Below are 204,792 nucleotides of genomic sequence, written 5' to 3'. Positions count from 1 at the left end.
CCAATCCTAAAGCAGGCCCTTATCGACCACCGCCAAAAGGACCAGCTTGACCAGATCAAGGACGCCGCATAACCTCGCATCAAGCTGCGCCACTCAGGCAAGTTTCAACATCAAGCGGGACATTCCCCCGGATGCGTGACGAGGCCGGTTGATCCACAAGACGGGACGCTCACTGCGCCAGCCATGCAGAAAACGCATGGCGGCTTTGTTACTGCGTCGCAGCATTTAGTCTTGCGCGAGTCAGATGCGCCTCCTAACTGCGCTCTTGAAGCCGATGATGCTTAAACGCTCATCAACTTCATACCTCCCTGTTGGACTTCGCCGGGCCTTTGTGCCCGGCTTTTTTCTTTTCAGGCCGCGAAAAGCCGCCCCGGTCCCGTCGTCCGCGCTCCGGCCAGTTGGAACATATGCCAGCCCAGGACGAGGTTCGAGCTGAGCACCGGCAGGCCGGTCTCGGCCTCGATCTGGTCGATGATGCCGAAACTGCGCAGGTTGGTGCAGGACAAGAAGACCGCATCGACACCGCCTGCCCCGGCCAGGTGTTTTGCCGCGGCGATCACCGAGGGGCCGTCGATCCGGGCAACCCGGGTTTCCTCGGCCTCGTCGAAACTGCCGAAGACCGGGCTGTCGACGCCGCGCGCGGCCAAGGCGCCGCGCAGGGTGCTCGACACGTCTTCGACGTAAGGCGACAGGAAGGCCAGCTTTGACACGCCCAGATGTTCGCAGGCCGCCACCAGTCCCGATAGCGGCTCGGTGACATGGCGGGTATGGCAGCCCTGGTTGACCAGCTCGGCGATCCGTTCCGGCCCGATGACCGAGGTGCCCGAGGTGCAGCCATAGCCGACCACGTCGAAATGGATCGGGCGCGGCAGCCGCCCGGCGGCGGCGGGCAGGTCATGGGCCATCTGCCCGAGCGTTTCAGTCGTGACCTCTGGCGCGCTTTCCACCCTGCTGTGATAGAGGGCGACGCCGGTGTCGGGGATCAGGCGGCGCATCTCATCTTCGATGGTTTCGTCCGATTGCAGCAGCACCAGCCCCAGCGCCGCGTCATAGCCAAGCGGACCGGTCACGGAAAAGGGAAAGGGATGGCGCATGCGTCAAATCCTCTGCAAGGGGCCAGTGGCGCGGGGCGACAGGACCTCGGCCCCATCTTGGCGCAGAACGATGTTTTCCTCATGGACCAAGATGCCACCGCCGGGCACGGCGATGCCCGGCTCCAGTGTCAGGACCATGCCCGTGGAGAGTTCGGTTCGATCCCCGGAGACAAGCGAGGGCCACTCCGTCAACTGCATGCCCAGCCCATGGCCAAGCCGTCCGGCCTCGCCGCCACCCACGATCCGATCCATGGCGGCAAAGACATCGCAGGCCCGCGCGCCGGGCCTCGCGGCCTTCAGGCCGGCCTCGGTCGCCTGCAACAGCGTTTCCCAGGCGGCCTCGACCTGCGGAGCGGGCGCGCCCACCGCGAAATTGCGGTCGAAGTCACAGAAATAGCCATCCACGACCAGCCCTGTATCCAGCATGAGCACATCGCCATGCTCCAGCGGCGCATCCGTGGCGGGAGAGATCACATCATCATAGCCCAGCGGCCCGGCCCCGCCGGCCAAGTAGGGCACCCAGTCGGCCCCTTCTTCGAGGCACAGGCGCTGGAAATCACGGAACACGCGCGACAACGGCACCCCGACCCCGGCAATCTCGCCCACCCGGGCAAAGGCGCGCCCGGCCACATCGCAGGCGGTGCGAATGGCGGCGATTTCGGCCTCGGATTTGACCATGCGCAGGCGGCGCATGATCCCGGCATCCTCGGCCATGCGTTCCACCCCGACCATGGCACAAAGCCGCCCGAAATCCGCAAGCGGCATCCGCAGGTGGGTTTCATGACCCGAAGGCGCACCGATCAGCCCCTCGGGCGCCACGTCCTCGAGGGTCTCGGCCAGAAGACTGACGCCGTCATCCTCAAGATCAGGGGACGACCAGCAACGGATATCCTGCACCCAGGTCTTTTCCATCAAGGCACGGCCGATCGAGGGGATCACCGCAACCGGATGGCCGGTGACCGGCACGACCAGGAACCAGGGCCGCGACGGGCTTTCCCAGAAGCGCGTCAGGAACCCCGTGAAATAGCGGATCTCGGGTTCCGTGGTCAGCAACAGCGCACCCAGCCCCGCCTTGCCCATCATGTCTTGCGCCCGGTCCAGCCGGGCCTGGTATTCGGCGGCGGCAAAGCCGCTCATGCAGGGGCCTCGCTGAGGATACACAGGATACGCGCGTCCTCTGGCGGCGCGGCCAGCACGGCGGCCACCCCGGCCCCGCCGGAGCTGGATGTATCCAGCCCCTCCCTGGCCAAGAGCGGCAGGACCGCCTCACCCTCGGCCTCGGATATCGTGACAAACTGGTCGGCATCCCGCGACAGGCCACGCAGCGCGATGGCCGAGGGCGTCTTGCAATCCAGACGCCCCATATGGCTGTCCGCGCCGGCCGTATCGACGACCCGGCCCACCTGAATGCTTTCGATCAGCGCGGGGGCATTTTCCGGCTCGACCACGATGATCTGCGGCGCATCCCCCCAGGCTTCCCGGAAGAAAGCTGCGGCCGCCCCGGCCAACCCGCCGACCCCGGCCTGCAAGTAAATATGGGTGGGCGGCTCGGGCATCTGGCGCACGGTTTCGGCGGCCATGGCCAGGTAGCCCTCCATCAACCGCCAGGGCAGGTCCATGTAGCCGTGCCACGAACTGTCCGAGAGCAGTGTGAAACCCTCGTCCCGCGCGGCGCGCTCCGCCCCGTCCATGCTGGTGGCGTAATCGCTGCCTTCCCGGCGCACCTCGGCGCCCTTGTCACGCAACCTCTGGGCAAAGCTTTCCGGGACGGTATCAGCAAGATAGACGACGGCATCCGCGCCGAAGACCCGCGCGCCAGCAGCCACCGACATACCGTGATTGCCGGCGCTGGCGGTAACATAGGTGCGGCCCGAAAGCGCGGTGCTCATGTCGCTGGCCGCAGTTGCCGCGGCCTGATGAGCGATCACGTAAGCGGCGCCAAGGGCCTTGAAACTGCCAAGGCCCATGCGGGCGCGCTCGTCCTTGATATAGGCCTTGGCGACCCCCAATGCCTGCGCCAGCCCCCCGGCATCGATCAGCGGCGTCGGCGCGGCGACCGGACAGCGCTGCAAAAGAGCCTCGACCGCATCGGCGGCTATACTGGGTGCGGGGGCATCAAAAACTGCATCTCCGTGCAGGCCGGATCCCCGATGGGGATTGATCACGCTTTTCATGGAGAACATCCCAATCGCAGCCGGTCAGCCCGGTCAAGCGCAACTTTCGTGATCCGCCACGCATTGCTCCTGTCTGCCCCATGTCGTAAAGCACCGCGCAACGGAGACCTGACGGGGACGAAAGCGCATCATGCAAGAGCCGGCCATCACGCCCGACCTGATCGAGGCCCACGGCCTCAAGCCCGACGAATACGACCGCATCCTGGAAATCATCGGGCGCGAACCGACATTCACCGAGCTGGGCATCTTCTCGGCCATGTGGAACGAACATTGTTCCTACAAGTCGTCCAAGAAATGGCTGCGCACACTGCCAACGGACGGCCCGCAGGTGATCTGCGGCCCCGGCGAGAACGCGGGCATCGTCGATATCGGCGACGGGCAGGCCGTGGTCTTCAAGATGGAAAGCCACAACCACCCCAGCTACATCGAACCCTACCAGGGCGCGGCAACGGGCGTGGGCGGCATCCTGCGTGACGTGTTCACCATGGGAGCGCGACCCATCGCGGCCATGAACTCCCTGTCCTTCGGCGAACCGGATCATCCCAAGACGCGGCAGCTTGTGCATGGCGTGGTCGAAGGCGTGGGCGGCTACGGCAACTGTTTCGGCGTGCCCACCGTGGGCGGCGAGGTGCGCTTTCACGCGGCCTATAATGGCAACTGCCTGGTGAACGCTTTCGCCGCCGGGTTGGTGGACGCGGACAAGATCTATTATTCCGAAGCCTCGGGCATCGGTATGCCGGTGGTCTATCTGGGTGCCAAGACCGGCCGGGACGGCGTCGGCGGCGCCACCATGGCGAGCGCCGAATTCGACGACACGATCGAGGAAAAGCGCCCCACCGTTCAGGTCGGCGACCCCTTCACCGAAAAGCGCCTGATGGAAGCGACGCTGGAACTGATGGAGACCGGCGCGGTGATCTCGATCCAGGACATGGGCGCCGCGGGCCTGACCTGCTCGGCGGTGGAAATGGGCGACAAGGGCGGCTTGGGCGTCAAGCTGCAACTCGACGACGTGCCCCAGCGCGAAGAGGCCATGACCGCCTACGAGATGATGCTGTCCGAGAGCCAGGAACGCATGCTCATGGTGCTGCGCCCGGAAAAAGAGGCCGAGGCGCGCGCCGTCTTCGAAAAATGGGACCTCGATTTCGCCATCGTCGGCGAAACCATTGCCGAGGACCGGTTCCTCATCCTGCATGGCAACACCGTCAAGGCTGACCTGCCGCTCGCCACCCTGTCCGGTTCCGCCCCCGAATATGACCGGCCCTGGGTCGAGCCAGCCCCCGCGCCCGAGCTGGGTGACGTCGTGGGTGTCGATCCGATCGACGGGCTGCGCGCACTGATCGGATCGCCAAATTACTGTTCGCGCCAATGGGTTTATGAACAATACGACACGCAAGTGATGGCCGACAGCGTGCGCACGCCGGGGCTGGGCGCGGGCGTGATCCGCGTGCATGGCACCGACAAGTTGCTGGCCTTCACCAGCGACGTCACACCGCGTTACGTCAAGGCCAACCCGTTCGAAGGTGGCAAACAGGCCGTGGCCGAGGCCTATCGCAACCTGACAGCCGTGGGTGCCAAGCCCCTCGCCAGCACCGACAACCTGAACTTCGGCAACCCCGAAAAGCCCGAGATCATGGGCCAGTTCGTCTTTGCCATCAAAGGCATCGGTGAGGCGGTGGCGGCGCTGGACATGCCCATCGTGTCGGGCAACGTGTCGCTTTACAATGAAACCGATGGTCAGGGCATCCTGCCCACCCCGACGATCGGGGCCGTGGGCCTGATCGACCATGCGGACCACCTGATCGCCGGCACCGTGCGCGAGGGCCACGTGGCGCTTGTCCTGGGCGAGACCAAGGGGCACCTGGGCCAATCGGCCCTTCTGGCCGAAGTATTCGGACGCGAAGAGGGCGACGCCCCGGCCGTGGACCTTGAGGCCGAAAAGCGCCACGGCGATTTCATTCGGGACAACCGCGACTGGATCGACGTCTGCACGGATCTCTCCGATGGCGGGTTGGCGCTGGCGGCGTTCGAGCTGGCCGAGGCCGCTGGCGTGGGCGTTCAGCTGGACAGCGGCGACACCGCCCAGCTCTTCGGAGAGGACCAGGCGCGCTATCTGGTGGCCTGCAGCTTTGACAAGGCCGAGGCACTGATGGCCGCGGCCGGACGGGCGGGTGTGCCCATCGCGTTCGTCGGCAAGTTCACCGGCGATACCGTGCGCATGGGCGGCAGCGAGGCCCCGCTGGAAGAGCTGTCGGCACTCTATCGCGGCGCTTTCGCGGACCGGTTGGGCTAGGCTTGGCGTCCGCTGACGCACGATCTGCGCCCGACACGGCAGCGGACGGCGACCCCTCCGATCTGCCGGAGCTTGCCGCGGATTGCGCGGCCTGTGCGGCGCTTTGCTGCGTTGGGCTGGCTTTCGACAAGGGCGCGGAATTCGCCATAGACAAGCCGGCGGGCAAGCCCTGCCCCAACCTCTCGGGCCATGCCTGCACCATCCATGCCGACCTGGCCGCGCGCGGCTTTCCCGGCTGCGCCCGTTTCGATTGCGAGGGGGCGGGCCAGCGCAGCGTCGCCCTGCATGGCGGTGCCAGCTGGCGCGACGACCCCGATGTCCTGTCGCCCATGCTCGATACCTTCCGCCACCTGCGCCGCATCCACGAGCTGCTCAACCTGCTTGTGGTCGCGGGCCGTTTGCCGCTTGGCCCTGACCACGAACGCGAGCGCCGCTCGCTTGTCGCCGCACTCTGCCCGCAAGACATGACCCCCGGTTTGGCCGCCACCCTCGCCACCGGGCCGATCCCCGGCCGCGCCCGCGCTTTTTTCCGCGATCTGCGCCGCGAGATGCAGCCCTTGCGGGCCGCCACCGACCAGCCTACATCTTCGGAAAGACCAACACGCAGGAGAGCCCCATGCCCATCACCGCAGGCGAGATCGAGGACCTGATCCGCGAAGCCTTCCCCGACGCGCAGATCACCGTCGAGGGCGATGACGGGGCCCATTTCGCCGCGCAGGTCATCGACCCCAGCTTTGCCGGGATGAACCGGGTCCAGCAGCAGCGCGCCGTCTATGCCGCGCTCAAGGGCAAGATGGACGGCTCTAACGGCGACCTGCACGCGCTGGCGCTGACCACCCGCGCCCCCGACTAGCCCAAGGAGAGGTCGCCCAGCATGGAAGCCCGTCTGATCGCCGCCCTTGTCCTGTCGCCCTTCGTGGTGGCCTTTCTTTACGCAGGTATCCACGAATACCTGCGGTACAAGTCCGAGGGGAGTGCCGATTACGGGCTGGTCTATGACGAGGAAACCGGAACCACCCATGTGACCGCAATCCCTGAGGACGAGGACGCCTTCGACCCCGAGGACTTCGATCCAAACGAATATAACGACCCCGAAACAGACAAGACGACTTAGCAAGCGTGAAACCGCTGCCGCCGCCAAGAAAGGGAACAAAGATGACAGACGCCAAGACCCAGATCGACGAAACCGTGAAAGCCAACGATGTGGTGCTTTACATGAAGGGCACCAAGTCCATGCCGCAATGCGGGTTTTCTCAGCGCGTGGCCGGGGTTCTGAATTTCATGGGCGTGGAGTTCACCGATGTGAACGTGCTGGCCGACGAGGAAATCCGCCAAGGCATCAAGGATTATTCCGACTGGCCGACCATTCCGCAGCTTTACGTGAAGGGCGAATTCGTGGGCGGCTGCGATATCATCACCGAGATGACGCTCTCGGGCGAGCTGGATCAGCTTTTCGACCAGAACGGCGTGACCTATGACAAGGACGCCGCCGACAAGATCCGCGACGCCAACGCTTGATCCGCGTGCGGCGGGGCGCAGGCCGCTTCCCGCTTCTACGAACAAGTCCGGCTCCGGTGAAACGGGGCTGGACTTTTCCCCCGACCGGCCTTTTTCTTTCAGGCAGTCCAAACAGGGGGATACCAGATGAAACTCTCGACATTTCTGACCAGTGCTGCGGCACTGGCGCTCGGCACCACCGCCGCCCTTGCCCAAAACGACTGCGCGGCGGGCAGCACGATCGAGGATGGTGTGCTGACAATCGCCACCGGCAACCCGGCCTATTACCCGTGGGTGATGAACGACGACCCCGCCAGCAAGGAGGGCTTCGAGGCCGCCGTCGCCCATGCCGTGGCGAACGCCATGGGTTTTGACGACGATCAGGTCGTATGGACCCGGTCGTCCTTTGACCAGGCCATCCAGCCCGGCGCCAAGAACTACGATTTCAACCTCCAGCAATTCTCGATCACAGAGGCGCGCGACGAGGTGATCGACTTCTCGCTGCCCTACTATTCCGCCGCAGCGGCCGTGCTGAGCCGCCAGCCCACCGCCGATGCCGGCGCAACCAACACGGTTGACAGCCTCAAGGGCCTGAAATGGGGTGCGGCGGCCAGCACCACGGCACCGGCGATGATCGAAAACCTGATCGGGCCGGAAGATTCCCTGCTGCTCTACGATGACAGCGCCGACGTGGTCGAGGCGATGAAGGCGAACCAGATCGACGCCAGCCTCTTCGACCTGCCAACCGCGCTCTACCTGTCCGCTGTGACGTTGGATGACGGCGTTCTGATCGGCCAGTTCCCGCCCGAAATGAGCGAGAACCCCGACCAGTTCGGCCTCGTCATGGAAGAAGGCAGCGCGCTTAAGGCATGTGTCGATGCGGCCATCACCACCCTGACCGACGATGGCACGCTTGCCGCGCTGGAGGCCGAATGGCTGGCCGAGGCAACCGGCGTGCCGGTCATCGAATAAGACCTTGACCCTGCAAGAAAAAACCAACGGGGCGGCACCCTCCGCCGCCCCGCCCCGCGCGGCGCGCCGACAGGCCTACGAGGCCCGCGTGCGGCGGCGCTCGAACATCATCGCGGGGGTCAGCACGACGTTGGTCGTGTTGGCCATCGTCACGCTTGTTCCCCTCGCCCCCGGCTGGGCGGCGGTCAAGAAAAGCTTTTTCAACGCCGAGGTCTTCGCCCAGACGTTCCCGCGGCTCGTGCAGGCCTTCCTTTGGGACATCGCCATTTTCCTGTGGTCTGTGCCCCTGATCACGGTCATCGCGCTGGCCATCGCGCTGGCGCGCGACACCAAGAACCCGGCGCTCTTTCCGCTGAAACTCTTCGGTATCCTCTACACGGATATCTTTCGCGGCATCCCGGTGATCCTTGTGGTCTACCTGATCGGCTTCGGCATTCCCGGCCTCGGCCTGCCCCGGCCCTGGAATTCACCCTATATCTGGGGCACCGTGGCGCTCGTCCTCACCTACTCGGCCTATGTGGCCGAGATCTTTCGCTCGGGCATCGAATCCATCCATGACAGCCAGCGAGCCGCCGCGGCCTCTCTGGGCCTCAGCCAGTCGGACACGATGCGCTTCGTGGTGCTGCCACAGGCGATCCGCCGGGTGGTGCCGGCCAACATGAACATGCTGATCGCGCTGCAGAAGGATGTGGCGCTGCTGTCCTTCATCGGCCCGGTCGAGGTGCTGCGACAGGCCGGTGTCTTCAAGTCCTTGCTGGCCAATTTCACACCCTATGTAGGGGCGGCATTGATTTTCCTGTCGGTGACGATCCCCGCGACGCGATATGCCGATTACCTGATCGCCCGCCAGCGGCGCGAGAGGTCCTGATGCTGGAATTGCGTGACGTTGCCAAATCCTTCGGGGGAAACCGCGTGCTGAACGGCATTTCCCTGACCGTCGAGCGCGGCGAGATGGTCTGCCTGATCGGCGCCTCGGGGTCGGGAAAATCCACCCTGCTGCGCTGCATCAACCTGCTGGAACCCATTGATGACGGGGCGGTTTTCCTCGACGGGCAGGATATTTCCGAACCCGGCCTGAACCCCGATCCGGTGCGCCGCCGTATCGGCATGGTGTTCCAGTCCTACAACCTGTTCCCACACATGACCGCCGAGGAAAACGTGATGCTTGCCCCGCGCCGGGTGCATGGCAAGACCCGCGAGGCCCTGCGGCCGCAGGTGACAGAGCTGTTCACCCGGTTCGGGCTGGCCGACCGGATGCAGCACTATCCCGACCAGCTTTCGGGCGGCCAGCAGCAGCGCGTGGCCATCGTGCGGGCCTTGGCCATGCGCCCGGAGATCATGCTGTTCGACGAGATCACCAGCGCTCTGGACCCGGAACTGGTGGGCGAGGTGCTGGACGTGCTGCGCCAGTTGCGCAGCGAGGGGATGACCATGGTTCTGGCGACGCACGAGATGAAATTCGCCGCCGAACTGGCCGACAAGATCTGTTTCCTGGATGCCGGCCGGATCGCGGAACAGGGCCCGCCGTCGCAGATCTTCGAAGCCCCCCAAAAGGCACGCACCCGCGCCTTTCTGTCCCGCGTGCTCTAGGCCTTCGCCCGGGGCTTGTGTCAGGCCCGGTCGCGCTCTTCCAGTTCCTCGGCCAGCGCCTCGGCCCGCGCCGCCAGCTCGGCCAGCGTATCGGTGACCTCGGCCGGAACCACGGGCACCTCGACGCGCTGCGCCTCGGGCGGATTGGATTCCAGCGCCTCGAGACGTGCGCGCGCCTCCGCGGTCTCGGTTTCGGCCGCGCGAACCTTGTCTTCGAGCGCCGCCGTCCGGTCGGCCAGCATCAGCCCGGCCATCAGCAACATGCGGCTTTCGGGCATCCGCCCGATCTGCGACGACAGAGCCGTGGCCTCGGTGTCCAGCATGGCGGCCGCCGCATGCAGAAAATGCTCTTCGCCCTCCTGGCAGGCCACTTCGAAACTGCGGCCCCCGATGGTGATCTCAACCTGCGGCATCGTCTGCCTCCTGTTCGATGATGGGGCGCAATTCGCCAATGATCGCATCCATCTCGGCGGCGTCGGCCGCGCGGGTGGCGCGCAGCGCGTCCAGTTCCGCCATCATGGCCTTGTTGACCAGATGCGGTTCGCTCACGCCCGCCTCGACCGCGCGGCGGAGCTGGTCGTTGATGTCGCGCAGTTCGGCATTGACCTGACGCAGGCGCTGCAATTCGCGGTCCATCCCGGCGGTTCGCTTGCGGTTCGCCTCGACTGCGCTTTCCAGCTCGCTCAGCTTGCCGTCCTGGCGCTGCTTGAGCAGCTTTACCCGCTCTTCCAACTGGGCGTTCGCCGTGCGCTCCTCGTCGAGCTGGGTGCGCATCGCCTCCAGTTCGGCGGTGTCCGGCGCGCTGTCGGGCGCGGGTTTCGCCCCGCTCGCCGACACGTTTTCGGACGCCTTGCGTATACGATCCAGCGCCGCTGAAATCCGCGTCTCGAAATCCGAGATGTCACTCATCTGCCCGTCCTTTCCTTGGGCCTGCCCCGCGCCGGCGGGGCTGCCTAACAGCGCCACGATCCGGCCAAATCGCGGGGCATCCGGGCCCGTCCGACCCGACCGGGCCTGTGCCGTGGCCGTGCCCCGTTGCCGAATCGCGGGTCTGTGGAAAAAGACTATGCCATTGCCGAGGGGTCGGCAAACCCCGATAGGCCCGCCTTTTCAGTCCGTTATACCGCACCCTTGATGCGTATCGCAGCCTTGCCTTGATCTTGGGGGGCGCCCTGCTATGACCGCTGCAGCCAGTTGTGACACCAAAAGGACGAAACCTCCGTGGATATCCAAGCCCTTCGCAGCGCCAATCCCGATCACTGGGCCCGCGCCGCCGCCATCCGCACCCTGACCCTCGATGCCGTGGCCGCGGCCAATTCCGGCCATTCCGGCATGCCAATGGGCATGGCCGATGTGGCGACCGTTCTTTTCGGCAACCACCTTCGGTTCGATCCCAAGGCCCCGCATTGGCCCGACCGCGACCGTTTCATCCTGTCGGCCGGGCATGGCTCCATGCTGATCTACTCACTGCTCTACCTGACCGGCTACGAGCAGGCCACGCTGCAGCAGCTCAAGGATTTCCGCCAATGGGGCAGCCGCACTGCCGGGCACCCCGAATATGGCCATCTTGAAGGAGTCGAGACCACGACCGGTCCGCTCGGCCAGGGCATCGCCAACTCGGTCGGCTTCGCCATCGCCGAGGAGGCGCTGCGGGCGCGATGGGGTAAGAAGATCATCAATCACCACACCTATGTCATGGCCGGCGACGGCTGCCTGATGGAAGGCGTCAGCCAGGAAGCGATCGGCCTGGCCGGCATGCAGCAGCTGGGGCACCTGATCGTCTTCTTCGACAACAACAACATCACGATCGACGGCACCGTCGACATGGCCGATGCCACCGACCAGTCGGCGCGTTTTGCCGCCTCGGGCTGGCATGTGCAGGAAATCGACGGTCATGACCCGGCCGCCATCGATGCGGCCATTGTCGCCGCCAAGGCCGATCCGCGCCCTTCGATGATCTCGTGCAAGACCCATATCGCCCTTGGCCATGCCGCGCAGGACACATCCAAGGGGCACGGTGCCCTGACCGATGCCGACCAGCTGCGCGCCACGAAAGAGGCTTACGGCGCCCCCATGGGCGATTTCGAGGTCGACCCCGCCGTCAAGGCCTGGTGGGAAGGCTTGGGCCAGCGCGGGGCCGCAGCCCGCAACGAATGGGACGCTGCCTTTGCCAAGCTCTCGAAAGCGAAGCAGGACGAGTTCACCCGAAGCTTCGCCCTTGAGGCCCCCAAGAAACTGGCGGCCACGATCAAGGCCCTGAAGAAGCAATTCGCGGAAGAGGCGCCGAAACTGGCCACCCGCGCCTCCAGCCAGAAGGTGCTGGAGGTGATCAACCCGCTTATGAGCGAAACCCTGGGCGGATCGGCCGACCTGACCGGGTCCAACAACACCAAGACCGGCGATCTGGGCGTGTTCACCCCCGAGGACCGCGAAGGCCGCTACATCCATTACGGCATCCGTGAACACGGCATGGCCGCGATGATGAACGGCATGGCCCTGCATGGCGGCATCCGCCCCTATGGCGGCACCTTCATGTGTTTCGTCGACTACATGCGGGGTGCCATGCGGCTCAGCTCGCTGATGGGCGTGCCCGTGGTCTACGTGGTCAGCCACGATTCCATCGGGCTGGGCGAAGACGGCCCAACGCACCAGCCGGTCGAACACCTTGCCCTGATGCGCGCCACGCCGAACCTCAACGTGATCCGCCCCGCCGACACGATCGAGGTGGCCGAAGCCTGGGAAATCGCCCTGACCGAGAAGGCCACACCAAGCGCGCTGGCCCTGTCGCGGCAGGGGCTGCCCACTGTCCGGACCGAGCACAAGACCAAGAACCTCACGGCCCAGGGCGCCTATGTCCTGAAGGACGCCGAGGCCGCCAAGCGGCAGGCGATCCTGATGGCCTCCGGCTCTGAAGTCTCGGTCGCCCTGGCCGCGCGGGAGATGCTCGAGGCCGAGGGGATCGGCACCCGCGTGGTGTCGATGCCGTCGATGGAACTGTTCGCCGCACAGGACGAGAAATATCGCAAGCGCGTCCTGCCCGGCGGGCCTGTGCGCGTGGCCGTCGAGGCCGGCGTGCGCCAGGGCTGGGACCAGTGGCTGCTGGGCGAACGTGGCCGCGAACAGAAGGCCGGTTTCGTCGGCATGGACAGCTTCGGGGCCTCCGCCCCGGCGAAAACCCTGTTCGAAGAGTTCGGCATCACCGCCGAGGCCGTGGCGCAGAAGGTCCGCGACCTGCTGGCGTGATCGTGGCAACGGGGGGCGGCGGCGCGTCGCCGCCCCCTGACAGCGGCTCTGGCCAGCACCACTGATGGCTTGCTATGATCGGATGTCTCCTAGGCTGGATCGTCTCATGCGCCGCCCCATTGCCTTTCTGGCTCTCCTTGTCCTGACCGCCTGCGCCATGCCGGCGCAGCGCCCGGCCTCTTATGGCACCAGCCCGGCAGTCCCGCTCGCCGCCTCGGAAATACCGCAGGACGCGCAGGCCGCCGCCTTCGCACGGGCGTTTCTCGATGCGATCCAGCCGCGCTCCATCGCGTTGCGTCGGGAATTGTGCGGCTTCTTCTATGTCGATCCGGACGGGGACCTCGCGGCCACGACACCGCGGGTCGGTTCATTTTCCGGCTGCGACATGGAGGTGCCCGAGCCGGGCAGCGGCGTTTTCGCATCCTACCACACCCACAGCGCATTCGCGGCCGGCTATGACAACGAGGTGCCGTCGGCGCAGGATCTGGCCAGTGATTTCCAACTTGGCCTTGACGGCTATGTCAGCACACCGGGCGGGCGGCTGTGGCACGTGGATTACGGAACGCGCCGCGTGCGGCAGGTCTGCGGGCTTGGCTGCGTCTTCATGGACCCGGGGTTCCGGCCCGTGGACGAGGCCGGGATCCGTACCAGCTATTCGATAGAGGATCTGACCCGTCGCATGGCGGCCTATTGACCCGCTAGTGGGCGGCGGACTTGCCCATCAGCGGGGCAATGACCCGCGTCACCACCGGGATCAGCGACAGCCCCGCGATCAGGCCGACGATGCCATCCAGCCCCGCCGTCACGGCCCAGTTGCCGAAACCGCCATCAGCCACGGCGGCGGCCGCGTCATGGATCAGGTCGTAGGGCATGTGCCAGCCCAGATCATGGGTTCCGTGGACCAGGATCGACCCACCGACCCAAAGCATCGCCACCGTTCCCACGAAGGACAGAACCTTCATCACGTGGGGCATGCCCTTGACCAGCCCTCGGCCCAGGCCCCGGCCCAGACCCGTGCGTCCCCTGGCCGCCAGTGCCAGGCCGATATCGTCCATCTTCACGATCAGCGCCACGGTGCCATAGACGGCGGCAGTGATGACAATGGCCACGACGGCCAGGGTCGCGGCCTCCAGCCAGAACCCGCCTTCGGGGATGGCGGCGAGGGTGATGGTCATGATCTCGGCCGAGAGGATGAAATCTGTCTTGATGGCACCGCGCACGCGGGTTTCCTCCAGATGGACAGGGTCGCCGACGTCCATGTCCTCTTCCACCTTCGCGTCGCCATGGGGGAAGAGCCAGTGGAATACCTTTTCGGCCCCTTCGAAACACAGGTAGAACCCACCCAGCATCAGAAGCGGCGTGATCAGCCACGGCGCGAAGGCATTGAGCGCCAGTGCCACCGGCAGCAGGATCACCAGCTTGTTGAAGAAACTGGCGCGAGCGATCTTCCAGATGATCGGCAATTCGCGCTTGGGGTCCAGCCCATGAACGTATTTCGGCGTCACCGCCGCGTCGTCGATCACCACGCCGGCGGCCTTGGACCCCGCCTTGGCGGCCATGCCGGCCACGTCATCGACGCTAGAGGCCGCCAGTTTCGCAATCGCCGCGACATCGTCAAGAAGTGCCAGAAGCCCACTCATACTCGTCTCCAGATTCGTTTGGGACAGCTTAGCGGCCCAAGCCGTGGGAACAATGGGGAGATGTTGGCGCAAACGGTTAGCGCAAACCGTGGCAACCCTGCCTCCGTTACCGCTAAACTGTTGGCAAAGCGTCGTATTTGGACTTGGTATACAATGGCACACCGCGTAGAAGAGCCCTACCACGCCCCTACAGGAGCCCCCCATGACCGTCACTATCGGCATCAACGGATTCGGTCGCATCGGCCGCTGCACCCTCGCCCATATCGCCGAGGCCGCTCGCAACGACGTTCAGGTCGTCAAGATCAACGCCACCGGCCCGGTCGAGACCAATGCGCACCTGCTGCGTTATGACAGCGTGCATGGCCGCTTCGCCGGCCAGGTCGATGTGGTCGACGGCAAGCTGGATCTGGGCCGCGGCCCGATCGACATGATGTCGACCTATGACCCGCAAGAGCTGGACTGGGATGGCGTCGACGTGGTGCTGGAATGCACCGGCCAGTTCAATGACGGCGTCAAATCCGCCGTTCACCTGGAACGGGGCGCGGGCAAGGTTCTGATCTCGGCGCCGGCAACCAATGTCGACAAGACCATCGTCTACGGCGTCAATCACCGCAGCCTGGACGCCGAGGACCGGATGGTGTCCAACGGGTCCTGCACCACCAATTGCCTGGCGCCGCTGGTCAAGGTGCTCAACGACGGGATCGGTATCGAACGCGGCATCATGACCACGATCCATTCTTATACCGGCGACCAGCCGACGCTGGACCGTCGCCACAAGGATCTCTACCGCGCCCGCGCCGCCGCCATGGCGATGATCCCGACCTCGACCGGGGCCGCCAAGGCGCTCAAGGAAGTGCTGCCCGAGATGGAAGGCAAGCTGGACGGCACCGCCATGCGCGTGCCCACGCCCAATGTCTCCTGCGTCGACCTGACCTTCGAAGCCGCGCGCGACGTCACCGCCGAGAACGTCAACGAGATCGTCGCCGAGGCCTGCGCCGGCCATATGGGCATGGTCATGGCCTATGACCCGGAGCCGAAAGTGTCCGTCGATTTCAATCACACGCCGCAAAGCTCGATCTTCGCCCCCGACCAGACCAAGGTCATTGGCGCACGCACCGTGCGCGTGCTGGCCTGGTACGACAACGAATGGGGCTTCTCGGTGCGCATGGCCGATGTTGCCGGACATATGGGTCGTCTGCACTGACACTACATAGCAGACAACGACAAGGGGCCTTTCGGGGCCCCTTTTTCATGGGCGGATCGCCGCTCTGCAACTGCGGTTGCAGGCCCGTAAACCGCTGGCAGAAACGCCGCGGATACAACTTCGGACCGATTCCGCTGCGCCCCTGCCCGCCCCAATCTTGTCCCCGGACGGCGCGCCATCCCGGCCCGCCGCGAACCCGAAAGGACAGGACCCATGAAAGCTCTTCTTCTCGCCACCGCCCTTGCCACCGCCGCCTCCGGCGCTTTCGCCGCCAGCCGCGCCGACCTGACCGACGCCCGTAAGGCCGAGATCACCGAGATGCTGACCGCCCAGGGCTACGAGGTGCGCCAGATCCAGATCGAGGACGGCATGTACGAGGTCTACGCCGTCAAGGACGGTGGCCGCTACGAGGTCTACCTCGCCGATGACCTGACCGTGCTGCGCACCAAGATGGACGACTGAGCCCGGCGCGCGGGCCGTGCTGCGGCCCGCCCCCACCAACAAAGGGAGCCCCCCATGACCAAACATCGCATCTGGGACCCGCTGGTCCGCCTGTTTCACTGGACGCTGGTCGCGGCCTTCGTCGCCAACGCGTTCCTCACCGAGGATGAAAGCAAGCTGCACGAAGCCGTGGGCTATGTCGTGGTGGGCCTTGTCGCCTTCCGGTTGGTCTGGGGTCTGATCGGCCCGCGCCACGCCCGCTTCGCCAGCCTCTTCCCAACGCCCAAGGCCGTCTTCGAACAGGTTTCGGACATCGCCACGGGACGCCGCGCCGTACATCTGGGCCACACGCCGCTGGGCGCGCTGATGATCTTCAACCTGCTGGCCACCCTCGCCGGGATCGGCGCGACCGGCTACATGATGACGACCAATGCCTATTGGGGCACGGAATGGGTCGAAGAGATGCACGAAGCCCTTGTCGTCTGGGCCGAGATATCGATCATCGCCCATGTCGCCGCCGTGATCTGGGAAAGCCGCCGCACGGGCGTGAATTTGCCGCAGGCGATGGTGACAGGTGTCAAGACCGTGCCGGAAGGTGCTAGGATCGTCGAGTGATGCAAGGCACATCGAAAAAGCCCGCCGCGCTGATGGCGCTGATTGCCGCCCAGGTTCTGTGTGCGGGCTTTTTCCTCTGGGATGTGGGGGCCGACGGGGTCGCCCTGGGCCTGACGGCCCTGTCCGACTGGCATTTCGCGATCGAACTGGTGGCCGCGCTGGCGCTGATCTCGGCGGTGGTGATCGAAACCCGCTACCTGCTGACGCTTCTGCGCCGCTCGGCGCACTTGGAGCACCAGGTCTCGATCGCCGCATCGGCCTTCCACGACGTGATCGAGGAGCACTTCCAGGGCTGGGGCCTGACGCCTGCGGAACGCGACATCGCGCATTTCATGGTCAAGGGCTTCTCGATCTCGGAAATCGCCGAGCTGCGCGGCTCGGCCGAGGGCACCGTCAAGTCCCACCTCAACGCGATCTACCGCAAGGCCGAGGTCACGAACCGGGGCGAGTTGCTGAGCCTGCTGATCGAAGACCTGATGGCCATGCCCGTCGCAACCGAGACAGGGGCGGACAACCCGCCCGCCCCCGCGTCGCGGCCCGGGGTCAGCCCCGTTTCTTGATCCCCAACAGGTATTCGTTTGAATAATCCACCTTCAGTTCGATCCAGATCGGCAGGTGATCGGACATCTCATGGGTGCGCCAACTGGAATACTCCCCCTCCCAGTCGGAATAGGCCTCGCCCACGTCCTCGCCCGCCGCCAGCGCGCGCTGGATGGACGTATGGAAATCCCAGAACCCCTCGCCCGATTTCCGGCGCCGCCGGATCGCCTTTGCGATATCCCGATAGGCCTCCATTTCGGCATCGGTGAACACGGCCTCTTGCCAGTGTATCGCGCCTCGGTTCAGCATCTCCGTCTTGTCCTGCAACCCGCTGAAGGCGATCTGGTCGTAATGCTTGGTGCCGGTCAGAGAGGTGGGGCCGAGGTCGGGCACCTCGAAGCCATTTGAGGTCAAGGCCCGGTGCCCCGGGTCGCCGGGCTCTTCGATATTCATGTCGCCGATGAAGACATGCACCTCGTCCGTGTCCTTGGCCCGGTCCTTCAGGATCTCCGCGATCACGCGAATCTCGTCCTCGCGCAGGGGGCGGCCCTCGGTTTCCTCGAACACGATATGCGCCGAACACAGGACGAACCGGAACCACCCGGCCTGGAACGACGCGAAGAACGGCGTGCGCCCGATCTGCTCATCCCCCGGCAGCGCGCCCTTCTCGATCACCAGCTCACCGATCAGGTTGCGAAAGAACACCCGGTTCCGGTTATAGACGAAGGCCATCCGTTCATGGTTCCCGCGCCCGGCCCCGGAACTGTCATTGATGAAATAATCCCAGTTCGGGCCCAGAAGCCCCATCAACTGCTCCATCGACTCGACCGACTTGACCTCCTGCAACGCGCAGATGTCGAAATGGTCGATGATCTCGGCAATGTAGTGAAAGCTCTCGGGCAGGCGCGGCCGCCCGCCATCGAAATGCCGGATGTTCCACGACCCGATGATCAGCGAATTGGGCGCGCGGCGCGACACGATCTCGGCATTGAGCAAGGCGCGCAGGCGCAACAACCTGTCCGCGATCCAGCCCGACTGGCCCGGTTGCGCATCTCCGCGCGGGTAGCGGTACGAATTCTTGATGGATTGATAAAATGCCATGATACCCTCATGAATGGCCTGCAATACAACCATAGGGTAGCACGGACCCGGCCTTCCCGCTTTACCTTTTCACCCGCCCGCGCCTAGATGGGCGCATGACCAACAGGCTCGCGATATGGCTGGTGCTTCTGATTGCGGCGTTCTTCGCCCTTGATCACTTCGTGCTGAACTGGGACGCGCCGCTATACTTGGGCCGCAAGTTCATGGAGCTGATCCAGTATATCGCCTTCTGGCGCTGATGGTGCGGGCCCGGCGCAATGCCGGGTTGACCTTTTGGCAAAAAAGCGGATGTTAGCGCCAACAGCGGGCCGATCCGCGGGCCGCCACATGCCAATCCATACGGAGGGCCAGCCAATGCCAGTCAAAGTCGCCATCAACGGGTTCGGTCGCATCGGCCGCAACGTCCTGCGGGCCATCATCGAATCCGGCCGCACCGATATCGAGGTCGTGGCCATCAACGATCTCGGCCCGGTCGAGACCAATGCCCACCTGCTGCAGTTCGACAGTGTCCACGGCCGCTTCCCGGTCGAGGTGAAGACCACCGAGGACAGCATCGACGTGGGCCGCGGCCCGATCAGGGTGACGGCGATCCGCAATCCCGCCGACCTGCCCTGGTCGGACGTCGACGTTGTCATGGAGTGCACCGGCATCTTCCGCAGCAAGGACGACTGCCAGGCACATCTGGACAACGGATCGTCGCGGGTGCTGATCTCGGCCCCCGGCAAGGATGCGGACAAGACCATCGTCTACGGCGTCAACCACGATCAGCTGTCGGGCTCCGATGTGGTGGTCTCCAACGCGTCCTGCACCACCAATTGTCTGGCCCCGGTGGCCAAGGTGCTCGATGACGAGATCGGCATCGTCAAGGGCTTCATGACGACGATCCACTCCTATACCGGCGACCAGCCGACGCTGGACACGATGCATTCGGATCTCTACCGCGCCCGCGCCGCCGCCCTCTCGATGATCCCGACCTCCACTGGCGCGGCCAAGGCCGTGGGGCTGGTGCTGCCGGAACTCAACGGCAAGCTCGACGGCGTGGCGATCCGCGTGCCGACCCCGAATGTATCGGTCGTGGACCTGACCTTCGAGGCCGCCCGCGAAACCACCGCCGAGGAGGTCAATGCCGCGATCCGCAAGGCCGCCGATGGCCCGCTCAAGGGGATCCTCGGCTATACCGACAAGCCGCTGGTCAGCTCCGATTTCAACCATGATCCGCATTCCAGCGTCTTCCACACGGATCAGACCAAGGTGATGGAGGGCACGATGGTGCGTATCCTGACCTGGTATGACAACGAATGGGGCTTCTCCAACCGGATGTCGGACACCGCGGTCGAGATGGGCAAATACCTCTGATTCAGGGGGGAACGCCGCGCCGAAAACGTCAAAACCGCCCCTAGGGGCGGTTTTTTCCATACATGTCAAAGCCTTGCCGCCATGCAGCCAATGCAAAGCCGTTAGCGCAAACTGTCAGTGGTGCCGCAGCGCAGCATCCCTATATGTCAGTTCAAGACAACGGAACGGCCACACAAAAGGAGATTGACATGTCCGCTTTCGCAACCCTCCGCACGGCCCTGAAAAAGCGTGCCGCCTATGCCCGCACCAAGCGTGAACTGCAGAACCTGCCGCGCGAAATCGCATTGGAAGATCTGGGCTTCTACACCGGCGATGCCAGCAAGATCGCTCACAAGGCCGTCTACGGCTAACGCGCCTTCATCTTGGCAGATAAACTCATTTGGCCCCGGCGGTATCCCCCATCCGCCGGGGTTTTGTATTGCGCCCCAGATTTTTCCGACAAACCTGCGCGGCGCAGCCGCCCCGCCGGATCAGCCCGGTTCAGCCAAGGCGATCCTTCAAGGCCTGCTCCACCGCGGGTGTGACGAATTTCGAGACATCGCCACCCAGACGCGCGATTTCCTTGACCAGTTTCGACGCGATGGCCTGATGCTGGGCATCGGCCATCAGGAAAACGGTTTCGATCCGGTCATCCAGCGCCCGGTTCATGCCAACCATCTGGTATTCATATTCGAAATCCGCCACCGCGCGCAGGCCGCGCAGGATGATCTGCGCGCCCACGTCATTGGCACAGTCGATCAGCAGGTTTTCGAAGGGATGGGCGATGATCTCGACCCCGGTTTCCGCCGACAGGGCCGCGCATTCCGCCTCGATCATCGCGACACGCTCTTCCAGCGTGAAAAGGGGCCCCTTGTCGCGATTGATGGCCACGCCGATGACCAACCGGTCCACCAGGGTGCAGGCACGGCGGATGATATCCACATGACCCAGCGTGACCGGGTCGAACGTGCCGGGATAAAGGCCTGTGCGCATGGCGGATCCTCTCGGACAATCGGTTTTGCCGCGCACGCAACATTATTGCACCGGGGAATGCAAGCGGCTTTGCAGGCGCGGGGCTAGTGCCCCATGATCATGCCTTCCAGCGCGTCCTTTTCCATCGACAGTTCGGCCAGCCGCGCCTTGACGACATCACCGATGGAGATCAGCCCGATCATGCGCCCCTCTTCCAGGACCGGCAGGTGGCGGAACCGCCCCTCCGTCATCCGCGACAGCACCGCGTCAGAGCTGTCGGCGGGCGTGCAGGTCACCGGATCGCGGGTCATCAGGTCGGCCACGGTCTTCCCGAGGCATTCGGGGCCCTGACGCCCGATCTCGCGCACGATATCGCGCTCGGACAGGATTCCCGTTGGCGTCGCCCCGTCATCGTCACTGATCACGATCGTCCCGATCCGGCGGTCGGACATGATCGCGGCCGCATCCTTGACCTGGGCATCGCTTTGCAGTGTCAGAACCCCGTCCACCGCCTTGGAAGAGAGAATTTGCTTCACGAGCATGATCTGTCCTTTCGTCTTTTCCTCAGCGTTCCCCGCCAGAGCCGGTCTGTCAAGCAACCATCGCTTCCAGACGCGTCACCTCGGCTCGGATGCCCGCGGCCAGGGCCTCGGCAAGACGGTTGAGCCGGTCCGACCGGCGATCCGATCCGTGCCGGACAAGGTAGAAGCTGCGCGTGAGGCCGATCCGCTCGGTCAGCACCCGGCGCAGTTCGGGCAGAAAGGGCATCGCAAAGTCATGCACGATGCCGATGCCGCCCCCGGCGCGCAGCAATTGCGCCTGCACCGCGACCGAGTTCGAGGCCAGCTGAACCCCGTCGCGTGCCAGATCGCCCAGGTAGTCCAGTTCCTTGTCGAAGATCATGTCGGGGATATAGCCCACCACGGCCCGCCCCTTCAGATCGTCGGGATGCCGGATCGCCCCGGCTGTCTCGGCATGGGTCGCAAGGTGCAGACGATAATCGGTGATCCGTTGCACCGTCAGCCGCCCGGCCATGGGCGGTGAAACGGTGATCGCCATGTCCGCCTCGCGCCGCGACAGGTTCACCACCCGCGGCAGGGCAAGGATCTGCACTTCCAGATCCGGGTTGTCGGCTTGGAGCTTGGCGCAGACCTGCGGCAGCACGTAGTTCGCGCAGCCATCGGGCGCACCGATCCGCACCTGCCCGGTCAGACCGCCACCTGCACCCTGCCCTTCATCGGCGGCCAGCGCCAGCGCCGCTTCGGCCTCGACGGCGCGGTCGCGCATCCGCGCGCCCAGGTCCGTCAGTGCGTAGCCCTGCGGTGACTTCACGAACAAAGCCGCGCCCAGGCCCGCTTCCAGCCGTGCGATGCGGCGGCTGACCGTGGCCGGGTCCATCTTGAGAAGGGGCGCGGCCGCCGACAAGCTCTGAGCCCGCGCGACCGCGAGGAAAACCCGCATGTCGTCCCAGTTTCGCATCCCGCCCTCATTTTGCAAAATTACAAGATCGTTTTGATGGATTGTCTCTTTGTCCGGCAAAATTGCAAGGGTAGAGTGAACCGGAACAAATCGCAGGAGGACCAAATGGAAGAGATCGGTCACTATATCGACGGCACGCGCGTGGCGGGAACGTCAGGGCGGTTCGCGGATGTCCTGAACCCCGCGACCGGCGAGGTGCAGGCCAAGGTGGCGCTGGCCACGACCGACGAGGTGAATGATGCCGTCGCCCGTGCCGAAACCGCACAGCGGGAATGGGCCAAGGTCAACCCGCAGCGCCGCGCCCGGGTGATCATGAAGCTGGGCCAGCTCATCAACGACAACATGGACAAACTGGCCGAGGCGGTCAGCCGCGAACATGGCAAGACCCTTCCGGATGCCCGTGGCGACGTGCAGCGCGGCCTGGAGGTGGTCGAGTTCTGCATGGGCGCGCCGCACATGCTCAAGGGCGAGTTCACCGACAGCGGCGGGCCGGGTATCGACCTTTATTCCATGCGCCAGCCACTCGGCGTCGTGGCGGGCATCACCCCCTTCAACTTCCCGGCGATGATTCCCTTGTGGAAACTGGCCGGCGCCATCGTCTGCGGCAACGCGATGATCCTGAAACCCTCCGAGCGGGTGCCCACCACCGCGCTGATGCTGGCCGAGCTGTGCAGCGAGGCGGGGGTGCCCGCGGGCATCCTGCAGGTCGTCAACGGCGACAAGGAAGCGGTCGATGCCCTGCTGGACAACGAAACCATTCAGGCCGTGGCCTTCGTCGGCTCGACCCCGATCGCGCATTACATCTATTCGCGTGCCACCGCGAACGGCAAACGCGCCCAGTGTTTCGGCGGCGCCAAGAATCACCTTGTGATCATGCCCGATGCGGATCTGGACAAGGCCGCCGACGCCCTCGTGGGTGCGGGCTACGGCGCCGCGGGTGAACGCTGCATGGCGATCTCGGTCGCCGTGCCGGTGGGAGAGGAAACCGCCGACCGTCTGGTGGAAAAGCTGGTGCCGCGCATCGAGAAGCTGAAAGTCGGGCCCTACACGGCCGGCGAGGACGTGGATTACGGGCCGGTCATCACCGGCCAGGCGCGGGACCGGATCCTTGGCCTGATCGACTCCGGCGTGGAACAAGGCGCCGACCTGCTCATCGACGGGCGCGACTTCTCGCTCCAGGGCTATGAGGACGGCTATTTCATCGGCCCCTCGTTCTTCGACCGGGTGACGCCCGAAATGGACATCTACAAGGAAGAGGTCTTCGGCCCCGTTCTCAGCCAGGTGCGCGCGGGCAGCTATGAAGAGGCCTTGAACCTCGTGATGGACAATCCCTATGGCAACGGAACGGCGATCTTCACCGCCGATGGCGACACGGCGCGGGATTACGCCCACCGCGTCAATGTCGGCATGGTCGGTGTCAATTTCCCGATCCCGGTGCCGCTGTCCTATCACACCTTCGGCGGCTGGAAGAAATCGGGCTTCGGCGATCTCAACCAGTATGGCCCCGACGCCTTCCGCTTCTATACGAAGACCAAGACCGTGACGGCACGCTGGTTCTCGGGGATCAAGGACGGCGGCGAATTCAACTTCAAGGCCATGGACTGACCCGAAGTCAGATAGAGCAACGACGCGGCCGGACCTTCCGGCCGCGTTTTGTTTTCCGGCCGGCCATATATCGCGCTGTCACGGGACAAGGACCCGGTTCGCCAAACGCAAACCGAATCTTGCCGTTTGCGCCCATGCGCCGCAAACTGGATGCAACGGCAGCGGGAGGGCGCATATGGACGAACCCGAGTTTTCGATCGGCATCGAAGAGGAATACCTGCTGGTCGACAAGGAGACCCTGGCCCTGGCCGTCGTTCCCGAAGGCCTTATGGCGGATTGCGAGGCCGCGCTTGGCGGCCAGGTCGCCCCCGAATACCTGCAATGCCAGATCGAGATCGGCACCAAGGTCTGCGCCACTGTGGCCGAGGCGCGCGAGGACCTGGCCCACCTGCGCCGGACCATCCGCGATTGCGCCGACAACTACGGCCTGACCCCAATCGCCGCCTCGTGCCACCCGCTTGCCGATTGGAAAGACCAGCACCACACTCACAAGCAACGCTATGACCAGCTCCGCGAGGATCTGGGCGGCGTGGTCCGGCGCATGCTGATCTGCGGCATGCATGTGCATGTGGGGCTGAATGACGACGCGCTGCGGGCCGATCTTCTGAGCCAGCTCGGCTATTTCCTGCCGCATCTGCTGGCCATGTCCACCTCGTCCCCCTTCTGGCAGGGCGAGGATACCGGCCTGGCCTCCTACCGTCTTTCGGTTTTCGACAACCTGCCGCGCACGGGCCTGCCACCGCAGATGGACAGCTGGGACGAATACCAGCGCTCGGTTCAGGCATTGGTGGACCTGGGCGTGATCGAGGACGCGACCAAGATCTGGTGGGACCTGCGCCCCTCGGCGCATTATCCCACGCTGGAGGCCCGGATATGCGATGTCTCGCCCCGCATGAACCATGCGCTGGGACTCGCCGCACTGATTCAGGCCCTGACCCGGCTTCTGTGGCGCTTGCGCGTGCGCAACCAGCGTTGGCGGCGCTACGACAATTTCCTGGTCCAGGAAAACCGCTGGCGGGCACAACGCTATGGAACGAGCGATGGGCTGATCGATTTCGGCCGTGGCGAGATCGTGCCCTTCGCGGAACTCTTCGAAGAACTGTTGGAACTGGTCGAGGAAGACGCGGGCGTCCTGCAATGCGCCCAGGAGATCGAGGCGCTGCGCGAGATCATGGAAACCGGCACCAGCGCCGAACGTCAACGCGCGGCGGCACAGGGCGCCAAAGCGGCCGGCGCCGATACCGAGGAGCAGATGCGGGCGGTCGTGCGGCACCTGATCGAGGAATTCTCGACCGACCTTTAGGAACTTTTCGGAAGATCAGGATCGTGTGCCAACGCCCTGATATTCCGGCGATATTTGGACCGTCAAAGACGCCGCTAGGCTAGAGAGGTTGGGGCGTCAGCCTGGAGGAACCCTTGCGATCCCCCCTTGCAATCCGCGTCACGGCACGAAAGAATTAAACATACGTTCAATTCATGGATTGGGAGGAAGCCATGGAGTTCGCCCTGACGGAAGAGCAAGACGCCATTTTCGACATGGCTCGCGCCTTCGGCGAAGCCGAGATCGCCCCACATGCCCGCGATTGGGAGGCAGAGGGCACGATCCCCCGCGACCTCTGGCCAAAACTGGCGGAACTGGGCTTCGGCGGTCTCTATGTCAGCGAGGAGTCCGGCGGCTCCGGTCTCAGCCGCCTCGATGCGACGCTCGTTTTCGAGGCGCTTTCGATGTCCTGCGCCTCGGTCGCGGCCTTCCTGTCCATCCACAACATGTGCGCCCGCATGATAGACCAGTTCGGCAGTGCCGATCTCAAGGCCCGCTACCTGCCGCGCGCCCTGACGATGGAAACCGTCTTCTCCTACTGCCTGACCGAACCGGGCAGCGGCTCGGACGCCGCCGCGCTCAAGACCCGCGCGGTCCGCACCGATGAGGGCTACGGCCTCACCGGCACCAAGGCTTTCATCTCGGGCGGGGGCTATTCGGATGCCTATATCGTCATGGCCCGCACCGGTGAGGACGGCCCTAAGGGCATTTCGGCCCTGGTTCTGGAAGACGGCACGCCCGGCCTGTCATTCGGCGGGCTGGAGGACAAGATGGGCTGGAAAAGCCAGCCCACCCGGCAAGTCCAGATGGATGCCTGCCCGGTCCCCGAAAACAACCTGCTGGGGGACGAGGGTCAAGGGTTCAAATATGCCATGGCCGGTCTCGATGGCGGGCGGCTCAACATCGCGGCCTGTTCACTGGGCGCGGCCCAGGCGGCCCTGAACGCCACGCTGGATTACATGGGCGAGCGCCGCGCTTTCGGCCAAACCATCGACCAGTTTCAGGGCCTGCAATTCCGGCTGGCCGACATGGAAATCGAGATGCAGGCGGCGCGCACCTTCCTGCGCCAGGCGGCCTGGAAGCTCGACACCAAGGCGCCCGACGCGACCGCCTGCTGCGCCATGGCCAAGAAATTCGTCACCGAAACCGGATCAAAGGTCGCCGATCAATGCCTGCAACTGCATGGCGGATATGGGTATCTTGCCGATTACGGGATCGAGAAGATCGTCCGCGACCTGCGCGTGCACCAGATCCTCGAAGGCACGAACGAGATCATGCGCCTGATCGTAGCCCGGGGCATGATCGGGCAACGCTAGTCCGCCGGGGGTGGTCGCGAGGAAGAAGGCAGACGCGATGAGCGATATTCACATTCGTCAGGACGGCCGCGCCGGCAGGATCACCCTGAGCCGTCCCAAGGCATTGAACGCACTGACCTATGACATGGTGCTCCAGATCGAGGCGGCGCTGGACCAATGGCGGACCGATCCAACCATTGACCTGTTGGTGATCGATGCCGAGGGCGACAAGGCGTTCTGCGCAGGCGGCGACATCCAGGAGATGTACGAGACCGGCACGGCTGGAAATTACGACTACGGCCGCAAATTCTGGCGCGATGAATATCGCATGAACGCCAAGATGGCCGAGTTTCCCAAACCGGTCGTGACCTTTCTGCAAGGATTTACCATGGGTGGCGGTGTCGGCGTGGGCTGCCACGGCGCGCACCGTATCGTCTGCGCGGACAGCCGCATCGCCATGCCCGAGGTCGGGATCGGGCTGATCCCGGATGTGGGCGGCTCGCTGTTGCTGGCGCGGGCACCGGGACGGCTGGGCGAATACCTTGGCCTGACCGCCGACCGGATGGATGCCGGCGACGCGATCCATGCCGGGTTTGCCGATCACTTCGTCCCGCGCGAGACCTGGCCGGCGCTGATCGCCGCCCTGTGCGACACAGGCGATCCGGGCGCAGTGGGCCGCGCCGCAAGCCCAGCCCCCCGATCGCGTCTGGCTGACTGGCAGCCGCAGCTCGACGCCTGTTTCGGCGGCGACACCCTGGCCGACATCCATCACGCCATGCCCGACCCTGCACCCGAGCCCATCACCCATGCGCAAAAGCTGATGGCCCGCAATTCGCCGCTGGCCATGGCCTGCGCGCTTCGGATCATCCGCACCGTGCGCGGTGCGGACGACATCCGGACAGCGCTGGAACACGAATACCGCTACACGGCACGGTCCATGGAACGGGGCGATTTCCTGGAAGGGATCCGCGCAGCGATCATCGACAAGGACCGCAGCCCGAAATGGTGCCACGCAAGCTGGCGCGCCGTCCCCGAGGCCGATATCGTCGCCATGGAGGGGCCGGTGACCGATGCACCGCTGCAATTCTGACCGCGAAGGGAGACAGGCCATGAAGATCGGATTTATCGGGCTGGGCAACATGGGCGCCCCCATGGCGCACAACCTCATCAAGGCGGGCCATGACGTGACCGGATTCGACACCGCCGCCACGCCCGAAGGCATCACGATGGCCGCGTCCGCCGCCGAGGCCGCCATGGGCGCTGACGTCGTGATCCTGATGTTGCCGAACGGCGAGATCGTCCAGAAGGTGGCCGATGCGATCATAGACGGCATGCTCAAGGGTTCCGTGTTGCTGGATTGCTCGACCATCGACGTGGCAAGCGCCCGCGCGGTGGCCGCGCTGGCCCGGTCCCACGGGCTGGGCGCGGTCGATGCGCCGGTTTCCGGCGGGATCGGAGGGGCCCAGGCCGGCACGCTGACCTTCATGGCCGGCGGCGCCACGGATGACTTCGCCCGGGTCAAGCCGCTTTTCGACGTGATGGGAGCCCGTGCGGTGCATTGCGGGCCCTCGGGCAACGGCCAGGCCGCCAAGATCTGCAACAACATGATCCTGGGTGCCACGATGATCGCAACCTGCGAATCCATCGCCCTGGCCGACAAGCTGGGGCTCGGCCGGCAGGAGATGTTCGACGTGGTCAGCACGTCGTCGGGCCAAAGCTGGTCGATGAACACCTATTGCCCCGCCCCCGGCATCGGGCCGACCTCACCCGCCGACAACGATTACCGGCCCGGCTTTGCCGCCGAGCTGATGCTCAAGGACCTGCGTCTGGCCATGGAGGCCGCAGAACAGGTCGATGCGGACACGCCCATGGGCGCCCGCGCCGCCGAGCTTTATGCGCAATTCGTCGAGAACGAGGACGGCGCGGGGCTGGATTTCAGCGCCATGCTGCCGCGGTTCGAGACCCGCCGCCGCGGATGACCTGGCTGGATCGCACCGAGCTGGCCCATCTGCCCGACAGCGCCCGGGCCGACTTGGGCCACCTGTCGCCGGTGACCCTGCCCAAGGGCCGCAGCCTGTTTCACCCCGGCGACGGGGCCGAGGGCTTTCCGCTCGTCCTGTCGGGCCGGGTCGAGGTCTTTCTGGTCGGCCCGTCGGGTCGCGAAATCCTGCTCTACGCCGTCGAACCGGGCCAGACCTGTGTGCAAACGACGCTTGGTCTGATGGGCGGCGAGCCTTATACGGGCGAGGCCCTGACCGCACGCGACACCGAATTGGTGTTGATCCCCAAGGGCCTGTTCCTGTCGCTGATGGACGGGTCCGCCGCATTTCGCGAATTCGTCTTCCGCGCCTTCGCGAATCGCATGAAAAGCACCGTCCATGTCCTTGAAAAGGTGGCATTCCACAAGATCGAGTCCCGTCTGGCCGAGGCCCTTCTCGACCTTGTCGAGGACGGCACAGTCACCGCGACCCAGGCCGAGCTCGCCAGCCGCATCGGATCCGCCCGCGAGGTGATCTCGCGTCGCCTGGACAGTTTTGCACGCCGTGGCTGGGTGCGGCGCGACCGCGGCCATGTCACCATCCTGGACCGTGATGCGCTGGCTTACCTTGCCCGCAGCGAGGGCGCGTGACCAAGTCACAGACCGGGCACTTGGCTTGCGCTAGTATGAGCTCATCAGCCCGACTCATCCGGGCGCAAAGCGAAAGGCAATGACAATGACCAAGAATATCGGCGGCACCGAACGCATCATACGCGCCGTGGTTGGCGCGGCGCTTATTCTGGCCTTCTTCCTCAACATGGATGGGCAGTATAGCTGGCTCTACCTGCTGGGGATCATCCCGCTGGCCACGGCGGCGATCGGCTGGTGCCCACCCTATGCGATCCTCGGGATCAATACCTGCAAGACCAAGAACTGACGCCCCGGGCGCGGCCCCGGTCGCGCCCTAACTACCCCAGATGATCCGCACGTAATCGCGGGTTTCCCGATAGGGCGGCACGCCGCCATGGCGGCGCACGGCCTCGGGGCCGGCATTGTAGGCGGCCAACGCGAGCCGCCAGGACCCGAAACTTTCGTACTGTTCCCGCAGGTAGCGCGCGCCCCCGTCCAGGTTCTGATACGGATCCCAGACATCCCGCACGCCCAGGTAGCGCGCCGTGGCCGGCATCAGCTGGGCCAGCCCCATGGCCCCGGCATGAGACTTGGCGCGCTGGTTCCAGCCGGATTCCTGCTGGACCAGCCGCAGGAAAAGGTCTTCCGGAATGGCATGTCGCCGGGCGGCACTGCGCGCCAGATCGAGGAACGGGCCGCGATAATCCCCGCGATAGGCTGGGCCGTTGCCGGGCTGCCCCGGCACCACGACCTTGGGCGGTTGGAGACGCACGGAATTGGCATATTGCGACGCCGCGCGGCCATCGAGCACGTCGAGCTGCGAGCTGAACAGCGCCGACCGGTTCCGCGTCGATAGACCGTCGGCCATGGCGGCCCCGGCCAGGGCGGTCACAACGGCCGCGCCGATCCACGTTCTTGCCCGGATCATCGTCACTCTCCCCAAACCAAACTCCCAAACCGCACGCGGTGTAGATTAGGTCCAAAGCATGTGGAATTCCAGTTTCTCGCTCTGGCCATTCCCCGCAGCGGCGATATTGTGCTTTCATTAACCAAACTGGGGTGGTGTAACAGCCACTCACCACGTCAGGGATTCGAGAAAGAGGAGGTCGCCATGGCCGGATCAGTCAACAAGGTCATCCTGATCGGAAATCTGGGGCGCGACCCCGAGGTGCGCACCTTCCAGAACGGGGGCAAGGTCTGCAACCTGCGCATCGCCACCTCGGAAACCTGGAAAGACCGCAATACCGGCGAGCGCCGCGAACGGACCGAATGGCATTCGGTCGCGATCTTTTCCGAGCCGCTGGCCAACGTGGCCGAGCGCTACCTGAAGAAAGGCTCAAAGGTGTATATCGAGGGCCAGCTGGAAACCCGCAAATGGCAGGACCAGTCGGGGCAGGACCGCTACACGACCGAGGTCGTCCTGCGCCCCTATCGCAGCGAGCTGACCATGCTGGATGGCCGTGGCGAAGGCGGCGGCGGGGGCGGCGGCTACATGTCCGACCAGTCCGGCGGCGGCTATGGCGGCGGCGGGGGCGGTTATGACGGCGGCCCCTCCGGCCCGGCGGGCGGCGGTGACATGGATGACGAAATCCCGTTCTGAGGCTAGCCGATGGGCACCCTGCCCCCGGAACTCAAGATCCTGATCCTGAACGCGGCGGCGCTGGCTGTCGCCTATCTGGGTATCTATCCGAGCATGCCGCGCATCACGCTGCCGCGCCTGTTGCGCCAGGACCTGGCGCTGTCGGTGTTGCTGCTGGTGGTCGCGGGGCTGTTGTTCGCGGGCAGCGGCACGCGGTTCTCGTTGTTGCTGTTCGAAACGAACTGGTGGGTCTTCACCCTGTTGACCGCCGGTCTCATGGAATGGCCGCTCTTCATGCGGTTCTGCAAGCGCCACGGCATCGACCCGTTCAGCGATGATGCTTGGCGCGACGGCGACTAGGCCGCGTCTTCCAGCACCTTCAGCACCACCTCGCGCGGCACCTCGGACGTGACGAAGGCCTGCCCTATGCCGCGCGCCATGATAAAGCGCAGCTGGCCATCGACCACCTTCTTGTCCTGCCCCATCAGGTCGACCAGCGCCGCCGCACCGGGCAGATCACCCGGAATGTCGGCAAGGTCTTTCTTCATACCCATCGCCGCCAGGTGTTCACGCACGCGGCTCGGGTCCTCCTGGCTGCACAGGCCCAGCCGGGCCGAGGTCTCGAAGGCCAGCGCACAGCCGATGGCCACGCCCTCGCCATGCAGCAGCCGGTCGGAATAGCCCGTCGAGGCCTCAAGCGCGTGACAGAAGGTATGCCCGAGGTTCAGAAGCGCCCGGTCACCCTGTTCGGTCTCGTCGCGCATCACGATCTCGGCTTTCATCTCAACCGATCGCTTGACCGCATGGATCAGCGCCGCCGGATCATCGCGCAGGTTTGGGCCGTTCTCTTCCAGCCAGCCAAAGAAGTCCGCATCCCCCAGCAGGCCATATTTCACGACTTCGCCATAGCCGGACAGGAAATCACGCTCGGGCATGGTGGCCAGCACGCCGGTATCGGCCAGCACAAGCGATGGCTGGTGAAACGCCCCGATCAAGTTCTTGCCCTGCGGGGCGTTGATCCCGGTCTTGCCGCCCACGGAACTGTCGACCTGAGCCAGAAGCGACGTCGGCACCTGGACGAAACGCACCCCGCGCCGGACAACGGCGGCGGCGAAGCCCACTAGGTCGCCGATCACGCCGCCCCCAAGGGCCACGACGATGTCGCCACGCTCGACCTTCTGCTCGAGCAGCCATTCGACGGTGCGGGTGAACTGCGGCCATCCCTTGGTACCTTCGCCCGGCGGCAGCGACAACGCGACGCTTTCGATGCCTTCCGCTTGCAACCCATCCTGCAAGGCGCCCAAGTGCAGCCCTGACACGGTGTCCTCGGTCACGATGGCAACGCGGGGCCGGCGCAGCAGCGGCGCGATCTGCGACCCGGCATTGGCGACCAGCCCCGGCCCGATGCGCACGTCATAGGCCCGGCCGGGCAGGTCAACGCGGACGGTTTCAATCGTCATCGGCAAGCTCCAGTATCCGGGGGTCGGCAGCCAGTGTCTCGATCACCCGGTCCGTCATGTCATCAATGGAATATTCCGGTTCGGCCTTGGTTCGCAGACCCGCCTTGGCATAGATGGGCGCGCGGTCCTCGAAAATCCGCGCCAAGGTCCCACGCGGGTCCGGCGTGCGCAGCAGGGGTCGCGTATCCTTGTGGCGCACCCGGTCCCAAAGAAGGTCCAGATCGGCATCCAGCCACAACGCCACGCCATGCTGCGCAATGGCGCGCCGGTTGCGTTCCGCCAGGAACGCGCCGCCGCCGGTAGACAGGATGCAGGGTTCGGATTTCAGCAACCGGGCGATCACCTCCGCCTCGCGGTCGCGAAAGAAGGCTTCGCCGTCGCGGGCGAAAATCTCGGCGATGCTGGCATTGGCCGCGGCCTCGATCTCGGCATCCGAATCCAGGAACGCCACGCCCAGCCGCGCCGCAAGGTTGCGCCCGATGGCCGACTTGCCCGACCCCATCATGCCGACGAGCACGACCGTGCGATGCAGCACCGCCCCGGTCTTTTCCCGCCTGTCCTGCGCCTTGCCTGTCACCACCGAACCCGCTTTCCCCGATCGGCACCGCTTTGCCGGTGCTGGAAATTTCCCCATTCAATGACGTGAAATTACCCGAAACACCATATATAAAGCCAGCCAAGGACCAGCGAAACCGGTCCGTTCCGGGGCAGGACAGAAAAGATGGGGCAAAGACATGATGTGGCGGCTGATCAAGGCAGTGCTGGTATTGGTGGTTCTGGCGGCACTGGCATTGGTGGCCTATGCCTATGTCGGGCCGATCTTTTTCGCAGAAGATTTCGCGCCCCCGGTGGAGGAGGTCACGAAACCCGTGACGCTTGAGGTGGAGTAACGGTGAAAACCCTCGCAAAATGGGCGGCTCTGGCCTGCATGGCAGCCTCGGCCGCCACCGCGCAGCAAGACGGGGCCGAGGACATGCGGCCTCTGTCTGCGATCGACTGGCTGTCGGAAAGCGTGCGCGAGCCAGCCCCGGCGGCCCTTGCGCCCCTGCCCGGGTCCCGCAGCACCCGCGTGCCGCCGCCCGACGAGGACCCCGTCACCGACAGCGCCACGATTCCCGATGTCAGCGTCCGGCCACTGGATGCGCCATCGGCGGACCGGGTCGGGCTGATGTCAGCGGCCACGACCGGCCTGCCGGCGACGCTCTGGGCTGGCAGCGAGACGGGAACCTTGGTCGACCTTCTGCTGGCCGAACGGGTGGAGACCCTGGCGCCCCTGCGCGAACTGCTCATGCGCCTGATCCTGACAGAGGCCGACCCACCCGCCGATGCCGGCCCCGAGGGCCGTCTTTTCCTGGCCCGGATCGACACGCTTCTCGATATCGGGGCGCTCGACCCGGCGCTCGCGATGCTGGAGGCCGCCGATCCGGACAGTCCTGCCCTGTTCCGGCGCTGGTTCGACGTGGCGCTTCTGACCGGAACCGAGCGGCGCGCGTGTCAGGTCATGCAGGCCAAGCCCGGCATTGCCCCCACCCCTGCCGCCCGGGTCTTCTGCCTTGCACGGGCGGGCGATTGGTCGGCAGCGGCGCTGACCTTGAACACCGCCGAGGCCTTGGGCGATATCGACGCCGAAACCGCCGATCTGCTGGCCTGGTTCCTCGATCCGGAGCTTTTCGAGGGGGCCGCCCCGCCGCGCCCCGAAAGGATCACGCCGCTGGTCTTCCGGATGCGTGAAGCGGTGGGCGAGGCGATGGGAACAGCCGCCCTGCCCCGCGCCTTTGCCCATTCCGATCTGCGCGATACCGTTGGCTGGAAATCCCAGATCGAGGCGGCCGAACGACTGTTGCGCACAGGGGCAATCCCGGAAACGGTGCTTTTGCGCCTCTATACCCAACGCGTCCCGTCCGCCTCGGGCGGGGTCTGGGAACGGGCCCGCGCGGTGCAACGGCTGGAAAGCGCCCTGACCACGGGGGATGCGGCGGCAACCTCCGAGGCCCTGATCGCCGCCTGGGAACAGTTGCGCGATGTCGGAACACAGGCCGTTCTGGTGGATGGGTTCGCGGACCGGCTGGCCACGGCCGAGCTGACACCACGCGGCGCCGACCTGCGCTACCGGTTGCTCATGCTGACACCCGCCTACGAAGCGCACGCGCTGGACCTTGACCTGCCGCCCGATCAGGCGCTGCTGGCTGCGCTGGCGCGAGGGCAGGTCGGCGCTGATATCCCGGTGCCCCGCACCGCGCGGCCCGTCGCCGCCGCCTTCCGCGATCCGCAGCCCGACGCCACGCTTGTCGCCATGGCCCAGGATGACCGCCTGGGCGAAGCCATCCTGCGCACCATCGCCACCGTGCAACAGGGGCTGGACGGCGATCCGGTCGCCATGACCGAAGGATTGTCGACCCTACGCGCCCTCGGCCTTGAGGACACCGCCCGTCGCACTGCCCTCTACCAGCTGATCCTGTCGGCCCCATGACCCCCGCCGACCAACCTCAGAGCCATTGGCTGCAGGCCTTTCTGGAGGCCCACGCCGCAGAGCTGGACGCCGCCGACAACACGCTTGCCGCATATGGCCGAGACCTGGTCGATTTTTCCGACTGGCTCGCCGCCCGCGACCGACACCTTGCCACGGCCCAACGCGCGGACGTGGAGGATTACCTCATCGCCTGCGAGGCCGGCGGGCTGGCCCCGGCCACCCGCGCGCGCCGCCTCTCGGCGATCAAGCAGCTTTACCGTTTCGCCTTTGACGAAGGCTGGCGCGACGACAACCCGGCCATCCGGATCGCTGGACCGGGCCGAGGCAAACGGCTGCCGAAGACGCTGAGCATCGAGGAGGTGGACGCGCTGCTTGACGCCGCCCGAACCAACGCCAAGGACCGCACGCGCAATACCTGCCTGATGGAGTTGCTCTACGCCACGGGCATGCGTGTGTCGGAACTTGTCGCCCTGCCGGTTTCCGCAGCGCGGGGTGATCCCCGGATGCTGCTGGTGCGCGGCAAGGGCGACAAGGAACGCATGGTGCCCCTGTCGCCGCCGGCCCGCGCCGCACTGGCCGAGTGGCTGGCCGAACGGGACGCCGCCGAAGACAAGGCCTCGGCGCAGCGCAAACCGCGCTCGCCGTTCCTGTTTCCATCACGGGGCAAATCCGGCCACCTGACCCGGCAGAGCTTTCACGGACTGATCAAGACCTGGGCGGCGCAGGCCGGTATTCCCCCTGAAAAGGTCAGCCCGCACACCCTGCGCCATGCCTTTGCCACGCATCTTCTGGCCGGTGGCGCCGACCTCAGGGCAATCCAGACGCTTCTGGGCCATGCGGATGTGGGAACGACAGAAATCTATACCCATGTGCTGGAGGACCGGCTGCGCGACCTGGTGCTGGAGCATCACCCCCTGTCGCAGGAGACTGCCAAGGACGCTTGAAGCCGCGCCCCCGCGGCCCCATAACGGGTGAATGCAACAGGAATACCTTTCATGATCGACGCCGCTTTCTGGACCACCGCGGGCGCCATCGCCGTTCTGCTGGTGCTTTCGGGTTTCTTTTCAGGTTCCGAAACCGCGCTGACCGCCGCCTCGCGCGGGAAATTGCGCTCGAATGCCGACAAGGGCGACAAGGGGGCGGCCCGCGCCCTGACGATCACCGAGGATAGCGAACGACTGATCGGCTCGGTTCTGCTGGGCAACAACCTCGTCAACATCCTCGCCACCTCGCTGGCCACGGCCCTGTTCACCCGTGCCTTCGGCGAAAGCGGCGTGGCCATGGCAACCCTCGTGATGACCTTGCTGGTCCTGATCTTTGCCGAGGTGCTGCCCAAGACCTATGCCATCACCAATGCCGAGAAGGCCGCCGGTATCGCCTCGGCGCCGATCTCGGTGATCGTCACCCTGTTTGCCCCGATCGTCGGTGCGGTGCGGCTTCTGGTGCGGGGGGTGCTGCGGATCTTCGGCGTCAAGGCCGACCCCGACAGCAACATCCTTGCCGTGCGCGACGAGATCGCCGGCGCGATCCAGCTGGGCCATTCCGAGGGCGTGGTCGAGAAGGAAGACCGTGACCGGATCCTTGGCGCGCTGGACCTCGGCGACCGCGCGGTCGAGGAAATCATGCTCCACCGCTCCGAGATCGAGATGATCGACGCCAGCCTGCCGGTCATGGATATCCTGTCCCATGTGCTGGACAGCAAGCACACCCGCCTGCCCCTCTTCCGGGACGAGCCCGAGAACATTGTTGGCGTCTTGCACGCCAAGGACCTGCTGCGCGCCATGCACCGGATGCTGGGCGACGGGCGCATCGACCCGGAAGAATTGCAGGCCTTCGACATCATGACCGTGGCGATGGAACCCTATTTCATCCCCGAAACCACCTCGCTTGACGACCAGATGCGCAAATTCCTGGCCCGGCACACCCATTTCGCGCTGGTGGTGGATGAATACGGCTCGCTTCAGGGCCTGATCACGCTGGAGGATATCCTCGAAGAGATCGTCGGCGAGATTACCGACGAGTTCGACACCGATGACGAGGATGACTTCGTCGCCGACGAGGATGGCAGCGTGACCGTCGATGGCGGGATGACCATCCGCGACCTCAACCGCGCGATGGATTGGTCGCTGCCCGATGACGAGGCCAACACCATCGCCGGGCTGGTCATCCACGAGGCGCAGATGATCCCGGCCGCCGGCCAGGTCTTTTCCTTCCACGGCTTCCGCTTCGAAGTCACGGCCCGCGAGGAAAACCGCGTCAGCGAGCTGCGGATCAGCCGCCTCTAGCGCCCCTTGAACAACCCGCCGAGGATGCCGCGCACGATGCGGCGGCCCGTGGTGCCCTTGAGTTCCTTGACCACCACCTTGGCGATGCTTTCGCCGATCCCGTCATCATGGCGGTGGCGGGTTGACCAAGGCCGCGACGCCCCGCCGGTGCGGCTGCCACCGTCATAGCGGCGGGCATTGCGGAACTCGCGCTCTTCGGTCTCTTGCTTGGCCGCTTGCGCCTCGGCCTCTTCCGCCGCTTTTGCCGCGGCCTCGGCCCGCGCGGCGAGCATCTCGGACGCGCTTTCCCGGTCAAGCGGCGTGTCGTATTTCGCACCGATGGCAGAGGCGGCCATGATCGCCGCACGTTCCTCGGCGGTGATCGGCCCCAATTGCGACGAGGGCGGACGGATCAGGGTGCGCTCGACGATCCCCGGCACACCCTTCTCCTGCAACATCGAGGTCACCGCCTCGCCGGTGCCGACCTGAGTGATCGCCTCGGCGGTGTCGAAATCGGGGTTGGGCCGATAGGTCTCGGCCGCCTGTTTCAGCGCCCGTTGGTCCTTCGCCGTAAAGGCGCGCAAGGCATGCTGAAACCGGTTGCCCAACTGGCCCAAAACGTCCTCGGGCACATCCGCCGGGTTCTGCGTGACGAAATAGACGCCGACGCCCTTGGACCGGATCAACCGCGCCACCTGTTCGACCTTGTCCACCAGCGCCTTGGGTGCGTCGTCGAACAGCAGATGCGCCTCGTCGAAGAAGAAGACCAGCTTCGGCTTGTCCGGGTTGCCCACCTCGGGCAGTTCCTCGAACAGCTCGGACAGCAGCCACAGCAAGAAGGTCGCGTAAAGCGACGGGTTCGCCATAAGTGTATCGGCAGCCAGCACGTTGACCCGGCCCCGCCCATCGGGTGCCGTGGCCATCATGTCGGACAGCTCAAGCGCCGGTTCCCCGAACAACCTGTCGCCCCCCTGGTTTTCCAGCACCAGCAATTCTCGCTGGATCGCGCCCACCGACGAGGTGGCGACATTGCCATAGCGCAGCGACAGGGCCTTGGCGTTCTGGCCGACCCAGACCAGCAGGGATTGCAGGTCTTCCAGATCCAGAAGCGGCAGTCCCTCTTCATCGGCCACGCGGAAGGCGACGTTCAGCACACCCTCCTGCGCCTCCGACAGGCCCATCAGGCGCGACAGCAAGAGCGGCCCCATCTCGGCCACGGTGGTCCGGATCGGATGGCCCTGTTCGCCGAAAAGATCCCAGAAGGTGACGGGCGTGTCGGAATATGTCAGGTCCAGCCCGATCGTGTTCGCGCGCTTGGCAAAGGCGTCATGCAGCTTGAAATCAGCCGAGCCGGACTTGGCGAGACCAGACAGGTCCCCCTTGACGTCCGACAAGAAGACCGGAACCCCGGCCGCCGAAAAGCCCTCGGCCAGAATCTGCAGGGTGACGGTCTTGCCGGTCCCGGTGGCCCCGGCGATCAGGCCATGCCGGTTTGCATATTTCAAAAGCAGCTGTTGCGGCGTGGCATAACCCGCGCCGCCGCCCCCGATGAAAACCCCTTCGCCCATACCCTGTCCTTTCGCGATCACGCCCGGTTGCCCCGGTCAAGATACATTCTTAACCCTTCTGTGCCAGTCTCTAATCGTCCCGCCGCATCGGTCCTCCCGTGGCGTGGGCATTCCTCCCTGTCAGACTTGCCGCGCCCCCGGGCGCGGCTTTTTTCTGCATCCCATCACGGGACGGAATGGGGCCCATGACGGATTGTCGCATTTGCCTGTTGACGGAGGCCTTGGCTTTTCGTAGCGTCCCCCACGATAAGTCGGCCAAGTCCGACAGGGAGAAATGGAGAAGGGTCCGAAAGGGCCCTTTTTCATTTTTGAAAACAGGGCCATAGTGTGTGCGCGCACCGACTGGGCAAGGCCTTGCCGAGGTGCTTTCGGGCGCAAATTGGGTCTGACAGTCGGGTCGATCCGTGCTAGGCGGTGGTCGACCACAATGAAATGGACGCAAACATGACCTTTCAGAAACTCCTTCCGCTTGCCGCCGTGTTGGCCATGCTCGGTCTGCCCGCGACGGCGCAGGACAACACCGCCACCGAAGAGGCACAGGATCCCGCCGCCGAACTCGACATGGGCACCCCGGTCGATGAAGACGGCAACCCCGTCGCCGGCGAGCCACAGGTCGGCCAGCAATATGTCCGCGAGGAACATGGCGACTGGGTCGTGCGCTGCCTGCGCACGGAAGAGGGTGACGACCCCTGCCAGATCTACCAGTTGCTTTCCGATGACGAAGGCAATGACGTGGCCGAGATCTCCATGGTCAGCCTTCCCGAGGGGCAGGCTGCCGCGGGGGCCACGATCGTCGCCCCCCTTGGCACGCTGCTGACCGAACAACTGACCCTGCGGGTCGATGGCGGCACCGCCCGGCGCTTCCAGTTCTCGACCTGCAACCAGGGCGGTTGCATCGCACGGGTCGGTTTCACCGCCGAGGACGTCGGGCTGTTCAAGGCCGGCGCCGCCGCGACCTTGCGCCTAGTGCCCTTCGCGGCCCCCGACCAGGAGGTCATCCTGACGATTTCCCTGTCCGGCTTCACCGCGGCCTTCGACGCGCTCTGATCCGTAAAACGGGTATCATCAATGGCGCCGCCCCACACCGGGGCGGCGTTTCGCGTTTCAGGGGGCCTTTTTCAGGGCCAGCACGGCATTGAGCCCACCGAAGGCGAATGCGTTGGACAAGGCCACCTCGACGCGGGCCTCACGGGCCTCGTTCGGGACGACATCGAGGGCGCATTCGGGATCGAATTCCTCGTAGCCGATGGTTGGCGCGATCACACCGTCGCGCAGCGCCATGATGCAGGCCAGCAATTCCACCGCGCCAGTGCCGCCGATCAGGTGGCCGTGCATGGACTTGGTCGAAGAGAGCATCAGCTTGTCCGCCTGCGCCCCGAACACATCCGCCACAGCGGCGCACTCCGTCTTGTCATTGGCCGCCGTGCCCGTTCCGTGGGCATTGATGTAGCCCACCTGCCCCCGGTCGATCCCGCCATCGCGCAGTGCACCGGCAATCGCCCGCGCCGCACCCTGTTTCGAGGGCATGACGATATCCGAGGCGTCCGAGGACATGGCGAACCCCGCCACTTCGGCCAGGATTTCGGCGCCGCGCTTTTTCGCGTGATCCAGCCGTTCGAAGACGAAAATGCCCGCCCCCTCGCCCTGAACCATGCCATTGCGGGTCGCGCTGAAGGGGCGGCAGGCATCCTTGGACATGACCCGCAGCCCTTCCCAGGCCTTGACGCCCCCGAAGCACAGCATGGATTCCGACCCGCCGGTGATCATCACGTCGGCCATGCCCGAGCGGATCATCTGATAGGCTTGCCCCATAGCGTGATTGGACGACGCACAGGCCGTGGCCACGGTAAAGGACGGCCCGCGCAGGTTCCATTCCATGCTGACATGGGATGCGGCGGCGTTGTTCATCAGCTTGGGCACGATGAAGGGATGCACCCGGTTCTTGCCTTCTTCGTAGACCGCCCGGTAGTTTTCATCCTGCGTGTTCAGCCCGCCGCCCGACGTGCCCAGCACCACGCCGGACCGGTCGGCCATATCCCCCGAGAAGGACAGCCCCGCCTGGCCAAGCGCCTCACGGGCGGCCAGCAGGGTGAATTGCGTGAACCGATCATAAAGCGAGATTTGCTGGCGGTTGAAATGGGCATGTTCGTCATACCCCGTGACCTGCCCGCCAATTTTCACGGCCAGCCGGTCCACGTCGCGGATGTCCAGCGGGCCAATGCCGCATCTCCCCTCACGCATGGCCTCCAGCGTGGCGGGCACATCGTGGCCCAGGGCGTTGATCGTGCCGGCCCCGGTGATGACGACCCGGTGGCTCACGATTGATCCTTCACCAGCTTCGCAACCGCGTCGATGATGGACCGGACCGACGAGATGTCGAAATCGCTCGCGGACGGATCATTGGCATTGAAAGGCACCGAGATATCGAAGGCCTCTTCGATGGCGAAGATGCTTTCGACAAGGCCAAGACTGTCGATACCGAGGTCTTCGAGCGTGTGCTCGGATTTCACGTCCGAGGGCTCCAGCATGGCCTGCTCGGCAATGATGGCGATGACCTTGTCGGCGATTGCGTCGCTCATGATGTCCTCTTGGCGGTTCCCTGCGGTGGATTTAGTGCCTAGCAGGGCCGATTGGAACCGTTATTCACGCTCCGGCCCGCGGACGAGGCGCCGCAGGGCTTTCTGTTCGGCGCGATGCGCTTGGGTGGGCTTGGCCGGGTGGCCGCTGACGAACAGACCGTCAGCAATGTTGGACAGGATCACCGCGCCGCCCCCCGCAACCACGTCGCGTCCGATTGTCAGGTTGTCGGCCACCCCGGACTTGCCGCCCAGGATCACCCGTGGTCCCAGAACGCTTGACCCGGCAATTGCGGCATGGGCACAGATCAGGCAGTCGGGCCCCAGCACCACGTTGTGTCCGATCTGAACGAGGTTGTCGATCTTGACGCCGTCGCCGATGCGCGTGGCACGAATCGTGCCCGCATCCACGGTGCTGTTCGCGCCGATCTCGACATCATTGCCGATTTCGACCCCGCCCAGAGAATGTATGCGGTGCCACCGGCCGTCCTCCGGCGGGTCCAGCGGCGCATCGCCGCGCTGGCGCATCGCGCGTTCCACGTTGGACGGACCGGCATTGGTGAAGGAAAAGCCGTCGCCACCGACCACCACGCCGGGCTGGGCGATGAAGCAGTCACCGATCCGCACCCGCGCGCCGATCCGCACGCCGGCATGCAGTGTCGCCCCTGCGCCGATCCTGGTTTCAGCGCCGATGCTGACATGCGCCCCGATCCGCGTGCCGGGTCCGATCACCACGCCCGGACCGACGACCACGAATGGCCCGATCACCACGTCTTCCGCGATCTTGGCGCTGGCATCGATCACCGCACTGGCATGTTGCCCCGTCAGGCCCCGAAACGCCGAATCATCGTCCAGCAGCGCTGTCAGCCCGGCCATGGCAAACCGTCCGCGTGGCGCTACGATGGCCCCGTCCAGCCCCAGCGCGGCCAGATCCGCACCGGGCCAGACCACGGCGGCCCGCGCCCGGCTGGCGGTCAGCTCGTCCGCGAATTTCGGCGTCACCGCAAGGGCCAGGTCGGCTGGCCCCGCCTCGCCCGGTTCGGCGAGCCGGTCCACCACAAGCGACGCGTCGCCAAGGGTCTCTGCCCCCAGCGACGCGGCAATCTCTTTCAGGCTGTGGCGCATGACGACCCCCCTTCGCTCGGGGTCAGGATTAGCCGCCGATGGCCCGAACCGCCACCCCTTCATTGGCCAGCGCCCGCCAGATCCGGGCATCGCGCCCATAGACATCCTCGCGGAAATTCAATTGGCCCGTCGTATGGGTAAAGGCGGTCCGGTAAACGATATGCACCGGCACAGGATCTTCCAGGTCCACGCGGGTCTCGCGGCCCGTGTCCAGGCGGCTGTGGAAGAAGCCCTGCGGATCGCTGGTCTGGCGCGACAGCAGCTCGTAGGCGAATTCGAACGGATCGTTCAGGCGGATGCACCCATGGCTGAAGGTGCGGGTCTGGCGGCTGAACAGGTTCTTGGCCGGCGTGTCGTGCAGGTAGATGTTGTACTGGTTCGGAAACATGAATTTCACCAGCCCCAGCGCATTGCCCCGACTGGGCGGTTGGCGCATGGAGTAGGGGAAGTTGCTGCGGTTATACTGGCTGAAATCGACCGCGCCCCGGTTGATGCGCCGGCCACGGCTATCGGTGATCTCGATATGGCTGACCGCGTTGGGATTGCGCTGGAGCATCGGCAGGTATTCCTTGGTGATGATCGAGCGCGGCACATACCAGCTGGGATTGATCACCATGAATTCCATGACATCCGAGAACTCGGGACTCTGGCGGTCGCTGTCGCGGGCGCCGATGACCGAGCGGGTCACGAAAGTCGGGTTGTCGTTGTCCATGATGATGGCGTGGAAATCGGTAAGGTTCACCCAGATATGGCGCGACCCGCGCGGGCGGTTCATCCAGCGCTCGCGCTCCATGGCGACGATCACGCTTTGCAGGCGTGTCTGGGCAGGCACGTTGATTGCACGAAGCGTGCCCTCGCCCACGATGCCGTCGGGGTTCAGGCCATGGGCCTGCTGGAACCGCTGCACGCCCGCCTGGATCGCGGCGTCGTAGACCTGGGTGGCACTGCGATTCATGTACCCCATGCGCACAAGACGGTCGCGCAGGGCCACGACCGCAGGCCCGGACGCCCCCGTTTCGAGCCGCCCGCCAGGCACCGGCGCGCCCCATCCGCCTTCGGCCAGAAGCCGCTCTAGGCGCAGTTTCTCACGCAGCAGGCGCGCATATTCCGGCGAACTGGGCGGCAGCGACGCCAGGAACCCGGCCGGGCTGGACCGCTCGAAGGCGGTGATCAGGGCCAGCCGCCCCCGATAGGGCACGTCGCGCTTGATCGCGGAAACGACCGCGCCGGGGCGCAGGATGCCGGTCTGCACATCACGGGCATATTGCAGGAAAAGCTGGCTAAGATAGACCTCCATCGCGCCTTTTTCGGCGGGCGTGTCCGCCGCTTGAAGCTGCGCCATGATCCGGTCGGGGTCGTAATCCGCTGTCGGCAGGCCATGATCGCCGGCATCGGCAAAGGCCCCCAGAAGCGCGTTGCGCCGCGCCCGGTCGCGACTGGTCGTGCCGGTCCAGATGCCTTCGAAATCGCGTGCACGGTAGAATTCGGCGAGCGCCTCATCCCGGGCCGCGTTCTCGGCCACGGCCTGGCGGAAGGCGGTCACCTGGGCGTCAGCAGGCGCCGAAAGCATCGTGACGACGAACCCCAGCAACGCCACCATAAAGAGGCTGAAACGATTTGCAGATAGCACCGACATGATATTCCTCAGATAAAACGGACGTTTATTGATCGAGATCAGTGTGTTCACCCTTCCCATCACCGAGTCTACTCACAATCTCGCAAGCTGGCGACACCACGGTGATGGTGTTGCCGCGTTGCGCTTGCCAGATTGGTCAGCGCGGCATCAAGGCCACAAGTCAGGGTTTTCTGACCTTTTGCGCAAAAATCTGCCGATTTTCACCTTGTCCCTCAGGAACGGCCCCGCGGGGGTTGGTCCGCGAATCGATTTGTGGCATAGAAATTATGCATCTGGGGATGAGATAGCAGAGAAACCGGCACAAGTCGGTGACACAAGCGACGGGACAGGCGCTCTAACATGACGACTGACAGCTCTTCGGGCATCACGAGGCGCGGCTTGCTGCGTGCATTCGCGGCCACCACCATCACCGCGGCTCCTACCTTTTCCAATGCGGCCGGGTTCCTGCGCGGCAGCGGCGATATCCGCCGCCTGCGCATGTATAGCGGGCGCACCGGCGAACGCATCGACACGATCTACTGGATCGAAGGCGAATATATCGGCGAGGCCGTGGCCGAGGTCGAACGCTTCATGCGCGACTGGCGCAACGGACAGACCCATAACATCGACACCCGGACCATCGACATCATGGCCGCCGCTCATAACCTGATGGACGTGAACGAGCCCTATCTTCTGTTGTCGGGATACCGTTCGCCACAGACCAACGCCATGCTGCGCCGCCGGTCGTCCGGCGTGGCGCGCAATTCACTCCACATGCAAGGCCAAGCCGCCGACCTGAGGCTCGACAGCCGCTCGGTCAGCCAAATGGCGCGGGCCGCCCAGGCCTGCCGCGCCGGCGGTGTCGGGCGCTATACCGGCTCGAATTTCGTTCACATGGATTGCGGCCCCGTCCGCAGCTGGGGCCGCTGACCGCACAGCGCACCCTGTCGAAGGTCCGACCCGTGCAGCCCGCTGCGCGGGTTTTTTTTCGGCCTGTCCGACCGATAGCGGCTTTGAAGGCGGCGCTTCGGTCGCTATCTGGGACAGCATATCAGCCGGGGTCGCGCCATGTTTCTTGAAATCCTGCTTGTTCTTTGCCTCGTTTGCCTGAATGGCTTCCTGGCCATGTCGGAACTGGCCGTCGTCGCCGCCCGCCGTTCCCGGCTGGAGGCCGACGCCGCCAAAGGGTCGCAAGGCGCGCGCATCGCCCTGCGCCTGGCCGATGACCAGGGGCGGTTCCTGTCCACCGTTCAGGTCGGTATCACCCTCGTCGGCGTGCTGGCCGGTGCCTTTTCGGGGGCCACGATCGGTGTGCGGCTGGCCGAATACCTGCCCGCCCTTGGCGTGCCGGCACGTTTTGCGGACGAAGTCGGTGTCGGGCTTGTCGTCATCGCCATCACCTACCTGTCCCTGATCGTGGGCGAGCTTGTTCCCAAACAGATCGCCCTGGCCGCCCCGGAAAGAGTCGCCGCGCGCGTTGCCCCGGTCATGCTGGTTCTGTCGCGCATCGCCGGTCCCGTGGTCTGGGTGCTCGACAGATCCGGGCGCCTGCTGCTGCGGCTGCTGGGCCAGACCGACCGGCAGGAGGCGCCGGTCAGCGACGAGGATATTCGGTACATGTTGTCCGAGGCGGCCGGCGCCGGTGTCATCCACCGCGCCGAAAAGGACCTCATCGGGGGTGTCATGCGGTTTTCCGACCGGCGGGCACGCGGCCTGATGACCCCGCGCCCGGATGTCGAGATCGCCGAAGTCGGTGAAAGCCGCGACCAGATCCTCGCGCGGTTCCGGACATCGGGCCATTCTCGCCTGCCCCTGCGCCAGGGCGGCCCTGACGACATCATCGGCGTCCTGCACAGCCGCGACATCCTCGACAGCACGGCGTCCGGTTTCGACGCCGCCGCCCTCGCCCGCCCGGGGCCGGTTATTCCTGAAAGCCTGCCCGCCCTCGAAGTGATCGACCGGCTGCGACAATCGCTCAGCCACATGGTGCTGGTCTATGACGAACATGGCCATTTCAAGGGGGTCGTCACCCCCATGGACGTGCTGGGCGCGATCGCCGGCGGCTTTGACGAACCCGAGGAGCGCCCGCCAGAATTCATCCACCGGGCCGACGGGTCGCTGGTGGTGTCCGGCGCCATGCCAGTGGACGAGTTCCGCGACCGGCTGGGCCTCGCCCTGGAACTGGAGCCGACTTACGACACCGTGGCCGGGCTGGTGCTGTCACGGCTCGGCGACATGCCCATCGAGGGTCAGGACATCGAGGTCGAAGGCTGGCGTATCGAGATCGTCGACATGGATGGCCGCCGCATCGACAAGCTGATCGTCACACGTATCCCGGTTTGACACGGATCATCCGCGCGACCCCGGCGGCTGCTATAGTGACGCGAGCACCCACCATGCGAGGCAGCCCATGACCGACAGCCAGGAGACTGCACCACGCGCCCCTCATACCCTGACCGGTGCGGGCGCGCTGAAGGCTTTGGCGGCACACCGCGAGGGCCTGAGCGCGAACGAGGCCGCCCGCCGCCTCGAACAACACGGCCCCAACCGCCTGCCCCAGCCCGCTCGGCGCAACCCGCTGCTGCGCTTTCTCGCACATTTCCACAATGTCCTGATCTACGTGCTGATCGGGTCGGCTGTGGTGACCGCCGCCTTGCAGCACTGGGTCGATACCGGGGTGATCCTGGCGGTGGTCCTCGTCAACGCGGTGATCGGATATATTCAGGAGGGTCGCGCCGAGCAGGCCATGGCCGCAATCCGCGACATGCTGGCCCCTGCCGCTGCCGTGCTGCGCGACGGCCGCCGCCAGAGCGTCGATGCCGCCGAACTGGTACCGGGCGACATCGTGCTGGTCGAGGCCGGGGATCGCGTGCCCGCCGATATGCGGCTGATCCAGGCCCATGGCTTGCGCGCCGAAGAAGCGATCCTGACCGGCGAATCTGCACCCGTTGACAAGGGGACCGACGCGGTGGCCCAGGATGCCGCATTGGGCGACCGGGTCGGCATGCTGTTCTCCGGAACGCTGGTCGCCGCCGGGACCGGGCGCGGTGTCGTCGCGGCCACGGGCGCCGAGACCCAGATCGGCCGGATCAGCGGCATGTTGTCCACCGTCGAACCGCTCACCACGCCGCTGGTCGAGCAGATGGACCGTTTCGCCCGATGGCTTACGCTGTTCATCCTCATCGTCGCTGCCACGCTGCTGGCCTACGGATACTTCGTCGGCCATATGGGTTTTTCCGACCTCTTCATGGCCGTTGTCGGCCTGTCCGTTGCGGCCATTCCCGAGGGCCTGCCGGCGGTGTTGACGATCACCCTCGCGGTGGGCGTGCAGGCCATGGCCCGGCGCAACGCCATCGTGCGCCGGCTTCCAGCCATCGAGACCCTGGGATCGGTGTCGGTGATCTGCACCGACAAGACCGGCACCCTGACCCGCAACGAGATGAATGCCACGTCGCTGGCGCTCGCCGGGGCGCATTACACCGTTACGGGCGAGGGCTATGCGCCCGTCGGCGAGATCCGGCAAACCGCCGGTCCGGACGCGCGGGCGCCTCGCGACCTGGTGGCCGACTGTGCCCGCGTTGCCGCCTTGTGCAACGACGCCGAGTTGCAACGTGACCAGACCGCCGGCTGGCAGGTCGCGGGCGACCCCATGGAAGGCGCTTTGCTGGCGCTGGCCGGCAGGATCACCGGCGACGGCAATGACCCTTTCCCCGGATGGACCCGGCGTGACGCGATCCCCTTCGACGCGCTTCATCGGTTCATGGCCGTTCTGGTCGAGGCCCCGCAAGGAGAACAGGCGGTTTTGGTGAAGGGCGCACCCGAGGCCGTTCTGTCGCTCTGTGCCGATCAATTCTCGGCCCATGGCGGCACCGAACCGCTTGACAGCCCGGCCTGGCACAGAGAGGTCGAAGCATTGGCCGCGGGGGGGCAAAGGGTCATCGCGCTGGCGCAGGCCGAGGCCCCCGGTCACGACCATTCGCTGCATCAGAATTCGCTGAAGGGGAAGCTGACCCTGTTGGGTCTGGTCGGGTTGATCGACCCACCCCGCCCCGAGGCGATCAGTGCCGTCGCCGAATGCCATGCGGCCGGGATCCGGGTGAAAATGATCACGGGCGATCACGCGGAAACCGCCCGCGCCATCGCCGGACAGATCGGCCTGCGCAATGCCGAAACGGTTCTGACCGGGGCTGAACTGGCCCTGATGGATGACGCCGCGCTGGTCGAGGCGGCCGCGCAGACAGACGTGTTTGCACGCACCTCTCCGGCGCACAAGCTGCGGCTCGTGACAGCGCTGCAGTCACGCGGGCTGACCGTGGCCATGACCGGCGACGGCGTCAACGACGCCCCGGCCCTCAAGCGCGCGGATGCGGGCATCGCCATGGGCCGCAAAGGCAGCACGGCGGCGAAAGAGGCGGCGGCCCTGGTGCTGGCGGATGACAATTTTGCCTCGATCGCAGCAGCGGTCCGCGAAGGGCGCACGGTCTATGACAACATCAAGAAGGTGATCAGTTGGACCCTGCCCACCAGTTTCGGCGAGGCCGCAACGATCATCCTGGCGCTGCTGCTGGGCATGGCGCTTCCGGTCACGGCGGTGCAGATCCTCTGGATCAACCTGATCACCGCCGGAACACTGGGGTTGGCACTTGCATTCGAACCGACGGAACCGGGCACCATGCGCCGCCCGCCGCGCCCGCGTGATGCGCCGTTGCTGTCGGGTCGGCTGGTCTGGCAGGTGGTGCTGGTTTCGGCGCTGTTCCTTGTCGCCGTGTTCGGAATCTACAGCTATGCGATTGACCGCGGCTATCCGCTGGCCCTGGCCCAGACCATGGCGCTGAACATGCTGGTGGTTCTGGAAATCTTCTACCTGTTCTTCATCCGCAACCTGCACGGACCGTCGCTGACCTGGCAGGCGGCGAAGGGCACCCCTGTTATCTGGGCCTGTGTCCTGGTCATCGCCACGGCGCAATTCGCCATCACCTATCTGCCACCGCTCCAGGCGATCTTCGGCACCCATCCGGTGCCCCTGTTCGACGGGATGCTGATCGTGGCAACCGGGGGCGTCTTTTTCGCGCTGGTCGAGGTGGAGAAACACATGCGCCTCGCCATTCGCCAGCGCTGACCACCCCCGCATTCCGGTCAACCTTGCACCATGCATCGCTATCCGTTCGCTCGGTTCCCCCCCTTGATATGAGCGGCCGATGAAACCCTCGGCGAAATCGCGTTCTTCACGGATGACAGGACCCGAACCGCAACAGCCCGCTGCATCGAGAAGACCGTTGTCTATACCATCGACAAGGTGCGCTTCATGCGGCTGCAATTCGAAGACCCGAGCTTCGGCCTTGCCATCATGCGCACAGTGACCTGCCGGCTTTCCGAAAATGCACAGCACCCGGCAACCGCACAGGTCAGCCCACGGGGTTCGGCATGACGGTCAGGCCTCATGCGGCCTGAGGAAATCCGCGCGGCGCTGCGGGATCTGATCATAGAACCGGCCCAGCCCGGCGCATATGCCCACCCCCATACTCGGAAAGCCGGTCCAGAAGCTGTGCCAACAGGTCGCGCGGCCACGGCCATTGGCCGAGTTCTGACAAGGAGGCCTCGTCGATATCGACCACCCGAACGGGCAGGTCCTGGTATTCCCTCGGGGACAACAGCTGAAGGTAGTCGAAATAGGCCAAACGCAGCGACCGCACCGGCAGCGGATCGGCGGCCCGGATCGCCACAAGAGCCATCACCAGCGACAAACCCAGCAAAAGGACCGACTTGCGCATCGCTATTCCTTTCCCACGGTGCGTCTCGGTTGCTGCGTCACACGCCTATCGCATCAGACGGGCGCCGACCATGCAGGGGCCTCAGCTGGCGCGCATCCAAAGGCAGGCCTTGGCTGGGCGACGTTTCACCCACCCTCGGTCTTGCCACCACGGTTCGGGGTGTCACGGCCATTGCCGTTGCCGTTCCCATTTCCATTTCCGTTCCCGTTGGCGTTTCCATTCCCGTTGCCGGTTTCGATGTCGTCCCCACAATTAACACCACAACCGTCCTGACCGGGGCTTGCGCCCCCCCCTTTGCCTTCGCTTGGCCCGGTATCTCCGCTGCTTCCGGGGAAGGTCGGATCTTCGGGCTCAGGCTCAGGCTCGGGCTCGGGTTCTGGCTCTGGTTCTGGTGCAGGAGGCGCCGGTATCGGGGCCCGTTCATGGCGGACCTGGATGTAGCGGTCGCAATCCCGCGTCCGGACCCGGAACGGCGCCCGGAGTCGCTGTTGCCCGGGGATCAGCGGAAATGCGTTGTCCAAAAGCTCGCCTGCATTCGGTCGGTCCCTGACCGCCCACAAAAAAATCATGGTATGAGCGGCTGGAACCACTTTCAAAAAGACAAAAAGAAGAAAAATTTCCCCTAGGTAAGGTCCATCAGGAGAGAGTCGCGGTCAAGTTTTACCCTTACTTTCGCCTAGGTTGTGCCACATTCCGGCATGCCTTGCGGGCCCGCCAGATGTTGATTTGACCGGGTCAACGGTTCCGGGCGCAGGCGTGCTCAGCAGCTTCGCGATGCCACCGATACCACTTCACAGTCCCCGAACCGCTCTCCGCCCTCGGTCCTCAGCGCACGAAAGGCAAGGCGCCGGAAAAAACGCCAGGGCACATGTCGTGAAAGCAATGTCTTGAAATGGCGGACCCTAGAGGATTCGAACCTCTGGCCTCTGCCTTCGGAGGGCAGCGCTCTATCCAGCTGAGCTAAGGGTCCAACGACGCCCGATTACCGCGCCCGGCCGGGTCGCGCAACCACTTTCGGCTTGCCCTTGGCGCACGCCGCGCCACAAATGGCGGCATGGAAATTCGGGGACATATGCCACTCTGGGTGCTGGTGGCGATCCAGGTCGTGGTTTCGGCGGCCTCTTTGGTGGTCGAGATCGTGGCCGGGCGCATGTTGGCCCCCTATGTGGGGATGTCTCTTTATACCTGGACGGCGATCATCGCCGTGGTGCTGGCCGGGTTTTCCGCCGGGCATTGGTGGGGCGGGCGGATCGCCGGGCGCGCGGACGCGCTGCGCTATACCGGATGGACACTGATCGGGGCGGCGCTGACCACGGCGCTGGCCGTCAGCCTTCTGCGCTGGATCGCCGGGCCTGTGATGAGCAGTGTGGACCACCCGGTCTGGGCAATCGTGGTGCTGTGTGGCGCGGTCTTCTTTCTGCCCTCGCTCTTCGCCGGGGTGCCAGCGCCCGTTCTGGCCCAGATCGGGGTCGAGACCGGGCGCGACAGCGGCAAGGCGCTTGGGGCGCTGTTCGCCGCCGGGGCCATCGGGGCCATCGCGGGCACCCTGTTGGCGGGGTTCGTGTTCATTTCCTGGCTAGGGTCGGCGCTGACCCTGGCGGTCGTCACCGCCGTCTACGTTCTTTCGGCGCTGCTCTGCCTGGGCTGGGGCAAGGCGCGGCTGGGCCTGGCGGCGCTGGCCTCGGTGCTGGCGCTGGGGCTGGCGGGATGGGCGGTGGCGGCCCCCTCTCCCTGTGATGTGGAAAGCGATTACTTCTGTATTCGATCTGTCGACATGTCCGCCGATCCCGACCAGCCTGTGCAGATGATGGTGCTGGATCACCTGGTGCACGGGATGAGCGCGCAGGATGCGCCGCAGGTGATGTTCACCGACCATGCCGCCATGCTGGACGGCCTGTCGCGGATCCGCGCCACCACACGGGATTATTCCAGCTTCCTGATCGGGGGCGGCACCTATTCCATGCCCCGCGCCATCGCCGCACGGGGCGGCGGGCCGGTCACCGTCGCCGAGATCGACCCGGAGGTGACGCGCATCGCCGCCCGCGATTTCTGGTTCGATCCAGAAACGGCAGAAATCCTGCACATGGATGCCCGCGTCGCCTTGGCCAAGCGGCCAGAGCGGTATGACGTGATCGTAGGCGATGCCTTCACCGATATCGCCGTGCCAGCCCACCTGATCACCCGCGAGTTCTACGAACTTGTGCAAAGCCGGCTGACCCCCGGCGGCAGCTACCTGATGAACGTGATCGATTTCGAGGACCGCCTTGAGGTTCTGGGTGCCGTGGTGCGCACCCTGCAGGAGGTCTTCCCGGTGGTCGAGATCTGGACCGAGGCCGCCCAACCCGCGCCGGGACAACGCATGGTTTTCGTGATTGCCGCCGGCTCTGACCCGACCCCCCTGCCCGGTTTCCAGACGCGCAGCCCGGACCCCATCAGTTTTGCCGCGCTGTCCGACGAGATGGTCGCGCAAATCACCGGGGCCGATGACCTGATCCTGACCGATGATTTCGCGCCGATTGACCGGCTGATGGGAGCGACGGACTGACCCGCAGCACGGCGTTCGTCAGGCCAGCAGCTTGTGGCAAAGCTCCAGCGCATCGACCAGGGCATCAACCTCTTCAGTGGTGTTGTAGAGTCCGAAGGACGCCCGGCAGGTCGCCGCCAAGCCAAGGTGCTCCATCAACGGGCCGGTGCAATGCTGGCCCGCCCGAACTGCCACCCCCTTCTTGTCGAGGATCGTGGAGATGTCATGGGCATGGGCCGCCCCTTCGAGCGTGAAGGAAAAGATCGCCGCCTTGCCCACAGACCGGCCTTGGACGTTCAGCCAGTTGAGGCCGTCCAGCCGGTCGCGGGCATAATCGCGCAAGTGACGCTCGTGGGCGGCGATGTTCTCCATCCCCAGCCCCATCATGTAATCCAAGGCCACGCCCAGCCCGATCATCTGAACGATACCCGGCGTGCCGGCCTCGAACTTCATCGGTGGGTCGTTGTAGGTGACGGCGTCCTTGCTGACCTCGCGGATCATGTCGCCGCCGCCCATGAAAGGCTGCATCTCGGCCATGCGGTCGCGATGGATGTAGATCGCGCCCGAGCCGCTGGGACCATAGAGCTTGTGCCCGGTGATCGCATAGAAATCACAGCCGATCTCCTCGACATTGACCGGCATGTGAACGGCGGCCTGCGATCCGTCGACCAGCACCGGAACGCCCCTTTCGCGCGCCCCGTCGCAGATGGATTTCACATCCACCACCGTGCCCAGAACATTGGACAGATGCGTGACCGCGATCAGCCTGGTTCGGTCGGTGATGGCCCCCAACACCTTGTCGGGGTCGAGATCGCCATTGGCATCCACGTCGACCCAGACGAGTTTCACCCCCAACCGTTCGCGCAGGAAATGCCAAGGCACGATATTGGCATGGTGTTCCATGACCGACAGGATGATCTCGTCGCCCGCTTCCATCCGCGGCATGGCCCAGCCATAGGCCACCGTGTTGATGCCCTCGGTGGTGCCGGAATTCATGACGATCTGGCGTTCATCCGAAACACCGAGGAATCGCGCGATGGTGCCACGCACGGCCTCGTATTTCTCGGTCGCGAGGTTGCTGAGATAGTGCAGCCCCCGATGCACGTTGGAATACTCGTGGGAGTAGGCCTGGGTGATCGCATCTATGACGACCTGCGGCTTCTGCGCGCTGGCGCCGTTGTCGAGATAGACCAGCGGCTTGCCGTTCACCTCGCGCGTCAGGATCGGAAAATCGGCGCGCACCTTGACGATATCGAAGGTCATTGGGGGGCTCCTGAAGGGGCAATACCGCCGGCCCCGATCCCGAAGATCATCAGGAACAGCACCAGCGCGAAGGAAATGGCGAGGAATGACAGCACGATGACCCCGGTCGACCGACCGAGGCTGTCGAACCCATGAGCAAGGTTCACGAAATGCGCCATGGCTCGGAACGAGATGACCAGCCCGGCGAGCATGGCAAGAAAGGACAGCGGCGGGGCCAGCAGGATCAACAGAACCTGCAAGGCAAGCACCAGCACCATGAACAGTTGCAGCCACGCCATCAGGTTCAGCATCAGGGTAAAGCCCGCCTGCCCCCCCATCATACCGCCGATGCGCCACAGCGCTGCGGTCAGCAAGGCCGCGCTGGCCACGGAGACGATCCCCCAGAGCAGCGGCGACATGCGCGGCGGCGTCATGACCTCGCCTGACTCCAGCGTCACCGGCTGCGGCGGCACGAGAAGGTCCGACAGCCCCGTCAGCACCGCCGAGGCCACACCGGCCAGGATCAGCACCATCCATCCGATATTGCGCGGCAGGTCCAGGGCGCGGATCCGCTCCCCTGCCTCAACCGGTTTTTCGACGGTCAACCGGGCCAGTGCCCACAGGTCGGAATTACGGATCGGCATGGTCTGCCCCCTTCGAGGCCTCGATCAGGCCGAATACCCAGAACAGCAGCCAGACCAGCAGCCATATCCCGCCAATCGCCTGCGTGGCCGGGGCGTCCGGCCCGTTCAACCCCACAAGCAACCCATAGAACAGCGCCACCGGGGTCGCGGCCAGCCAGGCCCAGAACAACGCGACACGCGATCCATAGCCCGAGGGCCGCCCGCGCAGGAGGTAGGCAATCCCCCGCCCCACGAAGGCCAGAGCGTAAAACAGTAGCGGGGCCAGCATCATCAGCCCGAAAAAGGCATAGGCGGCATCGCGGGTGAAATCCCCCTCCGCCATCACCGCCTCGCGTTGCAGCGCCGGCAGGCGCGAGATGAAGACGATCAGGCAGCCGAACATCAGCCACATGATCGCCCGATCCTCGCGCTGGCCCATGGACAGAAGGTCCCGCACCACGCGGCGCGGGCCCCTGTAGGTCCGGACGATGTCGCTTGAGACCGGCATCAGGCGGCGCGCCGCTCCAGCCAGCCGCTCAGGCGTTCGACCATCTCCTCGGCGATGCTCTCATCCTCGATCTCTTCCAGGGCTTCGGCCAGGAAGGCCAGCACCAGTAGGTCGGTTGCCTGTGCCGTGGGCACCCCGCGCGATCGCAGGTAGAAAAGCGCCGTCTCATCGATCGCCCCCGAGGTCGAGCCATGCGAACAGGCCACGTCGTCGGCATAGATCTCAAGCTCGGGCTTGGCCAGGAACTGGCTGTCATCGTCCAGCAGCAACGACTGGCTGATCTGGTAGCCGTCGGTCTTCTGGGCGCCTTCCTTGACAAGGATCTTGCCCTGGAACACCCCGGTCGCCCCGTTGCGCAGCACCTTCTTGAAAACCTGGCGGCTTTCGCAATTCACCGCGTCATGGGTGACGAAGACCGTGTCGTCGTGATGAAAATCGTCCCCATCACCGACACAGGCGCCGGCCACATGGGCCACCGCATCGTCGCCGGTCAGCTCGATCACGCATTCGTTGCGCGTCAGCACGCCGTTCACGGTCATGGTGAAGGACTTGAACGTGCTTTCGGAGCCAAGCCGAGCGAAAGTCCCCGTCACGGCGCGGCGCTCATGGTCGCGGCCCTGGGCGCGGACATGATGGAAGGTCGCGTTATCCGCCACGTCCACTTCCATGACCTTGTTGAACCGCGCCGCGGCCGGACCTGTTTCCAGCAGGGTCATCTCGGCCCCCTCTTCCACGCGGACCACATGGTGCAGGATCGCGTCCGAGTCCTCGCTTTCATGCAGATAGGTCAGGCAGACAGGCTTGGCAGGCTTACCGGTGACCCGGATGACGACGCCGTCGCTGGCATAGGCAGTGTTGAGCGCGGCCAGCGGACGCTGGACCGGGTTCTGGCCATTCGTCTCCAGCACGCCATAGACGTCGCGGGCCCAGTGGATGTCCTTGGCCATGGCGTCGGACAGGCGCTCGATCTCGATCCCATCCAGCGTCAGCGCGTCCGAAGCGGTCATGTCCAGCACCCCGTCGCGGAACACCAGATGCAGCCGGTCCCGTTCGTGAAACAGGTGCGGCTCGCCGCCGTCGAACAGCGCCGCCTTGGGCGCCTCTGCACGGGTCAGCGTTTCGGGGCGGGTGAATTTCCAGTATTCGTCGCGGGGATGGGGCAGGCCCATCTCGCGCACCCGTGCCAGCGCCGCGCCGCGCGCCTCGGCGGCCCAGCCAGCACCCTCGGGCAGGGACATGGCCGCCAACCGGTCCTCGGTCGCGTCGCGCTTCAGTTCCGCCAGTTTCTGTTTCGCAACCGCGGGCATCAGGCCACCTCCGCCAGGATATCGCCATAGCCGTTCTTCTCGACCTCAAGCGCCAGCTCCGGCCCGCCGGTCTTGACGATGCGGCCATCGGCCATGATGTGCACGACGTCGGGCACGATGTGATCCAACAGACGCTGGTAATGGGTGATGACGAGGAACCCGCGCCCCTCGCTGCGCAGGGCGTTCACCCCGTCAGCGACCAACTTCATCGCGTCCACGTCCAGCCCCGAGTCGGTCTCGTCGAGGATGCACATTTTCGGTTCCAGAACCGCCATTTGCAGGATCTCGTTGCGCTTCTTCTCGCCGCCCGAGAAGCCGACATTGACCGGGCGCTTCAGCATGTCCGCGTCGATCTTCAGATCCTTGGCCTTCTCGCGGATCAGCTTGAGGAAGTCGGCGGCGCTCATTTCCTCCTGGCCCTTGGCCTTGCGCTGTGCGTTCAGCGCGGTGCGCAGAAAGGTCATGTTGCCCACGCCGGGGATCTCGATCGGGTATTGGAAGGCCAGGAAAATGCCCAGGGCCGCGCGCTCTTCCGGCTCCAGCTCCAGCACATCCTCGCCTTCGAGGCTCACGCTGCCATCGGTCACCTCGTAGCCTTCACGGCCCGACAGGACGTAGGACAGGGTCGACTTGCCAGACCCGTTGGGGCCCATGATGGCATGCACCTTTCCCGCTTCGACCGTCAGATCGACGCCTTTGAGGATCTGCTTGTCCTCTTCTTCAAGTTTGACGTGCAGATTATTGATTTGCAGCATTTTTTCCTCTTTCCACAGCAGGATACGGGGCGCGCGTCGCCGCGGCCCCGGATCGGGTTCTTGTCGGTTTGTTCTCGGGGGTCAGCCGGTCAGGATGCTGGGTCGGGACAGCATGTCGCTGACCCAGGCCGGCGGGTAGAACGCGGCATAGAGATCCGGCGCGACGCGCACCAGTTCGTGTTCGTAATAAAGCACCGCCACGAAGCCCGCGGTCAGGGCCGCGGCGCGCTTGAGCGTGTTCAGCCCCAGGATCAGCCCGACCCCAAGAGCCAGCACCAGCGGCACCGCAAGGTCGGCGAGCACCGGGTCGAGAAACTCGGCCAGATCGACCTCCAGCGGGCCCTCGGCGCCGAGAAAGGCAAAACGCAGCCACCGTCCCAAGACCACGGCCAACGCGCCGACAACCAGCGCCAGCGGCATCATCGCCATGTCCTTCAACACGCCCGAAGGCTTGCGCGTGCCCAGCCGGGTGCCACTGGCGATCCGGCCCTCCTGCTTGCGCGAGGCCAAGCCCCCGCCGGGCACCGTCCAATGGGTCGTCTTGCCCGAACTGATCCGGTTGATCCGCTTCGCGAACTGGTCCTGCTGCGCCCAAGACATCGGTCTCGCCCTTCGCTTGCCCTATCCTTAGGGTCCTGAGTTGCAAAGATGCATGGCCGAAAAGTGGCAGGGTTGCGAAGAATTGCAGGCATGCGCGAGCGGGGCGCAGCGCACCCTTGTCCCCGCGATATGCCCGATTCAGATCCATGTTTCAGTCGCGCGCGATGCTGACGGCGGTGCCAGAGGCGCTGACCATCAGCATGTTGTTGATGACTTCGTAATCGAGGTCCACGCCCACAACCGCGTTGGCGCCCAGCGCCGCGGCGCGCTCTTCCATCTCGCGCATGGCGGTCTCGCGGGCCCGGCCCAGTTCCTGCTCGTAAGCGGCCGAGCGGCCCCCGACGATATCGCGGATGCCCGCAAAGACATCACGGAAGATGTTCGCGCCCAGGATGGCCTCGCCCGTGACGATGCCCTTGTAGCCGGTGATGCGATGGCCCTCGACGGAAGGCGTGGTCGTAACGATCATGATGGTCCCTTTCAGTTATAGGGCGGGCTAGGGCAGGATCAGCCCACCGAGCCTTCAAGCGAAATCGCCACCAGTTGCTGCGCCTCCATGGCGAATTCCATGGGCAAGGCTTGCAGCACCTCCTTGGCGAACCCGTTCACGATCAGCGCGACGGCCTCTTCCTCGTCCATGCCGCGGCTGCGGGCGTAGAACATCTGGTCGTCGTCGATCTTCGAGGTCGTGGCCTCATGTTCGACACGCGAGGAATTGTTCTTCACCTCGATGTAAGGCACCGTGTGCGCCCCGCATTTGTCACCGATCAACAGGCTGTCGCACTGGGTGTAGTTGCGGCTGTTCTTGGCCTTGGGATGCATGCTGACCAGCCCGCGATAGGTATTCTGGGCTTGCCCCGCGCTGATCCCCTTGGAGACGATCCGCGACTTGGTGTTCTTGCCCAGATGGACCATCTTGGTGCCGGTATCGGCCTGCTGCCAGTTGTTGGTGATGGCGATCGAATAGAATTCACCCTGGCTGTCATCGCCGCGCAGGATGCAGGACGGGTATTTCCATGTGACGGACGAACCGGTTTCCACCTGCGTCCACATGCATTTGGCCCGGTCGCCCCGGCAATCGGCGCGCTTTGTGACGAAGTTGTAGATGCCGCCCTTGCCGTTCTCGTCGCCCGGGAACCAGTTCTGCACCGTGGAATATTTCACTTCGGCGTCTTCCTCGACGATGATCTCCACCACGGCTGCGTGCAGCTGGCTTTGGTCGCGCTGCGGCGCGGTGCAGCCTTCGAGGTAGGACACGTAAGAGCCCTTGTCGGCAATGATCAATGTGCGCTCGAACTGACCGGTATTCTCGGCGTTGATGCGGAAATAGGTCGACAATTCCATGGGGCAGCGCACCCCCGGCGGCACGTAGACGAACGAGCCATCCGAGAAGACCGCACTGTTGAGCGTGGCGTAGAAGTTGTCCGACACCGGCACGACGGACCCAAGGTATTTCTTGACCAGCTCGGGGTGTTCCTTGATCGCCTCGGAGATCGAACAGAAGATCACGCCCGCCTTCTTCAACTCCTCCTGGAAGGTGGTGCCGACCGACACGGAATCGAACACCGCATCCACGGCCACCTTGCGCCCCTCGGCAGGTGCCTCGTCCGCGCCTTCGACGCCGGCCAGGATCATCTGCTCCTTCAGCGGGATACCCAGTTTTTCATAGGTGGCCAGCAACTTGGGGTCGACCTCGTCCAGCGATTTGGGCTTGGTCTCCATGCTCTTTGGACGGGCATAGTAATACTGGTCCTGGAAATCGATCTCCGGGTAATCGACCATCGCCCATTCGGGCTCTTCCTTTTCCAGCCAACGCTCATAGGCCGCAAGACGCCACTCGGTCATCCATTCCGGCTCTTCGTTGCGCTCGGAAATCAGCTTGACGATATCGCGGGTCAGGCCCTTGGGGGCGTAGTCCATCTCGATATCGGTTTCCCAGCCATACTTGTACTTGCCAAGAGACTTGACCGCATCGACCGTTTCCTGGTCGACCCCTTCCTTGACGTCCACGTCCAGCTTGTCCATCGCGGTCATTCCTTGTTCCCTCTCGCTTGCGCGCCCTTCATGCAGCACGGGCGCGGTGTTTTTTCAGTTTCTCGGCCCAGACATCCGCGAACCGCAGAACATCCTCCTGCCGGGTCTCCAGCCCCAGTGACACCCGGATCGCGCAGGCCGCATCCCCGGCATCGTATCCCATCGCGCGCAGCACCCGACTTTCCCTGACCTTGCCGCTGGAACAGGCCGACCCCGCGCTGATCGCGAACCCCGCCAAGTCCATCGCCATCACCTGCGTCTCGCCCTTCCAGCCCGGCGTGAGAACGCAAGTCGTGTTCGGCAGGCGCTGCGCGTCTTTCCCGACGAAAATAGTCTCCTTTGAGGCAGCCTCAAGAGCCTTTTCTAGAATATTTCTAAATTCTTTGATCTCGTCCCAGCGCCCGGCGGAAAGATCGCCCATCGCCGCCGCGATGGCAGCGCCCATCCCGGCAATGCCGATGATGTTCTCGGTGCCCGACCGCCGGCCCATTTCCTGTCCGCCCCCCGATTGCAGCGCCGCGATATCGACACCATCGCGCACGATCAGCGCGCCGACACCCTTGGGTCCGCCGAATTTGTGCGCCGACAGGATCGCGAAATCGGCCCCCGACCAGGCAAAGGAAAACGGCATGCGCCCGATGACCTGGGTCACATCGAGGCACAGCCAATCCGCACGCGCCCGGCCCACGGGCCACTGCCCCGCGACCTTTTCCGGCGGCAGAGTGATCACCCCGGTTTCGCTATTGGCCAGCCCCATGGCCAGGGTATGCCCCGGTCCCTCGGGGCGCTCGGTCCAGGCCGACTCGCGCCGATTCGCCCAAAGCGCGTCATGGGCCGTCTCTTCCACGAAGACATCCCGCACCTCGGGCACCCGCCCCAGGAATGACGCCGCCTCCGTCGCCCCAGAGGTGAAGACCACCTCGGCCGGCTTGCAGCCCACCGCCTCGGCCAGCTGCGCGCGGGCCTTTTCCACCAGCGCCTTGGCCGCGCGTCCTTCGGCATGGACGCTCGACGGGTTGCCGACAATATCCATGGCCTCGATCATCGCGGTGCGCGCCTCGTCCCGCAGCGGCGCGGTGGCGTTATGGTCCAGATAGACCCGCGCCATCACAGCGGCTTCTTTGGGTCATAAATACCGCGGGGGTGAATGCCGCAGGCAGAGGGGGCAGCGCCCCCTGCCCCGACCAAAGAGCGTGCGCAGCACTCCGTTTGGAAACGCCCGCTCATTCGTCCACCAGTTCGAACAGGGTCGGCACCGCCGGGCACGGCGCCAGCGAGTTGCCGACGACGTCCGACAGGCGGGTCTGGTGCAGGAAGACATAGACATGCGCCGACATCCCTTCCCACAGACGGTTGGTCAGCGATTGCGCCTTGGACCCGGAAATCGCACCCGAGGCCCCGGCTCCGGTATGCATCGCATCCACGGTCTCATCGACCGCCGCCAGAACATCCACCACCCGGATCTCCGCCGTCGGTCGGGCCAGCCTGTAGCCCCCGCCGGGGCCACGCACGCTTTCGACAAGGCCGGCGCGGCGCAGTTTCACGAAGAGCTGTTCCAGGTAGGGAAGGGAAATATTCTGCCGCTTGGACAATTCTCCCAAAGAGGTCAGCGCATCCTCGGGCTGCAGGGCGATATCCACCAGTGCAACCATCGCGTAGCGCCCCTTCGTGCTCAGTTTCATGGCCCTGATCCCCTTGTCAGCCCCGTCCGTCAGTTGACGACGGCGCAGCGCCCCATTAACTCATGACAGTCGGTGCGCCCGCGCCGAATTAGAATTCTTCTAAGGTGGCCGAGCATTTTCGTCAAGAATGCCCTGCCCCGGACATGAACGGACCAAAATGCCCGAAGTCATCTTTCCCGGACCCGAAGGCCGCCTCGAAGGCCGCTATCACCCGCAGCGGGACAAGGACGCCCCGATCGCCATCATCCTGCATCCGCACCCACAATTCGGCGGCACGATGAACAACAAGGTCGTCTACAACCTGCATTACGCCTTCTTCAACCTCGGCTTCAACGTGCTGCGCTTCAACTTCCGGGGCGTCGGCCGCAGCCAGGGGGAATACGACCAGGGCGTGGGTGAGCTGTCGGATGCCGCTTCGGCGCTGGACTACCTGCAAAGCATGAACCAGAACGCCAAGCATTGCTGGGTCGCCGGGTTCAGCTTCGGCGCCTGGATCGGCATGCAGCTTTTGATGCGCCGCCCCGAGATCACCGGCTTCGTCTCGGTCAGCCCGCCGGCCAACATGTATGATTTCTCGTTCCTCGCGCCCTGCCCCTCGTCGGGGCTGATCATCAACGGCGCCGCCGACCGCGTGGCCCCGCCCGCCGATACCACGACGCTTGTCGGAAAGCTGCACGAGCAAAAGGGCATCACCGTCACCCACGAGGAAGTCGAAGGGGCCGGCCATTTCTTCGAGGAACCACATATGGACACGATGATCGACACCGTGTCCGGCTACGTCTCACGCCGCCTGACCGAGAATACCCGCTGATGGCCGATGACATCATGACAATGGCCGCCAATCTGGCCGATGACGTGATCGAGATCCAGGACGCCACGGGAGAGGACCGGCTGTTTGTCGAGGTCGGCGACGTGATCGGCGCCGCCTCGCAAACCCTCGAAGAAGCCTTTCTGACCCAGGTTCGGATCCGGCTGGCCGAACGCAAGGCCCGCGCCTTTCTCAAGGACCGACTGCAACAGATCGAGTCAGAGCTGAAAGCCAAGCAGGGCGGCTGAGCGGCCGACTGCGACAAATTTGGTATACAGTCGCATACCATCTTCCCCTGACATGGGATTTCCGCTAAACGGCGGCCAAGACGGCACGCCCGGCGGCTGACCCCCGGCGTACCACTTCGTCAACGCGAACGAGAAGGCACAGCCCACATGTCCAACACCGACACCCCCGATATCGTCTATACAAAGGTCGACGAGGCCCCCGAACTGGCCAGTGCGTCGCTTCTGCCGATCATCCAGCGCTTCGCCGCGGCCGCGGGCATCACCGTCGGCACCAGGGACATCTCGCTGGCCGGCCGCATCATCGCCGCCTTCTCCGACGAGCTGGCCGAAGATCAGCGCCTCTCAGACGATCTCGCCGCGCTCGGTGAACTGGTCAAAACGCCGGACGCCAACGTGATCAAGCTGCCCAACATCTCGGCCTCCGAGCCGCAGCTGGTCGCCGCCGTCAAGGAATTGCAGGACAAGGGCTTTGCCCTGCCCGACTATCCCTATGAGCCCAAGACCGACGCCGAGAAGGCCGTGCGCGCCAAGTATGACACGATCAAGGGCTCGGCGGTGAACCCGGTCCTGCGCGAGGGCAACTCGGACCGTCGCGCCGCCGCCGCCGTGAAGAACTATGCCCAGAACAACCCGCATCGCATGGGCGACTGGACCGCGGACAGCAAGACGCGTGTAGCGTCGATGCAAGATGGTGACTTCTTCTCCAACGAGGTCTCGGCCACGCTGGACAAGGAAGCGACTGCGAAAATCGTCCTTGAAACAGCCGACGGCGAAACCGTCCTGAAAGAGGGCGTCACCTACCCCGCCGGCACCGTGGTCGACGCCACCTTCATGAGCGCCGCCGCGCTCGACGCCTTCCTTGCCGAAGAGATCGAGAAGACGAAGGACGAAGGCACGCTGTTCTCGCTGCACATGAAGGCGACGATGATGAAGGTCTCCGACCCGATCATCTTCGGCCACGCGGTCAAGGCCTGGCTTCAGCCGGTCTTCGACAAGCACGGCGACAAGATGAAAGAGCTGGGCGTGAACCCCAATGCGGGCCTTGGCGCCCTGCTGGAGCGGGTGAAGGACGCGCCCGAGATCATGGCAGATATCGAGGCCTGCCGCGCCGCGCGCCCGCCGATGTACATGGTCGACAGTGACCGCGACATTACCAACCTGCATGTGCCCAGCGACGTGATCATCGACGCCTCGATGCCCGCGCTGATCCGGGCCGGCGGCAAGGGCTGGGGCCCCGATGGCAAGGAACACGACACCAATTGCGTGATCCCGGACAATTCCTATGCCCCGGTCTATGACGAGACCATCAAGTTCTTCAAAGCCAATGGCAAACTGAACCCGGCCACCGCCGGCACGGTGCAGAACCTTGGCCTGATGGCCCAGAAGGCCGAGGAATACGGCAGCCACCCGACCACCTTCGAGATCCCGCAGGCGGGCACCGTCAAGATGATCCTCGACGACGGCACGGTCCTGCATAGCCATGCGGTGCAGGCGGGCGACATCTGGCGGTCGGCCTCGGCCCGCAAGGCGCCGATCGAAGACTGGGTGAAACTGGCCATCGACCGCCAGAAGGCCACCGGCTATCGCGCGATTTTCTGGCTGGATGCGAACCGCGCCCATGACGCCCAGCTGATCGAATACGTCAAGCCCATCCTGCAAGCCGCTGGTGTCGAAGACAAATTCGAAATCATGGCCCCGCGTGAAGCAACCCGCGCCAGCCTTGAAACCATCACCAAGGGCGAAAACACCATCGCCATCACCGGCAACGTCCTGCGCGACTACCTGACAGACCTGTTCCCGATCCTCGAACTTGCGACCAGCGCCAAGATGCTCTCCATCGTCAAGCTGATGAACGGTGGCGGGTTGTTCGAAACCGGCGCCGGCGGCTCTGCCCCCAAGCATGTCCAGCAGCTGCATTCCGAAAACCACCTGCGCTGGGACAGCCTCGGCGAGTTCTGCGCCCTGGGCGAAAGCTTCAAGTTCCTGGCCGACCAGAAAGGCAACGAAAAGGCCCGCGTGCTGGGCAACGCGGTCGAGGCCGCGACGCAAGGCATCCTCGACCACGACCGCAGCCCAAGCCGCAAGGTCGGTGAGCCGGACAACCGCGACAGCCACTACTGGTTCGCCCGCTACTGGGCCGAGGCGCTCGCCGCCCAGTCCGACGATGCCGAGCTGGCCGCGGAGTTTGCCCCGATGGCCAAGGCGCTGGCCGAGGGCGAAGCCCAGATCACCGGAGAGCTGGCCGCCGCGCAGGGCAGCCCCGCAGATACGGGCGGCTACTTCATGAACGATGATGCCAAGCTGGCCGCCGTCATGCGCCCCAGCCCTGCGCTTAACGCCATTATCGGCTGAACAGCCTAGACCGGTCGGCGCGACTCGCACCCGAGTCGCGCCGATTTTCATTCCCAACCCCATCCGGAGAGCCCGATGTCGAAGATCAAGGTAGACAACCCCATCGTCGAAATGGACGGCGACGAGATGACCCGCATCATCTGGCAGTTCATCAAGGACAAGCTGATCCTGCCCTATCTGGACATCGATCTGCTCTATTACGATCTCGGGATCGAGGAACGCGACCGCACCGAGGACCAGATCACCATCGACGCCGCCGAAAAGACCAAGGAGGTCGGCGTCGCGGTCAAATGTGCCACCATCACCCCCGACGAGGCCCGGGTCGAGGAATTCGGCCTGAAAAGGATGTGGCGCAGCCCCAACGGCACGATCCGCAACATCCTGGGCGGCGTGGTGTTCCGGGCGCCCATCATCTGCAAGAACGTGCCGCGCCTCGTCCCCGGCTGGACCAAGCCCATCGTGATCGGCCGCCACGCCTTCGGCGACCAGTACCGGGCCACGGACATGAAATTCCCCGGCCCCGGCAAGCTCAGCATGAAATTCGTTGGCGAGGACGGCACCGTGATCGAGGAAGAGGTCTACGATGCACCCTCGTCCGGCGTCTACATGGGCATGTACAACCTCGACGACAGCATCCGCGACTTCGCCCGCGCCTCGATGAACTACGCTCTGAACATGGGCTGGCCGCTCTACCTGTCGACCAAGAACACCATTCTGAAACAGTATGATGGCCAATTCCTGCAGATCTTCCAGCAGGTCTTCGACGAGGAGTTCAAGGACAGGTTCGACGCGGCCGGCATCTGGTACGAACACCGCCTGATCGACGACATGGTCGCCTGCGCGATGAAATGGAACGGCGGCTTCGTCTGGGCCTGCAAGAACTATGATGGCGACGTGCAGTCCGACACCGTCGCGCAAGGCTTCGGCTCGCTTGGCCTGATGACCAGCCAATTGATGACCCCCGATGGCAAGATCGTCGAGGCCGAGGCCGCCCACGGCACCGTCACCCGCCACTACCGCCAGCACCAGAAGGGCGAGGCGACCTCGACCAACTCCATCGCCTCGATCTACGCCTGGACCGGCGGGCTCAAGCACCGGGCCAAACTCGACGACAACGCGCAGCTCAAGACCTTCGCGGAGACCCTCGAAAAGGTCATCGTGAACACGGTCGAAAGCGGCTACATGACCAAGGACCTGGCCCTTCTGGTCGGCCCAGATCAGCGCTGGCTGACGACCGAGGGCTTCCTTGAGAAGATCGACGAGAACCTGAACAAGGCGCTGGCAGGCTGAGCGCCGCGCATTCCGGGTCGGGCCGTCCCAAGGGGCGGCCCTTTTTCGTTTTGACACCGGGGCTATCCTGCCCTAGCGCAACGGCCATGGCTCAGGAAAGTTCCACCACACCCCATACCGCGTTGGAAGACGCGCAAGCCTTCGCACTCGGCACCGCCATGTGTGCGCTGGGGGTCACCATGCTGACCCATCTGGGCCTGATCACCGGGCAGACGGCAGGGCTGGCGGTGCTGCTTTCCTACGTCACCGGATGGTCTTTCGGGGCGATCTTCTTCGCGCTCAACCTGCCCTTCTACTGGCTGGGCTGGGTGCGGCTGGGCAAACGTTTCGTGGTCAAGAGCGTGATCTGCGTGACCCTGGTGTCCGTGATGGCCGAAACCTTCCCGTCCCTGATCCGCTTCGAGCAGCTTGACCCGGTGCTCGGCGCCCTGCTGGTGGGCGCCGTGACCGGGCTTGGCCTGATCGTGCTTTTCCGCCACGGCGCCTCGCTTGGCGGTGTGGGCGTGCTGGGACTGGTCATACAGGACCGCACCGGGTTCCGGGCCGGTTATGTGCAACTTGCCTTCGACGCCGCGCTTTTCGCCGCCGCCTTCGCCATCCTCGCCCCCCGCATGGTGCTCTTCTCGCTGGCCGGGGCCGTGGTCGCCAACCTGATCATCGCCACCAATCACCGCCACGATCGCTACACGGGACGCTAGAAACATGCCCAAGCACTACCTCTTCCTGCTGCTGGCCGTCGCCGCAGAAACCATCGGCACCTCGGCCCTGCAGGCCAGCCAGCAATTCACGCGGCTCTGGCCCTCGGCGCTCGTGGTCGTAGCCTATGCGATCAGCTTCTACCTGCTCTCGCTGACCCTGAAATACATGCCGGTCGGCATCATGTATGCCATGTGGTCCGGGCTGGGCATCGTCTTCATCGCGCTGATCGGCTGGCTTGCCTTCCGGCAAACGCTCGATCTGGCGGCCATCATCGGCATCGGCCTGATCCTCGCCGGGATCGTCATCATCCAGCTCTTCTCCCAGACCGCCACCCACTGACTCTCATCTCGCCGGCAATACTCCGGGGTTTGGGGCAGGGCCCCAATCACACAAAACCTGCCTGCGCAGCAGACAATTTGAAAACGCCCCCTCGCCTTTTGACCGGACAGCGGATAAGGCCTGCGCAACTCTTCCGAAGGACACCCAAATGGACCTGCGCAATATCGCCATCATCGCCCATGTCGACCACGGCAAGACTACGCTCGTGGACGAACTGCTCAAGCAATCGGGCGCGTTCCGTGAAAACCAGGCCGTGGCCGAACGGGCCATGGACAGCAACGACCTCGAACGCGAACGCGGCATCACCATCCTGGCCAAGGCCACATCGGTGGAATGGGGCGACACGCGCATCAATATCGTCGACACCCCCGGCCACGCCGATTTCGGCGGCGAGGTGGAACGCATCCTCTCCATGGTCGACGGTGTGGTCCTGCTGGTCGATGCCGCCGAGGGCCCGATGCCCCAGACCAAGTTCGTCACCTCCAAGGCGCTGGCGCTTGGCCTGCGCCCGATCGTGGTGCTAAACAAGGTCGACAAGCCCGACGCGGAACCCGACCGCGCGCTGGACGAGGTGTTCGACCTCTTCTCGGCGCTGGACGCCGACGAGGACCAACTGGATTTCCCGCATCTCTATGCCTCGGGCCGCGCCGGATGGGCCGATACCGAGCTGGACGGACCGCAAAAGGACCTGACCGCCCTCTTCGACCTTATCGTCGAACATGTTCCCGCACCGAAACAGATCGCGGCCAAGGACGCGCCCTTTTCGATGCTCGCGGTCACCCTGGGCGCCGACCCCTTCATCGGGCGTCTGCTCACCGGCCGCGTGGAAAGCGGCACCCTCAAGCCCGGCGCCACGGTGCAGGCGCTCAGCCGCGAGGGCGACCGGATCGAAAGCTTCCGGGTCTCGAAGATCCTCGCCTTCCGGGGCCTGGCCCAGCAACCCATCGACGAAGCCGTCGCCGGCGATATCGTCAGCATCGCGGGCATGGCCAAGGCCACCGTGGCCGACACGATCTGCGCTCCCGAAGTGACCGAGGCGATCCCGGCCCAGCCCATCGACCCGCCGACGATCTCTGTCACCTTCGGCATCAATGACAGCCCGCTGGCGGGCCGCGACGGCAAGAAGGTGCAGTCGCGCGTCATCCGCGAGCGCCTGATGAAAGAGGCCGAAACCAATGTCGCCATCAAGGTCACCGATACGCCCGGCGGCGAGGCCTTCGACGTGGCCGGACGCGGCGAATTGCAGATGGGCGTGCTGATCGAGAACATGCGCCGCGAAGGGTTCGAACTGTCGATCTCCCGCCCGCGCGTCCTGTTCCAGGAACAGGACGGCCAGACCATGGAACCGGTCGAGGAAGTCACCATCGACGTGGATGACGAATACTCCGGCGCGGTGATCGAGAAACTGACCGGCCCCCGCAAGGGCGAGCTGGTCGAGATGAAACAGGCCGGGGCCGGCAAGACCCGCATCGTCGCCCATGTGCCAAGCCGCGGACTGATCGGCTATCACGGCGAATTCCTGACCGATACGCGCGGCTCCGGTGTGCTCAACCGCATCTTCCACGGCTGGGTGCCCCACAAGGGCAAGATCCCCGGCCGCCGCCAGGGGGTTCTGATCTCGATGGAGAACGGCCAGTCGGTCGCCTTCGCCCTGTGGAACCTCGAAGACCGGGGCAAGATGTTCATCGGCGCCCAGACGGATGTCTATACCGGCATGATCATCGGCGAACATTCCCGCGACAATGACCTCGAAGTGAACCCGCTGAAGGGGAAGAAGCTGACCAATGTGCGCGCCTCCGGCACGGACGAGGCGGTGCGCCTGACGACGCCGGTTCAGATGTCGCTGGAAGAGGCCATCGCCTATATCGACGATGATGAACTGGTCGAGGTAACGCCGAACGCCATTCGCCTGCGCAAACGTTACCTCGACCCGCACGAACGCAAGCGCCACGCCAAGGCGGCAGGCTGAACCGATTTCCGGAAATTCGTTCGCCCGGCCCTGCCGCCGGGCGAATGACTATTCGTCGATTTCGAGGACCATCAAGTCTCGTTCCGACGCGCCACGCGCATGGCTCAGGGCCTGTTGATAGTCCGGGCTGTTGTAGCACGCCACCGCCGCCTCGACCGACGGAAAGCGCGCCACGACGTTACGCGGGCGTTCCTTGCCTTCCAGCTGGACGAACCGCCCGCCCCGGGCGAGGAATTTGCCCCCATGGGCGGCGATGGCCGGCCCGGCGAGCTTAGCGTATTCGCCATAGGACTCGGGGTCGGTAACGGTCACGTGGGCGATCCAGAGTGCGGGCATGGCGTTGCTCCCTCCCTTATTGCAGAACCTGTTCGGCAGCGGCGATCGCCGCCTCTGCATTGGCGGCATCCTTGCCGCCGCCCTGGGCCATATCGGGGCGGCCACCGCCGCCTTTGCCGCCCAGTTCGGCGACGGCCGCGCGCACCAAATCCACGGCGCTGACCCTGTCGGTCAGGTCCTTGGTGACGCCCGCCGCCACGGCGGCCTTGCCGCCGGTATCGGCGATCAGCAACACGGCGCCGCTGCCCATCTGGCCCTTCATCTCGTCGATGATGCCCGGCAGATCCTTGCCGGTGACGCCGGAAAGCACCTGAGCCTTGAAGGATACTCCATTGATTTCCTTGGCCTCTGGCCCGGCCGATCCACCGCCGCCCATGGCCAGTTCACGGCGCAGTTGCGCCACCTCGTTCTGCAGCGCCTTGCGGTCGTCCATCAGCGCCTTGATGCGCTCGGGCACCTCGGCGGCCTGCGTCTTGAGCATCAGCGCCGCCTCGGCCAGGCGGTGATCCTGCGCCGACAGGTAGTCAAGCGCCGCCTGCCCCGTCAGCGCCTCGACACGTCGCACCCCGGCGCTTGACGCGCTGTCACCGAGGCAGACGAAGGCCCCGATATCGCCGGTCTGGCGCACATGGGTGCCGCCGCACAGTTCGATCGACCAGGTCTGGCCATCCAGCCCCTTGCCGGTATCGGCCTTACCCATCGAGACAACGCGCACCTCGTCGCCATATTTCTCGCCAAAGAGCGCCTGCGCGCCCAGCGAGCGGGCATCGTCCGGTGTCATGATCCGGGTGGTGACCGGGCTGTTCTGGCGGATCATCTCGTTCACGCGGTGTTCGATCTGCCGCATCTCGTCCAGCGAAATGGCCTTGCCATGGCTGAAATCGAACCGCAGCCGGTCGGGCGCATTCAGCGAGCCGCGCTGCGCCACATGATCGCCGAGCGCCTCGCGCAGAGCTTCGTGCAGCAGGTGTGTGGCCGAGTGGTTGGCGCGGATATCCGTGCGGCGGCCATGATCGACCTCCAGCTCGGCGCCCTGCCCCCGCGTGATCTCGCCCTCGGTCACTTCGGCGAAATGAATGAAGACCCCGGCGGCCTTCTTGGTGTCGGTGATCGTCGCGCGGCCGGTATCGGTGGTCAGCGTGCCGCTGTCCCCCACCTGCCCCCCGCTTTCGGCATAGAATGGCGTCTGGTTGCAGACGATCTGGACGGTCTCGCCGGATCTGGCGGCCTCGGCCCGGTCGGACCCGCTGACGATGGCGATGATCTGGCCCTCGGCCTTCTCGGTGTCATAGCCCAGGAAATCCGTCGCGCCATGTTCATCGGCGATGTCGAACCAGACGGCCGCATCCGCCGCCTCGCCCGATCCGGCCCACGCGGCACGCGCCTTGGCCTTCTGCTCGGCCATCGCCGCGTCGAACCCGTCGGTATCGACGAGGATGCCGCGGTCGCGCAGCGCATCCTGCGTCAGGTCCAGCGGGAACCCATAGGTGTCATATAGTTTGAAGGCCGTTTCCCCGGGCAGCGACTGCCCCTCTTCCAGCCCGGTGCTTTCCTCGGCCAGCAGTTTCAAACCGCGGTCCAGCGTCTGTTGGAACCGTTCCTCTTCGCCCAGCAGGGTTTCCTCGATCGTGGCCTGCCGTTCGCTCAGTTCCGGGTAGTGTCCGCCCATCTGCTTGACCAGCTCCGGAACAAGGCGATGCATCACCGGATCCTTGGCGCCCAGCAAATGCGCGTGCCGCATGGCACGACGCATGATCCGGCGCAGCACGTAGCCGCGCCCCTCGTTCGACGGCAGCACACCCTCGGCGATCAGGAAAGAGGTCGAGCGCAGGTGGTCCGCGATCACCCGGTGATGCACGTTGCCGTCGCCATCGGGGTCCACGCTGGTCGCATGGGCCGAGGCCTCTATCAGGGCGCGCATCAGATCGGTGTCGTAATTGTCGTGCTTGCCCTGCAGCAGCGCGCCGATCCGCTCCAGCCCCATGCCGGTGTCGATGGACTGCATATCAAGCGGCACCATGGAGCCATCCTCGAACTGCTCGTTCTGCATGAAAACGATGTTCCAGATCTCGATGAAGCGGTCGCCATCCTCTTCCGGGCTGCCCGGAGGACCGCCCCAGATGTGATCCCCGTGGTCATAGAAGATCTCGGTGCAGGGGCCGCAGGGGCCGGTCGGGCCCATCTGCCAGAAATTGTCCGAGGTATCGATGCGGATAATCCGGTCCTCGGGCACGCCGACCTTTTTCCAGATCTCCACCGCCTCGTCATCGGTGTGATAGACCGTGGTCAGCAGGCGCGAGGCGTCGATGCCGAAATCCCTGGTCAGCAGCTCCCATGCGAAAGGGATCGCCTCGGACTTGAAATAGTCGCCAAAGCTGAAATTCCCCAGCATCTCGAAGAAGGTATGGTGCCGGGCGGTATAGCCGACATTGTCCAGGTCGTTGTGCTTACCGCCGGCGCGCACGCATTTCTGGCTGGTGGTGGCGCGCTTGTAGTCGCGATGTTCCAGCCCGGTGAACAGGTTCTTGAACTGGACCATGCCTGAATTGGTGAACATCAGCGTGGGATCGTTGCGCGGCACCAGCGGCGAGCTGGGCACGACCTCATGGCCCTGACGATGGAAATAGTCGAGGAAGGTGCTGCGAATATCGGCAAGGCTGGTCATGGTTCGGTCCCGGGTTTTCTGGCCGGTCAGAAATAGCCCTGCCCCGCGCCACTGTCCACAGGGTGCAAAAGGAAAAGGCACCGGCGCGGCGGCCGATGCCTTCGTGATGTTTCCAAGGAGCGGGGTCGGTCAGCTTTCGACCAGGTCGTCCTCGTCATCTGCGCCCGGCGGCATGTCGAAATCAAGCCCATGGGCCGCACGGATCTTGTCCTCGATCTCGTGCGCGATGGCAGCGTTCTCCTTCAGAAAAGTCTTGGCGTTCTCGCGGCCCTGTCCGATGCGTTCGTCGCCATAGCTGAACCATGCGCCGGATTTCTCGACCACGCCGGCCTTGACGCCCAGGTCCAGCAACTCGCCGTTCTTGGAGATGCCCTCACCATACATGATGTCGAATTCCACCTGCTTGAAGGGCGGCGCCACCTTGTTTTTCACGACCTTTACCCGGGTCGCGTTGCCGACGACCTCGTCGCGGTCCTTGATGGCACCGATGCGGCGAATATCCAGCCGGACCGAGGAATAGAATTTCAGAGCGTTGCCGCCCGTGGTGGTTTCGGGGCTGCCGAACATCACGCCGATCTTCATGCGAATCTGGTTGATGAAGATGACCATGCAGTTCGACCGCGCAATCGAGCCGGTCAGCTTGCGCATCGCCTGGGACATCAGGCGGGCATGGACGCCGACGGAGCTGTCGCCCATATCGCCCTCAAGCTCGGATTTCGGGGTCAGCGCCGCAACCGAGTCGACCACGACCATGTTGACCGCACCCGAGCGCACCAGCGTGTCGGTGATTTCAAGCGCCTGCTCGCCGGTATCGGGCTGCGAGATCAGCAGCTCGTCCAGGTCGACGCCCAGTTTCTTGGCATATTGCGGGTCGAGCGCGTGTTCGGCGTCGACGAAGGCGCACACGCCGCCCTTTTTCTGTTCCTCGGCCACCGCATGCAGGGTCAGCGTGGTCTTGCCCGAGGACTCGGGGCCGTAGATCTCGATGATGCGGCCCTTGGGCAGCCCACCGATGCCCAGCGCGATATCCAGCCCCAGAGAGCCGGTCGAGGTCGCCTCGATATCGCGCATGGCGTTGTCACCGCCCATCTTCATGATGGAACCCTTGCCGAACTGCCGTTCGATCTGCGCCAGCGCGGAATCGAGGGCCTTCTGTTTGTCTGCCGATGCCTTGTCTGTCATTTGAAGAAGATCTGCCGTTGCCATGTTTTGACCCCTTATTTCACACCCGAGAACGGGCGACAATTGCTGCGTCGTTCACCTCTTGTTCTCGTGTATGAGATCAAAAAGAGAACATTTCAATCAAAATCTTCAGAAACGACTTTGCGTGGCAAGGGTTAACAGCGGGTTTACGATGCCGGTATCGGCCGTCAGATCGCCGCTTCGCAGGCCTCGGACAGCGCCTCCGGCACGGCAAGAAGGCCGTGAAGGCCGCAATTTCCTTTGACGAGATCGGACAGTGTGACCTTGTCCAGTTCCGCATAGAAGGCGGCCAGCGCGCGGCTTAGCGCCGGGCGCAGGCGGCATTCGCCGGCCAGCGGGCAGGTATTCGTGGCCGGATAGAAACACTCGGCAAAGGGGATGTCCGATTCGAAGACGCGGAACACCTCTCCGATAGAGATGCGGTCAGCCGGCGCGGCAAGCCGCAGCCCCCCTGTCCGCCCACGAACGGTTTCGATGAAGCCGCCCGCATGGAGAAGGTTCACCACCCGCGCGACGTGATTGGCCGACGCATTGCAGATCTCCGCAACTTCGCCGGACCGGACAAGCCGCCCTTCATTGACCGCGCAAAACATCAGCACGCGAGAGGCGAGGTTGGTTCGGGTGGTCAGGCGCATGGTATCGGTCCGCTGGATCGCATGCGGGTTTTGTCGCAAATCCGCGGCGGGTTTTGCTTGATCCAGATCAGACCGGGGCAGAAAAGCGGCGCCCGTTTCACGACCGGCTATGCGGCGTGGCTCCACGCTGCAGGCCCAGTCGGAATTGCAGGTGCCGGAGCGCGACCTTGGCATAGGGCCGCGCCCAGGCCAGCGGCCAGAGCGGCCCGCCATGACGGCGCGTGAACAAGAGCCAATCGGGCGGATATAGCCCGCGAAACGAATTGAGCCGGCTCCACCGCTCGCGAAAGCCCAGCGAGGGATCGTCCTGCCAGGCCTGGGCGTCGGGGTTGGCGGCACAGCTGGCCAGGGTGCCGGGCGCGAGCCAGGCGCTCCCGCCGGCCCGGCGCAGGCGCAGCCCGTAATCCACATCCCCCCAGGCATGCAGGAACCGCGGCCCCAGGTTGCCCACCCGCGCCACCGCCTCGGACGATAACAGCACGCAATTCCCGGCCGTGGTGGCAACCTGGCGGGGGTGATCCGGCCAGGGCCCCACGGGCTGCAGCCCGAAAAGCAAACCCGATTTGGTGACGAAACCGCCATAGGTGCAGGCCCCGGTTTCCGGATCGCGGGTCGCGCCCATGATCGCGGTGCAGGCCTGTCCGGCGCGCCGCAGGGCGGCTTGTGTCGAGAGCAGCCGGAAGATTGCGTCATCATCGAGATCGGTATCGTCGTTGAGCCACAGCACCGCGTCGAAGCCAGCACGCATGGCCTGGTCGAAGGCCAGCCGCATCCCGCCGTTCCAGTAGAGCGCGCCGGTGCCCTCGAGCACGGTCACCTTCGGAAAGGCGGCACGCACCGCCGGGCCGGTGCCATCGGTGCTGCCATCGTCAACGAGGTAGATATCGAGGTCGAAAGCCGTGCCGCGCCCCGCCTGCCGGTGCAATGCGGCCAACGCAGCCAGACTGCGCGCGCGCCTGTTGAAACAGGTCAGCAGAACGGCGATCCGAACGGGCCCGGTCATCTCCGCCCTTCCCCGCTGTCCACCCTTTGCCGGGGTCCGGCCATCAGACCTAGACGCGCATCCGGCGCGGCATATGCAGGCTGACCGGGTCTCAATAGCCCAGCCTTTCTGCGAATTGCTGCCAATGTGCGGCGTAATACGCGCGGGCTGCCGGGGCCAGTGCGCCAACGGGATCGGCCTGTCTGAAACTGCCGGTTGCATGATCCGGCAAGGACGGCTTGAAGGCAGGCGAGGCCGCCATGAGGGCCCGCCTGAAGGCCGCCCGGTCCCCCAGCCGCAGGAAGGCGGCAAGCTGCTCGTAATAGGCGGGATCCCGAGCGGTGAACAGTTCTTCGATGCGGATGCGCAGAAAGGCCCGCTCTTCGAAACACGGCACGAAGGACACCATCCGTTCGAAGAGCCACGGAAAATGCGTCATGGTGATGATCTGGCGCGCGCCCTCATCCGGGGCCGCACGCAGCGCCCCGGTCAGGGTCTGTCCGCCCAGATGGGGTTGTGCCGTGCGGCGCGCCCAGGCCTCGGTGCCGCGCAGGTGATAGCGGGTCGCGCTCAGCACGAAACTGGCGGGATGGCGGGTAAAGACGACGAACCGCCCATCGGGCCGATGCAGCAGGCCGTGTTCGACAAGACAGGCCAGATCGAAGTTGCGGCAGCGGAAATTCACGATCCGGCCCGGGCGGGGGCGGCTGATCCGCCGGGCCGTCGCCATCCGGACATCCCGGACATAGGGCTGCCCCCGGTCCAGCCTGTGCAGGGCGTTCGTGTAGTTGTTTCCACATTTGTGAAACAGCAAGAAGCAATTGGCGGCAGGCCGGTGGCGCAGGCTCAGGCGGGTCCAGAGGGCGTCGATCACGGGCTGGCCTCCTGGCGCCTCAGGGCGACCAGCGTGGGCTGCGTTCGCAGCCCCAGCCACCAGCGGCAATACCCCAAGGCCAGAAGGTTCTGAAGGGCCACGGCCACGGCGGCGCCGAACGCCACACCGCGCAGCGGGTCTTGCGCCGCAAGGCTCAGCGAAAGGGCAAGACCCACCGCACCCGAGACCAGCGCGACCACCATGGCCGGCCTCTGCGCCTCGGTCGCGGTCATCACCAGAAGCGGTGAGCCGGTGGCCGCATTGAGCGCCTGCCCGGCCAGAAGGATCAGCAGCGCCGGCCAGGCCGGTCCGAAGGCCTCACCGAAAAGCAGGATCAGAAGTCCCGGCCCACCCAGCACAAGGGCCGCAAGCAACAGGATCGACACCGCAAGGACGGCCGCTGCGCTGCGGCCCAGCAATGCCTGCAAACCGGCCAGATCACCCTGTCGCCACAACCGGGCGACAACAGGCCCAAGCGCCAGATTGACCGCCAGAAGAGGCAGCGCGACCAGCCGCGCCACCCGAAGCGCCGCCCCGAAGAGCGCCGCGCTTTCCGGTGACCCCATCAGGCCCGAGATCCAGAGATGCGCCTCGACCAGGGCGGCATTGGCCGCAACGAGCAGCCAGAGCGGAAGGCTCATTCGGACCACCGGCGCCAGGCTGACGCCCGGTCTTTCCGGCAATGTCGCCGTTTCGCGCCGCATCGGCACCAGTGCCGCGAGGCCCGCCAGCACCGCCGCCCCCGCCGCAAGTTCTGTCACCGCTATAAGGCCGGGTGAACCGCCCAGCACCAGCAGGCCCAGCAACGCCATGGCCAGCAAAAGGTTGTAAAGAAAGGTCTCGAACAGGCCGAAAAGCCCCACGCGCCCCATCGCCCGCAGGCCATGGGCGATGGCCTGTCCACAGGTTCGCGCGCCTAGCCACAGGAGGACAAGCACGGCCAGGAGCAGGCCCGCACCATCCACACCGGCAAAGGCGGCAACCCTGTCAAACTGGGCAAGCCCGATCACCGAGACGGCCAGAAGGACGATGCCGATATAGACCCCCATGCCACGCAGCACGGGGCGTACACCGCCAGCATCGAGACCGCCACCGAGCGCCTGTGCGACAAGCGGCACCGCACTGTGGGTCGTTCCGGCCATGGCAAGCAGCGCCGCGACCTGCACCAGGCTGGCCAGAAGAAAGAAGCTGCCCAGCGTGTCGAGCGGCAAGAGCCGAGCCAGAGCCATGTTGATGACAAGGCCCAGAAACATGGTCGCCACACGGGCCGCCCCCACAAGGCCGCTTGCCCGCAGGACGCCGCCACCCGGGGCCTTTGCGTCAGCCATCTGCGGCCTCATAGCCTGCCCGAGCCAGCAGCGTCGGACCGATTGCGGCCATCACCCTGTTGGCCTGATCCGGCGTCAGGCGCGCTCGCCAGCCTGCCACCTGCCCGCCCCGGAAGGTCGGCGCGGTTGTGTCGAACACCCCGGCCATGCGGGCGCGCCTGTCCTCGGTCAGTTGACACCCGAGGTGATCGGCAATCGCCTGCAATGTTGCGCTTTGGGCCGCCGCAGAGCCGCCGCCGCGCGGACCTACCAGGTCTTCAAACCGAACAAGCAGCGTGCCGGGGTGCGTGTCCCAATCCAGCACGCTTTCGATAGCCTGTTTCAGGGGCAACAACGTCAGCCCGTCCCGGCCAGTTTCCCCGCCGTTGATGACAAGATCCACCCGCTGTTCCGGGCACAGCGCCGCGAACCGGTCCTGCAGGAAGTGCCGCCATCCCCCGGCATCCAGAACGAAGGGCACCATCGACGCCACGACCGCCCGCGGATCGCGTATGATCGTGACCGAACGGAGTCCGGCCTTGGTCATCAGTTCAGCGGTTATCGGGTGATACGGTATATGCGCCTTGACGAAGCTGCCCGGCGCGCGCGGCGCCAGCCGCCGCGCCAGCGCGGCCTTGTCCAGGGAGCGCGGCGTGAAGACCCCGACCGGGACCCCGCCAGCACTGCGCGGATCGGCACCTGGCAGGCACATTCGGGCCCGGCGCCAGGCTGCGGCGCTGCGGGTGTCGAGGAACGCCGGCGGCGTCAGGCCCAGCCTGTCCCCGGCACGTCGCACCAGCGGGCGCGTGGCCTCCCAGTTGCGCAAGCCAAGCAATTCCAGCGCCCGTTCCAGCAGGTGCGTCCCGCTTTTCGGCAGCGAGTTGATCAGGACACCGCCTTCAGCCATGGCTGGCCCCGTCCGCGACGCCAAGGTCGAAGGTCGCCATGGCCACCTGCCGAAAGAAGCGGTCACGCCGCCGGGCGAGCCATTGCGAGCCAGCCCGCGGCGACGGCGCCCCTGCCCGACGCGCATGGCACAGCGCACGGGCGAAAACCTCGGGGCTGTCTGCCATCCGGACATGGTCGGGGACATCCCGGATGTCCCGCAAGGCGACGGAAGTCGCAACCATGGGGCGGCCTGCCGCTATGCCCTCGATCGTCTTGAGCTGAACGCCCGACCCCACCACGGCCGGAGCAGCCAGCACATGGCACTCCTGCATGAACCGCCCCGCATCCGGGACCCGGCCCAACCCGACCAGCCGTGGATCGACCCGATCCAGACCCTCGGAACCTGAACCGGCGACGGCGATGCGAAGCCCCTTCGGTAACCTCGGCAGCACCTTGTCAAGGAACCATTGCAGACCGGTGCGGTTTACCTCCCAGTTCCAGCTGCCGATCATACCGATATCGTAGGACGGAATCGCCAACGCTTCACCAGCGACGGCCTGTCCGGGCAGGTCGAACACCCGCAACCTGCCGGGATCCGGGGACAATTGCCCAAGCGCCGCTGCATCCGCGCGTGTCAGGCACCAGGTCTGGCACGAGCGGTGCAACAGGCGCCGTTCCAGCGGTTCGAGCAGCGCCGCCTCGCGACGGTAGAGCCAACCAGCCGGGCCGCCGCGATACTCTGCCATCGTGCTGTAGAGCCGATGTTCGACGTTATGCGCCAGGAAGATCCGGTTGCGCGGCAGGCCCCGCAGCGCGTCGAGCCAACCCATATGGGCGTGATCCAGGACCAGAAGATCGGCGGCCTCCGGTTTGGCTGCGGCCAGGGCATTGCGATAGGCGCGCGAGGTGAACTTGACATTGGTCAGCGGCGCGCCCAGGGCCAGCGCCTGCCCCGCCCAGACAGAGCGCCGCCAACCAGCCTCGGCCAGTTCGATGGGCCGCGTGCCCGCATCAATCCAGCCCTTGCCTTGCGCGGCGACAGCCCCGGGCCGGCGATACCCTACCACGTGCACCTCATGGCCAAGGGCGGTCAGCGCCTCCAGAAAATTCAGCGTGGCGATTTCACCGCCGGTGCGCCGTTCATGGGGCAAAACGGTGGTGGCGAACAGGATCCGCATCAGCGCCCCGGCGCCGCGCCGCCTGGCACCGGTCTCGGCGTGTCGATCTGGGGGGCGCCGTGGTTCATGATAATCCATCTTAAAGTGCGTCAAGATGAAAATGCACAACTTTACCGATTACTCAACACTCATGAGGCGAGCTGTCTTCTTTTCGACGCCCTGAAAGGCCCGCAATGGCCAGACCCGTTCGCAACGCAAGCCGCCGGATCAAAAGCCACGCTTGCCGCACAACGGCCGCACGCGACGCTCTTGTCAGGGAGCGATGGTCGCGGCCCGCTCACGCAGGGCGAATTTCTGGATCTTTCCGGTCGATGTTCTTGGGATGGTGTCGAAAACGATACGGCCCGGCACCTTGTAGGGCGCGAGGTGATCGCGGCACCACATGCGCAACGTGGTTTCGTCAATGTCCTGGCCCGCATTGAGCTCGACAAAGGCGCAAGGGGTTTCGCCCCACTTCTCGTGCGGCATGGCGACAACCGCCGCCACGGCGACAGCCGCATGCCGGTAAAGCGCCTCCTCGACCTCGATGGACGAGATGTTCTCGCCCCCCGAGATGATGACATCCTTGGACCGGTCCTTGAGCTGGATATAGCCATCGGGATGCACGACACCCAAATCACCCGAATGGAACCAGCCGCCCGAAAGGGCCTTTTGCGTGGCCTCCGGGTTGCGGAAATAACCCTTCATCACGACATTGCCGCGGAACATGACCTCGCCCATGGTCTCGCCATCGCGGGGGACGGGCTGCATCGTCTCGGGGTCCAGCACGTCCAGTTGTTCCAGTGGCAGGTAGCGCACGCCTTGCCGGGCTTTCAGCCGGGCTTGTTCCCCAGCGGACAGGTCCGACCAATCGCCATGCCATTCATTGACCACGGCCGGGCCGTAGGTTTCGGTCAGACCGTAAAGATGCGTCACGTCGAACCCGGCGGCGTCCATGCTGGCCAACAGGCTTTCGGGCGGCGGAGCGGCGGCCGTGAAGAACTGCACCCGGCGATCAAGCGCGCGCTTTTCCTCGGCCGGTGCGCTTTCGATCAGGGACATGACGATCGGCGCGCCACACAGATGCGTCACCCCTTCCTCGGCCAGGGCCCGCCAGATCGGCTCGGACCGAACCTGCCGCAGGCAGACATGGGTGCCCGCGATGGCCGACAACGTCCAGGGGAAGCACCACCCATTGCAGTGGAACATCGGCAGGGTCCAGAGATAGACGCTGTGCTTGGCCATCGAGGTGGTCAGCGCGTTGCCCTGCGCAAGCAGGTAAGCGCCCCGGTGGTGCGAGACCACGCCCTTGGGGTCGCCCGTGGTGCCGGAGGTGTAGTTGATGGAAATCGCGTCCCACTCATCCTCGGGCACGAGCCATGCAAACTCTGGATCGCCCGAGGCCACGAGAGCGTCATAATCCTCGGCCCCGTCGATGGCGCCGGGGCCGGTATATTCGGGATCGTCGTATTGGATCACTTGTGGCGTAACCTCGGCCAAGGCCAGGGCCTCATTCATCAAGGGCGCAAATTCGCGGTCCACGATGACGATCTTCGCCATGGCGTGATCCAGTTGGAAGGCGATGATCGCAGCATCAAGGCGCGTGTTGATCGAATGTAGAACCGCGCCGCACATCGGCACGCCGTAATGACATTCCAGCATGGCGGGCGTGTTGGCCAGCATCGCCGAAACCGTGTCGCCCCGCCGCATGCCCCTCGCGGCCAGGGCCGAGGCCAGTTGTCGCGCGCGGGCGTAGAAGTCGCGGTAGTTTCGGCGCAGGGCGCCATGCACGATCGCCGTATGGTCGGGAAAGACGCTGGCCGCGCGTTCCAGGAACCCAAGCGGCGTCAGCGGTTGGTGATTTGCCGGTGTCCGCTCCAGGCCGATGTCATAGGGGTTGCCAGTCATGTCTAGCGATCCTGCCAACGGGGCGCGCGCTTCTCGATGAAGGCACCGATGCCCTCTTCGGCATCATGGGCCAGCATATTGTCGACCATGACCTGGCTGGCATAGTCATAGGCCTCGGCCAGCGGCATTTCGCGCTGCGCGTAATAAGCGCGCTTGCCGGTGGCCAGGGTCATGCTTGATTTCGAGGCGATCTTGCGGGCCATCTCCATTGTCGTGGCCTGCAATTCCGCCTCGGGCACGGCGTAGTTCACCAAGCCGATCTCGGCGGCACGGGCGGCGGGCACCATATCCCCGGTCAGCAGCATTTCCATGGCGTGCTTGTTGGTGGTGTTACGCGACAGGGCCACCATGGGGGTCGAGCAGAACAGCCCGATATGCACGCCGGGGGTGCTGAATTTCGCGGTCTCCGCCGCCACGGCCAGATCGCAGCTTGCCACCAACTGGCAGCCCGCGGCGGTGGCGATGCCGGTCACCTCGGCGATCACCGGCTTGGGGCAATTGACGATCCCCTGCATGACGCCGGAACACTGGGCCATGACGCGCGTGAAATAGGCCCGGCCGCGATCTTCGGCGTCGCGCCCGGCGGTCATTTCCTTGAGGTCGTGACCGGCGCAGAAGGCCGGGCCGTTGGCGGCCAGAACGATCACACGGACCGCCGGGTCTTTTCCTGCCCCGGCGATGGCCTCGCCCAGTTCCGACAGCATCGCTTCGGACAACGCGTTGCGTCGCCCGACGTCATTGAGGGTCAATCGCAGGATGCCGTCCTCCGAAAGGTCGCGCAGCAGAATGATGCTTTCGTTCTTCATGACGCAGGTCCCTTTGAGCCGATCAGTTGACGTTGATTTCCACGCTGTCAGCCAGCGTGTTGGCGATGAAGCAATAGCGGTGCGCGCGGTGCTGCATCTCGTCCAACTTGTCCGGTGCGACCGCAAAGCCGGTGTCGAACCGCACCACCGGGTTCAGGTCGATCCGCGTGACCGACATCTGCCCCTTGGGGTTCTTGCCCAGATGCGCCTCGGCATAGTCGTGGTAGCTGGCCACGGGCCAACCGGCCTTGGCGCAAAGCGCCAGGAAGGTCATCATGTGGCAGCTTGACAGGGCCGCGGCGAGCGCCTGTTCGGGGTTGGTGTGGTCGGGATCTCCGCCCCAATCGGGGGCGGAGTCCACTTGCACCTCGTAGGTGCTGTTGTACTGCACGGTGTGGGCGTTGGAATACTTGCCGGTTTCCAACGCCGGTTCGTCGCGGTGCCAGTGCAGTTCGACCGCGAGATCGGAGAGGGTCGCCGCCTTCATGCCGTGGCCTGCGCGTCGATGGCGGCACCGGTCGCGGCAATCTGCTTGCGCGGGTCGAAGAAGGGCTTTTCCACGACGGTCGCGGTGGTTTCGCCGGCCTGGGTCAGGATTTCCAGCTGGGTGCCCAGTTCGGCGGCCTCGACCGCGACCATGGCCAGCGCGATGTTCTTCTTCAGGCGCGGCGAGTAGACCGCCGAGGTCACCTTGCCCACGGTCTCGCCTTCGTGGTTGATGGACCAGAACGTGGTGTTCGGGCCGGTCATCGGCTCGCCGTCGATGATCAGGCCAACCTGCTTGCGGGTCACACCGTTGTCACGGATGCGTTGCAGGGCGAACTTGCCGATGAAATCGGCCTCCATGTCGAGGTTCACCAGACGATCAAAGCCCAACTCGAAAGGGTTGGTCGTGATGTCGGCATCGGCGTGATAGGACAGCATGCCACCTTCGATCCGGCGAATGGTCGAGGTGTGGCCGGGCTTGAGGCCCATGGGCAGACCAACGGCCATGATCCGCTCCCACAGGGCGTCGCCATAGGCAGAGTCGCGCAGGTAGATCTCGTAGCCCAACTCGCTGGACCAACCGGTGCGCGAGACGATCAGCGGGATGCCGTCCAACTCGGCCTCGATGAACCAGTAATAGCGCAGGTCCATGATCTCGGGGCCGAAGAGTTCCTGCATGATTTCGCCCGATTTCGGGCCCTGAAGCTGCAGGGGCGATACATCCGGCTCCGTGATGGACACATCCAGCCCCGAATGCACGGCAACGCCCTGCGCCCAGAGCAGGATGTCGCTGTCGGCCAGCGAAATCCAGAAGTGATCTTCGGCCAACTTGAGCAGGATCGGGTCGTTCAGGATGCCGCCCTCGGCATTGGTGATGAGGATGTATTTGCACTGGCCCACCGCCATGGTCGACAGGTCACGCGGGGTGAGCATCTGCATGAATTTCGCGGCATCTGGGCCGGTGATTTCAACCTGGCGCTCGACGCCGACGTCGCACAGGATCGCGTCGTTCACGAGGTTCCAGAAGTTCTGTTCCGGATCACCGAAATCGCGCGGGATATACATGTGGTTGTAAACCGAAAACCCCTGGGCGCCCCACCGCACGGTGGCGTCGAAGTAAGGCGATTTCCGGATTTGAGTGCCAAAGCCAAAGTCTTGAGATTGCATGATGTTCTCCACCCTCATTCGAGCTTCGGGCCCCGCCCTAGGCTGCGTTGTCTCCTGAGGCGGATGTAGAGTGTTTGCGCCGATCCTGTGGGCTGAAGTTGCGGGATTTTGCAGACCGTTCAGGCTTGGATTCAGGGCTTTACGGACCGATTGGACCAACTTGCCAAATCGCGACATCGGCGATGTCGCAAACCTTATTTGCTGCCATGAGCCACCAGCTTGGCGAGGTTGGGTTGCTCGGCCTTGATCAGGCGCGTGGCGAAATAGGTCATGTAGCGGTCAATGGCCAAATCCGCCGACAAGAGATCATCCATCAAGCTCTGGAACGACGAAAGCGTCGGGCAGACCACGGTCATCACATAATCGATGCCGCCCCCGGTCGCGACGCAGTTGATCACCTCGTCGACCTGCTTGATGTAGTTTTCGAACCGGTCGAAATCGGCCTTGCGATGATGGGTCAGCGACACCGTGACCACCACACGGGTCGCGTCGACCACCCGCTCCAGCGCGATATCGGCGTGATAACCGCGGATATAGCCCGCCGTGCGCAACCGGGTCAGCCGCGCCCAGCACGGCGTCGCCGACAGGTTCACGATCTCGGCCAGTTTTGTCTTGCTCAGCTGCCCATGCTTTTGCACCGCGCTGAGAATGCGAATATCTGTCGGATCGAGCCCTTGCCGCTCTCGCATCTTTGTCCGCCTTGTCGACTGAGCGTCACGCCACCCGCGTCGCAAACGGCGCGGTACGATTCGTTGCAACATTATGACGCCAAGCCAACCGGGAACGAAGCACTTTTGCGACCTCTTGAGGAAAACCAGCGTCACCGACCATGACGGCCCACTTTGATGCCACGGTCAGCCGGGCGGCGCAGATCGCCACGTTTGCTTCGAACGTCCTTCCCCGGTTGCGGACACCCCCTACCGAGGGACCTGGCCACCGCCAATCGCCCGAGTTGTAACGGGGCGCTTCGCCTGTCGGCTGCACGCGCCCTGTGAGGCGGCGATCGGTGTAAGACCCGATCACATGGCCGGTTGCAGTCCCGCACGCTGTCCTTCAATACCACGACCTCCATGGGCCGGCTGACGCTGAACATCCTGCTCAGCTTCGCCCAGTTCGAGCGCGAGGTGATCGGCGAACGGATCTCCGACCGCTACGTCAGCCGCCTCCTGCGCCTTGCATGGCTGGCACCGGTCGTCCTCGAGCGACTGGTCGTGCGCCGCGAGCCCTGCGCGATCAGCCTCTACGACCTTTGCTTCGTCGCGTCCCTGCCTTGGGAGGAGCAGTCGGTGCGAGTGTTCGACTGAGAGTCAGTCAAGTAAGCCCTGAACGCTGTCACCTTCACAGCAAGCGTTGCATCCGAAAGCGGAGTACCTTGCCGTGTCGGCACGAAATAAACTCCACGCGGTAGGCGTCCTTCTTCTGCTGATCCTTCCGCAGCAGGAACGATGGCGCATCCCAGAAATCGTCTATCTTCACGCCTCCCTTCGCCATCGCCTTCTTCGAGAAGGTTAGGTCCAGCCTGGCTCGCGTTCTCGAGTTCCGAAACGTGAAGACAAAGCGGCCAGGCCCATCCTGGAGGTCATCTAGGTCATAGATGTCCAGAGTTTGCCCGTGACGATCTTTTATGACGATCGAACCGCGGACGGCGCGCGGCGCCTTCAATGGACGATTGCTGTTATCGGTACATGGATGCTTCGGCCACGGCCAGCCGAGGTCGTCAAAGAACACCCGGCCACCGTAGCGGCTCTGGTAGTAGAACACCTTCTCCCCACATACCGGACAATAGGCGTTGGGATTGACGTAGGATTCAACTGATCTGAAAGGCGCATTGGACAAAGGGCTGGACGTCGCGGCGGAGCACCAGCCCCCATTGAGGTGTATCGGCTTGAGAACGCCGTCTACGTGCCGAAACACGATTGGTTCGCCGCAAGTCCAACAAGTCGCCAAAGTCTACCTTTCAATCAGACTCCATATTTCCCAATGATACCGATGGCTTGCCAGCGCTGTCTACATTCGCAAAGGTTGTTGACCCGTCCTTCAGTGAAAGCTGGCCTGAAACGACGTCGGCGTAAGCGAGACATGCGCATCGAGTGGCGGGTAAAGCTCGAACGCCCGCGGCTCGCGCGAGAAATTCCACATCCGGAAAAGGCACCACTCCGCGCGCCGTTCGTCGGCAACGGCCAGCTCGTTGCGCGTGATGTGGAAGGGCGTCCGTTCCCAGCCGTTCGTCGTCTTAACCTCGATCAGGCGCGGCCGGCCATCCGGCGCGTAGCTCGCAATGTCGTAGCCCGCGCCATCGCCGTCCTCTTCCGAGACCCAGCGGACCTTGCGCGCCAGGTCATCGCGCCCCGCGGCTTTCAGCGTGGCGTGCTCATGGGCCAGGACACGTTCTTCGCCAGCGCGGCCGAGGGCACGATTGCGTTCGTCGCGGCCCGCCACGTCGAACTTCCTGACGATGTGCAGCATCTGGTCCAACTCTTGCGGAGGAGGCTGGTTGGAGAGCGTGGGCAGAGGACCGATCCAGATCGGTGCCGCCTCGCGCATGCCGGTCGCAGGGGGCATGCCTGGCAACCGGCCGAGCCAGTCCGGGTGCAGCGCCAGCCACCGCGCCACCGCATCGACCAGCGTCATCTGGAAATTGAAGGCGGGCTTGTAGCCGGGGATCCAGTCCTCGCCGAGCCCCTTGAGCACCGCGCTGATGTTCTGGTGCTTGAACTCGACCGATCCCTCAGACCGGTCGTTCAGAAGCGGCAGGAGCGCCCGGCGATGCTCGGCTTTGCTGTAGCGGCGCCCGGTGATGTCGTCGGCCAGCATCGCGAAATAGTCCGCGACGATCAGGTCGTTTTCTTCATCGGTCCAGGGGCCACTCGCCATGCTGCCAGGCTAGAGGCGCGATGTGCGTTTGTCATCAATGGCTTCGTTGAGCCCGTCGCTGAATGCTCCGCCACCGCTACGCGCCGTTCTGCCAGCGCACCCATCGGCTACGCCTCCTGCATGGTCGGTCTCCGTTCCGGTCGATAGCGATGGAAACAGGGCGCGCAGTTTCGGCGGGCTTGCGAGTCAGGCCATTGGAAAAGCAAGGAGATTTTCGACCGAACCGAAATCGGCGCGGTTCGCCCGACCAGAGACGAGAGACCATTCAGAGACGGAAATCGCTGTGTGCCCGCGTCTCAGCGGTTCGCACCCATACGGCAAATCCCTTTGAATAAGGGAGAACATCCGCCTCGGACGGGCGGCCTGAACGGGTTCGCAAGGGTGATGGTGGCGGATCGGAAGTCCTCCTAATATCTGTTCATGACTATTCACCGGAGTCACAAAGCATCATAAAAGTACGTATTATTGTAGATACTTGGAACCCGACCTCACCGCGATTGTCCGCTGCAGTTCGCCAAAAGTCAGCCTATTTTAGGGGAACGGTTTTGGTAACGGAAGTGGAGGGCCGACAGAATGCCAAAGAAGGTAAAGAACGCATTGACTCCGCTGCAGGTCCGGAACGCAAAGCCGGGGCGGCATGCTGATGGCGGAGGGCTGTACCTGCTTGTCAAGGCGAGCGGTGCACGGTCGTGGGTCTTCCGCTTCCGCCTCAACGGGGTGTCGCGCGATATGGGCCTGTCACGTTGCCCAGAGGCAATCGCATTGTTGGAGAAGTCCCAGAAGGACGAGCTCTCGCTAGCGGAAGCACGCGACGTAGCTGCGATCTACCGAATGAAGGTGAAAGCGGGCATTGATCCGCTCCTAGAACGGCAGGAGGCTGCCGCTCGGCGCGCTGAGGAAAGCGCTCTGCGTGAAGCAGAACAAAAGACTTTCAGAGATGTCGCCGGTGACTACCTTGCCTCTCACGAGACCACATGGCGCAACGCCAAGCATCGACGACAATGGTACAACACACTGCGAGATTATGTCTATCCCACGATCGGGGATATGGCTGTGAAGGATGTTGAGACACAGCACGTCTTAGAAATCCTAGAACCGATCTGGACCACCAAAAGCGAGACCGCAAGCCGGCTACGCGGCAGAGTCGAGAACATTCTCGACGCGGCAAAGGTTAAGGGTTACCGCACTGGCGAAAACCCCGCGCGCTGGCGCGGCCACCTTGATAAGATCTTGCCGCCACGCAAACGCCTGTCTCGCGGGCATCATGCAGCCCTGCCCTATCAACACGTCCCACAGTTCATAGCCAACCTTCGGTCACACTCGGCAACAGGCGCCCTCGCTCTCGAATTCCTCATCCTAACCGCAGCCCGTACCGGCGAGGTGATCGGCGCGGAGTGGGACGAGATCAGCTTTGATGCCCGAACTTGGACCATACCGGCAATGCGCATGAAGGCGGGCCGTGAACACCGCGTACCTTTGTCTGAACGCGCCTTGGATATCCTGCACCAAACGCAACAACTTGGTGGGACGCACCTCTTCCCCGGACAACGTGGCAAGGCCATGTCAGGCATGACGATGTCGATGCTTCTACGCCGCATTGAGAATTCGGTGACGGTTCACGGATTTCGTTCGAGCTTCCGGGACTGGGCATCAGAGACGACATCATATCCAAATGAAGTCTGTGAGGCTGCGCTGGCGCATACGATCAGCAATAAAGCCGAAGCTGCCTACCGGCGGGGAGATCTCTTTGCCAAGCGACGTCAGCTCATGGATGAATGGGCAGACTATTGCGCCAGCTCCGTGATACCCACAGAGGATGCAGAGGCGGTTTAGCGTCATGTCAGAAGCAGCGGAACGAATTTCTTTAACGAGCGCGTTGACACTCGCCGCATTCGGCGTCGAGGTCTCAGGAGAGCGGTTTGCAAAGGAACTGAATACGAAACATTTCGGCTTCACGCGGGAAGAAGCATTCTCAAAATTGACCGATGCGCTCGACGCGCTTCTACAGAAAGCGGACTCGGGGAGGCTTGTCTTGCACGGTAGATTTTCGCGTGAGGCCAATGCCGACGGGACCGAAGAGATCGCGCGCCTCCCGCCCGACAGCGCGCTTTCTTACAAAGCTTTTGATTATCGTATAGACGGCCTCCGATTTGGCGACACTGCTCTACTATGGTTCAGCCCAACAGAGGACCCTTACCGACAGCCCAGCTTCGCGCGCCCCAACCATTACCGTGACATTACCGTGGTGCGCGGGCAGCTTCGCAAGTTTCTTGGCACTGGCAGCTCGCCGTACCTGCAGGAAACTAAACCACAGCCACTTTCGGGTGCCGACCTGATGGCTTGGTGGGATGGGCTATCTAAAGAACAAAAGGGCATGTCACGCGAAAAGCTGTGGGAGTTGGCCAAAAATAGCCACCCAAACCATAAGGTTACGCGAGAGCGCGTACGTAGGCTCGGCGGCCCGCGCGAACCGGGTCGACCAAAATTGGCCAAGAAATAACTGGCCGATTAACGGCCAATTTGGGCGGCCGAATTTCCTCTGAGAATGTCCAGCAAACGCCACCACACGGAGCTGGACATGACCACACCTGCACGGACCAAACGCCTCGGATACCGCGTCTGGGAATTCTGCGACGCGACCGGTCTTGGACGGACCAAGGTCTACGAGCTGATTGCACAGAAGCGCCTTGACGTGGTTCGGGTCGGCCGGTGCACGATCATCACCGCAGATAGCGCTGAAGCCCTCTTTCGGGATCTGACGGGAGAGGCAGGATGATTGTTCCTTGTGAGCCTCCACGCCCAAGCCTTCTGAGCAGCTAGTCGAGCCAAAAAAAATGGAACAGACTGGCTTCCCGCCGCACGGCGGGGAGAAGGGAGAGGTGCGCTCTCCCAACCCCAGACGTGCGCATATCTCGATCATCGAGTCGAGTCATCGACCCGTTGTGAAGACCTTTCGGTGGCGAAACGACGCCATCGAAAAGCAGCACGGCGCGCAGATCAGCAAAGGGCGCGCGATGACGGTTGAGGCAGATACAGCGGCTGACCTGCTCCGTGTCGTCGAGCACCTTGGGCCAAAGCAAGCACTGGCTCTGGGTGTGTTGAGCACGGCTAACCAATGGATACCACTTGCGAGCACTGCTAACGCGAAGCCGGGCGAGATTACCCGTACTCTCAAGTGGTTTTCATTCCACGAAGGCCCGGGGTGGTGCCTGTTCGATATCGATACAGACGACATGCCGGACAGCCTTGTCCGCAAAAAAGGCAACCGTGAATGGTGGGATGTGATCACGGAACTCGTCCCCGAGCTGCAGGGCTGTGAGCACTTGGTGGTGCCATCTTCCTCAGCTGGCATTGTTCCACCAAGTGGCGTCGCCAGCGAAGCTCAAGGTCTCCATGTCTACGTCAAACTGGCCAAGGCCAGTACCTGCAAAGAGCTGGTTCAAAAGGTCTATGATCGACTTTGGGCAGCCGGATACGGTTATGTGAAGCTCGCAAAAGACGGGAAACAGCTTCTTCGGACACTCATCGATAAAGCCGTCGCCAGCCCAGAGCGCCTTATCTTTGAAGCCGAGCCAATTGTACTTGAACCACTGGTCCGCAATCCACCCGGCAAACGTCTCCACCCGGGGCCGGCCTTGCGGGACATCGCAGATGCCAATGCGGATAGCGTGTCAGAGCTTCAGGCTGAGGCTGAGGCGGCAACGGGTAATGCAGCCAAGACCCAGCGGAGAAAATATGTAGACGAGAAGGCGACAAAGCTCAGCAAAGAAGCGGGAATTAGCAAAACAGCAGCCCGCAGACGCGTGACCGTCCAAACACGCGACCGCGTTATGGAGGACGATGACACCATAGAGACTGCTCCGGGCAAGTTTGAGCAAGTCGGGGCCCTGTTGGACCGCAAACCGGGCTCCCTTGGTCTGCCCTGCCCGGTTGAAGGCAGCGACTACGGCACGTCAACCGCCTACTTTCATCCCGCAGATGACTATTCCCCAGTACCTCGCATCATCTCGTTCGCGCATGGTGACAAAACGTTCTTCAACTTCGAGCGATATCGCCGGCTTTGGGGGCTGCGCTGGACAGACGGCGGCGACGAGGCACAGGGTGTAGCACCGCAAACAGCCGACGATGCGCAACGGTCGTTGAGCGCGCATGTTCAGCACGCTATACGAGAAGAAATCCTTCCGGCGCAACGAAAAAGCCGAGGGAAAGAGGGGCAAGGTGCGCCAGAATTGCTTTTCAGCGCCAGCGTGGGAGTAGACAAATCCTCCGTAATCGACGAAAATGTACCTCTCACACTCGCGCAAGGGAAGCGCGATTTGATCGTCGTCCCGACGATAGAGCTTGCAGAAGAGCGCTGTACGAGTCTTTCAAATCTCTATGGCGACATCGCCGGGGTATGGCGGGGAATTGACCAACCCGACCCAAATCAACGAGCCCAGAAAATGTGTCTTAGATCTGACGCGGTGAAAGCAGCGCGGGGCCTTGGCGCTGACATATCAGCGATTTGCGGATCAAAAAAGGCGGGGTTTTGTCCATACCACCCCGATGGAGCAAGCCACATAACTTGTGGCTATCGGCAGCAAACCCTTCGCAACAAAAGTGTTGTCATCATGGCGGGCACGCAAGCACTCCAGCGCGCTTTGCCTAAAGGTTGTAAGAAGGCGACGGGCTGGCGGCCCGCGGAACTACCCCCTCAAGTGTGGACGCAGCTTGAATTGCTCGACGGGGGGCCAGACGCCGAGATACACAGCGAGCCATACAGTGATCGCGATTTTGATCTTGCCATAATCGATGAGACGGATCCATCCGCTTGGATCGAGGGCGCCGAGGGGCGGGAAGCGCTCCTCCTTTCCGCAACCCGATCCAATTTCGCCAATCTCCCAGCCTCCCCCGAAAAAACCGTGGTTCTCGAATTCATAGATCAGCTCGGCCATCTGATCGCTGACTGTGACCTGCTTTTCCCCGATTCTGGGTTCTTGGCCAATTTTGGGGATAACCTGAGGCAGGTGCTGGCCGCGATTTGGGAGTTGATACCTGATGTTCCCAAACCCGCAGAGCTGCGCCAGCTTGATGCGTCGGACATACGAATGGCCTATGCAGAACAGCTCGCATTGCGGGCGTCATGCCTGCACCTATCCCACATCCTTAAAGCCTTCGAAAACGCGATTCACGGCCAATGGAGCCATTGTCGACACGTCGAGTTCCACCGGCAGAGCTCGGGAGATGTTCACGTGTCAGTGCAATCGCGTAAAGACATCCACTCAGCACTCGCGGACGTCCCCAAACTTCTGTTTGACGCCACCGCGCAGAAAGAGCTGCTGGCAGGTGTATTCCCAAACCTACGGCAGGTCTGTGATGTGCGGGCACGCGACGGTGAGGGGGTCCGGCGGTGTCAGCTGCGCGACAGCGCGGTTTCCATGACAGCACTCCGCGAAAACCCAACATGGCCGGCGCGGGCTTTGTTGCTCGCGTCGGTGGTGGAGCGCAGCTGTGGGAAGACGGGACTGATTTCCACCAAAGACCTAATGGCAAAGATAGAGACCGGCATCGACCCAGAGGATCAACTCGAGACAGGCCACCTCGGGGCGGTAAAGGGCGTGAACCGCTTTGAGGATTGTAACGGGCTTATCGTCTGCGGGCGTCTCGCGATACCCCCCAGTGCCGCAGAGCGTACGGCTGCGGTTTTGCTCGATCAGGACATCCTACCGACAGGGGCAAAACACTTCCCAAAAGCAAAAGGATACATTGCAGGCCGTAAACCGGGCACAGGCTGGCCAGTCGAAACCGACACCCATGAAGACCCTGCTGCCAACGCAGCGCGGGCTTCGGTTACCGAGGACCAGCTTGAGCAGGCGCGAGGGCGGGGGCGCAATACACGCCGGACCGTAGAGAACCCCATCATCGAACATCTATTTACAAACGTTCCAACACACTATCCCGTCGACGCCACGTACACTCTCGAGGAGGCGCAGGCGGCGCTTAGCTGGCCCACGCTACTGCTTACGTCAGACGCTTGGGTGGCGGATGGCGCGGGCACTGCTATCGTGGGGGTTATGCTTCGGGCCGCCCTTCAGAAGGCTCAAAGGCGGGAATCCCTATATAGATTACTAATAGGAAATCCCGCCTTTGAGAGTCCCGACCGCGCCGCCAAATGGCGCAAAGACCAGCTGGCCGACAACCCCGAGCTTCAGCGTTTCGTCGACCGGACAGACAAACAATTTGTCAACCGGGCCCCGACGGTGGACATCCTCTACACGCCATTCCCGATCCACGACTTCCGACCCGTCAGAGCCAAGGTCCAAGGCGCACGCTACTACGCCCAGCTCTACGTGCGCACCGCCCCCGACCAGACGCCCCAAGACGCCCTGCGCGCGTTGCTCGGCGATCTGGCCGAGCAGGTAGAGATCGAGTGCGGCTGATCAGCCCTTGAACTGGTCCTTCCAGTCCGGATCGAGCCACCCATGGGCCACGGCCCGCGCTGCGATGTCCTTGAGCTCTGCGCGGATCTGCCGCCCGACCTGTGCCCGACGCTTGGCCTCAGCCCGCTTCTCCTTCGTCAGCCGCCCATGCGTGGTGTGGGCGGCCGCGATCCGTGCTCTGCCTTCCTCGGTCCGTGGACCTGTGCTCTTGCCGCCGTGAAGACGGCAGCGGGCTTTGCCGCGCAGAGCTGGCTTCTGGCATGGCGTGCCTTTCCGAGTTCTGGCCCCACAGCGCTGCCCGGGCCAGTCCGGGCCGAAGCGCGTAGCCTTGCCGATCTGGGTGCCTTTGGTGAACATGGGTGAGCCTCAGTGTAATGCCGTCTTTGAGGTGTTATAGTATCACATTTACTGCAGCAGCGACAGGGTGCGGGTTCCAAGGTCCGAGACCCGAGGCCCAAGGACTAAACCACAGGGGGGCCCCCGTCCAGCGCGCTTCATGGATTACGATCGTCACTCTTCGCAGCTTGGATCATCGGCGCTGCTGTCGTTCTCACGAGCGAGGTCGGATATCAGCTTGTCACGGGACTGCTTGCGCTCGATGCTGCGCGAGAAGTAGCGGGATACTGGCCAAGCGAATAGCAGGCCGACCAGACTCGAGCCTAGGATAGCTGGCCACGAGTAATAGCCCAGCCACATCACCGCGATGGCGCACACACCAGAAAGCGTCGGGGAAAAAACGCAAAACAACAATACGAGCTCAAGGCGATCCATTTTGGGCCTCCTTTCACCGCATCAAGCTGGGCAGTTCACCAGCCCAACGCAAACCATAGTCAAGACATCGTGAGGATCAGCCCCATATGTCGTGGTCCATTTTCCCCGGCCCTCGGGCCGAGGACCGTGAGCCACGTTCCAAGGCTCAAGCTCCGCAGTAGCAAGCGCCAAGACGTCGTCGCCGGGCCCCGGACAAAGGCCCAAGGACCGCGGGCTAGGCACCTCACGCTGAGAACCAAGTTACACCTACGGACGTCCGAAGCCATCTGGACGCCAACCGAGGGCCAAGTAACGCGAGCACCATGCCCCTGCAAGGAAGTGCGCGCCCCTTGGCCCTTGGATCTTGGCGGCCGGGTATTGCCGAAAATCAGAGCGACTTCAGACACGGTTCAGACCAAATAGTTGACTGTAGGATGGTGAAGTTTAGGCTCCCTCACTGCGAGACGAGGCCCAATCTGGTTACGTCTATCAGCTGGGGGGGAATTCTGATGCAGAAGATTGTACTCGCATTTTGGCTGCTCATCGCAATGAGCTTACCAAGCTGCGGTCAGGAGCTTGACAAGGGCGTTTTTTCTCCAATGTCTCGCAGCCTAAACAGCACGCCACATGGTTACGCGATCATCCCTGACCCTACAGGCTCAGCTCCCACGTCGATGGTTGAACGTTTCGAAGTGCGTCCGGGAGACTGTAGTGAAACGCCGGGGTGGTCGGATTGCGAAAATGATCGAGAACGTTCAGAACTCTCGGCAAAAAAGGACCGTTTGGGCTCTAGCTGGTGGTATGGCTGGTCCATCTTCATTCCCGCGGACTATCCGATAGTTTATCCTACCAAGACTGCCCTCGGGCAGTTCCATCAAGTCGGCGCACAGCCGGCATTCATGTTTCAAAACCATTCGGGCGGTCTGACCATTGATCGAAATTTTGGTCGTAGCACGAACACACACCAACTGATCACTCATGAAGAGATGGTGGGACGTTGGACCACAATTGAGGTCTATGCTGAATGGGGAGCGGAAGGTACTTTTCGGGTCTATGTAAATGGTGACCTAGAGTGGGTCTTTATCGGCACCACCGCAGAAGCAGATCCATATTTCAAATATGGTATATATCGGTCTTTCTTAAGTCGGTACCTAAACCACAGCGGAGAGGCCGAAGTTCCGACGCAAGTGGTCTTGTACTCTAATGTGCGGCAGGCCCGGTCACGTGTCGACCTGCAGTCGGGGTACGATGACGAGTCGTTGCCTGAGAGCGGCTATGTACGGGCAAAGCTTTGGTGGGAATAGGGAACCGAGAAAAGCCTCGAGCGCAAATGGTAGGACGTTTATCGCTATACGGTCAGGATACCCTGATTGACTTCACCCCGAAAAAAGCCCCTATCGCCTTACAGGTAGCGACAGGGGCCAGTTGAAGGAAGTGTTCAAAGATACCTGAACGATTAGACGGTAAACTCCAGTGACGCCCGGTCAAGCCTCACCGTCGCCTGATATGCGCAGCATAATGAAAACAGCCCCCTAACCAGACAAACGCGAGGCGTGCTGATTAGGGGGCAGTTGGAGCGTGTGAACCTTAGTCACGAGCAAAAGGCATAGAAGCTGGACACCAACAGAGAAGCAGAACGCCCGATCGATGCGCGGAAAAACCGCGATTTGTTGCTGGAATGACTCAGATCATCTGCTGCATTTGCTGCCGTATGTCGCTAAAAACCTCAGCGCAAACGCTTGGCCAGACAAGGTGCGACATGACTGACCTTATCGACTACGAGGCGCTGGACGCATATCTGATGTCCGACAGCAGTCCAGACGAGTGCATGATGCTATCGGATATGGATGGCTTTTTGCACGGGCTCGCCTGTGGCCCAAGCCGGGTGCCAAGCGATGAATGGCTCGGCGTTGCATTTGGCACCGATGCCACGACTCTCGCCGGCTGGGTCGTGGAGGCTATTGAGACGCGGTCTGCACAGATCCTATCAAATCTGCAACGAGAGGCCCCTGTGGTGGAGCCAGTTTTCTGGCAGGCGCCAGAAGGCCACCTGATCGCCATGGACTGGTGCGAGGGGTTCATGCAAGCCGTCGCACTTCGGCCAAAGGACTGGTTGCGCCTGACGGAGAGCGGCACGAGCGGCCATCTCTTACAGCCGATCATGACCCATATCTTGGACGAGAACGGGAACTCGGTCCTCGGCATCCCGCAAGAGGACCTCGACGCGGCGCTTGACGATGCCGCGGCCCGGGTCCCGGATGCAGTGGTGAAGATCTTTTTGTTTTGGCAGAGCCTACGCACCGCAGCGCGTTGACACGCCAGTTACGGCAGACCGGTCCAAGGGAGTGCTGCTGTTGCTCAACACTGATGAGAAACGTGCGCCGGCCTCACTGGCCGCCCGTGTGCCGGAAAGGCGCTATAGGGCAATCCAGAAAAGCTCCTAGGTCCAAGGTCCACGTACCAAGACCCAAGCACCAAAGCCCGCCTTCGAACGCGCAGGGCCCCACGCACCGCAGAACGGGTATCGTGCGCCTTGGATCTGGGCCCTCGGCCAATAAGGTGCGCCATCATGTGTAATCAGAGGGTGAGGGCGCCTGCTACTGAACTCCCGTGCGCTAAATCAAGCATTGCGGCTCGCATTAAGCGCGTCGCTTACACCGCTTTTCATCCTCATGGCAAATCTGATTAGTCAGTAGCAGCTTATGTTGCCAAATAGGCCTTCCGAACAGACCGTACCATCACTGCCATAAGTGTTGCCAAAGCTGTCCGTGCTCCAGCTGTTTCCCCGATTGTCGTACGTGTTCCCAAAGCTATCGGTACTATAGGTCGTTCCATCACTGCCATAAGTGTTACCAAAGCTGTCAGTGCTCCAGCTGTTCCCACGGTTGTCGTACGTGTTTCCGAAACTGTCAGTGCTGTAAGTCGTCCCGTCACTACAGTATGTGTTTCCAAACATGTCAGTGCTACAACGCAAGGACTGCGCGCCGACAATAGTGGCGAAGCCGATAGCAAAAGAAAACGTCGCGACTGCTAATGTTGAAAAAACATACATCCTTGAACCCCAAGTCCTATTGTATTTTTTTGTTACCAAGGCAAAAGGACCTGAGTCAACTGACAGTCACCAAGTGACCTGCCTCAGATATAATGTCGCCAGATTTTGCCCTCTGCACACAACTTTTTCGCCTCCCCCCCCCCCGATCCTGCCCCTGCAGTCGCGCAGGCTGCGAGAATAGGGCGGATCGACCCATGAACCCGAACTATCTTGGCCCGGCAGCGCCGATTCTCAGCGTGACAGACCAACTCGACCTGCCTCGGAAATTCACCCTCGGGCAGTTTCAACGTCACGGGGACCGCGATAGCGCTGAAGTACGAAGTATCGCCGTAAGAGTGACTCATCAAGTAACCCGAATGGACCCAGATCTAAGTAGGCCACTACGTGCGTCACGACCCTCGGGTGCAGGCGCTGGATTCTCGAAGGAAGGACCGCGACCGGTGCACAGAGCGCGTCGCGGCTCGGATCATGGTGCTTGCCCCCTGCAGCGTGGCTCTTGGCACTCGAGGCTTGCCCCCAACCAAGACCCAAGGTCCGCGCTTATAGGTCGCCGGCGTTTGCCTGTTGGCCCGTGGACCTTGGCCTTCGTCGCCCGAATGAAACTACCAACGATTTTTTCCGGGCTTCTATCAAACAAGGGGCGCGCTCATGGCGCAGGGGGGGGCTTTTAGGGGGGATGGGGGGCCGCCCACGATCCGTGGCTCAGGGATGGAAGGCTCAAGTAACCCCCGAACCGACTCGGCAGCGTACTTGGCAGACCGAAAAGGTCCTATAAATCACCCCCAGCCAAGGTGGACGTGGCCCAAGACCTTTCACAGCACACCACCCTTTAGGGAACTGTTTTGGTAACCAGCCAATCTAAGGCTGATTTCTCTTTTATTTTCAATGTTTAATGGCGGAGCGGAAGGGATTCGAACCCTCGAGACGGTTTCCCGCCTACACACTTTCCAGGCGTGCGCCTTCGACCACTCGGCCACCGCTCCGCTGGCGGGGATACTCAAAAACACGACAGGAGTGCAAGGGGCTATCGGAAACTAATCGAAACGGGCGCGCCCCGGCGCCGGGTCTCAGCCCTCAAGGTGCAGATGCACGCGGCGGTTTTGCTTGCCCTTCTTCTCGATCTTACCGAGCCGGACGCGGCCGATCTGGGCGGTATGGGCCACATGGGTGCCGCCGCAGGGTTGCAGATCGGCGGTGTTTTCGCCCGTGCCGATACGGACAAGGCGGATCTTGCCGGCCCCGCGCGGCGGCGCGACCGACATCGTCTTGACCAGACCAGGCTGGGCATCCAGCTCGGCCTCGGTGATCCATTCCTCGGAGACATCGAAATCACAGGCGATCAGCTCGTTCAGCGTCGTTTCCAAGGCGTCGCGGTCCTCGGGTGCCTCTGGCATGTCGAAATCCAGGCGCCCCTTTTCGGCGGTGATGGCGCCGCCTGTCACGGGAAGCGGGATCACCACGGATAACAGGTGCAGCGCGGTATGAACGCGCATGTGCCGGTGGCGCCTGTCCCAGTCCAGGGCTTGGTCGAGCCGCGCACCCACGGGCGGCAGCGGGGACGGCTCCGCGGGCACCAGCACCAAGTCGTCCTCATCGCCCTTGACGGTCGTGGCGATCTCGATCTCGCCGCCGTTCCAGCGCAGTTGGCCGCTATCGCCCGGCTGGCCGCCGCCTGTCGGATAAAAAATGGTCCGGTCAAGCACGATCCCGCCCTCGTCGGTCAGGGCGGTGACCCGCGCGGGGGCGGTCCGCATATAGGGGTCGTCGCGAAACAACCAAGTCGTCATCCTGCCTCTCCTGAGTCCGTGTCGGGCCCGTCCGCCGGATCGGCGGGCTCGGTGTCCTGCGGGTCGGCCTCCAATTCCGCGCTTGCAGGGTCGCGCCCACGCAGAGCCTCGGGGTTGCGCAGCCAGATATCACGCTGGGCGAAGGGAATTTCGATCCCTGCCTCGGCGAACCGCTTGGCGATCTCGTGGTTCATCTCGGATTTGACCGAGAGGACCCAGTTCACATCCCGCAGGATGGCGCGGATCTCGAAATCGAGGCTGTCGGCACCGAAGCCCTGGAAGATGACCGCCGGGGCCGGGTTGGCCAGAACCAGCGGATGCCCCTCGGCGACCTCCATCAGGATGCGTTCGACCTCGGCGGTATCCGTGCCATAGGCCACGCCCACCGGCACGATGACACGGCCGACAGAATTGCCACGGGTCCAATTGGTGACCTGACCGCTGACAAGGTCCGCATTGGGGATGATCACGTCCGTCCGGTCGAAGGTCTCGATCCGGGTCGAACGCACGGAGATGTCGCGCACATAGCCCATCTGGCCGCCGACCTCGATCCAGTCACCCTCGCTTATGGGCCGTTCGATCAGCAGGATGATCCCCGAGACGAAATTCGACACGATGTTCTGCAGGCCGAAGCCGATCCCGACCGAGAGCGCCCCGGCCACAATGGCCAACCCGGACAGGTCGATGCCCGCCGTGGTGATGGCGATGACGGCGGCCAGGAAAATCCCCAGATAGCCAACCCCCGCGATGATCGCGTTCTGGCCACCGATGTCGATCCGTGTGCGCGGCAGGATTGACGACCGCAAAGCCCCCTGCAAAAGGCGCGTGACCGTGTAGCCCAACACGAAGACCACCGCGAATGTCAGGAAATCCGTGGGCGAGATATGCGTCTCGCCAAGCGAGAACCCTTCCTGGAACCGGGTCCAGATTTCCGTCAGGTCGGTCTGGCGCGCGCCCCAGACCAGAGCCAGAACGGGCAGCGACGCGACCGCCAGCGCAAAGCCGATCAGAACCGGGATCAGGGCATCCTGCGCGCCATCGTCGATCCCCGACAAGAGCGTGTAAAGATCCACCGACAGGCGTTGCAGGACGATCAGCAGACCCAGCACATAGAGCGTGATCGCCGCCGGCACGACGATCAGTTCCAGCGCCGCAACATAGCCGAGCGCCCCGACGGCCAGGCCGACAACGCCCATGACCAACAGCACCCGCGCCAACAGGCGGCGCATGACGAACCGGAAGCTTCGGGCCGGGTTCTGGTCCGCTTCGCCAGGCTCCTCCTCGTCTTCGACGGCGCTCTTGCGCAGGATCGCGGCCACCCGCAAGAGCGGCACGACCAGCAGGACCCCGAGGACAAACGTCACGACACCGCGCGAGTCGGCATCGAAACCGGTGGCCTCCATGAAATCCGTGACCAGAAGGGTCGCCCCCACCACGTAGCCGAGCAAGGTCATCAGCCGGGTGGCCTTGCCGCGGTATTCCTCGGGGATGTCAAGCGCAGGGTCAGTGCCCGCGACCGTGGGCAGGAACAGCAGCCGCGAGATCCAGTGCCCGACGATCGGGATCAGCGCGGCCAACGGCAGATCTTGCAGGATGTCGAGGCCACGCCGGCCGACAAGGCCAAGCGCCATCACCCCGAAAACCACCAGCATGACACCCAGCATGGGCAGGACCACCTTGCCCAGGGAAATCACGAAGCGCCAGACGCCACGCCCGCGCTTGGACCGGGTCGTGACGCGGCCCTCGAGCCTTTCGGTCCAGCGCTGACCACGCGCCAGCAGCAACAACCCAACGCTCAGGCTGAGCAGCACCACGGGAAGCGCGCCAATCGCCGCCTCACGGCGCACCGGGTTGGACCAGTTCGCCGATATCTCGTTGCGAATGGCACGGTAGCCATCGACAACGTCGGTGAACGCCCGGACCCAACCGGCCGGCAAAAGAGGCGTTTGCACGCGCTTGGTAAGCTGCGCCGCCTGCCTGTCGCGAATGATCGCGTCGATCTCCGAGATCAGGCCGTCGGCGCGGGCATGCGCCTCGGCCGCGAGATCCCCGGGCGCGCTCAGCCGTTCGCGCCGCTCGATCAGCGCTTCGCGCCGGGCGGTGACGCGGGGGTCTTCCTGTTCTGAGGGCTCGCCGAGCGCAGTAATCTGTTCGCGCAGCGTCTCTATGCGTTCGGCGTTGATGCCCTGGCGGCTCAGGAATCTGTCGCGCCAGACGGACAGCTGCGCACGCAGATCATCGAGCGTGGCAGTCGAGACGCGGCCGGCCTCCAGGGCGGTTTCGACACGGTTGGCCGTCTCCTCCCACTCGGGCAGATCGTCAAAGGCCAGTGGCAGGTCGTCCGCGGCGGCGCGCAGGTTCTCAAGGGATTGTCCCGCAGCCGGGTCAGCGGGTTCCTCGGTCGGCGCCGACTCCTCGGCGCCGCTATCGGGCGACAGCAGGCTGCCAACCTGCGCCGTGGCAACCGAGGCGATCCCCAGCAGCCATGCCGCGAGAAGAAGGCGCAAGACGGCGGTCATTGATCCTCGAAAACGCCGGGGATCGAGCGCGGCGCGGCTTCGAGGAAGCCGGGCAGCGGCAGACCCTTCTCGCGCAGGAAATCGGGATTGAACAGCTTGGACTGGTAGCGCGTGCCGTAGTCACACAGGATGGTCACGATGGTGTGGCCCGGCCCCATCTCGCGGGCCATGCGCATGGCGCCGGCCACGTTGATCCCCGAGGACCCACCAAGGCATAGGCCCTCGTGTTCCAGCAGGTCGAAGACTATGGGCAGCGCCTCGGCATCGGGAATATTGTAGGCCATGTCCGGCGTGAACCCTTCGAGGTTCGCGGTGATCCGCCCCTGCCCGATCCCCTCGGTGATCGAGCCACCTTCGGCCTTGTGTTCGCCGGTGGTGTAGTAATTGTAGAGCGTGGCCCCGTCCGGATCCGCCAGCCCGATCTTCACACCCTTGGGCTGCAGCGCCATGCCGACACCGGCCATGGTGCCGCCCGACCCCACGGCACAGATAAAACCATCGACCTTGCCCCCGGTCTGGTCCCAGATTTCCGGGCCCGTCGTTTCGATATGGGCCTGCCGGTTGGCCACGTTGTCGAACTGGTTGGCCCAGATCACCCCCTCGTTGCTGTTACGCGCCATTTCCTCGGCCAGGCGGCCGGAATAGCGGACATAGTTGTTGGGGTTGCGATAGGGCGCGGCGGGCACCTGCACCAGTTCGGCCCCGGCAAGGCGCAGCATGTCCTTCTTTTCCTGGCTTTGCGTCTCAGGAATGACGATCACTGTCTTGAAGCCCATCGAGGCACCCACCAGCGCCAGCCCGATCCCGGTGTTGCCGGCGGTGCCTTCGACGATGGTGCCGCCGGGTTTCAAAAGCCCCTTTTCCACCGCATCCTTGATGATGTAGAGCGCGGCGCGGTCCTTGACCGACTGGCCGGGGTTCATGAATTCCGCCTTGCCCAGGATGGTGCAGCCGGTTTCCTCGGACGCCTTGCGCAGCTTGATGAGGGGCGTGTTCCCGATGGTGTCGGCAAGGTCTTGGCGAATGGTCATGGCGGCCCCTTCGTGAATTGTGTCTCTCAGGTGTAGGACCGGCATCGGCCAACATCAAGCGGATGCGCGCAATCTCTCGCGATTACGGGCCAGCCAATGTCCGGCCAGTTCCAGCGGAATCAAACGGAAGCCATGCGCGGTCAGCCGTGCATCGAAGGCCGCCCAGGACATCAGATGCGAGCGGATGTCCTCTGCCTCCTCGGCATTGCCGCCCAGGCCCGGCAGGTCATCCGGCAGGTCGGCGAGCCCCACGAAGAGGTGGAAATGCTCGGTCGTGGTGCCCGGGCTGACATAGCTGTCGGCGACAAGCTCAAGCCGCTCCAACTGCAATCCGGCCTCTTCCTGCGCCTCCCGGCAGGCGGCCTGCTCCGGGCTTTCGCCCGGGTCGATGCGCCCGGCGATAGGTTCCAGTAGCCAGGGCGATGGGTCGCCCCGCCGATAGGGACCGGGCCGGAATTGTTCGATCAACAGGACACGGTCGCGCACCGGGTCATAGGGCAGCACCAGCGCCGCATCGCCCGCCGCCCAGATCGCACGTTCCAAGACCGGGCTCATGGTGCCGTCGAAGCGGCGAAAGGACAGGTCCATTTCCTCGGCCGCGAAGAAATTCATGTAGGGCCGGCGCAGCTCGTGCAGGGTGACTTCGTCGCGCGATGGCCCCTCGCCCGGCGGGACGGCGGCACCGCGCAGGCGGCTCGCGGCCCGAAACAAGATCTGTCCATGACGCTGCCCCATCTTCTGCGGAGGCACCTGCCCGAAAAGCGACATCGCTTCGTGCGCTGCCTCGACCGTCAGCGCGCCCTGCCCAGCGATCCACTCTCCGAGGTTCCAGTCCTGCGATGCGGCGCGCCAGCGGCCGGGTTTCGGCAGATAGGCCAGCGCCCGCACCGGGCGTTCGGCGGCATCCAGAACCTCGATCTCGGCCGGCGCATAATCGAAGGCCGCTTCGTAGAAGTGCAGCCGCGCGAGGGCCTCGGCGTCCAGCCCGGAAACCAGCGCGCCATAGGCCGCCGCGCCGCCCTCGACCATCACCGGAAAGCTCTGCCCTTCGACCCGGGCCACGCGGTGCCGCGCCCGCCGGCCCGGGCGCCATTCACCCGGTGCGCCCGCCACGACCTCGAACAGCGGGCGGTGCAACAACGTGCCGAAGAGAAACAGCTCCATCAGGTGTACCGGCGGCCCACGAACTCGGTGCCCAGCCCGGCCAGAACGCCGCCCACACCAAGCGTCGCCAGGATTTCCGGGGTCAGCATCATGGTACCGTGCTCCACCATCAACTCGAACACCGCCACGACCGCTTCGACCGGCGTGTCATAGAACTTGCGCAGGCTGTTCTCGATCATCACGACCGAAGAATGGGTGAACAGCGCCACCACCACCAATGCAACCGTGGTGGTCAGCCCGTAGCTGATTGCGCTGACATACCCGGTGCCGCCGCGTGGCCCGGCAATCCTCCAGCCACAGATCAACCCCAGTCCGGCATTCACCTCGGTGAAGAACCCCATATCGGTATTCTCCGGGAAAAGCGGCACGATCAGCCCCGACACATACCAGGCCAGAACCGCGAAAAGGACCGCCGCCATGGCGCGCGCTGCTGTCGGCATACCCTACTCCCCCGTGCCGTCCGGCCACGGTGTGCCGGGCGGCGTCAGGCCCCCCGCGTTACCGTGATCTGCGTTACGTCGCAGTTTCCACTGCGAAACGTTCCCGCGCAAGAGGTCAGGTAGAAGTTCCACATCCGGCGAAACCTGTCATCGAAGCCCAACGCCGCGACATCGTCCCATTTGGCGTTGAACGTGTCATACCAACGCCGCAGCGTGTCCGAATAGCTCTCGCCGAATTCGACCGAACGGACCACGTCCAACCCGGCCTTCTCGATCTCGGCCCGCAGGACCTTGGGCGCGGGCAGCATACCCCCGGGAAAGATGTATTTCTGGATGAAGTCCACGCCACGCTTGTAGACCTCCCAGCGACGGTCCTGCACCGTGATGATCTGGAGCGTGGCGTTGCGACCGGGTTTAAGACATTTCTGCAAGGTGCCGAAATATGTGGGCCAGTATTTCTCGCCCACCGCCTCGAACATCTCGATGCTGGCAATGCCATCATAGGTGCCCGTCTCGTCGCGGTAATCCTGAAGCTTGAATTCGACCCGGTCCGAAAGCCCGGCCTTTTCAATACGGTCGCGGGCGTATTTCAGTTGTTCTTCGCTGATGGTCAGGCCGGTGACCTTCAGGCCACGTTCCTTGGCGGCATATTCGGCAAAGCCGCCCCAGCCACAGCCGATCTCCAGCACGTGATCGCCCGGTTGCGCGCCCATCTGGTCCACCATGGAGGCATATTTCTGCACCTGCGCCTTTTCGAGGCTTTCCTGCCCGGTTTCGAACAGGGCCGAGGAATAGGTCATCGTGTCGTCCAGCCACAGCCCGTAGAAATCGTTGCCCAGATCGTAATGGTAGGAAATGTTCCGCTTCGCCTGCCGCTTGCTGTTGGACTGCAACCAGAACCGCAGTTTCTCGTAGGCCCTCAGCAACCCCTGCCCCGGAAAGCCATCATAAACCTCGTCGGCCTCGTCATGCACCAGGTCCATGAAGGCCATCAGGTCGGGCGTGGACCAGTCGCCGTCCAGGTAGGCATCACAAAAACCAAGGTCGCCCTCGCGGATCAGGCGGGCAAAGACTTCCGGATCGTGAATATCCAGTTGCGCGACATAGCCCGGATCCTTTCCCTCGACCCGGAACACCCGGCCATCGGGCAGCTTCATGTCGAGCCGCCCGCGCGGTATCGACTTCAGCTTTTCGAAAACGGGAACGAAATAACGGGGCAGATCGGTTTGCCCCTCGGTGGTGGTCAGGATCATTGTGTCTTCCCGTTTCTTTTTTCTTCTCAGGCTTCTACGCACCGGCACGGCAAACGGTTCTGGAAAATGTTAACGGGTTGATCGATTTCTGTCACGCGGGTCTAGAAATCCCGGTTCTGATAGGCATCAAGCGCCCGCTGGCGGCCCGCCTGCAAATCGACCACCGGGGCGGGATAAGCCGCATCCGGGGACAGGCCCCAGGATCTTGGCACCGCGTCGAAATAGGACAGCGCCGTGTCAGACGGGTTCGCAGCGCCTTCGGCAATCCAGCGGCGGCGATAGTGACCGTTCGGGTCGAATTTCTCAAGCTGGGTCGCCGGATTGAAAACCCGGAAGTAAGGCGTGGCATCGGGACCGGACCCCGCCGCCCATTGCCACCCCATCGCGTTGCTGGCCGGGTCCCAGTCGGTCAGGCACGCCTCGAACCATTTCTGCCCGATCCGCCAGTGCGTCAGCAAATGCTTGGTCAAGTAGGAAGCGACGATCATGCGCGCACGGTTGTGCATGGTGCCGGTCACATACATCTCGCGCAGGGCCGCATCGACGAAGGGCTCGCCGGTGCGGCCCTGCTTCCAGCGGGTCACGGCCTCGGTCTCTTCGGTGTTCCACGGGAACGCCTCCCACTCTTCGCGCCAGTTGCGGGTGGTGATGCGGGGCGTGTGGTAGACAAGGTGATAGGCAAAATCGCGCCAGACGACTTCTTTGAGGAATGTCTCGGCCCCGCGCTTGCCCTCGGCCATGGCACGCTGTCCGGCATGCCACAGCGCAACCGGGGAAATCTCGCCATAGGTCAGGTTCTCGGACAGGTGCGAGGTGCCGTCGCGGGCGGGAAAATCGCGGCTATCGGCGTAACCGTCGATCCTGTTGGCAATGAAGGCCCCCAGACGGCCACGCGCGGCCTCTTCGCCCACCGTGACGTGATCGGCCACCACTTCGGCCCCCCGGCGCATGGCCGCACCCATCGCCCAGTCGTCCAGCCTGTCGGAGGCCGGCCAGTTCTCCGGGGCCGGGATACGCCCCGGTGCCGGCAGCGGGTCCGCCGGGTCGCGGTCGCGCAGGGCCTTCCAGAAGGGGGTATAGACCTTGTAGAAGCCGCCGGTCCTGGTTTCGACGGTCCAGGGTTCGAACAGGACATGGCCGGCAAAGGACCGCGCGTCGATCCCCGCCTCTTTCAGAGCCGACTTCACATCCGTATCGCGCTGGATGCTGTCGGGATCATAGGCACGGGTCCACCAGACGGCGTCGGCCCCGGTTTCCTTGACAAGCGCCTGCAGGCAGTCCAGCGCCCGACCCCGCCGAAGGATCAGCCGCGCACCCTTGTCTTCCAGTGCCTTGGCGTGGGCGGCGACCGACAGACCCAGCCGCCATTTCGGCGCGGCGCCATGGGTTTCCACGACCTCGTCATGCAGGAAAACCGGGATCACCGGGCGGCCCGAGGCGACGGCCTCGGTCAGAGCAGGATGATCGGACAGACGCAGGTCGCGCCGAAACCACAGGATGATGGGGGCGGTCATGACACACTCCACTGGGATGGTGATCCGACCAGATAGCCCGCGCGCCAGGACTTCAACCGTGAAAAAGCGGACGGGCCGCCCCCATGGGACGGCCCGCCTGTCTTGTCATGCGACCTTGCTCAGCCGCGCTTTTCGGCCATCAGGCCACGCAGGATCGCGTAGCAGATCAGCAGAAGGATCAAGGTGAACGGCAACCCGGTGGAAATCACCATGGCCTGTAGCGCCCCCAATCCGCCACCGATCAGCAGCGCGATGGCAACCAGTCCTTCGAAGGTGCACCAGAAGATCCGCTGCGGGACCGGCGCGTCGACCTTGCCGCCGGCGGTGATCGTGTCGATCACGAGGCTGCCGGAGTCCGAGCTGGTCACGAAGAAGACGATGACCAGCACGATACCGATGGTCGAGGTGATCGCTGCCAGCGGCAGGCTTTCCAGCATCGCGAAGAGCGAAAGCTCGGGCGAGTAGCTGTCGATCACGTTCGCCTTGACGGCACTGGCGTCGGGGTTGTTGATCACGTCGGTGATCGCCGCCCCGCCGAAGACCGCCATCCAGAAGATGCAGACAACCGACGGGATGATCAGGACGCAAGTGATGAACTCGCGCACGGTCCGGCCCCGGCTGACGCGGGCGATGAACATGCCCACGAAGGGTGACCAGCTGATCCACCAGGCCCAGTAGAAGGCCGTCCAGCCCTGCATGTAGCCGGTATCCTCACGTCCGAACGGGTTCGACAGCGGGATCAGCTCCTGGAAATAGGCGCCGACGCCGGTGACGAATTCGGACAGGATCGTGACCGCGCCTGCCGCGAAGAGCACGAACAGCAGCAGCAGCAGCGCGATGACCATGTTGATCTCGGACAGGACCTTGACGCCACCGTCGAGGCCACGAACGACCGAGACCAGCGCCACCGCCGTGATCGCACAGATCAGGATCACCTGCACCGTCACGTTGTTGGGCACGCCATAGACGTATTCCAGACCGGCATTGGCCTGCTGCGCACCGATCCCCAGCGACGTAGCCAGGCCGAACAGCGTGGCGAAGACCGCCAGCGTGTCGATGATGTGGCCCCACCAGCCCCAGACGCGATCGCCCAGGATCGGGTAGAAGGCCGAGCGGATCGAAAGCGGCAGACCCTTGTTGTAGCTGAACAAAGCCAGGGCCAGGGCGACCACCGCGTAGATGGCCCAGGGATGCAGCGCCCAGTGATACGAGGTCGCCGCAAGCGCCATGCGCCGGGCTTCGTCCACGTTGCCCGGGATCAGCGCGCCGTTCTCATCGAACGGGCGGACCGTGCCGAGCGGCGCATCGCCCCACGGTGTGCCGAAGTAATAGGTCGGCTCCAGCACCCCGAAGAACATCAGGCCGATGCCCATGCCTGCCGCGAACAGCATCGCGAACCAGCCGGGGTAGCCGTAGTCGGGTGTCGCCTCGGACCCGCCCAACCGGACCGAGCCCCAGGGGCTGACGATCAGGAAAAGGCAGAAGATGACGAACAGGTTCGCCGCAAGCAGGAAGAACCAGTCATAGGTGGACGTCAGGTAGGATCTGAGACCGAGGTCGCAGAAGGCGCCCGCCTCGCAGGTGTCGCTCGGGTCGAGCCCGTTGAACAACCCGTTGGCATGGCCCGGCGCGATCAGCGCATAGGCCACGAAGGCGATCACGGATAGGCCCGCGATCGCGAAGACCGGGTTGTGAATATCGAGCCCGAACGGCCCGATCTTGGTTTCGATATTGTCCTGACCGATCTCGTAATCGGTCTGGATGATGTCGGCATGCCCCTCGGGTTCGGGTATGCCCTGGTTCGTTGATTCATCGGCCATGTATGGCCCCCCTGTAATTATTGCTTCACGGTCCTGCGGCCACGCGTCAGGCGTGGCGCACCAAGAAAACGCTGACGTCCGAGTGACGCGCCAGTTCGCCGCCATGGGATGGCAGGAACATGTCGCCCATGTTGGGCAGATGCGTGGCCATCACCACGAGATCCGCACCGAGTTCCTTCCTCGCCTCGATCAGCTTGTCATCGAGATCGACCGCCGGGTCATGGCTGAAGACCGCGTGGGACTTGGTTTCGATACCGTTGAGTTCAGCCTGCGCCGCCGCGAGCTTGGCAAGCTTTTCGCGGTATTCCTCGGGTGTGCGCGCCACGGAGCCCGGCGCGTTGGATGTGACACCGACAAAGGTGATGTCTGCCCCGTAATGCTTGGCCAGGTCAGCGGCCACCGTCATCGCCCGGTCCAGCTTGTCAGCATGACCCAGGTCGACAGGCATCATGATGTGTTTGAACATGTTCCCTCCTGTCCGGTCGAACCGAAGGCTTGCGCATCTTGGGCGCAAGCCCTTGATTCGCCTCTGTTATTTGAGGTCAGACCAGCCGGAATGCCGACCTTCCCTGCGACGAAGCGTAACAGCCCTTGAAATGGGAAAACAACCGTCCAAGGCGGTTCTTGGCGCGAAAACGACGAATTTTTCGTCGGATTCCGTCGCCCGAGCCGATTTCAGCCCCGCCCCTTCAGGTCCTTCTTGCAGGTTTTTGGCGGGCCATCGCCCGTGGTGTAGCCGGTCACGCCGCAGCTATCGCATCGATATTCGCGCAACCGGCCGCGCGTCTCGCCGGTGGCCAGCCAGATGCAGGCGGGCGGTTTCGGCGCCGCCTCGGCGGTGGCACGGCGATGCGACCACCAAAGGAACACGATCACCGCGCCGAGGATGGCAAGCAGCAGCGGCATGTCAGCCCGCGTCCGGCATCATGGCAAGGTCGGTGACACCCGGATCCCGCCCTGCAGCGGTCAGCATGGCATGGACCTGCCCGCGATGATGGGTCTGGTGGTTGAACATATGCACGACGCACAGGGCGATCGGCCGACGCATTTCGACCCGCATCGATCCGGACTGCCAGGCCAATTCCCCAACAAGATCGACGGCGTCCAGCTTTCGGGCCCATTCCCGGATGCGGCCATCGACGACGAACCGCTGACGCGCCCATTCCCTGACATTCGGGGTCATCTCGGGACTGTCGGCGGAGGTCACATCGGGCGCGGAACCTCCTTCCAGCCGCGCCATCCACATCAGATCCGCCCAAAGCAGGTGGTTGAGCGTGCCCAGGATCGACCCGAAGAACGCCCCGCGATCCTCTTCAAGCGCGGCCGGTGGCATGGCCTGCACGCAGTCGGTCACGGCGCGGTTCTGCCATTGATTGTAGCGGGCCATCGTCCGGCAGTAGTCGGGCGTGATCATCATCAGGATGGCCCTTTCCAGTCGATGGCGCAGATTTCTCCCGACTTGCCGGACAGGTCCCAGACCCGGCCATAATCGCGCACCTTGGATTTCAGCCCGCGCGCGGCGATCACGTCGGGGCCCATCCAGTATTTGGTGTTGGACATGACCACAGGATGATCGGGATCGGCGCCCGGGATCATCTCGATCTCGCCCTGCACCTTGCGCCCGATATAGAGCCCCCGGCGCGGCCCCTCGCGCATGATCTGGACCTTTTCGCGCTCGGCGCCGATGATTTCGCTGACCAGCATGGTGAACAGGCCCGTCGTGCCGCCCGCCTCGCCGCTGAGAATCTTCAGCAGGCCCTGATAGGCCGGCTCGCTGGCCCGTTCATCGACATAGACAGCGACTTTCCAGTTGCCCTCGGCCATGCGGCCCGGGATCTCGGCCAGCAGCCCGACATTCAGGCCCGTCAGGTCCGCCCCCTCGTAATGGCCCTCGTCGATGGCAATGGCCATCCAGGCCTTGCAATTGCCTTCGGTCGGCGGATGCTGACCGAGGCTGACCACGCAGGGGCAGAAAACCGTGCAATTGCAATTCAGGAACAGCTCGCCCTTGATCGCCCAGTCGGTCGGTCGCATCTGCCGCCGCTTGGGGTCCGCAGCCACGCGGCTGTCGATCCGCTGGCTGACCGGCAGCCGATCCGCCCTGCCGGTTTCGTGATCCTTGGCCATGATGCGCGCCCTTTCCTGCTGGCTTTGCCGTCAAAACTGGCAGAACCGCGCGCAGGGGGCAATATGACAAGCCGCATCGCGCTTTGCCCCTTGCGGAAAGGCCTTGGTTGAACTTAGCGTCGATCCATCACGTTCCAAACGGGAGATCGGAATGAAACTGACAACCTATCTCGGCGCCGCCTCGGTCGCGGCCCTCGCCACCGCCGTCTCGGCGCAGGACGCTGACCTTCTGGTCTTCGACTGGTCCGGCTACGAGGAAGAAGGCTTCTACCAGCAATATATCGACACCCATGGCAGCGCCCCGACCTTCGCCTTCTTCGGCGAAGAGGAAGAAGCGTTCCAGAAGCTGCGCTCGGGCTTTCGCGCGGATATCTCGCATCCCTGCCCGCACTCGGTCCAGAAATGGCGGGACGCCGGCCTGATCGAGCCTTGGGACATCAGCCAGATTCCCAGCTACGCGACCCTGGCCGAGAACTTCAAGACCGACTCGGTCTTCACCGATGGCGACGATGTCTATTTCATCCCCGCCGACAACGGCGCCACGGCCCTGCTCTACAACACCGAAGAGGTCAGCGCCGAGGATGCGGCCAGCCTGCAGGTCTTCCTCGACCCCGCCTATGCGGGCCGCACCAGCCTGCCCGACAATGTCGATGACAGCTTCGCACTGGCCTACCTGGCCACCGGCACCACCGACTGGACCCAGGCAACTCAGGAAGACTTCGAACGCGCCGCCGCGTGGCTGCGCGAAGCCCACCAGAATGCCCGCACCTACTGGGCCGACGGGGCCGAGCTGAACCAGCTGATGGCCACCGGCGAGGTGGTCGTGGCCTGGTCGTGGAATGAAAGCTATGTGGGCCTGGCCGACGAGGGCCACCCCGTCGCCTTCAACCGCGAGGCAGAGGAAGGCTCGTCGCAATGGTTCTGCGGCTACGTGAACCTTGTGGACGGTCCCGGCTCCGAGGAAAAGGCGCATGATTTCGTCGAGGCGTGGCTCCAGCCCTCTTCGGCGGAATACATCGTCAACGAATGGGGCTATGCCCACGCCAACACCGAAGCCATGGCCAGTTTCGACGACGAAACCCTGGCCGCGGTCGGGATGGGGCAGCCCAGCACCCCGGTGCTGGCCCAGTTGCCGATGGATATCGAACTTCGCGAACAGATGATCGAGACCTTCGAGCGGATCAAAGCCGGGTTCTGATCGTCCTGATATCGGGACAGAGGGCGGTCTTTCGGGGCCGCCCTTTCCGTTTGCGGGGGGCCGGGCTAGGTTTCCGTCCACAGGAGAGACCCCATGCCCGCCATCGACATCCTCATCGCCCTTCTGACCATCGCGTTCGGCGCGTTCGGTTTCGTTGCGCCGCGTTACACCGCCAGCGCGCTTGACCTGGCGCCGACCGACAGCACAATGGGCCTGAGCGAGCTGCGCGCGGGATCGGGCGGCTTGTTCGTGGCGCTGGGGGTCTGGTGCCTGCTGGCGGGTGCGCCAGCCTGTTTCGCCCTTGGTATCGCCTATTTCGGCGCAGGGGCCGGTCGGGCGCTTTCGATCCTGCTGGACCGGCCACCGCTGAAAAAAGCCCTTGTCTTCCTGGCTTTCGAGTGGCCCCCGGCGGCCTACCTGATCTGGGTCCACTGGCCCTGATCCCCCTTGAAATCGCGCGCCTCAAGCCGCATATTCGAAATGTCCTTCGGGACTATGGACATAAACGCGCTCGTAATAAGCGGATCGGACCCGGGGGCGGTACCCGGCGGCTCCACCAAATAACCCTCGTTGGGGGACCATGGGGCCGAAACAGGATCGACGAACGTCTAAAGGGGTTAGCTTTGTCTCGGCGGGGTGCCACCGTATCGGCCCGAAAAAGTACAATTGCCAACGACAATCGTGCTCCGGTTGCAGTTGCCGCCTAAGCGGTAACAAGACCGAAATCTAAGCCCAGTCCTCTAGCAAGGGCTGGCGGGGTTCGCAGGCACCTGGCAACAGAAGCCTGCACTTCTCAAAAGCGACGATCTGGGGCAAGCTGATCCCATGAGGCTATGGGCGGCATCAGTGGCGATCTGCATGGCACAGGCTGCGCATGCCTGCGAAACTGCCCTTCTTCTGACAATCGACGTCTCCAATTCCATTGATGTGGCCGAATACCGGCTGCAGGTGGACGGGCTGGCCGATGCGCTTCTGGATGCCGAGATCACGGATGTGATCGTGCAAGGGCAGTCGGCGCTGGCCGTGGTCCAATGGTCAGGCGTGGACCGGCAGGAGCTGTCGATCCCGTGGACCCAGCTGCGCAGCCGCACCGATGTGCAGACCTTCGCTGCGCAGGCCCGCGCCATGCCGCGCGCCTTCGTGCTGTCCGACACCGCCCCGGCCGAAGCGCTGGACTTCGCCCTGCGCCAGTTCGCCGATGCGCCCGCCTGCGACCGCCGGGTCATCGATGTGTCGGGCGATGGCACGCCCAATTCCGGCAGCGACCCCCGGCCCATGGTGCGTGCCGCCGAACGGGCCGGGGTCACCGTCAACGGCATCGCCATCGAAAGCATGGGGCTGGCGATCACCAATTTCTACCGCCGCGAAATCATCACCCGTGACGGGTTCGTCATCACCGCGCGTCAGCACCGCGATTATCCCCGCGCCATCCGCGAGAAGCTGTTGCGCGAACTTAGCCGTATCCTGGGCTAGAGCGGCAGCGCCACGGTCGACTTGATCTCTTCCATGGACAAAAGCGCGGTGACGTTGTGCACCCGCACCTCGGAAATCAGCGCCTGGTAGAAGGCGTCGTAGGCGCGTGCGTTTTTCACACGGACCTTCAGGATATAGTCGATATCCCCCGCCAGCCGGTGGGCCTCCTGCACCTCGGGGCGGTCGCGCAAGGCCTTCAGGAACTTCGCCTGCCAGTCCGCCTCGTGTTCGCTGGTCCGGATCAGGACGAAGAAACAGGCCTCGAACCCCAGCGCCTCGGCATCCAGCAACACCGTCTGCTGGCCGATGATCCCCGCCTCTCGCATCTTGCGAATCCGGTTCCAGACCGGCGTCTTGGAAGAGCCGACTTGCTTGGCGATATCGTCCAGCGACTGGCTGGCGTCGCGCTGAAGCTGCTCCAGGATTTTCCGATCAAGCGCATCAATTCGGACCGACATTTCGCTTCCTTTCCGGTTCATGAACGATTGTTCCGGCACCTGCGCGTTCTGGAACATACGTCCCTATTTGGCAAGACCCACTCCAATTAAGCGGGAAATTTTTCTATTCTGAGCGGAAACCAGAGGGGTCATCATGCAGCACTTTCCCATCTTCCTTGATCTCAACGCCCGGCGCGTCGTCCTGTCCGGCGGCGGCGAAGCGGCGCTTGCCAAGCTGCGCCTGCTGCTCAAGACCAGCGCCAGGATCACCGTTTTCGCCCCTGCCCCGGCGCCCGAGATCACGGATTGGGCGGCGGCGGGCCGGCTGACACTGCACCGCCGCGCCATCGCGCCGGGCGACGCGCTTTGCGCGGTGCTGGTCTATGCCGCAGACGAGGACGCGGCGCTGGACGCCCGCACCGCCGAGATCGGCCGGGCCGAGGGCGCCTTGGTCAATATCGTCGACAACCTCTCTGACAGCGCCTTCATCACCCCGGCCATCGTCGACCGCGACCCCGTGACCGTCGCAATCGGCACCGAGGGCGCGGCCCCTGTCCTGGCCCGCAGGATCAAGGCCGAACTGGAAGAACGCCTGCCCGTATCGCTGGGGCCGCTGGCGCGGATCGGCAAAGGGTTTCGTAAGATGGCCGAACATCTGCCCTTTGGCCGGGCGCGTCGGGATTTCTGGGCCGACTACTATTTCGATGCCGGGCCACGCGCCATGGATCAAGGCGGTGAGGACGCGGCGCAGGCCGCACTGGACGACTTGCTGGTCCGGCACCTTTCGGCATCACCCTCCGGCGGCCGCGTCGATTTTGTCGGCGCCGGCCCGGGCGACCCGGAGCTCCTGACCCTCAAGGCGCGCAAGGCGCTGGACGAAGCCGACGTGGTGATCCACGACCGGCTGGTCAGCCCGGGCATCCTGGAACTGGCCCGGCGCGAGGCGCTGATGATCGACGCGGGCAAACATGGCTTTGGCAAAGCCATGGCACAGGACGAGATCAACACGCTGATTGTCGAACATGCACAGGCCGGCGCGCATGTCGTGCGCCTCAAAGGGGGCGACCCGATGATCTTCGGCCGGCTTGACGAAGAGATCGACGCCATCGCGGCCCATGACCTGCCCTACAGCATCATTCCCGGCATCACCGCCGCCGCAGCCGCCTGCGCCAGCCTGGGCCAATCCCTGACGAAACGGGGCCGCAACAGCCAGATCCGGTTCCTGACCGGTCATGACACAAAGGGCTTTGCTGACCACGACTGGCGTGCGCTGGCCGCACCGGGCGAGGTCACGGCGATCTACATGGGCAAACGGGCCGCGCGCTTCATTCAAGGGCGTTTGCTGATGCATGGCGGCGTGCCCGAGACGCCGGTGACGGTGGTCGAGAACGCCTCGCGTCCCGACCAACGCATTCTGGAAACCACGCTCGCGCGGATGGAACCCGACATGGAACAGGCCGGACTGAGCGGCCCTGCCCTTACCTTCATCGGCTTGGCCCCGCGCCACCCACAGGCCGAACTGCACCGTCTTACCCCCCACAGACAGGAGGCCCTCTGATGCCCCGTCCCTTTACCCCCAAGGTCGTCACCGCAAACCGCCTGCTGGAAGGTGATGCCGTCTGGCGCACCGTGACCGGAGATTGGTCGCCCCGCCTGTCCGATGCCGAGCTGATCGAGGATGCCCGCACCGCCGAGCTGCGCCTGCTGGAAGCCGCCGCCGAGGCGCATCTGGTCGTGGGGGCTTACCTCGCCGACGCGACCAAGGCCGAAACCGGCCCCAAACCCACCCATTTCCGAGAGGCCTTCCGCACGCGCGGCCCCTCGAACTATGCCCATGGCAAGCAGGCCGACATTCAGGAGAAGACGTGATGTATCACTATAACGACTTCGACGAAGCCTTTGTTCGCGAACGCGTCACCCAGTTCCGCGCCCAGGTGGAACGGCGCATCGACGGATCGCTGACCGAGGATGAATTCAAGCCGCTGCGCCTGATGAACGGGCTCTACCTGCAACTGCATGCCTACATGCTGCGGGTCGCCATCCCCTACGGCACGCTGAACAGCGCCCAGATGCGGCAATTGGCGATGATCGCCGAGCGCTGGGACAAGGGCTACGGCCATTTCACCACGCGCCAGAACATCCAGTTCAACTGGCCCAGGCTGCGCGATGTGCCCGATATGCTGGACGCGCTGGCCGATGTGGGGATGCACGCCATACAGACCAGCGGCAACACCATACGCAACGTGACCGCGGACCATTTCGCAGGCGCGGCCGCGGACGAGATCGCCGATCCGCGCCCGGTGGCAGAGCTGTTGCGCCAATGGTCCACGGACCATCCGCAATTCCAGTTCCTGCCCCGCAAGTTCAAGATCGCCGTTTCCGGCAGCCGCCATGACCGCGCCGTGACCCGCGCCCATGATATCGGGCTGGAGATCGTCGAGAAGGACGGCGAGATCGGCTACCGCGTGATCGTCGGTGGCGGGCTGGGCCGCACACCGATGATCGGCAAGGTCTTGCGGGACTTCCTGCCGCAAGCGGACCTGCTGCCCTATACCGAGGCCGTGGTGAGTGTCTGGAACCTGCTTGGACGGCGCGACAACAAGTACAAATCCCGCATCAAGATCACTGTCCACGAACACGGGATCGAGGAAATCAGCCGTCTTGTGGAAGAGGAATTTCAACAAATCAGACCGGGTTTTGCAGGGTTTGACCGGGGTTTGCTTTCACATATCGAACATTTCTTCGCTGCGCCGGCTTTTTCCGAAAAATCCGCTGCGCCCTATGATGAAGCCTACCAGACCGACCCGGTCTTCCGATCCTGGGCCGATACCAACCTGACCGAACATCGGCACCCGAACCACGCCATCGTCACCGTGTCGCTCAAGAAACACGGCGCCACGCCCGGCGATGCCAGCGCCGAGCAGATGCGCGTGCTGGCCGACCTCGCCGAACACTATGGCCATGACGAGTTGCGCATCAGTCACGAACAGAACGTGATCCTGCCCCATGTGCACAAGGGCGACCTGCCTGCGATCCATGATGCGCTGAAGGCATCGGATCTGGCCACGGCGAATATCGGTCTCGTCAGTGACATCATCGCCTGCCCGGGCATGGATTACTGCGCCCTGGCCACGGCGCGGTCGATCCCGATCGCCCAGCAGATCGCCACGCGGTTCGACGAATTGAAGCTGGAGCATGATATCGGTGCGCTGAAGATCAAGATTTCCGGCTGCATCAATGCCTGCGGCCACCACCATGTGGGCCATATCGGCATCCTCGGGCTGGATCGCGCGGGCCTGGAAAACTACCAGGTCACGCTGGGCGGCGATCATACGGAAACCGCGGCCATCGGCGAACGCGCCGGGCCGGGGTTCTCGGCGGACGAGATCATCCCGGCCATCGAGCGGCTGGTGATGGGCTATCTCGACCTGCGCGAGGGCCGCGACGAGACCTTCCTCGAGGCCTATCGCCGCCTCGGCCCCGCGCCCTTCAAGGCGCTGCTTTACCCGGAGGCCAAGGCCAATGCCGCTTGATGGACGCACCCAGACCCTGAACCGCCGGTTCCGCAACCATTCGGCTACGTCGGTGATGGAGCATGCGCTGACAAAGCTGGACCATATCGCCCTGGTCAGTTCCTTTGGCGCGGAATCCGTCGTGCTGCTGCACATGGCCGCGCTGATCGACCGCAAGGTGCCGGTCCTGTTCATCGATACCGAGATGCTGTTTGCCGAAACGCTTGTCTACCAGCAGGACGTGGCCGAAAGGCTGCGGCTGGAGAACGTGCAGGTGATTCGCGCCGACCGCGCGCGCCTGTTCGAGGCCGATAACGAGAACCTGCTGCATCTGCACGACCCCGATGCCTGCTGCGCCCTGCGCAAGACCGAGCCGCTGCAAACCGCGCTCCGGGGCTATGAGGGCTGGATCACCGGCCGCAAGCGCTATCAGGGCGGGCAACGCGCGGCGCTGGATTTCTTCGAGGTCGAACGCCCCGCCGATGCCCTGCCCCGGATCAAGGTGAACCCGCTGGCCCATTGGGACACGGCTGACGTGCAGGATTACATCATCGAGAACCGCCTGCCCCGTCATCCGCTGGTCAGCAAGGGCTATCCATCCATCGGCTGCGCGCCCTGCACCCATCCGGTCGCGCCGGGCGAGGATGCCCGCGCCGGCCGCTGGAAGGGGCAGGACAAGGACGAATGCGGCATCCATTTCTTGGATGGCAAGCTGGTGCGTGGCACCACCGCCGCCGAGTGAAAGGACAGGACATGAACGTGATCGTCACCGATACAGGCTTTGCGCCCGAGGACTGGACCGGCGGGTTTGCCGCGTTGGAGGACTGGCCTGCCAATGATTGCGATGCGGGTCTGGACCTGCCCCCGGACACCGATCCGACCCGGCTGGCCGATCTTCTGTCGGCGCCCATGATCCGCATCGCCTTTCCCAGCTTTGCCGATGGGCGCGGATTTACCCTTGCCGCACGGCTGCGCCGGCTCGGCTATCACGGCCGCCTGCGGGCCTGTGGCCATGTCATCGCGGACCAATATGCCATGGCGCGGCGCTCGGGCTTTGACGAGGTGGAAATCGGGGCCGAACTGGCGCAACGCCAGCCTGAGGATCAATGGCTGGCCCGCGCCGATTGGCGCGCGCATGACTACCAAGCGCGCCTGCGCGCGGCCGCATCGTGAAAACCTGTGTCCTCGGGACACCTTTAACTGACACAGATCAAAGACTATGAGGGGACGTGGCATGGATACATGCCGCGACGCAGATATGACAGAGATGACACCCGTGACCGAAGCCGCCGCCCTCAAGGCCACCCGAGACCTGCCCGACGCCCAGACCGTGAAAGAGGTGCGTCACTACACCGACCGCCTGTTTTCCTTCAAGGTAACACGGCCGCAAAGCCTGCGTTTCCGCTCGGGCGAGTTCGTGATGATCGGCCTGATGGGCGATCCCGATCCCAAGACCGGCAATCAAAAGCCTCTTCTGCGGGCCTATTCCATTGCCTCCCCCGCCTGGGACGAGGAGCTGGAGTTCTATTCCATCAAGGTGCCCGACGGTCCCCTGACCAGCCGGCTTCAGCATATCCAGCCCGGCGACCAGATTATCCTGCGCCCCAAGCCCGTGGGCACGCTGGTTCATGACGCGCTTCTGCCCGGCAAACGGATCTGGTTCTTTGCCACCGGCACCGGTTTTGCGCCCTTTGCCTCGCTTTTGCGCGACCCGCAGACCTACGAGGATTACGATCAGGTCTTCATCACCCATACCTGCCGCGAAGTGGGAGAGCTGACCTATGGCGCGGAACTGATCGAAAGCATCCGCAACGATGAATTGCTGGCCGAACTGATCGGCGAGGGTTTCGCGGACAAGATCCATTACTACCCCACCACCACCCGCGAAGAGAGCCCCAAGATGGGCCGCATCACCGACCTGATGCGCTCTGGTGAGGCGTTCGAGGATCTGGGCGTGCCGCCCCTTGCGCCGGAAACCGACCGGGCGATGATCTGCGGCAACCTGGCCTTCAACCTCGAACTCAAGGAGATGCTCGAGGAATACGGGCTGGAGGAAGGCGCGAATTCCAAGCCTGCCCACTACGTAGTGGAAAAGGCGTTTCTCGACTGAGGGGCGTCCCGCGTTCCTGCATCCGGGCCATGAAAAAGGGCCGCTCCCATCGGAGCGGCCCCTTGTTTTTCAAAGGTGTTTTTCACAGGCGGCCTGACCGGCCGTCGGCGATCAGAGCCCGGCCGCTTCGCGGATCTGTTCGATCACACCGGGGATCAGGTCCGGGTTTTCCGCGGCCTGATCGACGGCAGCGTTGAGCGTCTGCTTGACCAGCGGGTTCAGGTCCGAGTTCTCGATCCATTCAGACACCTTGGCGGGGTCGAAATTCTCGGTGCTCAGCAGCGATGAGATATCGGTTTCACCTTCGGCGGCCTCGGTTGCTTGGCTCGCCTCGGCAGTTTCCTCGGTCGCCGCGGGCATATCCGCCGTGCTTGCGGCTGCCTCATCCGTTGCCTCTTCGACGGCATCGGTAGCGCCTTCGACGGCATCGCCGGCCTCTTCCACGGCGTCACCAGTTGATTCGGCAGCATCTGCCGCCATGTCAGCGGCCCCTTCAGCAGCTTCTTCGGCCATGTCAGCCGTTTCTTCCACGGCTTCTTCGGCCATGTCAGCCGCCCCTTCAGCGGCATCCTCCGCCATGTCAGCCCCGCCCTCGGCCATATCGGTCGCGGCCTCAGCGCCCTCGGTCGCGGTATCGGTGGCCCCTTCGACTGCGTCCTGCACTGCCGTGGTGGCCTCTTCGACGGCCTCTTCGGCGGCATCGGTGGCGTTGGAAACGGCCTCGTCAACAGCCTCGCTGGCCCCTTCGGCGGCCTCTTGCACGGCCTCCTCGACGGCGGTCACGGCCTCTTCGGCCCCATCGGCGAGGTCAGATGCCATGTCCTCGGCCCCTTCGGTCGCTTCGGCGGCAGCGTCGCCGGCCGCTTCACCTGCATCCTCGGCCGCATCCGCGGCGTCGGCGGCGGCTTCCTCGGCCTGCCCGGTCAGCTCGGCCACGGCTTCGGCCGGGGTCTCTTCGTTGACGAAATACTGGTATCCGAAGAAGACCAGCCCGGCCACCACAACGATGATGATGATCGCACGCATGGTATCAATCCTTTCAAAACTCAAGATCGGCCCTGAGGTCGGGCCTCGCCCCTTTCTATTTCACGCGCGCCGCCCGGTGAAAAGCGGGAAGCGCCCTGAAGCCTTCCCCCTTGCGGAAAACAGCCCGCTCGCCCCCCGAAACAGGCCTTGAACGCCATCCGGCACGCGTTTACCTTGCAGGCTCAAATCTAGCGACAAAAGGACAAGACCCATAGCCCGCAGACCTCACAACGCGCCGCCCACGCGCGACACCGGCCCCCGAGTCAACGATCGCATCCGGGCCCCCGAAATCCGCCTGATCGGCCCCAATGGCGAAAATGTCGGCGTCGTGTCGCCGGAACGCGCCATGGCCCTTGCAGGAGAGGTAGGACTGGACCTGGTCGAAATCTCGCCCAACGCCAATCCGCCCGTCTGCAAGATCATGGATTTCGGCAAATACAAATACGAACAGCAGAAGCGGGAATCCGAGGCCAAGAAGAAGCAGAAGGTCATCGAGGTCAAAGAGGTCAAGTTCCGACCCAATACCGACACCCATGACTATGGCGTGAAGATGAAGAACGTCATCAAGTTCCTGGAAAAGGGCGACAAGGTGAAGGTCACGCTGCGATTCCGCGGCCGCGAGATGGCCCACCAGAACCTGGGCCGCGAGTTGCTGGAACGTGTGGCCGAGGACGTCAAGGAACTGGGCAAGGTGGAAAACATGCCCAAGATGGAAGGCCGCCAGATGGTCATGATGATCGGGCCGTTGCCGCAGAAAGGCTGAAGACAGCCGCAGCTTTTGCGTTGAAAAGCGCCTCCGCCAAGCGGGGGCGCTTTTCCTTTTCCGGGCTCTGCAACCGCTTAACCGTCGTCCTTGTCCGGCTCGAAGACCTTGCGGCTCAACTGCACCATCTTGCCGGTTTCGTTGGCATAATCATCAACAGCGGCCTGGAAGAATTCGGACTGGATCTTCTGGATGTCCTGTGGGGACTTCGCGTGCAGCAGCTTGTGCTGGAAATCCACGTCCTTGGCCACCCGCTCGGATACGAAATGCAGCCATTCGCTGCCCATGTCCGACATGGCCTCCATCCAGCCGGCGCCCATGTTGTTCATGGCCCCCAGCCCCATCTTCTGCCATTGGGCCATCATCTCGGAAACCTGGCCCATCGGGTCGTCTGCGGTCTTGTCTTTCTTGGTCATGTGGCACCTCCTGACATCAAGGATGCCAGACCGGCGGCCTTGCGCCAATGATCCCGATCAAACCGAACCGAAAAGGGGCCGCGCGATCCGCGCAGCCCCATTTTTTAGCAGCCTTGCACATCACCTCAGCCTGCGGCTGACACCGCGCGACCCGTCAGAACCTTGGCAAGATGGGCGCGGTAGTCCCCCGACCCGTGCAGGTCGCTGATCATGCCGTCGCCGGACAGGCTCAGCCCCGCAATCGCATCTGCCGAGAAGTCCTTGGACAGGGCCTCTTCCGCCTCACTCCACCGGAATACGCCCTCTTCCGAGGCCCCGGTGATCGCCACCCGCACGCCATCGGCGAACCTGGCCACGAACACGCCCGTCAGGGCAAAGCGCGAGGCCGGCTGGTCGAATTTCTGGTAATTCGCCGCCTCCGGCACGGGAAAGCGCACCTCGGTGATGATCTCGCCCTCGTCCAGCGCCGTGGTGAACATGCCCTGGAAATAGTCATCCGCCGCGATCTCGCGGGCGTTGGTGATGATCGTCGCCCCCGAGCCCAGCGCCGCGGCCGGATAGCAGGCCGAGGGGTCGTTATTGGCCAGGCTGCCGCCGATGGTGCCGCGATTGCGCACGGCCGGGTCGCCGATATTGGCGGCCAGTGCCGCCAGCGCCGGATAGTCGCCAGCCTCGGCCGCCACCGTCGCATGGGTCGTGGCCCCACCGATACAGAGCTCGCCCGCATCGGATTTGCACACGCCCTGCATTTCCGGGATCGCCGTCAGGCTGACCAGCCGTTCCGGCATGGCCAGACGCTGTTTCAGCGTCGGGATCAGGGTCTGGCCGCCGCCCAGCGGCTGGCTTTCGCTGGAATCGGAAAGCAGTTTGACCGCATCGGCAATCCGGGTCGGCCGTTCGATATCGAAAGCATACATTGTGGTTGCCTCCTTAGCTGTTCATCGCCGACCAGACGCGCGAGGGCGTCAGCGGCATGTCGATGTGGGTGACGTTGGTATGGCCGCCTGATTGGAGCGCGTCGATCACGGCATTGACCACCGAGGGCGGGCTGCCGATGGCCCCCGCCTCGCCGCAGCCCTTCACGCCCAGCGGGTTGTGGGTGCAAGGGGTCTGGCAGGAATGGTCGACACTGTAGAAGGGCACATCATCGGCGCGCGGCATGGCATAATCCATGTAGCTGGCCGAGATCAGTTGCCCATCGGCATCATAGGTCGTGTTTTCCAGCAGCGCCTGCCCGATCCCCTGGGCCAGCCCGCCATGGACCTGGCCTGAAACGATCATCGGGTTGATGACATTGCCGAAATCGTCGGCGGCGGCGAAGCGTTCGATGGTCACCTTGCCGGTTTCGGGGTCGACTTCGACCTCGCAGGCATAGGCGCCCGCCGGATAGGTGAAGTTTGCCGGGTCGTAGAAGGCGGTTTCCTCCAGCCCCGGCTCGACCTCCTCCAGCGGGAAATCATGCGGGATATAGGCCTTGAGCGCCACATCCCCGAAGCCCACGGACTTGTCCGTGCCGGCCACGCTGAACTGCCCGTCGGTGAATTCGATATCCGCCTCGGACGCTTCCAGCATATGGGCAGCGATCTTCTTGCCCTTGTTGATTACCTTCTCGGTGGCGCGCACCACGGCAGAGCCGCAGACCGCCAGCGACCGCGACCCGTAGGTGCCCATGCCGAAGGGGATCTTGGAGGTATCGCCATGGACGATCTCGACGCTGTTCTCGTCTATCCCCAGCATGTCGGCCACCACCTGCGGGAAGGCCGTTTCATGCCCCTGCCCGTGGCTGTGGGCCCCGACCATGACGGCGATGTTCCCGGTGGCGTTCACCCGCACGGTGGCGGCATCATACAGCCCCACGCGAGAACCCAGCACCCCCACAAGGTTCGACGGCGCGATGCCGCAGGCCTCGATATAGGTGTTCACGCCCAGACCGCGCAGCTTGCCGTTCTTCTCGCTCTCCTTGCGGCGCGCCTCGAACCCCTTGCGGTCGATCATCTCTTCCAGCTTGTCGACCAGCGCGCCGTAATCGCCGGTGTCGTATTCCAGCCCGGCGGCACTGGTGAACGGGAATTGATCGGGCTGGACGAAGTTCTTGCGCCGGATTTCCAGCGGGTCGATCCCCAGCTCGCGCGCGGCCATGTCGATCACGCGCTCCAGCGAATAGGTCGCCTCGGGACGCCCTGCCCCGCGATAGGCATCCACGGGCGCGGTGTTGGTGAACACGGCCTTCACGTTCACATAGACATTGGGCACGGCATAGTTGCCCGCCATCAGCGTGCCGTGCAGGAAGGTCGGCGTCGCAGTCGAGAAGTTCGACAGGTAGGCCCCGACATTGGCCATGGTCTCGGTCCGGAAGGCGATGAAGGTGCCGTCCTTTTCGCAGGCCAGTTCGATCTTGGTCACGTGATCGCGGCCATGGGCATCGGTCAGGAAGCTTTCGGACCGGCTCGCCGTCCAGCGGACGGGGCGGCCAATCTTCTTGGCCGCGGCCAGAACAAGGGCCTCTTCACCATAGTGATAAATCTTCGAGCCAAAGCCGCCGCCCACATCGGGCGCCACGACCTTGAGCTTGTTTTCCGGGATGCCCAGCACGAAAGCCGAAATCAGAAGCCGCGTCAGGTGCGGGTTCTGCGACGTCGTGTAAAGCGTGTAATCGCCCGTGCCGGGATCGTAATCGGCGGTCGAGGCGCGCGGCTCCATCGCGTTGGGCACGAGCCGGTTGTTGACCAGTTCCAGCGTGGTGACATGGGGCGCGTTCTTGATCGCCTCGTCGGTGGCGGCGCGGTTGTCCTCGATCCAGCCCCAGTCAAAGCACTGGTTCGTCTCGATCTCGTCATGGACCAGCGGCGCACCGTCTTTCAGAGCGGCGGCCATATCCACCACCGCGGGCTGTTCGTCGATCTCGGCAACGATGGCCTCGGCGGCGTCGCGGGCCTGTTCCTCGGTCTCGGCGATGACAGCGGCATAGGCATCGCCCACATGGCGCACCTTGCCATGGGCCAGCACCGGACGCTTGGGTTCCTTCATCGGTTCGCCGTCGCGGCTGTTGATCTGCCAGCCGGCGGGGTTGCCGCCGACATCGACGAAATCCTCGCCGGTGAACACGGCCAGCACGCCGGGCATCTTTTCTGCCTCGGACGTGTCGATGGACTTGATGACACCATTGGCCACCTGGCTGCGGGCAAAGACCGCGTAGGTCTGGCCCTGTAGCGCGATATCGTCGGTATACTTGCCCCGGCCCGTCAGAAACCGGACATCTTCACGGCGCGTCGGACTGGCGCCAATTCCATGATCTTTCGGCATTTCTATCTCCTCCCTGTGGGCACCTGGCGTCCAGACGGACCCGGCGCCTCAAGATGTCTCCTCGAAAATCCCTATTCCGCCGCGATGGCACTCACGTCCTGGCCGGACGCGGCCATGATCGCCTTGACGATGTTGTGGTAGCCCGTGCAGCGGCAGATATTGCCCTCCAGATAGTCGCGGATCTCGGCCTCGGTCGGCTTCGGGTTCTCCTCCAGCAATGCGGCGGCAGACATGACCATGCCCGGCGTGCAGAACCCGCACTGCAACCCGTGGTGATCCTGAAAGGCCTGCTGGATCGTGTTCAGAGACCCGTCGGGGTTGGCCATTCCCTCGATCGTCGTCACCTCGGCACCCTCGGCCTCGGCGGCGAACATGGTGCAGGCCTTTACGGCCTTGCCGTTCACATGCACCACGCAGGCACCGCACTGGCTGGTATCGCAGCCGATATGGGTGCCGGTCAGGCGCAGATCCTCGCGCAGGTAGTCGGCCAGAAGGGTGCGCCCTTCCACCTCGCCGGAAACGGGTTTTCCGTTCACGGTCATAGAGACCTGTGTCATGCTATTCCTCCCTGGATGTGTTTTCCTCAGTCAACCATGGGTGGCCCGCACTTGGGAAGCCCAAGATTGACGCATCTGCCCAGAAATGCGTCGCGCTCGGCCCGCGTCAGGCGCGGCGCAGCCGCTCGGTCACTTCGGCCATGATGCTGACGGCGATCTCTGCAGGGCTGCGCGCGCCGATATCGAGGCCCACCGGCGCGTGGATGCGTGCGATCTCGGCCTTGGAGAATCCGGCCTCGGTCAGCCGCGCGACGCGCTTGGAATGGGTCCGGGTCGAGCCAAGGCAGCCCAGGTAGAAAACGTCCGAGCGCAGCGCGGCCATGATCGCGGGATCATCCAGCTTGGGGTCGTGTGTCAGGGTCACGACGCAGGCGCGCGGGTCCAGCCCGATGGCCGCCAACGCCTCGTCGGGCCAGTCCTCGCGGATGGTTGCGCCGGGAAACCGCGCCTCGGCGGCGAAGGCCGGGCGCGGATCGACCAGCACCGGATCATAGCCGCAAGCCCGCGCCATGGGCAGCAGCGCCTGCGCGATATGGACAGCGCCCACGACGATCATGCGCAGGGGCGGGTTATGCACGGCGACGAAGGTTCGGCCGTCCTCTTCGACACCGGAGCGGTCCATCCGGAACCGGTCCGGGTAATCACCGGCAGGCGCAAGGTGACGCGTGCCGCTTTCAAGGTCCGCCACCAGCGCGACCGGCCGGCGCGCCGCCCGTGCCTCGACCAGATCAACCAGCAGGTCCTCGGACAGGACCGGCCCGACCGGATCGACCAGCACCCGGATGCGCCCGCCGCAGGCCAGCCCCACGGCAAAGGCGTCGTCGTCGCTGACGCCATAGTCCAGAAGCCGGGGCTTGCCATCCTCCAGCGCCTCCAGCGCCTCGGTGATCACGGCCCCCTCGACACAGCCGCCCGAGACCGAGCCCTCCATCGCGCCCTGCCCGTCGATCACCAGCTGGCTGCCCACGGGCCGAGGGGCAGACCCCCAGGTTTCCACAACAGTGGCCAGCGCCACGCGCCGTCCGTCGCGGTGCCAGTCCAGTGCCAAAGCCGGCAGGTCGCCTGTCATTGCGCAACCTCGGGCAAGGTGAAAACCTGGCCGGGATAGATCAGGTCCGGGTCGCGGATGCGGTCACGGTTTGCCTCGTAGACCTCGACGTAGAGGATCCCCGCGCCGTAACGTTCCTCGGCAATGGCCCAGAGCGTGTTGCCCGGCTGGATCGTCCGCGTGGCAACGGTGAAATCGGGATCGGCGGTTTCCTCGGCCATCACGGCGGCGACCGTTTCCGGGTCTTCGCGGCGGAAGGGGCTTTCGATGCGCGAGACGACCTCTCCCTCGGCATCCACCTCGTCGATACGCAGGGTGTAGACGCCGGTATCGACCTGCGGCAGATCCGTGCGCCAGCGACCGTCGGCATCAACCGGCAGCGTGCCAACGGGCTGGTTGTCGACATAGACCCGGACAAACCCCGCGCCGCTGGCCCGCCCGGCCAGAACAACCTCGCCCTCGGGATCATAGGTGATGGTGTCCAGCGCGACCGAGGACATGACCTCTGGCGGGGTGTCGGGGGCGCGGCCTGGCTGCACAACACGCACCCCGTCCTCGCCCACGGCCAGCACCGGGCCGGTCGCCTCGGGCGGGGTGTCGGGGGCGGGTTGAGTTTCGGGGATCGTCGGGACCGATCCGGCCTCCGGCTCGGTCGGGCTGTCCGGCACCTCGGCCTCTATGGTCGGGGCGGCCTGCCCCGCCGCGTCGTCATCCCGCTCCACCGGTGCGCGTTCGGTGGTAGATGTCGCGGGCTCGTTCACCGCTGCGATGGTCACGTCCTCGGCCGCTTCGGGGGCCTCTGACGGCCCCGGCTCAGCCTGCGTGGCCGCCTCGGCAAGCGCCGTGCCGGGGTCCGGCAGGGGCGCGGGGTTGGCGTTGATGACGTAGCGCTCGGGCGAGCGGCGCGCGACACCGTCCGGGTCCTCGACAAAGGCCAGCATGCGCGGGCTGTCGGAATAGCCAAGGGCGGGATAGGACTGGAAACTGCCCGTCGCATCGGCGGCGACCACGTCGACGGTCTCGCCATCCACCTCGATCGCCACCTCGGCGCCCGGACTGGCCAGGCCGAAGATCAGCGACATTCCATCCGCTTCGACCGCCAGCTGCGCAAGGCGCGGCCCCTCCGGTTCGACCGGCGCGGCGGCGGGCGGCGCAGACGCGTCGGAAGCCCCGGCCTCTGGGGATGCGGCGGTGTCGGCGGGGGCGCTGACCGGCGCGCTTTCCGGCGCGTTGGCCTGACCCTGCGGGTCCGGCAAGGGCCGCAGCAGGAAGGCGCCGGCAATCGCAGCCACAGCCACACCGGCCCCCCCGAATATCAATAGCTTGTCATTCACGTGGATCCCCATCCGCGCCCCGTCGCGCCGGGCGCTCTCCCTTTCCATTGGCAAAGTCTATCAACGCGCCTAACAAGGGTCAAAGCAAGCCCTCATTGTTCCACAGGTGCCTTATGTCCCACGACCCGATTTCCATCTGCGTCTATTGCGGCTCTCGTGACGGGGCCGACCCGGCCTATGCCAGCGCCGCCGAGGCCACGGGCGCGCTGATCGCCGCGAAGGGCTGGCGGCTGGTCTACGGGGCGGGAGATGTCGGGCTGATGGGGCGCGTAGCCCGCGCCGCCCAGGCCGGGGGCGGCGAAACCCTGGGCGTGATCCCCACCCATCTTCTGGCGCGCGAGGTGGGCAAGCGCGACCTGACCACGCTGATCGTCACCGAAACCATGCATGAGCGCAAAAAGGTCATGGTGATGAATGCTCATGCGGTTGTTGTCCTGCCCGGCGGGGCGGGCAGCCTCGACGAGTTTTTCGAAGTGCTGACCTGGGCGCAGCTGGGGCTGCATGACAAGCCGATATTCCTGCTGAACACCAACGGGTACTGGGACACGCTGATCGCCCTCACCGACCAGATCGTCGCGCAGGGTTTCGCGGATGCGGGCTTGCTGGATCTGTTTACCGTCGTGCCCGACACCGCAGCGCTGGAAGCCTGGCTCCGGACCCGACTGGAGATCACGTCTGCGAGATAACACCTATCACCAGCGCCGCGCTCGGGGCAGTCTGGCGGGCATGTTCTTTCGCATTCTCAAGGGCCTCGGCGCGCTCCTGATGACCTTGCTGCTGCTGGCTTGCGGCGCGCATATCGTCAATTCCGGCGACGAAACCTTGCCACCCAAACCGGAGGGCGCGCTGCGCCTTGCCACGCTGAACGTGCACTACATCGTCCAGTCGGGCGGCGACGGGCCGTGGTCTGAGGCGGGCTGGGACGGGCGCAAGGTGGCCATGCAGGCGGCGGTGGCCGGCATCGGGGCCGATATCCTGGCCTTGCAGGAATCCGAGACCTTCCCCGCCACGAACCGCGACGGCACCAACCTGACGCTGGACTACCTGCTGGAGCAGAACCCCGGCTACGCGGCCGCGGCCACGGGCGAGCCGGCGGACTTCCCCTCGACCCAACCGATCCTTTACCGCACCGACCGGCTGACGCTGGAGGATCAGGGCTGGTTCTTCTTCTCGAAGACGCCAGACGTCATCTATTCGCGCACCTTCGACGGGTCCTGGCCCGCCTTTGCCAGCTGGGCCGAGTTCCGCACGAGCGGTGGGCGGGTTTTTCGCGTGGTGAATGTGCATTTCGAATACCGCAGCCGATCGAACCGGCGCCTGTCTGCCGCGCTGGTGCGCGACCGGGTTGCGCCGGTGATCTCGGGGGGCACGCCGGTCTTGCTGGTGGGTGACATCAATGCCATGCACGGGTCCGCCACGATGGACCGGCTGGAAGAGGCTGGCTTGTCCTTCCTGCCCGTCGACGGGGCCACCTACCATTTCAATCGTGGTATCAACCTCTTCGGGCCGATCGACCATATCGCCCATTCGGCAGGGATTGCCCCCTTGGGGGACCCGGTCGTTCTGCGCCGGCAGTTCGAGGGCACCTGGCCCAGCGACCATTATCCGGTGGCCGCCGATCTGCGTTTGACGGGGCCATGAAAAAGGGGCCGGCGGTGTGCCCGCCGACCCCCTTGATCAGGTCTCGTCCGCCGATCACATGCGGCTGGCCACGTTTTCCCAGTTGACCAGGTTGTCCAGGAAGTTCTGCAGGTAGGCCGGACGCTTGTTGCGGAAGTCGATGTAGTAGGAATGCTCCCACACGTCGCAGCCCAGCAGCGCGGTCTGGCCAAAGCAGAGCGGGTTCACGCCGTTCTCGGTCTTGGTGACCTTCAGGCTGCCGTCGCTATCCTTGACCAGCCACGCCCAGCCCGAGCCGAACTGACCGGCACCGGCGGCAGAGAATTGCGACTTGAATTCGTCGATCGAGCCAAAGCTCTCGGTCAGCGCCTTTTCCAGCTCGCCCGGCATCTTGCTCTCGCCCGGCCCCATCATTTCCCAGAACTGGTTGTGGTTCCAAAGCTGGCTGATGTTGTTGAAGATGCCGTTCTGCGCCACGGCAGACTTGTCATAGGTGCCGGTGATGATCTCTTCGAGGCTCTTGCCCTCCCACTCGGTGCCGGCAATCAGCTTGTTGCCGTTGTCGACATAGGCCTTGTGGTGCAGATCGTGGTGGTATTCCAGCGTCTCGGCGGACATGCCCTTGGACGCCAGCGCGTCGTGGGCATAAGGAAGATCGGGAAGGTCGAAAGCCATGGTGAACCCCTTGTTCAGTTTGTTCGCGTTACGCTACCTAACAAAGCCCTATGACCCCCGAGGTCAAGCACCCTCCGGCGCAAAAACCCCGCAAGAGCGGTTCGAAAATGTCCGGATCGGTGGACTTTGACCCCCGATTTGATATGGTCGGAACAAACGGCCTCGGAAAAACCGGGGCCTTCGGTGCGACCGCGCCGGAAACGACAAGAGCAGGTGAACCAGTGACTTTCCGCCAGACGGCTTTTCCCACGCCGCGCGCCCTCGCAAAGGGTCAGATGTGATGGCCAAGCATACCTACACGATCCTGTCGATGATGAAGGACGAAGGCCATTCACTGGTCGAATGGGTCGCCTATCACAAGCATATCGGCTTCGACAACATCGTCGTCTACACCAACAATTGCGGCGACGGCACCGATGACATGCTGATCCGGCTGGAGGAACTGGGCTGGGTCCAGCATTTCCGCAATGACGTTCCCGAGGGCAAGAAACCGCAGCCCAATGCGCTGGCGCTCGCCTCGCAGAACCCGGAAGTGACCGACAGCGAGTGGATCCTGACCATGGACGCGGACGAGTTCCTGTCCATCAAGGTCGGGCGTGGCTGGATCTCGGACCTCGTCGAAAAGATGGACCCCGACGCCAGCGCCATGGCGATCACCTGGCGCTTTTTCGGATCGAACGAAATTACCGAGTGGAATCCGGGCCTTGTGATCGAGAATTACACCAAGGCCGCGCCGGATATGTTCAAGAAGGGCTGGGGCGTCAAGACGCTGTTCAAACCCTATCGCGACATGAAACTGGGCATTCACCGCCCGCACATCAAGAAAGCCAAGCAAGAACCTGAAAACGCGAAACTTCTATTCGACCAGCTATGGCTGAATGGCTCGGGCAAGCCGATGCCGGACGAATTCTCGCTTTCCGGTTGGCGTTCGACCAAGCCGACGCTGGGCTACAAATGGGCCGAGCTGAACCACTACGCGGTGAAATCCTACGAGGCATATCTTTTGCGTCGGGTCCGCGGCAACGTGAACAACAAGCCCGACAAGTACAACGAGGCCTATTTCGCCCTGTTCGACCGCAACGAGGAAGAACACACCAACGTGCAACGCCACCTGCGCGGCACCAAGCGGCGCATGGCGCAGATCCTTTCCGATCCGATCATGCGAGAGTTGCAGGACAAGGCCCTGGATTTCCACAAGAAAAGGGTTCAAGTGCTGCGCGATAGCGGCGAGTATGACCACTGGCTGACCGAGCTGAAGGAAGCCTCGAAGATCCCGCTGGACGGGCTGGACGAGGTGCTGTTCGTTCAACACCTGCCGAAGGAATGGCAGGAAAAGGTCAAGGAGCTTCAGGCCCAGGGCGTGCCCGACAAGAAGATCGCCAAGATGATCGCCCAGACCCAGACCGCGAAAAAGGGCGAAACCCGGCAAGAGCTACTCAAGGCCGCGGGCCACAATCCCGAGGAGAAACTGGACGCCCATTCGCTCAAGGGCCGGGGCGATGGCGAGGCCGAAAGCCTCGACAACCCGTTCATGAACACCGAGGCCGCCGCTGGATTGGGCGTGCCCCTGGCACAGGAACGCACCCAGAAGATCGCCCTGGCCGCGCAAGCCGCCGAAAAGGACGACCCGCGTGCCGCAGACCTTCTGAAAAAGGCAGAAGCGGCGAAAAAGGCGATGGCCGCGCAACAGGCCCGGACCGAGGCCAAGGTCGACATCACCGACCCTGCGCCGCCGATCGAGACGATTCTGGACGAGGCCACGATCAGTGCCTCCGAAGGCGTGCAAAGCGCGCCTGGCACCGTGCCACCCCCGCCCGAGGTGGGCGCGCCCTTCCCCGACCCGGCCGAGGCCGCAGCGCCGACTACAAGGTCGAAGACGACCAAGTCGAAGGCGGGCACGACCAAGCGCAAGACCACGAGCCGGGCGAAATCGACCTCCAGCCGCACCAAGTCGGCGTCGAAATCCGCTGCCAAACCGAAAACGACCAGATCCACCCGCCGCAAGACGACCGCCAAGACGAAGGTCAAGTCCACCGCGGCCAAGACATGAGGCCACCCATGGCCACGACCACGACAGTCCCCGATGCCGGACGCAAGGTTCTCGTCTCGACGATGAAGAACGAGGGGCCCTATGTGCTGGAATGGCTCGCCTATCACAAATCCATCGGGATCGACGATTTCTGCATCTTTTCGAACGATTGCACCGACGGCACCAACCTGATCCTGAACCGGCTGGACCAGATGGGCGTGATAAAGCACTATGACAACCCGCTCGGTCCGCGCATGGACCCGCAGCGCCGGGCCTACAGCCGCGCGGGCCAGCTCGACTGGGTGCGCAGCGCCGATTGGGTGCTGATCGTGGACGCGGACGAATTCCTGAATGTCCATGTGGGCGATCACAGCATCGATGCGCTGATCAATCATTGCGGGGCGCCGGACGCGATCTCGGTCAACTGGCGGCTGATGGGCTCTTGCGGAGCCGCCCATTGGGACCCGAATGCGCTGGTCACCGAACGGTTCACCAAGGGGTCGTCCTTCGAAAACCCCGAAAACGGGCTGGTCTGGGGGTTCAAGACGCTGTTCCGCCCCGGAACGTTCGATTTCTTCGGCGTCCATCGGCCCAAGTTCTTCAAGCACAAGGAAATCACCGAGGACATGGCGACCTGGACCAATGCCGACGGGCGGCCCATGGGCGGCAACATCCTGCAGAAGGGGTGGCGCGGCAATGCCGAGAACGTCACCGGTGAAGGCGCCCAGGTGAACCATTACGCGATCAAGAGTCGCGAGGACTTCCTGCTCAAGCGTCTGCGCGGCACGGCCAATTCCAAGAACAAGGGCCGGATCGACATGGAGTATTGGAAGAAATACGACATCAACACGCATGAGGATACGACCATCCCAACCGCCGGCATCCGTCCACAGATGGACGCGTGGTTGCAGGATGCGGACCTGGCCGCCTTGCTGCGAGCCTGCCATGAATGCTCGCGCCGGGTGCTGGATTATCAGCTGCAGGTGCCCGAATTCCGCACCTTCATCGACACGGGCATTTTCGAACCCATGAAGGAGGCCGCCGAATGAGCGCCCGTTTCCTCTGCATCGGCACCCATCACAAGACCGGCACGATCTGGATGCGCAAGGTGTTCCGCGCCATCCAGCGCGACCAGGACATCCCCTTCATGCAATGCTACCGGGCCAAGCGCCTGGCCGATGCGGCCGAAACCGGCCCGCAGATCATCGTCAACTGGTCGTCCTCTTTCCCGCGCGAATTGATGGACATGGACCACGCCCGGTTTCTGCACATCATCCGCGATCCGCGCGACGTGCTGCTGTCTGGCATGCGCTATCACCGCATCGCGCCGCTGGGGAACGAGAAGTTCCTGCGCGAGAAGCGCGACGAATGGGACGGCAAGAACTACCAGGACCACCTGAACGCCCTGCCCGACGATCTGGCCCGCCTGATGTTCGAGATGGAACACAAGCATGACAAGACGGTGCAGGAGATGCTCAAGTGGCCCTATGGCCACCCGCGTGCGGCGGATGTGAAATACGAGGACCTGATCGAGGACGAGGATTGCAGCCAGTTCCGTGGAATCCTCGAAGACTTCGCCATCGAAGGGCTGGATATCGACCGCGCCGTGCAGTGCTACTGGGATCTCTCGCTGTTCGGCGGGTTGAAGAAAGACAGCGACCGCGAGGAACGCGTTCAGCTGCATGTCAGTTCCGGTGCGAAGGCGCAGTGGGTGACGAAACTGCCCCGCGAAATCGCAGAACCCTATGCCGACCGGTATGGGGATGCCCTGAAGGCCCTCGGCTATGCCGAGAATGACGATTGGGTGGCGCAATGCCGCCCGATGGCCGATATCGCGGCATAGTCCGGCACGCCGCCGATGGACGGAAAATCGCAGATGCCACTGGCTACATAAAACAACTCTTGCGTGTAGGCGCGCCATTTCCTAAGGGGGCACTCGATCCCGTGACCCACAAGGAAAGCAACCACCTTGAGCAGCCCTTCCGCACCTGGGACTCCCCCCAGCACCGTCGCGGTTGCCGTTGTGACGCGCGACCGACCCGAGATGCTGACGGCCTGTCTCAAGAGCTTCCTTGCCTTGGATTTGCCGCGCGGGATGACGGTTCGATTCATCATCGTGGAGAACAGCGCAACGCCGACCCTCACGCCGATCATCGAACGCTTCGCTGACGCGCTGAGGCAACGGGCGACGGTCGAGCTGATCCATGAGCCGAAGCTGGGCATTCCGGTCGCGCGCAACCGGGCGTTGTCTGCGGCCGCCGACGGGGGGGGACCGCTGGCTGGTCTTCGTCGATGATGATGAAACCGTCGCGCCGGACTGGTTGGCCTGTCTCGTTACAAGTGCCGAGGACAGAGGATTCGACCTTGCTGCAGGGCCGGTTATACCCATTGCTCCGGATTCACCTCTTTCACCGAAAGAGGCCATTATCCTTGACCACTACTCAGCCGAGGCAAGGCGCGGCGGCAGGAACCGCGAGAGGGCTCTGCAGGCAGGCGCGCCGTTCACCCATGATCTGGCCACCAACAATTGGATCGGGCGGGTTGAGGCGCTGCGCAACGAAGGGCTGCGTTTCGATGAGGCGATGGGGCATATGGGCGGGACCGATACAGACCTGTCACGCCGGGCCGCAAAGGCTGGTCTGACGCTGGGCTGGGTGCCAGAGGCGCTGGTCTATGAGGTCACGCCGAAAACGCGCCTGACCCTCGGCTACATCTTCCGGCGCGCGCGCAGCCAGACGCTGGCGAAATACTATATGCGCTATGGCAAGCAGGGGCGCCGCGCCGTTGTGCGCCCCGTATTTACGGCGATGCTGAAAGCGCTGAGTGGTCTTGGCCGCCTCGCGGTCGGCTATGCCCTGGGATCGCGAACGCAGGTAAAGGGCGTTCGGGCGCTTGGCATCGCCACCGGTTATCTTCAAGGCGTGTTTGGCCGCCGCAGCACCCTCTATCTGGAAACCGACGGCAACTGAGCGGCCAGCCCTCCCAAGGGCCTGCCCCCTAGTTGATCCGGGTGAAGCGTGGCATCTGCCGTTCCCAATAGGACGAAATCAATTCGTCCAGCTCGGGAGCGCGGACATGGCGGCGCCCGGCATTCGGCAGGAAGGTCAGCTCGCCCAAATAGATCTCGTCGCCCTTCTGATAGAGATCGACGCGGCAATACTGGTACTTGCTGCCCAGTTCGATGGCCACGTCACGGGCTCTGTCCGTGCCTTCGGGAAGCGGCTCCTCGCGCAGGTTCTCGCGCAGGAAATCATAGGGCAGGTAATTCAGGTTCTCGTCATAGATCGGGTTGTGCCGATCCTCGGTCTGGTGGCCCACATCCATCTGCAACAGCGCCATGCGCCCGTTGATCATGTGGAAACGGAAATCGGTGATCGGGCCGTCGGAGAGCCCGTCATTGAGATCCTCTTCCAGAAAGACATGAGGCGGGATGAAACGATACCACCATTGGCAGGAATTGAGGCCATAGCTGATCGACAGCCAGCGCTTCGCCTCGCTGCGGATATGCGCCATCTCGTCCTCGGAACAGGGGATGTTCACCTTGATGTTGAAATGGCTGCCGTGGTTGGCCTTGAAATAATAGCTGCCCGGCGCGATGCCCTCGAAAGAGACCTCTTCGCCCTTGGCCCATTTCTTGACGATCCGCGCGGTCTGGACCCGGTTGGCCAGCTTCTTGGGGATATAGCGGCCGACTTGCAGCTTGTCGGCGGGCTGCACCTTTGGCATCGGCATCAGCAGCGCGTGCAGCACGTTCATCGCCCCGAAGGTCTTGGGGCTGCGGAAATCGGGCCATTCGCCGGTGGCCTTGAAATAGCCACCGATACCACGGCGGACGACCTTGCGGAAATCACCCTTGTCCAGCTGGCTATGGGCGGTCATGTGCACCTTGCCGGTGGCCGCGTGCGGCGTTTCGGCGATGTTTTCTTCGTGCCAATTCATGAAATCGGTCACGAAATCCTTGATATAGGCGTCACCCACCTTTTTGCGCGGACGCCGGTCATAGTGGTATTGCTCGTAAAACGGACGCATTGAAACCTGCCAGATATGTTGCCTGCCCCGTGTTCTCCGGGGTTCAGGCTACATATCGCGGGCAAATAAGGCGTTTTTTTGACCGCGTCCCCCTTTTCGGGGGCGCAGGATCAAAGGAAACCGACCGCCGGAGACTTCGCCGCCGTTGACAGAAGCCCAAAGGCATATTCCGCGACCGAACGGAAACAGATCACCCGCAGCGATCCGTCCTGTTCCATCCAGAACGCCGCCGGGATCTGGGCCATGCGGGTGCGGCGGAACGCGCCGGGTCCGAAAGCTTCGGGCGACATGTCCACCGGGCAGAGCCGGGCGATGACCTCGCGCGCGCCAGCCCCCTCGACCGCGATCAGCGCGCGGGCGTCGGACACGTTCACCGCCAGGAAATGCTGCCCGGCCAATGCCGCGTCGATCCGGGCGACAGCATCGGCCGCTTGCCCATGGGGAACAAGCACCAGCAATTCATCCGGTGACATCCAGGCCAGCCCGGTATCGCCGGACACATGGGCCTGCCCCGCCTTGGGCATGGGCTGGCCCGTGATCTCCTTGCAGATCGCCTTGAGCTTGGTCGAGGCGAGATTGCCGCGCAGGGTGATCATGCCCTGAAGCCCTGTATCGCGGACCGTGGTGGTTCCTTCGGTCCCGCGGCCATTCAATGCGCTGGTCTCAGACATTCTGCTTCTCCCCGTCCGGGTCATAGAAGACCGGGCTGACGATCCTGGCTTTCACCTCCGACCCATCGGTCTTGACGAAGGTAATGGTTTCGCCCATCCGATCCGGCCCCTTGTGGACAAGGCCCATGGCGATGCCCCGGCCCAGCGTGGGCGAATGGTAGGTCGATGTCACACGGCCCTCGGTGTTGCGCTGGCCATTGGCATTGGTGCCCGGCGCGGCGGCATAGGCGCCGTCCGGAATGACCGAGCCATCCAGCGTTTCCAGGCCCACCAGCTGCCAGCGGTCGGGATCGACCATGTGGCTGCGTTCCTGGGCGCGCTTGCCGATATAATCGTCCTTCTTCTTCGAGATCGCCCAATGCAGCCCCAGATCCTGCGGAATCACCGTGCCATCGGTTTCATCACCGATCATGATGAACCCTTTCTCGGCGCGCATGATGTGCAGGCATTCGGTGCCATAGGGCATGACGCCGAATTCCTGCCCCGCCGCGTAAAGCGCATCCCAGAAGGCGCGGCCCTGGCTGGCGGGCACGGCGATCTCGTAGGACAGCTCACCCGAGAACGAGATGCGGAAGACCCGCGCGTCAAAGCCGCCGATCTTGCCTTCGGTCCACCCCATGAAGGTCAGCGCCTCGGCAGACAGGTCGATGTCGGACCCGAGCTTTTCCAGCACCTTGCGGGCATTGGGGCCGACGACCGCGACCTGGGCGTATTGCTCGGTCACGTTGGCGACATAGACCTTCCAGTCCCACCATTCGGTTTGCAGCCATTCCTCCATATGGGCATGAACGCTTTCGGCCCCGCCCGAGGTGGTGTGGCACAGGAACGTGTCCTCATCGAGCCGCGCCACGACGCCATCATCGCTTAGGAAACCGTTTTCCGAACACATCAGGCCATAGCGGCAGCGGCCCACCTTCAGGGTGCTCATCATGTTGGTGTAGAGCATGTCCATGAACTTGCCCGCATCCGGCCCCTTGACGATGATCTTGCCAAGGGTCGAGGCATCGAGCAGGCCCAGCTTCTCGCGGGTATTGGCGACCTCGCGCATGACCGCGTCGTGCTTGCTTTCGCCATCGCGCGGATAGCAATAGGGCCGTTTCCAATGGCCCACAGGCTCCCATGCGGCGCCGTTTTCTTCGTGCCAGTCATGGATCGGCGTCCGGCGCAGCGGCTGGAAGATCTCGCCCCGTGCCTCGCCCGCGATCGCGCCCATGGAGATGGGGGTATAGGGCGGGCGGAAGGTGGTGGTGCCAGTGGCCGGAATCGGTTGACCCAGAGCATCAGAAAGCACCGCCAATCCGTTGATATTGCTTAGCTTACCCTGATCGGTGGCCATGCCCAGCGTAGTGTAGCGCTTGGTATGCTCGACCGATTCATAGCCCTCTTGCGCGGCCAGCTGCACGTCGGACACCTTCACGTCGTTCTGGTAGTCCAGCCACATCTTGGAGCGCAGCTTGTAGCTGGCGCCCTGCGGCATCATCCAGACCGGTTGCATCGGGCTTTCCTCGGGCGCGTCGCCCTGCGGCACCTTGCCCGGCTTGCCCTTGGCGCCCGTCGCTTTGGCAGCGGCCGCGCCGGCCTCATGGGCATTTGCGACCGCGTCGCGGGTGGACATGGCGCCATGGGCGATGCCCGCGGTCAGCACGAAAGCCTCGCCCTGCGCGCCAGTGGGGGCGCGGTCGGGATCGGGGCGGAAATGGGCGTGGGCCTCGTCCCAGATCAGCTTGCCGCCGCAATGGGACCACAGGTGCACAACCGGCGACCAGCCACCCGACATGGCGACCGCGTCGCACTTGATCTCGTCCAGCACGGCGCCCTCGCCGGCCTGCGCGCAGATCGCCACGCCTTCGACCCGCTTGCCACCCTTGACCTTGGCAATCCCCTTGCCCAGCAGCACCTTGATGCCCTCGGCTTCGGCGCGTTTGGCCATGGCCCCGGCCTCGGCCCGCGCGTCGATGATCGCGGGCACTTCGAGACCGGCGGCCTTGAGGACAAAGGCGGTGCGATAGGCGTCATCGTTATTGGTGACGACCACGGTGCGGTCGCCGGGGCTGACCGCGTAGTTCACGACGTAATCGCGCACGGCGCTGGCCAGCATGACGCCGGGCAGGTCGTTTCCGGCAAAGGACAAGGGCCGCTCGATCGCACCGGTGGCGGTGACCACCTGCTTGGCCCGGATGCGCCAGAGCCGGTGACGCGGGCCGTCCATCTCGGGCGCATGATCGGTCAGACGCTCATAGGCCAGCACGTAGCCATGGTCATAGACCCCGGCGCCCATCAGGCGGGTGCGGATCTGAACATTCTCAAGGCTTTCAAGCTCTTGAAGGGCATCCTTGACCCAGTCATCGGCAGGCTTTCCGTCGATCTCGGCGCCGTCCACCGGCGCACGGCCGCCCCATTGCGCGGTCTGTTCAACCAGCAGCACCTTTGCCCCGGCGCGCCCCGCGGCCAGCGCGGCGGACAGGCCCGCCACGCCACCGCCAACAACCAGCACGTCCACGAAGGCATAGAAATGCTCGTAAGTGTCGGCGTCGCGGGTTTCCTTGTCCGGTGCCTTGCCCAGCCCCGCCGACTGGCGGATGAAGGGTTCATAGACATGTTTCCACAGCGGGCGCGGATGGATGAACATCTTGTAATAGAAGCCCGAGGGCAGAAACCGCGCCAGCGAATTGTTGATCACCCCGATATCGAATTCGAGGCTGGGAAAGTGGTTCTGCGACCCGGCCTTCAGCCCTTCGAACAGTTCGGTCGTGGTGGCACGCTGGTTCGGCTCGAACCGGGCGCCCTGCCCCATATTGACCAGCGCGTTGGGCTCTTCCGCGCCCGAGGCCACGATGCCACGCGGGCGGTGATACTTGAAGGACCGGCCCACGAGCATCTGGTCATTGGCCAGAAGCCCCGAGGCGAGCGTATCCCCGGCAAAGCCGGTCATTTGCTTGCCGTCAAAGGTGAAATGCTGCTTCTGCGACCGGTCGATGAACCGCCCGCCCTGTGCCAGACGTGTGCTCACTTGAATTCCCTCCAGGACCAGCCGGGGCGCTTGGCCGTGATGGCGTCTTTGATGTCTTGCGGCGGCTCGGTGGTCTGGGCGGAATAGGTGCCGAAGACCTCGAGCGTGGCGGTGTCGCGGGCGGCGTGGAACCACTTACCGCAGCCGTTCACATGGCGCCAGCGTTCGAAATGCACGCCGCGCGGGTTCTCGCGCAGAAACAGGTAGTTTTCGAAATCGTCATCCGAGGAGCCGGGCCCATGGCGCGTCAGATGCGCTTCGCCGCCGCCGTGAAATTCCGTCTCTTCCCCGGTGACGCCACAATAGGGGCATTCAAGGATCAGCATTGGGCTACCCTTCCTTCCTGAGTGAGCTTCGCGCCCGGCACGTGGGTGGGGGCGATGAAATCGCGCCCGCCCAGGGGGCGGGTCGGGCGCGATCGGCGATGCACGCATCGCCGAAAGGGAACAAGGCACGGTCCATCAATGCGCCACCCCCGCGGCCACTGATTCATCAATGAACTTGCCTTCGCGGAATCGCCACATGCTGAATTCATCGGCCAGCGGAGAGCCGCCCTTGGCCATAAGCTCGGCCATGGCATAGCCCGAACCCGGGATCGCCTTGAAGCCGCCGGTGCCCCAGCCGCAATTGACGAAGACGCCCTCGACCGGGGTTTTCGAGATGATTGGGGACCGGTCGCCGGTCATATCCACGATCCCACCCCATTGCCGCAGCATCTTGAGGCGGCTGATCATCGGGAAGGTCTCGACCAGCGCCCGCACGGTTTCCTCGATATGGTGGAAAGAGCCGCGCTGGGTGTAGTTGTTGTAGCCATCCGCGCCGCCGCCGATCACCATTTCTCCCTTGTCGGACTGGGACATGTAGCCATGCACCGTGTTGGCCATCACCACCACGTCCATGCAGGGTTTGATCGGCTCTGACACCAGCGCCTGAAGCGCCACGCTTTCGATGGGCAGGCGGAACCCGGCCTTTTCGGCCATGACCCCGGAATGCCCCGCCACGACGATGCCCAGCTTGTTGCAGCAGATATCGCCCAGCGTCGTTTCCACGCCGGTCACCTTGTCGCCATCGCGCTTGATGCCGGTGACTTCGCATTTCTGGATGATGTCCATGCCCATGTCGGAACAGGCGCGGGCATAGCCCCAGGCCACGGCGTCATGGCGCGCGGTGCCCGCACGGGCCTGCCAGAGACCGCCAAGAACGGGGTAGCGCGGCCCCTCAAGGTTGATGATCGGCACCAGTTCCTTGACCCGCTGGGGGCTGATGAATTCGGTTTGCACCCCCTGCAGGGCATTGGCATGGGCCGTGCGCAGGTAGCCACGCACCTCGTGCTCGGTCTGGGCCAGCATGATCACGCCGCGGGGGCTGTACATCACGTTGTAGTTCAGGTCCTGGCTGAGGGTTTCATAGAGGCTGCGCGCCTTTTCGTAGATCGCCGCCGACGGATCCTGCAGGTAGTTGGAGCGGATGATCGTGGTGTTGCGGCCGGTATTGCCGCCGCCCAGCCAGCCCTTTTCCAGCACCGCGACATTGGTGATGCCGTGATCCTTGCCAAGGTGATAGGCGGTGGCCAACCCGTGGCCGCCTGCCCCGATGATGATTGCATCATAGTGCTTTTTCGGGGTCGGAGAGCGCCAATGCCGTTCCCAACCGGAATGGTGGCGGGCGGCCTCTCGGGCGATGGCGAAGGCGGAAAAGCGTCTCATGGGCTCACTCTCGCGTGGAATCGTCTCGTCATGGTTCTGATACATGGGCCCGCGTTCAAGGATACCCACGGCGGCATTTGGATGCGCGTTTCCGACAAGCCGATCACCGAACGCCAATTTGCCGCGGAAAAGCCGAACGGAAGGTCTTTTTTCGCGCCACGCCACAGGCTACATCGGGTGGGCTATGGAACAATACCCTTGGATATTCTGGGTCGCGACCGCCGTTTTGGTGGCGCTTACCCTCGCCGCGCTCGTCGCACCTTTGATCCGCCGCCGGTCAGACGACCCGGTCGACGAGGTGACCGATATCGACATCTACAAGTCGCAGCTCGAAGAAGTCGAGCGCGACCTGGCAAGGGGCGTGCTGAATTCCGAAGAGGCCGAGCGCACCCGCACAGAAATCGCCCGCCGCTTGCTGGCCGCCGACAAGGCCGGTTCGCGCGCCACGAGCGACGCGCCCCAGGGGCTGAACCGGGCGCTGGCCGTCGTCACCGTTCTCGGAATCGCGGGGGCCGGTATCTGGGGCTATGTGGAACTGGGGGCGCCGGGCTATGCGGACCAGCCGCGTTCGGAACGTCTGCTGCGTGCGGAGGAATTGCGGGAAGGCCGCCCGACCCAGCGCGAGGCCGAGGCCCGGATCACCGACAAGATCGCCGCGACCGCCCAGGTCGGTGACGACGTGCGCGAGATGATCGAGCGCCTGCGCGAGATCGTCCCGACCCGGCCCGACGATCTGAACGGATGGCAATTGCTGGCCGACAACGAAGGCCGCCTGCTGAATTTCGAGGGGGCGGCACAGGCCCAAACCCGCGTTGTCGCGCTCAAGGGTGAAGAGGCCACCGAGACCGACCGCTACCGGCTCGCCTTCTATCGGTTCATCGCTGATGACGGCGCGGTCAGCCCGGACCTCCAAGCCCTCATCGGCGAGGTGGCCGAGGATCGCGACGCCCGCACCGACCTCTGGCAGGCCATGGCGCTGGATGCCCGTTCGATCGGCCATTTCCAGGCTGCGGCCCGCGCCCAGGAACGGTATCTCGCCGCCGTCGGCGAAAACGCCGTGCCCGCCGACTACCAGGATTTGCTGGACTACCTGGTCAGCGCGGCGGGCGGTATTGTCACGCCCGAGGCCGAAACCATCGCCGTGCGCCTGTTGCAGCGCGACGAGGGCAATCCGGCCGCGCTCTATTACGCGGGGCTGCTCTATTACCAGACGGACCGGCCGGACCGCGCTTTCAACTTCTACCGCCGCGTGATCGAAACCGGAACGCCGGGCACCCTGCACTACACCATGGCCGCCGGCCAGATCGAGGACGTGGCCTGGCTGGCGGGCAAGGATTACACCCTGCCCGAGACCCAGACGCGTGGCCCCTCCGCCGCCGATATGGCTGCTGCCCAGGACATGTCCGAAGAGGACCGCGCGGCGATGATCGGCGGCATGGTCTCGTCCCTTTCGGAGCGGCTCGCCAACGAGGGCGGCCCTCCCGAGGAATGGGCCCAGCTGATCCGCGCGCTTGGTGTGTTGGGCGAGACCGAACGGGCCGCGGCCATCTGGGGCGAAGCGCAAGAGGTGTTCGCCGCCTCCGACGCGGCCATCGGCACGATCCGCAGCGCCGCGCGCGCCGCCGGTGTCGCCGAATGATCCACGAAACGCCCGAGGAGTTCATTGCCGCCCTGTCGCCCATGGCCCCCCTTGCCGGTCTGGACCTTGGCACCAAGACCATCGGCGTCGCGGTCTCCGACAGCCTGCACACCGTGGCCACCCCGCTTGAGACCATCAAGCGCAAGAAATTCACCGTCGATGCCGAGGCGCTTCTGGCGATTGTTGCCAAGCGCCAGGTGGGTGGGCTGGTCCTGGGCCTGCCGCGCAACATGGACGGGACCGAGGGCCCGCGCGCCCAATCCACCCGCGCCTTCGCCCGCAACCTCTCGCGCATGACCGACCTGCCGATCACCTATTGGGACGAAAGATTGTCCACGGTGGCCGCCGAACGGGCCCTGCTGGAGGCGGATGCGACACGAAAACGTCGCGCAGAGGTCATAGACCACGTCGCCGCCGGTGTTATCCTGCAAGGCATGCTGGATCGCATGCGCAACATCAGGGCGGGATCATGACAAGACCGGAACATACCGATCACATCTGGAAGCGGGCGGAAATCGAAAGCCCCTGCATCAAGGTCTGCGTGATCCACCCCGAGGCCCGTATCTGCACCGGGTGCCACCGGTCGATCGAGGAAATCGGCAGCTGGGCGCGGATGACGCCCGAGGACCGACGCGCCGTCATGGAAGAGCTGCCGGAGCGGGCCAAACTGCTGAAAGTCCGCCGCGGCGGCCGCGCAGCCCGGCTCAAACGCTAGGGCCTCCGTTCGGTCCAGTCCCGCGCTTGGGCGAATTGCGGGCGGAAATAGGCCATGAGGCGCGGGTCTTCGCCTTCGCCCTGCCAGGGCGCGATGCCATGCACCGCCAGCCGGTGCATCAACACCGCCTCGCCCAGCCGCAGATGCAGGGGCACCATTTCGCACCGCTCGAACACCTCGGCGCGGGCGACCTTGTAAGCCTCGGTCACATCCCCGCCCATGGCTGCCCCGGCCAGCGCATCCCGCATGATCTCGTGGCTGCCCTCCCAGACGACCAGCGGGCTTTGCCCCACATTCGACAGGCTGATGCCAAGCACGAAGGCATGTGGCTCGCGCAGGATGCGCCGCCCGTCCTCAAGGTGCAGACCGTCAACATGGGCGCCGCAGCGGTCGCGTCGGAACCGGTGCGCGGCGTCGCTTTCGCCCGGATCGCGACCCGGATATCCGCGATAGATCGCTGACAGCTGTGCTTTGTGCCAACGGCCGGGCCAGATGCCGCGCAGCCCTTGCGGAAAGGGCACCCCGCCGATGCTGCCATCGGGATCGTTGGGCAGGACATCGACCCCGACGAACCATGTCTTTTCATGGCGCAGCCAGCGATCGCGCAGGGCCTGGTCATCCAGCAGAACCTCGCCCACCGACCGGGCGGCCTCGGCCCAGCCTCGCAGGCCCGGCAGGTCGCGCATCACCTGGTATCCTCGCCCGTCGACCATGCCCCTACCAGCCCAGTGCCTTGCGCAGCATGTTCAGCGCAACGAGCATCAGGAACACCCCGAAAACCCGCTTGAGCGGCTTGGGATCCAGCCGATGCGCCAGTGCCGCCCCCCAGGGCGCGGTGATCAGTGTCATGGCGATGACGAGGCCGAAGGCCGGCAGGTTCACTGCCCCCACCGACAGCGGCGGCGCCACGGCCATGTCCACAAGCAGGAAGCCCAGCACCGAGGGCACAGCGATGATCACGCCGAACCCGGCGGCAGTGGCCACGGCCTTGTGGATCGGTTTACCGTAAAGCGTCATCACCGGCACGCCGAAGCTGCCGCCACCGATGCCCATCAGCACCGACAACAGCCCCATCAGCGGGGCCAGCAGCCACTTGACCGGCCCGGTCGGCATGGCCTGCCCCAGACGCCAGGCGCTGTTTCCAAGGGTCATGTAGAGCGCGACGGAAAAGGCCAGCCCGCCGAAAATCGCTTGCAACACCTCCGAGCGCAGCTGCGCCGCCACGGTGACCCCGACAAGCGCACCCAGCGCAATCCCCGGCCCCCAGCCGCGCAGGACCCCCCAGTCAACCGCGCCCTTCTTGTTATGGCTCAGAACCGAGCGGATCGAGGTCACGATGATCGTGGCCAGCGAGGTTGCAAGGCACATCTGCATCAGTTGTGGACTGTCATAGCCCAACCCGGCAAACGCGTAGTAGAAGGCCGGGACGAGGATGATGCCCCCGCCGACGCCCAGCAGACCGGCCAGCACCCCGGCAAAGGCCCCGATGGCCATCAACATGGCCCCCATGCCCAGCAGCAGTGTCAAGTCGGGCATGGCCCCTCCGGTCCTTTGATCCGCCCCTAGCTTAGCCCGGAGGCCGGCGCTAGCACTAGTCGGCCTCGATCCGGAAATCCTCATGGCAGGCGCCACAGGTCTGCGCCATGGCCGCGAATTCCGCGCCCGGTGGGCTGTCAGACGTTGCGGCGGCTTGTGCCAGCGCCTCGGCCCGCTCTTCCAGTGTCGTCGACAGGTCCGCAAACCGGTCGAGATCCTCCCAGATCGCAGGCGCGGCTTCACTTGGTGCCACCAACGAGCCCTCGGGGAACTTCTCGACGAGCGGCTGGCCGGAATGGCTGGCGATCCGGCGTGCGGCCTCTGCATAGGCGTCCGCGTCATAGGCCACCTGACCACGTGACATCGGCACGATCACCTTCATCGCCTCGGCCAAGGCCACCATGGCATCCATGCGTTCCTTGACCACCCCGGTGGCGCCGCTGTGGGCCAGCGCCGCACCCCCGACCGCCATGGCGGCCAGCGTTCCAATCATCTGTTTCACGAGGATTTCTCCTGCTTCGGACCGTGTTTTCGGGCAGACAGATAGCGCGGATCACCGGGCGGGCCAACCGGTCAGGCTGCGGCCCGGTCCATCGCCTCCAGCGCGCGGTCCAGCACGTCCAGCCCGGCCCCCTCGCGGTGGCCCTGCTCGGACAGGACTCGCCGCCATTGCCGCGCCCCCGGGCGGCCTGCGAACAGGCCCAGCATGTGCCGTGTCACCTGCGCCAGCTTGCCACCCTCGGACAGATGCGCGGCAATATAGGGGCGCATCGCCTCGACCACCTCCAGCCGGTCCGGGCCGGGCGCGCCTCCGAATAGGGCCCGGTCGGCGTCCAGCAGGATATCCGCCGGGTTGTGATAGGCGGCCCGCCCGATCATCACCCCGTCAAGCCCCCGGTCCAGATGCGTCCGTGCCTCCGCAAGCGATGCGATGCCGCCATTGACCGAGATATGCAGGTCGGGAAATTTCGCCTTCATCCGATGCACGAGGTCATGGTCCAGCGGCGGGATATCGCGGTTTTCCTTGGGCGAAAGCCCTTGCAGCCAAGCCTTGCGGGCATGGATCGTGATCCGCTTCACCCCGGCCGCACGAATCTTTTCAAGAAAGTCCGGCAGCACCTCTTCGGGGTCCTGGTCGTCCACGCCGATCCGGCATTTCACGGTCACCTCGGCCGGTTGGGCCGCGATCATCGCGTCACAGCACTCGGCCACCAGGTCAGGCGTGCGCATCAGGACCGCGCCGAAGGTACCCGATTGCACCCGGTCCGAGGGACAGCCGCAATTGAGGTTGATCTCGTCATATCCCTCGTTGGCGCCCATCCGTGCGGCCTCTGCCAGCTCGGCCGGGTCCGACCCGCCAAGCTGCAACGCGACCGGATGCTCGGCCGCGTCGAACCGAAGCAGGTGCCGCGCCCCGCCACGCACCAACGCAGGGGCCGTGACCATTTCAGTGTAGAGCAAGGATCGACGCGACATCAGCCGGTGAAAGAACCGGCAATGCCGGTCGGTCCAATCCATCATGGGCGCAATGGAAAGACGTGCTGCCTGTGTGGCTGCATTCAGTGGCATTCGGCGATCTCCTCGAGGGCGCTCTACCGGAACGGACCCGCTTTGCACACCCTATGCACAGGAAAGGCGGTGCGCCACCCTGCCCCGTGCTAAGAAAGTGGTCAGCTTGATGGAATCGGCACGATACCTGTTCGAGGGTGATACCCGGCAAGACCCACGGCGCTTCATCCGGTGGCCGACTCGCGGATGGGCGCACTCGGTCCAATCATGGGGCGGGTCACCCGTTCCCGCAGCCTCGAAGAAAAGGTGCCATATGGCAAGACCTGCGACCGGACCAAGGCCGCACCACCGTTCGGCATTATCGACAGGCAATCGGACGACCGTGCCCAATGCGCCATCGGGTCTGGGCAATCCTGCGGTGACGGGGCATACTTTCCTGTCATGACCGCCCGCCGCCCCAGACCCTTCACCATATCGCGCCTGCCGCGTCTGCTTCTGCTGGGGTTGGCACTCATGATGTTGGCCGCTTTGGCCGTGCTGCCGCGGGTGGAACGCTATTTCGTGATCCAGACCGCGATGCGCGAAGAGGCGACCCTGCGCCTGGCCACGCAATCCTTGCGCGGGGCGCTGGCCCGAACCGAAGTTCTGCCCGGCCTTCTGGCCGAGCGTCCGATCCTGACACGAATCCTCCGTGATCCCGACAATCAGGGCCTCGTGCCCTATGCAAATGAACAATTGCGCCAATCGACCCTGACGCTGGACGTGGCCGATATCTGGGTGATGGATGCCGACGGCCTGACCATCGCGGCCAGCAACTACCGGCGCGACAAATCCTTCGTCGGCAGGCGCTTCGACTACCGCCCCTATTTCCGCGATGCCATCGACAACGGACGCGGGCGTTTTCACGCCTTGGGCACGACCTCGGGCCAGCGTGGTTATTATTTCGCCGCGCCGATCCTCGACGGGACCGAAATCGTCGGTGTCATCGCGGTCAAGCTGCGGCTCGACGATTTCGAAGCCGCCTGGCGCGAAAGTGACAACACGGTTCTGGTCACCGATCAGAACGCCGTGGTGTTCCTGTCCGACCGGGAGGATTGGCGCTTTGCCACGCTGCGCGCGATCCCCGACGGCGCGCTGGAAACCATCGCGGCCACACGGCAATACCCGCTGGATCGCCTGCACCCGCTGGACGCCACCCGCGAGGCCCTCGCGCCCGGTCATGACCTCGTGACCGTGCGCGCCCCCGGGGGGACGGAGGACTACGTCACCAATACCGCCCTGATCGCCTCGGCGGGGTGGCAGGTCATGCTGCTGACGCCCACGCGCCCGGCGATCCTGCAAGCCCGGCAAAGCCTGGCGCTCGCCGTTCTGGGGCTGATGTTCGCCGGCCTTGTGGCGGTGCTTTACCTGCAAAGGCGGGCGCGCTTGGTCGAGCGGCTCGAACAGCAACGCCGCTATCGCGAACAACTGGAAAGGCGGGTCGCGGAACGCACCGCCGACCTCAATGACGCCAACGCCCGGCTCATGCAGGAAGTCGAGGAACGCAAATCGACCGAGGACCGGCTGCGCCGCACCCAGACGGAACTCGTGCAAGCCGGCAAGCTGGCCGCCCTGGGCCAGATGTCGGCCGCCCTGAGCCATGAATTCAACCAGCCCCTGGCGGCGGTCAAGGCCTATGCCGAGAACGCCGCGACCTTCCTCGACCGCGACCGGCCCGCCGAGGCGCGTGACAATATCGGGCTGATCTCGCAGATGGCCGACCGGATGGCTTCAATCTCCAAGCACCTGCGCAATTTCGCACGCCGCCCGCAGGACAAGATCGGGGCCGTGCCGCTTCTGGCCGTGCTCGACGACGCTCTGGAACTGATGGCCCCGAAACTCAAGGCGGCGGGGGCCGAGCTGCGCTTTGACCGACCGCGGGCCGAGATCCAGGTGATGGGCGGGCGAGTGCGGCTGCAACAGGTGCTGGTCAACCTTCTGTCCAACGCGCTCGATGCCATGGAACATCACGCGACCCCGATCATCGAGATCACCGTTCATAGCGCGGGCGGCCGCCATCGCGTGGATGTGCGCGACCGAGGGCCGGGGCTGGACGACGACGCGCTGGCGCAGCTGTTCGATCCGTTCTTCACCACCAAGAGTCCGGGCAAGGGGCTGGGCCTGGGCCTGTCGATCTCCTACAATATCGTGCGCGATTTCGGCGGCACGCTGGCCGCGCGCAACCATCCCGAAGGCGGCGCGGTGTTCTCCGTGGACCTGGCCGCCGCCGACCCTGACACGCAAGAGGCCATCGCCGCCCAATGACGCCCGAGACCATCCTGTTCGTCGATGACGAAGACCACCTGCGTCTGGCGGCGCGGCAAGCGCTGCACCTGGACGACCTCGACGTGCAGTGCTTTGCCGAGGCGGGCACGGCGCTGTCCCATGTCGCGCGCGATTTCCCCGGCATTCTGGTGACAGACATTCGCATGCCCGGCATGGATGGTCTGGACCTGATGGCACGGGCGCTGGAGATCGACCCGGAATTTCCGGTGATCCTGGTGACGGGTCACGGCGATGTGGATCTTGCCGTTCAGTCCATGCGCGACGGCGCCTATGACTTCCTCGAAAAGCCCTACGCACCGGCCCGGCTGATCTCGACGGTGCGTCGGGCCTTGGACAAGCGCCGGCTGACGCTGGAAAACCGCGCCCTGCGCCGCCAGGTGGGCAGACGCGACACGATAGAGGCGCGGCTGACCGGGCGTTCGGGCATCATGACGCGGCTGCGCGACCAGATCCGCGCCATCGCCGAGACCGAGGCCGACGTGCTGATCCAGGGCGAGACCGGGACCGGCAAAGAGGTGGCCGCACGCGCCCTGCACCGGGCCAGCCCCCGCGGGGACAAACCCTTCGTTCATATAAACTGCGCCGCCCTGCCCGCCGACCTGATCGAAAGCGAGCTGTTCGGCCACGAGGCCGGGGCCTATCCCGGCGCCACCCGGGCGCGCTTTGGCAAGTTCGAACACGCCCGCGGCGGCACGGTGTTCCTCGACGAGATCGACGCGATGAGCCAGCCGTTGCAAGCCAAGCTGCTGACCGCGATCCAGAACCGCACGATCTCGCGGCTTGGCTCCAACGACCCGGTCGAGCTGGACGTGCGATTCATCGCCGCCTCGAAGCGTGACCTCGAACAGGCCGCCGCCAGTGGTGATTTCCGGGCCGACCTGCTTTACCGGCTCAATGTCGTGACCCTGCGCCTGCCCACACTGGCCGAGCGGCGCGAGGACGTGCCCCGGCTCTTTGCGCACCTGGTGGCCGAGGCGGCGGCCCGCTACAAGCGCCCGGCCCCGGACATCCCCGGCGCGGTGCTGGATGCGGTATCGGCCCGCGACTGGCCCGGCAATGTGCGCGAATTGCGCAACGCCGCCGACCGGTTCGCCCTGGGCCTGGCGCTGGATATCGGGACAGACACGGCCGGCGATGCGCCCGACGACACCCTGGCGGCACGCCTGGCCTCCCACGAAAAATCGCTGATCGCCGCCAGCCTCGCCGCCAATGGTGGTCGTCTGCGCGACACCTATGAATCACTCGGGCTCAGCCGCAAGGCGCTCTACGAAAAGATGCAGAAACACGGGTTGTCGCGGGACGATTTCGCCGAACCCGACTAGGCCCGCCCCGCCGGATGTGTCGCAAAGGGAACATCGCGGATGCCGATTTGTCCCGATCCCGACCCAAAGCGCGCGGTTTTTTAGATCCGGGCCGATTTTTTTCGTGGCCGCCGGTTGAGCGGCGGGCACCCGAAACGTCAGGACTTCGCCACATGGCCCGACCTCGGGCCCCGGTCGAAGAGGAGGCTTCGTCCGGACATGGCCGGTGAAAGACCGGCGAACAGGAGGATTTCAAGATGAAAATCACCAAGATCACGGCGCTCGCGCTGACCACGACCCTCGCCACCGGCGCAGCATTCGCGCAAGACCGCGACGGCTGGCCCGAAAGCTTCACGGTGGGCACCGCCTCTCAGGGCGGCACCTATTTCGCCTATGGTTCGGGCTGGGCCAACCTGGTCGCCGAAGAGCTGGGCCTGACCGGCGGCGGCGAAGTCACCGGTGGCCCGATGCAGAACATGGCGCTGGTCCATACTGGCGAAGCCCAGTTCGGCATGACCACGATGGGCCCGGCGGCGGAATCGCTGCAAGGCACCAACCCGATCGCCCCCGGCCTGGCTATGACCAATGCCTGCGCCATGTTCCCGATGTATCAGACCCCGTTCTCGGTGACGGCGCTGTCGTCCTCGGGGATCTCCTCGATCGCCGATATCCCGGCAGGTGCGCGGATCGGCTTCGGCCCGGCGGGGTCCACCTCGGACACCTACTTCCCGCGCATGATGGAAGAGCTGGGCGTCGATTTCGAGCGCCGCAATGGTGGCTGGTCCGACCTGGGCGGCCAGTTGCAGGACGGTCTGCTTGACGTGATCGCCTTCGCCGCCGGCGTGCCGGTGCCCGCGGTCAGCCAGCTGGAAGTGCAGACCGACGTGAACATCATCGAATTCACCGAGGAAGAACAGGCACAGATCATGGCCGCGTTCCCGGTGTCCGAGTTCGACATCGCCGCCGACACCTACACCACGCTGGAAAGTGATGCGCGGTCGGTGTCCATGTGGAACTTCGCCATTGCCAATTGCGACCTGCCCGCCAGCTTCGTCTACGAAGTCGTGGACGTGGTGATGTCGGATAACGAGCGCATGGTGAACATCCACCGCGCGGCCCGGTCGACCCTGCCCGAGAACTGGGACAAGAACACCGTCCTGATGTGGCATCCGGGTGCCGCCCAGTGGTTCACCGAGAATGCCGGTGCGGAGATCGCCGCCGACATGATCCACGGCGACATGTAATCCGGGCCAAAAGGCCAAAAGACCATGCCGCGCCCCTCACCCGGGCGCGGCATTTTCAAATCGGGATCCGCGGACGGCCCCGGCCGGCCCGACGGAGCGGAGGGACAAATGACAACCGAAAACCAGACCGATGATGTCGTTCTTGCCGAGGGCGTGGACGAGGAAACCGTCGAGGCCAACCGACGGCTGTTTACAGGCCCTGCCTTCATCCTGATCGCGTCGCTGTCGACGGTCTATGCCGCGTTCCACATGATCGCGCTGAACGGCGTCTCGATCAGCGACTGGACCGGGATCGAAGTCCCCCTCCTGCCGCAATTCCCGCTGGAGACCTGGAATTTCCGCATCGTTCATATCGCCGGGGCGATCGTGCTGGGCTTTCTTCTCTTCTCGGCCCGGCTGTTCCGCGACGCCGACAGACCCGCAACGCCGCTTCTGTCGAAGGCGGGCTTCGTGTTGATGGTGCCGCTGGCAGTGTCGGCCTACACGGTTCTCGGGTTCATCCAGCTGGTCAATTCCGGCACCTTGCCCGAGATGGGAGGACTGACCACCTGGGCCGCCTTCCCCGGGTCCGACCTGTATGACCAGGAACTGATGTGGTTCGGCATCCCGCTACTGGTCGCCACGCTGGGCGCCATCGTGCTGGGCTGGTTCGAGAACGCCCCGCGCGATCGCTTCGCCACTTCGGATATCGTGCTGGCGGCCTGCGGGGTCGTGGTCGCGCTCTACCTCGTGCCGATCTATTCCACCGCCGCGCGCAACTCGGTCGGCACCCCCTTCGTGCCCATCGGCGTGGCCTTCGCCGCGACGGCAGGCACTGCTCTGATCATGGAGTTGACGCGCCGCGTCGCGGGCCTGGCACTGGTGATCATCACCGGTGTCTTCCTGCTCTATACCTTCACCGCGCACCTGCTGCCGGGGATCCTGGCGGTGCAGACCCCCTATAGCTGGCAACGATTCTTCGGCCATGTCTATTCCGACGCGGGCATTCTGGGGCCGACCACGGCGGTCTCTTCGACCTATATCATCCTGTTCATCATCTTCGCGGCCTTCCTGCAGGCCTCGAAGGTGGGCGACTATTTCGTCAACTTCGCCTTCGCCGCCGCCGGGCGCGCCCGGGGCGGCCCGGCCAAGGTGGCGATCTTCGCCTCGGGCCTCATGGGCATGATCAACGGCACCAGTGCCGGCAACGTGGTGGCCACCGGGTCACTGACCATCCCGCTGATGAAGAAGGTCGGCTACCACAAGCGCACCGCCGGCGCGATCGAGGCCGCGGCCTCGACCGGGGGGCAGATCATGCCGCCCATCATGGGCGCCGGCGCTTTCATCATGGCCGAGATCACCGGCATTCCCTATACCGAGATCGCGATCGCGGCGATCATCCCGGCGGTGCTCTACTTCGCGTCGATCTATTTCATGGTCGACCTGGAGGCCGCCAAGCTGGGCATGCGCGGGATGCGCGAGGATGAATTGCCCAAGCTGCGCGCCATGGTGCGCCGGGTGTTCCTGTTCCTGCCGATCATCATCCTGATCGTGGCGCTCTTCATGGGCTATTCGGTGATCCGGGCAGGCACGCTGGCGACGGTCGCGGCGGCAGTGGTCAGCTGGCTGGCCCCGGCCGAGATGCGGCTGACGCGGCTGGTCTTCCCCAGCGCCACCGGTGAACAATCCCTGATCCGGTCGCTGCTTTTGCAGGCCGCCATCGTGGGCACCATGGTGGCGCTGGCCTATGGCTTCTTCGCCGTTATCGAGGTGCTTGACCAATGGGTCGTGGCCGTAGCTGGGGTATTGCTGGTCGTGGGCCTCGGCGCGCTGGCTGTGCTGCGGCGGAGGGACTCCGATGCCGGCCCCAAGGGCGATGCGGAACACAGCGCGATGAATCTCGGCTCGGTGCTCAAGGCGTTCGAACTGGCCGGGATCATGTCGATCCAGATCATCGCGGTCTGTGCCTGCGCGGGGATCATCGTGGGCGTCATCAGCCTGACCGGTGTCGGCGCGCGCTTCTCCTCGATGCTGCTGGAGATCGCGGCGGCAAGCCAGCTTCTGGCGCTGTTCTTCGCGATGTGTATTGCCATTCTTCTGGGCATGGGGATGCCGACGACGGCCGCCTATGCGGTGGCCGCCTCGGTCGTCGCGCCGGGCCTGGTCGAACTGGGCATTCCGCAGCTGACCGCGCATTTCTTCGTCTTCTACTTCGCGGTGGTCTCTGCGATCACGCCGCCGGTTGCGTTGGCCTCCTACGCGGCGGCAGGGGTGTCGGGCGCGAACCCGATGGCAACCTCCGTCACCTCGTTCAAGATCGGGATCGCCGCCTTCGTGGTGCCGTTCATGTTCTTCTACAACTCGGCCATCCTGATGGACGGCACCTGGTTCGAGGTGATCCGCGCCGGCCTGACCGCCACGGTGGGCGTCTTCCTGTTGTCCTGCGGCATGCAAGGCTGGTTCCTGGGATCGCGCATCGCCTGGTTCCTGCGGTTGGGCCTCGTGGTGGCCGCCCTGTTCATGATCGAAGGGGGCTGGTTCACCGACATGATCGGCGTCGGATCGGCCGTCGTGGTGTTCCTGGTCCAGCGGTTTCTGCATCCCTCGCCCGATACCGGTTTCGACGTGCGCGGCGCGGATTGAGGGCGCTCGCCTTCTGCACATCGAAAGGCCGTCCCTTGATCGGGGCGGCCTTTTCCGTTTGCGCCGCCGCTCTCTGCCCGACGGTCAGGCGGGCCCGCCCCCGACATCCCCGGGCGCGACCGAGACCGATTTGACGATGGCATGAAGCGCCACCCCCGGGGCCAGCCCCATCGCCGTTGCCGACCGTTCCGTGATCCGCGCCAGCACCCGGCCTGCCGCCGTATCCAGCGCCACCATGACGCCCGGCCCCGCGCCCGGGCGCAGCTCGGCCACGATCCCCGGCAGTATATTCAGCGCCGAAAGCCCATCCGGCTTGTGGCGCGACAGGATCACGTCGTGGGCCGCGATGCGAAGCCGCACCGGCGCCCCTTCCGCAAGGTCGAGCCGCGGCAGGAACAGCGGCACGCCGCCAGCCTCGAGCTCGGTCAATCCATCGGCATGCTGGCGGGCCACATGCGCCACAAGGATCGCCCCGGCCTCTCGCGCGCCGGCCGGCAGAACCGCGGGATCGCCCAGCACCTCGGCCGCCGGGCCCTGTCGCAGAACCCGGCCATCCTTCAGCGCCACCACGCTGGTTGCCAGGCGCCCGACTTCGGTCGCGGCATGGCTGACATAGAGGATCGGCACGCTGACCTCGTCGCGCAGCCGCTCGAAATAGGGCAGGATCTCCGCCTTGCGCGCCTCGTCCAGCGCGGCCAGCGGTTCATCGGCCAGGATCAGTTGCGGCGCGGCCAGCAGGGCGCGGCCAATGGCGACCCGCTGCTTTTCCCCGCCCGAAAGCGCCCCGGGCCGGCGATCCAGCAGAGCGCCGATCCCCAGCATCTCGACCACGCGGGCCATGTCCTCGCGCGGGGTATGGGCGGGCGCGAACCGCGCGCCATAGGTCAGGTTGCGGCGAACGGTCATGTGCGGGAACAGCCGCCCCTCCTGGAAGATGTATCCGACGCGCCGGCGATGTGGCGGCAGCCAGATACCCGCCCCTGTGTCCAGCAGCACCCGGCCATCCGCCACGATCCGCCCCGCCTGCGGACGAGAGAGGCCCGCGACGGCATTGACGATGCTGGTCTTGCCCGCACCCGATCGCCCGAACAGCACGGTCAGCCCCGCGGGCGCCTCGAATGCCACGTCGAGCGTGAAGCCCGGCAGGTCCTGTTTCAGAGCTACTTCAAGCATCGCGCCCCCCGATCCGCGCCGCGACCCGGCGCGACACCCATTCCGACACCGCAAGGGCCAGCGCGGCCAAGGCGACGGACAAGACGGCCAGCCGCGCGGCGCGGGCGCCACCGCCGGGAGTTTCCAGCGCCAGGTCGATGGCCAGCGGGATGGTCTGGGTCTGGCCGGGAATGTTGGACACGAAGGTGATCGTCGCCCCGAATTCCCCCATGCCCTTGGCAAAGGCCAGCACGGTGCCCGCAAGGATGCCCGGCACGATCAGCGGCAATGTCACGGTCAGGAAAATCCACGTCCGCGTGGCCCCCAGCGTCGCCGCCGCCTCCTCAAGTTTGGGGTCCACCGCCTCGATCGACAGGCGCACCGCCCGCACCAGGAACGGAAAGGCCATGACCCCCGAGGCCAGCGCCGCCCCGGTCCAGCGAAAGGCGAAGGTGACGCCGAAAACGCGGTCCAGAAACCCGCCGACGGGCCCCTGTGTGCCAAACGTCAGCAAGAGCAGATACCCCGTGACCACCGGCGGCATGATCAGGGGCAGATGCACCACGATGTTCAGCACCTCGCGCCCTGGAAAGCGCCAGCGCGCAAGGGCGTAGGCCACGAAGATACCGAATGGCAGGCTGACCGCCGTGGCCCAGAGCGCCACGCGCAGCGACAGGCGCACCGCCTCCCATTCCGCCGCAGTCAGCCAATCAGTCATCGGTTGGGGCCAGCATGGTGAATCCCTCGACCTCGAAGATCGCCCGGGCCTCGCCCCCTTGCAGGTAGGCCAGGAACGCGCCGGTCAGCGCTGTGTCGCTACGGGCCAGGGCCGCGACGGGATAGAGGATCGGCGGATGGCTGTCCGCCGGAAAGGTGCCGACGACCGAAACCGCGCTTTCTGCCTTGGCATCCGTGGCATAGACGATGCCATAGGGCGCCTCGCCCAGCGCCACCAGTGCCAGCGCGGCGCGGACGTTGCCGGCCTGTGCGACCTTCGGCGCCACGGCGTCCCATTGGCCCAGCGAAGTCAGCGCCGCCTTGCCGTAGATGCCCGCCGGGACCGCCTCGACAAGGGCCATGGCCAGGCGGCCGTTGCCCAGCATGGCGGACAGGTCCATGTCGGGGCCGATCTCGACCGGGTCGGCCTCCAGTTCGGCAGCGATCAGCACAAGCGCATTCGACAACAGATCGACCCGCGTGCCCGGCGCCAGCAGCCCGTCCGAGGCCAGCGCATCCATCCAGTCCGTATTGGCCGAGATGAAGACATCCGCCGGCGCGCCCTGCCGGATCTGCCGCGCCAGGGCAGAGGATCCGGCATAGGCGACGGTCAGGTCATGTCCTGTCGCGGCTTCGAACCCGGCCTCGACCTCGGTCATGGCATTGGTCAGGCTCGACGCCGCGAAGACGGTGATGTCATCAGCCGAGGCCGGCCCCGCGAGCGACAGCGCGATCGTGGCGGCTCGGCATAGGACTGCGCGTGTCATGACGGGTGGCTCCAGAGTGATATGTTTCGCGAAACATATCGCAAGCACAGGCCGCGCAGGTCAAGCCTCATGTGTCGCCCGCGCCATCGCGGGTCAGGTTATGCAGCGCCATGAGTTGCTCGGCACCGCCCCTGGCCGCCGCCTCTTCGAAGTCGCGGTAGAGCCCCAGCACCTCGCGCCCCAGATCGGTCAGCACCGCGCCGCCGCCGCCGGGGCCGCCCCGCGTGCTTTCGACGAGCGGCCCGCGAAACATCGCGTTCAGCGTGCCGATCAGGTCCCAGGCGCGCTTGTAGGACATGCCCATCTCGCGCCCGGCCCCCGCGATGGACCCGGTGCGGGCAATCCCGTCGAGCAGGTCGGCCTTGCCCGGCCCGATCATCTCGTCCTCGTCGAAGACGATACGAATGCGCAGGCGGCCCGGTGGGTCGGTCGGCATGAGGTCAGCCCCTCTCCTGGTGACGTTGACCCGCCCGGTATCGCAAGCCATCCGGTTCGCGACAAGTCCGCACCGCTGGACAAGCCCGTCGCCACGCCCGATACAACCGAGAACACCCGAAAGGATGCACCATGATCCGACCCGAAGACCCCGATCACCGCGCCTGGGCGCTGATGGACGCCGCCCGGCAACTGGATTTCTTCCGCGCCAGCCTGAACCCGGCCGGCGGGTTCTTTCAATTGGGCCATGATGGCAGCCCGCTGCCCGACCGCCCGCAGGAACTGCACGCCACCACGCGCATGGTGCATTCCTATGCCCTTGGCAAACTGGCGGGCTTTGCCGATTGCGATGAGATGATCGATGCGGGCATGCGCTACCTGGCCAGCCACCACCGCGACAAAACCCATGGCGGCTATGTCTGGGGAATGACGGGCGACACGGTCAGCGATGGCCGCAAGCTGGCCTACGGCCATGTTTTCGTGCTGCTGGCCGGGTCCAGCGCGCTGGCCGTTGGCCACCCGGACGCGCGAGCACTGATCGACGACGTGACCGAGGTGCTGGAGAACCGGTTCTGGGAACCGGACAACGGGCGGTTCTGTGATGAATTCAACCGCGACTGGACGCCCTTTTCGACCTATCGCGGCATGAATGCCAATATGCACGGTGTCGAGGCTTTGCTGGCCGCGCATGAAGCGACGGGGGCGGACCGCTACCTGCACATGGCGGGCCGGATTCTCGATTTCTTCCTGGGCGAGGTCGCCCCCCAAGAGGGCAACCGCCTGCCCGAACACTACCGCGCCGACTGGTCCATTGACCGCGCCTATAGCGAAGACCCGATGTTCCGTCCGCCGGGCACCACGCCAGGCCATTCCTTCGAGATGGCGCGGCTCTTGCTGCAATACTGGGACATGACCGGACGCGGGGATGACACCGCCCCGGCCCGCGCCCGCGCGCTTGCCTACCGCGCCTTGCAGGACGCCTGGGACGAGGCGCGCGGCGGGCTGGTCTACACGCTGGATTTCGACGGCACCCCGCACATCACCGACCGCTATTGGTGGCCCGTGACCGAGGCCATCGGCACCCTTGCCGCCCTTATGAAGCTGGACGCCACCAAGGAAGACGCCGTCTGGTTCGACCGGCTCTGGCGTTTCGCACAGGCGCACTTCGTGGATACGGCACGCGGCGGCTGGTTCCCCGAGATCGACGAGCCGGGCCTGCCGACCGAACGCCAGTTCATCGGCAAACCCGATATCTACCACGCCCTGCAGGCGGATTTGCTGCCGCTGACCTCGGGCCTGTCGGGCTACTACACCACGCTCAAAGAGCTGCGCGTCTAGGCATCTACAACGCCACCGCCTGCCCGGTCAGGGCACTTTCCTGCGCCGCCAATCCGATGCGCACGGCGGCCATACCATCCTCCAGCGTCACCTCGGGGCTGCCCTCGCCACGCAGCACCGCGTTGAAGCGTTGATGCTGGTAGAAGGTCGACCCGTTATGGTCACCGGCGGCCAGCAATTCCGGGTCCACAGGCACCTCGCTGACCACCGGCCCCTTCGGCGCACGGGGGCTGATGATCAGTTGCGGCACCGGCGCCTCGCCCAGGGCCTTGGGCCAGAACCGGCCCGGCCCCGGCACCAGCGCCTCGATCTTGCCCTTTGGGCCAACGGCGCTGATCTCTTCCTGGTAGCGCGAGCCTTCGGCGAACATGCACAATTCCAGCATGGCCCGCGCCCCACCCGCGAAATCAAGGATCACGTAGCCATTGTCCCAGATATCGGGCACGCGGCCATCATAGCTTTCGGTCTTGTGGTTCAGGGTCTGGCCCGCGCTGGCCATGACGCGCACCGGCTCATCGCGCAGGATCAGCCGCATCAGGTCGAAGAAGTGACAGCACTTTTCAACCAGCGTCCCGCCGGTATTGGCATTGAACCGGTTCCAGTTGCCGATCTTGGGCAGGAACGGAAAACGATGTTCGCGGATCGTCAGCATGGAAATTCCGCCGGTCGCATGCTCGGCCTGCTGCAAAAGGGCCGCGATCGGGGGCATGTAGCGGTATTCCATCGCCACCCAGATCGGCGCCGGGTAGGTGGCCTTGAGCTCCTCCAGAAACGCCACGTCGCCCGGATCGGTGAAGAGCGGCTTTTCACACAGCACCGGCAAGGGGCGCAGGTCTCGAATGCGGTGCAACTGTTCCACATGCAGGTTGTTGGGGCTGACGATGACGAACGCATCCACCTGCGGGTGCTGGATGAGGTCGTCGAGCGTCGCGCAGACCTGCGCATCCCCGGCCAGCGTGGCCGCGCTCTCTGCCAGGTCCGGCACCGGGTCATAGACTGCCGCCACCCGCCCCTGCGGCAGAAGCTTGATGTTCTCGATATGCTCGCGCCCCATCATGCCGCAGCCGATGATGCCATAGTTGATCATGCCTGGTATCCCTTGCCCAATCTGCTGATATAGATGACCCCGGACGGATCGAACCATGTCCGGGAAAACTCGACCGCGCGGCCGTCCGGGTCGCGGCCAATGCGTTCCACGTAGCCTGCCATTTCGCCCGCCTGCATGGAAAAGCGAGAATCGCCCCAATCCGGCACCGGCGCGATACTGATCTGGTCCGTGGCGTTCATGATCACCAGACCCAGACGCTCCCGGTAGAACAGGTAGAGCGATTCCGACACTTCGTTTTCTTCGATCCTGGCCGCAAGGCCGGCGTCCAGCCAGATTTCCTCCAGCGCGGCGGGACGATCATCGAGAAAACGCAGCCGCCGAAACCGCCAGCCCTCTCCCGAGGAGCCGAATTCCGGCGCATCGACAGGCTTTGCAAGCCGGTCAACCGACAGCAGCTCTGCGGTGGGCAGTCCACCGCCCCCGATCCGCTCCAGCCTCAACATGGCATAGACCGACGAGACCGTCGCGCGGGCGCGGATATAGTTTCCCGACCCCTGCACCCTCTCCAGCAATCCCTTTTTCGCCAGCTGGTCCAAAGCCTTGCGCAGGGTCCCCACGGCGATTCCCAGTTCTGCGGCCATGTCCCGTTCGGGCGGCAGGCGGGTGCCGTCGGGCAAGCGGCCCGCGGCGATGTCGCGGATCAGCATTTCACTGATCTGAACGTATTTGGGCAGCGCCGCCGAGGGGCGTCCCCCCGCTCGTCCACGGGCCATTCCCGTCTCCTCCCTGAATGCCCCATTCTGCGGGGGCAAAAATTGATACAGTATTGATGCATCAATCTTCGAGTGCTACGCAAGAGGAAACGACCCCGAATCCGGGGCGCACAGGGAGGAATGAAGTATGACCGTCGTGCCCGTCACGTCGCCCGATCTCGATGCTCCGGAAGTCAGCTGGTTCTCGGCGCTTTGCGGTGACGACTACCGCTATATGGGCGTGCCGGACAGCGCGCTGGCCCCCACCTGGGAGCATTGCCGCAACATCGTGCTGGAGGCCGAGAAACAGGGGTTTCGCAATATCCTCGCCCCGTCTTCCTACCAGGTGGGGCAGGATACGCTGACCTTCGTCGCGGGAATGCTGCCGCAGCTGGAAAAGATGAACATGCTGGCCGCGATCCGCTGCGGCGAAGTGCAGCCGATCATGCTGGCGCGCACCATCGCCACGCTGGACCACATGGCCAAGGGCAAGCTGACCCTGAACATCATCTCTTCGGACTTCCCGGGCGAGAAGGCCGACAGCAACTACCGCTACCAGCGGTCGCGCGAGGTGGTCGAGATCCTCAAACAGTGCTGGACCCAGGACGAGATCAATTACGAGGGCGAGATCTATAACTTCAAGGGCCTGCCCACGGACCCGGCCAAGCCCTATCAGCAGAACGGCGGCCCGCTTCTGTATTTCGGGGGCTATTCGCCGGCGGCGCTGGAACTGTGTGGCCAGCATTGCGACACCTACCTGATGTGGCCCGAACCGAAAGAACAGATCGCCCAGCGCATGAAGGACGTGAACGCGGTGGCCGAACGCTATGGCCGCACGCTGGATTACGGCCTGCGCGTGCATGTGGTTGTGCGCGACACCGAGGCCGAGGCCCGCGAATACGCCGAAAGCCTCGTGTCCAAGCTGGATGACGAATACGGTCGCCTGATCCGCGAACGCAGCCACGACGCGCATTCTCTGGGCGTCAGCCACCAGGCCCGCGCCCGCGAACTGGCCGACCAGTTCGGCTATGTAGAACGCCACCTGTGGACCGGGATCGGGCGCGCCCGTTCCGGCTGTGGCGCGGCCATCGTCGGTTCGGCCGACCAAGTGCTCAGCGAAATCGAAGAATACAAGAAGATGGGCATTCGCGCCTTCATCTTCTCGGGCTACCCTCACATTGACGAATGTGAACATTTCGGCCGCCTTGTCATGCCGGAACTCAAGACTAGTTCGTTGCCGCACGCCTACGGGCGCGTGCCCTCCGAAACCCCGGACACCCCCCTTTCTGGAAAGCGACGCTGAATATGGATCGTATCGAGCTGCAACCCGACCTGTCCCTCAGCCGCATCGTCTACGGCATGTGGCGGCTGGGCGACGACACAGACACCAGCCCGGCCCATGTGCAGGCCAAGATCGAGGCCTGCCTGGAACAGGGCATCACCACCATGGACCAGGCCGACATCTATGGCGGCTACATGGCCGAGGAAATCATGGGCGCCGGCCTGACCCAGTCCATCAAGGACCAGATCGAGGTCGTGACCAAATGCGATATCGTGGCGCCCATGGGCCGCTACGCGGATGCGAAGGTGAAGTATTACGACACCAGCCGCGCGCATATCCTCGCCTCGGTCGACCACTCCCTGCGCCTGATGGGGCTCGACAAGATCGACCTGCTGCTGGTCCATCGCCCCGATCCGCTGATGGATCACAACGAAACCGGCGCGGCGCTGGACGAGGTCGTGGCCAGTGGCAAGGTCCGCGCGGTGGGCGTGTCGAATTTCAAGCTGCATGACTGGACGCTGCTGCAATCGGCGATGAAGACCAAACTGGTCACCAACCAGATCGAATTGAGCCTTGGCGCGCATCAGGGCTTTACCAATGGCGACGTGGCCTATCTGCAGGAACGTGGCATTCCACCGATGGCCTGGTCCCCGCTGGGCGGCGGGGCGCTGATGACCGCCGATGATGATCTGGGCCGCGCCATGGATGCCGTGGCCAAGGCCGATGGAGTCGACCGCGCCGCCGTCGCCGTGGCCTGGCTGCTGGCCCATCCGGCCCGTATCATGCCGGTTATGGGCACCAACAATATCAACCGCATCAAGGGTTTTTCGGACGCTCTTAAAGTTGACATGACACGGGAACGCTGGTTCGAACTCTACACGGCCGCGCTCGGGGACGAGGTGCCGTGACGTGGATGGCAACTGGGGACATCAGATGAACGGTTTCGATCCCGTGGACGATCCGCGCGCCTACCGCACAGCGCTCGGCAGCTTTGCCACCGGCGTGACGGTCGTGACGGTGCCCAGCGCGGATGGCCCCGTGGGCATAACCGCCAACAGCTTTTCCAGCGTGTCGCTGGACCCGCCATTGGTGCTTTGGTCGCCGGCCAAGTCGTCCAAGCGGTTCGACTATTTCAAGGACGCGCCGCATTTCGCTATTCACGTGCTGGACAGCCACCAGCGCGACGTTTGCGATGGCTTCACCCGCGACAAGCACGCGTTTGACGGGCTGGACTGGGTGACCGGGGATCATGATGTGCCGCATATCCGCGGCTGTCTGGCCCGCTTCGAATGCACGCTGGACGCCGCCCATGATGCGGGCGACCATGTGATCATCGTGGGTCGTGTGAATCACGCGGCCTTTCGCGACGGCATGCCGCTTCTTTTCCAGGGGGGGCGGTTCGTCGGCATAAAGGGCTGAGGCCCGACCCGGGCGCGCGCGTCGAGGAGGAGGCGCGCGCCCAGCAAGGACCGGACACTCAATAAGTCCGGCCTGAAAGAAAAAGGGGCCATCCCGGCCCCGCGAACAGGGAGGAGGAGCCGCCATGGCGGTTTTGCTGAGGGTCCTTTGGCCGCTGGAGCGGCTCAATACCGGCCTTCTGGCCGTGGGCCGTGTGATCGCGGTGATCGCGCTGGCCATTATGGTCTGTCTTATCCTTGGGCAGGTCTTTTTCCGATACGTTCTCAACGATGCGCCCAACTGGACAGAGGAAGGCGCGCGCTTCGGCATGCTGTGGATGACGGGCCTGATGGCGCCACTGGCCTATCGTCAGGGCGGCTTCGTGGCCATCGACATGCTGGAACGCGCCTTGTCCAAGGCGATGGCGACGCTCCTGGGCCTTTTGCTGCTGTTCATCGCGCTCTGGGTTCTGGTGATCGCCTGGGACAAGGGACTCAACAATCATGTCGACAGCCTGTCCGGGCGCGGCTGCTCGTCCTCGCTACGCTGGCCCTTCGGAATCGAGATCGGCAAATGCGGCGAGAAATTCGCCAACAGTTATCAATACGCCGCGCTCTGGGTCGGGGTGAACCTGCTGATCCTGGTCAATATCGAACTGATCCTGCGCGGGATCATCACCCTGTTCGGGGGCGAGGACAGGCTCAGCGACCTGTCCCATGACAAAATGGCGGGGGCTGACTGATGCTTATCTGGTTTCTTCCGCTCTTCCTGATCCTGATCATGATCGGCCTGCCGGTGGTCTTCGCCCTTCTGGCCGCGCCGTTCGGCCTGCTGGTGGTGGACGACCAGGCGCGTCAGCTCTCGGTGCTCTACCGCAACCTCTATAACGGGATGGACAGCTTCCCGCTGATGGCCCTGCCCTTCTTCATGCTGGCCGGCGAGATCATGAACCGCGGCGGCATCACCATCCGCCTCGTGGAATTCTCGCAGGCGATCATGGGGCACCTGCGCGGCGGGCTGGCCCACGTGAACATCCTGTCGTCGATCCTGTTCGCCGGCCTGTCGGGATCGGCTGTGGCCGACACCTCGGCGCTGGGGTCCACGCTTGTTCCGGCGATGGAAAAGAATGGCTATACCCGCAAGTTCGCCGCCGCCGTCACCGCCGCCAGTTCGGTGATCGGGCCAATCATCCCGCCCTCTGGGATCATGATCATCTATGCCTATGTGATGGGCGAAAGCGTCGCGGCCCTGTTCCTGGCCGGGATCGTGCCCGGTATCCTCGTCGGGCTGGGGCTGATGGCCGTGGTGCGGCTGCTGGCCGACCGCTACGACCTGCCCAAGGCCGAACGCATCGTGCGCTCCGACCAGACCATGAGCGTGACCGAGCACTGGGTCAGTTTCGTTCTGCTGCGCATCAACATCGCCGGTCTGCTGATGGCGGTCTATTCCGGCCTGTCGGTGCGGCTCGGACTGGCGACACTGGACGACAACGGCGACAAGCTGCACAGCGTCAACCTGTGGATCGTCTTTGCGGTGACCCTGCTGATCGCCCATGGTCTGCTGATGTATTATCGCGGCAAGGTCAGCCACGATTTCCGCATCGTCTGCAAGAAGGCCGTGGCGCCGCTGCAAACGCCGATCATCATCCTGGGCGGCATCCTCGTCGGCGTCATGACCCCGACCGAGGCCAGCGCCATCGCGGTTTTCTATGCCCTGATCGTCAGCTTTTTCGTCCTGCGGTCGATGTCGATCCGCGACCTGATCGCGGTGCTGCAACGTTCGGCGCTGGCGACCTCGGCGGTGCTGCTGCTGGTTGGTGCGGCGGTGGCGTTCAAGACTGTCGTGTCGCTGTCATATGCCCCGCAGATATTGACCGACATCATCCTGGGGCTGAGCGAGAACCCGTTGATCCTGCTGTTCCTCATCAACATCCTGCTGTTCATCGTGGGCATGTTCCTTGATGCGGGGCCGGCGATCATCATCCTCGGCCCGATCCTCGGCCCGATCTTCGTGGAACTGGGGGTGCACCCGGTCCATTTCGCCATCATCATGTCCGTCAACCTGACGGTGGGACTGGCCACGCCGCCCATGGGGCTGGTGCTCTTCGTAGCCTCGACGGTCAGTCGGGAAAAGGTGGAAACCATCGCCCGCGCGATCCTGCCTTTCCTTGCGGTGGAAATCGCGGTGATCTTCCTGATTACCTATTTCCCGCAGATTTCGATGACGGTTCCCTATCTTGCGGATTTCCTCGGATGTCCGCCGGACGCCGGCTACATGGCTTGCATAAGCCCTGAGCCACAAATCGCAAACTGAGACGACCAGCAAACAGGGAGGAATACCAAATGCTGAAACATCTCCTTACCGCCGCCACGATCTCGGCGGTCTCCGTCGCGGCCCTTCCGGCCGCCGCGCAGGACACGATCACCCTGCGGGCGACGGCCAATTCAAACGAGAATGACGAGGACTATGACGGCCTGATCGTCTTCAAGGACTATGTCGAGGCCGCCTCCAACGGCGCCATCGAGGTGGAACTGTTCATCGGCACGCAGCTGTGTTCGACCGGCGCGGAATGCCTAGAGGGCGTCTCCGAAGGCTCCATCGACATCTACATCTCGACCTCGGGCGGGGCCGCGGGCATCTTCCCCTACGTTCAGGTTCTGGACCTGCCTTACCTGATGGCCAATGATCGCGTTGCCGAACACGTGCTTCAGGGCGATTTCGTGCGCACCATGCGCGACATGGCGCTTGAGGACTCGGGCGACACCATCCGCCTGATGACCATCGGCAACACCGGCGGCTGGCGCAACTTCGCCAACACCCAGCGCCGCATCCAGACGCCGGAAGACATGGAAGGCCTGAAGATCCGCACCGTGGTCGCCGACCTGCCGCAGGAACTGGTCCGCGCCCTTGGCGCCTCGCCCACGCCGATCCCGTGGCCGGAGCTGTTCACGAGCTTCCAGACCGGGGTTGTCGACGGCTCCAAGAACGGGATCACCGACATCATGGGCATGAAATTTCCCGATGCCGGGCTGCAATACATCACGCTGGACGGCCACGCCTACATGGGCGCCCTGTGGTGGATGAACAACGAGAAGTTCCTGTCTATGGACGAGGCCAACCGCCGCGTCGTGATGGATGGCTTCTACGCCCTGCAACAGGCCACCTTCGCCGCGCCCAAGCGCAACTCGATCCAGGCCTATGCCGAATTCGTCGAGGGCGGCGGTGACATCTACGTGCCGACCCCCGAGGAGAAGGCCATGTTCGCCGAGGCCGCGGCCCCAGTGCAGGACTGGTTCCGCGAAAACGTCGATGGCGGGGACCGCATCCTCGATGCGATGATCGCCGCGGTGGACGAGGCCGAGGCCGAGCTGGGCGCCGCCTACGAGGCCGACCTGCAATAAGGCGCGCCGTTAATGACCGGGAAAGGGCCGCCCCTGGGGCGGCCCTTTTTCATGCGCCCAATAGCGGTTTGGCAGGACTACCTGCATCCTTACCGTCGCGCCTGGGTTTTGCGGCAGCCCTAACGCTTATCCGTTCTTGTCCCGCAATTTCCGGTAAAGACGCCGGTTCAGCTCCATGAATTCGGTCATGGCCGCACCAAGCCCGCCCAGTTGTCGCCCCTTCAGGAAGAGATAGCCCGACAGCCCGCCCAGCGCCGCGCCCAAGGTGTCGATCATCAGGTCGGTCATCGTGTCGGTCAGGCCGGATTTCTGCATGTTCATGCCGAATAGCTGGTCCATGCCATATTCGAAGATCTCCCATAGCGCGCCGATGGCCAGCGCGACCGCAGCCGAAAGCACGGCCAGGGCCCAGGGCGGCGCAGCATAGCGGTCGCCTTCGAACAGCATGAAGATCGCAAGGAAAGCCATGGCCGCGATGCTGAGCGCCGAGAAGAAATGCAGCACAAGGTCCCACCACCAGAACCTTTCGTAGAAATCCGCAACCTCGCCCAGGAACAGCGTGGCGAAGATGAATATAACGATGGCGGACAGGATCGACCCCGGCAGCGTGATCCCGAAGAACCGCGCAAATCGGTCGGGCAACAGGGTCAGACCAAGGGTCGAAACGGCCACGAAAACCGGCATCCACTGGCCCGTCACGAGGCCGGTGACGATCTCGACGACCAGGAACCCCTGGATCACCAGGACCAGGATCGGGCCTTTGAAGCGCGTCATGGGGTCTCCGAATCTGCCATTTCCTGTCCTATATAAGATCAATGACGCAAACCGCACCCCTCCGGCTGGCCAGTTACAACATCCGCGCCGGTCTCGGCACCGACCTGCGCCGCGATCCCTTGCGGGTTCTGTCGGCGATCTCGGCGCTGCAGGCCGATATCGTCGCGCTGCAAGAGGCCGATCACCGGCTGGGGTTGCGCCCGTCCGCCCTGCCCCGCGACATGATCGAGGCCCATACCGGGCTGCGCCCGCTGCCCGTGGCCAACACCGCCGAAAGCCTGGGATGGCATGGCATCGCACTGCTGGCCCGGCCGGGGCTGGACCCGGTGGATATCCATCGCTTCCCCCTGCCCGGGCTGGAGCCGCGCGGCGCGATCGCGGCGGACCTGCCGGACCTGCGCGTGGTGGGCGTGCACCTGGGCCTCTTGCGGCGCAACCGCCGCCAGCAGCTCGACCATATCCGCGAGGCGCTGGAGGGTCTGCCGACCCTGCCAACGGTGATCCTGGGCGATTTCAACGAATGGAGCCGCAAGACCGGCCTGGGGCGGCTGGCACGGCACTACACGGTGCTGACCCCGGGCCGCACATTTCCTGCCAACCTGCCGGTCGCGGCGCTGGACCGCATCGCCCATTCCGAGCACCTGCGCGTCACCCCGCTCGACATCCCGGCACGGGCCAAGGGGCCGCATCCGTCGGATCATCTGCCGATCCTGGCCGAGGTGACGCGGGTGTGAGATGTGCGTGGGTCTTTGCTAGCGCGTTGGCAAGCCTGGTTAATCTCCTGCAATTCGTTTGCCGGGAATGAAACGGCACCATAAAATCAGAAAATGTTCCGATTTATCTTAAGAGCACTGTTTAGACCAAGCTATCGGCACAGGACCGGCCCATACAAGAAACCTGTCAGAAAGACGCTTGCTTATAAGGCAGGTCATGTCATTGCCGCACCTTCTGCGCGAACCAGGAAGCCGAAGTCCGGCACCGCGACAAGAGCCGAAGCGTTTGATGCCGCGACCGCTCATGCAGTCAAGCTTCCGCGTGTGCTGGAGGGGCCAGCCTATGTGACGGACGGTGATACAATTACAGTCCAGAAGACCCAAGTACGGCTCTTTGGCATAGACGCTCCCGAGCTGAATCATCCCTACGGAAAGAAGGCCAAGTGGGCCATGGTGCATCTGTGCAAAGGCCACCGCATACGCGTCGAGATCACCGATGAAGACGAATATGGCCGCACTGTAGGAAAGTGCTTCCTGCCAGATGGTCGGGACCTATCGGCAGAATTGGTAAAGCAAGGGCTTGCTATCGATTGGCCCAGATTTTCAGGGGGCAAATACAGCCACCTAGAGGTCGCAGGCATCCGCAAGAAGCTCTGGCTGGCCGACGCGCGCCAAAAAGGCCGCATGCATGTTTGGGAGATGTTTGACGCGCGACGGAAGAGTAAAGGCAGGAACAATTGAAGATGCGGCCAAATACCGACCGATGGTCGCATGGACCCAGGCACATCCGAGCTTGACCGACCCGAACATCATTTCCGATCAGGAGCGGAGCCCTATGGATTGAGCAGGCCCCGCAGTCGGACCCAATTTGCAGGGTCGTTGGGCATACAAGCGATACTGACCCCTTCTACAGCTCCATTCAAATCGGACATGGATTGAACCATGGCGAAGCCACGCAACGGCGGGCCTGAGAGGGCTTTCAACCGCAATCGCGTTCGATGGCGGAAATGCCAGCCAAGGCCGCGTGCGGTTTGGACATTGCCGACGGCGCAAAGCTGCACCCAAATCGGCGATCAGACCCCGGCCCCTACCGGAACGGATACATCCATGGCTTGTAGTCATCGATGAGGACTTCGGCACGGGCGCGTTGTTCGGCGGTCATGCGCGGCGTCAGTTCCTCGATCGAGATCAGCGCGTCCGGGTCGCCGCCGATGGCAGAGAGCCCATACCATAGATACGCCCGCACAAGGTCCGGCTCGGGGATGCCGCGCCCCACCTCGTAATACCAGCCCAGCCCCGATTGCGCCCCCGGATGGCCCTTGAGCGAGGCCCGCAGATACCATTCGAAGGCGCGTTCATCATCGCGCTCAACCCCAAGGCCCAGCGCATACATCACGCCGATCAGCTCTTCCGCGTCGGCATTGCCCGACCGCGCCAGCACCCGGAACTGCGCCATGGCGGCCTCGAACTCGTTTGCCTCCATCAGGTCGCGCGCCTCTTCGAGATCGGCCGCGAAAACAGGGGTTGAGAGCGCCGCGAAAACCGCCAGTATCAGGCCATGTGCTACGGGTCTTCCATGGGCTTGCCAAAGCTGTCTCATCTCGTCCTTTCCATCGTCCTCGCCATGTCGGGGGCGGCCGGGGCCGCGCCGCTGTCGCTTGATGATTTCGTGGACGCGGACCCGGCGCAAGCCCGGATCGGCCAATTGCTGTTCTATGACCCGATCCTGTCGGGCAACCGCAATATTTCCTGCGGCACCTGCCACCATCACGACCACGCGGGCGGCGACGGTCTGAGCCTTGGCATCGGCGAGGGCGGCACGGGGCTGGGGCCCGACCGCACACCCGGCACCGGGGACGACCGGATCGCCAAGCGTATCCCGCGCAATGCGCCCGCACTCTGGAATCTAGGGCACAGGTCCATCGACGTTCTGTTCCATGATGGGCGCCTGGAAGTGTCCGACCAGTTCGGCAACGGCTTCGATACCCCGGCCGAGGAATGGTTCCCCGAGGGTCTCGACCATATCGTCGCCGCGCAGGCCCTGCTGCCGATGACCTCGGAATTCGAGATGGCTGGCAATGTCGGCGAGAACGAGGTGATCGGCGCGGTGCGCGACCGCATCGACCTGGGCTGGCCGATCCTGGCCAAGCGGGTGCGCACGATCCCCGAATATGGCGAGATGTTCGTCGATGCCTTCGACCATATCGACCATTCCAGCGAGGTCACCATCGTCGAGATCGGCAACGCAATCGGCGCCTTCGTTGCCTCGGAGTGGATCAGCATCGACAGCCCCTATGATGCGTGGCTGACCGAGGGCACCCCCCTGCCCGAGGCCGCCGAACGCGGGCGGCAGTTGTTCTTCGGCTCGGCGCGCTGCGCGACCTGCCATTCAGGGCCGCTGTTCACCGATCAGGGGTTCCACGCCCTGTCCCTGCCCGCCTTTGGCCCGGGCCGCACCCGGCTTTTCGACCAGGTGTCGCGCGATGTCGGGCGGATGGCCGAAACCGATCTGTTGGAAGACGCCTACCGGTTCCGCACGCCATCCCTGCGCAACGTCGCCCTGACCGCGCCTTATGGCCATAACGGCGCCTTTGCGACGCTCGAGGCGATGATCCGCCACCATGCCGACCCGCTCGCCAGCCGCGCCCGCTGGCGCCCCGCAGACGCGCGCCTGCCCGATGTGCCCTGGCTGGCCGCCGGGGATTTCGTGATCCGCCAGGACAGGTTCGAAATGCAGCGGCAAAAGGCCCGTCTGGACATCCATCCGGCAGCACTGAGCGCGACCGAAATCGCCGATCTCGTGGCGTTCCTGCAGGCTTTGACGGGTGAAACCGTCGATCAACGCCCCCTGGGCCGCCCGAACCGGGTGCCCAGCGGCCTTCCGGTCGATTGACGGGCCGTCGCTAGACCAGAAGGTCGGACAGGGATTTGCGGGCGCGCGGCGGGGCGGCACCGGTGGGTTTGCCGAAGCGGATCGCCTGAACCAGCCGCCGGTCCGGCGCGATACCGAACCGAGTGCAGATTTCACCATTTGTCACGGGATGATCGGAAAGCGCCGCCATGGGCCACCCGGCCATGCCCAGCGAGGCCGCCTCCAGGCACATGCGCAGGTAGGCGCGGCCACTCTCGACCGGGCTTTCAGCGCGGGGTCGGTGAAAAAGCGCGATGACCGGCGCCGAGAGCGTCGCTGCGGCCTCGCTCGTCAGGCCCGCGGTCAGCCCGGCCTTGTCCAGCACCGGCCAGAGCGGGCCGAGAACCAGCGGCGTGCCTAGGGCCACCGGCCCGGACATGTTCATCGCCGCGCGGTTCATCCCGTCCACACCGTTGCGCGGATGGCCCGGCGAAAGACGCATCCAGTCCAGCAATTCCCGGCGGAAGGCCCGGTCGCGCATGATCTGCAGACTGGCCCAGTCATTGCGTTCGGCCAGCCATCTGCGTCCCTTGTCGTCCAGCACCAGCCGCGCATCGGGCCGGGACCAGCCATAAAGCTCCATCGGGGCGGCATCGAAACGTCCGCGCCAGGTGAACCGATCCTCCAACTGCCGATGAAGTCCGTGCTCGGCGCCCTCGACGAAGCGCAGATGCGCCACGGTCTCCAGCCCGTTTCCCGGCGCGAAGCGGGGGTCGTCGGCCAGTTCCACATCTGCGCCGACCCCTTCGGCCGACAGCGCCAGCACCATCGCTTCCAGCGCCGCGCCGCAGCTGAGCGCGGCATCCCGTCCCTCGGGGTCACCCACGGGCAGGCCGCATTCAGTATCGCAGAACAGCGTCGCACCGTCCGTATCCAGCGCCCATCGGGCCGGCTGGGTATTGTGTGTGCTCGGGGCCAGCCCGGCCCGCACGACGCAGGCTTCAAGACGGTCCATCGCAATCATGTCTCTCCCCCCTTTTCGGCCGCCTTGGCCAGCAACCGGGCCATACGCTGCACCACCCGCAATTCCAGTTCAACACGCGGGGCGACCGCGATGACCGGCATCGACAGTGCCACCAACCTCATGGGATGCGGCCCTGCCAAAAGGATATGGGCCGCATCGAAGCGATTGAAAAGATGGGAAATGTGATCCGCCCCTGTCAGCACGATCAGCGCCCGGACCGCGAACAGCAGCATCATGATCCGGATACCGAACAGGACGCGCCGCGTCAGCGGCGCGTCGGGGTCGTGCGCGGCAAGCTGGGCGTCCTCCATCCAAAGCCCCGGCCGTTCCATGATCCGCAGGGCAAGGCCAGCGGTGACTGCCCCATGCGGGATTTGACGTCGCCTGGGGAACGCACTAGAACAAAAGAAGAACATTTACCAATGGAGACCCCCGTGCGCTGCGCCCCGCCCGCCCCGAAAACCGCCGCACAATTGCTGTCCGACCGCGCCACCGACACGGTCGGCGCGGCCGACAGCCCTACCCTGACCGAGATTTTCGCAGAAAACGCCAGCGATGGCGGTCCGCTGGGCTTCCTGCTGGCCCAGATCGACCCCGCCTGTGGCCCGGTCCTGTGGATCAGCGACCGGCTGTCCCGGCAGGAATCGGGGCGGCTCTGCATCGCCGGCCTGCCGCGCCCGCTGGAGGTGATCGCGGTGGATGTGAACCGCCCCCTCGATGTGCTCTGGGCCATGGAACAGGGCTTGGGCTGTGGCGTTCTCGGCGCCGTGGTGGGCGAGATCTGGGGCGACCCGCCACAGCTGGATTTCACCGCCACCAAGCGGCTGGCGCTGCGGGCCGAGGCTCATGGCGTGGCGGCCTGGCTGATCCGGCGCGCGGCGAATCCCAACCTGTCGGCGGCGCGCAAGCGGTGGCGCGTGGCCTCGCTGGCCGCCCTGCCCGATCCCGATGACAGCCGCGCCCCCGGCGCACCGCTCTGGCAGGCGACCCTGTTCCGAAGCCGCTGGGGCGCCCCCGGCGACTGGGTCGCCCGCCCCACGGCACAAGGCGGGCTGCACCTGGACCACCGGGTCGAGGCCGATGCCGCCCTGCCCCGCGCCGCCGAGCACTGACCGGAGGCACCCATGAGACACGAGGACAAGCTGCCCGTCCTCCTGCAGACCGCCCTTTCCGATCCGCGCCAGACCGGCGCGCAGCCCGTCGCCCCCGCCTGGCGGGCCGGGACGGACATGGACCGGGCGCGCCAACAGGGCCGTGGGCGGGCGGGTGTCGCCGCAGGCGCAGTCGCCCTGCCCACGGACGGCCTGCCCCGCGATCCGCTGGCCCGGCGCATCACCGCCCTGCATTTCCCGACCCTGGCCATGGATCGCTACCTGCGCCACCGCGACCGGATGGGGAACCCGGTGCCCGATGACCTGCCACTGGCCCTGGCCGTGGATGGGCCGCATGGCCCCATCCTGCATGCCACCAACCGCGCCGCACGGCTGGCGGGGATGCGCCTGGGCGAGCGGGTCGTGGACATGCGCGCGCTCTGCCCCGACCTGCAGGTGGAATTCGCCGATATCGCCGGCGACCGGGCCATGCTGGCCCGGCTCATGCTCTGGTGCCGCCGCTGGTGCCCCTGGACGGCGCTGGACGGCGAGACCGGGCTGGTCATGGACAGCACCGGCTCGGATCACCTCTGGGGCGGCGAGGCGGCGATGCTGCGCGATATCGAGGAGAAGTTCGCGCTCATGGGGCTGTCCTGCGACCTGGCCATCGCCCCGACCCATGGCGCGGCCTGGGCGTTGTCGCGCCATGGCGGGCTGCGCGAGACCTGTCACGGGCCGGAGCTTGCGCAGCGCATGGCCCCGCTTCCCGTCGCCGCGCTCAGGCTGGCCCCCGACACGGTGCTTTTGCTGCAGCGGCTGGGGCTGAAAACCGTGGGCGATCTGGCCGCGGTGCCACGCCGGGCGCTGGCGCGGCGCTTTGCCCGGGCCCCGCTGGGGCAGAACCCGCTGATGCGGCTGGACCAGATGATGGGGCGGCTGGCCGAACCGGTGCAAAGCCCCGATGACCCGCCGCGCTTCGCCGTGCAATCGCGCCTGCCCGAACCGGTGATCGACCCGGACCCGCACCTGCCCGCCCTGGCGCAGGAGCTTTGCGCCGGGCTGGCCGCCGAAGGCATGGGCGCGCGCCGCGTGACCCTGACGCTTTACCGCACCGATGGCGAGGTCGCGGCCTTGTCCGTGGCCACCGCGCGGGCCAGTCGCGATGCAGCGCACCTGCTGGGGCTCTTCGAGGGGCGGCTGGAGCGGCTCGACCCCGGGTTCGGCTTCGACCTGATCACGCTGGAGGCCAGCGTGGTCGAGGCGCTGGACATGGTCCAGACCCGCATCGACGGCCATGTAGATGGCGAAACGGAACTGGCCCGCCTGATCGACCGGCTCTCGGCACGCTTCGGCGCCGATCGCATCACCCGCCCCGCCCTGAAGGACAGCCATATCCCCGAGCGGCGCGAGCGCTGGCAATCGGCCATGGTGCCCGCCGCCGGAACACTGGCCCCGCCGCGCCGCCCGCGCCCCCTGCGCCTGCTGGACCCGCCCGAGGAGATCCGCGTGCTTTACGCCGTGCCCGAGGGCCCGCCGGTGCAATTCACCTGGCGCCGGCTGGCCCACAAGGTGACGCGCTTTGCCGGGCCGGAACGGATCGCCCCGGAATGGTGGGCCGACCGGCCCTCGGCCCGGCTGCGCGACTATTACCGGATCGAGACCCAGCACGGGCGGCGCTACTGGCTGTACCGCGAGGGGCTGGCGGGGGACGGCCGGGGTGGGCCGCCGCGCTGGTTCCTGCACGGGGTGTTTGCGTGACCGGCCGGGTGTGCCGTCCGGTTTCGAATGGGCTGCGCCCATCCGACCGGCCGGGGGTTTCACACCCCCGGACCCCCGTGGAGTTTACAGGCCAAGATGAAGAGGGCAGCGGCGGCGATGCCTGAGACCGATCATCAGCATCCCCGCCGGACCCTGCCCGAGGACGGGGGCTTCACCCCGAACCCGCCCGCGCCCTTTGTCGAGTTGGGGGTGACGAGTTGCTTTTCCTTCCTGCGCGGGGCCTCGGATGCGGTGGATCTTGCGCAAGAAGCCTGGGCCCAGGGCCATCATGCGATCGGGGTGGCCGATCTGAACACGCTGGCCGGGGTGGTGCGGCTGCATGCGGAGGCCAAGAAGGCGCGGCTGCGCCCGTTGATCGGGGCACGGCTGGGGCTGGTCAGCGGCGAGGAGCTCCTGGCCTATCCGATTGACCGCGCCGCCTATGGCCGCCTGTCGCGGCTGCTGTCCAAGGGCAAGCGGCACGATCCGGGCGGCGCCTGGCAGGCCAAGGGGGTCTGCGACATCACCCTGGCCGACCTTGCCGATCATGCGCAAGGCGTGATCCTGATCGCCCTGCCGCCCGAGGATCTGGACGCCTTCGCCAGTGCCTTGCCCCGGTTGAAACGGCACCTGCCGGGGCTGGGCTACCTGGCCGCGTCTTACCTCTATCAGGGCGATGACCGGGCGCGGATCAACCGGCTGGACCGGATCGCGGGGCAGACCGGATTGCGCCTGCTGGCCACCAATGACGTGCATTACCACGCCCCCGACCGCCGCCCTCTGCAGGACGTGATGACCTGCATCCGCGAAAAGACCACGCTGGCCCGGGCCGGCTCGCTTCTGCATCCCAATGCCGAACGCCACCTGAAATCGCCCGCCGAGATGATGCGCCTGTTCCGCGAATGGCCGCACGCCATCGCTGCCACCCGCGCCGTGGCCGATGCGATTTCCTTCGACCTCGAACAGCTGGCCTATGAATACCCGCGTGAGGTGATCCCCGCCGATATGAGCCCCCAGGCTTATCTTGAGAAGCTGACATGGGAGGGCGCGGCGCGGCGCTATCCGGGCGGGGTCACGCCGGAGACCCGCGCGGTTCTGGAAAAGGAGCTTGCGATGATCGGCAAGCTGGACATCGCGCGCTATTTCCTGACCATCCACGAAATTATCAAGTTCGCCCGGGAAGGCGTTGAAAACCCTATCCTTTGCCAGGGCCGGGGGTCGGCCGCGAACTCGGCGGTCTGCTATGTTCTGGGCATCACGGCGGTGGACCCGGCGCAGCACCAGTTGCTGTTCGAACGGTTCATTTCCGAGGAACGCAAGGAACCGCCCGATATCGACGTGGATTTCGAACATGAGCGCCGCGAAGAGGTGATCCAGCATATCTATGACAAGTATGGCCGCGACCGCGCCGGGCTGTGTGCCACGGTGATCCATTACCGCCCCCGCTCGGCCATCCGCGAGGTGGGCAAGGTCATGGGCCTGAGCGAAGACGTGACCGGCGCGCTGGCCAAGACCATCTGGGGCAGCTGGGGCAAGGATGTGGGCCCCGAGCACGTGGCCGAGGCCGGGCTGGACCCCGCCGACCCGACGATCCGGCGCACGATCCTGCTGGCGCAACAGCTCATCGGCATGCCGCGCCACCTGTCCCAGCATGTGGGCGGCTTCATCCTGACCGACGGGCCGCTGGTGGAAACCGTGCCGATCGGCAACGGCGCCATGGCGGACCGGTCCTTCATCGAATGGGACAAGGACGATATCGACGCGCTCGGCATCCTCAAGGTGGATATCCTGGCGCTGGGAATGCTGACCTGCATCCGCAAATGTTTCGACCTTATTTCAGCGCATTACGGTCAGAACTTCACTCTTGCCACGGTCCCGAAAGAGGATCCGCGCGTCTATGACATGCTGTGCCGGGGCGACAGCGTGGGCGTCTTCCAGGTGGAAAGCCGGGCGCAGATGAACATGTTGCCACGCCTGCGCCCACGGGAATTCTACGACCTGGTGATCGAGGTGGCCATCGTCCGCCCCGGCCCCATCCAGGGCGATATGGTGCATCCCTACCTGCGACGCCGCAACGGCGAGGAAGAGGTCAGCTATCCCGCCCCCGGCGCGCCGCACGATCCGGCCGAGCTGAAAAACATTCTGGGCCGCACCCTTGGCGTGCCGATTTTCCAGGAACAGGCGATGAAGATCGCCATCGAGGCGGCGGAGTTTTCCCCCGCCGAAGCCAATGAGCTGCGCAAGGCCATGGCGACCTTCCGGTCCAAGGGGACAATCGGCAGGCTGGAGGACAAGATGGTCGGCCGCATGGTCGCACGCGGCTACGAGGAGGCGTTCGCACGGCGCTGTTTCGACCAGATCAAGGGGTTCGGCGAATACGGGTTTCCCGAAAGCCATGCCGCCAGCTTCGCCCTGCTGGTCTATGTCTCAAGCTGGCTGAAATGCCATTACCCGGCAGCCTTTGCCGCGGCGCTGCTCAATTCCCAGCCGATGGGGTTCTATGCCCCGGCACAAATCGTGCGCGATGCGCGCGACCACGGCGTGACGGTGCGCCCACCGGATGTGAATTTTTCGCTGTGGGACAATACGTTGGAGCCCGAAGCTGACAGGCTGACGCTGCGCCTCGGCCTGCGCCAGATCAGCGGGCTGCGCGAGGCGGCGGCGGCGCGGTTGCTGGCGGCGCGCGATGCGCCGTATCCGGACCTCAAGGCGTTGCAGGCCCGCGCCGGGCTGCGGCCCGCCGATATCCGCAAGCTGGCCGAGGCGGATGCACTGCGGTCGATGTTCATGGACCGCCGGCAGGCCCTGTGGGAGGCCAAGGCGCTGAAAGACGCGCCCGACCTGCCGCTCTTTACTGGCACCGAGGACGAGGGCACCGAGCCGCCGGTGCCCCTGCCCGACATGCCCGTGACCGAACAGGTCGTGGCGGATTACCAGACCTTGCGCCTGTCCCTGAAGGCGCATCCCATGTCCTTCCTGCGCCCGTCGCTGACGCGGCAGGGTCATGCCGCCTGCGCCGCCCTGGCCGACAGCCGCAACGGGCAGAACATCCGGCTGGCCGGGCTGGTCCTGATACGGCAGCGGCCCGGATCGGCCAAAGGGGTCTGTTTCATCACGCTGGAGGACGAAACCGGCGTGGCCAACCTGGTGGTCTGGCCCAAGGTCATGGAACAATACCGCAAGGTCGTCATGCAGGCGCGGCTGCTGGTGGTGCATGGCCATATCCAGCGCGATCTGGACATCATCCATGTCGTTGCCCGGCACCTGGAGGACCGCTCGGATGCGCTGCAACGGCTGGCGCCCGACGGGCTGACGCCGCCGCTGTCCCATGCCGACGAGGTCACGCGCCCCCTGCCCACGCCCAACTCTCGCCACCCGCGCAACGCGCAGATCATTCCCAAAAGCCGCGACTTTCACTAGGGGATAGACCCGCCCGGCCCAGACCGGATCAAGTCCCCTGACCCACCTTTCTTCGGACCCCGAAATATCCCGGGGTGAATTGGCCGCAGGCCAAGAGGGGCAGCGCCCCTCAGGCCTGTTCCTTCTCGGCCAGCACCCGTTCGGCCCCTTGGCGGGCCAGCGGGCTCAACCCCTCGCCACCGGCCTCAAGATGCGCGCGCAGCTGCTCCAGCATGCGCGGCTCCCAGAAATCGCCCAGATGCGCCGCGACGCGCCCGGCCTTGTCCTCATCCGGTTGGCTTTCGAAAAACGTGGCGATCTGGTTCGCCATCCGCACCATTTTCTCAGGCGACATCTTCACCCTCCTCTGTCACCCGCTTTGCATGGGTGAAAATTTCAAACGTTTCATCCCGCGCCAGCGCGACCAGCGTCAGGCCGGCGGCCTCGGCTGTCCGCACCGCCAGCGTCGTCGGCGCGGAAACGGCGGCGATCACGCCGGCCCCGGCCATCGCGGATTTCTGCACCATCTCGACCGAGACCCGGCTGGTCAGCACGATCATCCCGGCGCTGCAGTCGCCCACCGCGCCGATCAGCTTGTCCAGCGCGTTGTGCCGGCCCACATCCTCGCGCACCGCCACAAGCCCCTGTCCGGGCAGGTAGAACCCCGCGCCATGGACCGCGCGCGTGCGATCATGCAGGGCCTGGCCCGCCCGCAGCTCGGCCATCGCGCGGGCGATATCGGACGGTGCCACCTTCACCCCCTCGCCCACGGGCGGCAATTCCCGCAACACCTGGTCGAGGCTGTCCACCCCGCACAGCCCGCACCCCACAGGCCCGGTCATGGCCCTGCGGCGGGCCGCCATGGCCGCCGCGCGACCTTCGGGCAACCACATCCGAACTTCGATGCCGGTCTCGTGGGTCACGACCTCGGGCGCGTCGATTTCGTCGCGCCCGGCCAGCCCTTCGGTCACGGTGAAGCCACGGCCCAAATCCTCCAGGTCGGCCGGGGTCGCCATCATGACCGCCTGGGTGGTGCCGTTATAGACCAGCGCCACGGGCACCTCCTCGGGCAAGGCCCGGGTGCCCGCGACGGCGCGGCCATCACGCACGATGCGCGTGCTGGTCGCGCGCGCGCCGGTCATTCCGCCGCCGGCAGGATCCGCCGCGATTGCGCGGCCTGGGCGTTGTAGTCCTCCTGCCACTCGGTCGGCCCGTTCGAGGGGCTGACCTGGACCGCCGTGACCTTGTATTCCGGGCAATTCGTGGCCCAGTCAGAATAATCCGTGGTGATCACGTTGGCCTGCGTGTCCGGGTGGTGGAAGGTGGTATAGACCACGCCCGGACTGACCCGGTCGGTCAGCGTCGCCCGCAAGGTGGTCTCGCCCGACCGGCTGGCCAGCTTGACGAAATCGCCCTCGTTCACGCCGCGCACTTCCGCATCATGGGGGTGAATTTCCAGCACGTCTTCGTGGTGCCAGACCACGTTGTCGGTCCGGCGGGTCTGGGCGCCGACGTTGTATTGCGACAGGATGCGGCCCGTGGTCAGCAAGAGCGGGAAGCGCGGGCCGGTCTTTTCATCCGTGGCCACGTATTCGGTAATCATGAAACGGCCCTTGCCGCGCACGAACCCATCCACATGCATCAGCGGCGTGCCGTCGGGATGCGCCTCGTTGCAAGGCCACTGGACCGACCCCTTTTCTTCCAGAACCTCGTAGGAGACACCCGCGAAAGACGGCGTGGTCGCCGAGATCTCGTCCATGATCTGGCTGGGATGGGTATAGGTCCAGCCCGCGCCCATGGCATTGGCCAGAAGCTGCGTCACCTCCCAGTCGGCATAGCCGTTGCGGGGCTTCATCACCTCGCGCACGCGGTTGATGCGACGTTCGGCATTGGTGAAGGTGCCGTCCTTTTCCAGGAAGGACGAGCCGGGCAGGAAGACATGGGCGTAATTCGCGGTTTCGTTCAGGAACAGGTCATGGACGATCACGCATTCCATCGCCGCAAGGCCCGCGGCCACGTGTTTCGTGTCCGGGTCCGATTGCAGGATATCCTCGCCCTGGCAGTAAAGCCCCTTGAACGTGCCATCGACGGCCGCATCCAGCATGTTGGGGATGCGAAGGCCCGGCTCCGGGTCGATCTCGACGCCCCAGGCCTGTTTGAAGAGGTCGCGCACCTCGGGGTTCTTGACATGGCGATAGCCGGGCAATTCGTGCGGGAAAGAGCCCATATCACAGGAGCCTTGCACGTTGTTCTGGCCGCGCAGCGGGTTCACGCCCATGCCATTGCCGCCGACATTGCTGGTCAGCATGGCGAGGTTGGCGATGCCCATCACGGTGGTCGAGCCCTGGCTGTGCTCGGTCACGCCCAGCCCGTAATAGATCGAGCCGCGCCCGCCGGTGGCATAGGTGCGGGCCGCCGCGCGCAGGTCCTCCGCCGGCACGCCGGTCAGCATCTCCGTGGCTTCGGGGCTGTGCCGGGCATCGCTCACGAACTCCACGTAGTGCTGGAATTCATCCCAGTCGCAGCGCTCGCGGATATAGGCCTCGTCATAAAGGCCCTCGGTGACGATCACATGGGCCAGGGCGGTGACAACGGCCACGTTGGTGCCCGGCCGCAAAGCCAGGTGATGGGCGGCCTTGATATGGTTCGATTTGACGAGGTCGATGCGGCGCGGGTCGATCACGATCAGTTTCGCGCCCTGACGCAGACGCTTCTTCAGGCGGCTGGCAAAGACCGGATGGCCATCGGTCGGGTTGGCACCGATGACGATGGCGACGTCGGTTTCCTCGACGGAATCGAAGTCCTGCGTCCCGGCGCTGGTGCCATAGGTCTGGCCCAGCCCATAGCCGGTGGGTGAGTGGCAAACCCGCGCGCAGGTGTCGGTGTTGTTGTTGCCGAAGACCGCACGGGCCAGCTTCTGCACCAGGAAGGTCTCTTCGTTCGTGCAGCGGCTGGAGGTGATGACCCCGATGGACTTCTTGCCATACTTGTCCTGAAGCCCGCGCATCTTTTGGGCGGCAAAGCCGATGGCTTCTTCCCAGCTGACTTCGCGCCACGGCTCGTCGATGCTGTCGCGGATCATCGGGTTCAGGATGCGGTCGGCATGGTTGGCATAGCCATAGGCGAAGCGACCCTTGACGCAGCTGTGCCCCCGGTTCGCCTTGCCGTGCTTGTAGGGCACCATGCGGACAAGGTCGTCGCCCTGCAACTCGGCCTTGAAGGAACAGCCGACGCCACAATAGGCACAGGTAGTGATGACGGACCGTTCTGGCGTGCCCATCTCGATCACGGATTTCTCCTGCAAGGTGGCGGTCGGGCAGGCCTGCACGCAGGCGCCGCAGCTGACGCAATCCGATGTCAGGAAGTCGTCGCCCGCCGCACCGGCGGAGACACGGCTGTCAAAGCCCCGGCCCTCGATGGTCAGCGCGAAAGTGCCCTGCACCTCTTCGCAGGCCCGCACGCAGCGGCTGCAGACGATGCACTTGGACGGGTCATAGGTGAAATAGGGGTTGGAGTCGTCCTTGGGCAGGTATTGCGGGTTCACGTCGCCGCCGGTGTCGCGCGCCTCGAAATGGTTCACGAAGCCGCCTGCCTTGGGTTCCTCGTAGCGCACGTCGCGCAGTCCGACGGCCCCAGCCATGTCCTGCAACTCGCAATCGCCATTGGCGGCGCAGGTCAGGCAATCCAGCGGATGGTCGGAAATGTACAATTCCATCACGCCCTTGCGGATCCTCCGAACCTTGGAAGATTGCGTATGGACAACCATGCCGTCCGCAACCGGTGTCGTGCAGGAGGCCGGCGTGCCCCGCCGCCCCTCGATCTCGACCACGCAGAGGCGGCAGGACCCGAAGGCTTCTAGACTGTCGGTGGCGCAGAGCTTGGGCACCTGGATGCCGGCCTCGGCGCTGGCGCGCATCACGGATGTGCCCTCGGGCACCTGCACGTCGAACCCGTCGATTGTCAGCGTGACCATCTTGTCGGACTTCGAGGCGGGCGTGCCCATGTCCCGGTCGTCGGTGGGGATGATGAAATCTTTCATTCTGCGGCCTCCTTCCGGGTCGCGAAATCGTCGGGATAGTTTTCAAGTGCGGACATGACCGGATACGGGGTGAAGCCCCCCAGCGCGCAAAGCGATCCGTCCTTCATGGTCTCGCAGAGATCGACCAACAGCTCTTTTGCCCCGCCATCGCCCTCGGCGATCCGGTCGATGGTCTCGACCCCACGCACCGCGCCGATCCGGCAGGGCGTGCACTTGCCACAGCTTTCCACGGCGCAGAATTCCATCGCGAAGCGAGCCATTTGCAGCATATCCGCCGTATCGTCGAAAATCACGACCCCGGCATGGCCGATCAAGCCGCCCTGCCCGTCGAATTCCTCATAGGCAAAGGGCGTGTCGAATTTCGAGGGCGGCATATAGGCGCCCAGCGGGCCGCCCACCTGCACCGCCTTGACCGGGCGGCCCGTTGCGGTGCCACCGGCCACGTCATTGACCAGCTCACCCAGCGGCATGCCAAAGGCGGTTTCGAACAGGCCGCCATGCTTGACGTTGCCCGCGATCTGGATCGGCATCGTGCCCTTGGACCGACCCAGCCCGAAATCCGCGTAGTGTTGCGCGCCTTTCTCGAAGATCACCGGCACGGTGGCAAGGCTGATCACGTTGTTGACCACGGTGGGCTTGCCAAGGAAGCCTTCCAGGGCCGGCAGCGGCGGCTTGGCACGGACGATCCCCCGCTTGCCTTCGAGCGAATTGAGCAGCGAGGTTTCCTCGCCGCAGACATAAGCCCCGGCACCCACGCGGATTTCCATGTCAAAGGCCCGGCCCGAACCGAGCACGTCCGCCCCAAGCAGGCCCCGTGCGCGGCCGATGCGGACGGCCTCGTTCATGACCTCGATGGCATCGGGATATTCCGAACGCAGGTAAACATAGCCCTTGGTCGCGCCCACGGCGAGACCGGCAATCGCCATGCCCTCGATCAGGGTGAACGGGTCGCCCTCCATGATCATGCGGTCGGCAAAGGTGCCGCTGTCGCCCTCATCGGCATTGCAGACGATGTATTTCTGCTCGGCCTCGGCATCATGGACTGTCTGCCACTTGATGCCCGTGGGAAAGCCTGCGCCGCCACGTCCGCGCAGGCCGCTTTCCTTGACCTCGTCCACGATCTGCTGGCCGGTCATTGCGATGGCCCGGCGCAGCCCGGCCAGCCCGCCATGGGCCTCGTAGGCGTCCAGGTCCAGCGGGTCGATCAGGCCGCATCGGGCAAAGGTCAGCCGCGTCTGACGGGCAAAGAAGGGGATGTAATCAACCTTGCCCAGCCCCTCCAGCGTGCCATCCAGCAAGGCGGGCACATCGGCGGGGCTGACCGGGCCGAAGGCGCGGCGCGCGCCGCCCTCTTCGATCTCGACCAGCGGTTCCAGCCAGATCATGCCGCGCGTGCCGTTGCGGATCACGATCACATCCAGACCACGTGCCTCGGCCTCGGCCGCGATGGCGGCAGCGACGGCATCGGACCCAAGCGCCTTGGCGGCACTGTCACGGGGAACGTAGATCTTCATGCCAGCGCCTCCTCGATCTTGGCCTCGTCTGCGCGCCCGATCACCCGGTTCCCGACCATGGCCGCCGGCCCGCAGGCGCAAAGGCCCAGGCAATAGACCGGCTCGACCGTGATCCGGCCATCGGGCGTGGTCTCGCCCCAGCCAATACCCAGCTTGCTCAGCACCCGTTCGGTCAGGGCGTTGGCGCCCACCGCCTGACAGGCTTCGGCGCGGCAAATCTTGAGCAGGTGATGCCCCGCCGGCTCCTTGCGGAAATCATGGTAGAAGCTGATGACGCCATGCACCTCGGCGCGGCCAAGGTTCAATTCCTCGGCGATCAGCGGCACGACCCCCTCGGGGATATGGCCAAAGGCCTCCATCACCGAATGCAGGATGGGCAGCATCGGCCCCTCTTGGCCGCGGTGGCGGGCAAAGATCTCGGCCATGGTCTCTGGCAGGGTGGGATCGCTCATGACGGGCGCCTTTCATGGGTCTACCCGCGCGTGATGCGGCAGGTTGCCCCATGAATCAATATCGACTTTCCGTTGGTCAATAGAGTTTCCCTATCAATCAACGCCACGGTCAGAAAGCGACCGTGCTTCGGCCAGAAGCGCCCTGAGGACCGGTGTCATGGGCTCGCGATGGGGCGCAATCAGCCCGACCACATGGGCCGCGTCCGGATTGACGATGGGCACGGCCTGTAAATCGCCGTCCTTGAGAAAGATCTCGGCCGCCTTGCGGGGCAGAATCGTCGCCCAGTCGCCGCGCAGAACATGGCTGATCAGCACGATGGTGGAGGATGATTCGACCTTTGGATCCACCGTGACCCCGGCTTCGGACAGGTGCTGGCTGATGATCCGGCGGTTCTGCATGTCCGGGGTCAGCAGGCAAAGCGGCACGCCGCCCAGATCGGCCCAGCCCAGCCCCGCGCGCAGCATCGGGTGGCCTTTGCGGGCGACCAGAACATAGCGTTCGGCATAGATCGGCTGGGTCGTGACCCGGCCCAGCGGTTCATTGTCCAGATAGGTCAGACCGGCATCGACCTGCAGGTTCTCGATCATCGACAGGATCTCGGTCGAGGTCCGCGACAGGACGGAAAAGCGCACGTTCGGATGGGTCCGGGCAAAGCCCTCGGTCAGGTCCGCGACCAGCGTCAGGGCGGTGGGGATCACGGCAATGCGCAGGTTGCCCGACAACCCCTCGCGGGCCATGCGCATCTCGTCACGCAAAGCGCGGCTGTCGGCGACGATCCGGCGCGCCCAGTCCAGCGTGCGCTGGCCCTCGGGCGTCAGCCCCCGATAGCGCGACCCGCGCCAGACAAGCATGACGCCCAGCTGATCCTCAAGCTGCTTGATCGCCGCCGACAGGGTCGGTTGGGTCACGCCCATGGCCTCGGCCGCCTTGCCGAAATGCTCTTCCCGCGCCAGCGCGATGAACATTTCCAATTTGTCGATCATAGGGCGCCCTTTCGATAGATGCGCCCTATCGTAGCGAGGTCAGGCGAAATCGACAAACTTGTTGAAGGGCATTTCCCGCAGCCGGGTGCCGGTGGCGGCGAAGATCGCCCCGGCAAGCGCGGGCGCGGCGGGCGGCACCGGCGGCTCCCCGATGCCCCGCACGTGATCGCCGTTTTCCAGCCCGCGCACCTCGATCTGCGGCGCCTGGAACTGGCGCATGCCCTCGAAGCTGTAGAAGTTGTCCTGCTCGGCGATGCCGTCGCTATAGGTGATCTCGCAATTCATCGCGTGACCAAGGCCGAAGATGACGCCGCCCTGAACAAGATTCTCGAAATTCACCGGGTCCAGCACGCGGCCTACCTCGGCGGCGACCCAGACCTTGTCGATGCGGATACCGCGATCGGTGTTCGTCACTTCGACCACCTCGGCGGTATGCACGCCGAAGGACCGGGTCAGCGCCACGCCGCGCCCTTTTCCATCGCCCAGCGGGCCGGACCACCCGGACATGTCGCCCACGGCCTCCAGCACGGCGCGGGCCAGCGGATCGTCACACAGGCGCAGACGTTCTTCCAAAGGGTCGGCCCCGGCGGCATGGATCAACTCATCCAGCGCCGCGTTGTAGAAGAAACCGTTCGATGAGGCCCCGACCGACCGCCAGGAACTGATCGGCGCCAGATCGGGCGCGCGATAGCCGGTGACGCGTTGGTTCGGGATGGCAAAGGGCTGTTCCCAGGCCCCCGCGACGATCTGGCTGTCCGGTCCGGGCACGCTCAGCCCCTGCCGCGACATCTGCGAGCCCATGACCGAGGGCATAGCGATGCCCAGATCGAGGCTGTCCACCCGGCCATCACGCACTGTGCCGCGTAACCGCGCCATGGCGATCTGACGCGGGAAATCATGCATCATGTCCTCTTCGCGCGAATAGGTCAGCTTGACCGGAGTGCCCTTCATTTGCACGGCTATCTCGGCGGCTTGCTTGACCACCTCGTCCTCGAGCCGATGGCCGAAACTCCCGCCGATCATCAGCACATGCACCGTCACCTGATCGGGGTCCAGCCCGGCGATCTTCGCCACGTTCTGCTGAACAAACCGGGGCACCTGCGTGCCGGTCCAGACCTCGGCGCCGTCCTCGTCGATGCGCACGATGGCGTTGATCGGCTCCAGCGGGGCGTGGGCGAGGTAGGGCGCGCGATACTCGGCCTCGACCAGCTCGGCGCCGTTCCGGGCGGCCTCCACATTGCCATCGTCGCGCTTGCGGCTGTCCTGGGCCTCGGGGGTGAAGCTGTCGGACAGGGCCTTCCAATGCTCTTCCATCGTGGCAGGCATGGGCGACGGGCCCCAATCGGCCTGCACGGCGCGGGCGGCCTGAATGGCGCGCCAGGTGTTGTCGGCCACAACGCCCACGCCGCCGGTGATCGGCACCACGGCCTTGACGCCGCGCATGGCCTCGGCCTCGCTCGCGTCAAAGCCATTCAGCGCCCCGCCCTGATGCGGGTTGAGCAGCACGGTGGCGTGAACCATGCCCTCGACCTGCATGTCGATCCCGTAATCCTGCGTCCCCGTGGATTTGGCCACGATATCAAGGCGCTGCATGGGTTTGCCGAGGATACGCCAATCGGCCGGGTCCTTGATCTCGGCATCCTGCACCGGGTCCAAGCCGGCCGCGGCCGCAGCCAACCGGGTATAGGGCAAGGCGGTGCTGTCCGGCAGGATCACGGCCCCGCCCTCGGTGCGCAATTCGCCCACATCAAGGCCGGTTTCCTGTGCCGCGGCCAGTTTCAGCGTCTCGCGGGCCGAGGCCCCGGCCTGCCGCAGCTTGAGATAGGCATCCGGCACCGTGGTCGACCCGCCGGTCATCTGCAGGCCGATGAATTTCATCGAGGCGTTCACAACCCCTTCGGCCATGCCGCGCACCATGCCATCGCTCGGCACCATGAACTCTGCCGCCTCTTCAGCGAGCGCGCCGTTCCAATAGGCGGCCGAGGGCGGGCCGGGATCGACCGCGATCTGATCCAACTCGATATCCAGCTCTTCCGCGATCAGCGCGGCCTGCACGTGATAGGCACCCTGCCCCTTGTCGGCGCGCGGGGTGATCAGCGTCACGCCCTCCGCGTCGATCTTCACATAGGGTGTCAGCGCCGCCGCCCCCTCGGGCAAGTCATCCTGCAACGGATTGGCATAGGGGGTGCGATAGCGCCAGATGCCGAAGGCGACGCCCCCGGCCACGGCGACCGAGCCGACGAGAAAGGAGCGGCGGGCGATTTTTCCGATACGCGACATGGGCTTAGGCCTCCTGCAACTTGGCGGCGGCGGTTTTCACGGCGGCACGGATACGGGTGTAGGTGCCGCACCGGCACAGGTTTCCGCCCATGGCGTCGTCAATGTCCTGATCGGTCGGATCAGGAGCATAGGACAACAAGGCCGCCGCCTGCATGATCTGGCCCGACTGGCAATAGCCGCATTGCGCCACCTGGTGTTCGATCCAGGCCTCTTGCACCGCGTGCAGGGCCTGTGGCGTGCCCAGCCCCTCGATCGTCGTGACCGGCCCCCAGACATCGGCGGCGGCAACCTGGCAGGACCGCTGCGCCTCGCCGTCGATATGCACGGTGCAGGCACCGCACTGGGCCACGCCGCAGCCGTATTTCACGCCCGTGTATCCCAGTTCCTCGCGCAGGACCCACAAAAGCGGCATGTCCGGTTCGACATCGACCTCGTGCTCTGTTCCGTTCACGGTGAGTTTCATCGCGGCACTCCCTGTCGTTCCTTTCACCCCAAGGTAGTGGAACCGACGGCGAATGCCATAGACCTCGTTGCGCCACCGGCAGAAAGTGACGCAAGGACAAGCGGACCGATCTAGCCGAACATGGCTCGCAGGTCCGTCGTCTGTTCCCGCCCGATCCGAGCCTTGTGGTCGCGCAGGAAGTCCCCCGCCGCGCGCCGTCCGGCCTGTTTCAGCTGGCCGATTACCGAGGGAACCGCAACCAGTTTGGTCGCGACCGACAATTCGTTCATCAACCCATCATCGGCGATCAGATGCACCAGCGGGCGTTTCATCGCGCCCTCGGCGATGGTCCCCTGATCCTGCAGGCGCTGGACGAAGTCGATGGCGCGGAGTTCCCGCAAAAGCGAGGAGTTGAAGCTGATCTCGTTGATCCGGTTCTGAATCTCGGGCGGTGTTCGGGGCAGCGCTTCGCGGTGCAGCGGATTGATGTTCACGACGACGATATCCTGCGGCAGGTCCGGTGCGAACAGCGGGAAAAGCGCCGGGTTGCCGGTATAGCCGCCGTCCCAGAACGCTTCCATGTTGCCCGTTTCGGGATCCTCCATCTCGACCGCCTGGAACAGGGTCGGCAGGCAGGCCGAGGCGAGAATCGCATCGGTTGTGATCCGGTCCCCGGAAAAGACACGGATCTTGCCGTCGCGCACCTGCGTGGCACACACGAAGAATTCTGGCCCCTCATGGGCACAGACCCGGCCGAAATCGAACTTCTCGACAACCGGTGTCAGCGGATTGCGATAAAGCGGCCCCCAGCCATAGGGCGACATCATCCGGCCGACCATGTCGGTCCAGACATAGGCCGGGGAATACTCGACCGACCGGCTGACATGGCCCGGATCCGGCAGCCAGGCCTGCATCCAGTCGGTCAGCCCCTCGGTCTTGATCGCGCCGATCTGTTCCCAGAGCCAGTCAAGATTTTCGCGCGCCCCGGCCCGGCCACCGGCAAGCAGACCCGATTTCAGCGCGGCCCCGTTCATCGCCCCCGCCGAGGTGCCCGAGATCGCGGCGATCTCGATCTCGTCCTCCTCCAGCAGCCGGTCCAGAACGCCCCAGGTAAAGGCCCCGTGCGCCCCGCCGCCCTGCAGGGCGAGGTTGATGCGCAGCGGCTGGCTCATAGCGCGGTCCAGCCGCCATCGACGGAAATCGACGTGCCGGTGATCTGCGCGGCCGCGTCAGAGCACAGAAAGATCGCCGTGCCGCCCATCTGTTCGACGGTGGCGAAATCCTTGGACGGCTGGCGCTTGAGCATCACGTCACGGATCACGCTCTCGCGGTCCATGCCGTATTCCTTCATCGTATCCGGGATCTGCGCCTCGACCAGCGGCGTCAGCACATAGCCGGGGCCGATCGCGTTGGCGGTGATCGGCTCTTCGGCGGTTTCCAGCGCCACGGTCTTGGTCAGGCCCATGATCCCGTGCTTGGCCGCGACATAGGCGGATTTGTAGGGAGAGGCCGTCAGCCCGTGGGCCGAAGCCACATTGACGACGCGCCCCCAGCCTGCCGCGCGCATCATCGGCAAGGCGGCAGCGGTGGTGTGAAAGGCCGAGCTGAGGTTGATGGCGATGATTGCATCCCACTTCTGGGTGGGAAAGTCCTGGATCGGGGCGACATGCTGGATGCCGGCATTGTTCACCAGGATATCACAAGCCCCCGCCTGTTCGATCAACGCACGGCATTGGTCGGCCTTGGACATGTCGGCCTGAATATAGCGCGCGCTGACCCCGTGATCCTTGGCGATCTGCTCGGCCAGCGCGTGATCCTCAGGCTCATCGGTATAGGAATTGAGCACGACATCCGCTCCCGCCCCGGCCAGTTCGCGGGCGATGCCCAGCCCGATCCCCGAGGTCGACCCGGTGATGATGGCGGTCTTTCCGGTCAGCGATATGGTGTAGGACATGGCGCGGCTCCTTATTGCTGCTTTGCAGCAAACCTATCGCCTCGGCGCGGCATTGCCAGAGGGAATTTGGAAGATCACGCGGATTTCGGCAATGCAAACAGGGCGGGGCTGCCTAGCGTGGCCGTGTGGTGCCCCCAGAGAGACTCGAACTCCCGACCCACTGATTACAAATCAGTTGCTCTACCAGCTGAGCTATAGGGGCACGAAGGATCGTCTAGCGCGCGGCGCGGTCTGGCGCAAGCCTTGCCGTTCCCGTTCCGCCCCTTGCCGGGATGATCTTTTGAATGTCGGCAGAAGGCGGTTTTCCTGACCGCGTTTGCCGCCTATGCTGCGCGCCGTGGCAGGAATTGCGCGGGCCGAGGACAACATGCAGATCGTCTACCATATCGGGGCCAATTGCACGGATGAGGACCGGCTTCTGAAATCGCTTCTGCGCAATGCCGACACCTTCGCTGCTCAGGGCATCAAGGTGCCGGGTCCGAGCAAGTATCGCCGCCTTCTGCGCGAAACCATCCAGGGGCTGGACGGTCGCCCGCCCGCGCCCGATACCCGTGAAATCCTGCTCGATGCCATCGTCGACGAGGAAGAATGCAACCGCCTGGTCATGTCCAACGACCAGTTCATGTGCGTCCATCGCCGGATTTTCGACCAGGGCCAGCTCTACCGGCTGGGTGACGAGAAATTCACCGGCCTCGACGCGATCTTTCACAGCGACGAGATCGAGCTTTTCCTTGCCCTGCGCAATCCGGCCACATGGCTGCCAGCGGTCTTCGACGCGATCCCCGATGACAATTTCGCCGAGTTCATGCACGGCCTGGCCCCAGCGGACATGCGCTGGTCGGCGCTGGTAGACCGCATCCGAGAGTTGATCCCGCGCGCCACGCTCACTGTCTGGTGCAACGAGGATACGCCGCTGATCTGGTCGCAACTGATCCGCGAGATTTCGGGGGTCGATCCCCTGACCAAGATCAGTGGCGGTTTCGATCTTCTATCCTCGATCATGAGCGAAGACGGCATGAAACGCTTCGTCGCCTATCTCAGGTCGCACCCGCCCCAGACCGAGGTGCAAAAAAGGCGGATCATCTCGGCCTTCCTTGAGAAATACGCCCTTGACGAGGCCATCGAGGACGAGATCGACCTGCCGGGTTGGACGGAAGAGACCATCGACTTCCTGACCCAAGCCTATGAAGAGGATTGCCAGCGCATCGCCCGGATGCCCGGCGTGAACTTCATCGCACCGTGAGGGCGACGGACCGGGAAAAGTCACCGGGTCCCAAGCGGTGAATCGGGTCGCCCAACGCTGAACGCAAAGTCGCCACGCGGGCAGCCATGGACACGGCCCCAGTGCCGCGCCTTACGCCTTACATACCCAGCGCCTCCTTGTAGACCTCAAGCACCGCCTCTTCTTCGGCGATTTCCTGGGGTTCACGTTTGCGCAGGGCGATCAGTTTGCGCATCGCCTTGGTGTCGTAGCCACGCCCCTTGGCCTCGGCCATGACCTCTTTCTGCTGGTCGGCGATGTCTTTCTTCTCCGCCTCCAGCCGCTCGAAGCGTTCGACGAACTGGCGCAGCTCACCCGCGGAAATCCGGTATTGGGAGTCGGTGACGGTGTCTGTATCGCTCATCTGAAAATCCTCGTTCATGGCGGGTTGTGCGCAGTTTCAGGCGACCTGACTAGCCCCGGTCGCGCTGCCCTGCAAGGGGGCTTGTCTTGCGCAGCGGCGCGCGGCGCGCTAGGCGGGCATCACCCAATTGTCGGAGCATGTCATGGAAGCCCTCGTCTGGATCGGCGCCGCCCTCTCGTTGATCGGCCTTGCCGGTATCATCGCCAGCATCGTCAAGGTGAACCGCGCCCGCAAGGCGGGGCTGAGCGACGATGAATTGCGCGCGCGCATTCAGCGGGCGCTGCCCCTGAACCTGGGTGCCTTCATGCTGTCCGCCCTGGGCTTGGCCTGCGTGGTCATGGGCGTGATCCTGACTTAAAGCGCATCGAACCCGGCGGCCTGCTTGATGGCCTCGTCGAGCATTTCGGGCGGCTCCCATATCAGGTTTTCTTCGGCCCAGCCGCGCATGTCGCTGCGCAGACCGATCAGCCCCATAGTCTGTGCGGCGCGGCATGGCCCGCCCATGCGGCGCGGAAACCCCAGCCCGTGGACCGCCAGAGCGTCGATATCCGAAGGCCGCGCCACGTGCCCCTCGGCCAACAGAGAGGCGCCTTCAGAGATCAGCGCAGCGATGAGCCGTCGCAGGATCGAGACGCTTTCTACCGGGTCCGGTTTGCCGCCGAATATGCCCTTACGGAATCCGTAGGCGACCATCGCCGCGTCGATGCGCACTTCGTCCAGGTCCGTCGTATCGACCAGGGCCTGCGCCGCTGCCCTCAATGCCTTGCGCAACCGCAGAACCAGTGCCCGCCCGTCGGGATCGGTCGGCTTGAATCCGCCCTGTTCGCGCCGCAACAGGGCCTTGTCCACCCGCCGTTCAGCCAGAAAGACATGGCGCAGCGCGACCGATTGCGGATGTCCTCGGCAGCGGTCGAAAGCATCCTGTTCGAAGGCCTGCCCCGCCTCGAACGGCAAGAGCGCAGCCGCTTCGACGCAATCCACGATCAGGTGCGGCGCGAATAGCGGCGAGCGGGCGAGGTCACGCCGGGCCTTGGCGATATGGGCCTGGTAGGCCTTGGCATCCGCCATTCGGTCGCGGCGGGCACGGGTTGGACGCGGCCCCTTTTCTTCAGCAAGCAGCTTGCGCGTGAAGGCCACCGCGCCCGAGGTCGCATCGCCTTCGGTGATCCCGTCAAGCAGGCCCATGCGCAGCGCATCAGGCGCCGAAATGGACTGCCCGCTGACCATCAATTGAAGTGCCAGCTCCGCCCCCACCAGGCGCGGCATGCGCTGGGTGCCGCCCGCGCCAGGCAGGACCCCCAGGGAGACTTCGGGCAGACCCAGTCGCCCGGCAGCCTCGGAAATTCGGTAATGCGCCGCCAGCAACAGTTCTGCCCCGCCGCCCAGCGCCTGGCCCTCAAGGCAGGCGACGACCGGTTTCGAACAATTCTCGATCAGGTCGCAGAGCTGGCGCGGCGTGGGTTCGGCCCAATGCGATGCGCCCAGTTCGCGGATATCGGCCCCTGCAGAGAAAAGCGCCCCTTCGGCGCGCAGCACCGTCGCGCGGATCTCGGGTTGGGTCTCGATGCGTTGGAAAACATGCCAGAGCGCGGCGCGCATTTCCGCCGACAGCGCATTGACCGGCGGCGAGTCCAGCGAAACGATCGCCACGCCGTCCATCACCCGGAACCGCACCTGGCGGGCCATTCAGTCGCCGCCCCGCGTCATATCGTGACCGGTCACCTTCATGGCACCATTAGGCCCCGAGCGCTGCCCGGCTGCAAGCCCAGTTTTGTGCCTTGCTGTCCAGCGGATCAGGGGGTGGGGCAGAACACTTCGTAGAGCCGTTCGATGATCGGCACCACGCGGGTATCGGCCAGCGAATAATGGATCGTGCGCCCATCGCGCTCGGCGCGCACCAGCCCCTCGGAGCGCAAGCGCGCCAATTGCCCGGACACGTAGGACTGGCTGGCGTCGAGGGTTTTTTCCAATTCCCCAACGCTACGGGGTCCCGCGACCAAAGCGCAAAGCAGGCGCAGGCGCTGCGGATTCGACAAGGCCTTGAGGATGTCCGCGGCCTCGGTGGCGGCAGTATCCATGGCGTTCAGACGGTCGGGACTCATATCCATGGCGCGTAAGATAACCAACAGAAAAACGTATTTCAAGTTAGTGATACATTTTCCGTCCCCAGCGCCCTGGAGCTACTGGACAGGGGCGCCCGATCCGCCCTAGATCAAGGTCATGGATATCCGTGAACTCAGCCCCGACCATGCCGTCTCGCCCCAGATCGACCCGTCCGACCTTCCTGCCATCGCGGCGGCGGGCTATCGCACGGTGATCTGCAACCGCCCGGACGAGGAAAATCCGCCCAGCCATCACGCGGCGGTGATGGCCGAAGCGGCGAAGGCAGCGGGGCTGGACTTCGTGATTCATCCGGTGACCCACCCCACAATCGGACCCGACACCATCGCCCGGCAGATGCAGGTCATCGACGCGGGGAATGGCCCGGTGCTGGCCTATTGCGCCTCGGGCACACGGTCTTCGATCCTCTGGGCGCTGGGACGCGCCGGATCGCTGGGGGTGGACGAAGTGCTGGAGGCCACAGCGCGGGCGGGCTACGATCTTGCCCCCTTGCGGCCCCAGCTAGAGGCCTTCGCCGGACGATAACACCGGGTCATCGGCGCCGGTCGCAGACACCCCGGGTTCGGCGGGGGTCTCGTTTCCCAGCGCCGCGGTTCCAGCGGACGTCCCGGCGAGATCGTTGGGGCGTCCCAGCTCCTGCATCTCCTGGGCCGGGCGTTCCAGCCGCACGGCACGCAACCCGGACATCTGGCCCAGTCTCACCTGACCGGGCAAAGGCGTGCCGGCACATTCCAGCCGCACGGCGGCGAGCGAAAGCGCGCCCAGCGGCAGGAGCTGTCCGGACTCGAACCGGTCCACATCCGACAGGGGCAGGGTCAGTCGGCCCAACACGGCCTCCAACTCGACCGGGGCCTGTTCAAGACTGGAACGAAGGGCCTGCGCCCAGTCTTCGTTCTCACCATCGGTCGATCCCTCCACCGTTGTCGCGCCCTGGGCGAGGGCCAGCCGCAGGCCCCCCTGGCGATCTGTGCCGCCGATTTGAACCGACGCCTGCCAATTGCGGTATGCCACGTCGCGCAGCATCAGCTCTGCCGCGCGCAGGTCCGGCAGGGGCCGAAGGCTCCAGTCGGCCATCGCAGCGGGAAATTCGGGCCGGTCCATGCCCGCCAGCTCGCGCAGGAATTCAGCGACAACCGGGCGCGACAGGGCAGCATCGGTGGCTGTGACGGGACGGTCGGATTCCGCCGCATCCAACAGGACGCCCATGGTCTGCACCTCGATCATGGCGGTGCGCAGGGCCGGATCCAGCATGATGAGGCCCGCCAGCCCCGTTTCACCGGGGGCACAAAGTCCGAACAGCACCCATCCCACGGGCCCTTCGGACACAAGCTCATCCGGGCTTTCAACCTCGTCCGACAGGCCCAGAACGGTCAGCGACAGGCCAATGGCGCGGTCCGCGGCCCGCAGCAGGCCAACGCGGAACGCGCGCCCCGGTCCGGCCGGCTGCAACGGGGCGCCGGCATCCTCTGCGGACGCATCCGCCTTGCGCAAGAGGCGCGCGAGGGCGGGGTTGGGGCCTGTCATGTCGCCTGCCTCGTCCTTTTATGTATTCGTCTGGGGGCGGTCCGGGCGCCACGTCGCCGAAACCGCCATATCATCCCGCGCAGATTAGCCGCGCGACCGTTACCAAGCCGCTAACGTGTCACGAACGCGCCTGCGGCCACCTATTGCGCGGCGAGCTGCGCGGCACGGCGCAAGGTCACGCGGAAAGCAGGCCCGCCCTGCCCCGGAAGGTAGGTGATCTCACCCCCCAGCGAGTCCATGATCTGACGGCAGATCGCCAGGCCCAGCCCAGCGCCCCCGGCCTTGCTTTCATCGGCCAGACGCGAAAACTTCTCGAAGATCAGAACCTGCGCATCCGCATCCAACGGCGTGCCGTTGTCGATGAAATCGACCTGGCACAGGTCACCATCGTCCAGAACACGGATCGTCAGTTCCGGCTGCGCCGCGTCGCAATATTTTGCAGCGTTGGAAATCAGGTTGATGAAAACCTGTGTCAGGCGCTGCAGGTCGGTTTCGATCTGAACCGCCTCGCGGGTGCTGTCCCGATTCAGGACAAGCCGCCCGGCGGACAGGCCTGCCGCCATCACCGCCCGGTCCAGCACCGAGGCAAGACTGCCGCGCGCCACGTCAAGCTGCACCTGGCCATTCTCCAGGTAGGACAGATCCAGCAGGTCATCGAGCAACCGGGTCAGGCGCGTCGCCTCTTCATGGATAATCCCGGCAAAGCGGCTGCGGGCCTCCGGCTCGATCTCTCCTTCTCTAAGGATCTCCGAGAAGGATCGGATCGAGGTCATCGGTGTCCGCAATTCGTGGCTGATCTGGCTCAGGAAGGCGTCCTTCTGGATCGAGATCGCGGTCAGCTTTTCATTGGCTTCGCGCAGGGCCCGGGCGGTGCGTTCCTGCTCGGCGCTCTTGGCTTCCAGCTGGTTGGAATATTCGACGATCTGCGCCGTCTCGTCGGCGACGGCGATCAGGTCCTCGACCGACACCGCCGCCGACCCGGTCAGCTGCCCGACCATCGCGTGGGCCGTGGCGGCACCGACAGACCCCGCCAGGGTGCGTTCCAGCCGCCCGATCAGCTCGGGCGTGACCTCGGGCAGGTAGCCGTGGATGCCCTGCGCGCGGGCTTCCTGGCGGAACATCTCCTGCGCCTCTCCGTGGCCGATGATGCGCTGCGCCATGATCAGCAGGTCCTCGGCGCGGGCGGCGCCCTGCGACCAGGTGCGGGCACCCGCCGAATGCTCGAAAACATTGACGAACTGGGCCCCCTGCAGGCGTTCCATCGGGTTCGGAAAGGTCAGAACCGACAGCATGACCAACGCGACGGTGTTGAAGAACACGGACCAGAAAACAGCGTGGATGACCGGGTCCAGCCCGGTGATGCCGAACAACGCATAGGGCCGCAGCCAGGCCAGGCCGAAGGGCCCTTCGGCCATCACCGCCTCGGACAGCACGGCCCCGGGCCCGAAACTGGGCAGGAACAGGGTCCAGGCCCAGATCGCGAACCCGATCACGATACCGGTGCCGGCCCCAATCCGGTTCGCGCCGCGCCAGAAGATGCCTGCGATCATTGCCGGCAGCACCTGCACGACCCCGGCAAAGGAAATCAGCCCGATCGCCGCCAGCGCGGCTCCACCCCCCGACAGGCGAAAGTAAAGATAGCCCAGCATCAGGATCATCGCGATGGACAGCCGCCGTGACAGCACGATCACGCCGCGCACGTCCCCTGACAGCGCCGCGCCCTGCTGGGTCGAGCTCAGCCAGATCGGCGCGATGATGTGGTTGGACACCATGGTGGCCAGCGCGATTGTCGCGACGATCACCATGGAGGTGGCCGATGAGAACCCGCCGAGGAAGGACAGGATCGCCAGCCCCTCGTTGCCCGTTGTCAACGGAATGGTCAGCACGAAAAGGTCCGGGTTCGACCCCTCCGGCAAAAGGTCGAGCCCGGTCACCGCGATCGGCACCACGAACAGGCTCATGATCAGGACATATAGGGGAAAGGCCCAGCTTGCGGTGACCAAGTGCTTTTCGTCGGAATTCTCCACGACCATGACCTGGAACATCCGCGGCAGCGTCAGGAATGCCGCCGCCGACAGGAAGATCAGCCCGACCCAGCGGTGTGGCACCGGGTGCCATTCGGCGATCACGGCGGCGTCGATGCGGTCCAACATCTCGCCCACGCCGCCGGCCATCCCCCAAACGACGAAGACCCCGACCGCCACCAGCGCGAAGAGCTTGACCACCGCCTCGACAGCAACGGCCATGACCACACCATGATGGCGTTCGTTCACGTCCAGATTCCGCGTGCCAAAGATCAGGGTGAACACCGCCAGCCCCACGGCGATCCAGACCGCGGCGCTGTCGAAGTCCCGGCCGTCCCAGCCCGACCCCGGCTCGGCGGCGAAGACGGCAAGCGATTGCGTGACCGATTGCAGTTGCAGCGCGATGTAGGGCGTGGTGCCGACGACGGCCAGCACCGTGACCAGAACGCCCAGCACGGTGGATTTGCCGAAGCGCGACGAGATCAGGTCGGCGACCGAGGTGATGCGCTGGGTCTTGCCGATCCGGACCAGCTTGCGCAGGATCCACCACCAACCGATCATGATGATCGTCGGCCCCAGGTAGATCGTCAGGTATTCGAAACCCGACCGCGCGGCGTAGCCCACGGCGCCATAAAAGGTCCAGGCGGTGCAATAGATCGACAGCGAGAGGGTATAGACCAGAGGGTTGCGCAGCCACCGGCCCCGATCACGCTTGGCCCGGCGTTCGGCGGCGAAGGCCACCAGGAACAGGAAGGCCACATAGGCCAGCGACACCACGATCAGAAGATTGAACGAAATCATCTGTCGTCACCCTCTGTCGGAGAGTCCCTGCTGTCACCATCCGAAAAGCGAATGAGATAGGAAATCAGGGCCGATAGCGAAATCAACGCCAACCACATCCCGAAAAGGTAGACGATCAGAACGCTGGGCCGGATCCCGGTCCCAGCCTCCCAATCCCAAAAAAGGGGCAGGAAAAACAATATCGTGGCAAAGACCGGCAAGGCGCGTGCGGCGTCGCGATAGCGGCGCTGCCGATAGGTGTCGCGCTCGAGATACTCGATGCGGCGCGGGCCGTTCATGGGCCGGCCAGCGCCCGCACGGTTTCGAGCACTTCGGAATTCGAGAACGGCTTGGTCATGAAGCGGGTGGCACCCAGTTGCTCGGCCATGTCACGGTCGCGCTGCTGGCCACGGGCCGTCAGCATCAGGATGGGCAGGTCCGGCGCATCGCCCTCGCGCAACTCGCGCAGGATGTCGAAGCCGCTGCGCCCGGGCAGCATCACGTCGAGGATCAGCAGGTCGGGCGCGCCGTCGCGCACCCGGTCCACGGCGGTTTCGCCATCGGCATGGGTATGCACGGTCCAGCCATCCTTGCTCAGGATGAAGCTGATCGCCTCGATGATGTTCGGCTCGTCCTCGATCAACAGCACACGGCGGCCCATGGCGTTGTCCTCCCTTGTCCTCCCCCTCCCAAGGGAAGTGCTTGTTTATCACACCCTTTCCGCGCAACGTCAAAACCCTTTCGGAAAGGCCTGCCGCGGTCGGGTCAGGTCCCGTCCTGCAAGAGGCTGGGCTGACGCCGGGCCGTGCAACCCTCGACCGGGCAGACACGGCACCCCGGCCCGACCAGCGCCGGTGCACGGTCCGTTTCGGGCCGGGCCGGTCGCACCAGCATGGTCGCGACGACCTGGCTTGGGCCGTCGAAGCTGGGCGCACCGAAATCGCGGGCCACGGCGGCACAGTCGAAGGCCGTGCCCGACGCCCCCGGCAACCCGACGATGCGGCGCACCGGGCGGCCCGGCTGCGTGAGCGCCTGGAAGACCGGCCAGAACGGGCAGGCCGCGGCCGACCGTGGCAGGTGGAACTCCATCACCGGCTTCTGGAACACCACCACCCCGGCCTGATCGCAGATCGCCAGCCCCATCACAGGGTGGTCGCCATCCTCTGGCAGGGCCGCAAGGCGGCGAAAGACCCGGTCGAGCGGCTGATCGAACATGCGCGCCAAACGCAGCGGGTCATGCGCCAGCTTGCGCGCAGCCGGGGCAAAGGCCTCGGCGGGCAGGTGGCGGGCATCCTCGGCGAAGATCGACAGCCAGTTGCGCAGAATCTCGCGCGCCCGGGGGTCGGGCAGATCCGCGCTCAGCGCCTCGGGGCTGGCCTCACCCCGCTCGAGTTCGGGATAGGCGTAGCCGCGTGCGGCCATCTCGGCCTCTGCGATTTCAAGCGGAGACTGCACCTGTGCGGCGGCATCGGCATTCATGTCGAGATACCCCATCAGCGCCTGGCTGCTTTCGGACAGGCGCAGACTGTCGGTATCGAGGTTGCGGTGGAACCTTGCCTGCCAGTCACGGTCAAGGTCTTCGGAGTCCACAAGGATCGAGGCGGTCGACCGGATCGCGGTGACGGTCGAGATCACCTCGTGCAGGGCGCTGGCGACCTGCGGGTCATGGGTCAGCCGGTCGGTCAGGCGCTGCACCCGCGCCTCCAGCTGGGCGATGCGGTCCTGCTGGGCACCGATCAGCGCGGCCCAGCCGGGAAGCCGCGCCACCAATTCGTCGATCCGGGCCTCCTCCGGGGCCGCGGAGCGAAACTCGGCCGCCGCCTCCTGCAACGGGATCCGCACGGCGCTGGCGGTGCCCTCGACCAGCATTTCCGGCTCTACCGCCAGTTCGCGCGCGATGTCCGACAGCAGCTTGCCGCCGATTCTGCGGCGGTTATGTTCGATCAGGTTCAGGTAGGACGGCGATATACCCACGGCCTGTGCCAGGGCGGATTGCTTCATGCCCCGGTCGATGCGGCGGTTGCGCAGGCGGGTTCCCGTCAATTGACGCTCGGGCATCTCGATTCCCTCAACGATTCCATCGCGTTTCTGCGGTCGCGAGAAAAAGTGTTTACATCTTTTCGCAGCGCCGCGTCTAACCTTTTACAAAAAACTTGTTACCTTTGACAGGCTTATTGAGAAGTTTTCTTTCCCCCCGAATACTGACCCTGCGCAAATTGCGCCTCGTGTCCCGGGCGAGGAGGCCCCGGACATGTCTCACCAAGGGAGGATATAAATGTCCAAATCTAACTTCACGCGCCGCGGTGTGCTCAAGACCGGCGCCCTCGCCGGGGCCGGCCTTACTCTGCCGACCTATCTGCGCGCGCAGGACAGCGGTTTCACCAATGCGCCGACCGGCGATTCCGTGACGCTGGGTTTCAACGTGCCTCAGACCGGCCCTTATGCCGATGAGGGCGCCGACGAGCTTCGCGCCTATGAGCTGGCCGTCGAGCACCTCAATGGCGGCGGCGATGGCGGGATGCTCAACACCTTCTCCTCGAAGGTGCTGGACGGCACCGGCATCATGGGCAAGCGCGTCGATTACGTGACCGGCGACACCCAGACCAAGTCCGACGCCGCGCGCGCCTCGGCCCGTTCGATGATCGAGAAGGACGGCGCGGTGATGATCACAGGCGGCTCGTCCTCGGGCGTGGCCGTTGCCGTGCAGGCGCTCTGCCAGGAGGCCGGCGTCATCTTCATGGCCGGTCTGACCCACTCCAACGACACGACCGGCAAGGACCGCAAGGCCAACGGGTTCCGTCACTTCTTCAACTCCTACATGTCCGGCGCGGCCCTCGCCCCGGTGCTGGCCAATGCCTATGGCACCGACCGCAAGGCCTATCACCTGACCGCCGACTACAACTGGGGCTACACCACCGAAGAAGCCGTGCGCTCCTCGACCGAGGCCATGGGCTGGGAAACCGTCAACGCCGTGAAAACGCCGCTGACCCAGACCGACTTCAGCTCCTACATCGCACCGGTTCTGAACTCGGGCGCCGACGTTCTGGTTCTGAACCACTATGGCGGCAACATGGTCAACTCGCTGACCAATGCCGTTCAGTTCGGTCTGCGCGACGCGATGGCCAACGGCAAGAACTTCGAGATCGTCGTGCCGCTCTACTCGCGCCTGATGGCCCGTGGTGCCGGCGCCAACGTCAAGGGCATCTACGGCTCGACGAACTGGCACTGGTCGCTGCAGGATGAAGGCAGCCAGGCCTTCGTGCGCTCCTTCGGTGAAAAATACGGCTTCCCGCCGTCCCAGGCGGCGCATACCTGCTACGTGCAGACGCTGCTTTATGCCGATGCGGTCACCCGTGCGGGCAGCTTCGCGCCCTGCGCCGTCGCCGAGGCCCTCGAAGGCTACGAGTTCGACGGTCTGGGCAACGGCCCGACCCTCTACCGTGCCGAAGACCACCAGTGCTTCAAGGACGTTCTCGTCGTGCGCGGGAAAGAGAACCCGCAGAGTGAATTCGACCTTCTCGAAATCGTCGAAGTCACCCCGGTCGAGCAGGTCACCTACGCGCCCGATCACCCGCAGATGGGTGGTGCGGCCGCCACGTTGGGCACCTGCAACAACGGCGCGTGACCCGCGCCGGCTGACAGACCTTAAAACATGACCCGGAGGCCCGCCCTGCACAGCGCGCGGGCCTCCGACCCCCTACCCTCCTGCAAGAGGCAGCCGGATCCATGGATCAGATCATCGTCCAAATTCTCAACGGGCTCGACAAGGGCTCTGCCTATGCGCTGATCGCGCTCGGGCTCACGCTCATTTTCGGCACGCTGGGTGTCGTCAACTTCGCCCACGGGGCGCTGTTCATGCTCGGCTCGTTCTGTGCCGTGATCATGTCCCGCATCCTGTCGGCCAGCCATACCGTCATTGACGAGACCCGGACCGACTTCCTGGGCAACCCGCTCAAGGTCGACGTGCCCTATGTCTACGACTGGTTCGGCGAAGCCGCCGGGCAGACGATCATCGACTGGGCGGTTCCGATCTCGATCCTCTTCGCGATCCCGGTGATGATCGGCGTCGGCTTCATCATGGAGCGCGGGCTGATCAAGCATTTCTACAAGCGCCCCCATGCCGACCAGATCCTCGTGACCTTCGGCCTGGCCATCGTGCTGCAAGAGGTCATCAAGTATTTCTTCGGTGCCAACCCGATCCAGACCCCCGCCCCCGAGGCCTTTACCGGCAGCCTCGATTTCGGCGTCTGGCTCGGCTTCGACCCGCTGACGATCATGTATCCCTACTGGCGACTGGTCTATTTCCTCTTCGCCGCCCTGATCATCGCCGCCGTCTTCGCCTTCCTGCAATTCACCACCTTCGGCATGGTCGTCCGCGCCGGGATGGCCGACCGCGAGACGGTGGGCATCCTGGGCATCGACATCGACAAGCGGTTCACCCTGATGTTCGGCATCGCCGCCGCCGTGGCGGGGCTTGCGGGCGTCATGTATGCACCGATCGTGGCCCCGAACTACCACATGGGCATGGACTTCCTCGTCCTCAGCTTCGTGGTGGTCGTGGTCGGCGGGATGGGATCCCTTCCCGGCGCCGTCGCCGCGGGGTTCCTTCTGGGCATCCTCGAAAGCTTCGCCTCCATGCCGTGGATGGTCGACAAGCTTCCGGGCATCAACCAGATCATCATCTACCTCGTTGCCATCATCATTCTGCTGACCCGTCCTCGGGGCCTCATGGGCCGCAAGGGCGTGATGGAGGACTAAGCCATGCTTGGACTGAACAAGAACGACGCGACCCTCTTTCTGGTCGTCCTGGCGCTGACCATGCTGGCGCCCTTCATCCTCAACCCCTTCCCCGAAGGCTCGGGCATGGCGCAGTTCAATGCCGGCTATCCCGACCTGATGCAGCGCTTCGTGATCTTCGGGATCTTCGCCATCGGCTTCAACATCCTGTTCGGGTTGACCGGCTACCTGTCCTTCGGCCACGCGGCCTTCCTCGGGGTGGGCTCCTACGCCGCGATCTGGTCGCTCAAGCTGTTCACGCTGGACGTGATCCCGGCGATCATCTTCGCGATCATCCTGGCGGGGGCCTTCTCGCTGCTGGTGGGCTTCATCTCGCTCCGGCGGTCGGGGATCTACTTCTCGATCCTGACCCTTGCCTTCGCGCAGATGTCCTATGCCCTGGCCTATTCGGTTCTGACCCCGCTGACGGGCGGTGAAACCGGGCTTCAGATCAAGGGCACCGACACACCGCTTCTGAGCAATGTCGCAGATGGCGAGATCGGCCGCGCCAACCTGCTGGGGGCCGAGATGAGCTCGGGCTTCGATATGGCGGTCGGCAGCTGGCTGTTCACCTTCAACCTCGGTTACTACATTGCCGCCGTGGCCATGCTGATCGCCTTCTACCTGTCGATCCGCATCTTCCGTTCGCCCTTCGGGATGATGCTGCGGGCGGTGAAATCCAACCAGCAACGGATGAACTATACCGGCCTGAGCCCCAAGCCCTACACCCTGGCGGCTTTCGTCATCTCGGGCATGTATGCCGGCCTGGCCGGTGGCCTGATGGTCGCGATGGACACCCAGGTCGGCCCTGAACGCATGTTCTGGACCGCCTCGGGCGAGGTCGTGATCATGACGATCCTCGGCGGCGCAGGCACCCTGCTGGGGCCGGTGCTGGGTGCGGGCTTCATCAAGTATTTCGAGAACATCGTCTCGAAGATCAACAAGGACATCCTGCATAACTGGTTCGCCTTCCTGCCCGACGGGTTCGAGGACGTGATGGTGTCGCTGGTCTATCCCTTCGTGGGCAAGGGCTGGCACCTGACGCTCGGCATCCTGTTCATGCTGGTCGTGATCTTCCTGCCCGGTGGCCTCGTCGAGGGTGGCCAGCGCCTGATCGGCCTGTTCCGCCGCAAGTCCAAATCGTCCGAGGCCGGCAAGGCCGACGGCACAGAACCCGCCGAATAAGGAGAAAGACCAATGGGTATCCTTGAAGTCAGTGGCGTCAACAAGCGCTTCGGCGGGCTCCAGGCCCTGGGCGACGTGAACCTCTCGGTCGAGGAAAAGTCGGTCCACGCCATCATCGGCCCCAACGGGGCGGGCAAGTCCACCCTGCTCAACTGCCTGGTGGGCAAGCTGATCCCCGACAGCGGCTCGGTCATGTTCGACGGCCAGTCTGTGCTGGGGCGCAAGCCGCACGAGATCAACCAGATGGGCATTTCCCGCGTGTTCCAGACGCCCGAGATCTTCGGCGATCTGACCGTGCTGGAAAACATGCTGATCCCGGTCTTCGCCAAGCGCGATGGCGCGTTCCGTATGCACGCGATCGAATCCGTGCCGCACGAAAAGGACGTCATCGCCCGGGCCGAGGAAATGCTGGCGGAAGTCAAGATGCTGGAGAAATCCGGCATGACCGCGAGCTCCTTGTCGCGCGGTGACAAACGGCGCCTGGAAATGGCCATGTGCCTCGTGCAGGAGCCCAAGCTGCTGCTGCTTGACGAGCCGACCGCGGGCATGGCCCGCGCCGATACCGAAAACACGATCCAGCTGCTCAAGGACATCCGCACCGAGCGCGGCATCACCATGGCGATCATCGAACACGACATGAACGTGGTGTTCAGCCTGGCCGACCGGATCACCGTCCTGGCCCAGGGCACCCCCCTGGTCGAGGACATCCCCGACAACATCAAGGGCCATCCCAAGGTGCGCGAAGCGTATCTCGGCGAAGCCCAGGTCTGAGGAGTCCCGCGATGACACATGTAGAACACCTGTCCCGCGAGGGAACTTTCGACAAGAACCGCAACATGGCCGCCACCTCGGCCAAGTATCTCAGCGTCTGGGACATCCAGGCCTATTACGGTGAAAGCTTCATCGTACAGGGCGTCAGCTTCGACATCCACGAGGGCGAGATCCTCGCCCTGCTGGGCCGCAACGGGGCCGGCAAGACCTCGACCCTGCGCACAATCGCACGCATGGGCAACCCGGAACTGAAGCACGGGGAAATCTGGCTCGATCACCAGCCCCTGCACGAGATGAAGGCGCACCAGGCCGCCCAGAACGGGATCGCGCTGGTGCCCGAGGATCGCTGCATCATCCCCGGCCTGACGGTCGAGGAGAACCTCAAGCTGGCCCAGATCGCCCCGCCCCACGGCTGGTCCATCGAACGGGTCTACGAATTGTTCCCGCGCCTGAAAGAGCGTCGCACCCAGGAAGGCACGACGCTGTCGGGCGGCGAGCAGCAGATGCTCTCCATCGCCCGGGCGCTTTGCCGCGACATCAAGGTGCTGCTGCTGGACGAACCCTACGAGGGTCTGGCCCCGGTCATCGTGCAGGAGATCGCCAAGACGCTGGAAATGATCCGCGACCAGGGCATCACCACGATCATCGTCGAACAGAACGCCGTGGCCGCCCTGAAACTGGCCGACCGCGCCGTGATTCTCGATATCGGCAAGGTCGTCTATGACGGTTCCGCCCAGGAGGTTCTGGACGACGAGGCGCTGCGAGCGAAATACCTCGCTATCTGATGCCCCCCTTGCGCCGCCCGCCCGGGCGGCGCAGACATGACATCACGGACCCGGTTGCGGGAGGCAATCGCGCGGTCCCCCGAAAGACAAGGGAGAGAAGACATGTCCAAAATCTACCCGCCGTCGTCCGAGACTGTATCGCGTGCGCATGTTGATGCGTCTCGGTATGAGGAGATGTATGCGGCGTCTGTTTCGGATCCGGAGGGGTTCTGGGCCGAGCATGGGCGTCGTGTCGACTGG

The 204,792-nt window shown here is 64.6% G+C and carries 200 protein-coding genes, 3 tRNA genes and 1 other RNA gene; 96 read left to right on the top strand and 108 right to left on the bottom strand.

Annotation, left to right across the window (positions count from 1 at the left end; all coding sequences use genetic code 11):
• Nucleotides 1-350 precede the first annotated feature (350 nt).
• Genes DFK10_RS07060 through DFK10_RS07050 form a run of 3 tightly spaced genes read right to left on the bottom strand, consistent with a single transcriptional unit; the run spans nt 351 to nt 3,268 of the window.
• On the bottom strand, nt 351-1,094 hold the full coding sequence (locus tag DFK10_RS07060) for a maleate cis-trans isomerase family protein (RefSeq protein ID WP_109388022.1): 744 nt from the start codon (nt 1,092-1,094) through the stop codon (nt 351-353).
• A gap of 3 nt (nt 1,095-1,097) precedes the next feature.
• Entirely contained in the window at nt 1,098-2,231 is a 1,134-nt protein-coding gene (locus tag DFK10_RS07055; protein ID WP_109388020.1) for a M24 family metallopeptidase, read from the bottom strand.
• The gene (locus DFK10_RS07050; RefSeq protein WP_109388060.1) at nt 2,228-3,268 is read right to left on the bottom strand and encodes a pyridoxal-phosphate dependent enzyme; all 1,041 of its coding nucleotides are present in this window, start codon (nt 3,266-3,268) and stop codon (nt 2,228-2,230) included. Before DFK10_RS07050 ends, DFK10_RS07055 begins: the two co-directional genes overlap by 4 nt.
• Nucleotides 3,269-3,398: 130 nt before the next feature.
• On the opposite strand from DFK10_RS07050, the gene purL reads away from it, so the two are divergent.
• The 8 genes from purL to DFK10_RS07010 all read left to right on the top strand — a co-directional run bounded on the left by purL (nt 3,399) and on the right by DFK10_RS07010 (nt 9,617).
• Nucleotides 3,399-5,558, top strand: coding sequence for a phosphoribosylformylglycinamidine synthase subunit PurL (gene purL, locus DFK10_RS07045; protein WP_109388018.1), 2,160 nt, complete (start codon nt 3,399-3,401; stop codon nt 5,556-5,558).
• Nucleotides 5,559-5,560: 2 nt separating this feature from the next.
• Nucleotides 5,561-6,208: a hypothetical protein gene (locus tag DFK10_RS07040; protein ID WP_109388016.1), complete on the top strand. Its 648-nt coding sequence runs from the start codon at nt 5,561-5,563 to the stop codon at nt 6,206-6,208.
• Complete coding sequence (locus DFK10_RS07035) at nt 6,175-6,411, top strand: BolA family protein (protein WP_109388014.1); 237 nt, start codon at nt 6,175-6,177, stop codon at nt 6,409-6,411. Before DFK10_RS07040 ends, DFK10_RS07035 begins: the two co-directional genes overlap by 34 nt.
• 21 nt (nt 6,412-6,432) lie before the next feature.
• Nucleotides 6,433-6,672: a hypothetical protein gene (locus DFK10_RS07030; protein ID WP_109388012.1), complete on the top strand. Its 240-nt coding sequence runs from the start codon at nt 6,433-6,435 to the stop codon at nt 6,670-6,672.
• Nucleotides 6,673-6,713: 41 nt separating this feature from the next.
• Nucleotides 6,714-7,076, top strand: a complete 363-nt coding sequence (gene grxD, locus DFK10_RS07025) for a Grx4 family monothiol glutaredoxin (protein WP_109388010.1) — start codon at nt 6,714-6,716, stop codon at nt 7,074-7,076.
• Between the two features lie 126 nt (nt 7,077-7,202).
• Nucleotides 7,203-8,027, top strand: coding sequence for an ABC transporter substrate-binding protein (locus tag DFK10_RS07020; RefSeq protein ID WP_109388008.1), 825 nt, complete (start codon nt 7,203-7,205; stop codon nt 8,025-8,027).
• A 4-nt stretch (nt 8,028-8,031) separates the two neighbouring features.
• Complete coding sequence (locus DFK10_RS07015) at nt 8,032-8,895, top strand: amino acid ABC transporter permease (protein WP_235866784.1); 864 nt, start codon at nt 8,032-8,034, stop codon at nt 8,893-8,895.
• The gene (locus tag DFK10_RS07010; protein ID WP_109388004.1) at nt 8,895-9,617 is read left to right on the top strand and encodes an amino acid ABC transporter ATP-binding protein; all 723 of its coding nucleotides are present in this window, start codon (nt 8,895-8,897) and stop codon (nt 9,615-9,617) included. Before DFK10_RS07015 ends, DFK10_RS07010 begins: the two co-directional genes overlap by 1 nt.
• Nucleotides 9,618-9,637: 20 nt before the next feature.
• Here DFK10_RS07010 and DFK10_RS07005 read toward each other — a convergent pair whose 3' ends face one another.
• Entirely contained in the window at nt 9,638-10,030 is a 393-nt protein-coding gene (locus DFK10_RS07005) for a cell division protein ZapA (RefSeq protein WP_109388002.1), read from the bottom strand.
• Nucleotides 10,017-10,526, bottom strand: a complete 510-nt coding sequence (locus DFK10_RS07000; RefSeq protein ID WP_109388000.1) for a hypothetical protein — start codon at nt 10,524-10,526, stop codon at nt 10,017-10,019. Before DFK10_RS07000 ends, DFK10_RS07005 begins: the two co-directional genes overlap by 14 nt.
• Before the next feature lie 312 nt (nt 10,527-10,838).
• Between DFK10_RS07000 and tkt the strand changes: the two genes are divergently transcribed.
• Together tkt and DFK10_RS06990 are read left to right on the top strand one after the other, a co-directional pair.
• A complete protein-coding gene (gene tkt / locus DFK10_RS06995) occupies nt 10,839-12,860 on the top strand; it encodes a transketolase (RefSeq protein ID WP_109387998.1) in 2,022 nt (673 codons plus the stop codon).
• 106 nt (nt 12,861-12,966) lie between these two features.
• Nucleotides 12,967-13,554, top strand: a complete 588-nt coding sequence (locus DFK10_RS06990; RefSeq protein WP_217810090.1) for a DUF4329 domain-containing protein — start codon at nt 12,967-12,969, stop codon at nt 13,552-13,554.
• A 4-nt stretch (nt 13,555-13,558) separates the two neighbouring features.
• Here DFK10_RS06990 and DFK10_RS06985 read toward each other — a convergent pair whose 3' ends face one another.
• Nucleotides 13,559-14,500, bottom strand: coding sequence for a DUF808 domain-containing protein (locus DFK10_RS06985; protein WP_109387994.1), 942 nt, complete (start codon nt 14,498-14,500; stop codon nt 13,559-13,561).
• A 202-nt stretch (nt 14,501-14,702) separates the two neighbouring features.
• On the opposite strand from DFK10_RS06985, the gene gap (DFK10_RS06980) reads away from it, so the two are divergent.
• The 4 genes from gap (DFK10_RS06980) to DFK10_RS06965 all read left to right on the top strand — a co-directional run bounded on the left by gap (DFK10_RS06980) (nt 14,703) and on the right by DFK10_RS06965 (nt 17,320).
• Nucleotides 14,703-15,704, top strand: a complete 1,002-nt coding sequence (gene gap, locus DFK10_RS06980) for a type I glyceraldehyde-3-phosphate dehydrogenase (protein WP_109387992.1) — start codon at nt 14,703-14,705, stop codon at nt 15,702-15,704.
• Between the two features lie 213 nt (nt 15,705-15,917).
• Nucleotides 15,918-16,166, top strand: coding sequence for a PepSY domain-containing protein (locus DFK10_RS06975; protein ID WP_109387990.1), 249 nt, complete (start codon nt 15,918-15,920; stop codon nt 16,164-16,166).
• Nucleotides 16,167-16,220: 54 nt separating this feature from the next.
• Nucleotides 16,221-16,760, top strand: a complete 540-nt coding sequence (locus DFK10_RS06970) for a cytochrome b/b6 domain-containing protein (RefSeq protein WP_109387988.1) — start codon at nt 16,221-16,223, stop codon at nt 16,758-16,760.
• Nucleotides 16,760-17,320, top strand: a complete 561-nt coding sequence (locus DFK10_RS06965; RefSeq protein ID WP_109387985.1) for a helix-turn-helix transcriptional regulator — start codon at nt 16,760-16,762, stop codon at nt 17,318-17,320. Before DFK10_RS06970 ends, DFK10_RS06965 begins: the two co-directional genes overlap by 1 nt.
• Here DFK10_RS06965 and DFK10_RS06960 read toward each other — a convergent pair.
• The gene (locus DFK10_RS06960) at nt 17,304-18,401 is read right to left on the bottom strand and encodes an endonuclease/exonuclease/phosphatase family protein (RefSeq protein ID WP_146193238.1); all 1,098 of its coding nucleotides are present in this window, start codon (nt 18,399-18,401) and stop codon (nt 17,304-17,306) included. The genes DFK10_RS06965 and DFK10_RS06960 overlap by 17 nt on opposite strands.
• Nucleotides 18,402-18,496: 95 nt before the next feature.
• Between DFK10_RS06960 and DFK10_RS16450 the strand changes: the two genes are divergently transcribed.
• The 3 genes from DFK10_RS16450 to DFK10_RS16445 all read left to right on the top strand — a co-directional run bounded on the left by DFK10_RS16450 (nt 18,497) and on the right by DFK10_RS16445 (nt 20,107).
• Nucleotides 18,497-18,640, top strand: a complete 144-nt coding sequence (locus DFK10_RS16450; protein WP_217810089.1) for a hypothetical protein — start codon at nt 18,497-18,499, stop codon at nt 18,638-18,640.
• A gap of 115 nt (nt 18,641-18,755) precedes the next feature.
• A complete protein-coding gene (gap, locus tag DFK10_RS06955; RefSeq protein ID WP_109387981.1) occupies nt 18,756-19,757 on the top strand; it encodes a type I glyceraldehyde-3-phosphate dehydrogenase in 1,002 nt (333 codons plus the stop codon).
• A 188-nt stretch (nt 19,758-19,945) separates the two neighbouring features.
• Nucleotides 19,946-20,107 carry a hypothetical protein gene (locus DFK10_RS16445; RefSeq protein WP_217810088.1) on the top strand — a complete coding sequence of 54 codons (162 nt, stop codon included), beginning with the start codon at nt 19,946-19,948 and terminating at the stop codon, nt 20,105-20,107.
• A gap of 130 nt (nt 20,108-20,237) precedes the next feature.
• Here DFK10_RS16445 and coaD read toward each other — a convergent pair whose 3' ends face one another.
• The 3 genes from coaD to DFK10_RS06940 form a co-directional block, all read right to left on the bottom strand.
• Nucleotides 20,238-20,729, bottom strand: a complete 492-nt coding sequence (gene coaD, locus DFK10_RS06950) for a pantetheine-phosphate adenylyltransferase (protein WP_109387979.1) — start codon at nt 20,727-20,729, stop codon at nt 20,238-20,240.
• An 83-nt stretch (nt 20,730-20,812) separates the two neighbouring features.
• Nucleotides 20,813-21,250: a CBS domain-containing protein gene (locus DFK10_RS06945; RefSeq protein WP_109387977.1), complete on the bottom strand. Its 438-nt coding sequence runs from the start codon at nt 21,248-21,250 to the stop codon at nt 20,813-20,815.
• 49 nt (nt 21,251-21,299) lie between these two features.
• Entirely contained in the window at nt 21,300-22,187 is an 888-nt protein-coding gene (locus DFK10_RS06940; RefSeq protein WP_109387975.1) for a LysR family transcriptional regulator, read from the bottom strand.
• Nucleotides 22,188-22,292: 105 nt separating this feature from the next.
• On the opposite strand from DFK10_RS06940, the gene DFK10_RS06935 reads away from it, so the two are divergent.
• The 7 genes from DFK10_RS06935 to DFK10_RS06905 all read left to right on the top strand — a co-directional run bounded on the left by DFK10_RS06935 (nt 22,293) and on the right by DFK10_RS06905 (nt 29,323).
• Nucleotides 22,293-23,792, top strand: coding sequence for a CoA-acylating methylmalonate-semialdehyde dehydrogenase (locus DFK10_RS06935; protein WP_109387973.1), 1,500 nt, complete (start codon nt 22,293-22,295; stop codon nt 23,790-23,792).
• A gap of 175 nt (nt 23,793-23,967) precedes the next feature.
• Nucleotides 23,968-25,095 (top strand): carboxylate-amine ligase, encoded by a 1,128-nt coding sequence (locus DFK10_RS06930; RefSeq protein WP_109387971.1) that lies wholly within the window; start codon nt 23,968-23,970, stop codon nt 25,093-25,095.
• 191 nt (nt 25,096-25,286) lie between these two features.
• Nucleotides 25,287-26,429 (top strand): acyl-CoA dehydrogenase family protein, encoded by a 1,143-nt coding sequence (locus DFK10_RS06925; protein ID WP_109388058.1) that lies wholly within the window; start codon nt 25,287-25,289, stop codon nt 26,427-26,429.
• Between the two features lie 37 nt (nt 26,430-26,466).
• The gene (locus DFK10_RS06920) at nt 26,467-27,498 is read left to right on the top strand and encodes an enoyl-CoA hydratase/isomerase family protein (RefSeq protein ID WP_109387969.1); all 1,032 of its coding nucleotides are present in this window, start codon (nt 26,467-26,469) and stop codon (nt 27,496-27,498) included.
• Between the two features lie 19 nt (nt 27,499-27,517).
• On the top strand, nt 27,518-28,387 hold the full coding sequence (gene mmsB, locus DFK10_RS06915) for a 3-hydroxyisobutyrate dehydrogenase (RefSeq protein WP_109387967.1): 870 nt from the start codon (nt 27,518-27,520) through the stop codon (nt 28,385-28,387).
• Entirely contained in the window at nt 28,384-29,037 is a 654-nt protein-coding gene (locus DFK10_RS06910; protein WP_109387965.1) for a Crp/Fnr family transcriptional regulator, read from the top strand. Before mmsB ends, DFK10_RS06910 begins: the two co-directional genes overlap by 4 nt.
• Before the next feature lie 85 nt (nt 29,038-29,122).
• The gene (locus DFK10_RS06905) at nt 29,123-29,323 is read left to right on the top strand and encodes a YgaP family membrane protein (protein ID WP_109387963.1); all 201 of its coding nucleotides are present in this window, start codon (nt 29,123-29,125) and stop codon (nt 29,321-29,323) included.
• A gap of 27 nt (nt 29,324-29,350) precedes the next feature.
• Here the strand turns inward: DFK10_RS06905 and DFK10_RS06900 are convergent, their stop codons facing one another.
• Entirely contained in the window at nt 29,351-29,944 is a 594-nt protein-coding gene (locus tag DFK10_RS06900) for a lytic transglycosylase domain-containing protein (RefSeq protein WP_109387961.1), read from the bottom strand.
• A 183-nt stretch (nt 29,945-30,127) separates the two neighbouring features.
• Here DFK10_RS06900 and ssb point away from each other — a divergent pair, with 183 nt between their 5' ends.
• Both ssb and DFK10_RS06890 read left to right on the top strand, forming a co-directional pair.
• Nucleotides 30,128-30,616, top strand: a complete 489-nt coding sequence (ssb, locus tag DFK10_RS06895) for a single-stranded DNA-binding protein (protein ID WP_109387959.1) — start codon at nt 30,128-30,130, stop codon at nt 30,614-30,616.
• Nucleotides 30,617-30,625: 9 nt separating this feature from the next.
• Entirely contained in the window at nt 30,626-30,955 is a 330-nt protein-coding gene (locus tag DFK10_RS06890; RefSeq protein WP_109387957.1) for a hypothetical protein, read from the top strand.
• On the opposite strand, the gene aroB is transcribed toward DFK10_RS06890, so the two are convergent.
• Both aroB and DFK10_RS06880 read right to left on the bottom strand, forming a co-directional pair.
• Nucleotides 30,952-32,055, bottom strand: a complete 1,104-nt coding sequence (gene aroB / locus DFK10_RS06885; protein ID WP_109387954.1) for a 3-dehydroquinate synthase — start codon at nt 32,053-32,055, stop codon at nt 30,952-30,954. The genes DFK10_RS06890 and aroB overlap by 4 nt on opposite strands.
• Nucleotides 32,045-32,635, bottom strand: coding sequence for a shikimate kinase (locus DFK10_RS06880; protein ID WP_268952205.1), 591 nt, complete (start codon nt 32,633-32,635; stop codon nt 32,045-32,047). Before DFK10_RS06880 ends, aroB begins: the two co-directional genes overlap by 11 nt.
• Before the next feature lie 154 nt (nt 32,636-32,789).
• Here DFK10_RS06880 and DFK10_RS16440 point away from each other — a divergent pair, with 154 nt between their 5' ends.
• Genes DFK10_RS16440 through DFK10_RS06865 form a run of 4 tightly spaced genes read left to right on the top strand, consistent with a single transcriptional unit; the run spans nt 32,790 to nt 36,810 of the window.
• A complete protein-coding gene (locus tag DFK10_RS16440) occupies nt 32,790-32,945 on the top strand; it encodes a hypothetical protein (RefSeq protein WP_217810093.1) in 156 nt (51 codons plus the stop codon).
• A gap of 2 nt (nt 32,946-32,947) precedes the next feature.
• Complete coding sequence (locus DFK10_RS06875; RefSeq protein WP_217810087.1) at nt 32,948-34,525, top strand: hypothetical protein; 1,578 nt, start codon at nt 32,948-32,950, stop codon at nt 34,523-34,525.
• Nucleotides 34,522-35,469 (top strand): site-specific tyrosine recombinase XerD, encoded by a 948-nt coding sequence (locus tag DFK10_RS06870; RefSeq protein WP_109387948.1) that lies wholly within the window; start codon nt 34,522-34,524, stop codon nt 35,467-35,469. Before DFK10_RS06875 ends, DFK10_RS06870 begins: the two co-directional genes overlap by 4 nt.
• Nucleotides 35,470-35,520: 51 nt before the next feature.
• Entirely contained in the window at nt 35,521-36,810 is a 1,290-nt protein-coding gene (locus DFK10_RS06865) for an HlyC/CorC family transporter (RefSeq protein ID WP_109387946.1), read from the top strand.
• On the opposite strand, the gene DFK10_RS06860 is transcribed toward DFK10_RS06865, so the two are convergent.
• Complete coding sequence (locus tag DFK10_RS06860; RefSeq protein WP_109387944.1) at nt 36,807-38,357, bottom strand: helicase HerA-like domain-containing protein; 1,551 nt, start codon at nt 38,355-38,357, stop codon at nt 36,807-36,809. The two genes, DFK10_RS06865 and DFK10_RS06860, sit on opposite strands and share 4 nt — an antisense overlap.
• 444 nt (nt 38,358-38,801) lie before the next feature.
• Between DFK10_RS06860 and DFK10_RS06855 the strand changes: the two genes are divergently transcribed.
• A complete protein-coding gene (locus DFK10_RS06855; RefSeq protein WP_217810086.1) occupies nt 38,802-39,404 on the top strand; it encodes an invasion associated locus B family protein in 603 nt (200 codons plus the stop codon).
• Nucleotides 39,405-39,461: 57 nt separating this feature from the next.
• Here the strand turns inward: DFK10_RS06855 and DFK10_RS06850 are convergent, their stop codons facing one another.
• Genes DFK10_RS06850 through DFK10_RS06835 form a run of 4 tightly spaced genes read right to left on the bottom strand, consistent with a single transcriptional unit; the run spans nt 39,462 to nt 43,694 of the window.
• Complete coding sequence (locus tag DFK10_RS06850) at nt 39,462-40,676, bottom strand: beta-ketoacyl-[acyl-carrier-protein] synthase family protein (RefSeq protein ID WP_109387940.1); 1,215 nt, start codon at nt 40,674-40,676, stop codon at nt 39,462-39,464.
• Nucleotides 40,673-40,936 carry an acyl carrier protein gene (locus DFK10_RS06845; protein WP_109387938.1) on the bottom strand — a complete coding sequence of 88 codons (264 nt, stop codon included), beginning with the start codon at nt 40,934-40,936 and terminating at the stop codon, nt 40,673-40,675. Before DFK10_RS06845 ends, DFK10_RS06850 begins: the two co-directional genes overlap by 4 nt.
• Nucleotides 40,937-40,996: 60 nt before the next feature.
• A complete protein-coding gene (locus DFK10_RS06840) occupies nt 40,997-42,058 on the bottom strand; it encodes a UDP-3-O-(3-hydroxymyristoyl)glucosamine N-acyltransferase (protein WP_109387936.1) in 1,062 nt (353 codons plus the stop codon).
• Between the two features lie 28 nt (nt 42,059-42,086).
• Nucleotides 42,087-43,694 carry a L,D-transpeptidase family protein gene (locus DFK10_RS06835; RefSeq protein WP_109387934.1) on the bottom strand — a complete coding sequence of 536 codons (1,608 nt, stop codon included), beginning with the start codon at nt 43,692-43,694 and terminating at the stop codon, nt 42,087-42,089.
• Nucleotides 43,695-44,033: 339 nt separating this feature from the next.
• On the opposite strand from DFK10_RS06835, the gene DFK10_RS06830 reads away from it, so the two are divergent.
• The 3 genes from DFK10_RS06830 to DFK10_RS06820 all read left to right on the top strand — a co-directional run bounded on the left by DFK10_RS06830 (nt 44,034) and on the right by DFK10_RS06820 (nt 48,792).
• Nucleotides 44,034-44,603: a YcbK family protein gene (locus DFK10_RS06830; protein ID WP_109387932.1), complete on the top strand. Its 570-nt coding sequence runs from the start codon at nt 44,034-44,036 to the stop codon at nt 44,601-44,603.
• Nucleotides 44,604-44,741: 138 nt separating this feature from the next.
• Nucleotides 44,742-46,016 (top strand): hemolysin family protein, encoded by a 1,275-nt coding sequence (locus DFK10_RS06825; protein WP_109387930.1) that lies wholly within the window; start codon nt 44,742-44,744, stop codon nt 46,014-46,016.
• A 67-nt stretch (nt 46,017-46,083) separates the two neighbouring features.
• Complete coding sequence (locus tag DFK10_RS06820; protein WP_109387928.1) at nt 46,084-48,792, top strand: cation-transporting P-type ATPase; 2,709 nt, start codon at nt 46,084-46,086, stop codon at nt 48,790-48,792.
• Between the two features lie 361 nt (nt 48,793-49,153).
• Here DFK10_RS06820 and DFK10_RS06810 read toward each other — a convergent pair whose 3' ends face one another.
• Complete coding sequence (locus DFK10_RS06810; protein WP_109387926.1) at nt 49,154-49,444, bottom strand: CHASE2 domain-containing protein; 291 nt, start codon at nt 49,442-49,444, stop codon at nt 49,154-49,156.
• Nucleotides 49,445-50,337: 893 nt separating this feature from the next.
• A tRNA-Arg gene (locus DFK10_RS06800) sits at nt 50,338-50,414 on the bottom strand.
• An 84-nt stretch (nt 50,415-50,498) separates the two neighbouring features.
• Between DFK10_RS06800 and DFK10_RS06795 the strand changes: the two genes are divergently transcribed.
• On the top strand, nt 50,499-51,989 hold the full coding sequence (locus DFK10_RS06795) for a fused MFS/spermidine synthase (protein WP_109387922.1): 1,491 nt from the start codon (nt 50,499-50,501) through the stop codon (nt 51,987-51,989).
• Nucleotides 51,990-52,007: 18 nt separating this feature from the next.
• Here the strand turns inward: DFK10_RS06795 and DFK10_RS06790 are convergent, their stop codons facing one another.
• The 10 genes from DFK10_RS06790 to iscR form a co-directional block, all read right to left on the bottom strand.
• A complete protein-coding gene (locus DFK10_RS06790) occupies nt 52,008-53,231 on the bottom strand; it encodes a cysteine desulfurase (protein WP_109387920.1) in 1,224 nt (407 codons plus the stop codon).
• Entirely contained in the window at nt 53,228-53,854 is a 627-nt protein-coding gene (locus DFK10_RS06785) for a YIP1 family protein (protein ID WP_109387918.1), read from the bottom strand. Before DFK10_RS06785 ends, DFK10_RS06790 begins: the two co-directional genes overlap by 4 nt.
• Nucleotides 53,841-54,341, bottom strand: coding sequence for a hypothetical protein (locus DFK10_RS06780; protein WP_109387916.1), 501 nt, complete (start codon nt 54,339-54,341; stop codon nt 53,841-53,843). Before DFK10_RS06780 ends, DFK10_RS06785 begins: the two co-directional genes overlap by 14 nt.
• Nucleotides 54,341-55,648 (bottom strand): Fe-S cluster assembly protein SufD, encoded by a 1,308-nt coding sequence (gene sufD, locus DFK10_RS06775; protein WP_109387914.1) that lies wholly within the window; start codon nt 55,646-55,648, stop codon nt 54,341-54,343. Before sufD ends, DFK10_RS06780 begins: the two co-directional genes overlap by 1 nt.
• Complete coding sequence (sufC, locus tag DFK10_RS06770; protein WP_109387912.1) at nt 55,648-56,403, bottom strand: Fe-S cluster assembly ATPase SufC; 756 nt, start codon at nt 56,401-56,403, stop codon at nt 55,648-55,650. The genes sufD and sufC overlap by 1 nt, the downstream gene beginning before the upstream one ends.
• A gap of 81 nt (nt 56,404-56,484) precedes the next feature.
• On the bottom strand, nt 56,485-57,003 hold the full coding sequence (locus tag DFK10_RS06765) for a hypothetical protein (protein ID WP_109387910.1): 519 nt from the start codon (nt 57,001-57,003) through the stop codon (nt 56,485-56,487).
• A gap of 151 nt (nt 57,004-57,154) precedes the next feature.
• Entirely contained in the window at nt 57,155-57,472 is a 318-nt protein-coding gene (locus DFK10_RS06760) for a heavy metal-binding domain-containing protein (RefSeq protein ID WP_109387908.1), read from the bottom strand.
• Nucleotides 57,473-57,510: 38 nt separating this feature from the next.
• Complete coding sequence (sufB, locus tag DFK10_RS06755) at nt 57,511-59,037, bottom strand: Fe-S cluster assembly protein SufB (protein WP_109387906.1); 1,527 nt, start codon at nt 59,035-59,037, stop codon at nt 57,511-57,513.
• 28 nt (nt 59,038-59,065) lie between these two features.
• Entirely contained in the window at nt 59,066-60,145 is a 1,080-nt protein-coding gene (locus DFK10_RS06750; protein ID WP_109387904.1) for a cysteine desulfurase family protein, read from the bottom strand.
• A 115-nt stretch (nt 60,146-60,260) separates the two neighbouring features.
• Nucleotides 60,261-60,719: a Fe-S cluster assembly transcriptional regulator IscR gene (iscR, locus tag DFK10_RS06745; protein WP_109387902.1), complete on the bottom strand. Its 459-nt coding sequence runs from the start codon at nt 60,717-60,719 to the stop codon at nt 60,261-60,263.
• Nucleotides 60,720-60,876: 157 nt separating this feature from the next.
• Here iscR and DFK10_RS06740 point away from each other — a divergent pair, with 157 nt between their 5' ends.
• The 7 genes from DFK10_RS06740 (at nt 60,877) to typA (ending at nt 68,424) form a co-directional block, all read left to right on the top strand.
• Nucleotides 60,877-61,530 (top strand): alpha/beta hydrolase, encoded by a 654-nt coding sequence (locus tag DFK10_RS06740; RefSeq protein ID WP_109387900.1) that lies wholly within the window; start codon nt 60,877-60,879, stop codon nt 61,528-61,530.
• On the top strand, nt 61,530-61,775 hold the full coding sequence (locus DFK10_RS06735) for a hypothetical protein (protein WP_109387898.1): 246 nt from the start codon (nt 61,530-61,532) through the stop codon (nt 61,773-61,775). Before DFK10_RS06740 ends, DFK10_RS06735 begins: the two co-directional genes overlap by 1 nt.
• Nucleotides 61,776-61,922: 147 nt before the next feature.
• Entirely contained in the window at nt 61,923-64,127 is a 2,205-nt protein-coding gene (locus DFK10_RS06730) for an NADP-dependent isocitrate dehydrogenase (RefSeq protein ID WP_109387896.1), read from the top strand.
• Between the two features lie 75 nt (nt 64,128-64,202).
• Nucleotides 64,203-65,417, top strand: coding sequence for an NADP-dependent isocitrate dehydrogenase (locus tag DFK10_RS06725; RefSeq protein WP_109387894.1), 1,215 nt, complete (start codon nt 64,203-64,205; stop codon nt 65,415-65,417).
• An 86-nt stretch (nt 65,418-65,503) separates the two neighbouring features.
• A complete protein-coding gene (locus DFK10_RS06720; RefSeq protein WP_109387892.1) occupies nt 65,504-66,115 on the top strand; it encodes a YitT family protein in 612 nt (203 codons plus the stop codon).
• 4 nt (nt 66,116-66,119) lie between these two features.
• Nucleotides 66,120-66,455 carry a DMT family transporter gene (locus DFK10_RS06715; protein WP_109387890.1) on the top strand — a complete coding sequence of 112 codons (336 nt, stop codon included), beginning with the start codon at nt 66,120-66,122 and terminating at the stop codon, nt 66,453-66,455.
• A 148-nt stretch (nt 66,456-66,603) separates the two neighbouring features.
• Entirely contained in the window at nt 66,604-68,424 is a 1,821-nt protein-coding gene (typA, locus tag DFK10_RS06710; protein ID WP_109387888.1) for a translational GTPase TypA, read from the top strand.
• Nucleotides 68,425-68,472: 48 nt separating this feature from the next.
• On the opposite strand, the gene DFK10_RS06705 is transcribed toward typA, so the two are convergent.
• From DFK10_RS06705 to DFK10_RS06640, 14 genes are all read right to left on the bottom strand, one after another.
• Entirely contained in the window at nt 68,473-68,760 is a 288-nt protein-coding gene (locus DFK10_RS06705) for a DUF1330 domain-containing protein (RefSeq protein ID WP_109387886.1), read from the bottom strand.
• Nucleotides 68,761-68,776: 16 nt separating this feature from the next.
• Nucleotides 68,777-71,425 carry an alanine--tRNA ligase gene (gene alaS / locus DFK10_RS06700; protein WP_109387884.1) on the bottom strand — a complete coding sequence of 883 codons (2,649 nt, stop codon included), beginning with the start codon at nt 71,423-71,425 and terminating at the stop codon, nt 68,777-68,779.
• 129 nt (nt 71,426-71,554) lie between these two features.
• Entirely contained in the window at nt 71,555-72,631 is a 1,077-nt protein-coding gene (recA, locus tag DFK10_RS06695; protein WP_109387882.1) for a recombinase RecA, read from the bottom strand.
• Nucleotides 72,632-72,795: 164 nt separating this feature from the next.
• The gene (locus DFK10_RS06690; RefSeq protein ID WP_109387880.1) at nt 72,796-73,263 is read right to left on the bottom strand and encodes an RrF2 family transcriptional regulator; all 468 of its coding nucleotides are present in this window, start codon (nt 73,261-73,263) and stop codon (nt 72,796-72,798) included.
• A gap of 97 nt (nt 73,264-73,360) precedes the next feature.
• Entirely contained in the window at nt 73,361-74,266 is a 906-nt protein-coding gene (locus tag DFK10_RS06685) for a glycosyltransferase family 2 protein (protein ID WP_217810085.1), read from the bottom strand.
• Between the two features lie 91 nt (nt 74,267-74,357).
• Nucleotides 74,358-75,119 carry a hypothetical protein gene (locus tag DFK10_RS06680; protein ID WP_109387876.1) on the bottom strand — a complete coding sequence of 254 codons (762 nt, stop codon included), beginning with the start codon at nt 75,117-75,119 and terminating at the stop codon, nt 74,358-74,360.
• Complete coding sequence (locus tag DFK10_RS06675) at nt 75,116-76,447, bottom strand: lipopolysaccharide biosynthesis protein (protein WP_109387874.1); 1,332 nt, start codon at nt 76,445-76,447, stop codon at nt 75,116-75,118. Before DFK10_RS06675 ends, DFK10_RS06680 begins: the two co-directional genes overlap by 4 nt.
• On the bottom strand, nt 76,440-77,333 hold the full coding sequence (locus DFK10_RS06670; protein ID WP_217810084.1) for a sulfotransferase domain-containing protein: 894 nt from the start codon (nt 77,331-77,333) through the stop codon (nt 76,440-76,442). Before DFK10_RS06670 ends, DFK10_RS06675 begins: the two co-directional genes overlap by 8 nt.
• Nucleotides 77,326-78,492: a glycosyltransferase gene (locus DFK10_RS06665; RefSeq protein WP_217810083.1), complete on the bottom strand. Its 1,167-nt coding sequence runs from the start codon at nt 78,490-78,492 to the stop codon at nt 77,326-77,328. Before DFK10_RS06665 ends, DFK10_RS06670 begins: the two co-directional genes overlap by 8 nt.
• A 252-nt stretch (nt 78,493-78,744) precedes the next feature.
• Nucleotides 78,745-80,379 (bottom strand): acyl-CoA synthetase, encoded by a 1,635-nt coding sequence (locus DFK10_RS06660; RefSeq protein ID WP_109387870.1) that lies wholly within the window; start codon nt 80,377-80,379, stop codon nt 78,745-78,747.
• A gap of 2 nt (nt 80,380-80,381) precedes the next feature.
• Complete coding sequence (locus tag DFK10_RS06655; RefSeq protein ID WP_109387868.1) at nt 80,382-81,185, bottom strand: enoyl-CoA hydratase; 804 nt, start codon at nt 81,183-81,185, stop codon at nt 80,382-80,384.
• A 22-nt stretch (nt 81,186-81,207) separates the two neighbouring features.
• Nucleotides 81,208-81,672 carry an OsmC family protein gene (locus DFK10_RS06650; protein WP_109387866.1) on the bottom strand — a complete coding sequence of 155 codons (465 nt, stop codon included), beginning with the start codon at nt 81,670-81,672 and terminating at the stop codon, nt 81,208-81,210.
• Entirely contained in the window at nt 81,669-82,838 is a 1,170-nt protein-coding gene (locus tag DFK10_RS06645; protein ID WP_217810082.1) for a glycine cleavage T C-terminal barrel domain-containing protein, read from the bottom strand. The genes DFK10_RS06650 and DFK10_RS06645 overlap by 4 nt, the downstream gene beginning before the upstream one ends.
• A 194-nt stretch (nt 82,839-83,032) precedes the next feature.
• Nucleotides 83,033-83,527: an Lrp/AsnC family transcriptional regulator gene (locus DFK10_RS06640; protein WP_109387864.1), complete on the bottom strand. Its 495-nt coding sequence runs from the start codon at nt 83,525-83,527 to the stop codon at nt 83,033-83,035.
• Between the two features lie 381 nt (nt 83,528-83,908).
• On the opposite strand from DFK10_RS06640, the gene DFK10_RS16745 reads away from it, so the two are divergent.
• Nucleotides 83,909-84,142: a hypothetical protein gene (locus tag DFK10_RS16745; RefSeq protein ID WP_408005575.1), complete on the top strand. Its 234-nt coding sequence runs from the start codon at nt 83,909-83,911 to the stop codon at nt 84,140-84,142.
• A 34-nt stretch (nt 84,143-84,176) separates the two neighbouring features.
• Here the strand turns inward: DFK10_RS16745 and DFK10_RS06630 are convergent, their stop codons facing one another.
• Nucleotides 84,177-84,599, bottom strand: coding sequence for a hypothetical protein (locus DFK10_RS06630; RefSeq protein ID WP_146193236.1), 423 nt, complete (start codon nt 84,597-84,599; stop codon nt 84,177-84,179).
• A 276-nt stretch (nt 84,600-84,875) separates the two neighbouring features.
• Nucleotides 84,876-85,712, bottom strand: coding sequence for a DUF3883 domain-containing protein (locus DFK10_RS06625; protein WP_109387858.1), 837 nt, complete (start codon nt 85,710-85,712; stop codon nt 84,876-84,878).
• Nucleotides 85,713-86,285: 573 nt separating this feature from the next.
• Between DFK10_RS06625 and DFK10_RS06620 the strand changes: the two genes are divergently transcribed.
• From DFK10_RS06620 to DFK10_RS06605, 4 genes are all read left to right on the top strand, one after another.
• Nucleotides 86,286-87,545: a tyrosine-type recombinase/integrase gene (locus tag DFK10_RS06620; RefSeq protein ID WP_109387856.1), complete on the top strand. Its 1,260-nt coding sequence runs from the start codon at nt 86,286-86,288 to the stop codon at nt 87,543-87,545.
• Nucleotides 87,546-87,549: 4 nt separating this feature from the next.
• The gene (locus DFK10_RS06615; protein ID WP_146193235.1) at nt 87,550-88,212 is read left to right on the top strand and encodes a hypothetical protein; all 663 of its coding nucleotides are present in this window, start codon (nt 87,550-87,552) and stop codon (nt 88,210-88,212) included.
• A 78-nt stretch (nt 88,213-88,290) separates the two neighbouring features.
• Complete coding sequence (locus DFK10_RS06610; protein WP_109387852.1) at nt 88,291-88,488, top strand: excisionase; 198 nt, start codon at nt 88,291-88,293, stop codon at nt 88,486-88,488.
• A 58-nt stretch (nt 88,489-88,546) separates the two neighbouring features.
• Complete coding sequence (locus DFK10_RS06605) at nt 88,547-92,131, top strand: hypothetical protein (protein WP_109387850.1); 3,585 nt, start codon at nt 88,547-88,549, stop codon at nt 92,129-92,131.
• Here the strand turns inward: DFK10_RS06605 and DFK10_RS06600 are convergent, their stop codons facing one another.
• Together DFK10_RS06600 and DFK10_RS06595 are read right to left on the bottom strand one after the other, a co-directional pair.
• On the bottom strand, nt 92,132-92,488 hold the full coding sequence (locus DFK10_RS06600) for an HGGxSTG domain-containing protein (protein WP_109387848.1): 357 nt from the start codon (nt 92,486-92,488) through the stop codon (nt 92,132-92,134).
• Between the two features lie 153 nt (nt 92,489-92,641).
• Complete coding sequence (locus DFK10_RS06595; protein WP_109387846.1) at nt 92,642-92,902, bottom strand: hypothetical protein; 261 nt, start codon at nt 92,900-92,902, stop codon at nt 92,642-92,644.
• A 488-nt stretch (nt 92,903-93,390) separates the two neighbouring features.
• Between DFK10_RS06595 and DFK10_RS06590 the strand changes: the two genes are divergently transcribed.
• Together DFK10_RS06590 and DFK10_RS06585 are read left to right on the top strand one after the other, a co-directional pair.
• Nucleotides 93,391-94,185: a heparin lyase I family protein gene (locus tag DFK10_RS06590; RefSeq protein ID WP_217810081.1), complete on the top strand. Its 795-nt coding sequence runs from the start codon at nt 93,391-93,393 to the stop codon at nt 94,183-94,185.
• Between the two features lie 455 nt (nt 94,186-94,640).
• Complete coding sequence (locus DFK10_RS06585) at nt 94,641-95,195, top strand: YecA/YgfB family protein (protein WP_217810080.1); 555 nt, start codon at nt 94,641-94,643, stop codon at nt 95,193-95,195.
• Nucleotides 95,196-96,826: 1,631 nt separating this feature from the next.
• Here the strand turns inward: DFK10_RS06585 and DFK10_RS06580 are convergent.
• The 13 genes from DFK10_RS06580 to DFK10_RS06520 form a co-directional block, all read right to left on the bottom strand.
• A tRNA-Ser gene (locus DFK10_RS06580) sits at nt 96,827-96,916 on the bottom strand.
• 84 nt (nt 96,917-97,000) lie between these two features.
• Entirely contained in the window at nt 97,001-97,720 is a 720-nt protein-coding gene (locus tag DFK10_RS06575) for an alanyl-tRNA editing protein (RefSeq protein ID WP_109387840.1), read from the bottom strand.
• Nucleotides 97,717-100,239 carry a DUF3772 domain-containing protein gene (locus DFK10_RS06570; protein ID WP_109387838.1) on the bottom strand — a complete coding sequence of 841 codons (2,523 nt, stop codon included), beginning with the start codon at nt 100,237-100,239 and terminating at the stop codon, nt 97,717-97,719. The genes DFK10_RS06575 and DFK10_RS06570 overlap by 4 nt, the downstream gene beginning before the upstream one ends.
• On the bottom strand, nt 100,236-101,270 hold the full coding sequence (locus tag DFK10_RS06565) for a cysteine synthase A (RefSeq protein ID WP_109387836.1): 1,035 nt from the start codon (nt 101,268-101,270) through the stop codon (nt 100,236-100,238). Before DFK10_RS06565 ends, DFK10_RS06570 begins: the two co-directional genes overlap by 4 nt.
• 54 nt (nt 101,271-101,324) lie before the next feature.
• On the bottom strand, nt 101,325-102,434 hold the full coding sequence (locus DFK10_RS06560; RefSeq protein ID WP_109387834.1) for an NUDIX domain-containing protein: 1,110 nt from the start codon (nt 102,432-102,434) through the stop codon (nt 101,325-101,327).
• Nucleotides 102,434-102,874, bottom strand: coding sequence for a TrgA family protein (locus DFK10_RS06555; protein ID WP_146193234.1), 441 nt, complete (start codon nt 102,872-102,874; stop codon nt 102,434-102,436). Before DFK10_RS06555 ends, DFK10_RS06560 begins: the two co-directional genes overlap by 1 nt.
• 44 nt (nt 102,875-102,918) lie before the next feature.
• Nucleotides 102,919-104,127 (bottom strand): SAM-dependent methyltransferase, encoded by a 1,209-nt coding sequence (locus tag DFK10_RS06550; RefSeq protein WP_109387830.1) that lies wholly within the window; start codon nt 104,125-104,127, stop codon nt 102,919-102,921.
• A 101-nt stretch (nt 104,128-104,228) separates the two neighbouring features.
• Nucleotides 104,229-105,641 (bottom strand): cryptochrome/photolyase family protein, encoded by a 1,413-nt coding sequence (locus DFK10_RS06545; RefSeq protein ID WP_109387828.1) that lies wholly within the window; start codon nt 105,639-105,641, stop codon nt 104,229-104,231.
• Between the two features lie 119 nt (nt 105,642-105,760).
• A complete protein-coding gene (locus DFK10_RS06540) occupies nt 105,761-107,461 on the bottom strand; it encodes a BCCT family transporter (protein WP_109387826.1) in 1,701 nt (566 codons plus the stop codon).
• Nucleotides 107,462-107,507: 46 nt separating this feature from the next.
• A complete protein-coding gene (locus DFK10_RS06535) occupies nt 107,508-107,927 on the bottom strand; it encodes a universal stress protein (RefSeq protein WP_109387824.1) in 420 nt (139 codons plus the stop codon).
• Nucleotides 107,928-108,136: 209 nt separating this feature from the next.
• The gene (locus tag DFK10_RS06530) at nt 108,137-108,367 is read right to left on the bottom strand and encodes a hypothetical protein (RefSeq protein ID WP_109387822.1); all 231 of its coding nucleotides are present in this window, start codon (nt 108,365-108,367) and stop codon (nt 108,137-108,139) included.
• 1 nt (nt 108,368) lies between these two features.
• Nucleotides 108,369-108,878, bottom strand: coding sequence for a DinB family protein (locus DFK10_RS06525; RefSeq protein WP_328589350.1), 510 nt, complete (start codon nt 108,876-108,878; stop codon nt 108,369-108,371).
• Nucleotides 108,878-109,588 (bottom strand): DUF1326 domain-containing protein, encoded by a 711-nt coding sequence (locus DFK10_RS06520; RefSeq protein WP_109387820.1) that lies wholly within the window; start codon nt 109,586-109,588, stop codon nt 108,878-108,880. Before DFK10_RS06520 ends, DFK10_RS06525 begins: the two co-directional genes overlap by 1 nt.
• A 151-nt stretch (nt 109,589-109,739) precedes the next feature.
• On the opposite strand from DFK10_RS06520, the gene DFK10_RS06515 reads away from it, so the two are divergent.
• From DFK10_RS06515 to DFK10_RS06500, 4 genes are all read left to right on the top strand, one after another.
• On the top strand, nt 109,740-110,786 hold the full coding sequence (locus DFK10_RS06515; protein WP_109387818.1) for an extracellular solute-binding protein: 1,047 nt from the start codon (nt 109,740-109,742) through the stop codon (nt 110,784-110,786).
• A gap of 93 nt (nt 110,787-110,879) precedes the next feature.
• Nucleotides 110,880-111,227 (top strand): DUF4345 family protein, encoded by a 348-nt coding sequence (locus DFK10_RS06510; protein WP_109387816.1) that lies wholly within the window; start codon nt 110,880-110,882, stop codon nt 111,225-111,227.
• A 2-nt stretch (nt 111,228-111,229) separates the two neighbouring features.
• Nucleotides 111,230-111,577: a transfer-messenger RNA gene (gene ssrA, locus DFK10_RS06505) on the top strand.
• 67 nt (nt 111,578-111,644) lie between these two features.
• Nucleotides 111,645-112,259: a DUF1194 domain-containing protein gene (locus DFK10_RS06500; protein WP_235866783.1), complete on the top strand. Its 615-nt coding sequence runs from the start codon at nt 111,645-111,647 to the stop codon at nt 112,257-112,259.
• Here DFK10_RS06500 and DFK10_RS06495 read toward each other — a convergent pair.
• Nucleotides 112,256-112,717 carry an Lrp/AsnC family transcriptional regulator gene (locus DFK10_RS06495; protein ID WP_109388050.1) on the bottom strand — a complete coding sequence of 154 codons (462 nt, stop codon included), beginning with the start codon at nt 112,715-112,717 and terminating at the stop codon, nt 112,256-112,258. The genes DFK10_RS06500 and DFK10_RS06495 overlap by 4 nt on opposite strands.
• Before the next feature lie 133 nt (nt 112,718-112,850).
• Here DFK10_RS06495 and cysG point away from each other — a divergent pair, with 133 nt between their 5' ends.
• From cysG to DFK10_RS06465, 6 genes are all read left to right on the top strand, one after another.
• Nucleotides 112,851-114,254, top strand: coding sequence for a siroheme synthase CysG (gene cysG, locus DFK10_RS06490; protein WP_109387812.1), 1,404 nt, complete (start codon nt 112,851-112,853; stop codon nt 114,252-114,254).
• Nucleotides 114,254-114,565 carry a DUF2849 domain-containing protein gene (locus DFK10_RS06485; protein ID WP_109387810.1) on the top strand — a complete coding sequence of 104 codons (312 nt, stop codon included), beginning with the start codon at nt 114,254-114,256 and terminating at the stop codon, nt 114,563-114,565. Before cysG ends, DFK10_RS06485 begins: the two co-directional genes overlap by 1 nt.
• A complete protein-coding gene (locus DFK10_RS06480; RefSeq protein ID WP_109387808.1) occupies nt 114,565-116,229 on the top strand; it encodes a nitrite/sulfite reductase in 1,665 nt (554 codons plus the stop codon). Before DFK10_RS06485 ends, DFK10_RS06480 begins: the two co-directional genes overlap by 1 nt.
• Complete coding sequence (locus DFK10_RS06475) at nt 116,219-116,950, top strand: phosphoadenylyl-sulfate reductase (RefSeq protein ID WP_109387806.1); 732 nt, start codon at nt 116,219-116,221, stop codon at nt 116,948-116,950. Before DFK10_RS06480 ends, DFK10_RS06475 begins: the two co-directional genes overlap by 11 nt.
• Before the next feature lie 11 nt (nt 116,951-116,961).
• The gene (locus DFK10_RS06470) at nt 116,962-117,381 is read left to right on the top strand and encodes a DUF934 domain-containing protein (RefSeq protein ID WP_109387804.1); all 420 of its coding nucleotides are present in this window, start codon (nt 116,962-116,964) and stop codon (nt 117,379-117,381) included.
• Between the two features lie 85 nt (nt 117,382-117,466).
• Entirely contained in the window at nt 117,467-118,318 is an 852-nt protein-coding gene (locus tag DFK10_RS06465; protein ID WP_109388048.1) for a ferredoxin--NADP reductase, read from the top strand.
• Nucleotides 118,319-118,429: 111 nt separating this feature from the next.
• On the opposite strand, the gene DFK10_RS06460 is transcribed toward DFK10_RS06465, so the two are convergent.
• Nucleotides 118,430-119,344 carry a hypothetical protein gene (locus DFK10_RS06460; RefSeq protein ID WP_109387802.1) on the bottom strand — a complete coding sequence of 305 codons (915 nt, stop codon included), beginning with the start codon at nt 119,342-119,344 and terminating at the stop codon, nt 118,430-118,432.
• Nucleotides 119,345-119,555: 211 nt separating this feature from the next.
• Here DFK10_RS06460 and infC point away from each other — a divergent pair, with 211 nt between their 5' ends.
• The gene (gene infC / locus DFK10_RS06455) at nt 119,556-120,107 is read left to right on the top strand and encodes a translation initiation factor IF-3 (protein WP_109387800.1); all 552 of its coding nucleotides are present in this window, start codon (nt 119,556-119,558) and stop codon (nt 120,105-120,107) included.
• Nucleotides 120,108-120,184: 77 nt separating this feature from the next.
• Here the strand turns inward: infC and DFK10_RS06450 are convergent, their stop codons facing one another.
• From DFK10_RS06450 to DFK10_RS06425, 6 genes are all read right to left on the bottom strand, one after another.
• The gene (locus DFK10_RS06450; protein WP_109387798.1) at nt 120,185-120,523 is read right to left on the bottom strand and encodes a phasin family protein; all 339 of its coding nucleotides are present in this window, start codon (nt 120,521-120,523) and stop codon (nt 120,185-120,187) included.
• Between the two features lie 125 nt (nt 120,524-120,648).
• The gene (locus DFK10_RS06445) at nt 120,649-121,440 is read right to left on the bottom strand and encodes an FAD binding domain-containing protein (RefSeq protein ID WP_109387796.1); all 792 of its coding nucleotides are present in this window, start codon (nt 121,438-121,440) and stop codon (nt 120,649-120,651) included.
• A gap of 13 nt (nt 121,441-121,453) precedes the next feature.
• Nucleotides 121,454-123,826, bottom strand: coding sequence for a xanthine dehydrogenase family protein molybdopterin-binding subunit (locus tag DFK10_RS06440; RefSeq protein WP_109387794.1), 2,373 nt, complete (start codon nt 123,824-123,826; stop codon nt 121,454-121,456).
• A gap of 71 nt (nt 123,827-123,897) precedes the next feature.
• On the bottom strand, nt 123,898-124,383 hold the full coding sequence (locus DFK10_RS06435) for a (2Fe-2S)-binding protein (RefSeq protein WP_109387792.1): 486 nt from the start codon (nt 124,381-124,383) through the stop codon (nt 123,898-123,900).
• A gap of 106 nt (nt 124,384-124,489) precedes the next feature.
• Nucleotides 124,490-125,452 carry an XdhC family protein gene (locus DFK10_RS06430; RefSeq protein ID WP_109387790.1) on the bottom strand — a complete coding sequence of 321 codons (963 nt, stop codon included), beginning with the start codon at nt 125,450-125,452 and terminating at the stop codon, nt 124,490-124,492.
• A complete protein-coding gene (locus tag DFK10_RS06425; RefSeq protein ID WP_235866782.1) occupies nt 125,449-126,813 on the bottom strand; it encodes a LysM peptidoglycan-binding domain-containing protein in 1,365 nt (454 codons plus the stop codon). Before DFK10_RS06425 ends, DFK10_RS06430 begins: the two co-directional genes overlap by 4 nt.
• Nucleotides 126,814-126,878: 65 nt before the next feature.
• Between DFK10_RS06425 and DFK10_RS06420 the strand changes: the two genes are divergently transcribed.
• Nucleotides 126,879-127,451, top strand: coding sequence for an LOG family protein (locus DFK10_RS06420; protein ID WP_109387786.1), 573 nt, complete (start codon nt 126,879-126,881; stop codon nt 127,449-127,451).
• Nucleotides 127,452-127,491: 40 nt separating this feature from the next.
• Nucleotides 127,492-128,406: an endonuclease/exonuclease/phosphatase family protein gene (locus DFK10_RS06415; RefSeq protein ID WP_109387784.1), complete on the top strand. Its 915-nt coding sequence runs from the start codon at nt 127,492-127,494 to the stop codon at nt 128,404-128,406.
• Nucleotides 128,407-128,460: 54 nt separating this feature from the next.
• Here DFK10_RS06415 and DFK10_RS06410 read toward each other — a convergent pair whose 3' ends face one another.
• The gene (locus DFK10_RS06410) at nt 128,461-129,060 is read right to left on the bottom strand and encodes a superoxide dismutase (RefSeq protein ID WP_109387782.1); all 600 of its coding nucleotides are present in this window, start codon (nt 129,058-129,060) and stop codon (nt 128,461-128,463) included.
• Nucleotides 129,061-129,340: 280 nt separating this feature from the next.
• Here DFK10_RS06410 and DFK10_RS06405 point away from each other — a divergent pair, with 280 nt between their 5' ends.
• The 5 genes from DFK10_RS06405 to DFK10_RS06385 all read left to right on the top strand — a co-directional run bounded on the left by DFK10_RS06405 (nt 129,341) and on the right by DFK10_RS06385 (nt 134,058).
• Nucleotides 129,341-131,110, top strand: a complete 1,770-nt coding sequence (locus DFK10_RS06405; RefSeq protein ID WP_235866781.1) for a glycosyltransferase family 2 protein — start codon at nt 129,341-129,343, stop codon at nt 131,108-131,110.
• An 8-nt stretch (nt 131,111-131,118) separates the two neighbouring features.
• The gene (locus tag DFK10_RS06400; protein WP_109387780.1) at nt 131,119-132,138 is read left to right on the top strand and encodes a glycosyltransferase family 2 protein; all 1,020 of its coding nucleotides are present in this window, start codon (nt 131,119-131,121) and stop codon (nt 132,136-132,138) included.
• Nucleotides 132,135-132,932 (top strand): sulfotransferase domain-containing protein, encoded by a 798-nt coding sequence (locus tag DFK10_RS06395; RefSeq protein ID WP_217810079.1) that lies wholly within the window; start codon nt 132,135-132,137, stop codon nt 132,930-132,932. The genes DFK10_RS06400 and DFK10_RS06395 overlap by 4 nt, the downstream gene beginning before the upstream one ends.
• Before the next feature lie 201 nt (nt 132,933-133,133).
• On the top strand, nt 133,134-133,385 hold the full coding sequence (locus DFK10_RS06390) for a hypothetical protein (protein ID WP_217810078.1): 252 nt from the start codon (nt 133,134-133,136) through the stop codon (nt 133,383-133,385).
• Entirely contained in the window at nt 133,294-134,058 is a 765-nt protein-coding gene (locus tag DFK10_RS06385) for a glycosyltransferase family 2 protein (protein WP_109387774.1), read from the top strand. Before DFK10_RS06390 ends, DFK10_RS06385 begins: the two co-directional genes overlap by 92 nt.
• Before the next feature lie 28 nt (nt 134,059-134,086).
• Here DFK10_RS06385 and DFK10_RS06380 read toward each other — a convergent pair whose 3' ends face one another.
• The 5 genes from DFK10_RS06380 to DFK10_RS06360 all read right to left on the bottom strand — a co-directional run bounded on the left by DFK10_RS06380 (nt 134,087) and on the right by DFK10_RS06360 (nt 140,505).
• The gene (locus DFK10_RS06380; RefSeq protein WP_109387772.1) at nt 134,087-135,118 is read right to left on the bottom strand and encodes an ATP-grasp fold amidoligase family protein; all 1,032 of its coding nucleotides are present in this window, start codon (nt 135,116-135,118) and stop codon (nt 134,087-134,089) included.
• 110 nt (nt 135,119-135,228) lie between these two features.
• The gene (locus tag DFK10_RS06375; RefSeq protein WP_109387770.1) at nt 135,229-135,789 is read right to left on the bottom strand and encodes a sarcosine oxidase subunit gamma; all 561 of its coding nucleotides are present in this window, start codon (nt 135,787-135,789) and stop codon (nt 135,229-135,231) included.
• The gene (locus DFK10_RS06370; protein WP_109387768.1) at nt 135,782-138,799 is read right to left on the bottom strand and encodes a sarcosine oxidase subunit alpha family protein; all 3,018 of its coding nucleotides are present in this window, start codon (nt 138,797-138,799) and stop codon (nt 135,782-135,784) included. The genes DFK10_RS06375 and DFK10_RS06370 overlap by 8 nt, the downstream gene beginning before the upstream one ends.
• Nucleotides 138,796-139,125, bottom strand: a complete 330-nt coding sequence (locus tag DFK10_RS06365; RefSeq protein WP_109387766.1) for a sarcosine oxidase subunit delta — start codon at nt 139,123-139,125, stop codon at nt 138,796-138,798. Before DFK10_RS06365 ends, DFK10_RS06370 begins: the two co-directional genes overlap by 4 nt.
• Before the next feature lie 135 nt (nt 139,126-139,260).
• Nucleotides 139,261-140,505 carry a sarcosine oxidase subunit beta family protein gene (locus DFK10_RS06360; RefSeq protein ID WP_109388044.1) on the bottom strand — a complete coding sequence of 415 codons (1,245 nt, stop codon included), beginning with the start codon at nt 140,503-140,505 and terminating at the stop codon, nt 139,261-139,263.
• 184 nt (nt 140,506-140,689) lie between these two features.
• Between DFK10_RS06360 and ccmI the strand changes: the two genes are divergently transcribed.
• From ccmI to DFK10_RS06345, 3 genes are read left to right on the top strand one after another with little or no spacing between them, the layout of a single operon-like run.
• Nucleotides 140,690-142,144: a c-type cytochrome biogenesis protein CcmI gene (ccmI, locus tag DFK10_RS06355; RefSeq protein ID WP_217810077.1), complete on the top strand. Its 1,455-nt coding sequence runs from the start codon at nt 140,690-140,692 to the stop codon at nt 142,142-142,144.
• Nucleotides 142,141-142,617 (top strand): Holliday junction resolvase RuvX, encoded by a 477-nt coding sequence (gene ruvX, locus DFK10_RS06350; protein ID WP_109387762.1) that lies wholly within the window; start codon nt 142,141-142,143, stop codon nt 142,615-142,617. The genes ccmI and ruvX overlap by 4 nt, the downstream gene beginning before the upstream one ends.
• A complete protein-coding gene (locus DFK10_RS06345; RefSeq protein WP_109387760.1) occupies nt 142,614-142,859 on the top strand; it encodes a DUF1289 domain-containing protein in 246 nt (81 codons plus the stop codon). Before ruvX ends, DFK10_RS06345 begins: the two co-directional genes overlap by 4 nt.
• On the opposite strand, the gene DFK10_RS06340 is transcribed toward DFK10_RS06345, so the two are convergent.
• From DFK10_RS06340 to dusA, 4 genes are all read right to left on the bottom strand, one after another.
• Nucleotides 142,856-143,572, bottom strand: coding sequence for a hypothetical protein (locus tag DFK10_RS06340; RefSeq protein WP_109387758.1), 717 nt, complete (start codon nt 143,570-143,572; stop codon nt 142,856-142,858). The two genes, DFK10_RS06345 and DFK10_RS06340, sit on opposite strands and share 4 nt — an antisense overlap.
• A gap of 4 nt (nt 143,573-143,576) precedes the next feature.
• Nucleotides 143,577-144,395, bottom strand: coding sequence for a sulfite exporter TauE/SafE family protein (locus tag DFK10_RS06335; RefSeq protein WP_109387756.1), 819 nt, complete (start codon nt 144,393-144,395; stop codon nt 143,577-143,579).
• Between the two features lie 55 nt (nt 144,396-144,450).
• A complete protein-coding gene (locus DFK10_RS06330) occupies nt 144,451-144,888 on the bottom strand; it encodes a c-type cytochrome (RefSeq protein WP_109388042.1) in 438 nt (145 codons plus the stop codon).
• Between the two features lie 80 nt (nt 144,889-144,968).
• On the bottom strand, nt 144,969-145,964 hold the full coding sequence (gene dusA, locus DFK10_RS06325) for a tRNA dihydrouridine(20/20a) synthase DusA (protein WP_109387754.1): 996 nt from the start codon (nt 145,962-145,964) through the stop codon (nt 144,969-144,971).
• Between the two features lie 207 nt (nt 145,965-146,171).
• Here dusA and DFK10_RS06320 point away from each other — a divergent pair, with 207 nt between their 5' ends.
• From DFK10_RS06320 to DFK10_RS06305, 4 genes are all read left to right on the top strand, one after another.
• Nucleotides 146,172-148,208, top strand: a complete 2,037-nt coding sequence (locus DFK10_RS06320) for a sensor histidine kinase (protein ID WP_235866780.1) — start codon at nt 146,172-146,174, stop codon at nt 148,206-148,208.
• On the top strand, nt 148,205-149,551 hold the full coding sequence (locus DFK10_RS06315; protein WP_109387752.1) for a sigma-54-dependent transcriptional regulator: 1,347 nt from the start codon (nt 148,205-148,207) through the stop codon (nt 149,549-149,551). Before DFK10_RS06320 ends, DFK10_RS06315 begins: the two co-directional genes overlap by 4 nt.
• Before the next feature lie 236 nt (nt 149,552-149,787).
• On the top strand, nt 149,788-150,774 hold the full coding sequence (locus DFK10_RS06310; protein ID WP_109387750.1) for a TAXI family TRAP transporter solute-binding subunit: 987 nt from the start codon (nt 149,788-149,790) through the stop codon (nt 150,772-150,774).
• A 108-nt stretch (nt 150,775-150,882) separates the two neighbouring features.
• A complete protein-coding gene (locus DFK10_RS06305) occupies nt 150,883-153,396 on the top strand; it encodes a TRAP transporter permease (RefSeq protein WP_109388038.1) in 2,514 nt (837 codons plus the stop codon).
• 84 nt (nt 153,397-153,480) lie between these two features.
• Here the strand turns inward: DFK10_RS06305 and modC are convergent, their stop codons facing one another.
• The 4 genes from modC to DFK10_RS06285 all read right to left on the bottom strand — a co-directional run bounded on the left by modC (nt 153,481) and on the right by DFK10_RS06285 (nt 156,468).
• Nucleotides 153,481-154,569 (bottom strand): molybdenum ABC transporter ATP-binding protein, encoded by a 1,089-nt coding sequence (modC, locus tag DFK10_RS06300; protein WP_109387748.1) that lies wholly within the window; start codon nt 154,567-154,569, stop codon nt 153,481-153,483.
• The gene (gene modB, locus DFK10_RS06295; RefSeq protein WP_109387746.1) at nt 154,562-155,266 is read right to left on the bottom strand and encodes a molybdate ABC transporter permease subunit; all 705 of its coding nucleotides are present in this window, start codon (nt 155,264-155,266) and stop codon (nt 154,562-154,564) included. Before modB ends, modC begins: the two co-directional genes overlap by 8 nt.
• Complete coding sequence (gene modA / locus DFK10_RS06290; protein WP_109387744.1) at nt 155,259-156,032, bottom strand: molybdate ABC transporter substrate-binding protein; 774 nt, start codon at nt 156,030-156,032, stop codon at nt 155,259-155,261. Before modA ends, modB begins: the two co-directional genes overlap by 8 nt.
• A gap of 67 nt (nt 156,033-156,099) precedes the next feature.
• The gene (locus DFK10_RS06285; protein ID WP_109387742.1) at nt 156,100-156,468 is read right to left on the bottom strand and encodes a winged helix-turn-helix domain-containing protein; all 369 of its coding nucleotides are present in this window, start codon (nt 156,466-156,468) and stop codon (nt 156,100-156,102) included.
• Between the two features lie 131 nt (nt 156,469-156,599).
• Between DFK10_RS06285 and DFK10_RS06280 the strand changes: the two genes are divergently transcribed.
• Nucleotides 156,600-157,805 carry an AGE family epimerase/isomerase gene (locus DFK10_RS06280; RefSeq protein WP_109387740.1) on the top strand — a complete coding sequence of 402 codons (1,206 nt, stop codon included), beginning with the start codon at nt 156,600-156,602 and terminating at the stop codon, nt 157,803-157,805.
• Nucleotides 157,806-157,809: 4 nt separating this feature from the next.
• Here DFK10_RS06280 and DFK10_RS06275 read toward each other — a convergent pair whose 3' ends face one another.
• A complete protein-coding gene (locus DFK10_RS06275) occupies nt 157,810-158,892 on the bottom strand; it encodes a Gfo/Idh/MocA family protein (RefSeq protein ID WP_109387738.1) in 1,083 nt (360 codons plus the stop codon).
• Nucleotides 158,889-159,626 carry a GntR family transcriptional regulator gene (locus tag DFK10_RS06270; RefSeq protein WP_109387736.1) on the bottom strand — a complete coding sequence of 246 codons (738 nt, stop codon included), beginning with the start codon at nt 159,624-159,626 and terminating at the stop codon, nt 158,889-158,891. The genes DFK10_RS06275 and DFK10_RS06270 overlap by 4 nt, the downstream gene beginning before the upstream one ends.
• A 127-nt stretch (nt 159,627-159,753) precedes the next feature.
• Here DFK10_RS06270 and DFK10_RS06265 point away from each other — a divergent pair, with 127 nt between their 5' ends.
• The 6 genes from DFK10_RS06265 (at nt 159,754) to DFK10_RS06240 (ending at nt 165,686) form a co-directional block, all read left to right on the top strand.
• A complete protein-coding gene (locus tag DFK10_RS06265; RefSeq protein WP_109387734.1) occupies nt 159,754-160,908 on the top strand; it encodes an LLM class flavin-dependent oxidoreductase in 1,155 nt (384 codons plus the stop codon).
• Between the two features lie 2 nt (nt 160,909-160,910).
• Nucleotides 160,911-161,795, top strand: a complete 885-nt coding sequence (locus DFK10_RS06260) for an aldo/keto reductase (RefSeq protein WP_109387732.1) — start codon at nt 160,911-160,913, stop codon at nt 161,793-161,795.
• A 25-nt stretch (nt 161,796-161,820) separates the two neighbouring features.
• A complete protein-coding gene (locus DFK10_RS06255) occupies nt 161,821-162,306 on the top strand; it encodes a flavin reductase family protein (RefSeq protein ID WP_109387730.1) in 486 nt (161 codons plus the stop codon).
• Between the two features lie 124 nt (nt 162,307-162,430).
• A complete protein-coding gene (locus DFK10_RS06250; RefSeq protein ID WP_109387728.1) occupies nt 162,431-163,027 on the top strand; it encodes a TRAP transporter small permease in 597 nt (198 codons plus the stop codon).
• Entirely contained in the window at nt 163,027-164,598 is a 1,572-nt protein-coding gene (locus DFK10_RS06245) for a TRAP transporter large permease (RefSeq protein WP_109387726.1), read from the top strand. Before DFK10_RS06250 ends, DFK10_RS06245 begins: the two co-directional genes overlap by 1 nt.
• 29 nt (nt 164,599-164,627) lie before the next feature.
• Entirely contained in the window at nt 164,628-165,686 is a 1,059-nt protein-coding gene (locus DFK10_RS06240) for a TRAP transporter substrate-binding protein (protein ID WP_109387724.1), read from the top strand.
• A 126-nt stretch (nt 165,687-165,812) separates the two neighbouring features.
• Here DFK10_RS06240 and DFK10_RS06235 read toward each other — a convergent pair whose 3' ends face one another.
• Nucleotides 165,813-166,460: a hypothetical protein gene (locus DFK10_RS06235; RefSeq protein ID WP_109387722.1), complete on the bottom strand. Its 648-nt coding sequence runs from the start codon at nt 166,458-166,460 to the stop codon at nt 165,813-165,815.
• A gap of 41 nt (nt 166,461-166,501) precedes the next feature.
• Between DFK10_RS06235 and DFK10_RS06230 the strand changes: the two genes are divergently transcribed.
• Both DFK10_RS06230 and DFK10_RS16600 read left to right on the top strand, forming a co-directional pair.
• Nucleotides 166,502-167,194 (top strand): endonuclease/exonuclease/phosphatase family protein, encoded by a 693-nt coding sequence (locus DFK10_RS06230; protein WP_109387720.1) that lies wholly within the window; start codon nt 166,502-166,504, stop codon nt 167,192-167,194.
• 93 nt (nt 167,195-167,287) lie between these two features.
• Nucleotides 167,288-167,914, top strand: coding sequence for a thermonuclease family protein (locus tag DFK10_RS16600; RefSeq protein WP_235866779.1), 627 nt, complete (start codon nt 167,288-167,290; stop codon nt 167,912-167,914).
• Between the two features lie 346 nt (nt 167,915-168,260).
• On the opposite strand, the gene DFK10_RS06220 is transcribed toward DFK10_RS16600, so the two are convergent.
• Complete coding sequence (locus tag DFK10_RS06220) at nt 168,261-168,773, bottom strand: tetratricopeptide repeat protein (RefSeq protein ID WP_217810076.1); 513 nt, start codon at nt 168,771-168,773, stop codon at nt 168,261-168,263.
• On the opposite strand from DFK10_RS06220, the gene DFK10_RS06215 reads away from it, so the two are divergent.
• Entirely contained in the window at nt 168,750-170,066 is a 1,317-nt protein-coding gene (locus DFK10_RS06215; protein ID WP_408005574.1) for a cytochrome-c peroxidase, read from the top strand. The genes DFK10_RS06220 and DFK10_RS06215 overlap by 24 nt on opposite strands.
• Nucleotides 170,067-170,076: 10 nt before the next feature.
• On the opposite strand, the gene DFK10_RS06210 is transcribed toward DFK10_RS06215, so the two are convergent.
• A complete protein-coding gene (locus tag DFK10_RS06210) occupies nt 170,077-171,048 on the bottom strand; it encodes a hypothetical protein (protein ID WP_109387716.1) in 972 nt (323 codons plus the stop codon).
• Complete coding sequence (locus DFK10_RS06205; RefSeq protein WP_146193233.1) at nt 171,045-171,359, bottom strand: hypothetical protein; 315 nt, start codon at nt 171,357-171,359, stop codon at nt 171,045-171,047. The genes DFK10_RS06210 and DFK10_RS06205 overlap by 4 nt, the downstream gene beginning before the upstream one ends.
• 111 nt (nt 171,360-171,470) lie before the next feature.
• Here DFK10_RS06205 and DFK10_RS06200 point away from each other — a divergent pair, with 111 nt between their 5' ends.
• The 3 genes from DFK10_RS06200 (at nt 171,471) to DFK10_RS06190 (ending at nt 177,317) form a co-directional block, all read left to right on the top strand.
• Nucleotides 171,471-172,160: an ImuA family protein gene (locus DFK10_RS06200; RefSeq protein WP_235866778.1), complete on the top strand. Its 690-nt coding sequence runs from the start codon at nt 171,471-171,473 to the stop codon at nt 172,158-172,160.
• A gap of 12 nt (nt 172,161-172,172) precedes the next feature.
• On the top strand, nt 172,173-173,897 hold the full coding sequence (locus tag DFK10_RS06195) for a Y-family DNA polymerase (protein WP_328589348.1): 1,725 nt from the start codon (nt 172,173-172,175) through the stop codon (nt 173,895-173,897).
• Between the two features lie 117 nt (nt 173,898-174,014).
• A complete protein-coding gene (locus DFK10_RS06190; protein ID WP_109387712.1) occupies nt 174,015-177,317 on the top strand; it encodes an error-prone DNA polymerase in 3,303 nt (1,100 codons plus the stop codon).
• 109 nt (nt 177,318-177,426) lie between these two features.
• Here DFK10_RS06190 and DFK10_RS06185 read toward each other — a convergent pair whose 3' ends face one another.
• The 11 genes from DFK10_RS06185 to DFK10_RS06135 all read right to left on the bottom strand — a co-directional run bounded on the left by DFK10_RS06185 (nt 177,427) and on the right by DFK10_RS06135 (nt 189,163).
• Entirely contained in the window at nt 177,427-177,651 is a 225-nt protein-coding gene (locus DFK10_RS06185; RefSeq protein ID WP_109387710.1) for a formate dehydrogenase subunit delta, read from the bottom strand.
• Nucleotides 177,641-178,438, bottom strand: coding sequence for a formate dehydrogenase accessory sulfurtransferase FdhD (gene fdhD, locus DFK10_RS06180; RefSeq protein ID WP_109387708.1), 798 nt, complete (start codon nt 178,436-178,438; stop codon nt 177,641-177,643). Before fdhD ends, DFK10_RS06185 begins: the two co-directional genes overlap by 11 nt.
• Nucleotides 178,435-181,335, bottom strand: a complete 2,901-nt coding sequence (fdhF, locus tag DFK10_RS06175; RefSeq protein WP_109387706.1) for a formate dehydrogenase subunit alpha — start codon at nt 181,333-181,335, stop codon at nt 178,435-178,437. Before fdhF ends, fdhD begins: the two co-directional genes overlap by 4 nt.
• The gene (locus DFK10_RS06170) at nt 181,332-182,849 is read right to left on the bottom strand and encodes a formate dehydrogenase beta subunit (protein ID WP_109387704.1); all 1,518 of its coding nucleotides are present in this window, start codon (nt 182,847-182,849) and stop codon (nt 181,332-181,334) included. The genes fdhF and DFK10_RS06170 overlap by 4 nt, the downstream gene beginning before the upstream one ends.
• Nucleotides 182,846-183,301 carry a formate dehydrogenase subunit gamma gene (locus DFK10_RS06165; protein WP_109387702.1) on the bottom strand — a complete coding sequence of 152 codons (456 nt, stop codon included), beginning with the start codon at nt 183,299-183,301 and terminating at the stop codon, nt 182,846-182,848. Before DFK10_RS06165 ends, DFK10_RS06170 begins: the two co-directional genes overlap by 4 nt.
• A 93-nt stretch (nt 183,302-183,394) precedes the next feature.
• Nucleotides 183,395-184,285: a LysR family transcriptional regulator gene (locus tag DFK10_RS06160; RefSeq protein WP_109387700.1), complete on the bottom strand. Its 891-nt coding sequence runs from the start codon at nt 184,283-184,285 to the stop codon at nt 183,395-183,397.
• A 39-nt stretch (nt 184,286-184,324) separates the two neighbouring features.
• Complete coding sequence (locus DFK10_RS06155) at nt 184,325-186,565, bottom strand: xanthine dehydrogenase family protein molybdopterin-binding subunit (RefSeq protein WP_109387698.1); 2,241 nt, start codon at nt 186,563-186,565, stop codon at nt 184,325-184,327.
• A gap of 4 nt (nt 186,566-186,569) precedes the next feature.
• The gene (locus DFK10_RS06150; RefSeq protein WP_109387696.1) at nt 186,570-187,028 is read right to left on the bottom strand and encodes a (2Fe-2S)-binding protein; all 459 of its coding nucleotides are present in this window, start codon (nt 187,026-187,028) and stop codon (nt 186,570-186,572) included.
• 110 nt (nt 187,029-187,138) lie between these two features.
• Nucleotides 187,139-188,179 carry a patatin-like phospholipase family protein gene (locus DFK10_RS06145; RefSeq protein ID WP_109387694.1) on the bottom strand — a complete coding sequence of 347 codons (1,041 nt, stop codon included), beginning with the start codon at nt 188,177-188,179 and terminating at the stop codon, nt 187,139-187,141.
• Complete coding sequence (locus tag DFK10_RS06140) at nt 188,176-188,949, bottom strand: 3-hydroxybutyrate dehydrogenase (protein ID WP_217810091.1); 774 nt, start codon at nt 188,947-188,949, stop codon at nt 188,176-188,178. Before DFK10_RS06140 ends, DFK10_RS06145 begins: the two co-directional genes overlap by 4 nt.
• A 138-nt stretch (nt 188,950-189,087) precedes the next feature.
• Nucleotides 189,088-189,163 (bottom strand) — tRNA-Thr (locus DFK10_RS06135).
• 135 nt (nt 189,164-189,298) lie between these two features.
• On the opposite strand from DFK10_RS06135, the gene DFK10_RS06130 reads away from it, so the two are divergent.
• The gene (locus DFK10_RS06130; RefSeq protein WP_328589347.1) at nt 189,299-190,204 is read left to right on the top strand and encodes a hypothetical protein; all 906 of its coding nucleotides are present in this window, start codon (nt 189,299-189,301) and stop codon (nt 190,202-190,204) included.
• A 118-nt stretch (nt 190,205-190,322) separates the two neighbouring features.
• On the opposite strand, the gene DFK10_RS06125 is transcribed toward DFK10_RS06130, so the two are convergent.
• A complete protein-coding gene (locus tag DFK10_RS06125) occupies nt 190,323-190,586 on the bottom strand; it encodes a DUF2312 domain-containing protein (RefSeq protein WP_109388026.1) in 264 nt (87 codons plus the stop codon).
• Nucleotides 190,587-190,728: 142 nt separating this feature from the next.
• Here DFK10_RS06125 and DFK10_RS06120 point away from each other — a divergent pair, with 142 nt between their 5' ends.
• A complete protein-coding gene (locus DFK10_RS06120; protein ID WP_109387690.1) occupies nt 190,729-190,944 on the top strand; it encodes a hypothetical protein in 216 nt (71 codons plus the stop codon).
• Here DFK10_RS06120 and DFK10_RS06110 read toward each other — a convergent pair.
• Together DFK10_RS06110 and DFK10_RS06105 are read right to left on the bottom strand one after the other, a co-directional pair.
• Entirely contained in the window at nt 190,941-192,272 is a 1,332-nt protein-coding gene (locus DFK10_RS06110; RefSeq protein WP_109387688.1) for an enoyl-CoA hydratase/isomerase family protein, read from the bottom strand. The genes DFK10_RS06120 and DFK10_RS06110 overlap by 4 nt on opposite strands.
• Before the next feature lie 107 nt (nt 192,273-192,379).
• On the bottom strand, nt 192,380-192,694 hold the full coding sequence (locus tag DFK10_RS06105; RefSeq protein WP_109388024.1) for an ArsR/SmtB family transcription factor: 315 nt from the start codon (nt 192,692-192,694) through the stop codon (nt 192,380-192,382).
• A gap of 112 nt (nt 192,695-192,806) precedes the next feature.
• On the opposite strand from DFK10_RS06105, the gene DFK10_RS06100 reads away from it, so the two are divergent.
• Nucleotides 192,807-193,232 (top strand): TIGR01244 family sulfur transferase, encoded by a 426-nt coding sequence (locus DFK10_RS06100; RefSeq protein ID WP_109387686.1) that lies wholly within the window; start codon nt 192,807-192,809, stop codon nt 193,230-193,232.
• Here DFK10_RS06100 and DFK10_RS06095 read toward each other — a convergent pair.
• From DFK10_RS06095 to DFK10_RS06075, 5 genes are all read right to left on the bottom strand, one after another.
• Nucleotides 193,209-194,231, bottom strand: coding sequence for a FliM/FliN family flagellar motor switch protein (locus DFK10_RS06095; protein ID WP_109387684.1), 1,023 nt, complete (start codon nt 194,229-194,231; stop codon nt 193,209-193,211). The genes DFK10_RS06100 and DFK10_RS06095 overlap by 24 nt on opposite strands.
• 140 nt (nt 194,232-194,371) lie before the next feature.
• Entirely contained in the window at nt 194,372-197,056 is a 2,685-nt protein-coding gene (locus DFK10_RS06090; protein ID WP_109387682.1) for an ATP-binding protein, read from the bottom strand.
• A complete protein-coding gene (locus DFK10_RS06085; RefSeq protein WP_109387680.1) occupies nt 197,053-197,334 on the bottom strand; it encodes a hypothetical protein in 282 nt (93 codons plus the stop codon). Before DFK10_RS06085 ends, DFK10_RS06090 begins: the two co-directional genes overlap by 4 nt.
• Entirely contained in the window at nt 197,331-197,696 is a 366-nt protein-coding gene (locus DFK10_RS06080) for a response regulator transcription factor (RefSeq protein ID WP_109387678.1), read from the bottom strand. Before DFK10_RS06080 ends, DFK10_RS06085 begins: the two co-directional genes overlap by 4 nt.
• 104 nt (nt 197,697-197,800) lie before the next feature.
• The gene (locus DFK10_RS06075) at nt 197,801-199,093 is read right to left on the bottom strand and encodes a helix-turn-helix domain-containing protein (RefSeq protein ID WP_109387676.1); all 1,293 of its coding nucleotides are present in this window, start codon (nt 199,091-199,093) and stop codon (nt 197,801-197,803) included.
• A 217-nt stretch (nt 199,094-199,310) separates the two neighbouring features.
• On the opposite strand from DFK10_RS06075, the gene DFK10_RS06070 reads away from it, so the two are divergent.
• The 6 genes from DFK10_RS06070 to DFK10_RS16725 form a co-directional block, all read left to right on the top strand.
• Nucleotides 199,311-200,660, top strand: a complete 1,350-nt coding sequence (locus DFK10_RS06070; RefSeq protein WP_109387674.1) for a substrate-binding protein — start codon at nt 199,311-199,313, stop codon at nt 200,658-200,660.
• Between the two features lie 101 nt (nt 200,661-200,761).
• Nucleotides 200,762-201,793 carry a branched-chain amino acid ABC transporter permease gene (locus tag DFK10_RS06065; protein ID WP_109387672.1) on the top strand — a complete coding sequence of 344 codons (1,032 nt, stop codon included), beginning with the start codon at nt 200,762-200,764 and terminating at the stop codon, nt 201,791-201,793.
• Between the two features lie 3 nt (nt 201,794-201,796).
• Nucleotides 201,797-202,996, top strand: coding sequence for a branched-chain amino acid ABC transporter permease (locus DFK10_RS06060; RefSeq protein WP_109387670.1), 1,200 nt, complete (start codon nt 201,797-201,799; stop codon nt 202,994-202,996).
• 12 nt (nt 202,997-203,008) lie between these two features.
• Nucleotides 203,009-203,767, top strand: a complete 759-nt coding sequence (locus DFK10_RS06055) for an ABC transporter ATP-binding protein (protein ID WP_109387668.1) — start codon at nt 203,009-203,011, stop codon at nt 203,765-203,767.
• An 11-nt stretch (nt 203,768-203,778) separates the two neighbouring features.
• Complete coding sequence (locus DFK10_RS06050) at nt 203,779-204,552, top strand: ABC transporter ATP-binding protein (RefSeq protein ID WP_109387666.1); 774 nt, start codon at nt 203,779-203,781, stop codon at nt 204,550-204,552.
• Nucleotides 204,553-204,654: 102 nt separating this feature from the next.
• The coding region (locus DFK10_RS16725; RefSeq protein WP_146193232.1) for an acetyl-coenzyme A synthetase N-terminal domain-containing protein at nt 204,655-204,792 on the top strand (138 nt) is incomplete at its 3' end.

The organism is Salibaculum griseiflavum (assembly GCF_003129565.1).
Classification (GTDB): domain Bacteria; phylum Pseudomonadota; class Alphaproteobacteria; order Rhodobacterales; family Rhodobacteraceae; genus Salibaculum; species Salibaculum griseiflavum.
The sequence above is the reverse complement of the archived record's forward strand: the minus strand, read 5'-3'. Positions and strand labels throughout refer to the sequence as shown.

Coding starts and splice junctions, on each gene's coding strand:
- DFK10_RS07060 (WP_109388022.1), bottom strand. CDS start 1,094: ATGCGCCATCCCTTTCCCTTTTCCGTGACCGGTCCGCTTGGCTATGAC.
- DFK10_RS07055 (WP_109388020.1), bottom strand. CDS start 2,231: ATGAGCGGCTTTGCCGCCGCCGAATACCAGGCCCGGCTGGACCGGGCG.
- DFK10_RS07050 (WP_109388060.1), bottom strand. CDS start 3,268: ATGAAAAGCGTGATCAATCCCCATCGGGGATCCGGCCTGCACGGAGAT.
- purL (WP_109388018.1), top strand. CDS start 3,399: ATGCAAGAGCCGGCCATCACGCCCGACCTGATCGAGGCCCACGGCCTC.
- DFK10_RS07035 (WP_109388014.1), top strand. CDS start 6,175: ATGCCCATCACCGCAGGCGAGATCGAGGACCTGATCCGCGAAGCCTTC.
- DFK10_RS07030 (WP_109388012.1), top strand. CDS start 6,433: ATGGAAGCCCGTCTGATCGCCGCCCTTGTCCTGTCGCCCTTCGTGGTG.
- grxD (WP_109388010.1), top strand. CDS start 6,714: ATGACAGACGCCAAGACCCAGATCGACGAAACCGTGAAAGCCAACGAT.
- DFK10_RS07020 (WP_109388008.1), top strand. CDS start 7,203: ATGAAACTCTCGACATTTCTGACCAGTGCTGCGGCACTGGCGCTCGGC.
- DFK10_RS07010 (WP_109388004.1), top strand. CDS start 8,895: ATGCTGGAATTGCGTGACGTTGCCAAATCCTTCGGGGGAAACCGCGTG.
- DFK10_RS07005 (WP_109388002.1), bottom strand. CDS start 10,030: ATGCCGCAGGTTGAGATCACCATCGGGGGCCGCAGTTTCGAAGTGGCC.
- DFK10_RS07000 (WP_109388000.1), bottom strand. CDS start 10,526: ATGAGTGACATCTCGGATTTCGAGACGCGGATTTCAGCGGCGCTGGAT.
- DFK10_RS06990 (WP_217810090.1), top strand. CDS start 12,967: ATGCGCCGCCCCATTGCCTTTCTGGCTCTCCTTGTCCTGACCGCCTGC.
- DFK10_RS06985 (WP_109387994.1), bottom strand. CDS start 14,500: ATGAGTGGGCTTCTGGCACTTCTTGACGATGTCGCGGCGATTGCGAAA.
- gap (WP_109387992.1), top strand. CDS start 14,703: ATGACCGTCACTATCGGCATCAACGGATTCGGTCGCATCGGCCGCTGC.
- DFK10_RS06975 (WP_109387990.1), top strand. CDS start 15,918: ATGAAAGCTCTTCTTCTCGCCACCGCCCTTGCCACCGCCGCCTCCGGC.
- DFK10_RS06970 (WP_109387988.1), top strand. CDS start 16,221: ATGACCAAACATCGCATCTGGGACCCGCTGGTCCGCCTGTTTCACTGG.
- DFK10_RS06965 (WP_109387985.1), top strand. CDS start 16,760: ATGCAAGGCACATCGAAAAAGCCCGCCGCGCTGATGGCGCTGATTGCC.
- DFK10_RS06960 (WP_146193238.1), bottom strand. CDS start 18,401: ATGGCATTTTATCAATCCATCAAGAATTCGTACCGCTACCCGCGCGGA.
- DFK10_RS16450 (WP_217810089.1), top strand. CDS start 18,497: ATGACCAACAGGCTCGCGATATGGCTGGTGCTTCTGATTGCGGCGTTC.
- gap (WP_109387981.1), top strand. CDS start 18,756: ATGCCAGTCAAAGTCGCCATCAACGGGTTCGGTCGCATCGGCCGCAAC.
- DFK10_RS16445 (WP_217810088.1), top strand. CDS start 19,946: ATGTCCGCTTTCGCAACCCTCCGCACGGCCCTGAAAAAGCGTGCCGCC.
- coaD (WP_109387979.1), bottom strand. CDS start 20,729: ATGCGCACAGGCCTTTATCCCGGCACGTTCGACCCGGTCACGCTGGGT.
- DFK10_RS06945 (WP_109387977.1), bottom strand. CDS start 21,250: ATGCTCGTGAAGCAAATTCTCTCTTCCAAGGCGGTGGACGGGGTTCTG.
- DFK10_RS06940 (WP_109387975.1), bottom strand. CDS start 22,187: ATGCGAAACTGGGACGACATGCGGGTTTTCCTCGCGGTCGCGCGGGCT.
- DFK10_RS06935 (WP_109387973.1), top strand. CDS start 22,293: ATGGAAGAGATCGGTCACTATATCGACGGCACGCGCGTGGCGGGAACG.
- DFK10_RS06930 (WP_109387971.1), top strand. CDS start 23,968: ATGGACGAACCCGAGTTTTCGATCGGCATCGAAGAGGAATACCTGCTG.
- DFK10_RS06925 (WP_109388058.1), top strand. CDS start 25,287: ATGGAGTTCGCCCTGACGGAAGAGCAAGACGCCATTTTCGACATGGCT.
- DFK10_RS06920 (WP_109387969.1), top strand. CDS start 26,467: ATGAGCGATATTCACATTCGTCAGGACGGCCGCGCCGGCAGGATCACC.
- mmsB (WP_109387967.1), top strand. CDS start 27,518: ATGAAGATCGGATTTATCGGGCTGGGCAACATGGGCGCCCCCATGGCG.
- DFK10_RS06910 (WP_109387965.1), top strand. CDS start 28,384: ATGACCTGGCTGGATCGCACCGAGCTGGCCCATCTGCCCGACAGCGCC.
- DFK10_RS06905 (WP_109387963.1), top strand. CDS start 29,123: ATGACCAAGAATATCGGCGGCACCGAACGCATCATACGCGCCGTGGTT.
- DFK10_RS06900 (WP_109387961.1), bottom strand. CDS start 29,944: ATGATCCGGGCAAGAACGTGGATCGGCGCGGCCGTTGTGACCGCCCTG.
- ssb (WP_109387959.1), top strand. CDS start 30,128: ATGGCCGGATCAGTCAACAAGGTCATCCTGATCGGAAATCTGGGGCGC.
- DFK10_RS06890 (WP_109387957.1), top strand. CDS start 30,626: ATGGGCACCCTGCCCCCGGAACTCAAGATCCTGATCCTGAACGCGGCG.
- aroB (WP_109387954.1), bottom strand. CDS start 32,055: ATGACGATTGAAACCGTCCGCGTTGACCTGCCCGGCCGGGCCTATGAC.
- DFK10_RS16440 (WP_217810093.1), top strand. CDS start 32,790: ATGATGTGGCGGCTGATCAAGGCAGTGCTGGTATTGGTGGTTCTGGCG.
- DFK10_RS06870 (WP_109387948.1), top strand. CDS start 34,522: ATGACCCCCGCCGACCAACCTCAGAGCCATTGGCTGCAGGCCTTTCTG.
- DFK10_RS06865 (WP_109387946.1), top strand. CDS start 35,521: ATGATCGACGCCGCTTTCTGGACCACCGCGGGCGCCATCGCCGTTCTG.
- DFK10_RS06860 (WP_109387944.1), bottom strand. CDS start 38,357: ATGGGCGAAGGGGTTTTCATCGGGGGCGGCGGCGCGGGTTATGCCACG.
- DFK10_RS06855 (WP_217810086.1), top strand. CDS start 38,802: ATGACCTTTCAGAAACTCCTTCCGCTTGCCGCCGTGTTGGCCATGCTC.
- DFK10_RS06845 (WP_109387938.1), bottom strand. CDS start 40,936: ATGAGCGACGCAATCGCCGACAAGGTCATCGCCATCATTGCCGAGCAG.
- DFK10_RS06840 (WP_109387936.1), bottom strand. CDS start 42,058: ATGCGCCACAGCCTGAAAGAGATTGCCGCGTCGCTGGGGGCAGAGACC.
- DFK10_RS06835 (WP_109387934.1), bottom strand. CDS start 43,694: ATGTCGGTGCTATCTGCAAATCGTTTCAGCCTCTTTATGGTGGCGTTG.
- DFK10_RS06830 (WP_109387932.1), top strand. CDS start 44,034: ATGACGACTGACAGCTCTTCGGGCATCACGAGGCGCGGCTTGCTGCGT.
- DFK10_RS06825 (WP_109387930.1), top strand. CDS start 44,742: ATGTTTCTTGAAATCCTGCTTGTTCTTTGCCTCGTTTGCCTGAATGGC.
- DFK10_RS06820 (WP_109387928.1), top strand. CDS start 46,084: ATGACCGACAGCCAGGAGACTGCACCACGCGCCCCTCATACCCTGACC.
- DFK10_RS06810 (WP_109387926.1), bottom strand. CDS start 49,444: ATGCGCAAGTCGGTCCTTTTGCTGGGTTTGTCGCTGGTGATGGCTCTT.
- DFK10_RS06795 (WP_109387922.1), top strand. CDS start 50,499: ATGGAAATTCGGGGACATATGCCACTCTGGGTGCTGGTGGCGATCCAG.
- DFK10_RS06790 (WP_109387920.1), bottom strand. CDS start 53,231: ATGACCTTCGATATCGTCAAGGTGCGCGCCGATTTTCCGATCCTGACG.
- DFK10_RS06785 (WP_109387918.1), bottom strand. CDS start 53,854: ATGCCGATCCGTAATTCCGACCTGTGGGCACTGGCCCGGTTGACCGTC.
- DFK10_RS06780 (WP_109387916.1), bottom strand. CDS start 54,341: ATGCCGGTCTCAAGCGACATCGTCCGGACCTACAGGGGCCCGCGCCGC.
- sufD (WP_109387914.1), bottom strand. CDS start 55,648: ATGCCCGCGGTTGCGAAACAGAAACTGGCGGAACTGAAGCGCGACGCG.
- sufC (WP_109387912.1), bottom strand. CDS start 56,403: ATGCTGCAAATCAATAATCTGCACGTCAAACTTGAAGAAGAGGACAAG.
- DFK10_RS06765 (WP_109387910.1), bottom strand. CDS start 57,003: ATGTCTTGGGCGCAGCAGGACCAGTTCGCGAAGCGGATCAACCGGATC.
- DFK10_RS06760 (WP_109387908.1), bottom strand. CDS start 57,472: ATGATCGTTACGACCACGCCTTCCGTCGAGGGCCATCGCATCACCGGC.
- sufB (WP_109387906.1), bottom strand. CDS start 59,037: ATGACCGCGATGGACAAGCTGGACGTGGACGTCAAGGAAGGGGTCGAC.
- DFK10_RS06750 (WP_109387904.1), bottom strand. CDS start 60,145: ATGGCGCGGGTCTATCTGGACCATAACGCCACCGCGCCGCTGCGGGAC.
- iscR (WP_109387902.1), bottom strand. CDS start 60,719: ATGAAACTGAGCACGAAGGGGCGCTACGCGATGGTTGCACTGGTGGAT.
- DFK10_RS06740 (WP_109387900.1), top strand. CDS start 60,877: ATGCCCGAAGTCATCTTTCCCGGACCCGAAGGCCGCCTCGAAGGCCGC.
- DFK10_RS06735 (WP_109387898.1), top strand. CDS start 61,530: ATGGCCGATGACATCATGACAATGGCCGCCAATCTGGCCGATGACGTG.
- DFK10_RS06730 (WP_109387896.1), top strand. CDS start 61,923: ATGTCCAACACCGACACCCCCGATATCGTCTATACAAAGGTCGACGAG.
- DFK10_RS06725 (WP_109387894.1), top strand. CDS start 64,203: ATGTCGAAGATCAAGGTAGACAACCCCATCGTCGAAATGGACGGCGAC.
- DFK10_RS06720 (WP_109387892.1), top strand. CDS start 65,504: ATGGCTCAGGAAAGTTCCACCACACCCCATACCGCGTTGGAAGACGCG.
- DFK10_RS06715 (WP_109387890.1), top strand. CDS start 66,120: ATGCCCAAGCACTACCTCTTCCTGCTGCTGGCCGTCGCCGCAGAAACC.
- typA (WP_109387888.1), top strand. CDS start 66,604: ATGGACCTGCGCAATATCGCCATCATCGCCCATGTCGACCACGGCAAG.
- DFK10_RS06705 (WP_109387886.1), bottom strand. CDS start 68,760: ATGCCCGCACTCTGGATCGCCCACGTGACCGTTACCGACCCCGAGTCC.
- alaS (WP_109387884.1), bottom strand. CDS start 71,425: ATGACCAGCCTTGCCGATATTCGCAGCACCTTCCTCGACTATTTCCAT.
- recA (WP_109387882.1), bottom strand. CDS start 72,631: ATGGCAACGGCAGATCTTCTTCAAATGACAGACAAGGCATCGGCAGAC.
- DFK10_RS06690 (WP_109387880.1), bottom strand. CDS start 73,263: ATGCGCCTGACCACCCGAACCAACCTCGCCTCTCGCGTGCTGATGTTT.
- DFK10_RS06685 (WP_217810085.1), bottom strand. CDS start 74,266: ATGACCGGGCCCGTTCGGATCGCCGTTCTGCTGACCTGTTTCAACAGG.
- DFK10_RS06675 (WP_109387874.1), bottom strand. CDS start 76,447: ATGGCTGACGCAAAGGCCCCGGGTGGCGGCGTCCTGCGGGCAAGCGGC.
- DFK10_RS06670 (WP_217810084.1), bottom strand. CDS start 77,333: ATGGCTGAAGGCGGTGTCCTGATCAACTCGCTGCCGAAAAGCGGGACG.
- DFK10_RS06665 (WP_217810083.1), bottom strand. CDS start 78,492: ATGCGGATCCTGTTCGCCACCACCGTTTTGCCCCATGAACGGCGCACC.
- DFK10_RS06660 (WP_109387870.1), bottom strand. CDS start 80,379: ATGACTGGCAACCCCTATGACATCGGCCTGGAGCGGACACCGGCAAAT.
- DFK10_RS06655 (WP_109387868.1), bottom strand. CDS start 81,185: ATGAAGAACGAAAGCATCATTCTGCTGCGCGACCTTTCGGAGGACGGC.
- DFK10_RS06650 (WP_109387866.1), bottom strand. CDS start 81,672: ATGAAGGCGGCGACCCTCTCCGATCTCGCGGTCGAACTGCACTGGCAC.
- DFK10_RS06645 (WP_217810082.1), bottom strand. CDS start 82,838: ATGCAATCTCAAGACTTTGGCTTTGGCACTCAAATCCGGAAATCGCCT.
- DFK10_RS06640 (WP_109387864.1), bottom strand. CDS start 83,527: ATGCGAGAGCGGCAAGGGCTCGATCCGACAGATATTCGCATTCTCAGC.
- DFK10_RS16745 (WP_408005575.1), top strand. CDS start 83,909: ATGGGCCGGCTGACGCTGAACATCCTGCTCAGCTTCGCCCAGTTCGAG.
- DFK10_RS06625 (WP_109387858.1), bottom strand. CDS start 85,712: ATGGCGAGTGGCCCCTGGACCGATGAAGAAAACGACCTGATCGTCGCG.
- DFK10_RS06620 (WP_109387856.1), top strand. CDS start 86,286: ATGCCAAAGAAGGTAAAGAACGCATTGACTCCGCTGCAGGTCCGGAAC.
- DFK10_RS06615 (WP_146193235.1), top strand. CDS start 87,550: ATGTCAGAAGCAGCGGAACGAATTTCTTTAACGAGCGCGTTGACACTC.
- DFK10_RS06610 (WP_109387852.1), top strand. CDS start 88,291: ATGACCACACCTGCACGGACCAAACGCCTCGGATACCGCGTCTGGGAA.
- DFK10_RS06605 (WP_109387850.1), top strand. CDS start 88,547: ATGGAACAGACTGGCTTCCCGCCGCACGGCGGGGAGAAGGGAGAGGTG.
- DFK10_RS06600 (WP_109387848.1), bottom strand. CDS start 92,488: ATGTTCACCAAAGGCACCCAGATCGGCAAGGCTACGCGCTTCGGCCCG.
- DFK10_RS06595 (WP_109387846.1), bottom strand. CDS start 92,902: ATGGATCGCCTTGAGCTCGTATTGTTGTTTTGCGTTTTTTCCCCGACG.
- DFK10_RS06590 (WP_217810081.1), top strand. CDS start 93,391: ATGCAGAAGATTGTACTCGCATTTTGGCTGCTCATCGCAATGAGCTTA.
- DFK10_RS06585 (WP_217810080.1), top strand. CDS start 94,641: ATGACTGACCTTATCGACTACGAGGCGCTGGACGCATATCTGATGTCC.
- DFK10_RS06575 (WP_109387840.1), bottom strand. CDS start 97,720: ATGACGACTTGGTTGTTTCGCGACGACCCCTATATGCGGACCGCCCCC.
- DFK10_RS06570 (WP_109387838.1), bottom strand. CDS start 100,239: ATGACCGCCGTCTTGCGCCTTCTTCTCGCGGCATGGCTGCTGGGGATC.
- DFK10_RS06565 (WP_109387836.1), bottom strand. CDS start 101,270: ATGACCATTCGCCAAGACCTTGCCGACACCATCGGGAACACGCCCCTC.
- DFK10_RS06560 (WP_109387834.1), bottom strand. CDS start 102,434: ATGGAGCTGTTTCTCTTCGGCACGTTGTTGCACCGCCCGCTGTTCGAG.
- DFK10_RS06555 (WP_146193234.1), bottom strand. CDS start 102,874: ATGCCGACAGCAGCGCGCGCCATGGCGGCGGTCCTTTTCGCGGTTCTG.
- DFK10_RS06550 (WP_109387830.1), bottom strand. CDS start 104,127: ATGATCCTGACCACCACCGAGGGGCAAACCGATCTGCCCCGTTATTTC.
- DFK10_RS06545 (WP_109387828.1), bottom strand. CDS start 105,641: ATGACCGCCCCCATCATCCTGTGGTTTCGGCGCGACCTGCGTCTGTCC.
- DFK10_RS06540 (WP_109387826.1), bottom strand. CDS start 107,461: ATGGCCGATGAATCAACGAACCAGGGCATACCCGAACCCGAGGGGCAT.
- DFK10_RS06535 (WP_109387824.1), bottom strand. CDS start 107,927: ATGTTCAAACACATCATGATGCCTGTCGACCTGGGTCATGCTGACAAG.
- DFK10_RS06530 (WP_109387822.1), bottom strand. CDS start 108,367: ATGCCGCTGCTGCTTGCCATCCTCGGCGCGGTGATCGTGTTCCTTTGG.
- DFK10_RS06525 (WP_328589350.1), bottom strand. CDS start 108,878: ATGATGATCACGCCCGACTACTGCCGGACGATGGCCCGCTACAATCAA.
- DFK10_RS06520 (WP_109387820.1), bottom strand. CDS start 109,588: ATGGCCAAGGATCACGAAACCGGCAGGGCGGATCGGCTGCCGGTCAGC.
- DFK10_RS06515 (WP_109387818.1), top strand. CDS start 109,740: ATGAAACTGACAACCTATCTCGGCGCCGCCTCGGTCGCGGCCCTCGCC.
- DFK10_RS06510 (WP_109387816.1), top strand. CDS start 110,880: ATGCCCGCCATCGACATCCTCATCGCCCTTCTGACCATCGCGTTCGGC.
- DFK10_RS06500 (WP_235866783.1), top strand. CDS start 111,645: ATGGCACAGGCTGCGCATGCCTGCGAAACTGCCCTTCTTCTGACAATC.
- DFK10_RS06495 (WP_109388050.1), bottom strand. CDS start 112,717: ATGTCGGTCCGAATTGATGCGCTTGATCGGAAAATCCTGGAGCAGCTT.
- cysG (WP_109387812.1), top strand. CDS start 112,851: ATGCAGCACTTTCCCATCTTCCTTGATCTCAACGCCCGGCGCGTCGTC.
- DFK10_RS06485 (WP_109387810.1), top strand. CDS start 114,254: ATGCCCCGTCCCTTTACCCCCAAGGTCGTCACCGCAAACCGCCTGCTG.
- DFK10_RS06480 (WP_109387808.1), top strand. CDS start 114,565: ATGTATCACTATAACGACTTCGACGAAGCCTTTGTTCGCGAACGCGTC.
- DFK10_RS06475 (WP_109387806.1), top strand. CDS start 116,219: ATGCCGCTTGATGGACGCACCCAGACCCTGAACCGCCGGTTCCGCAAC.
- DFK10_RS06470 (WP_109387804.1), top strand. CDS start 116,962: ATGAACGTGATCGTCACCGATACAGGCTTTGCGCCCGAGGACTGGACC.
- DFK10_RS06465 (WP_109388048.1), top strand. CDS start 117,467: ATGACAGAGATGACACCCGTGACCGAAGCCGCCGCCCTCAAGGCCACC.
- DFK10_RS06460 (WP_109387802.1), bottom strand. CDS start 119,344: ATGCGTGCGATCATCATCATCGTTGTGGTGGCCGGGCTGGTCTTCTTC.
- DFK10_RS06450 (WP_109387798.1), bottom strand. CDS start 120,523: ATGACCAAGAAAGACAAGACCGCAGACGACCCGATGGGCCAGGTTTCC.
- DFK10_RS06445 (WP_109387796.1), bottom strand. CDS start 121,440: ATGTATGCTTTCGATATCGAACGGCCGACCCGGATTGCCGATGCGGTC.
- DFK10_RS06440 (WP_109387794.1), bottom strand. CDS start 123,826: ATGCCGAAAGATCATGGAATTGGCGCCAGTCCGACGCGCCGTGAAGAT.
- DFK10_RS06435 (WP_109387792.1), bottom strand. CDS start 124,383: ATGACACAGGTCTCTATGACCGTGAACGGAAAACCCGTTTCCGGCGAG.
- DFK10_RS06430 (WP_109387790.1), bottom strand. CDS start 125,452: ATGACAGGCGACCTGCCGGCTTTGGCACTGGACTGGCACCGCGACGGA.
- DFK10_RS06425 (WP_235866782.1), bottom strand. CDS start 126,813: ATGGAAAGGGAGAGCGCCCGGCGCGACGGGGCGCGGATGGGGATCCAC.
- DFK10_RS06420 (WP_109387786.1), top strand. CDS start 126,879: ATGTCCCACGACCCGATTTCCATCTGCGTCTATTGCGGCTCTCGTGAC.
- DFK10_RS06415 (WP_109387784.1), top strand. CDS start 127,492: ATGTTCTTTCGCATTCTCAAGGGCCTCGGCGCGCTCCTGATGACCTTG.
- DFK10_RS06410 (WP_109387782.1), bottom strand. CDS start 129,060: ATGGCTTTCGACCTTCCCGATCTTCCTTATGCCCACGACGCGCTGGCG.
- DFK10_RS06405 (WP_235866781.1), top strand. CDS start 129,341: ATGGCCAAGCATACCTACACGATCCTGTCGATGATGAAGGACGAAGGC.
- DFK10_RS06400 (WP_109387780.1), top strand. CDS start 131,119: ATGGCCACGACCACGACAGTCCCCGATGCCGGACGCAAGGTTCTCGTC.
- DFK10_RS06395 (WP_217810079.1), top strand. CDS start 132,135: ATGAGCGCCCGTTTCCTCTGCATCGGCACCCATCACAAGACCGGCACG.
- DFK10_RS06390 (WP_217810078.1), top strand. CDS start 133,134: ATGCTGACGGCCTGTCTCAAGAGCTTCCTTGCCTTGGATTTGCCGCGC.
- DFK10_RS06385 (WP_109387774.1), top strand. CDS start 133,294: ATGAGCCGAAGCTGGGCATTCCGGTCGCGCGCAACCGGGCGTTGTCTG.
- DFK10_RS06380 (WP_109387772.1), bottom strand. CDS start 135,118: ATGCGTCCGTTTTACGAGCAATACCACTATGACCGGCGTCCGCGCAAA.
- DFK10_RS06375 (WP_109387770.1), bottom strand. CDS start 135,789: ATGTCTGAGACCAGCGCATTGAATGGCCGCGGGACCGAAGGAACCACC.
- DFK10_RS06365 (WP_109387766.1), bottom strand. CDS start 139,125: ATGCTGATCCTTGAATGCCCCTATTGTGGCGTCACCGGGGAAGAGACG.
- DFK10_RS06360 (WP_109388044.1), bottom strand. CDS start 140,505: ATGAGACGCTTTTCCGCCTTCGCCATCGCCCGAGAGGCCGCCCGCCAC.
- ccmI (WP_217810077.1), top strand. CDS start 140,690: ATGGAACAATACCCTTGGATATTCTGGGTCGCGACCGCCGTTTTGGTG.
- ruvX (WP_109387762.1), top strand. CDS start 142,141: ATGATCCACGAAACGCCCGAGGAGTTCATTGCCGCCCTGTCGCCCATG.
- DFK10_RS06345 (WP_109387760.1), top strand. CDS start 142,614: ATGACAAGACCGGAACATACCGATCACATCTGGAAGCGGGCGGAAATC.
- DFK10_RS06340 (WP_109387758.1), bottom strand. CDS start 143,572: ATGGTCGACGGGCGAGGATACCAGGTGATGCGCGACCTGCCGGGCCTG.
- DFK10_RS06335 (WP_109387756.1), bottom strand. CDS start 144,395: ATGCCCGACTTGACACTGCTGCTGGGCATGGGGGCCATGTTGATGGCC.
- DFK10_RS06330 (WP_109388042.1), bottom strand. CDS start 144,888: ATGATTGGAACGCTGGCCGCCATGGCGGTCGGGGGTGCGGCGCTGGCC.
- dusA (WP_109387754.1), bottom strand. CDS start 145,964: ATGCCACTGAATGCAGCCACACAGGCAGCACGTCTTTCCATTGCGCCC.
- DFK10_RS06320 (WP_235866780.1), top strand. CDS start 146,172: ATGGGGCGGGTCACCCGTTCCCGCAGCCTCGAAGAAAAGGTGCCATAT.
- DFK10_RS06315 (WP_109387752.1), top strand. CDS start 148,205: ATGACGCCCGAGACCATCCTGTTCGTCGATGACGAAGACCACCTGCGT.
- DFK10_RS06310 (WP_109387750.1), top strand. CDS start 149,788: ATGAAAATCACCAAGATCACGGCGCTCGCGCTGACCACGACCCTCGCC.
- DFK10_RS06305 (WP_109388038.1), top strand. CDS start 150,883: ATGACAACCGAAAACCAGACCGATGATGTCGTTCTTGCCGAGGGCGTG.
- modC (WP_109387748.1), bottom strand. CDS start 154,569: ATGCTTGAAGTAGCTCTGAAACAGGACCTGCCGGGCTTCACGCTCGAC.
- modB (WP_109387746.1), bottom strand. CDS start 155,266: ATGACTGATTGGCTGACTGCGGCGGAATGGGAGGCGGTGCGCCTGTCG.
- modA (WP_109387744.1), bottom strand. CDS start 156,032: ATGACACGCGCAGTCCTATGCCGAGCCGCCACGATCGCGCTGTCGCTC.
- DFK10_RS06285 (WP_109387742.1), bottom strand. CDS start 156,468: ATGCCGACCGACCCACCGGGCCGCCTGCGCATTCGTATCGTCTTCGAC.
- DFK10_RS06280 (WP_109387740.1), top strand. CDS start 156,600: ATGATCCGACCCGAAGACCCCGATCACCGCGCCTGGGCGCTGATGGAC.
- DFK10_RS06275 (WP_109387738.1), bottom strand. CDS start 158,892: ATGATCAACTATGGCATCATCGGCTGCGGCATGATGGGGCGCGAGCAT.
- DFK10_RS06270 (WP_109387736.1), bottom strand. CDS start 159,626: ATGGCCCGTGGACGAGCGGGGGGACGCCCCTCGGCGGCGCTGCCCAAA.
- DFK10_RS06265 (WP_109387734.1), top strand. CDS start 159,754: ATGACCGTCGTGCCCGTCACGTCGCCCGATCTCGATGCTCCGGAAGTC.
- DFK10_RS06260 (WP_109387732.1), top strand. CDS start 160,911: ATGGATCGTATCGAGCTGCAACCCGACCTGTCCCTCAGCCGCATCGTC.
- DFK10_RS06255 (WP_109387730.1), top strand. CDS start 161,821: ATGAACGGTTTCGATCCCGTGGACGATCCGCGCGCCTACCGCACAGCG.
- DFK10_RS06250 (WP_109387728.1), top strand. CDS start 162,431: ATGGCGGTTTTGCTGAGGGTCCTTTGGCCGCTGGAGCGGCTCAATACC.
- DFK10_RS06245 (WP_109387726.1), top strand. CDS start 163,027: ATGCTTATCTGGTTTCTTCCGCTCTTCCTGATCCTGATCATGATCGGC.
- DFK10_RS06240 (WP_109387724.1), top strand. CDS start 164,628: ATGCTGAAACATCTCCTTACCGCCGCCACGATCTCGGCGGTCTCCGTC.
- DFK10_RS06235 (WP_109387722.1), bottom strand. CDS start 166,460: ATGACGCGCTTCAAAGGCCCGATCCTGGTCCTGGTGATCCAGGGGTTC.
- DFK10_RS06230 (WP_109387720.1), top strand. CDS start 166,502: ATGACGCAAACCGCACCCCTCCGGCTGGCCAGTTACAACATCCGCGCC.
- DFK10_RS16600 (WP_235866779.1), top strand. CDS start 167,288: ATGTTCCGATTTATCTTAAGAGCACTGTTTAGACCAAGCTATCGGCAC.
- DFK10_RS06215 (WP_408005574.1), top strand. CDS start 168,750: ATGGGCTTGCCAAAGCTGTCTCATCTCGTCCTTTCCATCGTCCTCGCC.
- DFK10_RS06220 (WP_217810076.1), bottom strand. CDS start 168,773: ATGAGACAGCTTTGGCAAGCCCATGGAAGACCCGTAGCACATGGCCTG.
- DFK10_RS06210 (WP_109387716.1), bottom strand. CDS start 171,048: ATGATTGCGATGGACCGTCTTGAAGCCTGCGTCGTGCGGGCCGGGCTG.
- DFK10_RS06205 (WP_146193233.1), bottom strand. CDS start 171,359: ATGGAGGACGCCCAGCTTGCCGCGCACGACCCCGACGCGCCGCTGACG.
- DFK10_RS06200 (WP_235866778.1), top strand. CDS start 171,471: ATGGAGACCCCCGTGCGCTGCGCCCCGCCCGCCCCGAAAACCGCCGCA.
- DFK10_RS06195 (WP_328589348.1), top strand. CDS start 172,173: ATGAGACACGAGGACAAGCTGCCCGTCCTCCTGCAGACCGCCCTTTCC.
- DFK10_RS06190 (WP_109387712.1), top strand. CDS start 174,015: ATGCCTGAGACCGATCATCAGCATCCCCGCCGGACCCTGCCCGAGGAC.
- DFK10_RS06185 (WP_109387710.1), bottom strand. CDS start 177,651: ATGTCGCCTGAGAAAATGGTGCGGATGGCGAACCAGATCGCCACGTTT.
- fdhD (WP_109387708.1), bottom strand. CDS start 178,438: ATGACCGGCGCGCGCGCGACCAGCACGCGCATCGTGCGTGATGGCCGC.
- fdhF (WP_109387706.1), bottom strand. CDS start 181,335: ATGAAAGATTTCATCATCCCCACCGACGACCGGGACATGGGCACGCCC.
- DFK10_RS06170 (WP_109387704.1), bottom strand. CDS start 182,849: ATGAAGATCTACGTTCCCCGTGACAGTGCCGCCAAGGCGCTTGGGTCC.
- DFK10_RS06165 (WP_109387702.1), bottom strand. CDS start 183,301: ATGAGCGATCCCACCCTGCCAGAGACCATGGCCGAGATCTTTGCCCGC.
- DFK10_RS06160 (WP_109387700.1), bottom strand. CDS start 184,285: ATGATCGACAAATTGGAAATGTTCATCGCGCTGGCGCGGGAAGAGCAT.
- DFK10_RS06155 (WP_109387698.1), bottom strand. CDS start 186,565: ATGTCGCGTATCGGAAAAATCGCCCGCCGCTCCTTTCTCGTCGGCTCG.
- DFK10_RS06150 (WP_109387696.1), bottom strand. CDS start 187,028: ATGAAACTCACCGTGAACGGAACAGAGCACGAGGTCGATGTCGAACCG.
- DFK10_RS06145 (WP_109387694.1), bottom strand. CDS start 188,179: ATGAGCCAGCCGCTGCGCATCAACCTCGCCCTGCAGGGCGGCGGGGCG.
- DFK10_RS06125 (WP_109388026.1), bottom strand. CDS start 190,586: ATGAGCGATACAGACACCGTCACCGACTCCCAATACCGGATTTCCGCG.
- DFK10_RS06120 (WP_109387690.1), top strand. CDS start 190,729: ATGGAAGCCCTCGTCTGGATCGGCGCCGCCCTCTCGTTGATCGGCCTT.
- DFK10_RS06110 (WP_109387688.1), bottom strand. CDS start 192,272: ATGGCCCGCCAGGTGCGGTTCCGGGTGATGGACGGCGTGGCGATCGTT.
- DFK10_RS06105 (WP_109388024.1), bottom strand. CDS start 192,694: ATGGATATGAGTCCCGACCGTCTGAACGCCATGGATACTGCCGCCACC.
- DFK10_RS06100 (WP_109387686.1), top strand. CDS start 192,807: ATGGATATCCGTGAACTCAGCCCCGACCATGCCGTCTCGCCCCAGATC.
- DFK10_RS06095 (WP_109387684.1), bottom strand. CDS start 194,231: ATGACAGGCCCCAACCCCGCCCTCGCGCGCCTCTTGCGCAAGGCGGAT.
- DFK10_RS06090 (WP_109387682.1), bottom strand. CDS start 197,056: ATGATTTCGTTCAATCTTCTGATCGTGGTGTCGCTGGCCTATGTGGCC.
- DFK10_RS06085 (WP_109387680.1), bottom strand. CDS start 197,334: ATGAACGGCCCGCGCCGCATCGAGTATCTCGAGCGCGACACCTATCGG.
- DFK10_RS06080 (WP_109387678.1), bottom strand. CDS start 197,696: ATGGGCCGCCGTGTGCTGTTGATCGAGGACGAGCCGAACATCATCGAG.
- DFK10_RS06075 (WP_109387676.1), bottom strand. CDS start 199,093: ATGCCCGAGCGTCAATTGACGGGAACCCGCCTGCGCAACCGCCGCATC.
- DFK10_RS06070 (WP_109387674.1), top strand. CDS start 199,311: ATGTCCAAATCTAACTTCACGCGCCGCGGTGTGCTCAAGACCGGCGCC.
- DFK10_RS06065 (WP_109387672.1), top strand. CDS start 200,762: ATGGATCAGATCATCGTCCAAATTCTCAACGGGCTCGACAAGGGCTCT.
- DFK10_RS06060 (WP_109387670.1), top strand. CDS start 201,797: ATGCTTGGACTGAACAAGAACGACGCGACCCTCTTTCTGGTCGTCCTG.
- DFK10_RS06055 (WP_109387668.1), top strand. CDS start 203,009: ATGGGTATCCTTGAAGTCAGTGGCGTCAACAAGCGCTTCGGCGGGCTC.
- DFK10_RS06050 (WP_109387666.1), top strand. CDS start 203,779: ATGACACATGTAGAACACCTGTCCCGCGAGGGAACTTTCGACAAGAAC.